This is a genomic window from Pseudomonas viciae (assembly GCF_004786035.1).
In the GTDB taxonomy this organism is placed as follows: domain Bacteria; phylum Pseudomonadota; class Gammaproteobacteria; order Pseudomonadales; family Pseudomonadaceae; genus Aquipseudomonas; species Aquipseudomonas viciae.
In genome coordinates, this window is sequence record NZ_CP035088.1 from 1568763 (window position 1) to 1799448 (window position 230686).

Consider the following 230686-nt stretch of genomic DNA (forward strand, 5'->3'; position numbering starts at 1 on the left):
AATGCCGCCAGGCATCATGCCCAGTGTCAGCGAGCGCAGGTCCAGATGGGTCAGGGTGCTCAGGCCTAGGGCCGCGAGGGTGGCGATCAGCATCGTCAACACCGTGCCGATCAAGGTGCGCCCCATGAACGAGGGCGCCCGGCGGAAGAACTGCCGGTTGAAATGACAACCCAACCCGCTGCCGATCAGCCACTGGCCGATCTGGCTGCCGCCATTGGGCAGGCCGATGTGCAGGTCCCAACCGATGCTCACCGCTGCGCTCACCAGCAACGGCCCGAACAACCATGGGTTGGGTTGGCGCAAGCGCTCCCAAATCCAAGCGAGCAGGGCGCCCGCCGGGAACAGCAGCGCCAGCCACAGCCAGTCCACCGTCGTGTTGTGCTGCGCCGGGGCACCTTCACCCAACAGGTATTTGAACGCCGCCGGTACGCACAGCACCACCACCAGCACCCGCAGGCTCTGACCGGCGGCGACGCGGCTGAGGTCGGCGCCGTTGCGGGCGCCGAGGTTGACCATTTCACCGGAACCGCCGGGCATGCTGGAGAAAAAAGCGGTGGCGCGGTCTTCACCGGTGCGGCGCATCAGCCACACACTCACCACGCTGGACACGCTGGTGATCAGCGCGCCGAAGAAGATCAGGCCAAAGTGGCTCAGCACCTGCTCCATCACCACTGGGGTGAAGTGCAGGCCGATGCCAATGCCCACCACCCATTGGCCGCATTTACGGCCGCCGGGAATTTCCATCAGTTGCCACGGCGTCAGGCACCGTACCAGGATGATCGCCAGCAACGAGCCGACCATCCAGGGCAAAGGCCAGCCGATCAGGCTGGCCAGATACCCGCCGGCCAGACCGACCAGCGGGGTTCCCCACCATTGTCTGAATGTTGCCTCAGACATTGGCCAGGGCACGACGTTGCGCCGCGCGCCGACGCCAGATCCGCACCAGTGGCATGAACAGCATGATCGCCGTCAGGATCCAGCAACCGAAGGTGATCGGGCTCGACCAGAGGATCTCCAGCGCACCGTTGGAAATCGACAGCGCCCGACGCAGGTTTTGCTCCATCAGCCCGCCGAGGATGAAACCCAGCAGGACCGGTGACAACGGGAAGTCCAGCTTGCGCAGGATGTAACCGAAGATACCGATGCCGATCATCAGGAACAGGTCGAACGTAGTGGCATGCACCGCGTAGACGCCGATCCCGGTGATGATCGCGATGACCGGGACCAATGCCCAGTTCGGCACGGCCAGGATGCGGGTGAAGATGCGGATCATCGGGATGTTGAGGATCACCAGCATGATGTTGGCGACGAACAACGACGCGATCAGGCCCCAGACGATATCCGGCTGTTGCTGGAACAGCAGGGGACCGGGGGTGATGTTGTACAGCGACAGGGCGCCGATCATCACCGCCGTGGTGCCCGAGCCGGGCACGCCGAGGGTCAGCATCGGTACCAGCGCACCGCAGGCCGCGCCACCAATGGCGGTTTCCGGAGCGGCGAGGCCGCGCTTGTCGCCCTGGCCGAACGTGCCACTGGTGCCGGCGATGCGTTTTTCAGTCATGTAGGCCACGGCACTGGCCAGGGTCGCGCCCGCGCCAGGCAATACGCCCATGATGAAACCGAGCACGCCGCAGCGGATGTTCACCCAGAACACCGAGGCCGCTTCCTTGACGTTGAACATCATCCGCCCGGTAGCTTCCACCGCTTCCTGGCCGCGATGGGTTTTCTCCAGCAGCAACAGGATTTCACTGATGGAGAACAAGCCCAACACCAGCACGACGAACTGAATTCCGTCGGTCAGGTGGATGTTGTCACCGGTGAAGCGGTAGACGCCGCTGTTGGCATCGATCCCGACACTGGACAGGAACAGGCCGATCAGCGCCGCGATGAAGGTCTTGAGCGGTCGGTCGCCGGCCATGCCGCCGAGGCAGACAATGGCGAACACCATCAGGACGAAGTATTCCGCCGGCCCGAACGCAATCGCCCATTTGGCCAGCAGCGGTGCGAACAACACCATGCCGCAGGTGGCGATGAACGCGCCGATGAACGAACTCCACGCTGACAGCGACAACGCCACCCCGGCCAGACCCTGACGCGCCATCGGGTAGCCGTCGAGGGTGGTCATTACGGTGGAGGCTTCACCGGGGATGTTGAGCAGGATCGAGCTGATACGTCCACCGTATTCGCACCCCAGGTACACCGCCGCCAACAGGATTAGCGCCGATTCCGGCGGCAGCCCCAGCGCGAAGGCGATCGGGATCAGCAGCGCCACGCCGTTGATCGGGCCCAGGCCCGGCAGCAGGCCGACCACGGTGCCGATCAGGGTGCCGGTCAGTGCGGTGACGAGGTTGTAGGGGGTCAGTGCAACGCCAAAACCCTGGCCGAGATAATTCAGGGTATCCATATCAATTCTCCAGGACGTCGAGCAGGCCCAGGGGCAGCGGCACGTCCATCAGCTTGTCGAACAACAGGTAGAGACCGATGGCCATCAGGCTGATGATCACCACGCTCGGCACCCAGCGGCCGCCGTACAGGCGGGCCATCGGCACGCCGATCAGGATGCTGGCGACGATGAAGCCCAGGGGTTCGAAGGTCCCGGCGAAGACCAGCAACAGCACTACGCAAATGCCGATCTTCTGCAGGGTTTCGCGGTCCAGTTGCGGGTCGTCGTCGCTGTGCACGACGGGCGTAGGGCGAAACAGCATGTACAGCAGCGCCAGGCCCATCAGTCCCAGGATCAATAATGGAAAGGCGCGCGGGCCGACCGGTTCATAGGAAAAGGCAGCCTGATACGGCCAGGCCATCAGCGCCAGGCCGATACAAACCAGCAGCAGCACCGCGGCAAAAATACGTTGGATGGTGAGCATGACTAACTCCTGGGCGGCGCTGACAGTACCAGCGCCGCCGCGAGAACAGAGACGGTTACTGGATCAGGCCGAACTCTTTGGCCAGCACCTTGTAATCAGCCACTTGCTTCTTCACGTAGGTGTCCAGTTCCGGGCCGGTCATGGCGAACGGGAACAGCTCGCGCTGGTCACGCAGCTTGGCGAACTCTTCGGAAGCCAGCAGCTTGTCGAAAGCGTCTTTCCACCAGGCATAGTCTTCGTCGCTGACCTTTGGCCCGAGGTAGAAGCCGCGAACCACCGGCCAGACGATGTCGTAGCCTTGTTCCTTGGCGGTCGGAATGTCTTTCATTTCCGGCTCGTCGATGCGCTTCTCGGCAAACACGGCCAGCAGGCGCATGTCACCGCTCTGGATGTGGGGCATGGAGTCGGAGATATCGGTACTGCCCACCTGGATGTGGCCGCCCAGCAGCGCGGTGGCAATTTCACCGCCGCCTTCGAGGGCGACGTAACGCAGGTCGCGCGGGTTGATGCCGGCGGCCTTGGCGATGAGTGCGGTCTGCATCCAGTCCTGGCTGCCCACGGTGCCGCCCGAACCGATCACCACCGAGCCTGGATCTTTCTTCAGGGCCTGGACCAGATCGTCGAGATTCTTGTAGGGCGAGTCGCTTTTCACGGCGATAGCACCATAACTGGTGCCAACGGCTGCCAGCCAGCGCACGGCGCTTTCGTCAAAACGACCGAACTTGCCCTGGGCCAGGTTCAATAGCGAGCCGCTGGACCAGGCCACCAGTGTGCCGGCGTCGGCCGGGCGCTGGGCGACCACTGCGTTGTAGGCCACCGCGCCGACACCGCCCGGCATGTAGGTGACGCGCATTGGCTTGGTCAGCAGCTTTTGGTTGACCAGTGCGCTTTGCGCCAGCTTGCAGGTCAGGTCGAAGCCGCCGCCAGGGGAGGCCGGTGCGATGCATTCAGGGCGCTTCGGTTCGGCGAGCAACTGCCCGGCGAACATCAGGCATCCGGCGGCCAAGGCTACTTTACGCAGTGATAGGTTCATTGTTGTCTCCACAGGAATTGTTGTTGTGCGTGGTGAAAAATTGTCGTTGACGGATCCCCGCCCAAGTCATCGTTGATGGGGCGCGCAGGTCGTTACCGGAATTGAATGCGGGGCGACATCGCTCAAGGCGGTCTGGTTGAAGCGAGAAGGGCGAGCAGGCGCTGGGGCCTGGAGCTGCATGGACAGCATGGTGAATACTCCGCTTTTATTTTTCTTATTAGGACGAAAACGCTTCGTGGCATTTTTCATTCGCGATCGGGCGTCGCGGCGGGCAGTCGAAACTATCCGTAAAGGGACTCTAATGGCTCAACCTTTCGCTAACCTTTCAGAAGCTTTCAGAATGTTTTTTGCCTTCACAGCTGCCCATGCGGCTGTAAACTCCGCGCCAAAGAATGGCGTCGACCATCCCTGAATCGAGGAAAAATCCATGCGTGTTCTGCTCGTCGAAGACCATCTGCAGCTCGCCGAAAGTGTAGCTCAGGCGCTCAAGAGCACCGGTTTGACCGTTGATGTGTTGCACGACGGGGTGGCGGCTGACCTGGCCTTGAGCAGTGAGGAGTACGCCGTGGCGATCCTCGATGTGGGGCTGCCGCGCATGGATGGCTTCGAGGTGCTGGCGCGTTTGCGGTCCCGGGGCAAGACCCTGCCGGTGTTGATGCTGACCGCGCGCAGTGACGTCAAGGACCGGGTCCATGGCCTGAACCTGGGAGCCGACGATTACTTGGCCAAGCCATTCGAGCTCACGGAGCTTGAAGCGCGGGTCAAGGCGTTACTGCGTCGCAGCGTCTTGGGGGGCGAGCGCCAGCAGCGCTGTGGTGGGCTGGTCTATGACCTGGATACCCGCCGTTTCACCCTCGACGACGAACTGCTGACCCTGACGTCACGTGAGCAGGCCGTGCTGGAGGCGTTGATCGCCCGGCCAGGGCGGGTGATGAGCAAGGAGCAGGTGGCGGCCCAGGTGTTCGGCCTGGACGAAGAAGCCAGCCCCGATGCCATCGAAATCTACATCCACCGCTTGCGCAAGAAGCTCGACGGCCATGCCGTGGCCATCGTGACGTTCCGCGGCCTGGGCTACCTGCTGGAAAACCGTGATGCATAAGCCCGACAGCCTGCGCTGGCGGCTGCTCAGGAACCTGGCGCTGTTGTTGGTGGTGCTGATGCTCGCCAGCGGCTTGAGCGCCTATTGGAACGGTCGCGAGGCTGCGGATACCGCCTACGATCGAACCCTGCTGGCCTCGGCCCGGACCATCGCCGCCGGCCTTTCGCAGCGCGACGGCAGCCTCAGCGCCGATGTGCCTTACGTGGCCCTGGACACGTTTGCCTATGACAGCGCCGGACGCATCTATTACCAGGTCAATGACATCAATAAGAAGCTGATTTCCGGCTACGAAAATCTTCCTGGCCCGCCGCCTGGCACGCCGCGCACGGACGATTACCCAGCCCTGGCACGCTTCTACAACGCCAGTTATCAGGGCCAGAACGTGCGGGTGGTGAGCCTGCTCAAGGCGGTGAGCGAGCCGAACATGAACGGCATGGCGGAAATTCGTGTGGCGGAAACTGAAGAGGCGCGGGTCAGCATGGCGCGCAGCCTCATGGCCGACACGCTGTTGCGCCTGGGCATGCTGGCCGTGGGCGCGCTGTTGCTGGTGTGGTTTGCGGTCAGTGCCGCGCTGCGCCCGCTGGAACGCCTGCGTACGGCGGTGGAGGAGCGCCAGCCGGACGATCTACGGCCATTGCCGCTGGTGGAAGTCCAGCATGAACTCTGGCCCCTGGTGCGCGCCCTCAACCATTTCACTGAGCGTTTGCGCGGGCAATTTGAGCGCCAGGCGCAATTCATTGCCGATGCCGCCCATGAACTGCGCACGCCCCTGGCTGCGCTCAAGGCGCGTCTTGAACTTGGCTTGCGCGCCAGTGAGCCGGCGACCTGGCGTGAGACCCTGGAAACCGCGGCACAGGGGACCGATCGGCTGACCCACCTGGCCAACCAGTTGCTGTCCCTGGCGCGCGTGGAAAACGGCGCCCGGGCCATCGCCGAGGGCGGCGCGCAACTGCTTGATCTCAGCCAACTGGCCCGTGAGCTGGGCATGGCCATGGCCCCGCTGGCCCATGCCCGAGGTGTGGCACTGGCTCTGGAGGCCGACGAGCCGGTATGGCTGCGGGGCGAGCCGACTTTGCTGAATGAGCTGTTGAGCAATCTGGTGGACAACGCCCTGGCCCATACACCGCCGGGTGGCAACGTGATCCTGCGGGTCATGGCGCCAGCGGTGCTGGAAGTCGAGGATGACGGGCCAGGCATCCCTCTGCATGAACGGGATCGGGTGTTCGAACGCTTTTACCGACGCAACCAGCAAGTGGCTGGTTCAGGCCTCGGGTTGGCGATCGTCGGTGAAATCTGCCGCGCCCACCTGGCGCAGATCACCTTGCATGATGGGCAGGAAAGTGGGTTGAAGGTGCGGGTGAGTTTTATCGCAGGTTCAGAGTGATCCAGAGTCGAATCTGAGGATAGATGGGCAATGCAGAACCCTGTGGCGAGGGAGCAAGCTCCCTCGCCACAGAAGCGTTTTGCGACTTCAAGTCGTTCTAGTAAAACATCGTCCGCGCTTCTTCGATATCCGCGCAGCGACCCTTGTTGTCCGGATCGATTCCCAGCTTCTTGAAGGCCGGCACCGCGAATACATCAATTTTGCTGAGGGGATGGTCGGTGTCCTTGTAGCAATACAGCGCTGCGACCTGCACCAGGTCGACATAATCGATTTGCTTCGAATCCCGGTCGAAATCCAGATACTGCCCCGGCAGCTTCACCAACCGCTCTGGAAACTCCCAGACGCTGAGCAGCTTGTCTCCCAGCACGGGGTGAATGGTTTCGATGACATGATTGAGGCTGACCGGGTCCGAGAGCAATTCATTGTTGTCTTGTGCATACGTCAGGATCGGCAGTACGCCGATCTGGTGCACCAGTCCGCCGAGTGCAGCCTGGTCGGGCTTGAGTTGCGTATAACCACGACACAACGCATAGCTGACGCCGGCGATCTCCAGGCTTTTGCGCCAGACTTCGCGCATCTTCTGTTCCACCACCTCGGAGCGGGCATGGAATATCTGCTCCATGACCAGGCCGATGGCCAGGTTGCTGCTGTAGTTGACCCCCAGCCGAGTAATGGCTGTGTGCAGGTCAGTGACTTCCTGGGTGGCGCGCAGCAGCGGGCTGTTGACCACTTTGATCAGGCGTGCCGAGAGGGCTGTGTCGCGGCCGATTACTTTGCTCAGGTTGCTGACGCTGATTTCCGGGTCTTCGGCGGCCCGGCGAATCTGCAGGGCCACTTCCGGTAATGTTGGCAGAACCAGATCATCGTTATCGATGGCCTGCACCAAATCCCGTTGGACCTTATCCGCCAAATCGCTCATTTCGATTCTCTAGGGTGTTGCGACAAATGCTGCGATCAGCGCTGGATTTCGCGGTCACGGTCCAGCTCGTAAGGCAGGTCCAGCAACTGCAAGGCCGGGCCTTCCAATGCACCGAGGTGAAGATTGCCATCCTCTGCTGCTTCGGCCTGCAACACCGCCAGCAGTTCAATGTTTCGCTCGGCGCGAGCGGCAATCACCACTTCGCCGATGGAACTGCCGTGAGTGGGAGAGAACAGTGCGGTGCCGGGCTCGGGCAGTTCGCTGGCGTCCAGTTGCAAGCGATACAGGCGTCGCTTGAGCTTGCCCAGGTACTGCATGCGGGCAACGATTTCCTGGCCGGTGTAGCAACCCTTCTTGAAACTCACGCCGCCGACGGCTTGCAGGTTGAGCATCTGCGGGATGAATAATTCGCGGGTGGCCGGCATGACCTGGCCGATCCCTGCGCGGATCTGGCCCAGCAACCATAGGTTCAGGTCCGCCTCGGCCAATGTTGCGCCCAGTCGCGATTTCAGCGTTTCTGCCTGTCCGGCGGGGGCCCACAGCTCGGCGCGACCGGGCGAGACGCGGATGGCGATCAAGGATTCATGGCGAGCCACGCTGTCGGTGTCGGCCGGCAGCTCCAGGCCCAGACTGGTCAGCGCCTTATCGGCGTCTCCCAGGCCGAAGCGAACCCAGGCGGCGCTTTCATCGGTGAGTTTGGATTTGGAGAACACCGCGTATTTTTTCAGGTCGGCCAGTTGCGGCTCGAGCAGTTCGTTGGCCATGGCCATCAACACGCCGTCGCCTTCTAGCAGGATACGGAAACTCGATTGCATCCGGCCTTTCTGGGTACAGCGGGCGCCGAGGCTGGCCCGGCTGTCGCTCAGGTAGTTGAGGTTGCAGGTCAGTTGACCTTGCAGGAATTTGCCGGCATCCACGCCGCGGACTGCGAGAACGCCTTCGTGGGACAGGGTGCAAAAAAAAGCGGAATCAGCCATGGGTCATCGCAGGGTAAAAAGTCTGGTACACATCATAAGGTGGCGCCCTTGAAATGGGTAGTTCACAAAGGATCGGTAGTGCCCGACAAAGCTGTCTGTTCCACCACGGCGGGGCCTGTATACTTGCGCTCTATTTGAGGAGCGCTCCATGGTCGAAGATGTTGAACTGAATCGCCTCTACTGGCACAGCCGCCGGGGCATGCTTGAGCTGGACGTGTTGCTGGTACCGTTCGTGAAAGAGGTTTATCCCCATCTCAATGAAGTGGACCGTGCGTGCTACGTCCGCCTGCTCGAATGCGAGGATCAGGACATGTTCGGCTGGTTCATGGAACGCAGCGAATCCGAGGACCCAGAGCTGCAGCGCATGGTCCGGATGATTTTGGACCGTGTCCAGCCCAAGTAGTCGCTTTGAATGCCGCTGGCAGGCCTCCGGGCAACTGCTGGCGGCCTATCTCCTGGCCCAGGTGTTCGCCCTGGGTTCGTTGCTTTTGCTGTCCATTCCGCTCTGGTTCGCGGCGCTCGGTGTTGCGCTGTGCCTGGCCCATGGCGCCTGGACGATACCGCGACATCTATTACTGACCCATCGCCGCGCCTTTTGCGGCTTGCGTCGTGATGCCGCTGGCTGGCAGCTCTGGAACAGAGCCCATGGCTGGCAGCCGGTGCAGTTGCGCCCCGACAGCCTGGCCCTGCCGATGATCGTCGTGTTGCGTTTTCGCTTGCAGGATGAACGGTGGGTCCGCTCGCTGTGCGTGCCCCGCGACGCGCTGGCGCCGGATGAACATCGGCGCCTGCGGGTACGGCTCAGGTTCAGTCGGCGTAGGTGGGCGGCACCAGGATAGTGTCCAGCGCCTCGGGCAGCAGGTTCGGGTAGTCGAGGGTGTAATGCAGTCCCCGGCTTTCCTTGCGCTCCATGGCCGAGCGGATCATCAACTCGGCCACCTGGGCCAGATTGCGCAGTTCGATCAGGTCGCGGCTGACCTTATAGTTACTGTAGAACTCATCGATTTCATCGAGCAGCAGGCGCACCCGATGCTGCGCCCTTTGCAGGCGCTTGTTGGTGCGCACGATGCCGACATAGTCCCACATGAAACGCCGCAACTCGTCCCAGTTGTGCGCAATGATCACGTCTTCATCCGAATCGGTGACCTGACTGGCATCCCAAGAGGGCAGGGCGGCAGGAATGGCGATCTGCGGCAACTGTTCAAGAATGTCTGCCGCTGCCGAGCGCGCATAGACGAAACATTCCAGCAGCGAGTTGCTGGCCATGCGGTTGGCGCCGTGCAGGCCGGTGAAGCTGGTTTCGCCAATGGCATACAGGCCAGGCACGTCGGTGCGACCCTGCTGGTCGACCATCACGCCACCGCAGGTGTAATGCGCCGCCGGTACCACCGGAATCGGTTGCTTGGTGATGTCGATGGAAAACTCCAGGCAGCGCTCGTACACCGTCGGGAAGTGACTCTTGATGAACGCTTCGGGCTTGTGGCTGATGTCCAGGTAAACGCAATCGATGCCCAGGCGCTTCATTTCATGGTCGATGGCCCGGGCGACGATGTCCCGTGGCGCCAGTTCGGCGCGCGGATCGAAGCGTTGCATGAAGCGTTCGCCGTTGGGCAGCTTCAAGTGAGCGCCTTCGCCACGCAGGGCCTCGGTCACCAGGAAGCTCTTGGCCAGTGGATGATAAAGGCAGGTGGGGTGAAATTGATTGAACTCCAGGTTCGCCACCCGGCAACCCGAGCGCCAGGCCATGGCAATGCCGTCACCGCAGGCGCCGTCGGGGTTACTGGTATAGAGGTAGACTTTCGCTGCACCACCGGAGGCCAGGATCACGAAGCGCGCGCCGTAGGTGTCGACTTCGCCGGTGCCGCGATTGAGCACGTAGGCGCCCAGGCAACGATCGCCGTCCAGGCCCAGGCGCTTTTCGGTGATCAGGTCAACCGCGACGCGCTGTTCCAGCAACTCGATGTTCGGCCGTTGCCGGGCTTGGGCGAGCAGGGTCTTGAAGATCGCCGCACCGGTGGCATCAGCCGCGTGAATGATGCGCCGATGACTGTGGCCGCCTTCGCGAGTCAAATGAAACTCGAAACCACCGTCCTCGGTGCCGGATTGCTCGTCACGGGTGAACGGCACGCCCTGGTCGATCAGCCACTGGATGGCTTCCCGGCTGTGCTCGACGGTGAAGCGCACCGCTTCTGGGTTGCACAGGCCTCCGCCGGCGTTGAGGGTATCTTCGACGTGGGACTCAATGGTGTCGGTATCATCCAGCACGGCGGCGACGCCACCCTGGGCCCAGAATGTCGAACCGTTGGCCAGGTCGCCTTTGCTCAGTACTGCAATACGCAGATGCTCGGGCAAAGTCAGGGCAAGGCTCAATCCGGCGGCGCCGCTGCCGATTACCAGAACATCGTGTTGAAACTGTTGGCTCATTTGGAAGGTTTCCGCTCAAAGCGACCCGGGTCGGGGTTGGCGCAAGACACCGCTTTAACGGGTCAGGCAGCCACGCAGCCCACTAGTATATAGAGGGGGGGATCGGCACAATAGCCGGGCATTCATGGCAATGTGAAACCAGCGTGACGCAAAAGCGGCACGCTTCGTCGGATCACGATTTCGCTGGATGGGCGATAAGGCGGCCTTTTCGAGGACAGAACACTGTTTATCTCGTCACGGTTGCCCAATGTTCAATTCACAGAGCTATAAATAGCGGGAACTTTTGCTGCACGCCTACGTTCAATAGACGGTTGTCTGCAAAAGGGAGCAGCGTCGGGTTGGTGCAAGATTTCGATTGGAGTCTCTGCCGACAGGCCCGGCGACAGATTATTCGCGCAGCCGGGGAATCTCGCGCTGCGTTTTTCGTGCGTGCCGAGATCAGAGCGCGCCGGAAACTTGCTTGAAAGGGGGAGAACTTTTGCGAAAAGCCCGAGTCTATGTTTGCAAGCCCGGTCAATTAGTAATGCAAGCCTCCTTCGAGCTTATCGAGGAGTGTTCATGCTAACCCAGGAAGAGGATCAGCAGCTGGTCGAGCGCGTACAACGCGGCGACAAGCGAGCTTTCGATCTGTTAGTGCTGAAATACCAGCACAAAATTCTCGGGTTGATCGTGCGTTTCGTGCACGACACCCATGAAGCGCAAGATGTTGCTCAGGAAGCCTTCATCAAGGCCTACCGCGCACTTGGTAATTTCCGCGGGGACAGCGCGTTTTACACGTGGCTTTACCGCATCGCCATTAACACGGCGAAAAACTATCTGGTTTCACGCGGCCGCCGGCCGCCGGATAGCGATGTGAGTTCTGAAGATGCGGAGTTCTATGACGGCGATCATGGCCTCAAGGATCTCGAATCACCGGAACGAGCGTTGCTGCGGGATGAGATTGAGGGCACTGTCCATCGAACCATCCAGCAATTACCCGAAGATTTGCGTACGGCTTTAACTTTACGTGAGTTTGACGGTCTGAGTTACGAAGACATTGCGAGCGTCATGCAATGTCCGGTGGGTACCGTGCGCTCCCGGATTTTCCGCGCCCGGGAGGCCATCGACAAAGCCCTGCAACCTTTGTTGCAGGAAAACTGAGACAGCGGCGACAGCCAAGAGAGGAACGCCATGAGTCGTGAAGCCCTGCAGGAATCGCTGTCCGCAGTGATGGATAACGAAGCGGACGAACTGGAATTGCGTCGGGTATTGAATGCCTTCGACGATGTTGAAACCCGTGAGACCTGGGCTCGTTACCAGATCGCCCGGGCTGTTATGCACAAGGACTTGCTGCTTCCTCGCCTGGACATCGCTGCGGCCGTTTCTGCTGCATTGGCTGACGAAGCCGTACCGGCAAAAGCTTCCCGCGGACCATGGCGCAGCCTGGGTCGCCTGGCAGTTGCCGCCTCGGTTACCGTAGCCGTTTTGGCCGGTGTACGTCTGTACAACCAGGATGAGATTGCCGGCGTGCAGATGGCGCAGCAGTCCACCCAGCCAGGCCTGGCCGCTCCACAGGTCAAAGGCCCAGCGGTACTGGCCGGTTACAGCGAAGGTTCGGAAGCCGCAGGCCCAATGGTCAACGGTGTTCTGCAAGGCCAACCAGGCTGGCATGATCAGCGTCTGCCCAACTACCTGCGTCAGCATGCTCAGCAAGCTGCCTTGAAAGGTACTGAAAGCGCGCTGCCTTACGCCCGTGCAGCCAGTTTGGAAAACCGTTAACAGAGTAAGGAAGACCATTGCGCGCCATACCTCTATTCACGCTTCTGCTTGGTGGCTGGTGTGCGGTTCCAGCCTATGCCGGTGAGGCTCAAGACTGGTTGAATCGTCTGAGTCAAGCCGAGCAACAGCAAAGCTTCCAGGGCACTTTCGTTTACGAGCGCAACGGTAGTTTTTCTACCCATAACATCTGGCATCGTGTCCAGAATGGCAAAGTCCGCGAGCGGTTACTCCAGCTCGATGGCTCGGCACAGGAAGTCGTACGCATTGATGGGCATACTCAATGCGTCAGCGGCTCCTTGATCGCAGGGCTGGGCAATACGCCTGACGGCACAGCACGTGCGCTTGATCCGCAAAAACTCAAGAATTGGTATGACCTGGCCGTCATTGGCAAGTCACGCGTGGCCGGGCGTCAGGCGGTCATTGTGGCTGTGACGCCCAAGGACCAGCATCGCTATGGTTTTGAGCTGCATCTGGACAAAGAGACTGGCCTGCCGCTCAAGTCGTTGTTGCTCAATGACAAAGGCCAATTGCTCGAACGCTTTCAGTTCACTCGCTTGAATATTGCCGACCCCTCGGACGGCGAGCTGCAAGCCAGTGCGGACTGCAAGGCTGTTGCACAGGAACCTGATAAGACCGATGCAGTGAAAACTGCCTGGCATTCGGACTGGCTTCCACCCGGTTTCGAATTGGCCAGCAGCACCGCGCGCAAGGATCCGGACACCCAGGTCCAGGTCAATAGCCTGATGTATGACGACGGCCTGGCTCGCTTCTCGGTGTTCCTCGAGCCGTTGAACGGCGCCACTGTCACCGATACGCGCACTCAACTTGGCCCGACGGCTGCCGTCTCTCGTCGCCTTACGACGCCTCAAGGCGAAATGATGGTCACGGTGGTTGGCGAGATTCCGATCGGGACGGCGGAACGGATCGCGCTCTCCATGCGTTCCGACGTTACGGCGACTCAGTAACGTGCTGTTTGGGTGGTTCGATTGCGCAAGAGGCTGATAACGCCAGGGCTTGATCGAAATGCCGAAACTTCCTGTCAGCATTTTCATTTGCAAAACTTCCTGTTTTTTTCTATAGGTCAGAGCCGCTCGGCTCTGGCCTTGTCTGTTCCCGGAACAAAAATACCGGCGTATCTTGCCTTGGTGTTTCTTGCTCCATATCGCTTAACCATGCTCGTCGTAACGGGAGCCGTATGTCGATACCACGCTTGAAAACCTATCTCTCCATTTTTGCCACCGTGCTGGTGCTCGGTCAGGCCGTTCCTGCGGTAGCGGTCGAATTGCCTGACTTCACGCAACTGGTTGAACAGGCCTCGCCTGCGGTGGTGAACATCAGCACGACCCAGAAACTGCCGGATCGCCGCGTATCGGACCAACAGATGCCTGACCTGGAAGGTTTGCCGCCGATGCTGCGCGAGTTCTTCGAGCGCGGCATGCCGCAGCAGCCGCGTTCACCCGGCGGTGGCCGCCAGCGTGAAGCGCAGTCCCTGGGCTCGGGCTTCATTATTTCGCCCGATGGTTACATTCTGACCAATAACCATGTGATCGCCGATGCCGATGAGATCCTGGTGCGTCTGGCCGATCGCAGTGAGCTCAAGGCCAAGCTGATTGGCACCGACCCACGCTCCGACGTGGCGCTGCTGAAAATCGAAGGCAAGGACCTGCCAGTACTCAAGTTGGGCAAATCCCAAGACTTGAAAGCCGGCCAGTGGGTGGTGGCGATCGGTTCGCCGTTCGGCTTCGACCACACCGTGACCCAAGGTATCGTCAGTGCCATCGGCCGCAGCCTGCCGAACGAAAACTACGTGCCGTTCATCCAGACCGACGTGCCGATCAACCCGGGTAACTCCGGTGGTCCGCTGTTCAACCTTGCCGGTGAAGTGGTGGGTATCAACTCCCAGATCTACACCCGTTCGGGTGGCTTCATGGGCGTGTCCTTCGCCATTCCAATCGATGTGGCGATGGACGTCTCCAACCAACTGAAAAGCGAAGGCAAGGTCAGCCGCGGCTGGTTGGGCGTGGTCATCCAGGAAGTGAACAAGGACCTGGCCGAGTCGTTTGGGCTGGAGAAACCAGCCGGTGCGCTGGTGGCGCAGATCCAGGAAGGTGGGCCAGCTGCCAAGGGTGGCCTGCAAGTGGGTGACGTGATTCTGAGCATGAATGATCAGCCGATCGTCATGTCCGCCGACCTGCCTCACTTGGTTGGCGCTCTCAAAGCCGGTGCCAAGGCCAATTTGGAAGTGATTCGCGAGGGCAAGCGCAAGAACGTCGAATTGACCGTCGGCGCCATCCCTGAAGAAGGCAAGGAGCTGGATTCGCTGCCTAAGTCCGGTGTCGAGCGCAGCAGCAACCGCCTGGGCGTGGCTGTGGCGGAGCTTACCGAGGAGCAGAAGCGTACTCTGGAGCTCCAAGGGGGCGTAGTGATCAAGGAGGTGCAAGAAGGTCCTGCCGCCCTGATCGGCCTGCAGCCGGGTGACATCATCACGCACCTGAACAACCAGGCAATCAGTTCCGCCAAGGAATTTACTGATATAGCCAAGGCACTGCCGAAGAATCGTTCGGTGTCGATGCGGGTTCTGCGTCAGGGACGTGCGAGCTTCATCACCTTCAAGCTGGCCGAATGACCGGTTAGCGGCTCAATAAAAAACCGCCTCGATAGAGGCGGTTTTTTTGTGCGCGCTGAATACTCAGCCCATCATGTCCTTGACCATGCGTTCCTGCTCCATGAGCTCTCGCTGGCGGGCATCGATGCGTGACGACAGCGGGAAATTGGTGCCGGCACGGCGTTTGGCGAAGTCCAGTTGCTGGATGGCCTGGCGGTAATCGCCCACCAGGGCGAAGTACTCGGCACGCGCCTGGTGCAAGCCGATGATATTGCCCGACAGACCACGGGTCTCGGCCACCATGTACCAGATGTCCGGGTCGTCCGGGCGGGTCTTGAGCAGGCTCTCCAGGGCTTTCTCGGCGTCGGCGGGGCGGTTCTGCTTGAGCAGCAGGTCGACGCGCACCTGATTGAGCGGGTAGTTGCCCGGGTATTGGCTGAGCATCCGGTCGACGCGAGATTGAGCGTCGGCCAGCTTGTTGCTGGTGATGTCCAGATCCACCTGGGCCAGGTTGTAGATGATCTCGTTGGGCGATTTGGCCAGCAGCGGCTTGAGGTTCTCCCTGGCTTCATTCAACTGGCCACCCTTGATCTGCGCAATCGCCAGGCCATAGCGAGCCACGTCGTTCTTTGGGTTCTCATCCAGTTGCGCCCGGAAGCGCTTGGCGCCCAGGCCCGGGGTCTCTTCATAGGTCAGTTGGACCCGGGCGCGAATCAGTTGATAGCGCATGCTGTCCTCGATACCGCCCGGCCTGGCCTGTTCGGCGCGGTTACGGGTGTCGGCGATCCGCGATTCGGTCACCGGGTGAGTCAGCAGGAATTCGGGTGGTTTGGCGTCAAAACGATACTGGCGCATCAGGCGCTCGAACATGGTTGGCATGGATCGCGGATCGTAGCCGGCTTTCTCCAGGTTCTGGATACCGATGCGGTCGGCTTCCTGTTCGTTCTGGCGAGAGAAGCGCCGTTGCTCCTGGATGGCGGCCGCCTGGGTCCCGGCAATGGCCGCGATCCCCGCGTCACCGCCACCGGCGGCGGCTATCACGATACCGGCCAGCAGCGCTGCCATCATTGGCACCTGCATGCGTTGCTGGGCTTCGACGCCGCGGGCAAAGTGGCGTTGCGACAAGTGGGCCAGTTCGTGGGCCATGACCGAAGCGTACTCGCCTTCGGTCTGTGCGTTGAGGAACAGGCCACCGTTGACCCCGACAATGCCGCCAGGAGCGGCAAAGGCGTTGAGCTGCGGACTGTTGATCAGAATGAACTCCAGGCGCCGGTCGTTGACCTGGCTGGTCTCCACCAGTTTGTAGACGCTGGACTCGACGTAGTCCTTGAGCTGTGGATCGTTGAGCTGTGAAACCTGGCTGCGCAGCAGGGCCAGCCAGGCGCGGCCCAACTGGTGTTCCTGTTCCGGCGAGACGATGGCAGAACTGGCGTCGCCAAGTGACGGCAAGTCGTCGGCGAAGCCTGGTGAGGCAAGCAGGCAGGCAAGCGTCAGCAGGGTAGGGCGCAGAAATGTCATGCACGAAGCCTTAGTCGACAAAGACCCTACTGTAGCCGGACACCGGGCCCGGGACCAGATATTCTAAGCCGCTCAACCACCTGCTGCGGAGCGAACCGATGACCGATGCTGTAGCCCACGATGCCGAATTGGACGCCAGCGGCCTGAATTGTCCGTTGCCGTTGCTCAAGGCCAAGCTGGAACTCAATCGCCTGGCCAGCGGTGCCGTGCTCAAGGTGACCGCGACGGACGCGGGTTCCCAGCGCGACTTCCGCACCTTCGCCCGGCTGGCCGGTCATACGCTGCTGCGTGAAGAAGACGATAACGGCATCTACCGTTACTGGCTGAAGAAAGCCTGAAAATCGACTGCGTTTCTTAAGGATTTTTAATGTTCAAAGTGTTACGCGACTGGATCCAGCGCTACTTCTCCGACGAAGAGGCCGTGGTGCTGGCAGTGCTGCTGTTCCTGGCCTTTACGGCAGTCCTCACCTTGGGCGGCATGCTGGCACCCGTGCTGGCCGGGATGGTGCTGGCGTATCTGATGCAAGGCCTGGTCACGACGCTGGAGCGTCTGCGACTACCCGGCAGCGTGGCGGTCGGGCTGGTGTTCGCCCTGTTCATGGGTTTGTTGGTGGTGTTCATCGTGGTGATCGTACCGCTGCTCTGGCACCAGTTGGTGACGTTGTTCAACGAGCTGCCGGGGATGCTCGCGAAATGGCAATCCCTGCTGTTACTGCTCCCCGAGCGCTACCCGCACCTGGTATCCGACGAGCAGGTGTTGCAGACCATCGAAGTGGTGCGTGGCCAGATCGGCAAGTTCGGCCAGTGGGCGCTGACGTTTTCGCTGTCCAGTCTACCGCTGTTGGTGAACATCATGATCTACCTGGTGCTGGTGCCGATTCTGGTGTTTTTCTTCCTCAAGGATCGGCAAATGATCGGGCGCTGGGTCCGTGGCTACCTGCCCCGTGAGCGGGCGCTGATTACCCGGGTCGCCCAGGAGATGAATCGCCAGATCGCCAATTACATTCGCGGAAAAGTCATCGAGATTTTCATCTGCGGCGCGGCGACCTACGTCGGTTTCGTGGCCCTGGGGCTCAATTATTCCGCCCTGTTGGCGCTGCTGGTGGGCGTTTCGGTGGTGGTGCCCTACGTCGGTACCGTGGTCGTGACTGTGCCAGTGGCACTGATTGCGCTGTTCCAGTGGGGCTGGAGCGACCAGTTCATTTATCTGATGGCGGTCTACGGGATCATTCAGACGCTGGACGGCAACGTGCTGGTGCCACTGCTGTTCTCCGAGGCGGTGAACCTGCATCCGGTGGCAATTATCTGCGCGGTGTTACTGTTTGGCGGGTTGTGGGGCTTCTGGGGAGTGTTTTTTGCGATTCCCCTGGCGACGCTGTTCAAGGCGGTGCTGGATGCGTGGCCGAGCAAGGAGCCGGTGGTGGCGCCGTTGTTGTAGCGGTCAATCTGGTGTAGTCGATGAGGCTGATGATTCCTTCGCGAGCAAGCCTGCTCCCACATTGGATCTGCGGTGACCTGGTCATCACAGAACCTCTGTGGGAGCGGGTTTGCTCGCGAAGGGCCTGAAGCGCCCCAGGGTAAAGTCAGGCCTTGTTGAGCGCCTGAGCCGCCGCCAACACCGCCTCCACATGCCCTGGCACCTTCACGCCGCGCCACTCCTGGCGCAGCACACCGTTCTTGTCGATCAGGAACGTGCTGCGATCAACGCCCAGATACTCTTTGCCATACAGCTTTTTCAGCTTGATCACGTCGAACAACTGGCAGACGGCCTCGTCCTTGTCGCTGATCAGCTCGAAGGGGAATTCCTGCTTGCACTTAAAGTTCTCGTGGGACTTGAGGCTATCCCGGGAGACGCCGAACACTTCGGTGTTGGCGGCCTTGAACTGCGCATACTGGTCACGAAAACCCTGGCCTTCAGTGGTGCAGCCCGGAGTGCTGTCCTTGGGGTAGAAGTAAACCACCACCTGCTGGCCTTTGAGGGCGGCGAGGCTGACGGTCTGCCCGCTGGTGGCGGGCGCCTGGAAATCGGTAACCGGCTGGTCGACGGCAACGGTCATGAACGCTTCCTTACATTGGGTTTTGTGGGCGCCACGGTTCTATCAGTGCATCCAGGTTCATCGCATCGGCGAAGTCCAGGAACTGATCGCGCAGCCAACTGATCTGGGTACCGGCCGGCAGTGTCACGGTGAACGTGGCGTTGAGCATGGTGCCGCCGGTTTGCGGCGCCTGATAGGTGTCGCAGGTCAGGTTTTCCAGTTCGACCTGGTGGTCCATGAAAAACTGGCACAGCTCGTTGATGATGTCCGGCCGGTAGGCCGAGCTTACATAGGCCACGTAGGGCAGGGCCTGGGGACGGTTCTCCAGGGCGGCGCTGCGCACCACGTTGACGGTGAAGGCGTGCTTCTTGGCCAGCAGCGGCAGGCTGCCTTCCAGGCGGGCCAGGGCATCCCAGCTACCGGAGATTTCGAGCACGAGCGCACTGCATTCGCCATGGCGGGTCAGGCGTGAGGTTACGACGGCGCAGCGATTTTCATGGCTGGCGCGGCACAGGACGTTAGTCAGCTCCATGGGGTTGGCGCCAAGGGCACTGATAACAAGGAATTGTTCGCGGACTGTGGGGGTGGACATGCAGCATTCCTAAAGCGATGAGCGGTCGGTACTTCTGCGGCTCGGCACGGCGTCAGGCCCGGATAAACGAACGACTCAAGCCCTGTGCCTGGGGTTGTGCGGCATTCCGGGAACGACGGGAATGCACCAGGACAAACGCAGGATCGGGGCTTGTGGCGACGAAAACGGAGGCTGGGAACCGGTGAATGAGCTTATCAGTACCGATCAAAGCCTGAAGGGTAGCGAAAACCATCGCCAAGGGGAATGGTAGTTCGCTTGTACAAGCATCTTGGCGCCAGTACCATTACCGCTCTCTTTTTCCGGCAGGAGCGGTTTCATGATTGCGGGCAGTATGGTGGCACTGGTCACACCCATGGATGCACAAGGGCGTCTTGACTGGGCCAGCCTCAGCAAACTCGTGGACTTCCACCTTAACAACGGCACCCATGCCATTGTCGCCGTCGGTACCACCGGTGAGTCGGCAACCCTCGATGTCAACGAGCACATCGAAGTCATCCGGGCCGTGGTCAAGCAGGTCGCCGGCAAGATTCCTGTTATCGCCGGTACCGGCGCCAACTCGACCCGCGAAGCCGTCGAGCTGACCCGCAACGCCAAGGAAGCCGGCGCCGACGCCTGCCTGCTGGTCGTGCCGTACTACAACAAGCCGACCCAGGAAGGTTTGTACCAGCACTTCAAATATATTGCTGAAGCGGTCGATATCCCGCAGATCCTCTATAACGTTCCCGGCCGCACCTCCTGCGACATGCAGGCCGAGACCGTGATTCGCCTTTCCACCGTCCCGAACATCATCGGCATCAAGGAAGCCACCGGCGACATGACCCGCGCCAAAGCCATCCTCGATGGCGTGAGCCAGGACTTCATCGTCCTGTCCGGCGATGATCCGACCGCGGTCGAGCTGATCCTGATGGGTGGCAAGGGCAATATTTCCGTCACTGCCAACGTCGCGCCGCGCGAAATGGCCGACCTGTGCGAAGCAGCGCTCAAGGGTGACGCCGAAACTGCACGGGCAATCAACGAAAAACTGATGCCGCTGCACAAAGACCTGTTCCTCGAAGCCAACCCGATTCCGGTGAAATGGGCTTTGGTCGAAATGGGTCTGATGCACCAAGGCATCCGTCTGCCGCTCACCTGGCTCAGCGAAGCCTGTCACGAACCGCTGCGGCAGGCCATGCGCCAGTCCGGCGTCCTGGTTTAATTGAGGAAGTACAACGCATGAAGCGAATGGCCGGACTTTCCGCACTTGCCTTGATTATCTCCAGCACCAGTGGCTGCGGATGGATTTGGGGCCCGGAAGGTTACTTCCGCGACCGTGGTAGCGATTACCTGGAAGCGCAACAGACTGCACCGATGCAACTGCCACCTGATGTCAGCGTCGCCAAGCGCCTGGATCCGCTGCTGCCGATCCCGCGCAACGTGGCCGACGACAGCGTCAAGGGCGAATACGTCGTCCCACGTCCGCAGCCGCTGTCGGCCATGGCCGATGCCAGCGACTACACCTTGCAAAAGAGTGGCGATTCAAGCTGGGTCATGGCCCAGCATCCACCGGCCGAAGTCTGGCCCGTGGCAATCCAGTTCTTCCAGGACAACGGCTTCCGCCTGGACGAACAACGCCCGCAGACTGGCGAATTCACCACCACCTGGCAACGTTCCGATGAGCTGTCCGCAGCCATGGCCAAGCGCATGAGCGCCGCCGGCGTCGCTGCCGACAGCGAAAGCCGTGTGCGAGTGCGCATCGAGCCAGGCGTGCAGCGCAATACCAGTGAAGTTTATGTGGTCAGCGCCGAGCGTCCTGCCGGCAGCACGGCCGACGTGGCGTTCACCAACCGTTCGGTCAATACCGGCCTCGACGCTGCACTGGTGGACGACATGCTCGCCAGCATGAGTCGTAACGCGGAGCAGGGTGGTTCGGTGTCGATGCTGGCGTCCAAGGAGTTCGATGCGCCGAGCCGCGTCAGCCTGAGCGAAGACGGCAGCGGCAACCCGGTGCTCAACGTCGGCTCCGACCTGGACCGTGCGTGGTCGAGTGTTGGTCGTGCGCTGGAGCAGGGCGAGTGGCGGGTTGAAGACATCAACCGCAGCCTGGGCCTGTACTACATCAACCTCGCCGAGAAGGCCGAGAAGAAAGACGAGAAGCCTGGCTTCTTCAGTGGCCTGTTCGGCAGCAAGCCGGACAAGGAAGAGGTTGAAGCCCGCGCCGAGCGTTATCAGGTTCGCCTGAGCAAGGTGGGCGACAACGTCCAGGTCACCGTCGAGAAGAACATCAACACCGTGGCGCCGGCCGATGTGGCCCGCAAGGTATTGGGCGTGATTCAGGATAACCTGGGCTGATCCGATGCGTTTTGCCGTTCTCGGCAGCGGTAGCCAGGGCAACGGCACGCTTGTAGCCAGTGCTGGCACCTATGTGCTGGTCGATTGTGGTTTCTCCCTGCGGGAAACCGAGAGGCGCCTGTTGCGCCTGGGTGTGCACCCGGCGCAACTGAGCGCGATACTGGTGACCCACGAACATGCCGATCACGTGCATGGCGTGGGTTTGCTGTCTCGGCGCTACAATCTGCCGGTGTACCTGAGCCGTGGGACGCTGGGTGGCCTGCGCAAGCCCATCGAGCCCGCCGGTTTCGTGGCCGGGGGCGAGCAACTGCGTATTGGTGCCCTGGATATCAGCGTGGTCAGTGTGGCGCATGATGCCCGGGAGCCGACGCAGTATGTGTTCAGTGACGGCGAGCGGCGTTTCGGCTTGCTCACTGACCTGGGTTCATATTGCGACAGGGTGATGGACAGCTACCGGGATCTCGATGCGTTGATGATCGAGTCCAACCACTGCCGCGACATGCTGGCGCGCGGGTACTACCCGTATTTCCTCAAGCAGCGGGTAGGCGGGGAACACGGACATTTGAACAACCACCAGGCGGCGTTCCTGGTGGCCGAGTTGGGCTGGCAAGGCCTGCAACACCTGGTCCTGGCCCATCTGAGCAGCAAGAACAACCTGCCGCAGCTGGCCCGGCAATGTTTTGTCGACACCCTCGGGTGCGACCCGGACTGGCTGCAACTGGCCGATCAAGATTCAGGGCTCGACTGGCGACATATCGCCTAGCCCACTACTTACCAAGCGGAGCCCATCATGGAAAAACGTGAAGAACTCTACCGCGGCAAAGCCAAATCGGTTTACAAGACCGACGACGCTGACCGCTTGATCCTGCTGTTTCGCAACGACACTTCGGCGTTCGACGGCAAGCGCATCGAACAGCTCGACCGCAAGGGCATGGTGAACAACAAGTTCAACGCCTTCATCATGCAGAAACTCGAAGCCGCCGGCGTGCCGACCCAGTTCGACAAGCTGCTGGGCGACAACGAATGCCTGGTCAAGAAGCTGGACATGATCCCGGTCGAATGCGTCGTGCGTAACTACGCCGCCGGCAGCCTGGTCAAGCGCCTGGGCGTGGAAGAGGGCATGAAGCTCAACCCTTACACCTTCGAACTGTTCCTGAAGGACGACGCCAAGGGCGACCCGTTCATCAACGAATCCCACGTCGTGGCATTCGGCTGGGGCACCGCCGAGCAATTGGTCCGCATGAAAGAGTTGTCCCTCAAGGTCAACGAAGTGCTGACCAAGCTGTTCGACGACGCCGGCCTGCTGCTGGTGGACTTCAAGTTGGAGTTCGGTGTGTTCAGCGACGGCTCCATCGTCCTGGGTGACGAATTCAGCCCGGACGGCTGCCGTCTCTGGGACAAGGACACCAAGAAGAAAATGGACAAAGACCGCTTCCGCCAGGGCCTCGGTGATGTCATCGAAGCCTACGAAGAAGTCGCCCAGCGTCTGGGTGTACCGCTGTAATCGACGCAAGCATCTGATAGCACGGAAAAAATTTCGCTCGGGGGTTCGCTTCCGGCGAATGTGCTGGTATGATGCGCGCCACTGGAGAGATGCCGGAGTGGCCGAACGGGACGGATTCGAAATCCGTTGTACTGGCGACAGTACCTAGGGTTCAAATCCCTATCTCTCCGCCATTATTGTGTATGACTAAGCCCCTGAAATTGTTAAAGATTTCAGGGGCTTTTTCGTGTCTGGGATTTGGTTTAGGGTATGTTTAGGGCGAAAAACGCAGGCATCGTGCCGCTCTAGGCGACTCTGTGACCGAAATTGTTCTGCTCCCCGGGCCGACGCAACTCGTTTGGCTGTGGGGTTGTCTCCGGGGCACGAACTGGACTGGCTCGTGCTGACTGATAAGGTTACGTTACTTGTCCAAAACTACGGTGCGCAGGCGGTAAATTCGCTATCGAATAATTTTAAGTTGGCCGTCTGAAAACAATTTCTTGGATATTCGGTTTTTACAGCCTCTTGGGGATTACGAGTGCAAGTCGACGTGGTCAAAAGCGCTCTACGGTTCAGAATTATGGAGTTTTCCGAGGCATCGGAGTTTTGGATGGAACGAAAGGAGGGAGGTGAGATTTAGATCAGCACAAATGAAGGGGCTGCGATTCATATCCCCCATCACTGATCGTTTGATAAGATTGCGACGGTGAAACCCAAACATGCAGAATTCTGCTGGTAGCTAATTTACTCATGAGGGGGCACCGATAGTGTTCGAGACTCCCCCGACAGGATATCTAATGAAGCTTATTCACATCGGGCTCCCCAAGGCAGCGTCCACTTACATTCAGGCTGCGGCACAGCAGCGGGGCGACGTGCAAGTACTGCAATGGCACAACTATGCACAGAATATCGTCCATTCGGCCTCTCTGAACGCTTATCTGAGCGGGCCGGGTGAGTCGAGCATAGCGCCACATCAGTTGCTGGCTGACACCCCCACTTTCGTGAGTAGTGAAGAGCTCTGCGGGTGGGCCCCGCGCCCCGTAACGCAACTCGAAATTCAAACGTACCAGAACCTGGTGGCGGCGGCGCTGAAGCGTGAATTAGCCGGAGCTAAAGTACTGATTGTGACAAGAAGCCCATTGTCATTTGTGGATAGCTATTACAATCAGGCAGTAAAAGAAGGTGCCTCTGAAAACCCTTATGTGTTTGTCGAGCGGTGGCGTGCTCTGTTGCTCGAGCTTCTGAACTATACCAGGCTGTGCGATCTTTACTCTTCACATTTTGGCGCGCCGAATGTACTGGTTATTCCCGTAGAATTATTACGTGACGACCCCACTCATTTTTACGACATGATTGAAGGGTACGCAGGCTTTACCCTGAGGCCCCGCTCTCCTGAGAGTATTCAGCACAACCGCTCACTAACCAGCTATGAGCTTCAGGCTATGAGAGTGCTAAATCGGATTGTAAAAATACTTTCGGCAGATCAACAGGGCAAGCCAGAGCAATTTCTGCTACCTCATTTAAACTCGATAAAACGCAGCTTTTTATCGTATTACCTTGAAAATGATCCGAACTCCATGCGGCGCAGCCAGCGGTCGCTTCGGGCGGTCGGGGTCGGTATCGATAAGCGCCAGGCATCAACGGTTTTTCTTGAAAAAAGCCGTGCGCAAATCATTTGTGGCTTGAAGGGCCTGGAGCACCATTCCTTTCCGAGTAAATATCTATCTAGGTACTTGGCAGAAGTTGGCGGTGATGCCTCATGATCCGGTCATAACGGTAACGCTCTAGACTGGGCACAATAAAACGATGCCAAGTAGAATGCTCGGCGTAGACGAACTAACTTTGTGAGACGCTAGACTATTTTTATGACTTCGCCAGCCAATAACCATAATTTGACGTCTGTCAGCCATCCTATGACCCAGGCTGAGTTCGTCCATTACATGGGGCACCATGGCGCTGTACTTTAGTTGACGGGCCTCTCGGCTTTCGGGAAGTCGAGTTTGGCAATGGCCTTGGAGGCTCATCTGCTGAGGTCTGGTTACGCGTGCTACACACTTCGGAGACAATGTTCGCAAAGGGCTTAATGCCGACCTCGGCTTTTCAGAAGGCGATAGAACAGAGAGCATTCGCCGGGTTAGTGAGGTAGCAGCGCTTTTTGCCAATGTGGGTCTAAGCAGACTGGTTGAATAGTTGCTGAGCACATCCTGCCAAGAGCTGACCGGTGATCGAAGTCTTCAAGAGCGAGAAAATTAATTTTTGAGTTTCTCTGCGTTGGAGCGGGTGAAAGGGCGTCGAGCCCTTGTTATCAGCTTGGGAAACTAATAACGAGTGAGTACAGGGCATGATGAACGAGGCTTGGAAATATTAAGCTTTTCGAAGTTTGCGTAAATACAGTTTTCCAAGAATGACGCCAATTAGACCTTCTTGCACTCTTCAAATGTGATGGTGTCTGCTGATGCGGGATTTAATGTTCGGAGATTGGAGCGCTTCCGGTTGAGGAGTCATGGGCGATAGACATGGTTGGACGCCTGGTGCCGAGTCAAGGCCTCGAAAGCGTGGGACGCGGGGCTCGCCACCAGAATTTCATTGTTTGATCCCCAGTAGCAAATCACTGGTTCGTGACAATTGAGCTAATGTCTCTTTAGCAGATGGCTCCTCAGCCGATAGCTAAGACATGCCCCCGATAAAGGAGTGACACCCCATGCTGCGGTTCTTTGCCGATCTAGGCTTCCGCTGGAAAATCACCCTGCCAATTGCTTTCCTGGCGCTGTTGCTGGTGCTGATGGGTTGGTCGGGTATGCGTGGCATTGACCAGGTGACTGAGTCCAGCACGCAACTGACCAAGCGTTATTTGCCGGCCATCAGCCTGCTGCTCAATGCTGATCGCGATCTCTACCAGGCCTTTGTAGCCGAGCGAAGCCTGCTTGATGGTCATGCCGGCGAACATCTGAAAGCACTCAGCGCCAGTCATGGGGAGAATGCTAAGCAAGCTTATGACCGCGTGCAGAAATATGCTGCGATGCAGCCGGGTGCCGAAGCGCAGGCGTTGGTTGCTCAGTTCAATGACGCCTTTGCAAAGTGGACGCAGGTTTCGCGGCAGGTCCTGGAGCTGTCCGTGGGCAATCCAGAGGCAGCCAGTACGCTGAGTTTTGGTGACAGTGAGCGCCTGTTCGAGGCGATGCGCGATTCGATCGACAAGCTTGGCGAACTGGAAGACCAGGCGTCGCATCGCGAAGGGGATGCGGCGATCGAAAATGGCGAGGAAGTGGGGATGCATCAGGGCGCAATTCTGCTGGTCGGGTTGCTCGGCTGTATCCTGGTCGTTGTTGCCCTGCCGCTTGTCGTATTGAGCCCTATGCGTCGATTGCTTAGCCGCGTCGAACAAATTGCCGAAGGCGGTGGCGATTTGAAGGGGCGCCTCGAGGTGCGTTCGGCTGACGAATTGGGCCAGCTTGGCAGTGCCTTCAACCGCTTCCTCGACAAATTGCAGCCACTGATTGCCGAGGTGGGCCGGGTTACCGGGGAGGTCGATTCCGCAGCGCGCGCCATGGCCAGTATGGCCGCGACCAATGACAAACTGATCAGCAGCGAACATGCGGCTCTTGATCAAGTCAGCACCGCCGCGACCCAGATGAGTGCTGCCGTGCACGAGGTGGCGCATAACGCGCTAAGTGCTTCGGACGCCGCGCAGCAAGCTAGCAGTCAGTCCCGCGATGGTGCCGAGGTTGTCAGCAGCACCATCGAATCGATCCGCCAATTGGCCCAAGAGGTGGAAAGCGCCTCGGGAACCATCGAAGCATTGGCCCAGGAGACCTCCAGCATTGGCGCGGTACTTGAGGTGATTCGCGGCATTGCCGAGCAAACCAACCTGCTCGCACTGAACGCTGCCATCGAGGCGGCGCGGGCTGGCGAGCAGGGTCGCGGTTTTGCTGTCGTGGCCGACGAAGTCAGGGCGCTCGCGGCGCGTACCCAGGATTCGACCAAGGACATCCAGGTGCGTATTGAGCGCCTGCAATCCGGTGTCGCCAAGGCTGTACAAGCCATGCACGTTGGTAGCACCAAGGCCCGCGACAGCGTCGAGCGCGCCGCGAGTGTGGATCAGGTGCTCAGTGGCACCGGCGGGTCGATACAACGGATTAACGATATGGCCGCACAGATCGCCAACGCATGCGAAGAGCAGAGTAGCGTCACCGAGGAGATAGCCCGCAACATCTCGGACATTCGCGACCTGTCCAACGAAGCGGCGGAGAACTCTGCCCAGAGCATGCATGCCAGCCAGCAGCTTTCCAATCTCTCGCAGAGCCTGGCAGAGCTGACTGGCCGCTTCCGGGTCTGAGCCAGCGGCTAGCGTGGTCACCATCGAGCCCGCGGCGGCGTTTATCAGCGACCGTCAGCGGGCCCTGACAGCGGGAAGCTCTGTCCTGCTGGCCTCTCAGATCCAGACATCATTGACCGCCGTTCGCTCATTGGTTTCATCTCCGGTGTTGATGACGCCACGTGGCTCGATCAACAGCAGCTTCACTTCTCGGGCGGCGCAGGGCTTGTGCTCGACGCCTTTCTTGACGACGTACATCTCGCCTGGGCCAATCATCACCGCGCCGTCGCGAAAGTCGATCCGCAGCTCACCTTCGAGCACGATAAACGTTTCATCGGTGTCGGCATGGCTGTGCCAGACGAAATCGCCTTCGAGCCGGGCAATCTTGAATTGGTAGTCGTTCATTTCGGCCACGACTTTTGGCGTCCATTGTTCCTGGAACAGTGCGTACTTTTGAGCGAAGTTGATGGGCGAGTATTGAGTGGTCATCGATGCATGCTCGTATCGTGAGGGGGGGAAGCGCCACCTTACTGTCCTGGTCGGAGGCGGTATTGCATGATCGTGCAGCTTTTGCCACGCTCAGTCTTCAACTGAGCATTTTCAGCCAGCGTGCCGGTGAGATGCCGAACGCCTGGGTATGCAACCGGGTCATGTGGCTCTGATCGAAAAAGCCACTGGCCAGGGCGGCATCGCTCAACGGCATGCCGTGTAATACCAAGCGACGGACTTCATTCAATCGACGTTGGATGATATAGCGATAGGGGCTGGTGCCGTATAACGCACGAAAGTCCCTGGACAGGCTCCATCGGTCCCGACCGCTTGCCTGGACCAAATCATCCAGGGTAATGCTCTGGCCAAGGGCATCATGGATGTACAGTCGTGCACGTTCCGCCGCCGGATAGTCAAGCAGTCGCCGCCCGCGCCGGTTACCCGCCGCGCTGTCCAGTGCCTGAGCCACGTCGTAGATGGCGTCCTCTTCCTCCAGGGGATCGAGCTGATGATCCATGCTGTTCAATAACCTGCGGGTAGCGATATTGAGGCGAGGATCGCTCGATAACCCTCCTTCGATAAAGGGCAATGGTCTGCCGCCCAGCACTTGCTGGATGATTGATGGTTCGATGTAGAACATCCGGTAACGAAAGCCATCACTCGTCCCCGCCTCACCATCGTGAACTTCATCCGGGTGCAGGACGATGGTTCCACCGGGTTGGCTATGGCGCTTGGTGTGTCGGTAATTGAAGCTCTGGACACCGGCAAGCGTGATCCCGATGGCGTAGGTGTCATGCCTGTGGGTGGTGTAGCCATGCCCCCTGAAATAGGCTTCGATGCGTTCCAGTTTTCTCGATTCAGGCGCCCGCACCAGCCAGTCGCGGTTGTGAGTGGATTGAATCATTGACCGGCCTCTCGTTTTTTGTCTGCATGATATCCGTCTGGTGGGCTCAGGTTGAGGCCGCAGAAAGCTGCCCACCCCGGAGCAGCTCGCGGGTCGACGCAGCGGGACGCCGTCTAGATTTCCTTCACCAGCGTCTCGCCCTGAACACTTTTGATCAGCCCGATGACGTGAAGGCAGTCAGCCTTGTTCACATAGGATTCGCCGCTGGCGATCGTTTCGTGGTTGCCGGCTCTCAAGCGCCAACGCCATTGGCCTTTTCCGGTGCTTTGGGTGCCTCGGGTCTGCCTGTATATTTCAAAATACATCGGTTCGCTCCATGCGATTGAGTCATTCAAGACATGTAGTGCACATGTCGCTTCAAAGCCTAGCCAAGCTGATTTTTTTCGCTATCGCAAATACGTTTCCAATGGTTATGAGTTATTGCCAATAATTGCAGCGCTTCGTTCAAACGACCTCTTGCCATGGCCTGACACTAAGGTTTGCTCGCAGTGACGTTGAACCGTGCGCACACCAAGGCAAGCTGCCCAAGGCTTGAAGCGCGAAACAAAACTGCCTGAAAGCAGCCAGTCGAGGTATGGTTGCGACGGCTGAACCATCTAGTCATATTTTCGAATTGGAGTCGAACACATGCCTCACCTGCACATGGAGTACACCGCCAACCTGCCTGACCTGAACGCCGAGGTAGCCCTGCTGCGCCTGAACAATGCGCTAGTGGCTTCCGGTCAATTCGCCGCCGAATTGGATATCAAAAGCCGGGCCGTGAAGCATGAGACTTTCCGGGTGGGTACGAGTCTGGTCGAGCGGGGTTTCGTACACGTGAAGCTGGCCTTACTGAGCGGCCGTTCGCCGGAAATCAAGAAACAACTGTCCGCTAGTCTGCTGGCGGTGATCCAGGAGTTGGGGCCATGGCCGACTGAGGTCAGCGTGCAACTGTGCGTGGAGATCCTCGACATCGACCGAGAGTCGTATGCCAAGGCTTTGATCGGTCAATGACGATCAGGCTTCACGTGTGGCGCAAGCCTTGATGATCTGTTCGCGCAGCCAGGTATTGGCGCTGTCCTGATCAGCAGCCATGCTCCAGCACATGTCCAGGGTAAACCCCGGCAGCCCCTTGGGCACTTCGTGGTGATTGAAGATCGCCTCGTTGGCCAGCAACTTCTGGATACGGCGGGGCAGGGTCAGGATGAAGTCGGTGCCGGTGATCATCTTCAGTGCCGCGCTGTAGCTGTTGGCGCGAGCGGCAAGCTGGCGTTGATGGGCCTGCTGTGACAGCCAAGCATCCACCCTGTTGGTGGGCGAGTTCCAGGGTGTCGGGAAAACGTGCCGGCGCCCCAGGAAAGCCTGAAGGCTCAGTTGCGCGTCCAGCGGCGTCGCCCGTTTGTCCACGACACAAACCAGGTCCTCCTCCAGCAACTGCCGGGATTTGAAACTGGCATGGGGGCTGTGCACGCTCGGCCCGAAGCCAATCACCAGGTCCAGGCTGCCGTCGCGCAGTTCTTCGCCAGGTATGTCAGCCTCAAGCCTGTGCACGTTCACCGTCACGGGCAGGTCGGCGTGGTCGAAGCGCTGCAGCAGCTGCGGGAGGATCAGGTGTTCGAAGTATTCCGGAGCGCAAATGTTGAAGGTGACGGCTTGGCGGGACGGATCGAACGTCGGCGCGCCGGCATGACACCGGTTGATGCTTTGCAAAATGGCGCGCACATGATCGTACATGCCCTCGGCTTTATAGGTAGGGCGCATGCCCGTACGAGTGTTGATAAACAGCTCGTCCTCGAAACAGCTCCGCAGTTTCTTGAGGCAGTAACTGACCGTCGACTGGCTGACACACAATGCCTCGGAGACATCGGTGACACTGCTTTGCTCGTACACGGCGCTAAACACCATGAGGTCTTGCATATCGAGTTTTCTGAGGGCGTTACTGTTCAGCATCCGTTCTGTCTCGCTGTGCTCCTTGCGCGGATCTTGCGCAATCAGACTGATGATCCTAGCGGAACGATCGTCCCAAGAGAATGCCGTTGAGGCTGTTTCACGGTCGGGAGTGGGACAGATAATGTTGTGAACACGACGGAGCCGACTAACGCTTGACTTGTCGGGCATTGTTTAGCCTGGCTTGATCCAAGCTCCATCAAATCAGTGTTTAACGACCCATGGTGCCGTGGGACGCTTTCAGGATGTATTTCCTGTGATGCGTTTATGGACGATTGGCCTGCGGCATTCCAATACTCGTCATCCGCCGTGCCCGGCCCGGTCGGCCGATCCACGCCTGCCGTTGCCTCCTCGCTGTGTGCGCTGCCCTCTGAACTGGCTTTTTGGGCGCTCTGGCATTGTCGCCATGCGCGTCCTCCGGATGCTCGTATCTGCTGTTGATCATCAACAGTGTTCGCTGATGGCGAACACGGACTGACGGCGCCTCATCGCCCGTCCGACACGTCAATACGAGCCTTCCCATGAGTCTTTCCAATCTTTCTTTCGCCCCCGTGCAACAAGCCCTGGCGTTCCTGGCGCAACACCCGGATATCGAGCTGTTCGAACTGTTTATTCTCGACAACAACGGCGTGCCCCGGGGCAAGTTGTTGCACCGGGATGAGTTGCTGGCGGTGTTCGAAAGCGGTCGACCATTGCCCAGTACGATTCTGGGGCTGACCCTCAATGGCGATGATGTGGAAAACTCCGGATTGGTCTGGGAGGTCGGTGACATCGATTGCCGGGCTTATCCCATCAGTGGCAGTTTGCAGCGCATGCCGTGGCGGCTGATTCCCACAGCTGCGGTACAGGTCAGCATGCACCCTCAAGAGGGCATGCCGGCGACCATCGCCGATCCGCGGTATGTGCTTAGCCGGGTGATTGAAGCCTTGCAGGCGGACGGCTATTACCCGGTGATGGCGGCGGAGCTGGAGTTTTATCTGTTGGATGCACAACGCGACAGCCAGGGCCGGCCGCAACCGGCGCGGGATGCAGATGGTGGCCGGCCACGCGCCACCCAGGTCTACGGTTTGCGCGAACTGGAGCAGATCGAGCCCTTCCTGGCGGACCTTTATGCTGCGTGCAAGTTGCAGGGTATTCCGGCCCGGACAGCGATTTCCGAATACGCACCGGGGCAGGTGGAGATCACCCTTGAACACCGTACCGATGCCCTGCAGGCCATGGATGAAGCGGTGCGCTACAAGCGGCTGGTCAAGGGCGTCGCGCATAAGCACGGCATGCTTGCGTGCTTCATGGCCAAGCCGTTCGATGATCTGGCGGGCTCCGGCATGCACATGCACGTCAGCCTGGCGGATCGCGATGGCCACAATCTGTTTGCCAGCGATGCGGCTGACGGTACGCCGTTGCTGCGCCACGCGGTGGGTGGGATGCTCGACACTTTGCTCGATTCGCTGTTGATGTTCTGTCCCAACGCCAATTCCTACCGCCGCTTCCAAAGCAACAGCTACGCGCCGCTGGCAGCGACCTGGGGGGTGGACAACCGCACCGTGAGCCTGAGAGTTCCGGGTGGCCCGGCCTTCTCGCGCCACATCGAGCACCGCATTTGCGGTGCTGATGCCAACCCGTACCTGGCCGCCGCTGCGATACTGGCTGGCATCCATCATGGCATCCGGGAACAGTGCGACCCCGGAGCGCCGGTCGAAGGTAACGGCTACGCCCAGGCTACGGAGCTGTTGCCCACCGATTGGCTCACCACCTTGCGCGCCCTTGAAGCCTCGACCTGGGCGCGGCAAACCTTGGGTGACGAGTTCCTTGGCGTTTACCTGGCAGTCAAGCGTGCCGAATACCGTCAGTTCATGGGCGAGGTAGGTGAGCAGGACTGGCGTTGGTATTTGCATCAGGCCTGACGATCGCTTAAATCCGGAACTTAAAAAATTATTTAGTAGCAACTTTTTCACGAAAAATTGATGGTGGGCTGCCTAAAGTTTGTGTTGCCGTAGGAAACGAATTGTTCACGTTTTCTTCGGCACTTCTTTTTCAAAGAGCAACTTTCAGGAAGCCGCCAACCATCATGCTGACTATTAAAGCCGTGCGCCCGGAGTGGGTGACGCTGGTCGCCAGTGCTTTTTTATTAGTGGGTTTCAACGTCATTCTCTGGCAACACCTGCTGACGATCACGGCGGCTGGCGGTCGGGGCATGCTGTTGTGCGTGGCGTTTGGTGTGATGATTTTCGCTGCGTTCAACCTGGTGCTGACGCTGCTGGCGTTCCGTGCGGTGCTCAAGCCCTTGTTGGTGCTGCTGTTTTTGATCAGCGCCGGGGTGGCGTATTTCATGGCCCAATATGGCGTGCTGGTCGACGCCGGCATGTTGCGCAACTTCGCTGAAACCAATGCCACGGAAGTCCGTGATCTATTGTCGCTGAAGTTATTTGCCTACCTCGGGCTATTAGGAGTATTGCCGTCCTGGTTATTGTTAAAGACCCCGATCAACTATCGCCGTTGGCCCAGAGAGTTGTTGAGTAAGTTCATTGTCGGCGTGGTCTCGGCTGCGGTAATTGGCGTGGTTGCCCTGGCCAATTACCAGGGGCTGTCTTCGTTGTTTCGCAACCACCACGAACTGCACTTGATGGTCGTACCGAGTAACTACATCGGTGCTTCGATCGGGTACTTGCGCGAGCAGGTCGCGTCCGCCAAGCAGCCGTTCATCCCGTTGGGCGAGGATGCGATTCGCAACCCCGCCTGGCAAACCCATGCCCGCAAATCCTTGACCGTACTGGTGGTAGGGGAGAGCGCTCGTGCCGAGAACTTTGGCATCCTCGGTTATAACCGCGATACCACGCCGGCCCTGGACAAAGAGGCCGGCCTGATCGCCTTTACCGATGTGTATTCCTGCGGCACCGAAACCGCCGTGTCGGTGCCGTGCATGTTTTCCAACATGGGGCGCAAGAATTACGACGCCAGCAAGGCCAAGAATGAAGAAGGCCTGCTCGATGTGCTCAAGCGCGCTGGGCTGGAGGTGATCTGGCGTGACAACCAGTCTGGCTGCAAAGGCACCTGCGACCGCGTCACTCTGCAGGATGTCAGCAATCTCAAGGATCCGACCCTGTGCGCCAACAGTGAGTGCCGCGACGAGATCCTGCTCCAGGGGCTGCAGCATTTCATCGACACGCTCGACAAAGACACAGTGCTGGTGCTGCATCAGATGGGCAGCCACGGGCCGGAATATTTCAAGCGCTATCCCAAGGAGTACGAGCATTTCACCCCGGTGTGCGAAAGCAACGCGCTGAACAATTGCAGCCGCGAGAGCATCGTCAATGGCTACGACAACACGCTGGTGTATACCGATCATGTGTTGTCGACCTTGATCGACTTACTGCGGGCCAATCAGGACAAAGTCGACACGGCCATGTTGTACCTGTCGGACCACGGCGAATCCTTGGGCGAATACAACCTGTTCCTCCATGGCACGCCCTACATGCTTGCCCCGGAGCAACAGAAACACGTGGCGATGCTGGCCTGGTTTTCCGACAGCTATCAGAAGTCTTTCTCGGTCGATACCCATTGCCTGCAGATGAGTCGAGACAAACCCCTGAGCCAGGACAATCTGTTTCATTCGATGCTTGGGTTGCTGGAAGTCAACAGCAAGGTCTACAACCAGGACCTGGACCTGTTCGCCAGTTGTCGCAGTGCGGTAATCGACGGTGTGTTGGCCCGGGAATGATCACCTACACCTTTTTTTCACGCAGGGTTGTTTAACCTGCCAGCCAACCATTCTTTCAAGAGCTGTTCGAATGTCCGGGCCACCCCCATCCAAAGTCGAACTTGAGTTCGCCAGGCATCACGATCAGGAGCATGCGCAGGTCTGCCGCCAGCCGGCGCCCAGACGGCTGCGTCTCTCGTTCTGGCGTGACGAACAAATGGTGCGCAACGCCCTGAAAGTGGCCGGCGAGCCTGGGCTGGTGCTGGATGTGGCATGTGGCGCAGGGCGATTCTGGCCGGTGCTGGCCGAGCATGCCAACCGGGTAATCCTGGCGGCGGACCCATCGCCGGATATGCTTGAGCATGCACTCACCCACCATGGCGGTGCGTTGCTCAAGCGGGTCAAGACCTTTCCGAGTTCGGCGTTCACCATCGGGCTCTCGGCCAACGCGGTGGATTGTATTTTTTGTCTGCAACTGTTTCGGCACATCTGCGCCAGCGAGCATCGGTTGGCGCTGCTGCGCGAATTTCACCGGGTCAGTCGCGATACGGTGATCGTCTCGGTCCAGATCGAAGGGCGCTTTAAAATCGGCCATTCGTCACAACACAGCCTGGCCGGCAAGGCTGATGTTGAAGCCGAGTTCCGTCAGACCGGTTTTGCGGTGCTGTGGTATCAGGATTTCGTGCCCGGTTTTGCGCTGACGCGGGTTTACGTACTGCGTAAGACCGGTTAAGTCCTGATGTAGGACTATTCTTGCGTTTTCGCAGGCGATTTCTCTCAGGCTCCCGCTCTATGGATGCTCGCAATGGCCGGCGGCGATATATACTGCGCGCCATTCTTCAAGGGAGAGCCGTGTGGCCATCGATATTCACTGGATTCGCGACAACGATAGCCTCGGTCAGTTTTGCGCCGAATGGCAGCAGTTGCCATTCGTCGCCCTCGACACCGAATTCATGCGGGTCGACACCTTTTACCCGATTGCCGGTTTGCTGCAGATCGGTGATGGCAAGCGTGCCTACCTGATTGACCCCTTGACCATCGACAACTGGCAGCCCCTGGCCGCACTGCTGGAAAACCCGACAGTGCTCAAGGTGCTGCACGCCTGCAGCGAAGACCTTGAAGTGCTGCTGCGTTTAACTGGCAGCCTGCCCGCGCCCCTGTTCGACACTCAACTGGCCGCCGCTTACCTGAACCTGGGTTTCTCCATGGGTTACTCGCGACTGGTGCAGGAAGTGCTCGGCATCGAATTGCCCAAGGGCGAGACTCGCTCCGACTGGTTGCAACGGCCGCTGTCCGAGACGCAGATCAGCTACGCGGCTGAAGATGCGGTGCATCTGGCGGAGGTTTTCGTACAACTGCGTCCGAAGCTTTCCAACGAAAGATACGCCTGGGTACTGGAGGACGGCGCCGAACTGGTGGCCAACCTGCGTCGCGAAGTCGACCCCTATGAGGTGTACCGTGAGGCCAAGTTGGCCTGGAAACTTTCCCGTGCCCAACTGGCCGTGCTGCGCGAACTGTGTGCCTGGCGCGAGCGGGAGGCGCGTGCCCGTGACGTGCCGCGCAACCGTATCATCCGCGAGCATTCGTTATGGCCCCTGGCTCGCACGCAGCCGGATAATCTCGGCGCGCTGGCGAAAATCGAAGATATGCACCCGCGTACCGTACGCCAGGATGGCGAGTTTCTGTTGGAGCTGATTCAGCGCGCCGCCAGCGTGTCGCCCGAGCAATGGCCGCCGGCGGTGGCTGAGCCGTTGCCCATCGAGGCCTCGGCGCTGGTCAAGCGCCTGCGGGCGCTGGGCCAGGCTGAAGCCGAGCGCCTGGGGATTGCCCCGGAGCTGATGCTGCGCAAGAAAACCCTCGAAGCGCTGCTCAAGAGCGGCTTTCCCGAGGGCCCTTACCAATTACCCGATTCGCTGCGTGGCTGGCGCCGCGAATTGATGGGCCAGGCGCTGCTCGACAGCCTGGCCACCGCCGGAGAACAGCCTTGAAACGTATCTGCTCCATCTACCGAAGCTCGAAGAAAAACGAGATGTACCTGTATGTGCTCAAGAGCGATGCCTTGAAGCGTGTGCCGGAACCTCTGATGGCTGCCTTTGGCAAGGCGATCCATGCCTTTGACCTGGTGCTGAGCCCCGAGCGGGAGCTGTCCCGGGAAGACATCGGCAAAGTGCTGGAAAACCTCGACACCCAGGGGTATCACCTGCAGATGCCACCGGCCGAGGACGAATACATCGAGCATTTGCCCGAAGAGTTGCTGCGACGCAACGACCCGGTCTGATGCTCTCCTGGGCACCCGTCCTGGGGGCTCTTGAAACACTGGAATGGTTTATTGGCGATGACCGCCTGGATAGAGCGACACTCTGTCGGCGGTTGTCTGCATTGTTTTTGAAAGGTTGATTCATGCGCGTTCTGATTGCCGAACACGACCACGCGGTGTATGCCCAGCTTCTGCGTCAAGCTGCACCCGATCTCGAAGTCCTGACCAGTGGCGACTCTGCCGAACTGTCGCGACTGGCCGCCGATTGCCCGGTCTGGCTGGGTCAGCCCGATCTGCTGGGCACCCTGTTGCGTCAAGGTCATCGTCCGCTCTGGCTGCAATCGACCTGGGCGGGCATCACGCCGCTGCTGGCCGAGGGCTTGACGCGCAATTACCGCCTGACCCGTGCGGTGGGCATTTTCGGCCAGGTGATGGCCGAGTACGTGCTGACTTACATGCTCGGCCATGAGCGCGAGGTGCTGGCGCGGCTGGTCAGCCAGGTCGAGCGCAAGTGGGACAACCGCCAGGGGCAAGGTTTGGCCGGGCGCAAGGTACTGATCGTCGGCACCGGTGATATCGGTCAGCGTGTGGCGCAGTTCCTGGTGCCGTTTGGCGTGCAGTTGTATGGCATTGCCAGCGAAGCCCGGGAGCTGGCGCCTTTCATTGAGGTCGGGGCGCTGGAGGATTTGCCGCGGTTGGTAGGTGAGGTGGATTACGTGATCAACCTGCTGCCAAACACGCCTAACACCCATGACGTGTACGACGCGGCGCTGTTCAAGCAATTCAAGCCAACCGGACTGTTCATCAATGTCGGACGCGGCGTTGCGGTGGTGGATGCGGACCTGGTGCAAGCCTTGAAAGAAGGGCACCTGGCCGGCGCAGTGATCGACGTTTGCAGGCAAGAGCCGCTGCCGCAGCGTCACCCATTCTGGACCGCCTGGGGCCTGCTGTTGACCGGCCATAGCTCGGCGCCCACCTCACCGACGATGATGGTGCAGTTGTTCCTGGAAAACCTGCGGGCCTATCAGGCCGGCGAAGCGCTGCGCGGGGAAGTGGATTTCACCCGGGGCTACTGAAGCCACCCCGATCAAATGAGTGTGGGAGCGGGCTTGCTCGCGATAGCGGTGGGTCAGCTGACTTCAATGCTGGCTGACCCGGCGCCATCGCGAGCAAGCTCGCTTGTATGTTTAGACTTGAAGGGGTGGGCGGGACTAAAAGCTCGATTCCGACTCTAGCCAGTACGGACCGTGGGAGACTTCTCGTTCCGCCCTTTCTACCTAAAGCGCCGATAAGGAATTCATCGGTAAAACCGACGATAGAGGCAAGCCAGCGCAAAGGTAGACCCCGACAAGCACCTAAACCCTAGCTCCGAGGATTCGTCATGACAATCCTTAACTCACCAACGGTTATTGGTATCGATGTAGCGAAGGCCGAAATCGTCGTTTACCGCGAAGACCTGAAAATCACTCAAGCCATCGACAACAATCGAGAAGCTCTTGGCCGGTGGCTCAAAACACTACCAGCCCAAAGCTCGATTGCGCTGGAAGCCACCAGTTTTTATCACCTGGACACAGCTGAGCTGGCCCATGGAATGGGGTTTCATGTTTACGTTGTGGATCCTTATCGGGTGGCTCATTACCGTGAAAGTATTGGTCTGCGGGCTAAAACTGATCCTTGTGATGCGCGTTTGCTGGCTCGTTATCTAACGAACGAACAAGCAAGGCTGCGTATCTGGAGCCCACCTCCAGAAGCCTACAAAGTGTTAAAAAGCCTGCTTAGAAAACGTGCGGCACTCATCAAGGCCCGCGTCAGCATCGTGCTGAGCTTTTCGAACGAACCGCGTCTGAAGGACATCTTGGCCCGGCAGTTGGAGGTCTTCAAAGAGTCCGATCAGGCCATTCAGAAACTAATGCGTGAGGCCAGCCAAGCGGCAGGGATCACTGAAAACATCAACCGCTGCAAAGCCATTGAAGGGATTGGTGAACTGACGGCCATTGGCTTGGCGACCGCATTCATGCGCGGTCACTTCGTCAGTGGCGATGCATTCATTGCTTTCTTGGGGATGGATTTGCGTCCAAAAGATTCAGGGAAGAAGCACAGTCCTCGTCACTTGAGCAAAAAAGGGGACGGGGAGCTACGACGCTTGGCGCACAACGCCGCGATGGCGGCCTGTCGGTCTCCTGCCTGGAAACCTTACTATGAGGCCTTCTTGGCACGAGGCCTGGCCAGAACTCAGGCCTTGGTTATCCTCGCTCGCAAGTTGTGTCGGGTAGCATTCGCCCTGATGAAAAATCAGAGCGAATACCAACCAAATTCAGGGTTGCAGGGTTCCCCTGCAACATAGAATCTCCCACAGTTTTTAGAGGGTGAAGTCGCCTTCCGCCACCAGTTCACTCAACGGTCGGCGCGGGCTTGGGGTTTCGCGGGCCTGGAGGTAATCGGCCAGGGTCGATTTGTCCCCCAGCTTGCCGATTGCCACGGCGGCGTGCAGTGCATAGCCTTGCGGGATCTTCAGTTCCTTGCGGGTCAGTTCCTGGTCGAAACCGGCCATGCCATGGGTGTGCCAGCCGCTGAGGCTGGCTTGCAGCGCGAGGTGGCCCCAGGCCGCGCCCGTATCGAAGGTGTGGCACAGCGCCGGGGTTTCTTCGGTGGCGCCGGGTACCGCGAAGGTGGTTTTCGAGGCGATAATCACCAGCGCCGAGGCATGTTGAGCCCAGCCGCGGTTGAATTCATTGAGCAGGCCCAAAAAACGCTCCCAGTTTGGCGTGTCGCGGCGCGCATAGAGAAAGCGCCACGGCTGCGAGTTGTACGCCGACGGCGCCCAACGAGCGGCTTCGAAGAAGCCCAGCAGGGTCTCCTCGGCAATGCTCTCACCGGTAAAGGCTCGGGGCGACCAACGCTCGATGAACTGAGGATGAATAGCGTAATCGGCAATGCGAGAATTAGCGCTCATGGACTTACCTGACTGGGTTCGGGAGGTGGATGACGCAACCTACTTCCCGACGCGCGGCCTGACAAGCTCCTCCCTACCGACAGTCGCCAATGCTTGGCCTGGAGCGGTCCCGGCACTAGACTGTCGGCCTTTTCACCACCTGATGTTGATGCTTGAGCCATGGCCGCCAAAGTCGAACCGTTCTGGATACGCAAAACCCTCGATCAGCTCGACTCGCAGGAGTGGGAATCGCTGTGCGATGGCTGTGGCCTGTGCTGCCTGCAAAAACTCGAAGACGAAGACGACAACAGCGTCTACTACACGCGCATCGCCTGCAAACTGCTGGACCTGAAAACCTGCCAGTGCACCGACTATCCCAACCGCCGCGACTTTGTTCCCGACTGCATCCAGCTCACGCCGGGCAAAGCCGATGAGTTCAAATGGCTGCCGCCGACCTGCGGTTATCGGCTGGTCAGCGAGGGCAAGGACTTGCCGTTGTGGCACCACCTGGTCTGCGGCGACCGCGATGCCGTGCACCACGAACGCATTTCTCAGTCTGGGCGTATGTTGGCCGAGGGCAGCGTGCCCGAAGACGATTGGGAAGATCATCTGATTTTTCGCGCCGGCTGATCCGCTGGTGTCGCATCACCTGGGGGAGCCCATGGCTGCAGGACTGAAACGGATGCTGGCGGCAGGGCTGCTGGCGGTGTGCGGGCCACTGTGGGCGGCGCAGAAAGTCGATCTGGATTATCACGTGCATCTGTTGCCGCAGAGCGACCAGGCTGAGGTGCGCCTGACCCTGGCACGGGGTTCGGCGGTGCGCAGCCTCGATTTTGACCTCGGCGATGGCAGCCGCTACAGCGACTTCAAGGCTGATGGTCAATGGCAGTTTTCGCCGGGTAAGCAAGCGCGAGGTGTCTGGCGCCCGACCGCCGACAAGTCCAGCCTGAGCTACCGCGTGCGCATCAGTCATGCCCGCAAGACAGGCACCTTCGAAACCCGCATGACCCCGGCATGGGCCTTGCTGCGCGGCGATGACCTGGTGCCGTCGGCCAAGCTCGATCAGCAGGACGGTGTCGAACTGGTTGCCCGCCTGGAGGTTGAATTGCCCGACGGCTGGAAAAGCATCGAAACCCCCTGGCCGCGCATCGGCAAGCAACGTTTTCGCATCGACAACCCCTCGCGGCTCTTCGACCGTCCCACTGGCTGGATGCTCGCTGGCAAACTGGGCAGCCGCCGCACACGCCTGGGAGAAACCGAAGTCACGGTGGCCTCGCCCCGAGGCCAGGGCATGCGCCGGATGGACGTGCTGACGTTGTTGACGTTCGTCTGGCCGCAGGTGCAGGCGCTGGTGCCGCGTCATCCCGCCAAGCTGCTGATTGTTGGTGCAAGCGACCCATTGTGGCGTGGCGCCCAGGCCGGCCATGACTCGATTTATCTGCACAGTCGCCCGCCGCTGGTCAGCGAACGGGGCAGCAGCGCGTTGTTGCGCGAGTTGGTGCAGGCGCTGGCGCGTGTTCATGATCATGATCGCAGCGATTGGATCAGCGAAGGTCTGACCGAGTACTACGCCATCGAACTGCTGCGTCGTGCCGGTGGCATGAGTGATGACCGCTACCAGGCCCTGAATGACCGGCTCGCGCGGGACAGCAAGGGCGTCACCACCTTGCGCGGTGAGCAGGTCGGCCCGGCTGTGGTGGCCAAGGCAGTATTGCTGCTGCAGGAACTGGATCGCGAGATCCGCTTGAAAACCCGTAACAAGCGTTCGCTGGATGATGTGTTACAGGGGGCTATGCGCCTGGAAACGGTCGACACCCAGGAGTTTGTGCAGCTCAGTGAAAGCATCCTGGAGGGGAGCTCTACTGTGCTGGATACCAGGTTACTTCAGTGACACCGCTATCGCGGGCAAGCCTTGCTCCCACAGGATTGAGTCATACAAAATCCAATGTGGGAGCAAGGCTTGCCCGCGATGAGGCGATCAATTTCACCGCAAAAACTTAGAATCCAGCTTTTGGTGACGGCGAATCCAACGAATCATTCCCCGTCACCGTAGCCGTACCCGTCGCCGCCTCGGCATTGGCCTTCAAGCGGCTCAGCTCATCACCGGCCTGCTCGATGCGGGCGCGGGCGCTGTGCAGATTCTGACGGTTCTTTTCCAGCAGGCTTTTGGCCGAGCAATGCCCGGTGATGCCCCGCGCCAGCGCCATGCCGCCGATCGCCAGTTGGGCCAAGCCGATCACTCCGCCACGGCGCAAGCCTTTGCCCATCATCAGCACGCCGCCGGCCAGTGAGCCAATGCGTTCCCAGCCGTGCACGTTCTGCGGCGGATGAGATTGGAAAGGGGTGGTCTCAATCGGCTCGAACGGGTTGTTATCGCTCATGATCTGTCTCCAGTGTGGGGATCGGTATAAAACTGACTGCCCGAGCGATTCCCTTGTTCAATCCAATTGCACACCGATCAGCGGAATTGCGGGCCCGAACGGGTGTTGTTGCCTTTGGCCATGCGGTCGTACAGCACGACGTTGACCGTGGCGGCCAGGTTCATGCAGCCGGTAGTGGGGATGTACACCACGTCTTCGCACCAATCGCGAATGTCTTTATCCAGCGAGCCGTCCTCAGGGCCGAAGATGTACAACGCCCGGTCCGGGTGCGTGTATTCGGGCAAGGGACGAGCGCCTTCCACCAGTTCCACGGCCACCGGCACACAGCCCAGGGGCAGGATTTTCTTCAGGTCGTCGATGCCGATCAGCGGAATGTCGTAGTGGACTTTCTTGGTGTCGGTGACGAAGTCGGCGGCGCGCTCATAGCGCTTGCCGGTGTAGAACACCGACGCCACGCCGTAGCAGCCGGCGGCACGCATGACCGAACCGACGTTTTCCGGTGACTTGGGGTTGAACAGACCGATGCAGCTATAGCGTTTGTTGGCCACGGACGGGGTGCCTTTGGGAAAAGGCGCGATTATACGGGGAATGGGGCTGCGTGTTCAGTTTGTGAGTGGGGGCTGATGGTCGGTTACCTATTCACGAACCTGACCAATCGGTAACGTCCCCGCCAGCGTCGTGAAAGGCACCAGTCGTTATGGTTTGCCTGACAAATGACTGCCGGAGTTCCTCATGAAGACCCTTGATGCCTTGCTCGCCGTTTCGATCCTGTCCCTTTCTTCCCTTGCCTTGGCGGAAGGAGGAGGTGACCGGGTTTATGGCCGGATGATCCAGAACAATCAACAAGCCATGGCGCAATACGCCGCCGCAAACGGCAAAGCCGTCGCCGAAATCGTTCATTACGAATACGGCATGAAACTCGATGTAAAAAAAGTGGTGAGCATTACACCGGCCAATAAAGGCTGTGGTGTCGGACCGTCGCGCATGACTTACGAAGACTCGAACGGCAAGCTCAATACCGTGGAATACAGGCTCCTGGGTGATAACTGTCCGAATGGCGGCTGATTACCGTCTCGTTTGTTCTCCTTTGGTTTTGAGACGGTCAGGCGCCTGGTGGCGCCTGTTTTTTATGTGCTCCGGATTATTGTGCTGGCGTGTTACGCAACCTCAAGGCATTGAACACCACCGATGCCGAACTCACGCTCATGGCGATGGCGGCAATCATGGGCGAGAGCAAGTGACCGGTCAGGGGGTACAGCAGGCCTGCTGCCAACGGAATACCCATCGAGTTATAGAGGAAGGCAAAGCCGAGGTTTTGGCGCATGTTCCTGACGGTTGCCACCGAAAGGGTGCGGGCCCGCAAGATCCCCATCAAATCGCCTTTTACCAAGGTCAGTTGGGCGCTGTTCATTGCGACATCAGTGCCTGTCCCCATTGCAATGCCTACGTTCGCCCGAGCCAGAGCGGGTGCGTCGTTTATCCCGTCACCCGCCATCGCGACCTGGCGGCCATCGCGTTGCAGGTCTGCCACCAGGCGCTCCTTGTCCTCGGGTTTGACTTCGCCATGGACCTCTTCAATGCCCATCTCCCTGGCCACGGCGCGTGCGGTGGTGAGGCCGTCGCCGGTGGCCATGATGATTTTTATGTCGTGAGCCTTGAGCCGGTTGACCGCTTCCCTGGAGGTCGGCTTGACCGGGTCCGAGACGGCCAGCAGCCCGGCCAGCACGCCGTCGACCGCCATGTAGATAATGCTGATGCCTTGGGCGCGTAGTTGTTCGGCCTGTTGTTGCAATGGGCTGACGCTGATACTGGCGGCGTCCATCAGGGCGGTATTGCCCAAGTGGACCTGCTTGCCGTCCACCAGGCCACTGACACCGATGCCACTGGCGGATTCAAATGAAGCAGGCTTGATCAGTTCAAGGTGCTCGGATCGTGCGTGATCGACGATGGCGTGGGCCAGGGGATGCTCGCTGCCCTGGTCGAGGCTGGCGGCCAACAGCAGCACCTGGCGGTCGTCGAAGCCCTGGGTGGCCTTCACGCTGTGAAAAGCTGGGCGCCCTTCGGTCAGGGTGCCGGTCTTGTCGACGATCAGCGTGTCGATCCTGCATAAGTTTTCGATGGCGCTGGCGTCCCGGAAAAGCACGCCCAGGCTGGCAGCCTTGCCGGTGGACACCATGATCGACATGGGTGTTGCGAGCCCCAATGCGCAGGGGCAGGCAATGATCAGCACGGCGACGGCATTGATCAGCCCGAAGACCCAGCCAGGTTCGGGCCCCAACAACCCCCAGCCGAAAAAGGTCAGTACGGCGATGGCAATCACGCCCATGACGAAATAACCAGCGATCACATCGGCCATGCGTTGCATCGGTGCTTTCGAGCGCTGGGCCCGGGCGACCATCTGAACAATTTGTGCCAGGACAGTCTCGGCGCCGACCTTCTGCGCCGTCATCACCAAGCTGCCGTGGGTGTTGATCGTGGCACCGATCAGGTTGTCCCCGGCGCGTTTGATCACTGGAACCGGCTCGCCGGTGAGCATCGACTCGTCAACGGCACTTTCCCCTTCGAGCACCGTACCATCGACCGGGACCTTCTCGCCGGGCCTGATCCTCAGGTGGTCACCCCGATGGACGTGGCTCAGGGGGATGTCTTGTTCCTGGCCATCGGCATTGATTCGGCGCGCGGTTTTGGGTGACAGCCCCAGCAGCGACTTGATGGCGGCCGACGTCTGCGAGCGAGCCTTGAGCTCCAGCATCTGCCCCAGCAACGTGAGGGAGATGATCACCGCGGCGGCTTCAAAGTAGACGCCGATGCGTCCCTCTTGCATGAACGTGGCGGGAAATCCCTCAGGCCAAAACGTGGCTGCGACACTGTAGAGATAGGCCGCCGCGGTACCCAGGCCAATCAGGGTCCACATGTTCGGGCTACGCTGGCGAACAGAGGCCATACCCCGCACAAAAAACGGCCAGCCTGCCCACAGGACCACTGGCGTGGCCAGAAAAAACTCGACGAGATTTTGCGTGACGCCGTGAAACAGCGACAGGGCGTGCCCCGCCATGGCGAGCACAGTGACGATCACCGTCAACGGCAGGGACCACCAGAAGCGGCGGGTGAAGCCCTTGAGTTCTGGATTGTCCTCTTCTTCCAGCGCGGGCATCACAGGCTCCAGCGTCATGCCACACTTGGGGCAGGTGCCGGGGCTGGATTGGCGTATTTCCGGGTGCATGGGGCAGGTGTATTCAGTCGCCATGTCGCCGCTGAGCACTGAAGCACTGTGGTGAAGGTGCACGGGAGTGTCGGACATGGTCAGGGGCCTTCCTGATCCCTGCGGTTTACGGGTGATTCGCCATGTCGTCCATGACCGCCATGGCCATGGCCGTGCCCGTGTCCGAAGACATGCATCAAGGGACACATCAGGAGAATCAGGTACGGCCAATTCCCCGCGATGTGGCTGAAGTGTTCTCGCGCCAGATAGAAGAGGCCGATGGCCAACAACATGATCAATACAATGCCGGTCTTGTTCCGCCAGAAGGGCGTTGTGCCAGCAGATGGGGGTTGATGAGTGTTCATGGTGTCGCTCCTTCAGGCCGGGCGCGCCGCCACCCATAGCCACAGCATAGGCAGGGCGTGCTTTGGCAGATTGATATTCATCAACCTTGGCTTACTTCGCCTGTAAATGAGGGAAGTAACGGGCATGCTAAAGGTGCGGAGCTGTCAGCGACCTGACGGGGACATTGCAGATTTGTCAGCGGGTTCCCATGAAAGCGGCTTAGGCAGCCGCTGCACAGTGGAGTAGGCCACTTGTGGCGAGGGATTTTACCTGTGGCGCAAAACGTTGCTGCGGAAGATAAAACCGCTCGCCGCAATGGCTGACTATTCGTCTTTCTTCATCAACCCGGCCAGCGCGGCGAAGGGGTTGTGGGTCGCCTTGGCGATTTTCGGGGTGCTCAGGGAGCCGTCGCCGAAGTATTGCTGGTCGGTGTAGCGCGAGTGTTCGTTGTCGTGGCAGTACAGGCACAGCAGTTCCCAGTTGGAACCGTCCTGCGGGTTGTTGTCGTGGTTGTGGTCGCGGTGGTGAACGGTCAGTTCGCTCAGGCGCTTGCCGGAGAACTCACGGGCACAGCGGCCGCAGACGTGGGGGTACATTTTCAGGGCTTTGTCGCGGTAGCCCATGTCCCGATCACGCTGGGCGTCGGCGAGGATGCGGTCCAGCTTGGCGGTGTTGGACGGTGGCGTTGACGAACTCATGGGTTCACCTTTGTAAAAAAGACTGATGACGGTTGAACAGAGTTTAGCTCAGCCCTTGAGCTTCTCGGCAATCCAGATGGTGTGGCGGGTGCCTTTGTTGCCATGGGCGAACACTTGCACTTCTTCGGCCTTGAAACCGGCCTTTTTCAATTTGTCGGAAAACTGCCGGTCAGCGCTGGCCGACCACACCGCCAGCACGCCCTTGGGCCGCAGGGCCTTGGCGCAGGCAGCCAGGCCACCGGTCGAATACAACCAACTGTTGGCTTTCTGGGTCAGGCCTTCAGGGCCATTGTCGACGTCCAGCATGATCGCGTCGAAACCCTGGGGCTCGGCTTGCAGTACCTTGGCCACGTCCTCCATGCGGATCACCGTTCGCGGGTCCGACAGCGGCCGTCCGGCCTTTTCACCGAGGGGGCCGCGGTTCCACTCCACCACGCCGGGTACCAGTTCGGCCACCACCACCTCGGCGTTCTTGCCCAGGTGCTTGAGGGCCGAAGCGAGGGTAAACCCCATGCCCAGGCCACCGATCAGCACGCGCGAGCCAGGGCGACCGGCAACCTTGCGGCAGGGAATCTCTGCCAGCGCATCTTCGGAGCCGTGCATGCGGGTGTTCATCAACTGCCCGCCGTCACCGCCCTGGATCTTGATGACGAAGTCTTCGCCGTACTCGAACAGGCACAAGGCACCGCCGTTGTCAGGGATGGGAGTGGTGTCGAGCAGAACGAAACGTTTCATGTAAGTCTCATGAGGGAGGGCAAACCGGCGCGGTAAGGACTAGCCTGAAGGTAGACAATAGCCACGGAGCCATTGATGAAGAGCACCATTCTAACGGCCATTGCCTTGGCGGCGCTCTCGATAAGTTGGGTGCAGGCCCAGCAACCGACGATTCCAGTAACCCCGGCGACCATTCCCGGCTCGCCCGGCACTGCCACCCCGATGCCGTACCCACCGGTCACGCCCAACGGCATACCCAAGCCAGGGTCTGGAAGTAACGGGCCGCCGCTGCTGCCGCCGATCGAAATGCCCAAGCCGCCCAAGGATCAGCCAATACCGGGCATGGAGCCGAAACCGCCGAAGGCCAAGTCGCCGGGTGGGTAGGCTTGATACGTGTCACTTAACTTCCAGCATGACGAAATCCTGTGGGGGCGCGGTTAAACCTGCTGCGAGAGCAACTGCCCATCGGCCATGCGCAGACGCTTGGACAGCGAGACCGCGAGGGCGCGGATGATTTTGGCGGCGATCTTCGGGGCGTCGTTGAGCATTTTTTCCAGGGAGTCCTTGCCCAGGTTCAGCAATTGGCAATCACTGGCGGCGATGCAACTGGCCGAGCGTCGCTCGCCATCGAGCACGGCCATTTCGCCGAATGCACGGCCACTGCGCAGCGTAGCGATGGTCACGGGTTGACCGTCGGGGCCGGTTTTCTGCACGGCCACTTGTCCGGTGTGGATGATGCACATGAAGCTGCCGGCATCGCCCTCGCGAAAAATCGCTTCGCCCTCGGCGATGGCGCTGATGCTGAAGTAGCCCGACGCAGCGGCGAAGTCGACAGGCAGCAATTGGTCGAACAGACCGCAGTCCATCAACCAGTCGCGGATTTCTTTGTTCAGTAAGGTCGGTTCTGACATGTCGTCACGGTCTTTTTCTTGTGTCTGTTGCGGGTTCGGGTTGGCCTGGGTGTAAGACGATACCTGGGACCGGTTCTTGTGGGAGCAAGGCTTGCCCGCGATACAGGCGACTCGGTCTGTCTGTCAGATCAAGCTGATGTCATCGCGGGCAAGCCTTGCTCCCACAAAGGCTCGCTCCCACATTGGATTTTGGTTGTCTCAGAGCCTTGCGCATGGAGCTAAGACCCAGCGATCCGATGGAGTTCCTCAACCCAACCCCAAAACCTTCAAAACAAATGCATATTCGAGCGCTACGTCACGCAATCCCTGGTAACGCCCGCTCATTCCGCCGTGGCCGGCGCCCAGTTCGGTCTTGAGCAACAGCGGGTTGTCATCGGTCTTGGTGGCGCGCAATTTCGCCACCCACTTGGCCGCTTCCCAATACTGCACGCGGCTGTCGTTGTAGCCGGCGATCACCAGCAGCGCCGGGTATGCCTGGGCACTGACGTTTTCGTACGGCGCGTAGGCCCGGATCCGATCATAAACCTGCGGTTCTTGCGGGTTGCCCCATTCGTCGTATTCGGTGATGGTCAATGGCAGGTCCGGGTCGAGCATGGTGTTGAGCACATCGACGAACGGCACTTCGGCAATCGCGACTTTGAACAGCTCCGGGCGTTGATTGAGCACCGCGCCGATCAGCAGGCCACCGGCACTGCCGCCGCTGATCGCCAGTTGCTCGGCGGTGGTGAAACCGTTGGCGATCAAATGCTCGGCGCAGGCAATGAAATCGCTGAACGTGTTGTGCTTGTGCTCCTGTTTGCCGGCGCGGTACCAGGCTTCCCCCAGCTCACCGCCGCCACGCACGTGGGCAATGGCGAACGCCACGCCACGGTCGAGCAGGCTCAGCCGCGAATGGGAAAACCACGGGTCGAGGCTTTCGCCATAGGCGCCATAACCGTACAAGTACAGCGGCACCGGTTGGCCGAGGGCTTCGCGCTTGACCACCAGGCTGATGGGCACTTGGGTGCCATCCGGTGCTGTCGCCCAAAGCCGCTGGCTGACGTAGGCATCGGCGTCGAATGGGCCCAGTACCGGGGTTTGCTTGAGGACGACCTGTTCGCCGCTGGCCAGGTCCAGTTGGCGGATTTGTGCCGGGCGGTTCAGGGCTTCGTAGCGCAGGCGAATCCGGGTACTGACAAACTCCAGGCTGTTCTGCACATGCAGGCTGTAGGCCGCATCCGGCAATTGCACGCGATACGCCGGCAAATCCTGTGGGTGCACTTCGATGATCGGCAGGCCGCCTTCACGCAGGCTCAGGGTCATGGCGCTTGCGTTCAAGCTCAGGCCGTCGATCATCACCGTGTCGCTGTGGGGGATCAGGTTCTGCCAGTCGGCTTCGGTCGGTGCCACGCCTGTGTCGGCGGCCTGGTACAAGGCAAAGTTGATCCCGTCGCGGTTACTGCGGATCAGCCAGGTCCATTGGCCGTCGAGCAGGCCGTGGTCGACGTCGTATTCATGGTTTTCCTGGCGTGGCGCCAGGCAGGTGAAGGGCTGCTGCGGCTGTGTGGCGTCGAGCACCCAGACTTCACTGGTGGTCTTGCTACCCAGGGACAGGATCAACTGCCGCTCGGAGCTGGAACGGTAGCAGTGCAGGAAGAAGCGCCCGTCCGGCTCATGGAACACTTCTTCGGCGGCGGTGCCATCCAGGCGATAGCGCCAGAGTTTGTGAGGGCGATGGGTCTCGTCCAGTTCGCCGAAAAACAGCGTCAGGCTGTCGTTGGCCCAGGTCATGCTGCCGTCGCACTGTTCAAAGGACAGTTCGCTGACCTTGTCGTTGGACAATTCCTTCACGAACAGGGTGTAAATCTCATCGCCCGTGGTGTCCAGGCTGTAGGCCAGGCGCTGGTGGTCGGGGCTGATGCTGAAGGCGCCGAGGGAAAAGAATCCGCCTTCGGCCAATGCGTTGGGGTCCAGCAGCAGTTGTTCGCGGCTCTCATCCACGCTCAGGCTGTCGTCGGCCGGACGCGGGCAGCGGTAATGGCGCGGGTATTCATCCCCAGCGGTGGTGCGGGTGTAATACAGGTACGGACCCCAGGGCGAGGGCAGGGACAGGTCGGTCTCGAGGATCCGGCCCTTGATCTCCTGGAACAGGGCTTCGCGCAGTTTGGCCTGGTCGGCGAGTTGCGCCTCTTGATAGCTGTTTTCCGCCTTGAGGTAATCGAGCACGGCGTCGGTGTCGCGTTCCTGCAGCCAGGCGTACGGGTCAACACCGGCGTCCCTGTGGGCAATCGGGGCGTTGGAAACGTGGGCAGATAGGGACATGAAAGACTCTCAAACGATGTACGAAAAGCTCGGCAGACGCCGGGGCAGCCTGATGAGCGAAAAGCCGTTACTATAAGCGCCTACTTGCTTGCCTTGCCATGGACACCATGACCGAGAACGACTATCTGATTGCCTGGGGCCTTTATGCCTTCGCTGCCCTGGGCTGCCTGTTGGTATGGATGCGCATGACCCGCTGGATGTGGCGCTGGTTTCGCGAGCCGTTGCGGCTGCTGATGGCGGTGCTGCTGTTCAGTCCCACCGTCGTTGATCCGGTGAAGGAAAAAATCGCCCCGGCGCTGGCCATTGTGGCCCTGGACGTGCTGTTCAAGGTCGGTAACAACGTCTGGCGGGCAGCGTCCGATCTGCTCATGTACGGCATGATCGCTTTCGGCCTCTATTTGATTTTTGTGTTGATCCGCTTCCCCATCGAGCGTGCATCCAACGCTCGCAAGGAACGGGCCGCCGCCGCAAAAGCCGCCGCCGCGGCCGATGAGCCTGAGGATGAGCCGCCGTTCGGCGTGGCCGGTGATGACCGTTACGGTCGCCCGCCAGTGCCGAGCAACCCGCAGCGTTCGCGTATCGAACCGCGTCTGTAACCAGGCCTGCCCTTTGAAGCGAGAGTTCGAGCATGTGTGAGTTATTGGGCATGAGCGCCAATGTGCCGACCGACATCGTGTTCAGCTTCACCGGGCTGATGCAGCGCGGCGGCAAGACCGGGCCGCACCGGGACGGCTGGGGCATCGCGTTCTATGAGGGCCGTGGCCTGCGTCTGTTCCAGGACCCGGCCGCCAGCAGCGAGTCGGAAGTGGCGAACCTGGTGCAGCGCTATCCGATCAAGAGCGAAGTGGTCATCGGACACATCCGCCAGGCCAATGTCGGCAAGGTCTGCCTGTCCAACACGCACCCCTTCGTGCGTGAGTTGTGGGGCCGCAACTGGTGTTTTGCCCACAATGGTCAGCTCGCCGATTTCCAGCCAGGGGTCAGCTTCTACCGTCCGGTGGGCGACACCGACAGCGAAGCGGCGTTCTGTGATTTGCTCAACCGCGTGCGCCAGGCATTCCCGGAACCGGTGGAGGTGGAGCAACTGCTGCCGTCCTTGATCCAAGCTTGCGCCGAATACCGCAGCAAAGGCGTGTTCAACTGTTTGCTCAGTGATGGCGACTGGCTGTTCTGCTACTGCTCGACCAAACTGGCCCAGATCACCCGTCGCGCCCCATTCGGCCCGGCGCGGCTCAAGGATGTGGACGTGATTGTCGATTTCCAGGCCGAAACCACGCCCAACGACGTGGTCACGGTCATCGCCACCGAACCCTTGACCGAAAACGAAACCTGGACCCGCTACGAACCGGGCCAATGGAGCCTGTGGCGGCGCGGCGAATGCGTCAGCCACGGCCAGACCGAATAAGGACGTCACGTTATGTTGCTCAGTTATCTACGGCTGGTGTTGTTCGCGGTGGGCCTGTTGGTTGGGGTCCAGGTGCCGGGTTTCATCAGTGATTACGCCAAGCGGGTCGAAGCGCATCTGATCGAGGCGCAGACCGGCCTGCAAGGTTTCCAGGGCACCGCCAACCAGTTCTTCAAGGGTGACATGCAGGCCCTGGTGGCCCATTACCGCGCCAGCGAAGACCCGATCTTTCGCAGTGATGCCGACAGCCTGAACACCTTGCTCGTGCGCCAGCAGGCTCTGGACAAGCAATTCCAGGCAATGCAAGGCCCGTGGTACATCCGCTTGCTGCAAGTGGCGCTGGCCGCCGATCCGGACATTCGCAAGGAAACCTGGAACGGCTACAGCTACCAGATCCTGCTGACCCCCGAGGCGATGGTCTGGGGTATCAGCGGCGCCATGCTGCTGTCGTTTGGCCTTGAATGCCTGTTCCGCCTGATCGACTGGGTGGTGCTGGGCGGCAAGCGCCTGCGGCAGAGCCGGCCGATCGAAGAGCGCGACCTGCGCGGGCTGTGACGCCGTTGGGCAAAAGGCTCTGGTGGCGAGGGAGCAAGCGCCCTCCCACAGGGGATCTCACGTGTGACGAAGATCCAGTGTGGGAGCGAGCCTGCTCGCGATGAGGTCCTGAAGGACGCCAGAAACTTACTTGGAAAGAAACCGCATCCCTTCCTCCAACCCCTGCAAGGTCAGCGGATACATCCGGTCTTCGACCAATTCCCGCACGATATTGGTCGAGGCGGTATAACCCCAGGTATCTTTCGGGTAAGGGTTGATCCAGATGAGCTTCTTGTACTTCTCCATGAAGCGCTGCATCCACACATAACCGGCTTCTTCATTCCAGTGTTCGACGCTGCCGCCGGCCTGGGTGATTTCATAAGGCGCCATGGCGGCGTCACCGATGAAAATCACTTTGTAGTCGGCACCGTACTTGTGTAACAGGTCCTGGGTCGAAGTGCGTTCCGAGGTGCGGCGCAGGTTGTTCTTCCACACGGACTCGTACACGAAGTTGTGGAAGTAGAAATACTCCAGGTGCTTGAACTCGGTCTTGCAGGCCGAGAACAGTTCTTCGCAGATTTTCACGTGGGCATCCATCGAACCGCCGATGTCGAACAGCAGCAACAGCTTCACGGTGTTGCGTCGTTCCGGGCGCATCTGGATGTTCAACAAACCGGCGTCCCGGGCGGTGTGGTCGATGGTGCCGTCGATGTCCAGCTCTTCGGCCGCCCCTTGGCGGGCGAACTTGCGCAGGCGGCGCAGGGCGATCTTGATGTTACGGGTGCCCAGTTCCACCTGGTCGTCGAGGTTCTTGTACTCGCGCTGGTCCCAGACCTTCACCGCCTTGCCCTGGCGCTTGCCGGCGTCGCCGACGCGGATGCCTTCGGGGTTGAAGCCACCGGAACCGAACGGGCTGGTGCCACCAGTGCCGATCCACTTGTTGCCGCCGGCATGGCGTTCCTTCTGTTCTTCCAGGCGCTTCTTGAATTCTTCGATCAACTTGTCCAGGCCGCCCAGGGACTGGATCTGCGCCCGCTCTTCGTCGCTCAGCGAGCGCTCGAATTCCTTGCGCAGCCAGTCTTCGGGAATCAATGCCTGGAGATGATCGTCGAGTTTCTCCAGGCCATTGAAATACGCGGCGAACGCCCGGTCGAACTTGTCGAAATGCCGTTCGTCTTTCACCAGGATCGCCCGGGCCAGGTAATAAAACTCGTCCATGTCGGCGAAGATCACCCGCTGTTTCAGCGCGTTGATCAGGTCCAGCAGTTCACGTACCGACACGGGCACCTTGGCGGCGCGCATCTCATTGAACAGGTTAAGCAGCATGGCAATCGCCCTCGCTCTTGTTAAACGAAGAGGATCAGCGAGTGCCGCGACGGCTCATGAACGCCAGGCGCTCAAGCAGTTGCACGTCCTGCTCGTTCTTGACCAGGGCACCGGCCAGCGGAGGAATGGCCTTGGTCGGATCACGCTCGCGCAGCACCGCTTCGCCGATGTTGTCGGCCATCAGCAGCTTGAGCCAGTCCACCAGTTCGGAAGTGGAAGGCTTTTTCTTCAGACCCGGCACCTTGCGTACGTCGAAGAACACGTCCAGCGCTTCGCTGACCAGGTCTTTCTTGATGTCCGGGTAATGCACATCGACGATTTTCTGCAGGGTGACGCGATCGGGGAAAGCGATGTAGTGGAAGAAGCAGCGGCGCAGGAACGCGTCCGGCAGCTCCTTCTCGTTGTTGGAGGTAATGATGATGATCGGGCGCTGATTGGCCTTGATGGTTTCATCGGTCTCGTAGACGTAGAACTCCATCTTGTCGAGTTCCTGCAGCAGGTCGTTGGGGAATTCGATGTCGGCCTTGTCGATTTCGTCGATCAGCAGGATCACCCGCTCCTCGGATTCGAACGCTTCCCAGAGCTTGCCCTTCTTCAGGTAGTTGCGCACGTCGTGGACCTTGTCCACGCCCAGTTGCGAGTCCCGCAGGCGGCTGACCGCGTCGTACTCGTACAGGCCCTGGTGGGCCTTGGTGGTGGACTTGATGTGCCAGGTAATCAGGCGCGCGCCGAAGGACTCGGCCAGTTGTTCGGCCAGCATGGTCTTGCCGGTGCCCGGTTCGCCCTTGACCAGCAACGGCCGCTCCAGGGTGATGGCGGCGTTCACGGCCAGCTTCAGGTCATCGGTGGCCACGTAGGCGCTGGTGCCTTCGAACTTCATCTGCAATTTCCTCGAACGTGTCGCCGGCCTGACGAGGCAGGGCGCGCGAAATAAATAACGTGCCCGACTATAACGCGCCGCCCCGCCGACTGTGAACGCAGACGCTGTATTCAGTCTCTGAATGGAGCGTCACATGTTGACTCAGTCTCGGCGCCTTGCCAGTATTGCATATCGCCAAATTGGCGATATGTTTGGCGCATGTCTACTAAATATCGATTCAGAGATACCTACCGCATTCAACTGCGCGAAAGGGACCATCCACCACCCCATGTCCACCTCACCGGTGGCGGGCTGGATGTGATGCTGAGCCTGGAAACCGTCGAAGTGATGATGGGGCGGGCGCCGCCGTTGATCATTAGGGAGGCACTGGGCTGGGTCAGGGCCCATCAGGCACAACTGTTGGAGGATTGGCAACGATGCTACCCATGAAACGACCGCGGCTGTGGGCCGTGCAGGCCTTATTACCGTTCAGTCTCGAACTGACGTTCATTGACGGGCAGCGGTTGACGCTGGACATGAGCGCCGATGTGCACCGTTATCCGGGCTTGCAGCCTTTGCTTGAAGAGGGCGCGTTTGGAGGCGCGAGCCTGGGGGATGATGGATGGAGCGTGGAATGGCCCGAACTGGATATCCAGATCGGAGCCGATACCCTGTATCTGGATGCGTTGGCGCAAAACGCCGTGGATGAACATACCCGCATTTTCATCGACTGGCGCGCTCGCACCGGCTTGCCATTGAACAAGGCCGCCGAAGCGCTGGGGGTCAGCGCTCGCAGCATCACTCGCTACAGCAGTGGTCGCGAGGCGGTGCCGCGTTCGTTGGCCCTGGCGTGCCTGGGTTGGGACTCACTGCAGCGCGGAACGGCAGTAGCGGCGGCGGAAAAAACGGGTCGCTATACCGTTACGCGCAAATCTTAATCGTTTGAAGGTGGCGGCTGCTCATAGCGGGCGTTGAACGCCTGGACGAAACCGTTGCGCAGGATCTGCAGGAAGGCTTCGAAGGCACTGATGTCCTGCTGATGAACATTGCCGCTGAGTTCCACCCGGGTGGCGAACTGGTTCTTGCGCTGGTTTTTGAGGGCCGTTTCACCTGTGCCGACCAAGGCTTCCCAGATCGAGCGGAAGATGTTTTTGTTCTTGTTTTCCACGTCCTGCTGCCAGTCGAACACATCGACATCGCGCAGCAACGGTTTGATGTAGCCGCTGAGCTTGGCGTTGTCGGCTTCAGCCTCGATCACCAGGTCCCCGTGGCCGGCATTGAAATCGAATTTGCCATAGGCTGCGGCGAAGTCGTTCAGGCGCTTGAGTTCGATGTCCCTGGCCCGCAGGCGGAAATCGAAATCCTCGAAGTTGCTCAACGGGTCGAAGGTGGCCTGCATCTCCAGGGGCGCATGTTCGGCCACCAGGGCCTTGCCCTCGAAACGGGCGTCGCGCTTGCCTTTGGTGTCGACCACGTTGGTCAGGTTATAGAAGCTGGCGTTGACGTCGGTGGCCCGCAGGTTGACCGGCGGCTTGGAGCTGAAATTGCGAAAGGTGACTTTGCCGTCCCTGATCCGCACCTCGTTGAGGGTAATGGGCAGCAATTTGCTCAGTTGTTCGCGCCAGTTGGTGCCCTGGCCGGTCTGGGAGTTCTGCCGGTTGCCCCCGCCATCGACGAAGTTCACTTCGGGACGGGCAAACTCCGCCTCAGCCACCACCGCATGGTCGTACCACAGCGAATGCCAGCTCACGGACAAGTCGATCAATGGCGCGTCGACGAACGGCACGGGGATCTTGCCGTCGACCTTGACGATCTTCAGGCCGTTGATTTGGTAGGCCCCGCGCCAGAGTGCCAGGTCCACGTCGGTGACCTGGCCGTGGTAATCACCCATGTCGGCCAGTTTATCGTTCAGGTAGTCACGCACCAGGTAAGGCAAGGTGAAGTGCAGGACCACGAACACCGCAACAATGGCGGCGAGTACCCACAGTGGCCAGCTGTATCGACGCTTCATGTCAGTCAGTCTCCAGCGTTGTTAAATCCATTGACTGTTGTAACAACTGGAACGTTCGGTGCAACTGGACGACCTTGGGCAACAGGCATACCTTTAAGCGCTAAATTCCCGCTGCATTAAGGACCCAGCCATGAGCCGTATATTCGCTGACAACGCTCACTCCATCGGCAATACGCCACTGGTGCAGATCAACCGCATCGCCCCACGCGGCGTGACCATCCTGGCCAAGATCGAAGGGCGTAACCCAGGGTATTCGGTCAAGTGCCGGATCGGCGCGAACATGATCTGGGACGCTGAAAGCTCGGGCAAGCTCAAGCCCGGCATGACCATTGTCGAACCGACCTCGGGCAACACCGGTATCGGCCTGGCGTTTGTCGCCGCCGCCCGTGGCTACAAGCTGATGCTGACCATGCCTGCGTCCATGAGCATCGAGCGGCGCAAGGTGCTCAAGGCCCTGGGCGCGGAGCTGGTGCTCACTGAACCGGCCAAGGGGATGAAAGGGGCCATCGAGAAAGCCGCCGAGATCCTGGCCAGTGATCCTTCCAAATACTTCATGCCGCAGCAGTTCGACAATCCGGCGAACCCGGCGATTCACGAAAAAACCACCGGCCCGGAAATCTGGAACGATACCGATGGCGCGGTGGACGTGCTGGTGGCTGGGGTAGGCACCGGTGGCACCATCACCGGGGTGTCGCGGTATATCAAGAACACCTGCGGCAAACCGATCCTGTCGGTGGCGGTGGAGCCCGAGGTTTCACCCGTGATTACCCAGGCGATGGCCGGGCAGGAGATCAAACCCAGCCCCCACAAGATTCAGGGGATCGGTGCCGGGTTCGTGCCGAAAAACCTCGATCTGTCGATCGTCGATCAGGTTGAGCGGGTCACTGACGACGAGTCCAAGGCCATGGCCCTGCGCTTGATGCAGGAAGAGGGCATCCTCTGCGGGATCTCTTGTGGCGCGGCGATGGCCGTGGCTGTGCGCCTGGCGGAAAAACCGGAAATGCAGGGCAAGACCATCGTGGTGATCCTGCCTGATTCGGGCGAGCGCTACCTGTCGAGCATGCTGTTCAGTGATTTGTTCACCGAGCAGGAGACGCAACAGTAACCGCATGCGGGAGGTGGCGAGGGCGCTCGCCACAACAGCCCTTCGCCATTGAGGGAGGAATGGGCTGAAAGCAGGGTATTTGATTGGTGTCAGCCAAGGTTCAGGTCACGCATGTTATCAAGGACATTGTTGCGTGATCCTCAACAGTGAATATTGCGCCGGGCAGTTTCTTCGCCAGGCCTCGATCTATAACATGGCCGGCCGCTGCGCCGGGTTGATGACGTTGCGTAAGTTGTTTTCTGACAAGGAGTTGTAAATGACCGTTTCGTTTGTCGCCAAGGCCTCGGTGTTGCTGCTGTTCCTGGGCAGTACGCTTTACGTGCATTTGCGCGGCAAGGCGCGTTTGCCGGTATTGCGCCAGTTCGTTAACCACTCGGCTTTATTCGCCCCTTACAACGCCTTGATGTACCTGTTCTCCGGCGTGCCTTCCAAGCCTTATCTGGACCGCAGCAAGTTCCCGGAGCTGGATGTGCTCAAGGACAATTGGCAAGTCATCCGAGACGAGGCCATGCACCTGTTCGACGAGGGGTACATCCGGGCCGCGGAAAAGAACAACGACGCCGGTTTCGGTTCGTTCTTCAAGAAGGGCTGGAAGCGCTTTTACCTCAAGTGGTACGACAAAGCGCTGCCGTCGGCCGAACTGTTGTGTCCCCGTACCGTCGAGCTGGTCAACCAGATCCCCAACGTCCGGGGCGCGATGTTTGCCCTGCTGCCGGGCGGTAGCCATTTGAACCCCCATCGAGATCCGTTCGCCGGCTCCCTGCGCTATCACCTGGGGTTGTCCACGCCCAATTCCGACGATTGCCGGATCTTTGTCGACGGTCAGATCTACGCCTGGCACGACGGCGAAGACGTCATGTTCGATGAAACCTATGTGCACTGGGTCAAGAACGAAACCCCGCAGACTCGCGTGATCCTGTTCTGCGACGTTGAGCGGCCATTGAAGAGTCGCTTGATGACTCGCCTCAACCGTACGATCAGTGCCATCCTCGGCCGCGCCACCGCGCCGCAGAACCTCGACGACGAACGCGTCGGTGGTATCAACCGGGCCTATGCCTGGAGCAAGTCGTTCAGCGACGGCATCAGTGGCCGGGTCAAGCAATGGAAACGCAAGCATCCCAGGGCCTATCGGGTGATGCGGCCTGTGTTGGCGGTGGCGGTGCTGACGGCCCTTGGCTATTGGCTGTTCGTTTAGTCATTGCCTAACCCATCGAGCGCTGGTTATAGTCGGCGCTCGATGGGTTTTCCAACCCACCCTCCAAGAGATCGGCTCATGCCTGCATCCCCTGTCATCGCGGTTGTGGTTCCAGCGTTCAACGCTGGCGTCGTGCCGTGCGGGAATCAGCAGCCTGCGCAGATCGGTCAATACCCCCCACCTGTCAGTAGCCCACCGGTGTACGCCTTCGTATCACCACCGGGTGTTGGCGCTCAGGGCTGATCGGCAACGATTGCCATTCCCTGTGCCCGCCTGAAAAAAAACTACTGGATTTCAGCTTCGGCTGAGTTGGCTTTTTGCCTGACTACAGGTGGTATTCATGTTTTCCCTATCCAAAAACGCCTTATTGGCGGCGGCTTCCACGAGCCTGTTCGTTTTGCTGTGGAGCAGCGGGGCGATCTTTTCCAAACTGGGCCTGGCCCATGCTTCACCTTTTGCCTTCCTGCTGATCCGCTTTGCCATCGCGCTGTGCGCGCTGGTGTTGTTGATCCCGCTGTTCAAGTTCAAGTTGCCGAAGGCTGGCAAGCCGATGCTATACGCGGCGACCACCGGGTTGGTGTTGCTGGGGGCCTATCAGATTTTCTATCTGCTGGCTTTGCAAATGAACGTCACCCCTGGGGTGATGGCGACGCTGATGGGCGTGCAGCCGATCCTTACGGTGGTGCTCGTGGAGCGCCAGCGATCCTGGCAGCGCCTGTTCGGCCTGGTGTTGGGGTTGCTGGGTTTGATCATGGTGGTCTACCAGGGCATCGGCCTGGCCGGCATGTCCCTGGCTGGAATGCTCTGCGGGTTACTGGCGCTGGTGAGCATGACGGTCGGCTCCATCATGCAGAAGCGCATCACCGACAACCCCCTGGGCACATTGCCCGTGCAGTACCTGGCCGGGCTGCTACTGTGCGCGGTATTCGCGCCGTTCCAGCCGTTTCACTTCGAGCACAACGCGGGGTTCATCGTACCGGTGTTGTGGATGGGGCTGGTGGTGTCCGTGCTGGCAACGTTGCTGCTGTACCGGCTGATTGCACGGGGCAACCTGGTGAATGTCACCAGCCTGTTCTACCTGGTGCCGGCGGTGACGGCGATCATGGACTACCTGGTATTTGGCAACCGGTTGGCGTTGCTGAGTTTACTGGGGATGGGGCTGATCATCGTGGGGTTGGTGTTTGTGTTTCGTAAAAGCCGCTAGCCCTTAGATATTTAGTGACTGCACCATTGCTTTCGCGAGCAAGCCCGCTCCCACAGGTTATGTACAGGCCTTGTGGGAGCGGGCTTGCTCGCGAAGGCATTTTTGGCCGCACCGATGAACTACCGGGCAGACACTTCAGCCGGTTTCACAGCCGCAGGCTTGAGCACCAACCACAACGCCGCCGCAATCAACACCCCACCATACAAATGCGCCATTCCCAGCGGCTCATCCAGCAGCAACGCCCCCCACAGCACGCCGAACGGCGGGATCAGGAACGTCACGGTCATGGATTTGACCGGGCCGATGGAGGTGAGCAGCCGGAAATAAAGGATGTACGCCAGCGCGGTACACACCAGGCCCAGCCCCAACAGTGACAACCAGACGCTCCAGCCACCCCAACTGGCCGGCGGTTGGCTGATGACGCTGTAGCCAAACAGCGGCAGCAAAAATACCGTGGCGCCGAACATGCTGCCCAGGGTTGAAAGACGACTGTCCAACCCTCCTTGATGATCGAGCCAGCGGCGGGTGAGGAAACCGGCGAAGCCGTAGCATGTGGTGGCGAGCAGGCAGGCGAGGGCGCCCATCAGCAATTGCAGGTCGAAGGCCACTGGGCCGGCGCGGGTCAGGATGCCGACGCCAAACAGCCCCAGGAATACCCCGCTGACCTTGGCGGTGGTGAGTTTTTCGCTGAAGAACAACCCGCCGATCAACACGCCCATCAGGGGCGTGGTGGCGTTGAAGATCGCCGAGTAACCGGCCGGCAGAACCTGGGCGGCCAACGAATAGAAGGTTGCCGGAATGCCCGAGTTGATCAAGCCCAGCCCCATCACCACTTTCAGTTTGCCGCGAAAATTCCAGTCGATGCGCATCAGCGCCAGGATCACCACCAGCCCGACAAAGGCGATGGACACGCGAAAGAATGCGGTGGGGATTGTGCCAATGACGGGGGCAATAATGCGCATGAACAGAAAACTTGCACCCCAGATGGCGGCCAGTGACAGCAAACGCAGGGTATCGACGAGGCTCACGAGTCATTCCTTCCTTGGTTGGGCGGCAAGTGTCGCCGGCCTGAATACCGATGGCAATGGTTGCGTTGCCGCGCAATTGGCCTCTAAGCTCAGTCGCCCATAACAAGCATGACCCGCCGAGGTTTATCTATGCCGCAGCCATGGCCCGCCACCGATATCGCCCGTTCGATTCTCGAAGGTTTCGACGATTATCGTGAGCATTTCCGGCAGATCACCGATGGCGCCCGCGCCCGGTTCGAGCAGGCCCGGTGGTTGGAGGCGCAAGTGGCTTCGGCGGCGCGCATCAATTTGTATGAAGAGAAAGTCTTCGAAACCGTAGCCCGGCTGCGCGAGGCCTTCGACGCAGAGGTGTTGATGGACGTCAGTTGCTGGCCGCTGGTGAAAAGCGCCTACATCAGCCTGATCGACCTGCGTTTCGACGATGAGCTGTCAGAAACCTGGTACAACTCGATCTTCTGCGGGCTGTTCAGCCACGACCTGATCAGCGACGGCACGATGTTCATCCACACTACCCGCCCGAGCCTGCGCCGGGCCCGTGCGGCCCAGACCCGCACCTACAAACCCCAAGGGCAACTGGACCGGATGCTGGCGAGTGTATTCGCCGATTACCGCTTCAGCGAGGATTACGCCGACTTGTCAGGCGACCTGAAGCGCCTCGAAGCGCAACTGCGGGAAAACCTGCCGGACTGGGTCTGCAAGGACCCGGAACTGACGGTGGAATTGTTTTCTTCGGTGCTCTATCGCAACAAGGGCGCCTACCTGGTGGGCCGCATCTATACCCGCGACGAGCAATGGCCGCTGGTAATTCCGTTGTTGCACCGTGAAGGCCGGGGCATCCAGATCGATGCGCTGATCACCGACGAGGCGCAGGTGTCGATCATTTTTTCGTTCACCCGTTCGTACTTCATGGTGGACGTGCCGGTGCCGGCCGAATTCATCGGCTTTCTCAAGCGCATTTTGCCCGGCAAGCACATCGCTGAGCTGTACACCTCCATCGGTTTCTACAAGCACGGCAAGTCCGAGTTCTACCGGGCACTGATCAACCATCTGGCGAACACCGACGACCAGTTCATCATGGCTCCTGGTGTGCGTGGCATGGTCATGAGCGTATTCACCCTGCCGGGCTTCAACACCGTATTCAAGATCATCAAGGACCGTTTCTCGCCGTCGAAAAACGTCGACCGTGCCACGGTGATCGAAAAGTACCGCCTGGTGAAAAGCGTCGACCGGGTTGGGCGCATGGCCGATACCCAGGAGTTCGCCGATTTTCGCTTTCCCTTGAGCAAATTCGAACCGGCGTGCCTGGAGGAACTGCTGGAAGTGGCGCCGTCCACGGTGTCGGTGGAAGGCGATACGGTGTTGATCCGCCACTGCTGGACCGAACGGCGCATGACGCCACTGAACCTCTACCTGGAAAACGCCAACGACGCCCAGGTGCGCGAGGCGCTGGAGGACTATGGCCTGGCCATCAAGCAACTGGCGGCGGCCAATATCTTCCCCGGCGACATGTTGCTCAAGAACTTCGGCGTGACCCGCCACGGTCGCGTGGTGTTCTACGACTACGATGAAATCTGCTTCCTGACCGAAGCCAACTTCCGCCACATCCCCGAGCCCCGCACACCGGAAGACGAAATGGCCTCCGAACCCTGGTATTCCATCGGGCCGCTGGACGTGTTCCCTGAAGAATTCCCACCGTTCCTGTTCGCCGACGCCGGGCAGCGCAAGCTGTTCGACCAGTTGCATGGCGAGCTGTACAACGCCGATTACTGGAAGGGCCTGCAAGCGGCGATCCGGGCGGGGAAGGTGATCGATGTGTTTCCGTATCGGCGTAAAGACCTGGATAGCGAATAACCGGCGACCCTGAATCCCACAGGGTATGGCGGCAGGCAGGTTGCCGTGTTCGGCGCTGCGTGCGCAAATCTGCGACAATCGGCCCCCTGCACAAACCGACGACCCTTGCGTACCTGATGACTGACCAAGCCCCCGCTATCGACAAGCTGCTGAAAAACCTCGACCACGCCATGCTCGCCGACCGTCACCGGTTGCGGCGCCAGTTGCTCGAGCTGCGCAAGAAACCCGATGAGGCCAAGCTGGCCCAGTGGGTGACGCGCATGCAGGCGTCGTGCGATCAGGTGCTGGCGCGCAAGGCGAGCCTGCCGGTGATCCGCTACGACGACAATTTGCCGATCGCCGCCAAGCGCGACGAAATCAAGGACGCGTTGCTCAAGCATCAGGTGCTGATCATCGCCGGCGAAACCGGCTCGGGTAAAACCACGCAGTTGCCCAAGATCTGCCTGGAGATCGGTCGCGGCCAGCATGGCTTGATCGGCCACACCCAGCCACGCCGGATCGCCGCCCGCAGCGTCGCCAGTCGGGTGGCCGAGGAACTGGCCACGCCGTTGGGGGCGCTGGTGGGTTATCAGGTGCGGTTCGAGGACCAGAGCGACGCCAACACCCTGATCAAGCTGATGACCGACGGCATCCTGCTGGCCGAAACCCAGAACGACCGCTACCTGGAACGCTATGACACGATCATCGTCGACGAAGCCCACGAACGCAGCCTGAACATCGACTTCCTGCTCGGCTACCTCAAGACCTTGCTGCCGCGTCGTCCCGACCTGAAAGTCATCATCACCTCGGCAACCATCGACCTGGAGCGCTTCTCCAAGCATTTCGATGACGCGCCGATCGTGGAAGTCTCGGGGCGCACCTTCCCGGTGGAAACCTGGTATCGCCCGCTGACCCTGGAGCAGGACGAAGAGGGCAATCGCGTCGAGGACGACTTGACGGTCGATCAGGCAATCCTTGCCACCCTCGATGAAATCGCCGCCTATGAGCGCAGCGAGCGCCGCAGCCCTGGGGATGTGTTGGTGTTCCTGCCGGGTGAACGGGAGATTCGCGACGCGGCGGAGATGTTGCGCAAAGCCCAGCTCAAGCACACCGAGATTTTGCCGTTGTATGCGCGATTGTCGCCGGCCGAACAGCAGCGGATCTTCCAGTCCCACCCAGGCCGTCGCGTGGTGCTGGCGACCAACGTCGCTGAAACCTCGCTCACTGTGCCGGGCATCCGCTACGTGATCGACAGCGGCACCGCGCGCATCAGCCGCTACAGCTATCGCGCCAAGGTCCAGCGCCTGCCCATCGAAGCCATTTCCCAGGCCAGCGCCAACCAGCGCAAGGGCCGCTGCGGACGGGTCGAACCGGGAATCTGCGTGCGTTTGTACAGCGAGGAGGATTTCCTCGGTCGACCGGAGTTCACCGATCCAGAAATCCTGCGCACCAACCTGGCGGCGGTGATTTTGCAGATGCTGCACCTGCGCCTGGGTGAGATCACCGATTTCCCGTTCATCGAACCGCCAGATGGCAAGGCCATCAGCGACGGTTTCAACCTGCTGCAAGAATTGTCGGCGGTGGATCGCAACAGCCAACTGACTCCGCTCGGTCGCCAATTGGCGCGCCTGCCGGTGGACCCGCGCATGGGCCGCATGCTGTTGGAAGCGGCGAAACTGGGCAGCCTGCAGGAAGTGCTGATCGTCGCCAGCGCCATGTCGATCCAGGACCCCCGCGAGCGTCCGCCCGAACGCCAACAGGCGGCCGACCAGGCCCACGCCCAATGGAAGGACCCGGACTCGGACTTCGCCGGGCTGGTCAACCTGTGGCGCGGTTTCGAAGAGCAGCGCCAGGCCCTGACCGCCAGCCCGCTGCGCAATTGGTGCCGCAAGAATTTCCTCAACTACCTGCGCCTGCGCGAGTGGCGTGATTCCCATCGCCAGTTGAGCCTGATCTGTCGCGACATGCAGTTGAGCCTCAATAAAGAACCGGCCGATTTTCCTAAACTGCACAAAGCGGTGCTCTCGGGGCTGTTGAGCCAGATCGGCCAGAAAACCGAAGACGGCGATTACCTCGGTGCTCGTCAGCGACGGTTCTGGGTCCACCCGTCGTCGGGCCTGGGCAAGAAGCGCCCGCAGTGGCTGATGACCGCCGAGCTGGTGGAAACCACCAAGTTGTACGCGCGCATGGTCGCCAAGATCGAACCGGACTGGATCGAACCGCTGGCCGGGCACTTGATCAAGAAAAACCACTTCGAACCCCATTGGGAGAAGAAGCGCGGGCAAGTGGTGGCGTATGAGCAGATCACCCTGTTCGGGCTGATTGTGGTCGGTCGCCGGCCGGTGCATTACGGGCCGGTGGACCCGGTGGTGTCGCGGGAGCTGTTCATCCGTGAGGCGTTGGTGCGCGGTGAGATCCAGTCCAAGGCCAAGTGCCTGGACGCCAATACCAAGCTGCTGGAGCAGCTCGACGAACTGGAAGCCAAGGCCCGCCGCCGTGACATCCTGGCGGACGAGGAAACCCTGTTCGCTTTCTACGATGCGCGCTTGCCGGCCGAGATTCACCAGACCGCGACGTTCGATAGTTGGTACCGGATCAACAGCCAGAAAGACCCGCAGTTGCTGATCATGCGTGAAGAAGACGTGCTGGCGCGCGAGGCCAATGAAGTCACCGCCGCGTACTACCCGGACACCCTGCGCGTCGGCGACCTGACTTTGCCGCTGAGCTACCACTTCGAACCCAACCATCCCCGCGATGGCGTGACCCTGCGAGTGCCGGCGCCATTGCTGCCGATGATGCCGCCGGAGCGCCTGGAATGGCTGGTGCCGGGGATGATCGAGGCCAAGTGCATCGCCCTGGTGCGCAACTTGCCCAAGGCATTGCGCAAGAACTTCGTGCCGGTGCCGGACTTCGTCAAGGCCGCGCTGCAACGCATCACCTTCGCCGAGGGTTCATTGCCGCAATCCCTGGGCCGTGAACTGTTGCGCATGACCGGCGCGCGGGTCAGCGACGAAGCCTGGGCCGAAGCGGCGCAGCAGGTAGAAAGCCACCTGCGCATGAACCTGGAAATTGTCGATGGCCAGGGCAAATTCCTCGGCGAAGGCCGCGACCTGGCCGAGCTGACGGCGCGCTTTGCCGAAGCCAGCCAGGCGGCATTGGCCGTGCCGCAAACGGCAAAAAGCCAGGCGCCGGTGGAGGCGAAAATTTTCGCGCCGGTGGCAGAGAAAACCCAACAGAAGATCGCCGGGCTGTCGATGACGGTGTACCCGGCGCTGGTGGAAGAGGGGGGTGTGGTCAAGGAAGGGCGTTTCCCGACCCCGGCCGAAGCCGAGTTCCAACATCGCCGCGCCTTGCAGCGCTTGTTGATGCAGCAGTTGGCCGAGTCGGCGAAATTCCTGCGGGGCAAGCTGCCGGGGCTCACGGAGTTGGGCCTGTTGTACCGCGACTTGGGGCGCATCGACAGCCTGGTGGAAGACATCCTGCTGGCCAGCGTCGACAGTTGCGTGCTGGAGGGTGAAGCAAGCCTGCCCCGTGACGGCGCCGCGCTCGCTTCCCTGGCCGAGCGCAAGCGCGGTGGCTGGACCGAACACGCCGAACGCCTGGCGAAGCTGACCCTGGACATCCTCAAGCTCTGGCACGGTCTGCAAAAACGCTTCAAGGGCAAGATCGACCTGGCCCAGGCCGTGGCCCTGAATGACATCAAGCTACAGCTCAGCCATTTGGTGTATCCGGGCTTCGTGCGCGAAACCCCGCATCAATGGCTCAAGGAACTGCCACGCTACCTCAAGGCCATCGAGCAACGCTTCGAGAAGCTCGGCAGCCAGGTGCAGAAGGATCGGGTCTGGAGCGGCGAGTTGTCGAACCTCTGGGCCCAATACCAGGCCCGCGCCAGTAAACACGCCCAGGAAGGCAAGCGCGATCCGCAACTCGAGCTGTACCGCTGGTGGCTGGAGGAGTACCGGGTGTCGCTGTTCGCTCAGCAGTTGGGCACCAAGGTGCCGATTTCGGATAAGCGCTTGAGCAAGCAGTGGGGGCAGGTGGAGGGTTGATCACGGGAATAAGATCAGGCCCATAACCCTGTGGGAGCGTGGTAACTCACGGAGAATGGGCCAAACGCCAGCGTTTATGGCAAACTTCGCGCCTATAAATGCCGGTCCCATGGTTTTGAGCTTCAATGCTCTGGGCGGATCGGAATAAAGCGCTGCCAGGTCTGCTTCCCCTGGATGGGAAAAGACCCTTTGTGTATTGGTACGTCGGTGCCAATACTTTCTGCCTGAACAGATCAGAGACACGACCATGCATAACGTCGTCATCAGCGGCACCGGCCTGTACACCCCGGCCAACAGCATTTCCAACGAAGAGCTGGTGCAATCTTTCAATACCTATGTCACGCAGTTCAACGCCGACAACGCCGAGGCCATCGAGCGCGGTGAAGTCCAGGCGTTGACCGAATCCAACGCCGCGTTCATCGAAAAGGCCTCGGGCATCAAGAGCCGTTTTGTCATGGACAAGGACGGCATCCTCGACCCGCAACGCATGACGCCGCGCTTGCCCGAGCGCTCCAACGACGAATGGTCGGTTCTGTGCGAAATGGCCGTCGGTGCCGCCAAGCAGGCCCTGGAGCGCGCCGGCCGCACTGCCGCCGACATCGATGGCGTGATCGTCGCCTGTTCCAACCTGCAACGCGCGTATCCGGCCATTGCCATCGAAGTCCAGGAAGCCTTGGGGATCGACGGTTTTGGTTTCGACATGAACGTGGCCTGCTCCTCGGCGACGTTCGGTATCCAGGCTGCGGCCAACAGCGTGCAGTTGGGCCAGGCCCGGGCAATCCTGATGGTCAACCCGGAAGTGTGCACCGGCCACCTGAATTTCCGCGACCGCGACAGCCACTTCATCTTCGGCGACGCGGCCACCGCCGTGATCATCGAACGGGCGGACCTGGCGACTTCGGCGTATCAGTTTGACGTGGTCAGCACCAAGCTGCTTACCAAGTTCTCCAACAACATCCGCAACAACTTCGGCTTCCTCAACCGCGCCGCGGAAGAAGGCATTGGCAGCCACGACAAGCTGTTTGTCCAGGAAGGCCGCAAGGTGTTTCGCGACGTCTGCCCGATGGTGGCCGAGCTGATCGGTGCCCATTTGGAAGAGAACCAACTGAACGTCGGCGACGTGAAACGCTTCTGGCTGCACCAGGCCAACCTGAGCATGAACCACCTGATCGTGCGCAAATTGTTGGGACGCGAAGCCACCGAACAGGAAGCGCCCGTGATCCTCGACCGCTACGCCAACACCAGTTCGGCCGGATCGGTGATTGCCTTCCACACCTACCAGGATGATCTGCCCAGCGGCTCGGTTGCCGTACTCAGCTCGTTCGGCGCCGGCTATTCGATTGGTAGCGTGATTTTGCGCAAGCATTGATTGTTGGCAATGAGATTTATTGTGGCGAGGGAGCTTGCTCCCGCTGGGCTGCGAAACGGCCCCACGATTTTTCGGTTGCTGCGTAACCGAGCGGGAGCAAGCTCCCTCGCCACAAAGGCATCATCAAGTCTCCCTGGCATTTGGGGCGTTGAATGACGGTCACCGACGACACCCTCCTACTCCAACGCCTCCTGGCCGGTGAGCAGCAGGCCTACAAGGAGCTGGTCAGCACCTACCAGGGCCCGATGCGCGCCGTGGCCTACGCCATCGTCGGCAGCCGCCATGCCGACGAAGTGGTGCAGGACGCGTGGCTGTCGGTGGTGCGCAATCTCAGTGGCTTCCAGGGGCGCTCCAGCCTCAAGACCTGGCTGCTGACCATCACTGCCAACGCCGCCAAGGGCCGCTACAAGCAGAACCGCCGGGAAGTGCTGCTCGATGATCTACCGGCGCCCCACGGCACCCTGGGTGATGATCGCTTCGCCGCCGATGGCCATTGGCTGCTGGCGCCGTTCGCCTGGCACCAGGACACCCCGGAAGCGCTGCTCACGATGAGCGAACTGCGTGATTGCCTCGAACACACCTTGCTCAGCCTGTCGCAATTGCAAGGCAGCGTGTTGAGCTTGCGTGAACGCCAAGGGCTGGAGCTGGAAGAAATCTGTAATCTTCTGGGTATTTCGCTCTCCAACGTACGCGTGCTGTTGCATCGTGCTCGGCTGAAGGTCTTTGCGACCGTTGAACATTTCGAGGAAACCGGAGAATGCTGACCTGCAAGGAACAAGTGGCGCGCTCAAGCGATTTTCTTGACGGACAGCTGAGTTGGCGTGAGCGCCTGATGATGCGTCATCACCTGATGTTCTGCCCCAACTGCCGGCGGTTTATCCGCCAGATGCGCCTGATGCAGGCGACCCTCAAAAAACTGCCTCAACCACCGATTCCCGACCTGGATCACCTCGCCGAAAAACTGGCCGCCGAACGGCGCAGAAATACCCCATAAACCTCGAGTCATCACATGACCCTGTGGGAGCGAGCTTGCTCGCGATTGCGGTATGTCAGCCCCGTTGATGTCGCTGACCCACCGCTATCGCGAGCAAGCTCGCTCCCACAGGTTCCATAGCCGTACCGGTTATTCCCTTTCGAAGTAAAAAGTTCCGCTGTCATAAAATCTTTATCTGCCAGCAACTGCGCTGACACAACCCATCGCCAAGATCCCCTCCCAACACCAGCGGGCCCAGTTCCGCGTGTTTTCTAACGCATAGACTACCAACAGGGGAATTCTTCGATGATTCGTAAGCACTTCGCAGGTGTTGCCGCCAGCGCACTGGCCATGGCAGTAACCGCCCAGGCTTTCGCCGGCACCGTCACCACCGATGGCGCCGATATCGTGGTCAAAACCAAGGGCGGCCTTGAGGTCGCTACCACTGACAAAGAGTTCAGCTTCAAGCTCGGCGGTCGTTTGCAGGCTGACTACAGCCAGTTCGACGGTATCTACACCGACAATGGCGACAAGGCCGATGCCGCTTACATCCGCCGTGGCTTCCTGGAGCTGTCGGGTGTGCTGTACACGGATTGGGCCTACACCATCAACTACGATTTCTCCCACAACAGCGGCGACTCCGATAACGGCTACTTCGACGAAGCGTCCCTGGCCTACAACGGCTTCAAGCCGGTTTCGATCAAAGTCGGTCGTTTCGACCCCGACTTCGGTCTGGAAAAAGCCACCAGCTCCAAGTGGGTGACTGCTCCTGAGCGCAACGCCGCCTACGACCTGATCGACTGGGCCAACGGCCACCAGAACGGTCTGGGCATCCAGGCTTCCAGCACCTTCGCCGATTCGTTCTACGCCTCGGCCGGTGTGTTTAGCAAGGACACCGACGACACCGACGGCAACAGCATCAAGCAAGCCAACGGTCGTTTCGTATTCGCCCCGATGCACGAGGCCGGCAACGTGTTGCACTTCGGCTTGAACGTGGCCTCGCGCGATGTCTCCGACACCGCGTTCGACGCGCGTTATCGCTCTCGCCTGGGCATGCGTGGCGTCGAGACCCTGGGCGGCAACGATGCTGGTCCTAACGGTAACCGTCCGGTACTGGGCGGCGCCAACAACTCGCCGGCCGGCTCGTACGACACGGATACCGCCTACGGCCTGGAAGCCGCTTTCGCCATGGGGCCTGCGTCGATCCAGGGTGAATACATTTCCCGCAAGACCAAGGCTGACAGCGACGCCTTCGAAGACCTCAAGGGCCACGGCTTCTACGTTCAGGGTGCCTACACCATCACCGGTGAGTCCCGTGGTTATAAAGTCGGCAAGTTTGACGCGATCAAACCCCAGAACAAGTCCATCGGCGCGTGGGAAGTGTTCTATCGCTTCGACAGCATGACCGTCGAAGACGACAACATCACCACCGCCTCCGCGACCCGCGACGTGGGCGATGCCGAAGCCAAGGTGCACAACCTGGGCGTGAACTGGTACGCCAACGAAGCGGTAAAAATCACTGCCGCTTACGTCAAGGCCAAAACCGACAACGTCACCAACGTCAACGGTGATGACGACGGCAAAGGTGTAGTTGTCCGTGCCCAGTACGTGTTCTAAATCGTGCTGACTTGATACACCGCTCTGACTTCATCCGTTAAAGCGCTCCTTTGAACCCCGCCTCTGGCGGGGTTTTTTTTAGCCTGTTTGGGCTCGTTTACCTGGACCACTGGATGGGCGGCCACCTGTCAACCCTGACAGTTTCGCGGCATTTGGAAAACGTGCTTACTTCATCCAGTCGCAGAGCGATGGACGCGTCCGGCAAGTGCCCGGTGATACTCGCTCTGCTTTTCAAAATGAAGCGCCACGAGAACCTCATGGCAGCCAAGTGATGAACGCGGAGAGCAACAATGGCGGGTTCAGGTAAACCAGAGCCGTGTGCGTCAAATGAGTCCAGACTCAATGCCAAGGCTTCGTCCGACGAATTGGCTATCCGCTTTCACTATGACGCCCAGGACGCTTTGATCGGGTGCAGTACTTCTGCCGGCAAAGAACAACGCTTCTATCGAAACGATGAGTTGGCGAGCGAAATTCTGGGGGGCGCCAGCACTGCCTTCGTACGGGCGGAGGGCATGGTGCTTGCCGAACATCAGGCAGGCAGTGATCCCAAGTCCCTGTTATTGGCAGGCGATGACAAGAACAGCGTGCTCTGCGAGATCAGTCAGGCTGCCGTCAAGGGTGTTGCCTATTCACCGTACGGCCATCGTATAGATGACGCGTTGGTGAGTAGTCATTTGGGTTACAACGGCGAGCGGCGCGAAGGGCAGACCGGCTGGTATTTGCTGGGCAAGGGTTACCGAGTTTTCAATCCTCGGCTGATGAGGTTTCACAGCCCGGATAACTTGAGTCCCTTCGGTAAGGGGGGATTGAATGCGTACATGTATTGTGTGGGGGATCCAATTAATAATGTAGACCCGGCGGGGCATGGTTTTATAGGAGCTGTGTCGCGTTTTTTTAGAAAGCCAGCAGTGTTTTCTGTGGGCGAAACTCCATCCGGGATTTTTACCTTGACTAAGCACAGAGTCAAGTCTCCGAGTTTAAGGGTTGTTGGGGGTGAAGATGTTTTAAATGCCCAAAAAAACGTGGCTTATTTTGACATGGTTGTTAGAAAGTATGAGGCTGAATTTATTGAAATTAGTAGTCTGGAAGTCAGGCCGAAGGTCGTGAAGAAGATGATGAGTGAACAAGATTTTTTTCTCGGAAAAACAACATCTGCATTGAAGGATTATGAATTCGCACTACTCCACAAAGGCGAGGTTGGAATTACGCGGCGTGGGGCAAAAAGACTCGAGGCGCTCGCAGAAGTATACGATGAGATGATGAAAAGCATACCAGCGAAGGAGCGCGCTGAACATTTAGCCAGTGTGGAATATAAAGTCAGAACATTCAGGACGTAGGCGGGCTCTACCCCAGGAATTAAGACAAGTTCTGGTCATGTTTTTTTTGAAATGACGTGCCATGGAAGGTCCGTGGCAGCCAACGTGAACACGGAGAGCAACATGGCAGGTTCAGATAAGACAGAGCATCCAGTGTCCAATGAATCCCCATCCAATGTCAGCGCTTCGTCCGGCGACACGGTTATCCGCTTTCACTATGATGCCCAGGACGCCTTGATCGGTCGCAGTACGGTTGATGGCAAAGAACAACGCTTCTACCGAAACGATGAATTGGCGAGCGAGGTCCAGGGGGGCGTCAGCCGTACCTTTGTACGTGCAGAGGGCATGGTGCTTGCCGAACACCAGGCAGGCAGTGATCCAAAATCCCTGTTATTGGTGGGCGATGACAAGAACAGCGTGCTCTGCGAGATCAGTCAGGCTACCGTCAAGGGTGTAGCCTATTCACCGTACGGCCATCGTATAGATGACGCATCGGTGGGTAATCATCTGGGTTACAACGGCGAGCGGCGCGAAAGGCAGACCGGCTGGTATTTGCTGGGCAAGGGCTACCGTGTCTTCAATCCTCGGTTGATGAGGTTTCACAGCCCGGACAACTTGAGCCCGTTTGGGGAAAGGGGATTGAATGCGTATATGTATTGTGTGGGGGATCCAATTAATAATGTGGATCCGACGGGGCATATTCCTTCTGGGGGGGTAGTAAAGCTTTTTACTCATACCACTGAGTCCGCTAAATACCTCCCCGGCTTTGAAAAAATTCCTGATAGTTTTCTAAGAGCCAACCCAGATAAAGCTGTGCTAGGTATTGAGAGTCCGGCGTCTATGAATATTATTCGGCCTCAGGACGTAAAGGTTCTCAAGAAAAGGATGGGTTTTTATGGGGATGTTGTTGGCTTCCGGAAAGCGGATTATCTAACTTACGGGTTTCGTACTAATGATCCTGGGCTGCTTCTAGACCAGCTCGCGGCGAAAAGTGAGTATTTACGCAGCGTCAAGGTGTTTGAGGCAGCCCAGAGTGAGTATCAGTTTGCCAGAACGCATACATATAGATTTGGCATGACCAGGCATAGCCGGAGAGACTTTGAAATAATTGCGGGTGCTGACAAAAAAATGATTGCACTCGCAGATAGGGTGGAGCAGGAGAAGTACTTTAAAAAATTAAAACTCGGAGCGGCGGAAATGGAGAACATTCGCGAAGTAGCGGAGTGGCCCCCCAATGGCTAATTGGTTTTTCGAACTGAAAAGTGGCGAGCAGTACCGCGATATCCAGTTTCGGATCGCTCATCACTCAAGCCTGTAAAAAACTACCCAGCTTCTCGTCCCTCCCATCCAGATCGGCGATACTCGCTCCATCCGCCCTCTGGATATCGAGGAACCGCATGCCGCTTCACGTCTTGGACAGTCTGTCCGCCATCGCCCCGCACGAGTGGGACGCGCTGGTGCCCGCCAATCAACCGTTCCTGCGCCACGCCTTCCTGAGCACCTTGGAGGACAGCGCCAGCCTGGGCGCGCATTCCGGTTGGCAGCCGGAGCATTTGCTGCACATGGAAGACGGTCGTCTGCTGGCGGCCTTGCCCAGCTACCGCAAGTGGCATTCCTACGGTGAATACGTGTTCGACCACGCCTGGGCTGACGCCTGCGCCCGGGCCGGGATCGAGTACTACCCCAAGCTGCTGACGGCGGTGCCGTTCAGTCCGGTCAGCGGTCCGCGATTGCTGGCGGCCTGTGTGGAGGACGGCCTGGAATTGTTGGGCAGCCTGCCGGGTTATCTGGAAATCGAAGGGCTTTCCAGCGCCCACATCAACTTCACCGATGCTTTCACCGACGCGGCGCTGGCCGGGCAGGAGGGCTGGTTGCAGCGGATTGGTTGCCAGTACCACTGGCGCAATCGCGGTTATCGAGACTTTCAGGATTTTCTCGACGGGCTCAGTTCCCGCAAGCGCAAGCAGATGCGCAAGGAGCGTGAGCAGGTGGCGGGGCAGGGCATCGAGTTTGAATGGCTCGAAGGTCAGCAACTGGACGAGGCCCAGTGGGATTTTGTCTACGCCTGTTACGCCAACACCTACGCTGTACGGCGGCAGGCGCCGTACCTGACCCGGGCGTTTTTCAGCCTGCTGGCCGAACGCATGCCCGAGGCCATTCGCGTGGTGCTGGCCAAGCAAGGTTCACGGCCAGTGGCGATGGCGTTCAGCCTGGTGGGTGGCGACAGTCTCTACGGGCGCTACTGGGGTTGCCTGGCGGAGTTCGACCGCTTGCACTTCGAGACCTGTTTCTACCAGGGCATGGACTACGCGATTGCCCATGGCTTGCAGCGTTTTGATGCCGGGGCCCAGGGTGAGCACAAATTGATTCGTGGTTTCGAGCCGGTGATTACCCGCTCGTGGCATTACTTGCGTCATCCCGGTTTGAAAACCGCGGTTGAAGATTTTCTCGCACGGGAACAGGAGGGGGTGCTGGCGTATGCCGAAGAGGCGAAAACAGCACTGCCTTATCGGCAGTGCTGATCTTCGCGGGTATGACTCAGCGGGTTTCCTGGCCCAGCCAGCGGTAAGAAACACCGCCGATGACCGCACCCAGCAGCGGTGCGACCCAGAACAGCCACAGTTGCTCGATGGCCCAGCCGCCGACGATCAGCGCCGGACCGGTACTGCGGGCCGGGTTGACCGAAGTGTTGGTGACCGGAATCGAGATCAGGTGAATCAGCGTCAGGCCCAGGCCGATGGCTATCGGTGCCAGCCCGGCCGGTGCACGTTTATCGGTGGCGCCGAGGATGATCAGGATGAACATCGCCGTCATGACCAGTTCGGTGACAAAACCTGCCGCCATCGAATAGCCACCGGGCGAATGCTCGCCGTAACCGTTCGAGGCCAGCCCGGACGCGGCCAGGTCAAAGCCTTCCTTGCCGCTGGCGATGAAGTAGATCAACGCGGCGGCCAGCACGCCACCGATGACCTGGGCGATGATGTAGGCAGGCAACTCCCTGGCCGGAAACCGCCCGCCCACGGACAAGCCTAGCGACACCGCTGGGTTGAGGTGGCAACCCGAGATATGACCGATGGCAAATGCCATGGTCAACACCGTCAGGCCGAACGCCAGGGCAACCCCCAGCACGCCAATCCCGGAGGCAGCCAATACCGCGCTGCCGCAGCCGCCCAACACCAGCCAGAACGTACCTAGCAACTCAGTCACAGAGCGTTTGAATAAAGACATAAGCATCCTTGATAAAGCAGTCGTGATCGATCGGTTATGCATCCAGCAGAATTACGACAGGTTCATCTCCAGAACCTGAGCTGAGTACAGCAGGGTTTATCGACAAATCCAGCGGCACAAAAAAACCGCCAGAGTCATGGACTGTGGCGGTTTCGGCCGTGGTCGGCGGGGAGTATGTCGTTGCTGTATGGGCTAAATGGATTCTGGACAGATTTTTTCAGAAAGGCCTTGGGGTTGGTTCAAACCCGGACCCCTGTGGCGGGTAGGGATCAGTCAATCCCCACAAATCCACCCGTCTGATGTTGCCACAGTCGCGCATACAACCCGCCATGGGCCAGCAGTTCGGCGTGGCTGCCGGTTTCGGCGATGCGGCCGTTTTCCAGTACCACCAACCGGTCCATCCGGGCGATGGTGGAGAGGCGGTGGGCGATGGCGATCACGGTCTTGCCTTGCATCAAGGTCTCGAGGCTTTCCTGGATCGCCGCCTCGACTTCCGAGTCCAGCGCTGAGGTTGCTTCGTCCATGATCAGGATCGGCGCGTCCTTGAGCAGTACCCGCGCGATAGCGATGCGTTGGCGCTGGCCGCCGGACAGTTTCACGCCGCGCTCACCCACGTGGGCATCGAAGCCGGTGCGGCCTTCGGCGTCCGACAGCAGTGGGATGAACTCATCGGCGCGGGCCTTGCGCACGGCCTCCCAGAGTTGCGCATCGGTAGCGTCGGGCTTGCCGTACAGCAGGTTGTCGCGAATCGAGCGGTGCAGCAGCGAGGTGTCCTGGGTGATCATGCCGATGCGTTCGCGCAGGCTTTCCTGGCCGACTTCGGCAATGTCCTGGCCATCGATGAGGATGCGCCCGGCTTGCACGTCATAGAGGCGCAGCAGCAGGTTGACCAAGGTGGATTTACCCGCGCCGGACGGGCCGATCAGGCCGATTTTCTCGCCGGGCCTGATGGTCAGGTTGAGGTCGCCGATCACCCCGCTTTTCTTGCCATAGTGGAAGTCCACATGCTCGAAACGCACTTCGCCCCGGGCCACCGCCAAGGGCTTGGCCTGGTCGCGGTCGGTGACGCTGACCGGTTGGGCGATGGTCTGCAAACCGTCCTGGACCATGCCGATGTTTTCGAAGATGCCGTTGACCACCCACATGATCCAGCCGGACATGTTGACGATGCGGATCACCAGCCCGGTCGCCAGGGCAATGGCGCCGACGCTGATCAGCGATTGAGTCCACAGCCACAGTGCCAGCGCCGTGGTGCCGACGATCAGCAGGCCGTTCATGGTGGTGATGACCACGTCCATGCTGGTCACCACGCGGCCGGCCAACTGGGCTTTTTCGGTCTGTTCCTGGATGGCTTCGCGGGCGTATTGCTGTTCGAAGTTGGTATGGGCGAACAGCTTCAGGGTGGTGATGTTGGTGTAGCCATCGACGATCCGGCCCATGAGTTTGGAGCGGGCATCGGACGACACCACCGAGCGCTCCTTGACCCTCGGCACGAAATAACAGAGTGCGCCGATGTAGGCAGCGATCCAGATCAGCAGCGGGATCATCAGGCGCCAGTCGGCCTCGGCGAACAGCACCAGGGAACTGACGGCGTAGATCAGCACGTGCCACAACGCATCCACGGCTTGCACCGCCGAGTCACGCAGGGAGTTGCCGGTCTGCATGATGCGCTGGGCGATGCGTCCGGCGAAATCGTTCTGGAAGAAATTCAGGCTTTGCTTGAGCACGTAGCTATGATTTTGCCAGCGGATCAGGCTGGTCATGCCGGGGCTCAGGGTCTGGTGCACCAGCAGGTCATGCAGGGCCACGAAGATCGGCCGAAAGACCAGTGCCACCACGGCCATCCAGGCCAGTTCGAGGCCGTGGAGCTTGAAGAAGTCGACGTTGGGCGTGCCTTGGGTCAGGTCGATGATGCGGCTCAGGTAGCTGAACAGCGCCACCTCGATCAGCGCGCCGATCAGGCCCACCACCAGCAGCACGGCGAAGCTGGGCCAGACTTGTTTCAGGTAGTACGTGTAGAAGGGCAGGACGCGGTTCGGCGGGGCCGAGGTCGGGGCGTCGCGGAAGATGTCGATCAGTTTTTCGAAGCGGCGATAAACCATTTGTAAATGCCCTGGCAGGGGCTCTCCTTTTTGCTATGAGCGGCGCGGGATCACCGCCGCCGCTCAGGCTTGCCGTGCGCCTCTTCAGTCGATGCGCTTGGCCGACTTGATGAGCACAGGGTCGATCGGCACGTTTTGCATGCCTTGTTTGGTGGTGGTCTGGGAGTTGACGATGATGTCCACGACGTCCATGCCCTTGACCACTTTGGCGAACACCGCGTAACCGGCGTCACGGCCCGGGTCGAGGAATGCGTTGTCAGCCACGTTGATGAAGAACTGGCTGGTGGCCGAGTCCGGGTTGGACGTGCGCGCCATCGACAAGGTACCGCGAACGTTGTGCAGGCCATTGCTGGCTTCGTTCTTGATCGGGGCCTTGGTGTCTTTTTGCTGCATGCTCGTAGTGAAGCCGCCGCCCTGGGCCATGAAGCCCGGGATCACACGGTGGAAAATCGTGTTGTTGTAAAAGCCGCTGTCCACGTACTCCAGAAAGTTCTTGGTACTGATGGGGGCCTTGACCGGGTCCAGTTCGATTTCGATCTGGCCGTTGGTGGTTTCAAGCAGTACGTGTGGTGCCTTGGTCGGCTGAGCAGCCATCAGGTTGGCGGCAAACAGTACGGTGCCAGCGGCGAGGGCGATTTTTTTCAGCATGGGTTCAATGATCCTGAGTGGTGGAATCGGTTGCGGTGAAAAATTCGAGCAGGGTTTGGTTGAAGCGTTCGGGTTGATCCAGCGGGGTAGCGTGCCGTGAATCGGCGATGACCACCAGCCGTGCATCGGGCAGCAGTTTTACATAGGCTTCTTTCAGCGCCACCGGGGTGTAGTCGTGGTCGGCGCAAATGACCAGGGTTGGACAGGCGACCTGTGAAAGTCGTTCCTGGACGCCCCAGCCGACGATGGCATCGAAGCTGGCGAGATAAGCACGTTTGTCGTTTTTTGCCCAGCGCCGGGCCATTTCCAGGCGTAACTCGGTTTGCCCAGGCTTGGGAAACAACTTGGCGCCCAGGGCCTTGCCGATGGTTTCCAGGCTGAGGATACGCATCAGGCTCCAACGCTTGAACCATTGCCAGCAATCGTCGGGCGTGCGCACTTTGACTTCCGGCGCGCTGTTGACGATGCACAGGCTCTTGACCAGATGAGGTTCATCCACCGCCAACTGAAAAGCGATCATGCCGCCCATGGACCAACCCACCAGATGCACCGGGCCTAGCGCCAGGTGTTCGATCAGGGCGATCAGGTCGGCGCTGAAACCTTCGATGCTGTAGCGCTCCCGCGGCTTGTCGGAGCGGCCGTGGCCGCGTACATCCACCACGATCAGGTGGTAACGGGCGGACAGCACCGGGATCTGCTTTTCCCAATCCCGGGTGCTGGAGCCCAACCCGTGGACCAGCAGCAAGGGCGCTCCGTGACCGTATTCCTCGTAGTGCAGGTTGCAACCTTCGTGTTCGAAATAGGCCATCGGCGAAGTCCTCGTCACGCTTGTTCAGGGGCGGCGAACGGCGCATCCAGCGGCGCAGTGTCGAAGGTGCGCAGCAATTCGATAAGGATTTGCGTGGCCGGGCCCAGGGGTTTTTCCTTGTTCGAATACAAATAGAAGCTCGGGTTGCGGCTGCCGCCCTGATCCAAGGGTAGCCGCTTAAGCGTGCCTTCCTTGAGTTCCCGTTCGATCATGTGCCGGGGCAGCCAGGCGAAGCCCAGGCCGCTGCCAACGAACGTCGCGGCGGTGGCCAGGCTGCCGACGGTCCAGCGTTGTTCGGCACCGAGCCAACCAACGTCGCGCGGTTGCTGGCGTCCGGAGTCGCGGATGACCACTTGCAACTGGCTCTCCAGGTCCTGGAACGTCAGTTCGCGGTTGAGGCGATGCAGGGCGTGTTCGGGATGGGCCACCGCGACGAACTCCACGTCGCTCAATTCAGCGCCCAGGTAACCAGGAATGCTGAAGCCGCTGATAGCCAGGTCGGCCACGCCTTCGAGCAGCACTTCTTCCACCCCCGACAGCACTTCTTCGCGCAACCGCACGCGGCAGCCGCGGCTCTGCGGCATGAACGCCGTCAGGGCCCGAACGAGGCGGGCGGTGGGGTAGGCGGCGTCGACCACCAGGCGCACTTCCGCTTCCCAGCCTTGCTCCATGTGGTGGGCCAGGTCTTCCAACTGGCTGGCCTGTTTCACCAGTTGCCGGGAGCGGCGCAGCAGCACGCCGCCGGCTTCGGTCAACACGGCTTTGCGCCCATCGATGCGCAGCAACGGTACGCCGAGCTGATCCTGCATACGGGCCACGGTGTAACTCACCGACGACTGGGAACGATGCAGCACTTCGGCGGCCTGGGCGAAGCCGCCATGATCCACCACGGCCTGTAATGTTCGCCATTGATCAAGGGTCACGCGGGGCGCTTTCAAATTGAGCTCCTCTTGTCCTAAGCTGGCGGTCCCTTGGTGGAGACTGCCGAATGAAGAAAATCTGTTGTGCGGTGCTGGCCCTGTTGCCGCTGACTGCGTTTGCCTATCCGATCGATGTGGAAAAACACCTCAACGGCCTGAGCATCGACTACAACGCCTATGACACCGATGCCGACATCGGTTCCATCCAGGTCAACAACTACGGCAGCACTGACGCGGCCTGCACCGTGGTGTTCAGCAATGGCCCCGAAGCACCGCGCACCCGCAAGATCGAAGTCGCCGCCGGCAAGTTCAAGAACGCCACGGCCAAGTTCAACCGCAACATCATCAAGCTGCGCATCAAGCTGACCTGCCAGCCGAAATAGCCCGGCAGCGGGGCAGGCACGCGTTGCTTGCTCCGCTTATAAACGAAATTATCGATGCTTTACAGCAATTATTTGCGCTTTTTCATCGATACGGCTGCGCTTAACCTTCACTCCATCGACTGACAACAATTTCCGATGGAGGCTACATCCCATGTCCCGCGTTCTGATCATCGAAAGCAGTGCCCGCCAGCAAGATTCGGTTTCCCGTCAACTGACCCAGACCTTCATCAGCCAATGGAAAGCCGCACACCCAGCCGATGAAATCACTGTTCGTGACCTGGCCATCAACCCGGTGCCGCACCTGGACGCCAGCCTGCTGGGTGGCTGGATGAAACCTGTCGAGCAGCGCAATGACATCGAGAACGCTTCGCTGGAGCGCTCCAACCAGTTGACTGATGAATTGCTGGCCGCCGACGTTCTGGTGATGGCTGCGCCGATGTACAACTTCGCCATCCCCAGCACCTTGAAAGCCTGGCTCGACCACGTGCTGCGTGCCGGCGTGACCTTCAAGTACACCCCCACGGGCCCTCAAGGCCTGCTGGCTGGCAAACGCGCCTTTGTGCTGACCGCTCGCGGCGGTATCCATGCCGGTGGCAGCACCGACCATCAGGAACCCTACCTGCGTCAGGTCATGGGCTTCATCGGCATCCACGACGTGACCTTCATCCATGCCGAAGGCATGAACCTGGGAGGGGATTTCCAGGAGAAGGGTTTGAATCAGGCCAACGCCAAACTGTCCCAGGTCGCCTGATCCGTTAATCCTCGGATAATCGCCAGGTGGTCTAGTGACCTGGCGCTTCCCTTCAAACCGTTTTGCGCATCGAACCTCCCTTTGCACTTGTTGCTCCTGAGTGCAGTAGCCCGATTGAACGCTTTAGCGAGATCGGGCTTTTTTTTGGGAAATAGAATAACGCTGCCTTAGACTGAGCGGCCTCCCAAGTCCAGAGGGCAGGAAAGATGTGCAGGTCGCAGACTCACTTGGATTTGCCCAAGTCTCTCGACGCCTGCTGTGGTAATTTATGCGCGCAATTGCAGTAGGGAGGCTGTGATATGTTCAAAGTCAAACGCAAGACCTGGGCTTTATTCCTGGTCTACCTCATAGGGGCCGGTGGCTACATCTACTACCTCTATGTCGAGACGCAAAGCGTCCTTACTGAAAATATTAATAACAAGTTGCTGCATGCCGCGCTGGGCGCTTCGGCCATCCTTGGCGACCGTTACCATGACAACCTGGTCGATAAACAATCCAAATCACCGGCGCAAGACTGGGATACCATTCAGCGACTCTCCGGCTTTAACGAGTCCATGGGTACCGCGTTTGTCTATAGCGTGATCAAGCGGGGTGGAGACGCTTATCTGGTCAGTTCCAGCGCATCGCAGAAAGAAATTCAAGAGAAGAATTTCGTGCGTTTTTTCGACCCTTATCCCGATGCCAGCCAGGCGTTACTCGACAGTTTTGAGCGCACCAAGCCAACCTGGATCGACTACTCGGATCATTGGGGTGATTTTCGCGCGGTCTTTGTCCCATTAAAATCGCAAGACGGTACGGTGTATGTTGTCGGCGCGGAAATTACCCTGGCGGACTACTACCAGCAACTTAATCACGACTCCCTGTATCATATCGTCCTTGCCGTTCTGGTCTTTCTCGCGTTCATCCTCTTACGCATGCGTGCCCATCTCCAGCAACTGCGAGTCAACGAACACGTATTGAACCAGGCAAAAAATGCCGCCGAAGACGCTGATCGTTCAAAAACCAGATTTCTGGCCACGATGAGTCATGAAATCCGCACCCCGATGTACGGTGTCATTGGCGCCACGGAGTTGCTGGCCCGGTCCGCCCTGGATCCCGAGCAACGCCGTCTTCTCACAACGATTCATTCCAGTGGACGGACCCTGCTTTCTCTTATCGATAACATTCTCGATCTGGCGAAAATCGAAGCGGGCAAACTTGAATTGAAACCTCGTGTTTTTGAAGTGAGAACCCTGGTTTCATCGAGCATTGAAATGATCCGGCAAAATATCCAGGACAAACCAATCGTCCTTGAGGCGCAGTTCTCGCCGGACGTACCGCCCTTGGTCAAAACCGATATCGATTGTCTTCGCCAGATATTGATCAATTTGTTGGGCAATGCGGTCAAGTTCACCGAAGCCGGAAAAGTATCACTTTTGGTCACGACCAGCGGTTACGGTCCTCAAGCACGGCTCGACTTCGCCATACGCGATACTGGCATCGGTATCCCGATGGAACGGCAAGGCAGCCTGTTCAAGCCCTTTGCTCAGTTTAAAGAGTCGGACAACCAGCGCTTTACCGGGAGTGGGCTGGGGCTTTCGATCTGTAAAAATCTGCTCGAGGCGCAACAGGGGACTTTATCCTTCACCAGTCAGCCTGGTGTCGGCTCGACCTTCTCTTTCTCACTCCCCATGGAGCTTTTTTCAGTCTCGGAAATACCCATCAGGGATGATCATGCCGCGCCTGGCTTCGACTCATCTTTTGCCGGGGATTATCCCCTCGATATCCTGCTGGTGGAGAACCATCCGGTAAGCCAGAAAGTTGCCATGGCGATGCTGCAGGAGTTGGGCTATGCCCCCGCCCTTGCATCAGATGGCCTGGAAGCGGTCAATCGTTGTATGACGTCGACTCCAGAGATCATTTTTATGGATATCAACATGCCTGTTATGGATGGACTGGAGGCCGTTCGTAGAATCCGTGAACTGCCACGGGGCGATACTTGCTACATCGTCGCTTTCACCGCGAGCGCGTTTTCGAGCGAGATAGAACGTTTCAGGGCCGCCGGTGCCGATGACATTTTAACCAAGCCGGCGAACTTCCAGGCGTTGACCCGAGTGCTTCAGCGCGCCGCCAACTACCGACAGCAACGCCAGGGCCGCATGCCGGTCGTGGATACCATTTAAAGCCAGTGGGCTCAGGGGCGCACGAGCCTGTTGTCAGCGGCCCGCTGTATCGACTGTCACACCGCCATCTCGAGCAAGCTCGCTCCCACCGTTCAAAACCGCTATCTTCGCCGCCATTCGAGACGAGGGGCGTATGGGCTATCTACTTTTTGTGACGCTGATCCAGGCGTTTTCCTTCAGCCTGATTGGCGAATACCTGGCCGGGCATGTGGACAGTTATTTTGCGGTGCTGGTACGGGTCCTGCTGGCGGGGCTGGTGTTCATTCCGTTGACGCGCTGGCGCCAGGTGGAACCGTCGTTCATGCGTGGCATGCTGTTGATCGGCGCCTTGCAGTTTGGCGTGACCTACGTATGCCTGTACCTGAGCTTTCGAGTGTTGACGGTGCCCGAGGTGTTGCTCTTCACCATTCTCACGCCTTTGCACGTGACATTGATTGAAGACGCGCTGAACCGCCGCTTCAACCCTTGGGCGCTGATCGCGGCACTGGTGGCCGTGGCCGGCGCCGCAGTGATTCGCTACGACCGGATCAACCCGGACTTCTTCATGGGCTTTTTGCTGCTGCAACTGGCCAACTTGACCTACGCGGCCGGGCAGGTGCTCTACAAACACTTGGTGGCTCGTCATCCTAGCGACTTGCCGCACTATCGGCGTTTCGGCTACTTCTACCTCGGCGCGCTGGCGGTGGCCTTGCCGGCCTTCCTGCTGTTCGGCAAGGCGGACTTCTGGCCCGAAGCCCCGCTGCAATGGGGCGTGCTGGTGTTCCTCGGCCTGGTCTCTACCGCATTGGGTCTGTATTGGTGGAACAAGGGCGCGTGCCTGGTCAACGGTGGGACGCTGGCGGTGATGAACAACCTGCACGTGCCGGTGGGGCTGCTGGTGAATCTGCTGATCTGGAACCAGCACGAGGAGTTGGGGCGGTTGCTGCTGGGCGGGTCGGTGATATTGGCGGCGGTGTGGATCAGCCGGTTGGGGATACGCCAACCGCTGCCTGCACACTGAACCCCCTTGTGGTGAGGGTCAAACCACCTGCTTCTGCGGCTCCGGCAGGTGGCTCGCCCCCAGCACCGCCGGCAGCAACCCCGAACGCAGATCCGTGCCGCTGGGCTGTTGATACAGGTTCAAGCCGAACTCCGGCATCACGGCCAGCAGGTAATCGAAAATATCCCCCTGGATGCGCTCGTAGTCGGTCCATGCGGTGGTGCGGGTGAAGCAGTAGATTTCCAGCGGGATGCCTTGGGCCGTGGTCTGCAGCTGACGGACCATGCACGTCATGTTCGGCTGGATCTCCGGGTGGCTTTTCAAATAGGCGAGGGCGTAGGCGCGGAAGGTGCCGAGGTTGGTCATGCGCCGACGGTTGGCCGACATCGCCGCGACGTTGCCCTGGGCTTCGTTCCAGGCCTTGAGCTCGGCCTGTTTACGGCCGATGTAGTCGGTCAGCAGGCGCACCTGGGTCAGGCGCTGCTCTTCCTCGTCATGCAGAAAGCGCACGCCGCTGGCGTCGATGAACAGGCTGCGCTTGATCCGCCGTCCGCCGGACTGCTGCATGCCTCGCCAGTTCTTGAACGACTCGGACATCAGGCGCCAGGTAGGGATCGAGACAATGGTCTTGTCGAAGTTCTGCACCTTCACCGTGTGCAGCGTAATGTCTACCACATCGCCGTCGGCGCCGACCTGTGGCATCTCGATCCAGTCGCCGACCCGCAGCATGTCGTTGCTGGTCAATTGCACGCTGGCGACGAACGACAGCAGCGTGTCCTTGTACACCAACAGGATCACTGCCGACATCGCACCCAGGCCCGACAGCAGCAACAGTGGCGAGCGGTCGATCAGGGTGGCAACGATGATGATTGCGCCAAAGACATACAGCACCATCTTCGTCAGTTGCACGTAGCCTTTGATCGAGCGGGTTCTCGCATGTTCGGTGCGTGCGTACACGTCCAGCATGGCGCTGAGCAGGGCACTGAGGCTCAGCACCATGAACAGAATGGTGAAGGCCAGGGCGACATTGCCGAGGAAAATCATGCTGGTCTTGCTCAGTTCCGGCACCAGGTGCAGGCCGAACTGGATGATCAGTGACGGCGTCATCTGGGCCAGGCGATGGAAGACTTTGTTCTGGCGCAGGTCGTTGACCCAGTTCAAGGCAGGTTGGCGTCCAAGCAATTTGGCGGCGTGCAAAATCAGGTAGCGCGCCACGCGTCCGAGCACCAGGGCAATGAGCAGCAGCATCATCAGGGCGAGGCTGGAATGCAGGAGCGGGTGCTGGTCAAGGGCACCCCAGAGGTCTTGAATGTTGACCCAGAGTTGTTTGATGTCCATGGACGAAACGGTTCTTCTATAGAGACGCGACGGGGCGATTAGAGCATTTAAGCCTGTCCAAGTGACCGTTGAAGGGGGATTGGCGGCAAAAAAAGCCACTGATTGTCGGCGTTTGCATAAAGAAACTCGGCCTTCGCGCTCGAAACCGTTACCCTATGCAGCTGTTTTTTTGTATTTTTTCGAGGTAGCACCCGTGTTTTCCGAATTCGCCCTGCACGAACGCCTGCTCAAAGCCGTGGCCGAGCTTAAATTTGTCGAGCCTACGCCGGTGCAGGCAGCGGCTATTCCGCTCGCGCTCCAGGGGCGTGACCTGCGGGTGACGGCGCAAACCGGCAGTGGCAAGACCGCCGCGTTCGTGCTGCCGATCCTCAACCGCCTGATCGGCCCGGCCAAGGTCCGCGTCAGCATCAAGACCCTGATCCTGCTGCCGACCCGTGAGCTGGCCCAGCAGACCTTGAAGGAAGTGGAGCGCTTCTCGCAGTTCACCTTCATCAAGTCCGGCCTGATCACCGGCGGCGAAGACTTCAAGGTCCAGGCCGCCATGCTGCGCAAAGTGCCGGACATCTTGATCGGTACGCCGGGACGGATGATCGAGCAACTGAACGCCGGCAACCTCGACTTGAAAGAAGTCGAAGTGCTCGTGCTCGACGAAGCCGACCGCATGCTGGACATGGGCTTTGCCGAAGACGTGCAGCGCCTGGTGGACGAATGCGTCAACCGCCAGCAGACCATGCTGTTCTCCGCCACCACCGGCGGTTCGGGCCTGCGGGAGATGATCGCCAAGGTGCTGAACAACCCTGAGCATTTGCAGCTCAACGCGGTCAGCCAGCTGAACGCCACCACCCGCCAGCAGATCATCACCGCCGACCACAACCAGCACAAAGAACAGATCGTGAACTGGTTGCTGGCCAACGAGACCTACCAGAAAGCCATCGTCTTCACCAACACCCGGGCCATGGCCGACCGCATCTACGGCCGGCTGGTGGCTCAGGAATACAAGGCATTCGTGCTGCATGGCGATAAAGACCAGAAAGACCGCAAGCTGGCCATCGACCGCCTCAAGCAAGGCGGCGTGAAAATCCTCGTGGCCACTGACGTTGCCGCCCGCGGCCTGGACGTGGACGGCCTGGACCTGGTCATCAACTTTGACATGCCCCGCAGCGGCGACGAGTACGTGCACCGAATCGGTCGTACCGGTCGTGCCGGTAACGACGGCTTGGCGATCTCGCTGATCTGCCACGGCGACTGGAACCTGATGTCGAGCATCGAGCGCTACCTCAAGCAGAGCTTCGAGCGCCGCACCATCAAGGAAGTCAAGGGCACCTACGGCGGACCGAAAAAGGTCAAGGCCTCGGGCAAGGCGGTTGGCGTGAAGAAGAAAAAGGTCGACGCCAAGGGCGACAAAAAGAAAACCGGCGCCAAGGCTCCAACCAAACGCAAAATCGCCAACCGCCCGAAGACCGACGCCCTGTCGCTGGTCAGCAAGGACGGCATGGCCCCGCTCAAGCGCCGCAAGCCAGAGGCGCCTGCGGCTGACTGAAGCCGCGTTAGCGCTTGATAAAAAGAACCGGACCTTGGGTCCGGTTTTTTTATGGGTGAATACACAAATCCCCTCGCCACAAAAGCGGGTTGGGCTCGGCTGTGGCGAATCACCCAGCTTTCTTTTCCGCGCTCTTCAGTTCTTCCAAGCGCTTATCAATCAACTGGCACTTGTCCGGCAAATCCTTGCTGGCGGTTTTCAGGTCCATGTCTTGCAACTCGTCGTTGATTTCCTTGGCCTTGGTCGGGTTCTGTTCGGTGAGCTTGGTCACTTCCTTGGCCAATTGTTCGCGCTTGGCGGTCGCTTCCTCTGGCGTGCAAGTGGCCCAGGCGGGCAGGGCGCAGGTGAGGGTGGCGGCGAGGGTGAGTTTGATGAGGGGGTTCATGGCTGGGGCCTCGTATTCCTTGTTGGGCAGGTAATGGGTTGAGGCCAGTGCAGGGTGGAAAGTTCATTAGCCTGCCGTTTGGCCGGCGTTGCGTCGCTGGGCAGGCCCAGATACGGATTGAAGTCTTTTTCAGGATTTCCCTAGCCGATATGAAACCCTCGTCTACCATGGAGAAAGCGACTGGTAGCCCTATGCCTGCAACGCCGGGTCGCTGTTTCATACAGGATGTAAGTGCTTCATTAGCTAGGAGGCTAGCAATATGTCTGTCGCAATGCAGTCAATGACTTCCAGATCATCCAGCGCAGCTCACATCGAGCAATGGAACAACTACGCCTGCCAGGACGTATCCACGACCTGTGGTAGCCGTTAATTCAAAGGAATGAAACCTATGAGTCTTAGAGCGATATTCAGTCGGCTGATGTTGTGTCTGTGTGGTTTATTTGCGCTCTCATCGGCCTATGCGCAGAGTCTGATCATCGCCACACCGCAACAAGGTGTGGGCATAAAAGTCGATGTCTTTGACAAGCCCGACGCCTCAGACGGTATTCCTTCCTCGACGAGCTTGGTGAAGTTCGGCCTCCCAGCGGGGTTTATACCCGCGGTGCAGTCGTTCAAGGGAAAAATTTATATGTTCTGGTCCAATAATTATGATTCAGAGCATATCTATTCTTCCCATTCGACAGATGGGAAAAACTGGTCTCTTGCTAAAACTATCCCCGTGAATGGCTACCGATGGGGGGGTGATATTTCAGTGACTGTATTTAAGCAGAAGCTAGTGCTGACCTTTGCCGATCCTCAGCATCGCTTGAGGACCACCAGCTCTGCAGACGGTGTCAACTGGACCGATATTCAAACGGTCAATACCAGTCCTGTGGTCGGCGTTAACAGTCCTGTTGTGTATAACGGTCAATTATTTGTTTTTTATCACAAGGACGACGGCAAGGCTAAAACTGTTTATTACGTTAATTCGAATGATGGCCTTCTGTGGGGGCGGGAAACTCCAGCGTTCGAGGAAAGCACTGCCACGCCTCTGATCAAAGTGGTGCCGGTCGTCTATAACGGTACATTATGGGTCTATTACACCGTGGAAAATCGCCTCATGTACGCACGCACCTACGACCGTGGCGGCCACTGGGGAGATAGGCAAGAACTGAAAGGTATAAACAGTAAACTTTTCCTGAACAGTGCAACGATGATCAACGATCGTGTGTTTGTCAGCAATAATACAAAAACTTTTTACTCAAGCGATGGGCTTAACTGGAATCCGTATTTCGCCGCGAGTGGACTTAATAACTTTTCCTCGGTATTGGGCGTTTCCTATGCCATTACCGCAAGCGATCTAACCGCACGCAACCCGCAACTGCCGTCGGACCTGGCCACAGGCCTCAGCCACACCGACTATGCAACCTTCGCCTGGCGCAGCTTTTTCGCACTAAACAATACAGCTGCGGCACCATTGCCCGCTAACCGCGGCGTCGGCAACCCCGCCAGCAGTTTTGCCGACTCGGGCAAGGTGCCAAAGTCTCCCAGCCCCTTGTTATGGCAAACCTTCGCGCACCGTACCGAGTTGTTTCCGGGTATGAACAGAAACGGCGCAGGCGGCCCTACGCGTCCGTTTGGTTCTGACCCGCAATACAGTTATATCGAGTTTCCCAACGGGGCGCCTTTGGCACCAGGCGCCAGTTATGCTCATTACAACAATCTGGATGAGGCAACCCAAATCGGTCAGAACGCCATATTTTTCCCGGTGAATCCTCCAAATGTGGCGAAGACAACAGATGCAAGGGGGGACTACGCGCCCTCAAAGGACAGCCAAATCCTGTTTGAGGCCAAGGCGAATCCGGTCATCTATGAGTATGCTCGGAAGCTGACGAGCTACCCCAATACAAATATCGTCCTGCCTGACGGCGCTGTGGAGGTCAAGGCGGCATGGCGCAAGCTGGCAGACATTCCGGTACAGAATCAATCGCGCTACCACACGGCAACTGTGGTGACGTATCAAGGCACCGACGCTAAGCCGGTGGCGCACAATGAAGACTACGCTTTGGTCGCCTTGCATATCATTCATAAGACGCCCAACTACCCGACCTTTATCTTCGCCACGTTCGAGCACGAAGATGCCCTGACATTGCCTGACGGCAAGTCGCCGACCGGTCTCTACTACATCGCCAACTACAACAGGATTGCCTACCCCAGCGCCACACCACTAGCGACTAATCCACCGGTCGCGACCTTCTCCGATGGCAACACAAACCATACGGTTACCCTGCCCAGGGAGGACTTCGTAGAGTCGAGCGTTAATCCGCGAATCTACTCCGGCACCAAGGGGATACCTAAGGGGCAGGCCGGCCCGATCACTGTAGTGCAACCGCCGACCGTCTTTAACGAAGTCGTTGCGGTCAACAATCAAGTCCAGGCGCTGATGGAGGGGAGCGGCGAATTCACCCATTCAGTCTGGAAGCACTACCGGCTTAGAGGGGTGCAAGCCATCCCTTCGAGCGAACAAACAGATCCGGATTACTACCTGGCTAATATCATGGTCGAAAGCAGTCAACCGGGGATCCAGCTGTTTCGCGGAAGCAACTCATTCCCCATTCCAGAGGACAGCGTGCTGACCAATACCCGTGACTTTAAGAACATCAGGGTGCCGGACTATGACCACAGCACGAAAAGCACCCTGACCATGGGCGGTTGCATGGGGTGTCACGGCATCGCCCAGAGCCAATTGCAACAAGGCTTCAGTTTCCTGTTTGATGCGATCAAACCACCCAAGGTCAAACCTCGTACGCCCAACTTCGTTGAGCCTACCGGCTTCAAGAACCCAGAAACTGTAGGCTTGCCGGATCCTCACACCATGAGTGAGCGGGCCCGGAAGTACGCTTTGGGCTTTCAGAGTCAGGACGTGGTTGAGGGTACGGGCAAGTAGCAGCCAAACACCTCGAGCAGGAGGGTCGCAACGCGGACCGTCCTGCTGTCTGAAACAGGAAAAAACCGGACCTTGAGTCCGGTTTTTTTATGGGTGAAAAACCAGGCTGGTTGGAGCGTGAGCCTGTGACGAGACCACGCTGTCATCCCCTCTATCCATTTGTAGGAGATTTCTAGCTATGCACAGGACCTTTCGTACCTACGTACGGGAGGCGTCTGATTCAGATGAACGGTCCCGAGAATAACCGCAAAGCTTAAGCGATTAAGTTGACGTCAAAATGATGGCTAACTAATATCGCGCCACTATTTTGATGTCACTTTTCTCGAGGGATCGAACATGTCCTCACCCGCCTTTTGGGCGAGGTTGTGCGTGGCTTTGCTGTGCCTTTCTCCACTGACCCTGGCTCACGCCGCCCCCACGCCTGGCGACACGGACCTGATCCGCGAGCGCCAGAACCGTTTGCTCGAAGAGCAGCGTCGGCGTCTGGAAGAGCTCAAGGACCTGCCTGGCAGGGAGGCGAAGCCGAGCCTGCCGACAGCACCTGTCGATACCCGTTGCTTCCCCATCAAGACCGTCGAACTCAAGGGCGCCGACAGTCTTTCCGCCAGCGAGCGCGAGCACCTGCTCAAGCCTTACATCGGCCGATGCCTGGGCGTGCCGCAGCTCAACGAGTTGCTCAAAGTCATTACCGACCACTACATCGAAAAGGGGCTGGTCACCAGTCGTGCTTATTTACCGCAGCAGGATTTGTCCGGCGGGCATCTGAGCGTGTTGGTGGTGGAAGGGCGTCTGGAAGGCCTGAAGGGCGCCGAGAACAGCCAGCTGTCGGACCGCGAGTTGGCGATGGCATTTCCCGGGGCGACCGGTGAGTTGGTCAACCTGCGGGAGATCGAGCAGATGGTCGATCAGCTCAATCGCTTGCCATCGAATCAGGCAAAGATGGAGCTGACCCCCGGCCAGAACGTCGGCGGCAGTGAAGTGCGCGTGACTAACGATCAACAAAAGCCCTGGCGTGCCGGGCTGTCGCGCAGCAACGACGGCCAGCGCAGCACGGGCGAGCAACAGTGGGGTACCAGTTTTGAATGGGACAGCCCGCTGGGCCTGGCCGACCAGTTGATGCTGCGCGGCGGTCACGACGCGATGACCGACCACCAGCACACCTCGCGCAACGCCATGCTCTATTACAACCTGCCGTTTGGCTGGTGGAACGTCAGTTACACCTACAGCCAGAGCGAGTACCGCTCGCAGATCCCGGCCAACGGTTTCAACTTCAAGCAGACCGGCGACAGCCAGAACCATCAGTTGCGGGTCGAGCGGGTGATCCATCGCGACGCCCTGAGCAAGACCTCGCTCAGCACCGGCCTGGCGTACCTGCGCACCAACAACTTTATCGAAGACAGCAAGTTGGCGGTGAGCAGCAATCGCCTCAGCGAAGGGCAGTTCGGCATCAACCATGGCCGGCGGGTCGGCACTGCCTTCGTCAACCTGGACCTGGGCGTGCAGCAAGGCATCGGCGCCTTCGATGCCCAGGGCGACGACGATCCGGGCCCTGGCCAGGCCGACGCCCGTTATCGCAAATACACCGCCACCGCCAGCTACCTGCAACCGTTCCAGGTGTGGGGTGAATCCTTCAGTTTCAGCAGCCTGATGACCGGCCAACGCAGCGAGGACGTGTTGTTCAGTCCGCAGCGCATGAGCCTGGGTGGTCAGTCGTCGATTCGCGGCTACAAGGACCAATCGCTGTCCGGCGACAGCGGCGGCTATTGGCGCAACGACCTGCGCTGGAGCCGCCCGGTGACGCTGGAATGGCTACGCCCGGTGTTCGCCGAATACGGCAGCAGCCTTGGTTATGACCAGGGCGTGATTCGTGGTGATCGCTACAACGGCGATGAGCACGGGCGCATGTCGAGTAACTCGGTGGAGTTGTTCGCCCGCGGCCAACACCTGACCGCCAGCGTCACCTTCGCCCACTCCCTGGAACGTCCGGATGCCCTGACCGAGCGCGAAGCGCCGATCTACTTCCGCGTCGATGTACTCCTTTAAATTCTGCCGCAACGAGACTTGATCATGGACGACCGCCAACACGCCCGCCTGCATTCTGCTGTCCTGCAACCTCGCGAGCAATTCTGGGGCATGCCCAAGCGTGGCCTGGCGTTCCTGTTGGCCAACGTCATGTTCTGGCAACCACTGTGGGCCCAGGCTGAAGGCATTGTGGTCAGCGCACCCGGCACCGGTCTGGACCGGGCGGGCAATGGGGTGCCCATCGTCAACATCGCCCGGCCCAACGGCAGCGGTCTGTCCCACAACCAGTTCAAGGACTACAACGTCGGCAGCAACGGCGTGATCCTCAACAACGCCACGTCCCGCACCCAGTCCACGCAATTGGGTGGGATCATCCTTGGCAACCCGAACCTCAACGGCGCGGCCGCCACCACCATCCTCAACGAAGTCAACGGTGGCAACCCCAGCCAGCTGCGCGGCTACACCGAAGTGGCGGGGCAATCGGCCCACGTCATCGTCGCCAACCCCTACGGCATCACCTGCAATGGCTGCGGTTTTATCAACAGCCCGAAGGTGACCTTGAGCACCGGTAAACCGGTGGTGGAAAACGGCCAGTTGAACCGCTACCAAGTGGATCAAGGCAGCGTTGCCATTGAAGGCGCGGGCCTCAACGCCAACAACGTCGACCACTTCGAAATCATCACCCGCAGCGCCAAGATCAACGCCGAGATCCAGGCCAAGAACCTGACCATCGTCGCCGGGCGCAACGACGTCAATGCCGATACCCTCAACGCGACCGCCCATGCCGACGACGGCAGCGCCAAGCCACAACTGGCCATCGACTCTTCCGCCTTGGGCGGCATGTACGCAGGCGCGATCAAACTGGTGGGCACCGAGGCCGGCGTCGGTGTGAAGCTGGACGGCAAGTTGATCGCCAGCGGCGGCGATATCCAGCTCGATGCCAATGGTCACTTGAGCATGGTCGAAACTTCGGCCAGCGGCGCCATCAACGTCAGGGCCGCCAGTCTCGATGCTCAGGGAGCGGTCTACGCAGGTACCACGCTGAACGCCCAGACACAGGGTAACTTGAGCAACCAGCAAACCCTCGCGGCGCGGGACAGCATCACGCTGAGTGCGGGTGGGCAACTGAGCAATAGCGGGATTATTGAGGCAGGGGTCAATGCCGATAGCACGCGCAATGCTACGGGCGATGTGAGCCTCACGGCGCAGAACCTGAACAACAGCGGCAAGAGCATCGTTGCCAGTCGAAACGTCACCGCCGACGTTGCGCAAACGTTGAACAACCAGGGCGGCACCCTGAGCGCCGGACAAACCGCCACGGTGAAAGCCGGGACCTTGGACAACCAGAACAAAGGGCGGGTGCTGAGTAACGGTGCGCTGAACGTCTCCGCCGATAAACTGCTCAACACCCAAGGCCTCGTCAGCAGCAATGGCAACCTGACGGCCAATGTCGGGCAACTGAACAACAGCAACGGCGAACTCAACAGCTTGAGTAACGTCACGCTGCGTGTCGCCTCGCTGGATAACGTGGCAGGTCTGGTGGCGGCGGGTCAGATGCTCGACATCAACGCCAGTGGTCAGGTGAACAACCGGGGCGGGCGTCTCACCGCAAGCAAGAGCGTCCAGCTGAATGCTGGGTCGATGGATAACACGGCAGGTCGCTTGCTCAGTGACGGCGCGCTCACCGCAAGCATCTCGGCGCAGTTGCTCAATCAGGCCGGGTTGTTGTCATCGGCTGGCCTGTTGACCCTCAACGCGACGAGTCTGGATAACCGCCAGGGCTCGCTTTATGCACAGCAAGGCCTGAATCTGAACGTGGGCGGGTCACTGCTCAATGCTCAGGGCAGCGTGAAAAGCGACACCACCGCCAGCGTCAAAGCCGCCGAGATGAATAACGACGGCGGCCAGATCTCCAGCGTCGGTGCGTTGAACCTCGACAGCGCGGGTACCCTGAGCAACGTCAGCGGCAGCGTGATCAGCAGCGACACGCTGCTATTGAAGGCGGGTCAGGTGAATAACGCCACTGGCCGCATCGCCAGCGCAAAAGCCCTGAATGCCAGTGTCACCGGCCTCGATCAGCAGAACGGCCAGTTGTTCAGCAACACCAGCCTTTCCCTCGACCTCAACCATGGGCAGTTGAATAACCAGGGCGGGCTGATCAACGCCCCGGGCAGTCTGTTGTTGAAGAACCTGGCGGCGGTGAACAACCGCGACGGCGAGATTTCCAGCGACCAGGCGTTCAGCCTGAATGCCACGAGCCTGGACAACCGCGCCGGTTCGATCATCAGCCAGCAGCGTCTCGATTTGGTCATTGCCCAAGCGTTGAATAACGCCAAAGGCCTGATCTCGGCAAACGGCCTTGAAGTTCGCGCTGTCAACCTGGACAACAGCGGCGGCAACCTGGGCAGCGAGGCGGACCTGAGCGTAAATGTCGAAGACACGCTGACCAACCTCGATGGCGAAATTTCCAGCGCGGGCCTGACTCGGCTCAACGCGATGGCCTTGGCTAACAGCAACGGTCAGGTACTGGGCGACAGCGCCTTGAACATTGACCTCGGCGGCGCGCTGGACAACCGCAATGGTGTGCTCGGTTCGGGCAAGGCTGTGGACATCAAGGCGGCCAGCCTGAACAACAGCGACGGCGGCCAGTTGATCAGCGACGGCGCCCTGACCGCGCGCATCAGCGGTTTGCTGGACAATCAGAACCAAGGCCAAGTGCTTGCCAAAGGCGCGCTTGACCTGCAAACCGGCAGCCTCGACAACCGCGGTGGTCGCCTGGTCGGCAATGACCTGCTGACCGTGCACAGCGATTCGCTCGACAACCGTGGCGGGAGCCTGCGCGCCGACAAGGCGCTGCAATTGACGGTCGATCAACTGGATAACCGTGATAACGGCGTCATCGCGGGCAAAAGCAGCGTCACCTTCGAAGGCTCGCGTCTGGACAACAGCGCGGGTTTGCTGACAAGCGTTGGCGTGCTGACCTTGAAGGCCGCTGAAGTACAGAACGGCCTCGGTCGTATCTCCAGCCAAACCGACCTCACCGCTGTTATCGAGACCCTGCAGCAACAGGGTGGTGCATTGGTGGCCCAAGGCAATTTGAGCCTGACCGGCAACACACTGGATAACCGCAACGGTGGTTTGGTCGGCACCACAAAAGCGCTGGATATGCAGGTCGGGCAGATCGATAACCGCGCGGGCGAACTCTCCGCAGGTGTTGGCCTTAAGGTGGGCGGCCAGCGCCTGGACAACAGCGATGGCGGCAAACTCATTGCCGGCACTGACCTGGAAGCGAAAGTCGCTGAGCTGATCAACCAGAGCAAAGGGCTGCTTCACGCCCAAGGCCACATGACCCTGAGCGGCAGCACACTGGACAATAGCGAAGGCGTGCTCAATAGCCTGAACGGTCTGGTGATCACGCTCGATAACGCACTGTTGAACAGCAAGGGTTTGATCAGCAGCGAAGGGGAATTGAGTGTCGACGCGGGCCGCCTCGATAACACCGCAGGCAACCTGAGCAGTGCCGCCACGTTGTCGATCGTCAGTGGTGGCGGGTTGATCAACCAGGGTGGCTCCATCAGCACCGACGCCGCGCTGACCCTCGAAAGCGCCAGTCTGGACAACAGCCAAAAGGGCCTGATCTCGGGCAAGGCCGCGACCCAAGTCACCACCGGCGCCCTCAACAACAGCCAGGGCGGGCGCCTGACCTCGGGCACTACGCTCACGCTCAACGCCACACAGGTAAACAATGCCGCAGGCCGTATTGCCAGCAGCCAAGCCTTGACCGCGTCGGTCACCGGGCTGGATCAACAGCAAGGGGAACTGTTCAGCAACACCAGCCTGAGCCTGGACATGAACCAAGGCCAGTTGAACAACCAGGGCGGCCTGATTAACGCCTCGGGTGCGTTGTTGCTGAGCAACCTCAAGAACGTCAACAACCAGGGCGGGGAAATCTCCAGCCAGCAAGCCTTCACGCTGACCACGCAAAACCTCGATAACAGCGACGGTAAATTGCTGAGCAGCCAAGGCCTGATGCTGAGAACCGCCCAAGTGCTCAACAACGCCCGCGGCGTCATCTCGGCAGCGTCCCTGGACAGTCGCAGCGACAGCCTGGACAACCGCGATGGTCTGATCAGCAGCCGTGACCGCCTCGACTTGAATGTTGAAGCCGTGCTCGACAACCAGCGTGGCTCGTTGATTGCCGACGGTGCGCTGTTGCTGGTCGCTGATCGCCTGGACAACCGCGCCGGCAGCATCGCCGGCAAGACCGGATTCAACGCCACTGTCGGCACGTTGGATAACCGTCAAGGCACGCTGATCAGCACCGACGCCCTGACGCTGGAGGCTGCCAGTCTCGACAACCGTCAGGCAGGTTTGATCGGCGCGACAAAAGCGCTGGATCTTAACGTTGACGATCTCGACAACCGTGGCGGTGAACTGTCGGGCAGCGCGGACGTCACGCTGGTCAGCCAGAACCTCGACAACAGCGATGGCGGCCAGGTGTTCGCCGGACAAGCGCTGAAACTGACCGTGGATAAGCTGCTCAACCGCACCAAAGGCCTGCTCAGTGCCAAGACCGGGTTGGACCTGGAGGGCGGTTCCCTGGACAACAGCGGCGGTTACCTGATCAGCCAGCAGAACCAGCGCATCAATCTGAGCCGCGAGCTGATCAACACCCAGGGCCAACTCAGCAGCGAAGGCACGCTGAATGTCAGCGCCGCCAACCTGACCAACACCGGCGGCAGCCTGTCCAGCGCGGCGGACCTGACCGTGCACAGCCTGGGGCGTCTCGACAACCAGGGCGGCGAACTGGTCACCGACGGCGCGTTGCTGCTCACCAGCGCGGCACTGGACAATCGTCAGCAGGGCAACATCAGCGCTAAAGGCGCGGTAAACGCCACCACCGGTGCGTTCGACAACAGCCAGAAAGGACGGCTCAACAGTGGCAGCACGCTGAACCTCACCGCCGCCCAGGTCACCAACCAAGAGGACGGGCGCATCGGCAGCCAAGGCGCATTGACCGCGTCGGTTTCTGGCCTGGATCAACAGGGCGGTCAACTGTTCAGCAACACCTCGCTGAGCCTGGACATGAACAACGGCCAGCTCAACAACCAGAGCGGCTTGATCAACGCCCCTGGCACGATGCTGCTGAAAAACCTCAACGGCGTGAACAACCAGGGCGGCGAAATCTCCAGTGCACAAGCCTTCACCCTGACGGCTAAGAACCTCACCAATGATGGCGGCCGGCTGCTCAGCAACCAGGGCCTGACCCTGCGCATCGCCCAGGCGCTGAACAACGTCAAAGGCATGATCGGTGCGGCCAGCGTCGATACTCACGCTCAAAGCCTGAACAACAACGGCGGCACGCTCACCAGCCGTAGCAATCTCGTCCTGACGATCGATCAGCAACTGGATAACCAAGCTCAAGGCCTGATCAGCGCCGCGCAATTGCTCACGCTCAACAGCGGCGACCTGAACAACCAGGGTGGCAGTGTGCTGGCGGGTGGAACCTTGCTCCTCAATGCCATGGCGCTTAACAACGGCGCCAACGGCCTGATCAATGCCCAGGGCGACCTTACCCTCGGCGCCGACTCCCTGGACTCCAGCGACGGCGGCGAAGTCTCGGCCAAGGGCGACATGAGCTTGGCCCTGGCGGGGCTGACGCAAAACGGCGGTCGCCTGCTGGGCGAGAAAGCCGTCACGCTGAACCTGGGCGGCCATGACCTGAATAATCGCAATGGCTTGATCACCGCCAAAGGTCCGTTGACCATCAACGGCCTGCGCGACCTGAATAACCAGGGCGGTGAAGTTTCCAGCAGCCAGAGCTTCACCCTGGCTGGACGCACCCTAGATAACACGGGCGGCAAGCTGATCAGCAGCAACCTGCTTAGCCTCAACGCCACCAGCCTGATCAATCAGAACGGCCTGATCTCTGGTTGGCAAGGGCTGCAGGTCAACGGTTCCAGTCTTGATAACCGCAACAACGGCACACTCTCCAGCCGCAATGGCGACGTCGGCGTCACCCTCAGCGGGGCACTGCTCAACAGCGCTGGCGGTGCGCTGGTCGGCCAGAAAAAACTCACTGTCAGCGCCGCCAGTCTGGACAACAGCAGCGGCGGGATTCTTTCCAGCGGCAGCGACCAGACCCTGACCGTCACCGGCGGTTTGCTCAACAACGCCCAAGGCGGTCTGATCGACAGCGGCGCCATTCTGGTCATGAACGCCATGACCCTGGGCAACGCCGGCGGCACCGTCAACGTGCAAAAAGCCTTGAGCTTCACCGGCACCACACTGGACAACATCGGCGGCAGCCTGATCGGTAACGCTGCTGTGACCCTGGATCTGCTCGGCGCCCTGACCAACACCAATGGCAAAATCGCCAGTGTTGGCCCATTGCGGGTCGAACGCGCCACGCAAATCAATAACCAGGGCGGCCAGATCGCCAGCCAGGGTTTGTTGACCTTGGTCACCGATGGCCTGGACAACAGCAATACCGGTACCGTCGCCGCGAAAAATGCGCTGCTAATCACAGCCTCCGGAGCCGTGCAGAACCACACCAACGGCCTGATCTACAGCCAGACGGCCGACGTTGCACTCAACGCCGCGAGCCTTGCCAACGGCCAGGGCGAGCTACAAGGCCAGACCGGCCTGAGTCTTGAACTGCGCGCAGGCCTGGACAACCAGGGCGGAAAACTCATCGCCCAAACCGGCGATGTCAGCGTGACTGCGGCCAGCATCGACAACCGTGGCGGCACCCTCGCCAGCCTCAAGGGCGCCCTTGAGGCGAGCACCGTGGGCGTGCTGCGTAACGGCTTCGATGTGAACAACAAGGGCGGTGTGATTCAAGGCCAACGTCTGGACCTGCGCGCCTTGGCCGGGCTGAACAACAACGGCGGTCGAATCGCCGCGCAGGCGAGCGATATCGTCATCGACACGGCCAGCCTGAACAACCGCAGTGGTGGTCTCTACGCCTCTGGCCTGATCAAGGTCACCGGCACCGGTGCCAGCCTGGACAACACCGCCGGCCAGATCGCCGGCCACTCGATCAGTTTGGATCTGGACGGCGCCCTGACCAACCGTGGCGGCATTCTGGAAAGCGACAGCACCTTGGTGGTCAGCGCTGCAAGCCTCGATAACCAGACCGGCCAACTGCGTGCCCTAGGAGGCGCTGGCAAAACCGACTTCCAGATCGGCAGCCTCTTCGACAACCGCAACGGCAAGCTGGAAACCGCCAACACCAACCTGACACTGGCTGCCAACAGCTTCCTCAACAGCAGCGGCCAATTACTGCATCTGGGCGACGGCACGTTCGACATCTCCCTGGCCAACGTCACCGGTGCCGGCGGCGACATCGTCACCCGCGGCGGCTTGACGCTAAAAGCCGACACCTGGACCAACACCAGTGTCATCCAGGCCGGACGGCTGACTGTCGACGTCAACAACTTCACCCAGACCGAGACCGGGCAACTGCTGGCTTCGACGCAACTGGAAGGCAAGGGCGGGAACTGGGTTAACAACGGGTTGATCGCCAGTGATGGTGGCATGGGCTTGCAACTGACCGGGCGGTATAGCGGCAATGGCCGAGTCACCAGCCTGGGCGACATGACCGTAGACGCCGCTGCGATCGACTTGAGTAGCGTGGCGAGTATCACCGGTGGCGGGACCACGACGATCGGTGGGCGCGGTGGCCTGGGCAGCCTGAACAACTACGGGCGGATGACGTCGGCGGGTGCGCTGAATATCACTGCGGGCACCATTAATAACTATGGGACGGTTGCCGGTGCGGATGGATTGAAACTGACGGCTTCGACCTTGCTGAACGATCAAGGTGGCTTTTTGTTCAGCGGTGGGGACATGAAGCTGCGGGTGGGGAGTTTCACCAACCGTAAGTCGGATGTTTATGCGCTAGAGAACATTGATGTAGCGCGCAATGACCTGGGTGGACGGGCGGCGTTGATGGAAAATGATTCGGGCACCATGGAGAGTGGGCTGGATTTTTCTATTAATGCGGATTCGATTATTAATAAGCGGGGGGATTTTAAGACTGAGGTGGAGTTGTATTCGTCGGCGTTGGGGGTGCGCTGCTATAGCTGTGATTCGATTCCACGTTATTGGACAGATCGGCAACCTTCTTTATATTTGGTTTATCTACAACAATATCGAGTTAAGCTTTCGGGAGATGCGACGGCTAAAGCGGCTTCGTTGAGTGCAGGAAGAAATCTGACCGTTAAGGGATCCTCTTTCTCCAATTCAAATTCACTTGTGAGTGTTGGAGGTGATGTAGATGTAGCAGTAAGTGAGTTTGAAAATACAGGCGCGGCTCTGGGTGACTATACAAGCTACCAATATTTTGCTGAAGATAATATTTCTTTGGAGAGAATGAGGGAGGTTGTAAATTACAATATACGTAACGACGCGGGTTACAAGGAAGATCTGCGTTTCTGGAACGCAGCAGGTACTGAATCCTCAGTTTATTCTGATGTTCTGCGTACTGGCTCCAAGAATCCGGATAAAGAAACTTATCAGGTTATCGGTCCGGTGGTGTTTTTGCTCGCGGCGGGTTGGAATACATCGTCGGCAATTATATTTGGACAGTCTGAGTTTGCAGCTGGCAGTCGTGCGGAGCTACCAGACTTTATAAAGAGCCTCAACCCATTCAAACAGGAGGTTTTTACTTCCACCGCATCCGACAATTTTGCCCCAGCCATCATCCAAGCCGGCGGCAACGTTTCCATTACCGCAACAAACAAAATCACCAACGGCGTGGAGCGCCCGTTCTCCACCGGCATAACCACTTCGTCCCGCAACACCACAACCGCCGCCTCAGGCTCAGGCAAAACCACGGTCGTGACCCTGAACAGCCAACTCCCACCGGACTTGGCTCAACAACAAGTAAACCCTCTGACACTCCCCGGCTTCAGCCTCCCCACCGGGCAAAATGGCCTGTTCCGGCTGAGCGGGCAGGGCGCCAGCGACGCGTCAGTGTCCCAGACGCCGGCCGTGTCGCAGAACTGGACGATCGGCGGCGCCAGCGTGAGCGCATTGAATCGATCGACCTCCACCCCAACCGCCAATGTGCGCGACATCCAGATCACCGATGTCACCCAGGTTTCCGCCGCCGAACGACAGGTGCAGTTGTTGAATCGTGACAGCGGCGGCGTCACCGCCGGCGCGTCCGCCATTCAGGTCACCGCCCCAACGGACTCATCCCCCGGCACGCCGCAACTGCCAGGGCATTCCCTTGACAGCACCGTCACCCGTGGCGCCGACATTGCGTTGGACACTTCGGGCACTCCGCCGATCGACGCCTCGGTAAGCGCACCAGTGCCTGTCACAGGCCAAACGGTGGCGCGGGTGACGGGGCTGCCGAGTACGGCTGTTACCTCAACGACACATAAATACTTGATCGAGACCAATCCGGTCCTTACCAACCTCAAGTCATTCACCAGCTCGGATTATCTGCTGACGAAACTCGGCTACGACGCCGACACCAGCGCCAAGCGCCTGGGCGACGGCCTGTTCGAGCAAAGACTCATCCAACAAGCCGTCGTAGCCCGCACCGGCCAACGTTTCATCGACGGCCAGACCTCCGACGATGCGATGTTCAAGTACCTGATGAACAACGCCATCGCCAGCAAAGACACCCTCAACCTGTCGATGGGCGTCACCCTCACCGCCCAACAAGTTGCCGCATTGACCCACGACATCGTCTGGCTTGAGGAGCATGAGGTAAACGGTGAAAAAGTCTTGGTACCCGTGCTGTACCTGGCACAGGCAGACAACCGCTTGGCACCCAACGGCGCGTTGATTGCCGGCCAAAACGTTACGTTGATCGCCGGTAAGGATCTGGAAAACGCCGGCACGCTTCGGGCCACCAGTAATCTGTCCGCATCCGCCGGCGAGAGTCTCGTCAACAGCGGGCTGATTGAAGCCGGAAACCGTCTCGACATGTTGGGAGGCAACAACATCGTCAATAAATCCGGCGGCATTATTGCCGGGCGTGACATCAGCATGAATGCGATGGTTGGGGATGTGATCAATGAACGCACGATCACCACTGCCACCCTCAGCAATAAAGGCCGAACTCAACTAAGGGATTACGCGGACAGCGCCTCGCGCATCGAGGCCGCCAATGACTTGACCATAGGTGCTGGTCAGGACTTCAAGAACGTTGGCAGTGTCATGATCAGCGGTCGTGATACCCGAATCGATGCCGGACAGGATGTCGATATCGTCTCGGCTCAACAGCAAAGTTCCAGTACGGGAGGCATTCGCAGAAGTTCGATTACACAGTTGGGTTCTAGCGTTGACGCCGGCCGGGACGTCATTGTAAACGCCGGCCGAGATTTCAACGCCATCGCCAGCCTGATCAGCGCTGATCGCAATGTTGCGCTGGCCGCTACAGAGAACATGACAGTTTCTTCCGGCGCCAACGAATCACACTATTACAACAAATCGAAAAAGGTCACGTCCCAGAAAGACCACGTCAAACAGATCGGCAGCGCCATCAGCGCTGGTGGTGATGTGGAGATGAGTGCCGGAAAAGACATGGCGCTCATCTCCAGTCGCGTCAGCGCCGGTGACGAAGCATACCTAGTTGCTGGCGAAAACCTGGCACTTCTGGCTGCGCAAGACAGCGATTATTCGCTGTATGAGAAAAAGAAGAAGGGCAGTTGGGGGAAGAAACAAAGCCGGCGTGATGAGCTAACCAAGGTGACTCATGTGGGGAGTGAGATCAACACTGGGGGCGATCTGACATTGGTTTCCGGTGAGGATCAGCGTTATCAGGTCGCCAAGCTGAACAGTGGCAATGACCTGACCTTACAAAGCGGCGACTCGATTACCTTCGAGGGCGTGAAGGACCTGCATCAGGAGAGTCACGAGAAAAGCAAGTCTAGCGCCGCTTGGTTCAGCATGAAGGGCAAAGGTCGCACCGACGAAACGCTACGCCAGAGCGAACTGACCGCTCAAGGCGACTTGGTCATCAGCGCGGTGGGCAAGATTCATGCGGACGTGCTGCAGGTCAACAAGCAGACGGTCAGCGAATCCATCGATGCGATGGCCAAGGCCGATCCAAAACTGGCGTGGCTCAAGGAGCTTGATGCGCAGGGCGGTGTTGACTGGCGGCAGGTGCAGGAGATCCATACCAGCTTCAAATACTCGAACTCCGGTATGGGGCCTGCCGCGCAGATGATAGTCGCCATTTTGATGACGGTTCTGCTCGGCCCTGCTGGCGCGGGCCTGAGCGGTGCCACTCTGGCAGGTGCGGCCAGCCTGGCAACCACCGGTGCGGTTGCGACCATCAACAACAACGGCGACCTGGGTGCCGGGTTGAAAGCGGTGGTCAGCAAAGACGGCCTTACCGACGCGGCTATCGCGACTATCACTGCCGGTGTGGCCGATAAATATCTTGGCGATATGACCATGACCAAGCAGGTCAATGGCAAGACGGTGATTGACTTAGGATCGATCGAAGCCGTCGGCCATTTTGCGGGTCAGCAGTTGATCAACAACGCATCTGCTGCTGCGATCGCCAAAGCTTTCGGTCGAGACGTTACGTTGGCGAGCATCCTGCAGTCGACGGTCTACAACACCTTGGCAGCGTATTCCTTCAATCAGGTAGGTAATCTCAGCGGCCTGAAGACCGGCAGTCCGGAGAAGATCGCCCTGCACGCCTTGGTAGGCGGCATGATCGCCGAAGCGTCCGGCAGCGACTTTGCTGTCGGTGCGATGGCGGCGGGTGTGAATGAGGCGTTCGCCAACCAGTTGCGGCGGATGTCGGCCCAGATGAATCCGGAGTACCGCGATCACCTGATGCTGATGTCCTCGCAACTGCTAGGCGTAGTGGCCGCTGCCGCCGTGGCTGGCGATGACGCGAATAGTCTGCAGACCGGCTCGTATGTGGCCGGCAATGCGACCCAGTACAACAACCTCAACCACCATGACATGAGTGACTTTGTCGGGGACATGAATGCCTGTGGTAGCAGCGAGACTTGTCAGAAAAACGCTTGGAATGGGGGCAAGTATCAAGAGATCAGTGACCAAATCACCGATTGGTCAGAGAAGGCCGTCAGTGGTGCATTTGCGAAATCCTTGCTGACCTCGATCCAGGGCGGGCTGACCGCACTGAATGACCTCAATTGCACGACGGCGACCTGCACGCAGTACAAGGACACATTGACTGAGCGGGCATTGGATGATCTGACGAACCTGGCCAAGGTCACTGACCAATGGGAAAACGCAACAAGCGTGGCTGCGCTGGTCATACCGACCTCCGGCGGCGCGCGTGGAGCTGGTGCTGGCGAAGGAGGGCTTTCGCCTAGGGTTCAGGCGGCTTTGGATAAATTCACCGAAGCTAAGGCCATACGTACGGGAGCTTCTACGGGCAAGAACGGCAGCACGCCGCTTGGGGGGCCGGATGCTGAGGCGGGGATGCCTTATACTCATCCGGTTAAAGATACCCCGCGAGGGACTACTCCTGACACGCAAGGAACTGCTGGAAATGGCTCTAAAGGTGGAACAGGTGGTTCTACTGGTAGCGGAGCCGGTGAAAAGATAGACGAGTTCATACCACCAGGAATGGACCGCCCATTCCGACCTGTTAATCCGGAGTATCCACCAAACCAATCTGTTGTTGACGCGATGGAGAGTACAAAAATCAAAAATATGGTGGGATGTGATGGAACCGATTGTTCTGAGATTGCTATTAAGCTTTTCGAAGCTGCGGGTGGTAGGGGGAGAATTATAGAGGTCCGGCCGAGTCAGGCTGGTAATTTGAATTTATATGAAAATGGTGCGCAAGAGTCAGGGCAGTTTTATCATCAAGTATATACAGATGGTCGCTATGTCTATGATCCTCGCTTGTCCTCTAACCCAGTTCCTAAGGGCGACTGGGAGAAACATATTAAAGGAATGAATCCTGATGGGATCACCATTTCTAATAAGTTAAAGGGGCTAAAATGACTGTGCATAAGATTACGGCGCCTGAGGGGGAGTTATTAAATGTGCTCTATGAGGTCAGCCCGCTTGAGTGGCGGAAATATCAACAGCGGTACCCAGAGATTCGGGTCGCAAATCGTTTTCAGAAAGTAGACCGCAGTGGATATCCACCCTATATTTCATTTAGATTTGTAGTTGAGAGTGATGTGGTTATAGCGAAACTGAGGTTGGCAGTAGAGAACTATCTTGGGAAAGTTTCTTGGAGTTTGATTGAACATAAGAGAGATGGATTGTCAGGAAGAAACTGGACAATAAAGCCGCGCAGAGTCAGAGAGATTGGCGAGGAGGCTTTAAAGCTGGGGCTCGCCCCGGATGAGTATTTTGCTGAATATGAACCGAAGTTTGGGGTAACTGCTTACGACGATTTGGTAGGCCTAACAGAGCATATTCGACAAGTTTTTAGTGAGGGTGGATGATTTTAAATGTGTTTAGTTCTGAAAAAGGTGTAAACCTATTTCAGAAAAAGGGGGCCAGAAAAAGAGGGGAGAAAACGGGGGTAGACCACGTTTTCTGTGATGTGTTTTTACTGACTGAAACAGTAGGAAATAGAAAGAGGTGATGTCTTTTCTTGAGTTGACTAAGCTTTTGGCTCGACTTATATGAAAGGACTCTCCATATATGCCACGCAGAGCACGTGTCTTGATACCCGGCGTACCTTTGCATCTAATTCAACGAGGGAATAATCGATCGGCTTGTTTTTTCTCGGATGATGATTATCTTTTTCGGAAAAGGGGACAGATTTATTTTTTGATTCTTTGCTACGCTGAAAGCTTCCACGGAGGAGGAATCAAATATGCCCAGGATGGGACGTATTGTTATAGCGAATTACCCACACCATATCGTACAACGCGGTCATAACCGTCAGGTGGTGTTTGCTGTCGCTGAGGATTATCAACGCTACCTCACGGATCTGCGTGAGCTTAAGGATGCATTTGGCGTAAAGGTCTACGCCTATTGCCTGATGACCAATCATGTTCATCTGTTGCTGGCTCCTGGGGAGTCGGTCGCTGGGTTGGGGCAGTTGATGAAGGCTCTGGCGGCACGTGCGACGCGCTACCGCAATCGGTTGGAGGGGCGTTCAGGCACTTTATGGGAAAGCCGTTACAAATCCAGTGTGGTGCAGTCGGATTCTTACTTGCTTGCCTGTTGCCGTTACATCGAGCTGAATCCTGTACGGGCTCGTATGGTGGCTGATGCTGCGGATTACCCATGGTCGAGCTATCGAGCCCGGGTAGGTAATGTGCCAGACGGCCATTGGCTGGATGCTGATCCATGCTTTGTTGCTCTGGGTAATACAACTGCGGAGCGTTGTCGTCGGTATGAGACGTTCGTACGCCAAGCCGTTCCAACGGATGAGATCAGATTGATTCGCGATGCTTTGCAACGAGGTCAGTTAACGGGGACGAGCCGTTTTGTGGACAAGGTGGAGCGGATTGTTGGTGTACGAATAGAGCAACGAGGGCAGGGTAGGCCAAGGATTGATTTGGAAAAATAAATCTGTCCCCTTTTTCCGTCCCCTTTTTCCTGGCTGCCTAACGCTCAGCAATACGACCCGCAAAAATTTCCTTTGAAGGGGTTGGTCGAGACTGAAGCTGGTGTGTTGGAACAAAGTGCATCACGTAGAGACGTTGAACGATACAAAAATATTTTTTCAATAAATCAGTTCTTTTCAAAGTGGGAAGATGCGCCGGGTAGGCCAGTATTTAAGGTTGGTCTGTCGGAGGAGGATTATCGCCTTTGTCATATATTTGCCGAGCAGATCACCAGGTATTGGAGGAAGGCGTTATCGGATTGCTTTCCGGAGAAGGTGTTTCAGTTTGAAATTGCTGATGATCTTCTCGATGAATATGGGGTTTGTCTGACATTTTGGCAGTCGTAACTGTAACCTCCGAGCAAAAATTGGCGCAGAAGGGTCCAAAATAGGGACGGATTCTGAAGGGGCACAAGTTGTTTAGATAGTAAAGATGGTTTGTCTCTGCTTTTTTGCTGTTTTTCGAAACTGGCGTTGTGGCGTGTTTTTACTTATCGGTTTTCTAATGGGCGTTATTTAATGCAGTATTTAAAAATCTCGCTTCTCCTGACTTTTACGGCGCTACTGTCAGCCTGTAACACAACCCCTTACGACAAAGCCACCATCTACTACGACCGAACACAGTTCCCCACCCAACTCGTCAAAGACTATCCAGAGTTGACGAGCCCCATTCTTCAGCATGGTCGGTGTTCTTTGATCATCTCAACCCCCGATTCGAACACCGGTACCTACTATTTTTGCACTTATGCGCTAACCGTAAATGATCTGTATGTGCAGGGATGGGACGCCAAGGCTCTGAAATATGTCGAAATCGCTCACGTGAATCTATCTGCGCTTAGAACAGTCGCCCTGCATACCTTTTTTCGCACTAGCCAGCTCCAGTTAACCGAGGAACGGCGTCAGTTGGCGCTGAGCGCGTCAATTGATGAGGGTGGTTATATTGATTCGGCGGCCACGGAGCGTTTGTTCGAAGCGATTAAAAACAAAGGTGTATCGGTGGTGAAAAGCGAAGGCATGATCAATCCACCCGCACCGCCTTCGCCGATGATCATTCCAATAATTATTAAAAGATAGTGTCCTGAGAAAAAGGGGGGGCGGGGACAGACCACGTTATCTGTGCAGTTTTTTAGAAAGAAAATGTGGTCTGTCCCATAACGAGGTGTTTCATTCCCCGGACAGTTCGATCCTTCCCTTGGCGCTTGCGACTACTTCCATCGCTTTGTCGATATAGCTTGTATCGTCGGTTTCCCGGGCATCTCTCATGAGCTCCGCAATGGCCTCTGGTGTGCTGAGATATTCTGCGGGGTCAAATTCTGTAAAGGTCTCAATCATTTTGCTCTCCGCGTATGTGAAAAACGGGCGACCCAAAGGTCGCCCGTTTTCGTTATTCAGCAACTTGCGCTCGCAGCCGCCTCCCAATCACATCCAACACATCACATCCATCGCGAAGCGATATCGTCAGCAGCTTGCAAAAGTCCGAAAGTACCACCGTATCGGAGCTGATATCCGAGCGGAACGCGATGTTTTCCAGCACCTGGGTCACCGTGCGGATGCGGTAGTCGGCGGTTTCGAAGAGGACGTCCAGCGGAGCTTCGGTATCGATGAGCAACGTTGCGGGGACGCAGTCGATGCCAGTGATGGGCATGTAACGATTCATTTTGAAGATCTCTGTTTGATGGGCTGAAAGCCATCACTCAGTCGTCGCCAAACGATTGGGTGGTAGCTGTGCGCAGGTTGGCGAACCGGTTACAGAGAAAACCGGCAGATCCGAAGATCTCCCGCGCACAGCCGCCGTGGAATATAGCGGCTTTGCGGGTGCGTCGGTACCTGCAATCAGCCGGTAGCGTTCGCATTCTCTGTAATCGAGTCGCCAAACCCGAATCGCCTTTTTGGGCGACGAGGGACTATAGGGCGATCCGCTCTTGAGCTACAAGACACCGCTTTCCGAGCTTCATGTAGGACCTTTGGCCTGGCAGTTGTCGGCTTTGGTTCAGGCAAAGCAGGCGACTGCTGCGCAGTCGAGCGGGAGCAAGCTCCCTCGCCACAGGGATCGCGCTCGACTGGGCGGGTTGGCGCGTCAGCTGTGGCAGCAGCCGTGGGGCTTGGCCTCGTCGTATTTATCGTGATGCCGCACCCAGTCCATGATTTCGTCTTCGTTGCGGCCCTTGGGCGTCAGGTCGAGGTAGTTGTAGGTGCCGACCAATATGTCCAGGCCACGGGCGTAGGTGGAGTAGGTGTGGAAGATGTCGCCGGCTGCGTTGCGATAGAAGACGCTCAGGCCTGGGAGTTCGCCTTCGGTGGTGTCGGTTTTTTCGAAGTTGTAGGTGGCTTTTCCGGCGGCGACGTCTTCGGCATTGAGGGTGACGCCGAAGTCGGGGTTGAAGTCGCAGCCTTCTGAGGAGACCCAGTCGAACTTCCAGCCCATGCGGCGTTTGAACGGCTGGAATTCGGCGAACGGGGCGCGGGAGACGGCCACTACGGCCACGTCGTGGTGGGCCAGGTGTTGGTTGGCGCCGTCGATGTGGTCGGACAGGAACGAGCAGCCCTGGCAGCCTTCTGTCCACCCGGGGCCGAACATGAAGTGGTAGATGATCAGTTGGCTGCGGCCGCCGAACAGGTCGGCCAGGCTCAGTTCGCCGTGGGGGCCTTGGAAGCGGTAGGGTTTTTCGATTTTTACCCAGGGCAGGGCGCGGCGTTCGGCGCTGAGTTTGTCTCGTTCGCGGGTGAAGGCTTTTTCGTGGGCCAGGTGTTGGCGACGGGCTGCGAGCCATTCTTCCCGCGAGACGACTGGATGGTTCTCGACGTTCATGGTGATTTCTCCTGTGGCTGAGCTGTGAAATCGGCTTTCAACAGGTGGTCGTTTGGCCTTGGCGCAATTCGACAGGCCGTTGGTCGGTGCAAGGCATAGACCGCCCGGAAGCCCGGCTGAACGGCGGCGCAGCGCCTCGGTCACACCTTAAGTAGGCATCTCACTCTTTGGAGGATGGACCAGGATGACGACTTATAACTGGGACTTGATCGAACGGTTGTTGCACGAAGTGCAGAACGGCGCCGGCCACAGCTTTACCCCTCGGCCTTATGCGGAGCAGTACGCGGCAGAGAAAGCGGCTGCAGGCGAGGAGATCGAGAACCTCGATCATCTGAAAGCGGTCGCCGGGGAGTACGAAAAGTTGCTGCTGGAGCGTAACTATATCGAGCCTCGGCCGGAGGAAGAGGGCGGTAATGGCGAGAACTTTGTGCTGACGCCGCGTGGTTCGCGGTTGTTGAGCCTGATCGACAGTAGCATCCCGGGCAATGATCATCCGCGCCAGGTGCTGGATGATCAGGACGATGCGCTGGATGAGTTTACGTTTGATGAGTTGGCTTCGAAGGCGCAGATTGCCTGACGGCTGAGCGCAGACTCTGTGGGAGCGGGCAAGCCTGCTCCCACATTGGGTTTTGTGATGGGTTTAGGAGCGCGCTGCTTTCAGGCACTTCAAATCACTGAAGTCCTTCTTCACCCCGTCGATTTTTTTCAGCAGTCGTTCACGCTGGGGCGGGGTGCTTTCGGCCATCAGGTCCACCAGCAGGCTGCGGGCCTGGGCTTCGGTTTTGCTGAAGGCCTCGCGGTAGGCCGGGGTCCAGAGGCTTTCGCGGTTGACCAGCAGTTGCTCGATGCGTTTGGCAAAGTCAGGGCTGTGGCGCTGGGCCACGGCTTCGCTGAACTGGTTCTGCCAGTGGGCGCGGTTGGCGATCCATTGCTGGTTCTGATCACCCAGTGCGGTAGACCAGGCCACCACGCGTTGGCGTTGGGCATCGTTGAGCGGGCCGAGCCAGTCGTTCAGGCGTTTTTCCATGCGTTCGCCGCGTTCCTGGATCTGCTGTTGCAGCGTTGGCTTGAGGTACTGCTGCTGGCGTTTACGCTGGTCCTTGACGAAAGCGGCGTCCATGTCATCGACTTGTTCGTCGCTCAGGCCTTGTAGCAGTTCGATCGCCGATGGGGTGATTGCCCGGGCGGTTTCGGCGATGGCGGCCTTGGCTTCCCGAGTGCGCTGTTGCAGGGCTTCGTCGCTCACCTGATTGGCTTGCACCATGCTTTTCAAGCGGTCCAGCCAGTCGAGGTAGCCGGGCAACTGGGTGGTGCAATGCCAGGTCAGGTGGTCCCTGAGGCGTTCATTGAACCAGTCTTTTTGCTCACCTCGGATGTCCAGGTAATCGTTGAGGGTCCAGGGGATGATCAGGTCGAGGTTGCGGTAGGCGAGGCCCACGCGGCTGCAGGCGGTGAGTATCAGCAACAGGGCGATGAACAGGGCGGTGCGTGCGAACCAGCGCGACATGAGCGAGTCCTTGCAAAAACGTAAGAGTCTTGTTTGAGCATGGCAGGCGCGCGGCAGTTCAGCCGATTAATACGTAACGCTTAGTAAAAAGGATGCGCCATCTTGAGGGTCAACAGGCCGTCGCATTCGCTGTTATGGCCGGAGTACGCGGAGCAACGGCTGCCGCTGAGGCTTGAGTCGCTGTAGATCAGGTCCAAGTCGATGCCTTTCCAAGGCCGGGAAATTTTCAACGACCAGTCGCTGAAACTGCCTACATAGCCATCGTCCACCGACACGGGCGTGTTGAGTTGGTGGGTGGTGTATTTGGCGCTGACGCCAATACCAAACGGCACGTTCCCGCCCAGGTCTGCGAACAATGTGCTGTTCTGTTTATCCGGGTCGTTGCTGAAGGCGGCGCCAAAACGGCTGCCGAGCACGGTCAGCCCGCCGAAGAACTCCTGGCTGTCGAGGGTATCAAGGGTGGGGTAGCTGTAATGGATCAGGCCGACTTCGTAGCCCAGGGTCTGGTCGAAGGGTTGTTTAAAGCCCATGTAGGAATCGATTTCCAGCTCGGCGGACGAGGTCAGGCCGGCGCTGGGTGACCACTGGCCGACGTACCAGCCGCTGTCGTGACTCAGGTCCAGGCCGCCATGAAACGAACCGGTGCTCGAGGGCGTGACCAGGCCCTGGGCCATGCTGCGGCTGGGGGTGGTACCCAGTTTGAGATCGAAAGCGCCGAGTTCGCGCTGGAACACCTGCCCCTGGGCGAGGGAGCACGTCAGCAGGCTGATCGGCAGCAGGACAACAGGAATGCGCATGCTTCACTCCAGAGTTAGCGAGGAGCAGGGACGGTAACTAAGCTGAAACGCTTGAGCTAGACAGGTGCAAGGATACCGGCGAATACTCGGCAGCGAAGGCCGTTCGTCGATTGATACGAAATGGGTAGAGCGGGGAAGGGTTCCAGTCCAAGCGCTTCGAAGCTCAAAGCGCTTTGGGACCAGGTGAGGCGCGGGTTACTTCTTGCCCAGGCTGATTTGCTTGGACGGGCCGAAAGTCTGGCCGCTGACGCCTTTGGCAATTTGCTGGATCTCACCGCCGGACTTGAGGAACGCAGCGATCTGGTCGTTGATCGACTCGCTGGTTTCAACGGCTGGAGCTGGCTTTGATTTGCTGTTGGATGCTTTTACGCGCATGACGGCCATTAACCTAAAGATAATTAATTGGGCCAGGTATCGTACAGGAAATACTTGACAATAGCTTGGCAAATATCCTTCTGATTTATCCGTGGCGAGTCTGGAAGAAAGGCTGGTTTATCCTGCAATTATTGCCCTAAGCCACTGTTTTAACTAACAACCGTGGGTGGGATATACCGCCGATGGCGGGCGTTTCCAGCCGGTCCCTGCCTGACGAATGGCCGCACCGAGGGCGAAAACCCAGGAAAATCAACGGTTGCACCGGGCCTTTTGCCTGCGCCCACGAATCGCGCGGCAAAACCGGGTAGAATGCCGCCCACGCAATGAGGGTATTGGAAATGGCTTTAGTCGGGCGCTACAACAGTTTGCAAGTGGTTAAACACACTAACTTCGGTTTATATCTGGACGGCGGCGCGGACGGCGAAATTCTGCTGCCCAACCGTTATATCCCCAAGGATATTCCCAGCGAAGATGAAGACTGGCTCAATGTTTTTATTTATCTGGACAGCGACGATAAACTGATCGCCACCACCGAAAAACCAAAAGTGCAGGTCGGGGAGTTCGCCAGCCTGAAAGTGGTTGAGGTCAACAGCATCGGCGTGTTCCTGGACTGGGGCCTGCCCAAGGATCTGCTGCTGCCGTATTCCGAAGAAAAGCGCCAGATGAGCGCCGGCGAGTACTGCGTGGTGCACGTCTACCTCGACAAGCACACCCGGCGCATCACCGCCACGGCGCGCCTGGATCGTTATCTGGACAAGACACCGGCCACCTACACGCCGGGGCAGGAAGTTGATTTGCTGGTCGCCGAAGCCACCGACATGGGCTTCAAGGCGATTATCAACAACAAGCACTGGGGCCTGATTCACAAGAACGAAATCTTCAAGTTCATGCGCGCCGGCAAACAGGAAAAAGGTTTCATCAAGGAAATCCGTCCGGACGGCAAGATCAGCTTGAGCCTGCAGCCAGTGGGCCAGGAAGCTGCCACCAGCCTGAACGCCAAGATCCTCGCCAAGTTGCGTGAGAACAACGGCACCCTGCCGGTCAGCGACAAGAGCGACCCGGTGTTGATCAGCAGCCTGTTTGGCGTGAGCAAGGGCAACTTCAAAAAAGCCATTGGTGCGCTGTACAAGAATGGGCAGATTGTCATTCATGCTGATCGCATTGAATTGAGCTAACTGCACGCAACCCTTGGTGGCGAGGGAGCTTGCTCCCGCTGGGGCGCGAAGCCGTCCCCGAACAGGCCACCTCGGTGTGTCAGTTTGATTGAGTTCACCGGGTTTGGGGCTGCTTCGCAGCCCAGCGGGAGCAAGCTCCCTCGCCACAGATTAGCCCTCTCTGTATACAAAATCCTGCACCTTTAGCATGCACCCGCGCCCTGTTCGTGGGCGCATGCCTGCTCTTGCTCGGCTTTAACCCCCGCTGCACACCACGGGTTGTCTCAACTTTCCCGCCTATGGCACGCATTCTGCGTGGCAACGCGTATACAAACCATGCCGGCTCCCGTGCGCAGTATGGTGAACAGGTTGACTCGGGGGCACGGCGGTACTCAAAAGGAGCCCCGCAATGTCCGAGCAATTGCCCAACGGCTACAGCCCCCGCCTCTATAACGAGGACCTGGGCCCGCTGCCGCAGAAATGGAATTGGTACAACATCTTCGCGTTCTGGATGAGTGATGTGCACAGCGTGGGCGGCTATGTGTTTGCCGCCAGTCTGTTCGCGTTGGGGTTGGCGAGTTGGCAGGTGTTGATCGCGTTGTTAGGCGGGATCTGCATCGTGCAGTTGATTGCCAACCTGGTTGCCAGGCCGAGCCAGCAAGCAGCGGTGCCGTATCCGGTGATCTGTCGGCTGGCGTTCGGGGTGTTTGGAGCGAATATTCCTGCGGTGATCCGCGGTTTGATCGCCGTGGCCTGGTACGGCATTCAGACGTACCTGGCTTCCAGCGCGCTGATCATTGTGGTGCTGCGGTTTTTTCCTGCAATGGAAGTCTATGCCACGCCGCAGTTTGCCGGTTTGTCCTACCTGGGCTGGTTCGGTTTCCTCAGCCTGTGGTTCGTCCAGGCGCTGGTGTTCTGGACCGGGATGGAGTCGATCCGGCGTTTCATCGACTGGGCCGGGCCGGTGGTGTACGCGGTGATGTTTCTGTTGGCCGGCTGGATCGTCTGGAAGGCCGGTTGGAGCAACATCAGCTTCACCCTGGCGGAAAAGTCCTTGTCCGGCTGGCAGGCTTTCGGCCAGGTGATTGTGGCGACGGCGTTGGTGGTGTCGTACTTTTCCGGCCCGACCCTGAATTTCGGCGATTTCAGCCGTTACTGCCGGAGCATGTCCGACGTGCGTCGGGGCAATTTCTGGGGCCTGCCGGTGAATTTCCTGGCGTTCTCCCTGGTGACGGTGGTGATTGTTTCCGGGACCTTGCCGGTATTCGGTGAAATGCTCCACGACCCGATCGCCACCGTGGCACGCATCGACAACGACGTGGCCGTGTTGTTGGGCGCCTTTGCTTTCGTGACCGCCACCGTCGGCATCAATATTGTCGCCAACTTTGTCTCCCCCGCGTTCGACTTCGCCAACGTCGCACCCAGCAAAATCAGCTGGCGGGCCGGTGGCATGATCGCGGCGCTGGCCTCGATTTTCATCACCCCGTGGAACCTGTTCAACAACCCCGAAGTGATCCACTACACCCTGGACGTGCTGGCGGCGTTCATCGGCCCGTTGTTCGGGATCCTGTTGGTGGATTACTACCTGATCAAGAAGCAGCAGATTGACGTCGATGCGCTGTTCAATGACGGCCCGAGCGGGCGTTATTACTACAGTGGCGGCATCAACTGGACGGCGGTCAAGGCGTTGGTTCCGGCGACGCTGATGGGCGTGGCGATCACCTTCACTCCACTGCTGCAACCGATGGCCAACTTCGCCTGGTTCACCGGTTGCTTCCTCGGCGGGGTGTTGTATTTCGCCTTGGCGCGACGCGAGCCGGTCGCGCACTTGAGTTCATCGCTCAGCCAAGCCTGATCAACGCAGGGCGGTCTGGGCGCAAGGGTTCTCCGCCCCCCGGCTGGCGGGCCGCAGCAACAGCCCGCCGGCCAACACCAGGCCGCTGCCGGCAATGATCAGCGCCGGTTGCAGGCCGCCGCTGAAGTGGCTGCTCAGCGCCGCCAACAACGGTCCGCTGAGCTGGCCCACGGCAAAGCAGGCGGTCAGCAGCCCGGCGTTGCGCTGGGTGGCGTGGGGCGCCAGTTCCCGGGAGCGCAGCATCACCAGTTGCATGCAGGCCAGGAAAGGCCCGCCACACAGAATGACCCCCAACGCCAGTCCCGGCCCGCTGCCCAGCAGGCAGGCGAACACCCCGGCGGCCTGCAGCCAGAGCGTACCGATCAGCCAGCGGCCGGTGGTGTTTGGGTCTGGTCGACGCAAACTCACCAGCAACACGCCAGTGGCCGCGGCCAGGCCGAAGCAGGGCCAGAACAGGTCGGCCTGCCATTGTCCTTGGAACTGCGCCGAGGCCATCTGCGACAGGAAGGTGGCCGGGATGATGTAGCCCACGCCGTACAGGGCGTACACCACGCCGAGGCGAGCGATGCCACGGTTCGGCGATGGGGTAGTCGGCGCGGCAACGGTGGCGGCTGCGGCGGGTTGCGGCAGGATCGGCAGAATCACCAGCAACGTCGCCAGTGCCACGCCGGCATACACCAGCCAGAGGGTCGCGGAGGTCTGGCCCAGCAGGTTCGAGCCCAAGGCGAGCAAACCGGTCAGGAAAATCCCCAGCCCCGGGCCGGCAAACACCAGGGCACCGAGGCGTGGGCGTCCCGCCGCCGCAGCCAAGGGTTGGCTCAGGGCGGTGATCATCACCAGCACCCAGGCGCTCGCCACACCGGTGCCGAAACGCAATGCCAGGTGCGGCCAGAAACCCCAGGCCCAGAACGACGCCAGGGTCAGTAGCCCACACAGCCAAAGGCCACCGAGCAAACGCCGACGTACCTGTTCCGGACGGCGAGCGAACATGGCGTCTAATGCGCCGAGGAAATACCCCAGGTAGTTGGCGGCGGCAATCAGACCGGCGGCGGTCAAGTCGAGCTGACCTTCGCCGATCAAATGAGGTAACTGGGGCGTAAGGGCGAAGCGGCCGATGCCCATGGCCATCATCAGGGCGATGAAACTGCCGAGCAGACGAATTAGAGGTGACATGGTCGTTCTCCAGCGTTGAGGCGAATGACCGTCAGGCTAGGACCGATTGACTTTCATTAAAAATGAATAATAGTGAGTAACTTGTTCTTTTTTGGAGAATGTCGTGGAGTTCAGCCAATTACGGATTTTCCAGGCCGTGGCCGAGGAAGGTTCCATCACCCGGGCCGCCGAGCGCCTGCACCGGGTGCCGTCGAACCTCTCGACCCGGCTCAAGCAGCTTGAAGAGCAACTGGGTGTGGACCTTTTCCTGCGCGAGCGTCAGCGTTTGCAGTTGTCGCCGGCGGGAAAAGTCCTGCTGGACTATGCAGCCAAGCTCTTTGCCTTGCATGACGAAGCCCATGCGGCCGTGCAGGGCGGGCAACCGGCCGGGGATTTCCTGCTGGGCACGATGTACAGCACGGCGGCGACGCATTTGCCGGACCTGTTGGCGGCATATCACCGGGCGTATCCGGCGGTGAACCTGCAGGTGCAATCCGCGCCCAGTGGCGAATTGTTCGAAGGCTTGCTCACCAATCGTCTCGACGCGGCGTTGGTGGATGGCCCGCTGGAGCTGGCGGGGCTCGATGGCGTGCCGTTATGCGACGAGCGGTTGGTGCTGATTACCGAAGCCGATCATGCGCCGGTACGCAGCGCGCTGGATGTACAGGGCCGCGCGGTGTTCACGTTCCGGCGTGGTTGCTCCTACCGGATGCGGTTGGAAGCCTGGTTTGCCCACGACCATGCCACCATGGGCCGGGCGATGGAAATTGAGTCTTACCAGGGGATGCTGGCGTGTGTAATCGCCGGGTCCGGGGTGGCGCTGATGTCCGAGTCGATGCTCGCCAGCCTGCCGGGCCGCGAGCGGGTGACGGTGCATCCGCTGGCCGAGCCGTTTGCCAGCGCTACCACTTGGCTGATGTGGCGCAAAGGGATGGTTGGGGCCAACCTCAACGCCTGGATCGAACTGCAGCAACAAGCCTGGCCGCGTGCCTCCATGATGGCGGCGCAATCGGCTTGAACTCCGGGAGGTGGATTTGGATCAATTCAGTAACAGATCATTGCAAACAGAGACGAGCATTGCGTAGCACATCGGACTATTATCAGTGCGAAGGGGCCACAGAATTCTGCCGCTCGCACCACCCTGAGGGGGCACCACGATGAAAGAGAAAATCCAGAACTGGCTTCACGACTTGGGTGTCGCGCTGGGGCTGATCGAGCCGCCAATGCAACCGGTACCGATCCGCACCGATGACGAGCAACGCCGCCGCCAACCGCGCCGCCGGTAAACACACCGCAGATTATTGGAGAGATCGCAGTCTCAGGCTGTTTCAGTTGAAACAGCCTGAGACTGCGATCTTTTTTATTGTGTAGCTAAACCTGTGGCGAGGGAGCTTGCTCCCGCTGGGCTGCGTAGCAGCCCCAAACCAGCCACCTCAACCTGATCTGGTACACCGAGGTGCCTGGCTTTTGGGCGCGCTTCGCGCACCAGCGGGAGCAAGCTCCCTCGTCACGGGTACTGCGTCGTACCGGTCAGATCGCCTTGGCCACCACACCCGGCCGCGGCGCCAACACACTCACCACCACAAAGCTCACCAGCGCCACGCTCAGGCTGTAGTAGATCGGCGTGTTCGCGTCCAGGCCGTCCTTGAGCATGAAGAACAGCGCGGTCAAGAAGCCCAGCGACATGCTGGTGATCGCGCCGGCGGTGCTGGCGCGTTTCCAGTAGATGGCGCCGATCAGCGGGATCAGCATACCGCCCACCAACAGGTTGTAAGCCAGCGTCAGGGCGCTGATCACGTCGCTGACCACCAGGGCGATGCCCAGCACCACCAACCCCAGCAACAGCGTGGCAATGCGGTTTTCGTGGACGTCGCCACTGCCGCTTTCACGACCCTGGCGCAAGCGTGGCAACAAGTCCTGGACCACCGTGGTGGACGCCGCGAGCAGGCCCGCCGCGGCGGTAGACATCAAGGCCGCCAGGGCTGCGGCGATCACCAGCCCGCGTATGCCGTTGGGCAGGCTGGTCTGGACGATACTGGCGAAGGCGTTGTTGACGTTTTCCAGGTCCGGCAGCAACACCTTGGCCGCCATGCCAATCAACGCCCCGGCCAGGCCGTACAGCACGCAGTACAAGCCAGCGGCGGTGCCGGCGACTTTCGCCACGCCTTCGCTGCGAGCGGTGAACACCCGCTGCCAGATGTCCTGGCCGATGAAAATGCCGAAGAAGTAGATCAGGAAGTAGGTGAGGATGGTGTCCCAGCCAATCGCGGTGAAATCGAAGTAACTGGCCGGCAACGCCGCCACCATCGCATCCCAGCCGCCCGCGTCGACGATGGACATCGGCATCAGCAGGAACACCAGGCCGACGGTCATGATCAAGAACTGCACGATGTCGGTGAGGGTCAGCGACCACATGCCGCCGATGGTGGAATACAGCACCACCACGCCGCCGCCCACCAGAATCGACACCCAGAAGGGCAGGCCGAACAGCACCTGCATCACGGTGCCGATGGCGATGGTCGAGGTGGCGCCGATCATCAGCGCATAAACCAGCATGATCAGTGCACTGGCGTGGCGCGCGGCCGGGTTGTAGCGGCGCTCCAGCACTTGGGTCACGGTGTAGATCTTGAGTTTGAGCAACGGCTTGGCAAGGAACAGGCTCAGGCCGACGATGCCCAGGCCGATGGCACCGCACAGCCAGAACCCGGAAATGCCGTAGACGTAGCCCAGGCGCACCGTGCCGATGGTAGATGCACCACCCAGGACGGTGGCGGCCATGGTGCCCAGGTAAAAGCCCGGGCCGAGGTTGCGCCCGGCGACCAGGTAGTCGTCACGGGTCTTGGCGCGGCGCATGCCGTACCAGCCCAGGGCGATCATCCCTGCGGCGTAGATAATAACGACGATTAAATCCAAAGCCATGATGGCGTGTCTCCGATTGTCTTTTTTGTATGGGACGAGGCGGTGCTGTCCCTGGCACTGCAGCCTCAGTGCGAACGCGCTTTTGTGGCCAGAGATTGCTCCCGCTCGGTTGCGCAGCAACCGCTAAAAGCTTGGGGCCGCTGCGCAGCCCAGCGGGAGCAAGCTCCCTCGCCACAGGTATTTCGTTGTCTCGGATCAGGCGGTTTGCCTGAGGGCGGGTTTATCGATGGGCGCCGAAGCGTCCTTGCTACGCGGATCATCCGGCCCATACACCGCCGCCGGCTCTGGGAACACCGCAAGCAGCACCAGGTACACCACCGAGGCCAGGCCCAGGGTCACTGGCAGGCTGACGTCGATCCCGCCGGCCAGTTCGCCCAGCGGCCCGACGAACTGCCCCGGCAGGTTGACGAAGCACAGCCCCACCAGTGCGCTGGGGATCCACGCCCCCAGGCCGCGCCAGTTCCAGCCGTGGCTGAACCAGTAGCGCCCGCCGGTTTCGCCGCGGGTGAAGACTTGCAGGTCATCCGGGCAGTAGAAGCCACGCCGTACCAGCAGGCCGATGATCATGATCACCATCCACGGGGTGGTGCAGGTGATGATCAGTACGGCGAAGGTCGACACGCTCTGCACCAGGTTCGCGGCGAAGCGGCCGATGAAGATGAAGGCAATCGATAGCACGCCGATCAGCAACGTCGCCTTGACCCGCGACAGCACCCGTGGAAACACGCTGGACATGTCCAGCCCGGTGCCATACAGCGACGTGGTGCCGGTGGACATGCCGCCGATCACCGCGATCAGGCACACCGGCAGGAAGAACCAGCTCGGCGAGACCGCCAGCAGGCCGCCCACGTAGTTGTTGGCGGCGATGTAGTCCGGTGCCTTGATCGCCACGATGGTGGCGGTGGCGAGGCCGAACAGGAACGGGATCAGCGTCGCCAGTTGCGCGGCGATCACCGCCAGCATGATGCGGCGCTTGGGGGTATTGCGCGGGATGTAGCGCGACCAGTCACCGAGGAACGCACCGAAGGAGATCGGATTGCTCATGGCCACCAGCGCCGCGCCGATGAACGCCGCCCAGAAGCCCGGCTGGCCAAGGCTGACGGTGCCGGCAAACTGGCTGTCGAAGGTCGGCGCGAAGGCCAGGATACCCAGCAGGAACAGCAGGCTGGCGGCCCACACGGCGATGCGGTTGACCCACAGCATGAAGCGAAAGCCGTAGATGCACACGGTCAAGACCAGCAAGGCGAACAGGCCGTAGGCCAGGCCCAGGCTCAGGTCGGTTTCCGGCATGCCGATCAACCGCTTGGCACCGCCGATCAATGCATCCCCGGAACTCCAGACCGACAGCGAAAAGAACGCGATGGCGGTCAGCAACGACAGGAATGAGCCGACGATCCGCCCGTGCACGCCGAAGTGCGCTCCGGAAGAAACCGCGTTGTTGGTGCCGTTGAGCGGGCCGAACAGGCCCATGGGGGCGAGGATGATCGACCCCACCAACACCCCCAGCACAATCGCCCAGACACCGGCCTGGAACGACAGGCCGAACAGCACCGGGAAACTGCCGAGCACGGCGGTGGCAAAGGTATTGGCGCCACCGAAGATCAGGCGAAACAAGTCCCCCGGGCCGGCGGTTCGCTGGTGGTCCGGGATCTGTTCGACCCCGTTGGTTTCAATTTGCGTAAGGCTTTTATCGTTATTGTTATTCATGATCTGCTCCGATCATCAAGGCGCACTCATCGTGTGTGAGCGTCGCCTGTTTGGCTAAGGGGGTGGCAGCCCTTCCGGCATTGCGGACAAATGTTCATGACAGGCCAGCCATAGGCCCTGTTGTTCTTGTGCGCGTCCTGCCTGTTTGCGGAACAGGATGGTTTCGCGCTCCTGGCTAAAGTGTCGCTCCCCTTGCATGCGCAGCTCGGTGGCCACGTCATGGATGAAAATCGCCACGTCCCCTTGCAGGCTGACGAAGGCGTTGCTTGAAGTGCACGTGAGCACCTCGAAGCCATCCTCGGAGCGCCAGCGATCCCACAACGCCTGGTAGGCATCGCGTGACAGCAGGGGCTGTTCGAGGGTGTAGAACACGAAACTCGCATCGCTTGTGAACGCGCCAAAGTAGGCGTCGCGGTCATTGCGGGCGAAGGCCGCCACCAGCCCGGCGGCGGCCTTGAGGACCTGCTCCTGTTCGCTCATGGGCGCACCTCAGCGATGAACCACGCCGGGCAGTACGCAGAGCATCTCGTACAGCAGGTTGGCGCCCAGCAGCGAGGTGTTGCCGGTGGTGTCGTACGGCGGCGAGACTTCTACCAGATCGCAACCCACCAGGTCGAGGCCCTGGCAGCCGCGGACGATTTCGATCGCCTGGATGGTGGTCAGCCCACCGATTTCCGGGGTGCCAGTGCCTGGGGCCCAGGCCGGGTCGATGCCGTCGATATCAAAGCTCAGGTACACCGGGCCGCCACCGACTTTCTCGCGCACTTCAGCCATCAGCGGTGCCAGGGATTTGTGCCAGCACTCTTCGGCCTGGACCACGCGGAAACCCTGATTGCGACTCCAGTTGAAATCGTCGGCGGTGTAGCCCTGGGCCCGCAGGCCGATTTGCACCACGCGGTCGCAATCGAGCAGGCCTTCTTCCACGGCGCGGCGGAAGGTGGTGCCGTGGGCGATCTTCTCGCCGAACATGTGGTCGTTCACATCGGCGTGGGCGTCGATATGCACCAGGCCGACCTTGCCGTGTTTCTTGTGGATCGCCCGCAGGATCGGCAGGGTAATCGTGTGATCGCCGCCCAGGGTCAGGGGGATGACGTTGTGTTCGAGGATCTTGTGGTACGACTCTTCGATGATCCGCACCGCGTCCAGCAGGTTGAAGGTGTTGATCGGCACGTCACCGATGTCGGCCACTGACAGTGAATCGAATGGCGCGGCGCCGGTGGCCATGTTGTAGGGGCGGATCATCACGGATTCGGCGCGGATTTCCCGGGGCCCGAAACGGGTGCCGGCGCGCAGGGAGGTGCCGATGTCCAGCGGTACGCCGACGAACGCAGCGTCCAGGCCGGCAGCGGTTTGCAAATGGGGGAGTCGCATCATGGTGGCGATGCCGCCGAAGCGCGGCATTTCGTTGCCGCCCAGTGGTTGGTGAAGAATCTTGTCCACGGGTAGGGCCTCATCGTTGTTTTATTTATCAGGGACCGATTCTGCGAAAAGCGGGGGAGTGGAAGAATCGCTGGGGGCAAATACTTAGTTCAGATTTTTCTAAACTAATGCGAGATGGGACGATAGACTCCCAACCAGTGCAGTACCCCGTGTGGTCTGGGGGACATGGTGCCCCTGTGGCGAGGGAGCTTGCTCCCGCTGGGCAGCGAAGCGGCCCCAAAACCATTCACCTCGGTGAATCAGGCAGACTGCGTCGCCAGGTTTTGCGACGGCTGCGCCGCCGAGCGGGAGCAAGCTCCCTCGCCACAAGGGCACGGCAAGTTCTATGTATTGTGTAATTTGGAGTTCCCCATGGCCAACGCTCTACCCGACCTGAAACTGCTGCGCATTTTTGTCAGCGTGGTCCGGCATCAGGGGTTCGCCAATGCCCAGCACGAACTCAACCTCTCCACGTCGGCCATCAGCACCTACATGAGCCAGCTCGAGTCGGCCCTGGGCCTGGTGCTGTGTCATCGCGGGCGGGGCGGGTTCAGCCTGACCAGCAAGGGTGAGTTGTTCCACCAGGAAACCCTGCGTCTGTTGGCTGAGCTCGAAGGTTTCGAACAGTACGCCGCGGCCCTCAAGGGCGAATTGCGTGGCACCCTGAACCTGGGGGTGATCGACTCCACCGTCAGCGACAAGGCCTTGCCGTTCGCCGAAGCCATTGGCGCCTACAGCCAGGAGCATCCGGCGGTGCACCTGCACCTGTCAGTCATGAGCCCTTATGAACTGCAACTCGGCGTGCAGGACAACCGCCTGGATCTGGCCATCGGAGCGTTTTCCACGCGCATGAGTGGGCTGGTCTACATGCCGCTGTATCGCGAGCAACATTGGTTGTACTGCAGTAACCGCCATCCGTTGTTCAACGAGCGGCGCATCCCCGAACAAGTCATCACCCAGCAGCGCATGGTCGGGCGCGGTTACTGGAGCCAGGCCGAACTGGCTCGCCACGGTTTCAAGCACAGCGCGGCGACGGTGGAGAGCATGGAGGCGCAGTTGATCCTGGTGTTGTCCGGTGCCTACATCGGTTACCTGCCCGAACATTACGCCCAGGCCTGGGCCGACAAAGGCGATTTGCGCGTGCTGCTGCCGGCGACCTTCGGTTATCAGGCACCGTTTTCAATGATCGTGCGCCGTGGCCGCAGCCGCGAGCCGCTGATCCAGACGTTCCGTGATTTGCTCAAAGCTCAATTGAATCAGGCCTGATCATGTCCAGAATCCAATGTCCGCGCTGCCTCAGGCCACAAAGCCACTGTTTGTGCACGCTGATCCCCAACCTCGACAGCCGCACCCGGGTCCTGCTGTTGCAGCATCCCAGCGAAGTGAACCACGCGTTGAACACCGCCCGCTTGGCGGCGTTGGGGCTCAATAATGCCGAGCTGATCGTGGGTGAGGTGTTCGACGATTTACCCAGCTTGCTCAACCCACCGGGTTATCGGGCGCGGTTGCTGTTTCCCGGCGACGATGCGCAGCCGCTGCAGGCTTATGTTCCGTCCGATGAGCCGCTGCTGTTGGTCGTGCCCGACGGCACCTGGCGCAAGGCGCGTAAGCTGCTGCACCTCAACCCGCTGCTGGCGGCGTTGCCGAGGGTGACCTTGGCCGAAGGCGGGGTGTCCCGTTATCGCTTGCGCAAGGCGCCGGGGCCGGGGGCGTTGTCGACGGTGGAGGCGATTGTCCAGGCGTTGCAGACCCTTGAAGCACCGACCAGTTTTGAGCCCTTGTTGCGGCCGTTCGAGGCGTTGATCGAGGGGCAGATTGCGGCGATGGGGGAGGAGACGTTTCGGCGTAACCATGCTGAGAAATAAGGGGTGTCTTTGCTGGCCCCTTCGCGAGCAAGCCCGCTCCCACAGTTGATCGCCTGTGGCCGCAAAATTTGTGTTTGCCGCAGATCCATTGTGGGAGCGGGCTTGCTCGCGAAGGCGGCCGCTCAGTCAGCGCATATCCCAGCAAAAGTCACCGCTCACGCATCGCCTCCGTCCGCGCCTTCAACACCGGCTTGAGCAAGTAATCCAACACACTCTTCTCCCCGGTAATGATGTCTACCGTCGCCACCATCCCCGGAATGATCAGCAGCGGTTTTGCATCCCCGCCCAAGTGGTTTTTATCGGTGCGCACCTGGATCAGGTAGAAGCTGTTGCCCTTGTCGTCGGTGATGGTGTCGGCGCCGATCAGTTCGAGTTTGGCGCTCATCCCGCCGTAGATCGTGTAATCGTAGGCGCTGAACTTGACCATGGCTTTCTGGCCCGGATGCAGGAATGCCACGTCCTGGGGGCGGACCTTGGCTTCGATCAGCAGGTTGTCTTCCAGAGGCACGATTTCCACCATGTCGCTGCCCGGCTGCACGACGCCGCCGATGGTGTTGACCTTCAGTTGCTTGATCACCCCATGCACCGGCGAAACCACGGTGGTGCGGGTCACGCGGTCATCGATGGCGATGCTCGAGGCGGTGATTTTCGACAGTTCTGTGCGTTTCTCGTTGAGGTCCTTGGCTGCCTCGGAGCGGAAGGTCTGTTCCGATTCGTCGATTTTGCTCTTGATCTCATTGATCGCCGATTCGGCGCGGGGAATGGCCAGGGTGGTGGCGTTGAGCGAGCCGCGGATTTCCACCGCGCTGCGTTTGAGCCGCAGGATCTCCACCGGCGACACCGCCCCGGTGCGCACCAGTGGCGCGGACATGTTCATCTCTTCTTGCAGCAAGGCCAGGGCGGAGCTGAACTGGCCTTGCTTGGAGCGAAACTCCGCCAGTTCCTGGGTCTTCTGCCGCAGTTGTTCGGTCAGGGTCCGTTGTTCGCTGGCCAGGCGCCGTTGCCGTTGTTCGTACAGCGAGCGTTCGTCCTCAGCCACTTGCGGAGCCTTGGCGATCACCTCGGCTGAAAGCTTGAATGGCCGGCCCTCGGCCTCGGCCGACAGGCGCTCGACCTGGGCGGTCAAGGCATAGCGGTCGGCCTCGCTCTCGCCCTTGTTCGACAGGAACCGCGTGTCGTCCAGGCGCAGCAGGGTGTCGCCCTTGTTCACCATTTGGCCTTCACGCACGAAAATCTCGGTGACGATACCGCCCTCCAGGTTCTGGATCACCTGGATCTTGCTCGACGGAATGGCTTTGCCTTCACCAGTGGTGACTTCCTGCAAGACCGCCAATTTCGCCCAGACCAGCCCGGTGATGATCAGCCCCGCGGCCAGCCACACGGTGACGCGTGAGCGCCGGGGCGAATCCTGCAGCGCGGCGCCGGCGGTTTCCGGCATGAACTCGCTTTCGGCGCTTTTGCTGAAACTGCCGAAGTAGCTTCGGGCGGCTGAATCGGGTGTTTGAGCAGACATGGGGCGATACCCGTCAGTTAAGTGAAATAAGCCGAACACATACCTGTGGCTTGAGAGGGTTATCTGTGGGAGCAAGGCTTGCCCGCGATGAAGCTAACGCGATCTCACTGGAACCGAGGCGCCTGCATCGCGGGCAAGCCTTGCTCCCACAGGTGTTGTGCTGACAGCTAGAGGGGCTTACACCGCCGCCGACCCCACCCGTCCCTTGCGCAGTGCATCAATAACCGTTTCCTTCGGTCCATCAGCCACGATCCGGCCGTTGTCCAGCACCACCAACCGGTCCACCAGGCTCAGCATCGAGGTGCGGTGGGTGACCAGCAGCACCGTTTTGCCCTGCATGTGGGTATGTAGCTTTTGCCGCAAAACGTCTTCGCTGCTGTTGTCCATGGCGCTGGTGGGCTCGTCCAGCAGCAGGATCGGCGGGTCGAGCAGCAGGGCCCGGGCCAGCAGCACGGCTTGGCGCTGGCCACCGGAGAGCAACTGCCCGCGCTCGCCCACCGGACGGTCGAAGCCTTGGGGATGCTGGCGGGCCAGTTCGGTGACACCGGTCAGTTCCGCCACTTCGAGCATGCGCGCATCGCTGATGTAGCGAGCGCCGAGGGTCAGGTTGTCCCGCAGGCTGCCGGCCAGCAGCGGCAGGTCATGGGCGACATAACCGATCTGTTGGCGCAGGTCGGCGACGTCCAGTTGGCGCAGGTCCAGGCCATCGAGCAGCAACTGGCCTTCCTCCGGCGCATAGAAACCCATCACCAAGCGCGCCAGGGTGCTCTTGCCTGAGCCGCTGCGGCCGATGATCCCGACCCGTTCGCCGGGCTTGAGGCTGAAGCTGATGTTGGCAAGGGCCGGGGTGTTCTGGCCGTTGTAGTGGAAGGTCACGCCATTGACGTCCAATGCGCCCTGCAATTGGGTGCGATCCAGCGGCCGTTGCTTGGCATCGCGTTCCTGGGGCAGTGCCATCAGGGCATCGGTGCTGCGCATGGTGAGCTGGGCTTGCTGGTAGCGGGTGATCAGCCCGGCGATTTGCCCCAGCGGTGCCAGCACCCGGCTGCCGAGCATGTAGGTCGCCACCAGCGCGCCGACGCTGAGGTTGCCGGCGATGATGCTGTAGACCCCGGCGACGATGGTCGCCATGCCGGCCAGTTGTTGGAGGAACAATGTGCCGTTGGTCGCCAGTGCCGAGAGGTTGCGTGCGTGGCTGTCCAGGCGGGTGAGGGCGCCGTGGGTGCTTTCCCACTGATGCTGGCGCTCGCTTTCGGCGCTGCAGGCCTTGAGGGTTTCCAGGCCGCCGAGGGTTTCAATCAAGAGGGCCTGGCGCTGGGCACCGAGGGCGAGGCTTTTTTGCACGGTGTCACGCAGGCGCACCTGGATGATCATCGCGAAGACAATGGTGAGCGGAAAAGCCACCACTGGAATCACCACCAGCCAGCCGCCCAGTAAGCCAATGACTACCAGCATCAGCACGGCGAAAGGCAGGTCGATCAGGCTGGTGAGGGTCACTGCGGTGAGAAACTCGCGCAGGCCCTGGAAGTCATGGATGCTCTGGGCGAACCCGCCGATGGTCACCGGTTTGGCCTTCATCGCCATGCCGGTGATGCGTTCGAACAGGGTGGCGGAAAGAATCACGTCGGTTTTCTTGCCGGCGGTGTCCAGCAGATGGGCGCGCACCACCCGTAATACCAGTTCGAATCCGGTGCCGATCAGCAGCCCTACGGCCAACACCCACAAGGTGGATGTCGCCTGGTTCGGCACCACGCGGTCGTAGGTCTGCATGACGAACAACGGGACCATCAACCCCAGCAGGTTGATCAGGAAACTCGCCAGGATCGCATCGCTGTACAGCCAGCGCGATAGTTTCAAGGTGTCGCGAAACCAGGCCTCGACCCGCGGCACCAACGGGGAACGCAGGTCTTCGAGTTCATGGCGCGGCCGGGCGAATAACGCCTGGCCACTGTAATCGGCGGTCAGCTCCTCGCGGCTGACCCATTGCTCGCCGCCATCGGCTTCGCTGGGCAGAATCAGCGCCTGGCCGTCCTCGCTCCAGCGCCGCAACACGGCGCAGCGGCCACCGGCCAGAATCAGCATCACCGGCAGGTTGAGCGGCGAGATGTCGGCCAGGTCCCGGCGCAGCAACCGGGCCTGCAAGCTGGCCCGGGCCGCTGCGCGCGGCAGCAGGTCCAGGCTCAGGCGTTGGTGCGCCATAGGAAGCCCGGCGCTGAGGCTGGCACGACTGACCGTCGCGCCATGGAGTTTGCAGAGGATCAACAGACCGTCCAGCAAGGGATCATCGAAATTCAGGCGCGGGTCGGCGCCAGGGGTTGCGGGTTCCATGCTGGTCACATTGATCGCTCCCACTGGGCTACTTCAGTTCGGGCAGCTGTGCCTGATTCTTGACTTCGGTCTGCGCGACCGCATCGGCCGGCAGTACGATCCGTTGTTTGTGCAACAGCAGGCCCATATTCGCCAGCACCCGGTACATCGAGTACTCCTCGGTGTAGCGCACCTCGGTGTAGCGACGGTTGGCGTTGTACAGCTCGTTTTCACTGTCGAGCACATCAAGCAAGGTCCGCTGACCGAGGCCGAACTGATCCTGGTACGCGGCGCGCACGCGGGAGGTGGTTTCGGCGTATTCCCGGGCGGTGGGGGTCTGTTTGCGGGCGTTGTTCATCGCGTTCCAGGCCAGGCGCGTGTCTTCGTTGAGCTGGCGCAGGGCGTTGTTGCGGATGTCCATGGCCTGGTTGATCTGGTGGGCGTTGGACGCCAGCCGGGCCTTGTCGCTGCCGCCACGGAACAGGTTGTAGTTCATCACTACACCGACCCGCCAGTTGTTGTCGTGGCCCTCTTCGCCACCGATGTTGTTATTGGCGCCCACGGCGGCCTCGGCATCGAAGCGCGGATAGAAAGGCGACTTGGCCACTTCGTACTGGCTCTCGGCGGACTGTATGTCGGCCTGGGCCGATTTCAGGTACGGATTGTTATCGACCATGCTTTGCTGGGCTTCGCGCAGGTCGGCGGGCATTTCACCTTTGGTCGATGGCGGGGCTTCCAGCTCATCGGGCATGCGCCCGACCACGCTATAGAAATTCGCCTCGGCGTCGGCCAGGTCAACCTGGGCAGTGTCGTAGTTGTTTTCCGCCAGGGCCCGACGGGCATTGGACTGGTCGGAGTCGGCGGTGCTGCCCACCCCACGCTCGGTGCGCAGGCCGATCTGATCGTTGACCCGCAGGTGCGCTTGCAGGTTGTTCTTGGCCAGGGTCACCAGTTCGCGCCGCTTGAGCACTTCCAGGTAGACCTCGATGGTGCGCAGCGCCAGATCCTGGGCGGTGCCCTGGGCGTAATAGGCCCGTGAGTTGACCACCCCCTTGGTGCGCTCCACTTCATTGGCGGTGTTGAACCCGTCGAAGATCATCTGCCGCAGGCGCAGCTCCGATTGGGTGTAGGTCAGGATATTGGTGTGGTGATTGCCCTGGGCCCGGGTGTTGGTGTTGTCGCTGTAGCCACGGCCGTAACCGGCATTCAAGTCCACCGATGGAAAAAAGCCCCCCCTGGCGACTTTCACATCTTCATTGGCCGATAGACGGCTATCCACCCGTTGTGCCAGCTCCGGGTGAGTGGCGATGGTGCTTTGGATCGCTTCGGTCAACGACATCGCCTGTGCGTGAGAAGAGCAGGCCATGGCCAGCAAAACTGCGCAGTAGAGAGGGGTGAGAACGCGCATGGGGTGCATCTCCTTAGGTCTATAGTGCTTGGCTGTCGCCAAAATATTGGCGTATTTGAGATCAAAACCGTTTCAAGCTTGTAACAACACAGCTAAGAACATCCTGCGCAAAACCTAAGAAGGATTTTTCATAAGGGTTATGCCGAAAAAAACTTATGTGCTTGGAAAAAACCAGCACATTGTTCAAAGCGAAAGCCTTTGAATCTGCGGGTTCTGACGGCTTTTAGGCGTCAATAAAAGTTCCAGGCAAATTTTTAAACGATGTGAAGAAGCGGCGAAAAGGTGAAATACGGGGCGGTTTTTAGTGACGGTTTTTTGTCGTTGTGGCGAATGGCTAGCGTCTTCCACAGCACGAAAGCTGGCAGATTTTCCAGATTGTCTGGCCGCCAACCTGAGCACGAATTCTTCACCCAGACAGGTGCCAACCGCGGTTGGCAACGGAGGAATGCACATGGCAGCGCTCATCGGTACCGTCAGTAAGGTGGTAGGACAGGTTTTCGCAGAAGCGGCCGGCGGCCTGCGGCGGCCTCTGGTTGAAGGCGATCGGCTCTATGCCGGCGAACACCTGATCACCGGGAGCGAAGGGGCCGTGGCGGTGCATTTGCAGAACGGCAGGGAATTGACCTTGGGTCGCGAAAGCAACCTGACCCTGACCCCGCAGTTGCTCGCCAACCATGCACCCCATGTCGACACGCCTGAAGCGGTGACGCCGAGTGACGCACAGTTGACCGATGTGCAAAAGCTGCAACAAGCCATCGCCGCCGGCGCCGACCCGACCCAGACCGGCGAAGCCACGGCCGCAGGCCCCGAGGGCGGTAACCCCGGGGGCGTGGGTGGTGGGCACAGTTTTGTGCTGCTGGAAGAAGTCGGCGGGGAGGTTGACCCGCTGATCGGTTTCCCTACGGCCGGGTTCAACGGGATTCCCGAGTTTCCAGAGCTGCGCCTGGCCGGTGATCCGGATAACGGTGGCGACGACGGGACGGTGCCGCCAGTGACGCCTCCAGACAACCCCGTGACCCTCGATGGCGTGGAGGTGGAAGGCGGCGAACTGACCACCAACGAGGCCAATCTGGCCGATGGTTCGGCGAGCAATCCAGGGGCGCTGGTACAAAACGGCACCTTCACCATTTCTGCCCCCGATGGGTTGAGCAGCCTGAGCATCGGCGGCATCAGTGTGATTGCCGGCGGTGTGCCCACAGGCTTTCCTCAAACCGTCACCTCGGCGCTGGGCAACACGTTGACCATCACCGGCTACAACCCGACCACTGGCGTGGTCAGCTACAGCTACACCCTGGGGGACAATGAAAATCACCCTGCCGGCGGCGGGGCCAACAGCATCACCGAACAGTTCCCGGTCGTGGCCGTCGACACCGATGGCGACACCGCCACCGGTACCCTGGACGTCAACATCACCGACGACGTGCCCCAGGCCATCGACGACAGTCACGCCAGCACGGCATCGGAAACCCTCGTTACCCTCACCGGCAACGTATTGCCCAACGACCATCAGGGCGCCGACCGTATCCCCACGGGCCCCGACAGCGGGCCGATCATTGGCGGGACCTTCACCGGCACCTACGGCACCCTGGTGCTCAACCCCAACGGTACGTACACCTACACCCTGAACACCAGCGATCCACAATTCGTCGCGCTGCACGGTGGAGGAAGCGGCACCGAAACCTTCACCTACACCCTGACCGATGCCGACGGCGATACCAGCACCGCGAACCTGGTGCTGCAAGTCCACAACAATGACGATCCTGTGATCATCGACGGCCTCGACAGTGAAGGCGGCGAACTGACGGTCCAGGAGAAAAACCTCAGCGACGGTAGCAGCCCGGATGCACCGGCACTGACCCAGAGCGGAACTTTTACCGTCACCGCGCTGGACGGTGTGCAGACCCTGAGCGTTGGCGGCATCAACGTGGTCAGCGGTGGCGTGGCGGCTGGTTTCCCACAATCGATTACCACTGCACTCGGCAACACGTTGACCATTACCGGCTTCAACGCCGCCACCGGCGTGGTGAGCTACAGCTACACCTTGCTGGACAACGAAGCTCATCCAAATGCCAGCGGTGCCAACAGCCTGAGCGAGCAATTTGCCGTCGTCGTGACTGATGACAACGGCACCACCGCCAACGGCAACCTGGACGTGAACATCGTCGATGACCTGCCTAAGGCCGTGGACGACAGCAACGCCAACACCGCCTCGGAAACCAACCTGACACTGACTGGCAGCGTGCTGACCAACGACACCGAAGGCGCCGACCATGTGGCTTCGGGTCCTATTACTCCGGGCACCTTCACCGGCACCTACGGGACTCTGGTGCTCAACGCCGATGGGTCCTACACCTACACGCTCAACACCGCCGATGCAGATTTCAAAGGTCTGCACGGTGGCGGCAATGGCAGCGAAACCTTCACCTACACCCTGACCGACGCCGACGGCGATACCAGCACCGCCAATCTGGTGCTGCAAGTCCACAACAATGACGATCCTGTGATCATTGACGGCCTCGACAGCGAAGGCGGCGAACTGACGGTCCAGGAGAAAAACCTCAGCGACGGTAGCAGCCCGGATGCACCGGCACTGACCCAGAGCGGAACTTTTACCGTCACCGCGCTGGACGGTGTGCAGACCCTGAGCGTTGGCGGCATCAACGTGGTCAGCGGTGGCGTGGCTGCCGGTTTCCCACAATCGATTACCACCGCGTTGGGCAACACCCTGACCATCACCGGCTTCAACGCCGCCACCGGCGTGGTGAGTTACAGCTACACCTTGCTGGACAACGAAGCTCATCCAAATGCCAGCGGTGCCAACAGCCTGAGCGAGCAATTTGCGGTCGTCGTGACTGATGACAACGGCACCACCGCCAACGGCAACCTGGACGTGAACATCGTCGATGACCTGCCTAAGGCCGTGGACGACAGCAACGCCAACACCGCCTCGGAAACCACCCTGACGCTGACCGGCAGCGTGCTGACCAACGACACCGAAGGCGCCGACCATGTGGCTTCGGGCCCTATTACTCCGGGCACTTTCACTGGAACCTACGGCACTCTGGTGCTCAACGCCGACGGCTCCTACACCTACACGCTCAACACGGCCGATGCAGATTTCAAAGGCTTGCATGGCGGTGGTAACGGCAGCGAAACCTTCACCTACACCCTGACCGATGCCGACGGCGATACCAGCACCGCGAACCTGGTGCTGCAAGTCCACAACAATGACGATCCTGTGATCATCGACGGCCTCGACAGTGAGGGCGGCGAACTGACGGTCCGGGAGAAAAACCTCAGCGACGGCAGCAGCCCGGATGCACCGGCCCTGACTCAAAGCGGAACCTTCACCGTCACCGCGCTGGATGGTGTGCAAACCCTAAGTGTTGGCGGCATCAACGTGGTCAGCGGTGGCGTGGCGGCTGGTTTCCCACAATCGATAACCACCGCACTCGGCAACACGTTGACCATCACCGGTTTCAACGCTGCCACCGGCGTGGTGAGTTACAGCTACACCTTGCTGGACAACGAAGCTCATCCAAATGCCAGCGGTGCCAACAGCCTGAGCGAGCAATTTGCGGTCGTCGTGACTGATGACAACGGCACCACCGCCAACGGCAACCTGGATGTGAACATCGTCGACGACCTGCCCACCGCCCATGCCGATTCCGCTTCGGTGGATGAAGGCGGAACGGTCAGTGGCAACGTCCTGAATAACGACGAAGGCGGTGCCGACGGGCCGGCCGCGAGTGGGGCGGTGATCGGCGTGCGCGCTGGCAACGACACCTCGACCCCGGCGATTGGCGGCTTGAACACCCAGATCAACGGCACCTACGGCTACCTGACTCTGGACGCCAACGGCAACGCCGTCTACCACAGCAATCCGAACACCGTCAGCGCCCCAGGTGCCACCGATGTGTTCACCTACACCGTGCGTGATGCCGACGGCGATGAAAGCACTACCACTATCACCATCGATGTCCACGATGTTTGCCTCGTCGCCACGCCAGATCAGGAAATCAGCGTTTACGAAAAAGCCCTCGACCTGAACCAGGACGGTCAGGACCTGGCCCCCGGCACCGTCACCGGCAGCGCCCCGAGCGCCACCAGCGAGACTGCCAGCGGCAGCCTTGTCGGCTCGGTCAGCGGCGCCGTTGGCGCAGTCACGTTCGCGCTAGTGGGCAACGCCACCGGTGCCTACGGTCAACTGTCGCTTCAACCCGACGGCTCCTATACCTACACCCTGACGGCGCCAGCCACGACCACGCCCCACGCCAACGATGGCCCGAACGTGTTGAGCGAAAGCTTCACCTACCAAGCCACAGACTCGTTGGGCAATACCGTCACCAGCACCATCGTTATCGAGATCGTCGACGACGTGCCCAGCGCCCATGCCGATGTTGCCTCGGTGCTGGAGGGCGGCACGGTCAACGGCAATGTGCTGGACAACGACGTACTTGGCGCGGACGGCGGCATGGTGATTGGTGTGCGCGCCGGCAACGACACCTCGACCCCGGCGATTGGCGACTTGAACACCCAGATCAACGGCACCTACGGCTACCTGACCCTGGATGCCAACGGCAACGCCGTCTACCACAGCAATCCGAACACCGTCAGCGCCCCAGGTGCCACCGATGTGTTCACCTACACCGTGCGTGATGCCGACGGCGATGAAAGCACTACCACTATCACCATCGATGTCCACGATATCTGCCTCGTCGCCACGCCAGATCAGGAAATCAGCGTCTACGAAAAAGCCCTCGACCTGAACCAGGACGGTCAGGACCTGGCCCCCGGCACCGTCACCGGCAGCGCCCCGAGCGCCACCAGCGAGACTGCCAGCGGCAGCCTTGTCGGCTCGGTCAGCGGTGCCATCGGTGCTGTCACCTTCGCTTTGGTGGGCAATGCTAACGGCGCTTACGGTCAGCTAGCGCTCCAGCCTGATGGTTCGTACACCTACACCCTGACCTCGCCGGCCACGACGACACCCAACGCCAACGATGGCCCGAACCTGCTGAGTGAGAGCTTCACTTATCAGGCCACGGACTCCCTGGGCAATACCGTCACCAACACTATCGTCATCGAGATCGTTGACGATGTGCCCAAGGCTCACAGTGATTCCGCCTCGGTGGTGGAGGGCGGGACGGTCAATGGCAACGTGCTGGACAACGACGTGCTCGGCGCCGATGGCGGTGCAGTCATCGGTGTGCGCGCCGGCAATGACACCTCGAGCCCCGCCACCAGTGGCCTCAACACCCAAATCAACGGGACCTACGGTTACCTGACCCTGGACGCCAACGGCAATGCTGTCTATCACAGCAATCCGGACGCTGTCGGCGCAGCGGGCGCCACCGATGTATTCACCTACACCGTGCGCGATGCCGACGGCGATGAAAGCACCACCACCCTCACCATTGATGTGCACGACAGTTGCCTGGTCGCCGAAACCGACCAGGACATTACTGTCTACGAAAAAGCCCTCGACCTGAAACAGGACGGCCAGGACTTGGCGCCCGGCACTGTCACCGGCAGCGACCCGAGCGCCACCAGCGAAACCGCCACCGGCAGCCTTGTCGGTTCGGTGACCGGCGCCACGGGCGCAGTGACCTTCGCCCTGGTCGGAAATGGCACCGGCGCCCATGGCCAACTGTTGCTCAACCCCGATGGTTCCTACACCTACACCTTGACCTCGCCGGCCACGACGACGCCCAACGCCAACGATGGCCCGAACGTGTTGAGCGAAAACTTCACCTATCAGGCCACGGATTCTTTGGGCAACAGCGTCACCGGCATCCTGGTGGTGAGTATCGTCGACGATGTGCCCAAAGCCGTTGCCTCCGAGCGTTCGGTGACGGCGGTGGAGATCGATTCGAACCTGCTGATCGTCCTCGACGTGTCTGGCAGCATGGCCGATGCCTCCGGGGTGCCCGGGCTGTCGCGGTTGGATCTGGCGAAACAGGCGATCAGCGCCTTGCTCGACAAATACGACGACCTGGGGGATGTCAAAGTCCAGTTGGTGACGTTCAGCAGCAGCGCCACCGACCAGACGTCGGTGTGGGTCGACGTGGCCACCGCCAAGACGCTCCTCGCCAGCCTGACAGCCGATGGCGGGACCAACTACGATGCGGCGGTGGCGGCGGCCAAGACTGCGTTCGTCACGTCCGGGCAACTGACCGGGGCGCAGAACATCGGCTACTTCTTCTCTGACGGTAAACCGACCTCGGGCCAGGAAACCGGTGCGGCGGACGAAGCTGCGTGGAAGGCCTTCCTCGACGCCAACGGCATCAAGAACTACGCCATCGGCCTGGGCAGCGGCGTCAGCAACGCCCATCTCGACCCGCTGGCCTACGACGGCAGTGCCCACACCAACACCAACGCGGTGGTGGTCACCGACCTGAACCAGCTCAACTCGGTGCTCTCCGGCACTGTGCAAGGCATACCGGTCACCGGCAGCTTGTTGGGCGAGGGTGGTTCGTTCGGCGCCGACGGCGGGTTTGTCAAAAGCCTGGTGGTCGATGGCACCACGTACAGCTACGACCCGGCCGCCAACGGTGGCCAGGGCGCGCTGACCGCCAGCGGCGGGCTCAACCACGGCAGCTTCAACACGACCACCAACACCCTGAGCATCGCCACCGACCACGACGGCACCCTGGTGGTCAACCTCGATACCGGTGCGTTCAGCTATACCTCCCAGACCGCCACCAGCACATTGATCACCGAAAACATCGGCTACACCGTCAGCGACAACGATGGTGACCTGGCCAGCTCCAACCTGGTGATCAAAGTCGTGCCCAATAGCCCACCGGTGGCGATGGACGACAACATCATCACCAACGTGCTGTCAGGCAACATCGTGGTACCGGGAGAATTGCTGCTGGGCAACGACAGCGATGCCAATGGTGATCCGCTCACCGCTTCACCCACCAGCTTCAATACCGGCTGGGTCGCCAAGGGCGCGGACTTCACCGGCAGCACCGGCACGGTCAGCTTCACAGGCAACAACGTGCAGTCGATCAACCTCAACCGCAGCGCCTTCGTCGCCAATAGCGCGACCATGACGGCGGTGCTGGTGGTCAGCGGTGCGCTGGGAATGGTGTCGAACAACAACGCCAACGATGAAGACCGGCTCAACATCACCCTCAAACAGGGCGAAACCCTCACCCTGGATCACAACCTGGCGGGCGGTCGCATTGCCCTGGAGTACTCCCTCAATGGGGGGCCATTCATTGCGATCAGCGACGGTGCCTCGTTCACTGCGGCGGCGACCGGCAACTATCAGATTCACGTCACCAACATCGCCAATGGCAGCGGCGGCAACCCCAACGGTGCGGAAAACTATCAACTGACCATGACCGTCAACTATGCCGGTGCCCAGGACAGCACACCGGATTTCCACGGCAGCTACACCGCCAGCGACAACCACGGCGGCAGTGACGGCGCGGCGGTGGGCATCAGCTACCAGGCGGGTCATACCCTGACGGGCACCGCCGGGGACGACGTGCTGATGGCTGGCGAGGGCGACAACATCCTCAATGCGGGCGACGGCAACGACATACTCAGCGCAGGTTCGGGCAACAACACCTTGCATGGCGGGGCAGGCAATGACTTGCTCTACAGCGGCACAGGCAACGACCTGCTCGATGGCGACACGGGCAACGACACCGCGAGCTATGCTCACGCGACTGCCGGGGTCACCGTCAACCTGGGCCTGTTGGCGGCGCAGAACACCTTGGGCGCCGGCACCGACACACTGGCGGGCATCGAAAACCTGGTCGGTTCGAACTTCAACGATACCCTCACCGGTGACGGCGCCAGCAACCGCATCAATGGTGGATTGGGCAATGATGTGCTCAATGGCGGTGGCGGCGACGACTTGCTGATCGGCGGCCTGGGCAACAACACCCTCACTGGTGGCAGCGGCGCCGATACCTTCCAATGGCAAGCGGGCAACAGCGGCCACGACGTGATCACCGACTTCACGCCCGGCCTCGATAAACTCGATCTGTCCCAGCTGTTGCAGGGGGAAAACGGCAGTGCGGCGTCACTGGACGATTACCTGCACTTCACCGTCACCGGTAGCGGCGCGTCGCTCGTGACCAGCATCGACGTCAGCGCCACCGCTGGCGCCACGCCAAACCAGACCATCGACCTGGCCGGCGTCAACCTGGCCAGCCACTACGGCGTCACGCCGGGCGTGGACGGGATGATCGCGGGCGCCGATACGGCGACCATCATCAACGGAATGTTGAACGACCATTCGTTGAAGGTGGACACGGTGTGAGATGAGCTGAAATAACAAAACCCGCGATTTCCGGTCTGGAAAATGGCGGGTTTTGTTTTTCTGAAGCCACAGGAGATCCAGGCTCGAGCCACATTCAAGGCTTGCGCAATGTCTTCTGCTTGAGAATGTAGACCGTCACCAACACCGCACTGGTGAGCATGAACCCTCGCGCCCACGGCAGGGGCACCAGGTAGCAGGAAAAGAGGATGCTCACCCACATCAGCCCGATGGCGTAGACCTTGCCCTTGAGTGGGATGCCGTTGCCGCTGAGGTAGTCGCTGATCCAGGGGCCGAGGCGGGGATGTTCCACCAGCCAGCGATAGAAACGTGGCGAGCTGCGGGCGAAGCAGGCAGCGGCCAGTAGCAGGAAAGGGGTGGTGGGCAGTACGGGAACGAAAATACCGATGACCCCCAGCACCACGCTCAACCAGCCGATGGCCAGTAGAGCGTAACGCAGGATCAGCGGGCGGTTGCCGATGGGCGCGGGCACCCGGTTACTCAGTGGTGGCGAGGCTTGAGGATCGCCGGTTTCTCGTCCGGTGCGTTGCACAGCAGGTACAGGGCGGTGAGGGCTTCCGGGATCTGCACGATCATGTCGTCCATCAGGTTCGCGTCGGCGGCGATGTCGGAAAACTCCGGTTGTTCGTCGAACAGGCCGGAACCGACCATGATCGGCAGCAGCATTTCGCTGACTTCCTCTTCGGCGGTTTCGAACCAGGCGGCTTCGCGCAGGAACACGCCTTCCATGAAGCCGATGCACCAGCCACGCAGTTCCGAATCATCCGGGTCATCGCCCAGGTCCAGCTCGCATGGCAATTCGAACTCTTCGTCGGACGCCAACTGACGGGCGATATGGGCCTTGAGGCCCACCAGCGTGGCTTCGATTTCAGCACGCTGGGCTTCGTCGCTGTAATGCGGCTCTTCGGCGAACAGGGCGTCGATCCACTCGCGCTCCGGCACCGTTTCGGCGCAGATCGACAGGGCGGTCAGATAGCCGTGAGCGGCCACGTAATCCAGCGCCTCTTCGTGCAGCTCATCGGCGTCGAGGAAGACTTGCAGGCGGGTCAGTTGCTCAGCGAAGGACATTACGGGCTACCTTGGGGAATAAACAATGCGGGAATTCTAGGCCTTCTTGAGCGCCCAGGCCAGCCGCGTGGCGTATTTGCCTCCACTTGGGCGCACGGGCGGGCCGCGATACCTGTAGGCGCTGCCGAAGGCTGCGATCTTTTGATCTTGATCTTTCGTCTCTCGACTCAATGGGCAGTGGAAAGATCGCAGCCTCGTTGCACTCGGCAGCTCCTACAGGGCGCATGGCGTGCAATCGTCTACTTGATCACCTCTTGTCAGCATCACCCTTCGCAACGAAGGCCTCGGGTATACTGCCGCGTTTTGTGATGCCCTGCGGCGTCCCGTTGGTCCGAAATGCGCACTTACGATTTGCCGGTGCAGCGTTTGAGATTCTGAACCAGCCTTGCAGGGACGTTTCGGTGATTTTTGGAGTTTCTATGCTCGAACAGGCTCAACGCGTCCTCAAGGACATCTTCGGCTACGACAGTTTCCGTGGCCGCCAGGGTGCCATTATTGAGCGCGTGGCCAGCGGTGGCGATGCCCTGGTGCTCATGCCCACCGGCGGTGGCAAGTCCTTGTGCTTCCAGGTGCCGGCGCTGTTGCGCAATGGCCTGGCGGTGGTGGTCTCGCCGCTGATCGCATTGATGGACGACCAGGTCGCGACCCTTGAAGAACTGGGTGTTGCCGCTGCAGCGCTGAACTCCACCCTCAGCGCCGAGCAGCAGCGGGACCTGGCGGCGAGCATCAAGCGCGGCGAAGTGAAGATGCTGTACCTGGCACCGGAGCGCCTGGTGCAGCCGCGCATGCTGGCGTTCTTGCAGAGCCTGGAAATTGCCTTGTTCGCCATCGACGAAGCCCACTGTGTGTCCCAGTGGGGCCACGATTTCCGTCGCGAATACCTGCAATTGGGGCAACTGGCGGAACTGTTCCCCGATGTGCCGCGCATCGCCCTGACCGCCACCGCCGACAAACGTACCCGCGAAGAAATCGTCGAGCGCCTGCATTTGCAGAACGCCGAGCGGTTCCTGTCCAGCTTTGACCGGCCGAACATTTTCTATCGCATCGTGCCCAAGGAGCAGCCGCGCAAGCAGTTGCTGGCGTTCATCGCCGAGCGGCGCAGCGACGCCGGCATTGTCTACTGCCTGTCGCGCAAGAAGGTCGACGAAGTGGCGGCGTTCCTTTGTGAACAGGGTTTTCCTGCATTGCCGTATCACGCCGGGCTGCCCAACGACCTGCGGGCCTATCACCAGAAGCGCTTCCTCAACGAGGAAGGCCTGATCATGGTGGCCACGGTGGCGTTCGGCATGGGCATCGACAAGCCCAACGTGCGTTTCGTCGCCCACCTGGACTTGCCCAAATCCCTCGAGGCCTATTACCAGGAAACCGGGCGTGCCGGCCGTGATGGCTTGCCGGCCGACGCCTGGATGGCCTACGGCCTGCAAGACGTGGTGATGCTCAAGCAGATGCTGCAGAACTCCGAGGGCGACGAGCGCCACAAGCGCCTGGAGCAGCACAAGCTCGACGCCATGCTCTCGCTCTGCGAAGAAACCCGCTGCCGTCGCCAGACCCTGCTGGCCTATTTCGACGAAGACATGCCCCAGCCTTGCGGGCATTGCGACAATTGCGTCGATGGCGTGGAAACCTGGGACGCCACCGAACCGGCCCGCCAGGCCTTGTCGGCCATCTATCGCACCGGCCAGCGTTATGGCGTGGGGCATCTGGTGGACGTATTGCTGGGCAAGGACAACGAAAAGGTCCGCAGCTTCGGCCACCAGCATCTTTCGGTATTCGGGGTGGGCAAGGCCCGCACCGAGAGCGAATGGCGTTCACTGTTCCGACAACTGGTAGCCCGTGGTCTGGCGGACATCGACCTGGAAGGCTACGGCGGCCTGCGCCTGAGTGCGAGTTGCCGGCCCTTGCTCAAAGGCGAGGTCACCCTCGAACTGCGCCGCGACCTCAAGCCGGCGACGGCGGTCAAGAGCAGCAAGAGCCAGGCCAGCCAACTGGTGCGCGGCGAAGAGCGCGATCAGTGGGAGGCCCTGCGCGCCTTGCGCCGCAAGTTGGCCGAGGAACACGGCGTGCCGCCGTACGTCATTTTCCCCGACTCGACGCTGCTGGAAATGCTCCGCAGCCAACCGACGTCCCTGGCCGAAATGGCCCGGGTCAGTGGTGTGGGCGCGCGCAAGCTGGAGCGTTATGGCGAGGCCTTCCTCCAAGTGCTGGGCGGCGAGGTCGAGGCGCCGAAAGTGGTGGCCGATGTACGCCACGAACTGATCACCCTGGCCCGGGCCGGCATGACGCCGCTGCAGATCGCCGGGCAACTGCAATGCTCTGAGAAAAACGTCTACACGATGCTGGCCGAGGCCATCGGCAAACAGCAGTTATCTCTTGAGCAGGCACTGGACCTGCCCGAGGAGTTGATGGGCGAAGTGCAGGATGCGTTTCTGGATGGCGAAGGCGAGTTGCCGCCGGTGACGGAAGTCGCTGCGCTGTTTGTCGGCCGGGTCCCTGAAGGCGTCCTGTATTGCGTCAGGGCTGCGTTGCAGTCGGAATTCGAAGTTTGATCAATGAGTTACGCTCCTTTAACGATTCAGTACGGGGCAAACCTTGCTTGAATCCGAAGCTCATGCTTAGCTGACTAATAATTAGTTTTTTCTATTTCAGATCTGATGAGTTTTTATATGCCGTTAACCGATCAACACCGTTTTGGCATGCAACTGGCCCAAATGTCCCGAGGCTGGCGTGCTGAGTTGGATCGTCGCCTGGCGGGGCTCGGTCTGTCCCAGGCACGCTGGCTGGTGCTGCTGCACCTGGCCCGTTTCGAACAGGCGCCGACCCAGCGCGAACTGGCCCAGAGCGTCGCCGTCGAAGGCCCGACCCTGGCCCGCTTGCTCGACAGCCTGGAAACCCAGGGGTTGGTGCAGCGCCAAGCGGTGGCCGAGGATCGTCGAGCCAAGAAAATCGTGCTCTGCGCACCGGCCCTGCCGCTGATCGAACAAATCGAAACCATTGCCACGCAATTGCGTCGGGAATTGTTCGAGGGCGTTGACGAGGCGGACATGCGGGTGTGCATGCGTGTTCACGGCACGATCCTGGCCAACCTGGAAAAATCCTGAGGCATATCCCCGGCGCCAGACTTTTGAGATTCGGTGGTTAGCGAACTATAACCAGTACTAAGCGATCGTATTGGATGCGTTTACGCCGAAGTTGGTTCTGGTAATCGAAAGGGATGCCCATGCTTGGAAGTTTGCAGTCCACGTTGCGCAGTTGGATCAACGTGTCGGTCGTCGTGGGTGCCCTGGGGTATTCGGCTTTGGCGTCGGCGCTGGGGTTGGGGGAGATTACGCTCCATTCCGCCTTGAACCAGCCGTTGCGTGCCGAAATTGCCCTGGTCGATGCGAGTGGGATTGACGAGGGCGATCTGTCGGCCAGCCTGGCGAGCCCGGACGATTTCGCTCGCGCCGGTGTCGAGCGGGTGTTCTTTCTCAATAGCCTGCGCTTTACGCCGGTGTTGCGCGGTGAACGCAGTTTCATTCGGGTGACCTCCAGCAAGCCCGTCGAGGAACCGTTCCTCAATTTCCTGGTACAACTCAATCAGCCCAACGGGCGTCTGTTGCGCGAATACACCGTGCTGATCGACCCGCCGGGCACACCGGGTATCGTGCCTGCCCGTGACGAACCTTCCGCCTCCCAGTCTTCATCGCCCCAGGCAACGCCTGCCATCAAGCCGCCGCCGGCGATACAGGGCAAGCGCTACACCGTCGTGCAGGGGGACAACCCGTGGGTTATCGCCCAGCGCCTGCATGACGCCGGCAGCAACGCTTCAGTCAACGAGTTGGTGCAAGGGATACAGGCCCTGAACCCCGGCAGCGATCGACTCTCCATCGGGCAGCGCTTACTGCTGCCTGATTCGGCCGTGCTGCCGGCACCCGCGCAAACAGCGGCAGCATCGGCTTCCGTGGCGTCCGACGAGCAATTGGCTGCCAGTCTCCTGCAAAATCAGCAGCAACAAAAAACCATCGACGAACTGCAGGCCCGGCTCCAGGCCCAGGACCAGGAAATCGCCGGCCAGCGCAAGCAGATCAGCGAATTGCAGACGCAGTTGGCCGAAGTCACCCCAGCCCCCGTTCCTGCAGAGCCGCTGCAATCGACGGCCCCCGTGTCGGAGCCGACGGTTGATGCAGCGCCGGTGACTGAACCGGTCACGGAGCCAGAGGGCATCAACTGGCTGTGGATGGCGGGGCTGGTGGGCCTGCTGGGGTTGCTCGCGCTGTTACTGTTCGTTCGACGGCGCCAGCAGCAGGCGCAAACTGATGTGGAGCCAATGCCCGGACGTCCCGAACCGATGTTGGAGGACGACATCGACACCTATGCCCCGGCCACTGACACGCAGCCGCCCGAGGCCGCCGCGTCCTTCAACCAGGGTGACACCCCTTTGGGAGATGTGCTGGAAGGCGTCGGGATTTACCTGACTTATGGTCGTTTCACTGAGGCGGCGGGGTTGCTGCGCGCCGCGTTGCTGGCGGAGCCGGAACGCACCGACCTGGGTCTAAAGTTGCTGGAAGTATTGGGTAAACAGGGCGATGTCATTGGTTTCCAGGCCCAGGAGCATCATCTATTGACCCAGGGTGTCGATGCCCGAATGCTGGAGGATATTCGCGGGCGCTATCCCAAGGTCGCTGTAATCAGCGCTCCCGTGGCGGCGACGGTAGAACCCCAGGCAATGGTTCCTGCGCCTGAGCCTGCCAGCGTGCCCGGCGATGAATTCGAGTTGAACCTCGATGCGCTGTCCATGGAGACCAACTGGGACCTGGCCGACACCGAGGATAACCTTGCTGAAAAAAATGCTGCTCCATCGCCTGCTGCCGACGCTACCGAGGGCTTATCGCTCTCAGGGTTCGACGAGTCGGACCTGCAATGGGGCGCGCCACTGGAAACCGAATCGCTGGACGACGCCTTTCTCGATGGGTTTGCCGATGAAGAGCAGTCGCTGGAACTGGAGCCACTCCCCCTCGAGTCCATGTCCTTGGAACCTGTCTCTTTCGAAACTGCTCCCTTCGAAACGCAGGCACCGGAACACTCGGTCAAACTGGAGCAGGCGCAGAACTGCATCGATGATGGCGACTTGAAAACCGCCATCACATTGCTTGAAGAGTTGCTGGAAGAGGGGGATGAGCCCCTCAAGCAGACTGCCCGGGTGCTGCTGGCCGGGATTCGTTGAAGCTATGGATGGATGTTGAGTCTACTGGCCTCTTCGCGAGCAAGCCCGCTCCCACAGGGATTGTGGTCAATAGCAGTCATGTGAACACCGCAGGGAAATATGGGAGCGGGCTTGCTCGCGAAGGCGGCCTGCCAGGCTGTCAATCCTTCCCAGACAAACGCCCACTTCATCAAAACGTCTGCCCCAGATTCAGATACACCGCCTGCTCATCATCATCGTTAAAGCCATAACTGAAATTCAATGGCCCCAGCGGTGTGTCAAAACCCAGGAAAATACTGGCGGCATTGATGTAGCCGCTGTCGAATTCATTGTCGTTGTTCCACGCCCGGCCGCGCTCCAGCGAGCCGCCGATGTACAACGGAAAGTCCAGCGGCAGGTAGGCTCGCGGCGTGAGCCGGCGGTAATACACGGCGCGCATCAGGCTGATGTTCTGCCCGGATATGCCGTCTTCGCGAAAGCCCGACAATTGCCGTGCCCCACCCAGTACAAAGCTCGACGTCACGACTTCGGCGGTGTCCAGGGTTCGACCGTAGCGCCCGCCCAGGATAAAGGTGTCCGGGCCGCTGCTCAGGGCCTTGTCCAGCTTGAATTCCCACTGGCGATAACGCTCATCGGAACCCAACCCCGGTTCGTACTGGCGCCAGGTCAGGCCGATGTCTTCCCCTTCATGGGGGAAGTACACGTTGTCGAAGGAATCGAAGGAATATTTCAGCTCGTAGAAACCTTCATTGAAGTTCTCGCTGGGCTGGTCGTGATCGCCAATGCGCACATCGGCCTTGCCCCAAGTCTGGCCGACACCGAAACGGATTTCACCGCTGTTGCCGATTTGCCGGCCGACGTTGAGGCCAAAGCCATAGCGTTCGACGCGATACTGGGCCACTGGATCGTTGTCCAGGATGGATTCCACGTTCCGCGATTCAAACTGCCCATAAGGCGCGATGAAGTAGCGCGAGCCGACGTCCAACGGTTGATAGAACTCGCTGTACAACTCCTGCTTGTCGCCGATCTGAACGCGGGTCAGCCATTCGGCGCCCAGGCGATTGATGCCGTTGACCCGGTAGCTGGCGCCGAGGTTGAACGCGCTGTCGCCGCGCATGTCGTCCGACAGGCTCAGCCCCAGTCGCAGGTAATCGGTGCCGGTGCGTTTGCCCCGGGCGCTGATGACCAGCGTGTGGTCCGGGCCTTTGTGCACCACGCGGTATTGCACCTGTTCGAAGTAATCCAGGCCGTACAGGGTGCCCATGTCGGTCTGCAAGCGACCCAGGTCCAGCGGTTCGCCGATTTGCTGGCGAACGTAATAGCGAATCACGTCGTCGCCGACTTTCGAATCGTTCTCCACGCGGATCGCGGTGATGACCGGTGTGCGTTCGCTCGGGGTGCGCGCCGCCGTGAGGACGGGGTCGGCTGGCTCGGCAGGACGCAGGCGCGCCAGGCGGGTCTTGAGTATCTGCGTGGCGCGGTAGCCGGCGTCGATCATGTCCTGGGCCCGACCGAAGTCGGTGGAGCCGAAGCTTGCCAGGGCCGGTTGGATCAGCACGTCGTCTTTCTTCAACGTCGCCAATTGTTCTTCAGAGTTGCGCCGGGTCATCAAGGTCGTCGACTGGTTCAGTACGTCGAGCACCGTCACCAGTTGCTTGCGGTTGCGCAGTGGCGTGCCGATGTCGACCACGATGGCTACATCCACGCCCATTTCCCGGGCCACGTCCAGCGGGATGTTGTCGGACATGCCGCCGTCCACCAGCAGCCGGCCGTCCAGTTCCACCGGGGCGAACACCGCCGGGATCGACATGCTGGCGCGAATGACCTTGGGCAAGTGGCCCTTGCGGAACACCACCTTTTCGCCGCTGGCGATGTCGGTCGCTACCGCGCGGAAAGGGATTGGCAATTTGTCGAAGTCGCGGGTGTCGCTGGCGTGGGCCAGCAGGCTTTCGAGCAGCAGGGCCAGGTTTTGCCCCTGGATAACCCCCAGTGGCAAGCCGAGGCTGCCGTCATCACGAAAGCTCAGTTTCTGTTTCACCAGGAAATCCCGATCATCCTGCTTGCGCCGGAACGGCACATCCTTGCGCGGCGGGGCGTCGGACAACGCCTGTTGCCAGTCGATGCCCAGGGCGAGTTTTTCCAGTTCGTCGATCTTGTAGCCCGAGGCATACAACCCACCGATCACCGCGCCCATGCTGGTGCCAGCAATGGCGTCGATCTTGATGCCTTGCTCTTCCAGGGCCTTGAGCACGCCAATGTGCGCCAACCCCCGCGCCGCGCCGCCGGACAACACCAGGCCGATTTTCGGGCGCGGTGCTTCGACAGTGGGCTCGTTGGCGTGGCCGAACAGGGGCAACAGCAGCAGAAGCAGGAAGGGCAGCAGGCGGCGCATCGTCAATCTCGGGGCGGGCGATCAAAGGCGGGTATTATAGCGACGCCTTCGAACCCAGGAGTCCACCTGCAATGACCGAACACAAACCGGAAATCGTCATCACCTACTGCACCCAGTGCCAATGGTTGCTGCGCGCCGCCTGGCTGGCCCAGGAACTGCTCAGCACTTTCAGTGATGACTTGGGCAAAGTGTCTTTGGTGCCGGGCACTGGCGGGGTATTCCACATCAGTTGCGACGGCACGCAGATCTGGGAGCGCAAGGCCGATGGCGGTTTTCCCGAGGCCAAGGTCCTCAAGCAGCGGGTCCGCGACCAGATCGACCCGCAGCGGGACCTGGGCCATAACGACCGGGTTCAGTGAGACGGGGCTTGGGCGCCCACCTTCGGTTTCTTTGAGCCACCGCCCAGTTGGCTCGACACGATGATCGCAACGATGATCACCACGCCGCCCAACAGCATGCGCAGCGTCGGGTTTTCATCGAACAGCAGCCAGGCCATGGCGATGCCGTAGACCGGCTCCATGGTGAACACCACTGCCGCGGTGCGCGCTTTGATCACCGCCAGGCTGGCGACGAACAGGCTGTGGGCCAGGCCGGTGCAGAACACGCCGAGCAAGCCGATCCACAACCAGTCGATGGGGCGAACGTCGCTCAATTGTGGCGCTGCCCACGGCAGCAGGCACAACCCGACCACCACGTTCTGGCACAGCGCGGCCTGCACGGGCGGCACGTGCGCCGAGCCGGCACGGTTGGTCAATGACAACAGGGAAAACAGCAGTCCCGAGGCCACGGCCCACAGCAGGCCAGTGGTGGCACCGCTGGCCAGGTCGAAGTCCGGCGTGACCAATACCAGGCCGATGCTCACCAGCACCACCAGGAGGATTTCATTGGCGCGGATCCGCTCGCGGAAGATCAGCCCTTCCAGCAGCACGGTGAAGGCCGGGAAGCTGGCAAAGCCCAACGTGGCGACCGCCACCCCAGCGACTTTTACCGCGATGAAGAAACTCACCCAGTGCCCGGCGAGCAACAGCCCGCCCAACAACAATCTGCGGCCGTCCTGCGCGCGGAGCCTCTGCCAGTGGGTGTTACTGGCGAACCGGGCAAAAAACGCCAGGGCCAGCACGGCAAAAAAGGCGCGACCGAACACGATGACCGTCGGCGAGGCAGCGGCGAGTTTGCCGAACACGCCGGTCAGGCCAAACATGAGTGCGCCAATGTGCAGGGCGCCGAGGGCGGTACGGGGAGTCATTGCGGTCCTTGTTCAACGGTTGCGGGTCAGGGTATTGAACCGGTTGCCGGCCGTTTTTGTCTGTCGCGATCCTAGCGATTTTTAGCGCGAAGCTAGCGCTGGCGCCGCAGCTTGCCGGGCGAGCTGCCGAATTCACGCAGCACCGCGGCGGCGAAGGCACTCTGGGAGCTGTAGCCGACCCGATGGGCGATTTCACCGATGGGCAGGTCCGAATCGCGCAGTAACGCCACAGCCTTGTGCAGGCGGCGGCTGCGGATGTAGTCCATCGGGGTTTGCCCACATTCGGCGACGAAGCGTGCGTGCAGGCGGGCGCTGGAGAGCCCGGCGACTTGCGCCAGGTCCGCCACTTGCAATGGATGGGCGGCATGCTGGTCGATGTGGGCATTCAGCGCAGCGTAGGGCAGGCGCCGGCCACCGAGGGTTTTCTGGCGAGTGCCGTTGAGGCTGGCCAGAAGCAGCACCGCACCTTGCTGGGCGATCAGTGGGTCTTCCATCGGACTGCCCGCCAGCCAACTGACCAACTGGCTTTGCCCCGCATCCAAAGGCCGGCGAGCGGTGTCGTCGAGCAATCGGCGGCTGGCTTCGGCATGATCCCCCAGGGATTGCCCGACCCATTCGTCGCTGGGCACATCCAGCACCAGACAACGGCTGCCATGGGGGCTGCCGCAGGCGTGATGGGCACCGGCCGGCACCACCACGAAACTCTGTTGCACCACCTGGCTGCCGCGCCCTTCGACCTCGAAATCCAGCGCGCCGGACAACCCGAACACCAGTTGGGCGTGGTCATGGCTATGGACGATCAAGTCGTGGCTGTAATGGCGTAGCGTGAGGATCGGTCTCATCGCGGTCTCCCGTGTCAGGCCGCCAGCATACACCGAGGGCGTGATGCCTCGCGCTGTCATGTAACGGACTTGTGTTTGTCATGGGCCATTAACCGCGCAAGTGCACAGTGGCGAAAACGATCAGAGGGTTGCCCATGACCAGCGCCGAGCTCGCCAGACCCAGCCGCAAACAGCGTGTTCGCACCCTGTGGATTTCCGATGTGCACTTGGGCACCCGGGATTGCCAGGCCGAGCACTTGTCGCAGTTCCTCAAGGGCTATCACGCCGACAAGATCTACCTGGTAGGTGACATCATCGACGGCTGGAAGCTGCGTGGTGGCATGTATTGGCCCCAGGCCCACACCAACGTGATCCGCCGCTTGCTGACCATGAGCAAGCGTGGCACCGAGGTCATCTACGTCACCGGCAATCATGATGAATTCCTGCGGCGTTATTCGAAGCTGATCCTGGGCAATATCCAGTTGGTGGACGAGGCCGTGCACGTGACCGCCGACGGTCGGCACCTGTTGGTGATCCACGGCGACCAGTTCGACGTCATCACCCGTTACCATCGTTGGCTGGCGTTCCTCGGCGATTCGGCCTACGAGTTCACCCTCACGCTGAACCGCTGGCTCAACCATTGGCGGGCCCGCTATGGCTACGGCTACTGGTCGCTGTCGGCGTACCTCAAGCACAAGGTCAAGACCGCTGTCAGCTTCATCAGCGATTTCGAAGAAGCCATCGCCCATGAATGTGTGAAGCGCGAGCTGCATGGCGTGGTGTGCGGGCATATTCACCATGCCGAGATGCGCATGGTGGGCGAGGTGGAGTACCTCAATTGCGGCGATTGGGTCGAGTCGTGCACCGCGTTGATCGAGCATTGGGATGGGTCGATCGAGTTGTATCGACTGGCGGATGCCCAGGCGCGGGAGGCACAGTTGAAGGCACTGAAAGTCGCCGAACCTGCCTGAGGCCGTAGGCGCTGACGAGTGCAGGGAGAGTTTTGTGTTCGTCAGGTCGGTGTGTCAGCCATCGCCGCCTTGTAAATCGACTGCTTCGGCGCGGCAAATACCCTTTCCAGCATCGGCTCGAAGAAACTCAGCGGCAAAGTGTCGTACCCGGCATCGAAGGCGGCCGCGTCATACTTCGCACAAAAGTCGATGGTCGCCTGGTACTGCGGATGCTCGAAAAACTGCTCGCGCAGGTGCCGGTCCATGCCCAGGTGATGGAAGAAGTAATAGCCCTGGAAAATCCCATGCTTCTCCACCATCCACAGGTTTTCGGCGCTGACGAATGGCTTGAGGATCGCTGCGGCAATGTCCGGGTGGTTATACGAGCCCAGCGTATCGCCAATGTCGTGGAGCAGGGCGCAAATGACGTATTCCTCGTCCCGCCCGTCACGCCAGGCACGGGTGGCGGTTTGCAGGGAGTGGGTCAGGCGATCCACCGGGAACCCGCCGAAGTCGCCGTCCAGCAACTTCAGGTGTGCCAGGATCCGGCCCGGTAACTGCCGGGCGTAGGCGCTGAAGTCGGCCGCGATGACCGCCCAATCTTCTTGAGTGCCGTCCTGCATGTGGGTAAAGCGTGCGCGTGAGCTCATCGATCGTCCTTTGAGGGTATGGCGACTAGAACGCGACCTTGCCCAGGATCATGTCGCGGTACATGACGAAGTCGCCGAGCAAACTGTAGAACGGATACTGGAAAGTGGCAGGGCGGTTCTTTTCAAAGAAGAAATGCCCGACCCAGGCAAAGCCATAGCCGGCCACAGGCAAGGTGATCAGCCACCACCCGCCACCGATGACGAGCGCCAGAGCGAAAATAAGAATGACCAAGGAGGTGCCGACGAAGTGCAGTCGGCGACAGGTGCTGTTGCTGTGTTCGCTGAGGTAATACGGGTAGAACTCGGCGAACGTATTGAATCGTTTGGTGTTTTCCAAGACTGCAGGCTCTTTGGTTATTGTTCTTTATTTGAGTTTAGAGGGATCACTTACAACGGCCAGTGACAATCAGCGCCACTCTAGTGTCCTGTCTTACAAATACTGCTCCTTTTGGACGGCATCTGTTGCCGTCATGCGCGGGCTATGACTCGTCGCGGCGCCTTGCCTGACGACATCAGCCGCTCGTCCAAAAAGGGGCATTATTTGTCAGACAGGACACTGTATCCTTCGCAAATCCAGCCGTACCCTGCGGCTCGTCATGCAAGTAAAAACGTCATGAACGAACGAACGACTTCTTCAAGCTGGGCGATGGGGATTGTCAAGGCGTTGGAAATGGATGGCCTGGATTGTCGGGTGCTGTTCAAGCAATTGGGGCTGGATTTTGATGCGCTGGACGATCCGGATGCGCGCTTCCCCCAGGATTCGATGACGCGGCTCTGGCAACGGGCGGTCGAGCTGTCGGGCAACCCGGCCATCGGCCTGAACATGGGCAAAGTGGTGCGCCCGGCGTCATTCCATGTGGTCGGTTACGCCTTGATGTCCAGCCGCACGCTGGTGGAGGGGTTCCAGCGGCTGGTGCGTTATCAACGGATCATTGCCGAAAGTGCTGACTTGAGTTTTCGCCTGCTGGAGGAGGGCTACGGGCTGATTCTGACGGTGCATGGCGACCATCTCCCGCCCACCCGGCAAAGCGCCGAGGCGTCCCTGGCTTGTGCGCTGGCCCTGTGCAGTTGGTTGACCGGACGCACCCTGCACCCGGTCAAAGTGCTGCTCCAGGGCGTCGAACCCGAAGACTTGGCACCTTATCAGCAAGCCTTCCACGCGCCGCTGATGTTCGGTGCGCCCTACGACGCGCTGATCTTTGAGCGGGCCGACATGGAAGCACCATTACCCACGGCCAACGAAGCCATGGCGTTGCTGCACGACCGGTTTGCTGGTGAGTACCTGGCGCGTTTTTCCGGAAGCCGCGTGACCCACAAGGCCCGGCAGGTACTGTGTCGGCTTCTGCCCCAGGGGGAGCCCAAGCGTGACGTGGTGGCGCAGACGCTGCACTTGTCCCAGCGCACTTTGCAGCGGCGTTTGCAGGAAGAGGGCACCAGTTTCCAGAGTCTGCTCGAAGACACCCGCCGCGAACTGGCCGAGCAGTACCTGGCTCAGCCGACCATGACCCTATTGGAAATTGCCTATCTGCTGGGGTTTGCCGACCCGAGCAATTTTTTCCGGGCCTTTCGCCGCTGGTTCGATACCACGCCCGGTGAATACCGGGCGCGGCTGGTAAAGGATCAGTGACGCCAGAACGCCGGGATACACAACACGAACACCGTGATGATCTCCAGCCGGCCCAGCAGCATGCCACCGGACAGAATCCACTTGGCCGCATCCGGCAGCGGCGCAAAGTTGCCGGCCGGGCCAATGGTCTCTCCCAACCCCGGGCCGACACCGGACACGGTACTGGCCGCGCCGGTCAGCGCTGTCATCCATTCCACGCCCAGTAACGACAGCAGCAGGGCGATCACGCAGATGGTGATGGCGAAGAAGAATGAAAACGTGAGGATCGAACGCACGATTTCTTCGTCGAGGCGGTGACCGTTGTACTTCTGCTTGATCACTGCCCGGGGATGGATCAGTTGATTAAGGTTGGCCCGCAGCAGGATGTAGGCGACCTGGAAGCGGAAGATCTTGATCCCGCCGGCCGTCGAGCCGGAGCAGCCGCCGACGAAGCCCAGGTAGAAGAACAGCATCAGGGAGAAGTTGCCCCATAGGCTGTAGTCCCCCAGAGCGAAACCGGTGGTGGTGACGATCGACGTCACGTTCAGCGCCACGTGCCGCAGGGCGTCCAACCAATGCAGGTCGGTGGTCGCCCAATACCAGGTGCCGAGCACGACCCAGGTCACCAGCAGTACCCCGAGCAGACCCTGGACCTGCTGGTCCTTGATCAGCGCCCGGCGATTGCCTCGCAGCGTCGAGACGTACAGGGCAAACGGCAGGCTGCCGAGGATCATGATGACAATGGCGACCCAGTGCACCGCCGGCTGGGTCCATTTGGCCAGGGACAGGTCCGAGGTGGAGAAGCCGCCGGTGGAGATCGCCGACATCGAATGGTTGATGGCGTCGAACGGGCTCATCCCGGCCCACCACAGCGCCAAGGTACCGAGAATGGTGATGCCCACGTAGGACGCCACGATCAGTCGCGCCACCATGTGAGAGCGGGGCATGACTTTTTCCGAGCGGTCCGACGACTCGGTCTGGAACAGTCGCATGCCACCAATGCGCAGCAAGGGCAGGATCGCCACCGCCATGCCGATGAAGCCGATACCGCCGAGCCAGTGGAGCAGCGAGCGCCACATCAGGATGCCGGGGGACATGTTATCCAGGCCGCTCAGGACGGTGGCGCCGGTGGCTGTGATCCCCGACATGCTTTCAAAGAACGAGTCCGTGTAGCTGATGTGCTGGGTCAGCAGGAAAGGCAGTGCGGCGAAGATACACACCACCAGCCAACTGCTGACGGTCAGCAGGTACATGTCGCGCGGGCGCAGGTGCACGTGTTCCGGGCGTCCGGGAAGGACCAGGGCCAGGCCGGCGACGAAGGTGATCATGCTCGACCAGAGGAACGAGGGCAGGTCGCTGGTACGCTCGAAGACCAGCAAGGTGGCCATGGGCACGACCATGAAGATCGCCAGGGTGATCAGGAAGATGCCGATGATGAAACCAATGATCCGTAGGGTCGGCAACGCCATGAAGTCCGCTCGGGCTGAAAGGGAAGGGCGCCATTCTACCTGTGGCAAGGCGCATGTAAACCGACGCCCCTGTGGTGCCTGGCCTTATGGCAGCGGAATTTGCGCTAACGAACTCGCCGTACAAGCCTCTAGAATAGCCAGACATTTTTTCAGGAGGTGGCCGATGCAGGCTCTCGACGCTTTGCTCAACCGTGTTTCCGTCCCGCGCCTGGTCGACCCGGCGCCCACGCCGGAACAGCGCGAGGTCATGTTCGCCGCTGCGATGCGGGCGCCGGACCACGGCCAGTTGCGGCCATGGCGTTTTCTGACGGTCGAAGGGCAAGCACGTCATCGCATGGGCGAGCTCCTGGCCGAAGCGGCGCGGCTCAATGACCCGCAGGCCCCCGAGGCCGTCGTGGAAAAGGCCCTCAATGGCCCGTTGCGCGCGCCCCTAGTCGTGGTGGTGATCGCCCGCTTGCAGGAACACTTCAAAATCCCTAAGTCCGAGCAACTGCTGGCGGCCGGCTGCGCGGCCCATGGAATCCTGCTGGCGGCTTATGCCCAGGGTGTTGGTGGGGTCTGGCGTACAGGGGAGTTGTCGTACTCACCCCATGTCGCCAAGGGACTTGGCCTTGAAGACGGGGAAGAGGTGATTGGTTTCCTTTACCTGGGCACACCGCAGAAAGAGGCGCGTACGGCGGCGAAGGTGGAGACGGCGGAGTTTGTCAGTGAGTGGAGCGGTCAATAAGCCCTTAGGGACTGCACTTCATTTCAGGTTGGCTTGATTCATCGTGGCGAGGGAGCTTGCTCCCTCGCCACAACATCAACAGCTGACGGCGCTGTTACTTGCACACGTCAGCAATTGCCTCAGCCAACAGATCCAAACGTGTGGCGTCGATGCCCGCCACGTTGGCCCGGCCCGTGCCGACCATGTAGACGCTGTGACGCTCGCGCAGGCTTTTGACCTGTTCCGGCGTCAGGCCGGTGTAGGAGAACATCCCGCGTTGCGCGCCGATATGCGCGAAACGCTCGCGCAAACCGTGGGGTTCTAGGGCTTCGAGCAGGCCGCTGCGTAACTGAGCGATGCGCAGGCGCATGGTCTGCACTTCGTCGGCCCAGAGGCTTTTGAGCTCCGGATTGCCCAGGATTGTCGCCACCACGGCCGCGCCGTGATCCGGCGGCGTCGACCACAGGTTACGGGCGATATTCGCCAGTTGACTGCGAATGTCCACCAGCTTCTCGGCATCCCGGGCGCAGACGATCAGCGCCCCGGTGCGGTCGCGGTACAGGCCGAAGTTCTTCGAGCAGGAACTGGTGATCAGTACCTCCGGCAACGCATCGGCAAACAGCCGCACCGCCCACGCATCCTGCTCCAGCCCATCACCAAAGCCCTGGTAAGCGAAGTCGATCAGCGGCAGCAGGTCGCGGCTGCGCATCACCTCCAGCACCTGGCGCCATTGCTCATGGGAGAGGTCGAAGCCGGTAGGGTTGTGGCAGCAGGCGTGCAGCAGCACCACGTCACCTTTTGGCGCCTGGTTCAGGGTCGCCAGCATCGCCTCGAAATCAAGGCGATTGTCAGCGCCCACATAGGGGTAATGACTGGCCTTGACGCCAGCGGTGGCGAAGATGGTTTCGTGGATCGGCCAGGTCGGGTTGCTCAGCCAGACGCCACGCCCCGGCAGGCATTGGGCGATGAAGTCGGCACTCAGGCGCAGGGCTCCGGTGCCGCCCGGGGTCTGGGTGGCGCCGGCGCGTCTTGCGGTGATCAGCGGCGAGTTGGCGCCCAGGACCAGTTCATTGATCAACTGGCCGAACGCGGCGTCACCGTGACCGCCGATGTAAGTCTTGGTGGTCTGGCGATCCACCAGCCGCTGTTCAGCCTGCTTCACGGACTGAAGAATCGGCGTCAGGCCCTGAGCGTCTTTGTAGACGCCCACGCCCAGGTCGAACTTGCTCGGATTGCTGTCCGCGCCGTAGGCCTCCATCAGGCCGAGGATCGGGTCGCCGGGCACCCGGCCGATGGCATCGAAATGCATTATTTGCGGCCCTCGGCGGTCTTGGCCACTTCGTCGGTGCGAGCGGCCATGATGAAGTCGTTGCGGTGCAGGCCCTTGATGGAGTGGCTCCACCAGGTCACGGTGACTTTACCCCACTCGGTGAGCAGGCCAGGGTGGTGACCTTCGGCCTCGGAGATTTCACCAACGGCGTTGGTGAACGCCAGGGCATGCTTGAAGTTCTTGAACAGGAAAACCTTTTCCAGCTGCATCACGCTGTCGCGCACTTCGATGTTCCAGTCCGGGATCTGCTTGATCAATACCGGCAGTTCTTCGTCGCTGACTTGTGGGGCGTCGGCGCGGCAGGCTTCGCAATGGGCTTGGTTCAGAGTGTTCATAGTGTGTTCCTGGATCGAATATTTGAAAAACGTCGATGCACCCACGCTAAAGCAAAGCTGCGCTGTGCAACAGACTCAATTGAGATCAAAAGAGGCGGTTCACGCCGCTTTGGGTGGGAATTTCGGTGCGTGCAATCCCAGTTCCCGGCCGCGCTTGACCATGCCCATGATGTCTTCGTGGGCCAGGTCGAATAGGCGCTTGAGCTCAGGCAGCACGAAATACACCGGCTGCAGGATGTCGATGCGGTATGGCGTGCGCATCGCTTCCAACGGATCGAAGGCTTGATGCTCCGGTTCGTCCGACAGGCAATAAACGGTTTCCCTAGGCGAAGACAGGATCCCGCCACCGTAGATGCGCCGGCCTTGCGGCGTTTGCACCAGGCCGAACTCGATGGTCATCCAGTACAGGCGGGCCAGGTAGACGCGTTCTTCCTTGGAGGCCTGTAGGCCGAGCTTGCCGTAGGTGTGGGTGAATTCGGCAAACCAGGGGTTGGTCAGCAGCGGACAGTGGCCGAATATCTCGTGGAAAATGTCCGGCTCTTGCAGGTAGTCCAGCTCTTCACGGGTACGAATAAACGTCGCCACCGGAAACTGCTTGCTGGCGAGCAATTCGAAGAAGGTCTGGAAGGGGATCAGCGCCGGCACCCGAGCGACTTGCCAGCCCGTGGTTTCACCCAGCACCTTGTTGATTTCGCCCAATTGCGGAATGCGATCGTGGGGCAGGCCAAGCTTCTCGATGCCGTCCAGGTATTCCTGGCACGCACGGCCCTCGATGACTTTCAGCTGGCGGGTGATCAGCGTGTTCCACACCGCATGTTCTTCGGCGGGGTAGTGGATAAAACCTTGCGCATCGGGCTCGCGGGCCACGTACTGCGTCTGCTTCATGCTGCTCTCCTGCTGATTTCCCTCAGGGGGAAGGCGTGTTTGTTGTTATGTCCAGCGATGCATTAGAGATAACTCGAAGCAGGGGCGTGTGCAGCGGGTAGGCGAGGGCACGTATCGCGATAAGGGTGCGATTTCGTAAAGTTTTCGTTACGTATTCAGCGATGCTTCGGTGCTGCCGGGATTTTTGGCTGGGAAAGGGCCTACAGCTGTAACATAATCTTGACGTTTATTTGCGTCGGCACGCAGAAAAAACCTTGTGGTGAGGGATCAAGTCCCTCAGCGCGAATTTCCATCCACATCGGGCCTTTTTATGCGCATCAAAGTCCATTGCCAGAATCGCATCGGCATCCTGCGGGACATTCTCAACCTGTTGGTGGAGTACGGGATCAACGTCGCCCGAGGGGAAGTCGGTGGCGAGCACGGCAATGCGATTTATCTGCACTGCCCGAACCTGATCAACATCCAGTTCCAGGCGCTGCGGCCGAAATTCGAAGGCATCGCCGGGGTATTTGGCGTCAAGCGCGTAGGGCTGATGCCCAGCGAGCGTCGGCACATGGAGCTCAATGCGTTGCTCGGCGCCTTGGAGTTTCCGGTGCTGTCTATCGACATGGGTGGCTCTATCGTCGCGGCCAACCGGGCGGCGGCACAATTGCTCGGGGTGCGGGTGGACGAGGTGCCGGGGATTCCGTTGTCCCGGTACGCCGAAGATTTCGATTTGCCGGAACTGGTGCGTGCCAACCAGTCGCGGATCAACGGGCTGCGGGTCAAGGTCAAGGGCGATGTGTTTCTGGCCGACATCGCCCCGTTGCAATCGGAGCACGACGACAGCGAGGCCATGGCCGGCGCCGTACTGACGCTGCACCGGGCCGACCGGGTCGGCGAGCGTATCTATAACGTGCGCAAGCAGGAGCTGCGTGGCTTCGACAGTATTTTCCAGAGCTCCAAAGTGATGGCGGCGGTGGTTCGTGAGGCCCGGCGCATGGCGCCACTGGACGCTCCGTTATTGATAGAAGGTGAAACCGGCACCGGCAAGGAATTGCTGGCCCGCGCCTGTCACCTGGCCAGCCCGCGCGGGCAATCACCGTTGATGGCGCTCAACTGCGCCGGCTTGCCGGAGTCCATGGCCGAGACTGAGCTGTTCGGCTACGGGCCGGGAGCCTTTGAAGGTGCCCGGGCCGAAGGCAAGCTCGGCTTGCTTGAGCTGACCGCGGGAGGGACGCTGTTTCTCGATGGGGTAGGGGAAATGAGTCCGCGCCTGCAAGTGAAATTGCTGCGCTTTCTGCAGGATGGTTGCTTCCGTCGCGTAGGCAGCGATGAAGAGGTGTACCTGGATGTCAGGGTGATCTGCGCGACCCAGGTCGACTTGTCCGAACTCTGCGCCCGGGGTGAATTCCGCCAGGATTTGTACCACCGCCTGAATGTCCTTTCCCTGCACATCCCGCCGTTGCGCGAATGCCTCGATGGCCTGGCGCCTTTGGTGGAGCATTTTCTTGACCAGGCCAGTCGCCAGATTGGCTGTCCGTTGCCGAAGCTGGCCGCAGCGGCGATGGAGCGTCTGAGTCACTATCATTGGCCGGGGAACGTCCGGCAGTTGGAAAACGTGCTGTTCCAGGCCGTTTCCCTGTGCGACGGCGGCACGGTGAAGGCCGAGCACATCCGCTTGCCGGACTACGGCGTGCGCCAGCCCCTTGGTGATTTCTCCCTCGAGGGTGGGTTGGATGAGATCGTCGGGCGTTTCGAGAAAGCTGTGTTGGAGCGGCTTTACTCCGAACACCCCAGCAGTCGGCAATTGGGCAAGCGGTTGGGGGTTTCCCATACCACCATTGCCAATAAGTTGCGCGAGTATGAGGTTGGTAAAATCGAGTCATAGCTATTTATCGATTGTGTTTTTGCTGGCCTCATCGCGAGCAAGCTCGCACAAGGTGATCGATTGCTCACAAATCATGGGAGCACTGGAGATCCAATGTGGGAGCGAGCCTGCTCGCGATGACGACAGTGGCCGTTGCCAAGGTCAAGCGTTGCCGTAAGCGGCACAACACCGCCGGTTTTTCGTCTTCGACACATTTCAAAAATCCCTTCCCCAACCCTCCAACCCTTTGTTTGCCGGCGCGCGGGGCGCCAGAAAAAAGTTGGTCTGCAAATTGCTTATGGCTCAGTAGTACAGCAGTGGGCGGCAAACGTCCGGCATGCAGAGGAACGACAGTGGACAAGTACCTTTATGTGGCAATGACCGGCGCCAGCCAGAACGCACTGGCGCAACGGGCCCATGCCAACAACCTGGCGAACATCTCCACCAATGGTTTTCAGAAAGACCTGGAGCAGGCCCGCTCGATGCCGGTGTTTGGCGACAGCTTTCCGGCGCGGGCATTTGCCATGTCCGAGCGTCCTGCCACTGACTTCACCCCGGGTGCGCTGGTGGAAACCGGTCGTGACCTTGACGTCGCGGTCAGCGGGCCGGGCTGGATGGCCGTGCAGAACCCCGATGGTGGTGAAAGCTACGTGCGCACCGGCAGCCTCAACGTCGACGCCCTGGGCGTGTTGCGGGCCGGCAACGGCATGCCGGTGATGGGCAACGGTGGTCCGATCGCCGTGCCGCCGGAGCAGAAAATCGAAATCGGCCAGGACGGCACCATCAGCATCCGCGCCATGGGCGAAGGTCCGCGTGTGATGGCTGAAGTCGACCGCATCAAGCTGGTCAACCCGGACCTCAAGAACATGACCAAGGGCCTGGACGGTTCGATCCGGACCAAGGACGGCCAGCCGGCGCCCATCGATGGCAACGTGCAGTTGGTGTCCGGGTTCCAGGAAGCGAGCAACGTCAATGCCGTGGATGAGATGACTTCGGTGCTGGCTTTGGCCAAGCAGTTCGAGCTTCACGTCAAGATGATGAACACCGCCAAAGAAGGCGACGAGGCCATGGCCCGGGTCTTGCAGATCTAACCATTAATTACAGCGTCGCGCCGAAAAACAGGCGTACGAGGAGAATCGAATGCTTCCGGCTCTATGGGTTGCCAAAACAGGTTTGTCCGCCCAGGACACCAACCTGACGACCATTTCCAACAACCTGGCGAACGTTTCGACCACGGGCTTCAAACGTGATCGCGCTGAGTTCCAGGACCTGCTGTACCAGGTCAAACGCCAGCCAGGCGCCCAGTCGACCCAGGACAGCGAACTGCCGTCGGGCCTGCAAGTGGGTACCGGTGTGCGTATTGTCGGCACCCAGAAGAACTTCACCGCCGGCAGCCTGCAGACCACCGAGCAGCCGCTGGACATGGCCATCGACGGTCGCGGTTTCTTCCAGATCCTGCAGCCGGACGGCACCACGTCCTACACCCGTGACGGTACGTTCCACCTCGACTCCAACGGCCAGATCGTCAACGCCAGCGGTTTCGCCCTGGAGCCGGCCATCGTCATCCCGAACGATGCCCAGACATTCACCGTAGGCCGTGACGGCACCGTGTCCATCACAGTGGCGGGCAACCCGGCCTCCCAAGTGATCGGCAACCTGCAGACCGCCGACTTCATCAACCCGGCCGGCTTGCAAGCGGTGGGCAACAACCTGTTCCTGGAAACCGCCGCCAGTGGCGCGCCGCAAGTTGGCACGCCGGGCCTGAACGGTTTTGGTACCACGCTGCAGAACACCCTGGAAACGTCCAACGTGAGCACCGTGGAGGAGATGGTCAACATGATCACCACCCAGCGCGCTTACGAGATGAACTCCAAGGTGATCTCCACCGCCGACCAGATGCTCTCGTTCGTTACGCAGAATCTGTAATCACGTCTATAGAGGCGGCCCGGGGTCGCCTGCAACACCAAGAGGTAGGGTCATGAATCGCTTTGTATCTGTTCTGGCACTGAGTGGGATCACCGCGCTCGCGGGCTGTGTCGGGCCAACGCCCAAGCCCAATGACCCGTACTACGCTCCGGTGTTGCCGCGCACGCCGCTGCCGGCCGCCGCCAACAATGGTTCGATCTACCAGGCCGGTTTCGAGCAGAACCTGTACAGCGACCGCAAGGCGTTCCGGGTCGGTGACATCATCACCATCACCCTGAACGAGCGGACCCAGGCCAGCAAGAATGCCAACTCGCAGATCGACAAGACCAGCGACACCAGCGTTGGCCTGACGTCGTTGTTCGGCTCCAGCCTGACCACCAACAACCCGATCGGCAGTAATGACCTGAGCCTCAGCGCCGGTTACAGCGCCGACCGGGCCACCAAGGGCGATAGTCAGTCAGGCCAGAGCAACAGCCTGACCGGTTCGATCACCGTGACCGTCGCCGACGTGTTGCCCAACGGCATCATTGCCGTGCGGGGCGAGAAGTGGCTGACCCTCAATACCGGCGACGAACTGGTGCGCATCGCCGGCATGGTCCGGGCCGATGACATCTCCACCGACAACACTGTTCCGTCAACCCGTGTGGCCGATGCTCGCATCACTTACTCGGGTACCGGTGCCTTCGCCGATGCGAGTCAGCCGGGCTGGTTCGACCGTTTCTTCCTCAGCCCGAAGTTCCCTTTCTAGGTGGCCCAGTTGAATCTTAAACAGCTGTTGATCGGTGCCCTGGTGATGTCGGCAGCCTTTAGCGCTCAAGCCGAGCGTCTGAAGGATATCGCCAGCATTTCCGGCGTGCGTTCCAACCAGTTGATCGGCTACGGTCTGGTCGTGGGCCTGAACGGCACCGGTGACCAGACCACCCAGACCCCGTTCACCCTGCAGACCTTCAACAACATGTTGTCGCAGTTCGGCATCAAGGTGCCGGCAGGTTCGGGCAACGTACAGTTGAAGAACGTCGCAGCGGTGTCGATCAGTGCCGATCTGCCGGCGTTCGCCAAGCCTGGCCAACAGGTGGATATCACCGTTTCGTCCATCGGTAACTCCAAGAGTCTGCGCGGTGGCACCCTGCTGCTGACGCCGCTCAAGGGGATCGACGGCAACGTGTACGCCATCGCCCAGGGTAACCTGGTGGTGGGTGGTTTCGATGCTGAGGGGCGCGACGGCTCGAAGATCACCGTCAACGTTCCGTCGGCTGGTCGCATCCCTGGCGGTGCGTCGGTGGAGCGTGCGGTGCCGAGCGGTTTCAACCAGGGCAACAGCTTGACCCTGAACCTCAACCGCTCCGATTTCACCACGGCCAAGCGCATCGTCGACAAGATCAACGACATGCTTGGCCCAGGTGTGGCCCAGGCCATCGACGGCGGCTCGATTCGTGTCACCGCGCCCCTGGATCCGAGCCAGCGGGTCGACTATCTGTCGATCCTGGAGAACCTCGAAGTCGATCCGGGCCAGGCCGTGGCCAAAGTCATCATCAACTCGCGCACCGGCACCATCGTGATCGGCCAGAACGTCAAGGTTTCTCCAGCCGCCGTGACCCACGGCAGCCTGACCGTGACCATCACCGAAGACCCGATCGTCAGCCAGCCAGGTCCGTTGTCCAACGGCCAGACCGCCGTGGTCCCCCGTTCGCGGGTCAATGCCGAGCAAGAAGCCAAGCCGATGTTCAAGTTCGGCCCGGGCACTACCCTGGATGAAATCGTCCGTGCGGTGAACCAGGTCGGCGCGGCGCCGGGCGACTTGATGGCGATCCTCGAAGCCTTGAAGCAGGCCGGCGCGTTGCAAGCCGACCTGATCGTGATTTGAGGACCGGGCCATGGATATGCGCAAGGGCGCTTTGATCAGCGGGGACTCGGGGTCCTACTCGGACCTCAATCGCCTGAACCAGCTCAAGGTCGGCGACAAGAACAGCGACGGCAACCTGCGCAAAGTGGCACAGGAATTCGAGTCGCTGTTTATCGGTGAGATGCTCAAGTCCATGCGTGCGGCCACCGAGTCGATGGGCAAGGATAATCCGCTCAATACCGCTGAAGCCAAGCAGTACCAGGAAATGTACGACCAGCAGTTGGCCGTTTCGATGTCCCGCGAGGGCGGTGGTATCGGCCTGGCCGATGTGCTGCTGCGTCAGATGTCCAAGAACAAACCGCTGGCGCCAGGCGAGGCGGCAGGCTTGTCGGCTGCCAAGCAACAAGAGGCGCAGGACAAGGTCGCCAAGGCGGCGGTGCCCACGCCAGTGGCGGCCGGCACGCTGCCCGACGGACCTCTTTCGCGCTCCAACGGCCAGCGTCCGTTGTGGGCTTCCCGAGCCGTGAACGCGCCGCAAGGGGCGGGCGAGGGGACTCACCGCAACGACATGGAGTTGATCAACCAGCGCCGCCTGGCCTTGCCACCGAAACTGGCGGACCGCCTGCTCGCCGGCCTGGTGCCTTCGGCCGCGACCAGTGCCGATGTGCCTGCGCAGAACGTCTTGCCGGATCGCGTCATCACCGCCGCCAAGCCTGCCACCGGCGAACTGGCCAACGGCGACTGGCTGGCCGCGCTCAAGGCCTCCGAGCCGAGCGGCGGGATGCAGGTTTATGGTCGTTCCGTGGCACAACCGCCCCTGGCACCGGCGCGCAAAGCCTTCCGCGATGCCGACGAATTCGTCAATGCCATGTTGCCGATGGCCAAGGAAGCGGCGGACCGCATTGGGGTCGACCCACGTTACCTGGTGGCCCAGGCCGCCCTGGAAACCGGTTGGGGCAAATCGGTCATGCGCCAACCTGATGGCAGCAGCAGCCACAACCTGTTCGGCATCAAGGCCAGCCAGAACTGGAAGGGCGATTCGGCCCGGGCGATCACCAGCGAATTCCGCAATGGCGAGATGGTCAAGGAGACGGCCGAGTTCCGTTCATACGCCTCGTATCGCGACAGTTTCCATGACTTGGTCAATCTGCTGCAAAGCAACAGTCGCTATCAAGATGTGCTGAAGTCGGCCGATAAACCCGAACAGTTTGTGCGCGAGTTGCAAAAGGCCGGTTACGCCACCGACCCTAACTACGCCAGTAAGATTTCGAACATAGCCCGGCAGATGACGAGTTACCAAAACTACGCTTCGGCTGGCGCCACCACGACTTTATAAGGTCTGAACCATGAGTTTGCTCAATATCGGGATGTCGGGGCTGTCTGCAAGCCAGTCCTCGTTGATGACCACCGGTAACAACATTGCCAACGTCGATACCGCCGGTTATTCGCGTCAGCAGACCGTGCAGACTACCAAGGCATCCAATCAATACGGCAATGTGTTCATCGGCACCGGCACGACCCTGGCCGATGTGCGGCGGGTGTACAGCTCGTACCTCGATGCACAGCTGCGCACCTCCACGTCGCTGGACAATGACGCGCAGATTTACCTGGGACAGGCCTCGCAGGTGGACAAATTGCTGTCCGACAGCGGCACCGGCGTTACCAAGACGCTGCAGTCATTTTTTGCGTCTTTGCAGACGTTGGCGGGCAACTCCAACGACGCCGCTGCGCGTCAAGCGTTGTTGACCAATGCCCAGGGATTGAGTGGCCGCTTCAATGCCATCTCCCAGCAGCTGACTCAGCAAGGCTCATACATCAACGACCAGTTGGGTTCGATGGCCGAACAGGTCAATAAACTGGCCACGACTGTTGCGGCCTACAACCAGAAAATCAGCGAGGCCACAGGTTCGGGGACGGGTGGCATGCCCAACGATTTGCTGGACCAGCGCAACGAGGCTGTTCGCCAGCTGTCTGCGCTGGTGGGCACGCAGGTCACCGAAACCGACGGCAGGATGGATATCTACCTGGGCAGCGGCCAGCCGCTGGTCATCGGCAATACCGCCAATACGTTGCAAGTATCGACTGACAAGAATGACCCTACTCGCTCCTCGCTGATCATGGTGCGTGGCAGTTCGACGATCGATATCACGTCCGTGACCAGCGGCGGCCAGATAGGTGGCCTGTTGCGTTATCGCGAGGAGGTGTTGACACCGGCGATCAACAGCCTGGGTCGCATCGCCATGGTAGTGACCGATCAGATCAACAAACAGTTGGGCCAAGGCCTGGACCAGAACGGTAATTTTGGCGCGTCGTTGTTCAACGACATTAACAGTGCTGCCGCTATCAGCCAGCGCAGCATTGCCAATGGCAACAACAACCCTGCGTCCGGCAATCTGAACGTCACCATCAGCGACACCAGTAAGCTGGCGGCCAGCGATTACCAGGTCACCTTCACCAGCGCCACGGGCTACAGTGTGCGTCGCTTGTCGGATAACACCGACATGGGGGCTTTCACTCTGGGCGCAGCGCCAGCGCCGGTCATTGACGGCTTCAGCCTGAGCCTCAATGCGGGCCCGGTGAACGCCGGCGACACCTTCAAGATTACCCCGACCCGCAGTTCCGCCGCGGACATGAACGTCGTCATGACCGACGCCAAGACCTTGGCCACGGCTGCTCCACTGACGTCCACCAAGGCCTCGGGCAATGACGGCACCGGCGCAGTCAGCCAGCCGACCCTGAGCACCGTCCTGGATATCTACGATCCGGTCCAGCGCCTGGAAGTGCAGACGGCGGTCAAGAATTCGATGCCGGTTCGCCTGCTCATGACCAGCGCCACCGCCTATGAAGCATTCGATGCCAAGGGCAACAGCATCGGCACCGGCACTATCGTGCCTGGGCAGAGCAACGACCTGAGCATTGCGGTGCCTTATCTCGATGGCGGAGGCGTTGCCAAGACATTCAACGTGGCAATGACCCTCAGCGGCAGCCCCGCTGTGGATGACAGCTTCAATATTTCCATGACGGTGGCCAGCAGTACCGACAACCGCAACGCCCAGGCATTGCTCGGTCTGCAAACCAAGGCCACGGTCGGCGCCAATGCCACCAGCCCGGGTGTGAGTTTCACTGATGCCTATGGTGGCCTGGTTTCGTCGGTTGGGTCCCAGGCCAAGCAAGGCCAGTTGGATGCCACCGCTACCGGTACCATCCTGACCCAGGCACGCAACTCTCGTGACTCGCTGTCGGGCGTCGACCTCGATGAGGAGACCGGCAACCTGGTCAAGTACCAGCAGTACTATTCGGCTTCCTCGCAGATCATCAAGGCTGCGCAGGAAACGTTCAACACACTGATCAACGCCCTTTAAGGAGCCGTAGAACATGCGTATTTCTACTGCACAGTACTATGCGACGACGGCTGCCAACTATCAGCGTAACTTCAACAACCTGGTCAAGACCTCCGAGCAGGCCAGCAGCGGCGTGAAGCTGGAGACGGCAGCGGATGATCCGGTCGGTGCGGCGCGCCTGCTGCAACTCGATCAGCAAAAAGCCATGCTGGGCCAGTACACCAGCAACATCAGTGCACTCAATACCGCTCAAGCTCAGGAAGAAGCCGTCCTGGACAGCATCAACAATGTGCTGCAGAAAGTCAGCGAGCTGACGGTGCGTGCCGGTGGCGGTTCGTTGAACGACGACGACCGAAAGTCCATTGCCGCCGAGCTCGGTGCATCCGAAGATCAATTGCTGAGTCTGATGAACAGCAAGGATGCCAATGGCAAATTCATTTTCTCGGGTGCCAGCAACAACACTGAGCCCTTTGTGCGCAACAGCGACGGTACCTACAGCTACCAGGGTGACCAGACTCAGTTGCAATTGAAGATCGGTGACTCGATGTCGCTGGGGCTCAATGATACCGGCTGGGAAGTCTTCGAGCAGGCGATCAACGCCAGTCGCAGTTCGACGACGATGACCGCACCGGCAGTCGATGACGGACGCGTGGCGCTGTCGGAAGGCCTGGTGACCTCCGGTCCGAGTTTCGATGCCAATTTCCGCGGCGGCCAGCCCTACACCCTGTCGTTCAGCAGCAGCACCCAATTCGTGATCACCGATGCCTTGGGCAACGACGTGACTGCCGAGGCCAGTCAGGGCGGAGTGTTTGATCCGAAGAAGGAGGGTGGCTCCGATATCGACTTCCGCGGTGTGACTTTTAAACTGGACATCACTTTCCAGGCGGGTGACAACCCAGCCGACGCTGCCAGTGCTGATGCGGTGATCGCCGGTCACAGTTTCCAGCTGGCGGCCAAGCCAGACAGCTTCATCGCCAATCGTGCCCCAGGCAATGGGTCGACAGCGGTGCTCAGTCAGGCCTCGGTGACCAACGCCGCGGACTATAAGAGCTTTTTCCCTGAGGGCGGGGCCGTCCTGAAGTTCACCAGCCCGACAACGTTCGACCTGTACGCCCGTCCATTGACCAACACCAGCACACCGGTCACCTCCGGTACTGTGGCGGCGGGTGTGGCGACGGCGGCGGGTGTCAGCTTTACCCTCGGTGGGGGAGCACCCGCTGCGGGAGATCAGTTTGATATAGCGGTCAATACCCATCAGACCCAGAACGTGCTCGACACCATCAGCCAGTTGCGTCAGGCGCTTGAAACGCCAACCCAGGGTAACCCGACCGCACAGCGCTTTCTGGAGGACACCATTGCATCGTCCCTCGCCAACCTGGGCAATGCCAAGAACCAGGTCGACCTGGCTCGTGGCGCCATTGGTGCCCGGGGTAATGTGATGGATATGCAAAGCGACCAGAACCAAAGCACCAGCCTGATCAACGACTCGACCCAGAACGGGATCAAGAACACCGATCCGGCTGAAGTACTGACCCGCCTGACCTTGCAGCAGACTATGTTGCAAGCGGCGCAACTGGCGTTCTCGAAGATTTCCCAGTTGGGCCTGTTCAACAAGCTTTGAGTCGGTCTTGACCGCTCACGGCCAGCCCCTGTCACAGGGGGCTGGCTTTTTTTTTGGGTTTTTTTTGAGGTAGGGCAAAGCGGGGCAGGTATTATCAGAGCCACAAAATCAAATAAAGCGCCGATCCCTGAGTGACCCGTCAGTCAAAACGCGCATCTTCACTGTATCCTGTCTGCGGGCGGTGAAGGTGGTGGGGCCGTTTGAGTCCCGACGTTGCCTCCTCTGGGGGCCAATTCCTGACTGTAGACGCCCTCGATTCAGCGAGCGGCGGTGTTCAGCTGTTTATTATTGGGAAGCCATAATGATTGGCATAAAAAATATAGCGAGTTACGTGCCGGCGGCCGGGGTTGACAACTACGCCCAGGGTGCAAAGTTCGACAAGGACGAAACCTTCATCCTTGGCAAGATTGGTTCGGCGTTTTTGCCGCGCAAGGGGGCCGAACAGGAAACTTCCGATCTGTGCGTTGAAGCCGTCAATGCGCTGTTTGCCGCCAGTCCTGAACTCAAGCGTGAATCCATCGACTGCTTGATCGTTGTCACCCAGAACGGCGATGAAGAAGGCTTGCCGCACACGGCAGCAATCGTCCAGGACAAGCTGGGTTTGCCGACCCATGTCGCCGCTTTCGATATTTCCCTGGGCTGTTCCGGCTACGTGTACGGCATCTATGCCCTCAAGGGCTTCATGGAAGCGACAGGGTTGAAAAATGGCCTGCTGGTGACCGCCGACCCGTACTCCAAGATCGTCGATCCGGAAGACCGCAACACCACCATGCTGTTCGGCGATGCTGCCACTGCGACCTGGATGGGCGAAAACGCTATCTGGCAGTTGGGCAAGTCGAAGTTTGGTACTGATGGTTCCGGCGCACCGCACCTTAAAGTCAGCGACGGTGTGTTCTTCATGAACGGTCGCCAGGTCTTCAACTTTGCCTTGCTGAAAGTCCCGGCGCATTTGCATGAGTTGCTGGATGAATCGAATCTGCAGGCTGGCGATATCGATGCCTTCTGCATTCACCAGGGCAGCGCAGCCATTGTTGACGCTGTGGCGCGCCGCTTCGATGAGGGCGGTTCGGCAACGTTCGTCAAGGACATGCTCGAGACCGGGAACACGGTGTCCTCGAGTATCCCGCTGTTGTTGCAGAACCATGTGTTCGATTCAAAATGGACGCGCGTGGCCATCAGTGGCTTTGGTGTCGGCCTGTCCTGGGGCTCGGCGATTCTTTATCGCGGCTGACCCTTACGGCCGTCATCGGCATGGCAAACGCCCGGTAACGCAAGTTTCCGGGCGTTTTGCGTTTTTCTGGCGCCAAAGAATAGCTCTAAATCCTTGAAAATAAAGGGCTGGCAAGCTGCCACTAAAAATTTCCAAAAAAACCCTCAAGCAAAGCACCTTGACGACGATAACTAGTATGTAGGTTCTCTAGGCCACACCCGACGGATGTCAGGGCCGGAAGCCGCAGTATCCATCCAACGAGGATTTCGTCATGGCTTTAACAGTAAACACCAACCAGGCATCTCTGAACGTACAGAAGAACCTGACCAACGCTTCGAACGCGCTGCAGACTTCGATGCAACGCCTGTCTTCCGGCCTGCGTATCAACAGCGCTAAAGACGATGCGGCCGGCCTGCAGATCTCCAACCGTCTGACCAGCCAGATCAACGGCCTGCAGACTGCCATCAAGAACGCCGGTGACGGTATCTCGATCGCACAAACTGCTGAAGGTGCGATGCAAGAATCCACCAACATCCTGCAGAAAATGCGTACCCTGGCCCTGGCTTCCGCTAACGGCTCGCCAAGCGCCGATGACCGTAAGTCGAACAACTCCGAATACGCCGCTCTGACTGCCGAGCTGAGCCGTATCGCTACCACCACTACCTTCGGTGGTCGCAAGATCCTCGACGGTTCGTTCGGTACCACTGCTTTCCAAGTGGGCGCCAACGCCAACGAAACCATCAACATGAGCCTGGGCGACGTGTCGGCCAACAACATCGGCTCCCAGCAGCTGAAAAGCGTGGCCATCGCGCCAAACGCTACCGGTGTTGGCGCTGGTGCGATCGCTGTCACCGGCGGTGGCCAAACTGCTACCGTCAACATTGCCGCCGGTCAGTCCGCCAAGACTACCGCTGCCCAACTGAACGGCGCAGTCGGCGGCCTGTCGGCTACCGCCAGCACTGAAGTACGTTTCGGCGTGAACACCGCAAACATCACTGGTGCTCTTCCAGGTACTGCGAACTTCAGCATCCAGGTAGGTTCGGGCACTGCGGTCAACCTCGTCGGCGTAACCGACACTGCTGGCCTGGCTGACCAACTGAAGTCCAACGCCGCCAAACTGGGCATCAGCGTTAACTTCAACGCCACCACCAACAACCTGGAAATCAAATCCGACACGGGTGAGAACATCATCTTCGCCGGTGCTGACGCCAGTGCTCAGGCTGGTATCACTGTCGCTGCCAAAGACGGTGCAGGTACCTACGGTGCAGGTGTTGCTGCTACCGCCGCTGCTCTGCAGGTGACTGGTGCCGTTTCCCTGAACTCCACCAACAGCTACTCGATGAACGGCGCTGGTGCAACCGGTCTGTTCGTAGCCGCCGGTACTACCGTCAGCTCGACCAAAACCGTGGTTAGCAACACTGACGTGACCACTGCCGCCAACGCGCAAAACGCTGTTGACGTGATCACCCAGGCCATTGCCAACATCGACTCCCAGCGTGCTGACCTCGGTGCTGTACAAAACCGTTTCGACAGCACCGTGGCTAACCTGCGCAGCATCTCGGACAACTCCACCGCTGCTCGTGGTGTGGTCCAGGACGTTGACTTCGCGTCGGAAACCGCTCAGCTGACCAAGCAACAAACCCTGCAACAGGCTTCCACTGCGATCCTGTCTCAGGCTAACCAGCTGCCAAACGCTGTACTGAAGCTGCTTCAGTAATCCCGGCGCTTGGTGACTGACGGAAGGGCGCGTTTACGTGCCCTTTCGTCTTTTCCGTGATGAGGAGATTTAGCATGGACATGAGCGTGAAGTTGAACCTGTCTTATCCGGCTGTTGCGCCTCAGAGCGTAAAACCGGTGGTTACCGGCAACCCGGACCTGCCCAAAGCTGAAGCTGTTGCGTCATTGGCCCCCGAGCCCGAGCCCAAGCGCGAGGATCTGGAAAAGGCTGTAACCGATATTCAGGAGTTCGTCCAGGCTGCCCAGCGCAAACTGGATTTTTCCATTGATGATTCCAGCGGTCGGGTCGTGGTAAAAGTCATCGCTACCGAAACCGGTAACGTGATTCGCCAGATCCCTTCGGAAGCCGCACTAAAACTGGCGCAAAGCCTGTCGGACGCCAGCAACTTGTTGTTCAACGACAGGGTCTGAGCTGGCATGAATTTTGTTGTTGTCGCTGTTTAAGGCGCTCGTGGTCAAGAAAGCGACAGCCACTGGATAAGGAGAGAGATGATGGCAGGTACAACGGTTAGCGGTATTGGTTCGAATATCGATACTCAGTCGATCGTGGCATCTTTGGTAGCCGCTGAAAGGGCACCGAAGCAGACGCAGATCAACAACCAAACGCTGAAAGCGACTACCTCGCTGTCGTCTATCGGCAAAATCCAGGCGGCGCTGGATGCTTTTCGTGGCGCGTTGGACAACATGAAAACCGCCTCCAGCTTCAGCGGCTTGAGCGGTTCCTCGGCTGACGAAAAAGTCGCTACCGTGACTGCGGGGAACGGCGCGGCAGCCGGCAGTTTTGCGCTGACGGTCACTCAGTTGGCCACCGCGTCGAAGATCTCGACCAAGGTCTTTGCTGGCGGCGCTTCTTCGGTGGTCAATGCCGGTGCTTCGGCGACCACCCTGAACATCAAGCAGGGTACCAACACGTTCGCCGTCAGCGTTCCTGCTGGCGCGACGTTGCAGCAGGTCCGCGATTCGATCAACTCTCAGTATGCCAACCAGGGCTTGAGTGCCAACATCCTGACCGATGCCAATGGCTCGCGAATGGTGCTGACGTCGACCACCACCGGTGTCGGTTCTGACCTGACCTTGACGGGGGATTCGGGTTTGGAAACCGGGACTTCGGTCCTGGCTGCACCGCAGAATGCCCTGTACAAACTTGATGGGCTGGCAATGGAGTCCAAGACCAACACCATCGCCGATGCTGTGAGTGGTGTGACCCTCAAGCTGGTGGGGGCTTCCGTGGTTCCGTCCGGCGGTACCGCAACGCCGACCACCATCACGGTCGCGGCCAGCAGTGCGACCTTGAAGTCGTCGGTCAAGGGGTTTGTCGATACCTACAACGCCCTGATCAAGGCTGCCAACGCCGAGACGCAAGTCACGACCAGTGCTGACGGTACCGTGACGTCCGGTGCGCTGACTGGCGATGCCTCGTTGCGTTCGATGTTGTCGGCGGTGCGTACTGAGCTGAACGCAATGTCGGGTACCGGCCAGTTGAAAGCGCTTTCCCAGTTCGGCGTCCAGACCGACCAGAAAACCGGCCTGCTGTCGGTCAACGACAAGCTGTTTGATGCCGCGGCATTGACCAATGCGGCCGATATCAATGGTATCTTCGCCGGCGATAACGGTTTGCTGGCGCGCATGAAGTCTGCCACTGACAGTTTTGCGGTGAGCAAGACCGGTGTTTTTGCCGCACGCTCGGCCAGTCTGAGTGAAAGCCTGACCGATTTGAAAAAGCAGCAGGACACCCTGGATGCGCGGATGGCCAGCCTGCAAACCAGCCTGTCGGCCAAGTACACGGCCATGGACTCCCTGGTTGCCAAGCTGCGAGCGCAGGGTGACAGCATCATGGCCACGCTCAATGCGCTGAATAAATCGTCAGAAGACGACTGATTCAGATCGGCTGCAAAAGACCCAGGTGGGCTGTCATGACAGCGCCTGGGTTTTTTCATTGAGGGTGGTAAACGCTAAAGTTATGTACCGCTCAGTCGACATAATAGTCAGAGCAATCCTTTTTCACTTGTTGTCTGCTACGAGGTAGAAACATGAATCCCATGAGAGCCCTTCGCCAGTATCAGAAGGTCAATTCCCATGCCCAGATATCTGAAGCCAATCCCCATCGCCTGGTGCAAATGTTGATGGAGGGTGGGCTGGACCGCATGGCCCAGGGCAAGGGCGCCATGGAGCGTGGTGACATCGCACTCAAGGGGTTGATGCTGGGCAAGGCTGTCGACATCATCATCGGCCTGCGGGACGGTCTGAACCCGGAAAAGACCGAAGATCCGGCGTCGCTCCAACAGCTCGACAATTTGTATGCCTACATGATGACGCGCCTGATGGAAGCCAACCGCAATAATGATGCCGCGATCATCGACGAAGTCTCGGGTTTGCTCAGCACCCTGAAAAGTGGGTGGGATGCAATTGCCGATCATGCGACTGCCAATCAATAGGCCGGTAGGTCTGAGGATGCCGTAATGAGTCAAGCACTGCAGCGAATCGAACAAACCCGGGATGCCCTGGTCGATGCCCTGGCCGAGCGTAACTGGGAGGCGATCAGTCAATTGGACATGACGTGCCGTTCCTGCATGGAAGACGTTCTGAGCGAGTCCCAGGTGGATGAGGCAGCGTTGCGGATGAATCTTGAGCAATTGCTGGGGGTCTATCGGCAATTGCTGGAGGCGGCGACAGGGGAGCGTCAGGCAATTGTCGACGAGATGTCGCAGATCCAACAAGCACAGAATGCGGCAAAGGTTTACCATCTATTCGGTTAATGCTCAGTTAATCCGAATGCGGTGCGCCATAAATTTGACTGTGCACGGTTTTTTGACTTAACTAGTAGCTGTTTACAGATTTAAGGCGTCTACAGGCATGACAAGTCTGCAAGCGTCTAGCTTGCCCCCAAATTCCGGGCATTGAGTTGACTAGGGAAGTTGCTATTGCATGTGGCGTGAAACCAAAATTCTCCTGATCGATGACGATAGCGTCCGCCGCCGTGATCTGGCGGTGATCCTGAATTTTCTTGGCGAAGAAAATTTACCCTGCGGAAGCCATGACTGGCAGCAGGCCGTCGGCTCTTTGTCGTCCAGTCGCGAAGTCATTTGTGTCCTGATTGGGACCGTTAATGCGCCCGCGACTCTTTTGGGCTTGCTAAAGACACTCTCGACCTGGGATGAGTTCCTTCCGGTTTTGTTAATGGGCGAAAATTCTTCCCTTGACTTGCCTGAAGACCAGCGTCGCCGGGTTCTGTCCACGCTCGAAATGCCGCCCAGTTACAGCAAGTTGCTGGATTCGCTGCACCGCGCCCAGGTTTATCGCGAGATGTACGACCAGGCCCGCGAGCGCGGCAGGCATCGTGAACCCAATCTTTTCCGCAGCCTTGTCGGCACCAGCCGGGCGATCCAGCACGTGCGCCAGATGATGCAGCAGGTGGCCGACACCGACGCCAGCGTGTTGATTCTTGGCGAGTCGGGCACCGGCAAGGAAGTGGTCGCGCGCAATCTGCATTACCACTCCAAGCGCCGCGAAGCGCCGTTCGTACCGGTCAACTGTGGCGCGATCCCGGCCGAGTTGCTGGAAAGTGAACTGTTCGGCCACGAGAAGGGCGCCTTCACTGGCGCGATCACCAGCCGGGCCGGGCGTTTTGAGCTCGCCAACGGCGGCACGCTGTTTCTCGATGAAATCGGCGACATGCCGTTGCCGATGCAGGTCAAGCTGCTGCGGGTCCTGCAGGAGCGTACGTTCGAGCGCGTGGGCAGCAACAAGACCCAGAGCGTCGATGTGCGGATCATTGCCGCGACCCACAAGAACCTCGAGAGCATGATCGAGATCGGCAGCTTCCGCGAAGACCTCTATTACCGCCTCAACGTATTCCCAATCGAAATGGCGCCACTGCGTGAGCGGGTCGAAGACATCCCGCTGTTGATGAACGAACTGATTTCACGCATGGAGCACGAAAAGCGCGGTTCGATCCGCTTCAACTCGGCGGCGATCATGTCCCTGTGCCGCCATGGCTGGCCGGGCAACGTCCGGGAGCTGGCCAACCTGGTGGAGCGCATGGCGATCATGCATCCGTACGGGGTGATCGGCGTGACCGAGTTGCCGAAGAAATTCCGCTACGTCGATGACGAAGACGAGCAGATGGTCGACAGCCTGCGCAGCGATCTGGAAGAGCGGGTGGCCATAAACGGCCATACGCCGGACTTCACCGCCAATGCCTTGCTGCCGCCCGAAGGCCTGGACCTCAAGGATTATCTGGGTGGCCTGGAACAAGGGCTTATCCAGCAGGCTTTGGACGACGCCAACGGGATTGTCGCCCGTGCCGCGGAGCGCCTGCGTATCCGGCGCACCACCCTGGTGGAAAAGATGCGCAAGTACGGCATGAGCCGTCGCGAAGGAGATGAACAGGCGGATGATTGACGCCTGTTTTACAACCGCCTGATTTTCAGGCGGTTTTTTTTCGGCACGGGTATTGCTACAGCCCTCGCAACGTTCCGTTTAACTGACGGTCAGCCAAGCGAGAGACACGATGACCCAAGCCGCCCAGATGTCCCCTGTCCCCGAGTCGGGGCTCATGCCATCCGCCGAGCAGGCAAGCCGGCTTGGACTTGAACAGGCATTTTCGCTGTTTAATCAGATGTCCAGCCAGTTGACCGATTCCTACAGCTTGCTCGAAGCCCGGGTCACCGAGCTCAAGGGTGAACTGGCGGTGGTCAGCGCCCAGCGCATGCAGGAACTGGCGGAAAAAGAACGCCTGGCTAATCGCCTGCAAAATCTTCTCGACCTGTTGCCCGGTGGCGTGATTGTCATCGATGCCCACGGCCGCGTGCGCGAAGCCAACCCGGCTGCCTGCGAGTTGCTTGGCCTGCCACTGGAAGGTGAATTGTGGCGGCATGTCATCGCCCGCTGCTTTGCTCCCCGTGAAGACGACGGCCATGAAGTGTCGCTCAAGGATGGTCGGCGCCTGTCCATCTCGACGCGTTCGCTGGATGCCGAGCCGGGGCAACTGGTGTTGCTCAACGATCTGACTGAAACCCGTCACCTGCAAGATCAGTTGGCCCGTCATGAGCGTCTGTCCTCCCTGGGGCGAATGGTCGCGTCGCTGGCTCACCAGATTCGCACGCCACTGTCTGCCGCGCTTTTGTACGCCAGTCATCTGGCCGAGCAGCCATTGCCTATGGAAACCCAGCAGCGGTTCGCCGGGCGTCTCAAGGAGCGCCTGCACGAGCTGGAGCATCAAGTGCGCGATATGTTGGTATTCGCCCGTGGCGAACTGCCGTTGACCGACCGCGTAACCCCCAAGGCCCTGCTGCAATCGTTGCAGGCAGCGGCGTTGACCCATGTGCAGGATTTTCCGATCCGCTGGCAGTGCGACAGCCATGCCGGTGAAGTGTTGTGTAACCGCGACACTTTGGTGGGGGCGGTGTTGAACCTCATCGAAAACGCAATCCAGGCCAGCGACGGTAATGTTCGCCTGAAGGTGCACTTGTATACCCGCGACAACACCCTGCGCCTGTGTGTCAGCGACAGTGGCAGTGGGATCGAGCCGGCTGTGCTGACGCGCCTGGGTGAGCCGTTCTTCACCACCAAGACCACCGGCACGGGCCTGGGCCTGACCGTGGTCAAGGCCGTGGCCCGTGCGCATCAGGGAGAATTGCAGTTGCGCTCGCGGCTGGGACGCGGCACCTGTGCGCTGGTGCTCTTGCCGCTGTTTTCCTGTGCGCCGGGTGTGGAGTAAAGATCATGGCGATCAAGGTGTTGCTGGTTGAGGATGACCGGGCCCTGCGTGAAGCGCTGGCCGATACATTGATACTGGCCGGGCACGATTACGCTGCCGTCGGTTCGGCGGAAGAGGCATTGCTGGCCGTGGCCCGGGAAGCCTTCAGCCTGGTGGTCAGTGACGTCAATATGCCGGGCATGGACGGCCATCAATTGCTCAGCCTGTTGCGTGCCCGCCAGCCTCAATTGCCCGTGTTGCTGATGACTGCCCATGGTGCCGTCGAGCGTGCGGTGGATGCCATGCGGCAAGGGGCGGCGGATTATCTGGTCAAGCCGTTCGAGCCCAAGGCGCTGTTGGACTTGGTGGCTCGCCATGCCCAAGGCAGTCCGGCCGTTGATGGTGAGGGGCCGGTGGCGTTCGAGCCGGCCAGCGCGCAGTTGCTGGAATTGGCGGCGCGGGTGGCTCGCAGTGATTCGACGGTATTGATTTCTGGCGAGTCCGGCACCGGCAAGGAGGTGCTGGCGCGCTACATTCACCAGCAATCCCGCCGCGCCAGTGAACCGTTCATTGCCATCAACTGCGCCGCGATTCCCGACAACATGCTCGAGGCGACGTTGTTCGGGCACGAAAAGGGTTCGTTCACCGGCGCCATTGCGGCCCAGGCCGGCAAGTTCGAGCAAGCCGATGGCGGCACCATTCTGCTCGATGAAATTTCCGAAATGCCCCTGGGGCTGCAGGCCAAGCTGTTGCGGGTGTTGCAAGAGCGGGAAGTGGAACGGGTCGGTGCGCGCAAGCCCATCAGTCTGGACATTCGCGTAGTGGCGACCACCAACCGCGACCTGGCCGGCGAAGTGGCGGCGGGGCGTTTTCGCGAAGACCTTTACTATCGCTTGTCGGTCTTCCCGCTGGCTTGGCGTCCGCTGCGCGAGCGCACCGCCGATATTCTGCCGCTGGCCGAGCGCCTGCTGACCAAGCACGTCAATAAAATGAAGCACGCGGCCGCCAGACTTTCGGCCGAGGCCCAGGCCTGTCTGATCGCCTATCCCTGGCCCGGCAACGTGCGGGAGTTGGATAACGCCATTCAGCGGGCGTTGATCCTGCAGCAAGGTGGCTTGATCCAGCCTGAGGATTTCTGCCTGGCCGGGCCAGTGGCCTGTGCGCCATTGCCGGTACTGTCACCGGTCACGGCGTTCGTGCCGCCGGTGGAGGTAGAGGGCGAATCGGCTGGCGCTTTGGGGGACGACCTGCGTCGTCGCGAATTCCAGATGATCATCGATACCCTGCGCGCCGAGCGCGGTCGTCGCAAGGAGGCGGCCGAGCGCCTGGGGATCAGTCCGCGCACCCTGCGCTACAAGTTGGCGCAGATGCGTGATGCTGGAATGGATGTCGAGGCCTACCTGTTCGCCAGTTGAGTGATGTGCGCCGAATATTCCCTCGTGGGAGCGGGCTTGCTCGCGAAAGCGATTTGCCAGTCACCGTTGCATTGACTGAACCACCGCTTTCGCGAGCAAGCCCGCTCCCACATGCATTTGTTTCCTGTCGCCATGGAGCTGGCACCCTTGTTGCTAACACCTGTTTACCCGTTGAGTAAGTGTCAAAAAAATGCGGGCCGCCAGAGAGAGTAGACCATGAGCCAAGGTATTGAATTTAATCGGTTGATGCTGGACATGCGCGCCATGCAGATGGACGCCATGGCCCAGCCGAAGTCGGTCGCGGTCCCCCAAGTGGGTGGCAGCAGCTTTTCCGACATGCTCGGTCAAGCCGTCAATAAAGTGAACGATACCCAGCAGGCGTCGAACCAACTGGCCAGTGCTTTCGAGATTGGCAAAAGCGGCGTCGACCTGACGGATGTCATGATCTCCTCGCAGAAAGCCAGTGTCTCGTTTCAGGCGTTGACCCAGGTTCGCAACAAACTGGTTCAAGCCTACCAAGACATCATGCAGATGCCGGTCTAAGGAAACTATTGAGTCATGGCAGAAGCAGCCGCTGATAACGTTCCGGCCAAGGCCACTCCGATAGACGGCAAACCGCCGCTGTTCGGTTTGTCCTTCCTGGAAAACCTCTCCGAGATGACCATGTTGCGTCAGGTTGGCCTGTTGGTCGGCCTGGCTGCCAGCGTGGCGATTGGTTTTGCCGTGGTGCTGTGGTCCCAGCAGCCGGACTACCGTCCGCTGTACGGCAGCCTGGAGGGCATGGACGCCAAGCAAGTCATGGAAACCCTGGCTTCCGCCGACATTCCTTATACCGTTGAACCCAATTCCGGGGCGTTGCTGGTCAAGGCCGACGACGTCGCCCGCGCGCGCCTCAAGCTTGCGGCCGCTGGCGTGACGCCCACCGATGGCAACATCGGTTTTGAGATTCTCGACAAGGACCAGGGCCTGGGTACCAGCCAGTTCATGGAGGCGACCCGTTATCGTCGCGGCCTGGAAGGCGAGTTGGCGCGCACCATTTCCAGCTTGAACAACGTCAAGGGCGCTCGCGTGCACCTGGCAATTCCGAAAAGCTCGGTGTTTGTGCGCGATGAGCGCAAACCGAGTGCTTCGGTACTGGTTGAGCTGTATTCGGGCCGCTCCCTGGAGCCAGGCCAGGTGCTTGCCATCGTCAATCTGGTGGCGACCAGCGTCCCAGAGCTGAGCAAATCACAGATCACAGTGGTCGACCAGAAAGGCAACCTGTTGTCTGATCAGGCGGAAAACTCCGAACTGACCATGGCCGGCAAGCAGTTCGATTACAGTCGTCGCATGGAGGGGATGCTGACCCAGCGGGTGCATAACATCCTGCAACCGATCCTGGGTAACGATCGCTACAAGGCCGAAGTCTCGGCTGATGTGGACTTCAGTGCCGTCGAGTCGACCTCCGAGCAGTTCAATCCGGATCAACCGGCGTTGCGCAGCGAGCAGTCGGTGAACGAGCAGCGTACCGCCAGTAATGGCCCGCAAGGTGTGCCGGGTGCCCTGAGCAACCAGCCACCGTCGCCGGCCAGCGCGCCGCAAACCACTGGTGGTGCCACCGCGGCCGCCGGCATGGTGCAGCCAGGCCAGCCGCTGATCGATGCCAATGGCCAGCAGATCATGGACCCGGCCACCGGCCAGCCGATGCTGGCGCCGTATCCGGCCGACAAGCGTCAACAATCGACCAAGAACTTCGAGCTTGACCGTTCCATCAGTCACACCAAGCAACAGCAGGGCCGTTTGAATCGCCTGTCGGTGGCCGTGGTGGTGGACGATCAGGTCAAGGTCAATCCGGCCAACGGCGAAACCAGTCGAGCGCCGTGGACCACTGACGAATTGGCGCGCTTCACCCGACTGGTGCAGGACGCCGTGGGTTTCGATGCCAGCCGTGGCGACAGCGTCAGCGTGATCAACGTGCCGTTCTCCTCGGAGCGCGGTGAAGTGGTCGCCGAAATTCCGTTTTATTCGCAACCCTGGTTCTGGGATGTGGTCAAGCAAGTATTGGGTGTGCTGTTCATCCTGATACTGGTGTTTGGCGTGCTGCGTCCGGTGCTCAACAACATTACCGGTGGCGGCAAGAACAAGCAGTTGGCGGGCTTGGGTGATGTAGAGCTGGGAGGCATGGGCGGCCTGGATGGCGAATTGGCCAACGATCGCGTCAGCCTCGGCGGGCCGCAGAGCATTCTGCTGCCAAGCCCGAGCGAAGGCTATGACGCTCAGTTGAACGCCATCAAGAGTCTGGTGGCAGAAGACCCGGGTCGTGTGGCCCAGGTCGTGAAAGAGTGGATTAACGCAGATGAGTGATAATCGAGCCGCTGTTGCCAAATTGTCCCGGGTCGACAAAGCCGCGATTTTGTTGCTGTCCCTGGGTTCGACCGATGCCGCCCAAGTGCTGCGCCACATGGGGCCCAAGGAGGTCCAGCGGGTGGGCGTGGCCATGGCGCAGATGGGCAACGTGCACCGTGAGCAGGTCGAACAGGTCATGAGCGAGTTCGTCGACATCGTCGGCGATCAGACCAGCCTGGGCGTCGGTTCCGATGACTACGTGCGCAAGATGCTTACCCAGGCCCTGGGCGAGGACAAGGCCAACGGCCTCATCGACCGTATCCTGCTGGGTGGCAATACCAGCGGCCTGGACAGCCTCAAGTGGATGGAGCCGCGTGCCGTTGCCGACGTGATCCGTTACGAGCACCCGCAGATCCAGGCGATCGTGGTGGCTTATCTCGATCCGGACCAGGCCGGTGAAGTGTTGGGCAACTTCGACCATAAAGTGCGCCTGGACATCATTTTGCGGGTGTCGTCGCTCAACACCGTGCAGCCAGCGGCCCTGAAAGAATTGAACCAGATCCTCGAGAAGCAGTTCTCGGGCAATTCCAACGCCTCGCGCACCACCCTGGGTGGTATCAAGCGTGCGGCGGACATCATGAACTTCCTCGACAGTTCGATCGAAGGTCAGTTGATGGATTCGATCCGCGAAGTCGACGAAGACTTGTCCGGTCAGATCGAAGACCTCATGTTCGTGTTCAACAACCTGTCCGATGTCGACGACCGCGGTATTCAGGCACTGTTGCGCGAAGTGTCCTCCGATGTGTTGGTGCTGGCCCTCAAGGGGTCGGACGAAGGCGTCAAGGAGAAGATCTTCAAGAACATGTCCAAACGAGCGGCCGAACTGTTGCGCGACGACCTCGAGGCCAAAGGCCCGGTGCGCGTCAGCGATGTGGAAACCGCACAGAAGGAAATCCTCACCATCGCCCGCCGTATGGCCGAAGCCGGAGAGATCGTTCTCGGTGGCAAGGGCGGCGAAGAGATGATCTAAGGTCGTTATGTCTGCCAAGAGTGATGATTCACCCAGCGACCTGATCCGCGCCCGGGACGTCGGTGGTTTCGACGTCTGGTCGCTGCCCAGCTTCGACCCCCACGTGCCCGAGCCTGAGCCGGAGCCTGTGGAGGAGTTGCAGGAAGAAATTGAGGAAGTGCCACTGGAAGAGGTCCAGCCACTGACCCTCGAAGAAGTCGAAAGCATTCGCCAGGAGGCTTATAACGAAGGCTTCGCGGTCGGCGAGAAGGAAGGTTTCCACAGCACCACCCTCAAGGTTCGTCAGGAAGCCGATGTGGCGCTGACGGCCAAGCTGCGGGCGTTGGAATCGCTGATGCTCAACCTGTTCAATCCCATCGCCGAGCAGGACACCCAGATCGAGAAATCACTGGTGGACCTGGTGCAACACATCACCAAACAGGTGATCCAGCGCGAACTGGCGATTGATTCGAACCAGATCGAACACGTCATGCGTGAAGCCCTCAAGCTATTGCCGCTGGGCGTGGGCAATGTGCGGCTGTACATCAACCCCCAGGATTTCGAGCTGGTCAAAGCCTTGCGCGAGCGTCATGAAGAAACCTGGCGCATCGTGGAAGATGCTTCGTTGCTGCCCGGTGGTTGCCGTGTGGAAACCGAGCACAGCCGTATCGATGCAACGGTTGAAACCCGCATCAGCCAGGTCATGGCCAAACTGTTCGATCAACTGCACGAACAGGCCCTGCACCCGGCGGCCAGTGATTTGAGCCTGGAGTTACCGGACGAGCCCAAGGTCGCCACCAGTATCGATCTGGATGGCGCCCAATCAATTGTTTCTGAGCCGGACGGCCACGATGCGCCTTGAGCGAACCAGCTTCGGCAAGCGCCTGGGCAGCTACGCCGAGGCCACCGAACTGGCCGGCCAGCCGATCCTGGAAGGGCGCCTGCTGCGCATGGTCGGCCTGACGCTGGAAGCTGAAGGCTTGCGTGCCGCCATGGGCAGTCGCTGCATGGTGATCAACGACGACAGCTATCACCCGGTGCAAGTCGAAGCCGAAGTCATGGGTTTTTCCGGCAGCAAGGTCTTTCTGATGCCGGTGGGCAGTGTGGCCGGCATCGCCCCTGGTGCGCGCGTGGTGCCCCTGGCCGACACCGGCCGACTGCCCATGGGCATGGGCATGCTTGGGCGCGTGCTGGACGGGGCCGGACGTGCCTTGGACGGCAAGGGCGGGATGAAGGCTGAAGACTGGGTGCCGATGGACGGCCCGACGATCAACCCCCTCAAGCGCGACCCCATCAGCGTGCCGCTGGACGTGGGCATCCGTTGCATCAACGGTTTATTGACGGTTGGGCGCGGCCAACGTCTTGGCCTGTTCGCCGGTACCGGGGTGGGCAAGAGTGTGCTGCTGGGCATGATGACCCGATTCACTGAAGCCGACATCATCGTGGTGGGGCTGATCGGCGAGCGGGGCCGCGAGGTGAAGGAGTTCATCGAGCACATCCTGGGCGAAGAAGGGCTCAAGCGTTCGGTCGTAGTGGCCTCGCCAGCGGACGATGCTCCACTGATGCGGCTGCGGGCCGCCATGTACTGCACACGCATCGCCGAGTATTTTCGCGACAAGGGCAAGAACGTCCTGTTGCTGATGGATTCGCTCACTCGTTTCGCCCAGGCCCAACGGGAAATCGCCCTGGCCATTGGCGAGCCTCCGGCGACCAAGGGTTATCCGCCGTCGGTGTTTGCCAAGCTGCCGAAACTGGTGGAGCGCGCCGGTAACGCGGAAAAGGGCGGCGGCTCAATCACGGCGTTCTATACCGTGCTGTCGGAAGGCGACGACCAACAAGACCCCATTGCCGACTCCGCACGGGGCGTGCTCGACGGGCACATTGTGCTGTCCAGGCGCCTGGCCGAAGAAGGGCATTACCCGGCCATCGACATCGAGGCGTCCATCAGCCGGGTCATGCCGTCGGTCATCAGTGCCGAACACATGAAGCGTGCCCAACAGTTCAAGCAATACTGGTCGCGCTATCAGCAAAGCCGCGACCTGATCAGCGTCGGCGCTTACGTGCCCGGCGGCGACCGTGAGACCGACACCGCCATCAATCTTTATCCGGCCATGGCCGTTTACCTGCGCCAGGGCTTGAACGACAACATCGGCATGGGCGCCAGTGAAGCGCACCTGCAAAGCATTTTTACCCCGGTCGCAGGCACGTAACCGGCCATGGCCACGAGTCGTGCGGCGCGCCTGGCGCCGGTGGTGGACATGGCGGAAAAGGCCGAGAAAACCGCGGTCCAGCGGCTGGCCTATTTTCAGGGCCAAGTGGCCGTCGCCGAAAGCAAGCTGGCGGACCTCGAGAATTTTCGCCTCGAATATCAGGAACAGTGGATCGCTCGCGGCAGCCACGGGGTTTCCGGGCAATGGCTGCTGGGTTACCAAGGGTTTCTTGCGCAATTGGGCACCGCTATCGACCAGCAGCGCCAGAGCCTCGTCTGGCACCAGAACAACCTGGAAAAGGCCCGCCAGAGTTGGCAAGAGGCCTTCGCCCGGGTCGAAGGGCTGCGCAAATTGGTGCAGCGCTATATCGATGAAGCGCGGCGTTTGGAAGACAAGCGCGAACAGAAGTTGTTGGATGAGTTGTCCCAGCGCCTGCCGCGTCAGGATTCGTATTGATGATGGCGCCGGGATATTGTCTGGTAAGCGACCAAAAACCTTGCTCAGACCTCTACCAGATGCTAAACCTTGTATACGTTCGTCCATGACAAGGAAGCCGATTTATGACAGTCAGTACCGCTATATCCCCCGATGGGCAGAAGCTGACAATTTCGATCAAGGGGCGTTTCGATTTCGGGCGGCATCAGGAATTTCGTGAGTCCTACGAAAAGCTCGACAGGAAGCCTGAATCCATTGTGGTGGATTTGAAAGAGGCCACCTATCTGGACAGCTCCGCGCTGGGCATGCTCTTGCTGTTGCGCGACCATGCCGGCGGCGACAGTTCCGATATCCGTGTTGTCAACAGCAGCATTGACGTCAAGAAAATCCTCGCGATTTCCAACTTCGACAAGCTGTTCGACATCAGTTGATCATCATGCAATCGTCGGAGTCGCTAACCGTTCTTATTGCCGAGGACAGCGCCGCCGATCGCCTCCTGTTGTCAACTATTGTTCGTCGCCAGGGTCATCAGGTCCTGACTGCCGCTGACGGTGCCGAAGCGGTTGAGGTTTATCGCCAGCAGCGTCCGCAACTGGTGCTGATGGACGCCATGATGCCGGTGATGGATGGTTTCGAAGCCGCGCAGCAGATCAAGCAATTGGCCGGTGAGCAACTGGTCCCTATCATTTTCCTGACCTCCCTGACCGAAAGCGAAGGCTTGGCCCGTTGTCTGGAGGCTGGCGGTGACGATTTCCTGGCCAAACCTTATAACCAGGTGATCCTGGCTGCCAAGATCAAGGCCATGGACCGCTTGCGTCGGTTGCAGGCCACCGTGCTGGAGCAGCGTGACCAGATCGCCCGACACCATAACTACCTGCTCAACGAACAGCGCGTCGCCAAGGCCGTGTTCGACAAAATCGCCCATTCCGGCTGCCTGAATGCACCGAACATCCGTTACCTGCAATCGCCCTATGCCTTGTTCAACGGTGATCTGCTGCTGGCCGCATTCAACCCGGCCGGCGACATGCACATCCTGCTGGGAGATTTCACCGGGCACGGTCTGCCGGCGGCGGTTGGCGCGATGCCGCTGGCGGAAGTGTTCTATGGGATGACCGCCAAAGGCTACGGCCTGGCGCAGATCCTGCGGGAGATGAATGCCAAGCTCAAGCGCATCCTGCCGGTGGATATGTTCTGTTGCGCGACGCTGTTGTGCCTGAGTTTCGAGCGTTGCACGGTGGAAATCTGGAACGGCGGCATGCCCGATGGCTATCTGCATGACAGCCTCAGTGGCGCACGCACGCCACTGCCGGCACGACACTTGCCGTTGGGTGTGCTCACGCCTCAGTTATTCGATGATCGTACTGAAGTGCACCCGATGACACTGGGGGACCGGGTATTCCTGTTGTCCGACGGTGTCATCGAGACCAGTGACGTAAACGACCAGCCGTTTGGCGTTGAAGGATTGCAGCAGGTGTTCGCGGCCAACCGTGAACCTGACCGTCTGTTCGAAGATATTCAACAGGCGCTACGAGACTTTCGTGGTGAGTCCCGGGATGACTTCAGCATGGTGGAAGTGTGTCTGGTCGCGCCAGGGCAACTCAATCCGCCGCCGCCGGTCTATTCCGATAGTGGGCAGTCCAGTCCGCTGGACTGGTCGGTGAGCTTCGAGTTTCGAGCGCAGACGCTCAGGCGATTCAATCCCATGCCGTACTTGTTGCAGTTGCTGCTTGAGGTTCATGGGCTCAGGGCACAGAGTGGTGCCCTGTACAGCGTCATGTCGGAGCTTTACTCCAATGCCCTGGATCATGGCGTGCTGGGGCTCGACTCGAGCCTCAAGCGTGATGCGGCGGGTTTTGCCCGGTACTATAGGGAGCGCAATACGCGCCTGGAGGAACTGAGTGATGGTCACGTGCGGGTGCACTTGCACGTCACGCCCCATGGCGACGGTGGCCGCCTGGTCATCGAAGTCGAAGACAGCGGCGAGGGTTTCGATGTTGCCCGGGTGCTGGCGTGGCCGCTGGACAGTGATCGGTTGTCCGGACGCGGCGTGAGTCTGGTGCGCCAGTTGGGCCATCAGGCCTGCTGGTCCGACGATGGTCGTAGTGCGCGCGTGGAGTTTTTCTGGGAGGCTCCGGCATAATCGGCGCCATTCTTGATCAGGGAGCGAACAAGTGAGTGAGATTCATCTGGACCGCGACGTGCTCAGCACGTTGAAGGAAGTCATGGAGGACGGGTATCTGGAGCTACTGGATACTTTTCTCAACGATTCCGAAGCACGCCTGCGCGTGCTGCATGAAGCTCGGGACGCTGAAAAGCTGAGCGCCACGGCCCACAGCTTCAAGGGCAGCAGCAGTAATATGGGCGCCATCCGCTTGGCCGAGCTATGCGCAGAGTTGGAACTGCGGGCCAAGCAGCCATCATTGGGCGGTATCGAGAAACTGGTCAGTGAAATCGAGAGTGAGTTTGCCCATGTTCGCAATCTTTGCAGGGAAGAGCGCGAAGGCTTCCACTGCTGAGAGCTGATCGCTGTGCCGACGTTGGCCCGCCCCTTGCATTGTCATCTCTTGACTGTACCTATGATTCCAGTGCAGCGGAGATCTTTTTATGCCCGTCACGCCCAATACACTGCTTCAGGCCACTGCCCAGGCCAAGCCCCAGGCCACCGTCAATTCACCGGCAGCGGCCCCGGACTTCGGGAATAAAGCCTCCAACTTCGCGCAGGTCTTCGCCCAACAGGCCCCCGCCAAATCGTCGGCGGCCCCTGAGCCAGCGGTGAAGCCGGTGCGCGACAAGAATTCCGACAACAGCGTCAAGAAGGACGACGGCAACGAAGCCGCTGCCGCTCCGGAACCGACGGTTGCCGATAGCGGCAAACCCTTGCCCGCCGACAAACCTGCCGCTGCCGACGACAAGACAGCCAGCGACGACAGCGGCGACGGCGGTGACACAGCTGAAACCCCGGTAGCTGAGGCGCCTGTCGATCCGACAGTTGATCCTGCGTTGTTGCCTGACATGGTTGCACCGGTCGCTACTCCTGAGCCGGCACCGGTACCGGTGGTGGCCACGCCCGACAGCCAGGTCGTGGCCGGGGCGGCAGCTCCGGTCGCTTCGCTGACGCCTGCCCCGGCCCCCGTAGTCGATCCAGGTTTCGACCCGCAGGCCGATCCGCTCGACGCATTGCCGGCGTTGCGCTTGGCGATGGAGCAGAGCGGTCACGTTTCCGCTTCCAGCCAGGCGCAGTCCAAAACAGCCGCGTCGGCATCACTTGACGGTGAGCCGACTTCGGCCCAGACCTTCGCCGCCGGTATGGCGAGCATGCTCACGGTACAAGCCGATCAGAACAGCACCGACCTCGGCAGCCAGGGCGGCGATAAAGCGTTCAGCGGCTTGATCAGCGAGGGTCTCAAGGACCTCACCACCGCCTCCAGTGACACCCGTGTGGACGATTTCGCCAATCGCCTGGCGGCATTGACCCAGGCTGCTACGCCAAAAACCGCCAACGCGGTGCCGGTCAACCAACCTATCGCGATGAATCAGAGCGGTTGGACCGAAGAGGTGGTCAACCGGGTGATGTACCTGTCCAGCGTCAATCTCAAGGCGGCTGACATCCAGTTGCACCCCGCTGAACTTGGCCGCCTGGACATCCGGGTGAACATGGTTCCGGACCAGCAGACCCAGGTCACGTTCATGAGCGCCCATGCCGGTGTTCGCGAAGCCCTGGAGGGCCAGATGCATCGCCTGCGGGACAGTTTTGCCCAGCAGGGCATGGGGCAGGTCGACGTCAACGTGTCTGATCAGTCGCGTGGCTCGCAGAACCCGGATCAGCAGGCGCAGCAGCAGGCCCAGGCCGGTCGTGCTACATCGAGTGGTGGGCGTGTGGATTCGGTGGATGAAAACCTGCCGGCCAGCATCGCTGAAGTGGCGACCAGTACCGCCGCCGTCATTGGCACCAGCGCGGTCGACTTCTACGCCTGATCCAATGATGTCCCCTCCTGTGGGAGAGGGCTTGCTCGCGAAGACGGTGTGTCAGTCGACAGTATTACTGACACACCGTCTTCGCGAGCAAGCCCGCTCCCACATTGGTTTATGGCGTTCTAGAGATTGCATCTGACCTCGTCCTTCCTCTTCTGGCATAACACTTGCTCCAGCCTTGCCGTGCAACAGTGAAAACCCCGATTAGTGACGGATTATTGGCATGGCGAAGAGTGAAGCGGCAGCTGTAAAAGACCCTGCAACCAAAGGCAAACTCAAGCTGATCATCTTGATCGTGGTGGGTTTGCTCCTGGCGATCGGTGTGTCCGTGGGGGCGACCTGGTATTTCATGCACAGCGCTCAGAGTAAGCCAGCGGTAGCGGTCGAAGCTGCGCCGGTGGGTAAGCAGCCGGCGATTTTCGAACCGATGGCGCCGGCCTTCGTGGCCAACTACACCCAGAACGGTCGCCAACGCTACATGCAGGTCAGCATCACCCTGTTGGGACGCAACCAGGCCGACCTGGAGGCGCTGCGGGTGCACATGCCCATGATCCGCAATAACCTGGTGATGCTGTTCTCCGGACAGAGCTTCGACACCCTGGCCACGCCCGTCGGCCAGGAAATGCTGCGTCAGAAAGCCACGGCCAGCGTGCAGGAAGTGGCTCAGAAAGAGCTCGGCAAAGTGGTGATCGAACAGTTGCTCTTCACTAACTTCGTATTGCAGTAGGAACACGACATGGCCGTGCAGGACCTGTTGTCCCAGGACGAGATCGATGCGCTGTTGCATGGTGTCGACGATGGCCTGGTGCAGACCGATAACGCTGCTGAACCGGGCAGCGTCAAAAGCTACGACCTGACCAGCCAGGATCGCATCGTTCGCGGACGCATGCCGACCCTGGAAATGATCAACGAGCGTTTTGCCCGATACACCCGCATCAGCATGTTCAACATGCTGCGCCGCTCGGCCGACGTGGCTGTCGGTGGCGTGCAGGTGATGAAGTTCGGTGAATACGTACACTCGCTGTATGTGCCCACCAGCCTCAACCTGGTGAAGATCAAGCCGTTGCGCGGTACCGCGCTGTTCATCCTCGACGCCAAGCTGGTGTTCAAGCTGGTGGACAACTTTTTCGGTGGCGATGGTCGTCACGCCAAGATCGAAGGGCGGGAGTTCACCCCAACCGAGTTGCGGGTGGTGCGCATGGTGCTGGAGCAGGCCTTCGTCGATCTGAAGGAGGCCTGGCAGGCGATCATGGAAGTGAACTTCGAGTACATCAACTCGGAAGTGAACCCGGCCATGGCCAACATCGTCGGCCCGAGCGAAGCCATTGTGGTCTCGACCTTTCACATTGAACTCGACGGTGGTGGTGGCGACCTGCACGTGACCATGCCGTACTCGATGATCGAGCCGGTGCGCGAAATGCTCGACGCCGGTTTCCAGTCGGACCTCGACGATCAGGACGAGCGCTGGATCAATGCTTTGCGCCAGGACGTACTGGATGTCGACGTGCCGATCGGCGCGACGGTCGCCCGGCGCCAGCTGCGCCTGCGGGACATCCTGCACATGCAGCCGGGGGACATCATCCCCGTTGAAATGCCCGAAGACATGATCATGCGCGCCAATGGCGTACCGGCCTTCAAGGTCAAGATGGGCTCTCACAAAGGCAACCTGGCGTTGCAGGTGATCGAGCCGATCGAACGCCGCTGAGCGGTGTCGATTTCTTTAAGTATGTAACGGATTTTGCGTTTTTAACTGATTTTTGCCCGCCGAGGACAAATGATGGCTGACGATATGAATACCCAGGATGACCAGGCGCTGGCCGACGAATGGGCTGCGGCCCTGGAAGAAACCGGCGACGCCGGGCAGGCCGACATCGACGCCTTGCTGGCGGCGGATACCGGCGCTCATGCGTCCAGTCGCCTGCAGATGGAAGAGTTTGGCAGCGTGCCGAAGAGTCATGAGCCGGTAACGCTCGATGGACCGAACCTGGATGTGATCCTTGATATCCCAGTGTCGATTTCCATGGAAGTGGGCAGCACCGACATCAACATTCGCAACCTGCTACAGCTCAACCAGGGGTCGGTGATCGAGCTGGATCGCCTGGCCGGTGAGCCACTGGACGTGTTGGTCAACGGCACCCTGATCGCCCACGGCGAAGTAGTGGTGGTCAACGAGAAGTTCGGCATCCGCCTGACGGACGTGATCAGCCCGAGCGAACGCATCAAGAAGTTGCGCTGAGTGAAAAGTTTCTTCGCCGCAGCCTTGATGCTGCCGTTCAACGTGCTGGCGGCCGAACCGGTTGCTACTGCGGCCACTGCGTCGGCAGCGAGCAGTGGTGTGGCCGGGCAATTGGCGCAACTGGTGCTTGGCCTGCTTCTGGTGCTGGGCTTGATCTTTTTTCTCGCCTGGCTATTGCGGCGCGTGCAACAGGCGGGGCCGGCGGGCAAAGGCCAGGTCATCGACATCATCGGTTCCCGCGCGCTTGGCCCGCGGGATCGGCTGATGCTGGTGCAGGTTGGCAACGAGCAGATTCTGCTGGGTTTGAGCCCGGGCACCATTACTGCGTTGCACGTCCTCAAGGAGCCGGTGCCGGTGCCCTCCGCCGAGCAGGCCACCCCCGAATTTGCCCAGCGGCTCATGGAGCTGCTGGGTAAAGATCAGAAGGATAAGAAGTAATGCCGTTGCGCATTCTGTTGGTGTTGGCCCTGATGCTGGCCGCGCCGTTGGCGTTCGCCGCCGACCCGCTGTCGATCTCGGCGATTACCCTGGGCACCAACGCCGAAGGGGCCCAGGAATACTCGGTCAGCCTGCAGATCCTGCTGATCATGACTGCGCTGAGCTTCATCCCGGCGTTCGTCATGTTGATGACCAGCTTCACCCGGATCATCATCGTCTTTTCGATCCTGCGCCAGGCCCTGGGCCTGCAACAGACGCCTTCGAACCAGATCCTCACCGGCATGGCGCTGTTCCTGACCATGTTCATCATGGCGCCGGTGTTCGACCGGGTGAACCAGGATGCGCTGCAACCGTACCTGGCGGAAAAACTCACCGCCCAGGATGCCGTGGCCAAGGCCGAGGTACCGATCAAGGATTTCATGCTGGCCCAGACCCGCAGCAGCGATCTGGAGCTGTTCATGCGTCTGTCCAAGCGTACCGATATCGCCAGCCCCGATCAGGCACCCTTGACCATCCTGGTGCCGGCGTTCGTGACGTCCGAGCTGAAAACCGCGTTCCAGATCGGTTTCATGATTTTCATCCCGTTTCTGATTATCGACCTGGTGGTCGCCAGCGTGTTGATGGCCATGGGTATGATGATGCTGTCGCCGCTGATCATTTCCCTGCCGTTCAAGATCATGCTGTTCGTGCTGGTGGACGGCTGGGCGCTGATCATTGGTACGTTGGCGGGCAGTTTTGGCGGTGTTTAGTCCTTTTTCGGGTAGGAAGATATGACGCCTGAAGTAGCGGTAGACCTGTTTCGCGAGGCGCTTTGGCTGACGACCATGATGGTCGCCATACTGGTGGTTCCCAGCCTGCTGGTGGGCCTGCTGGTGGCGATGTTCCAGGCCGCTACCCAGATCAACGAGCAAACCTTGAGCTTCTTGCCGCGTCTGCTGGTGATGCTGGTCACGCTGATCGTCGCCGGACCCTGGATGGTCCAAACCTTCATGGAATACATCCTGCAGTTGTACGGCAGTATTCCGCAGTTGATTGGCTGACCGGATGTCGATGCTCGCGCTGACGGACACCCAGATCAGTTCCTGGGTGGCGGCGTTCATCCTGCCGCTGTTTCGTGTCACCGCCGTGTTGATGAGCATGCCGGTCTTCGGCACGACCCTGGTGCCTCGGCGCGTGCGCCTGTATTTCGCCCTGGCGATCACGGTGGTTATCGCACCTGGACTACCACCGATGCCGCCGGTCCATGCCCTGGACCTCAGCGCGCTGATGCTGGTGGCTGAACAGATCCTCATCGGCGTCTTGATGGGCTTCTCGTTGCAGTTGTTTTTTCAGGCGTTCGTGGTCGCCGGGCAAATTATTTCGGTGCAGATGGGCATGGCCTTCGCGTCCATGATCGACCCCACCAACGGCGTCAACACGGCGGTGATCGGGCAGTTCCTGACGATGCTGGTGACCCTGTTGTTTCTCGCCATGAACGGGCATCTGGTGGTGTTCGAAGTGCTAACCGAGAGCTTTACGACCATGCCGGTGGGCAGCGCCTTGCTGGTCAATCATTTCTGGGAAATCGCCGGCAAACTCGGTTGGGTCCTGGGTGCGGCGATGGTGTTGGTATTGCCGGCAATCACTGCGCTGCTGGTGGTCAACATCGCCTTTGGCGTGATGACCCGGGCGGCGCCGCAGTTGAACATTTTTTCCATCGGCTTCCCGCTGACCCTGGTGCTGGGCATGGTTATTTTCTGGATCAGCATGGGGGATATTCTCAACCAGTATCAGCCACTGGCCACCGAGGCTTTGCAGCTGTTACGCGACATGGCACAGGCGCGCTGAACCATGGCCGAGAGCGAGAGTGGTCAGGACAAGACAGAAGACCCCACGGAAAAGCGCAAGAAGGAATCCCGGGAAAAGGGTGAGATTGCGCGCTCCAAGGAGCTCAATACCTTGGCGATCATGTTGGCGGGGGCGGGCGGTTTGTTGATTTACGGCGGCGGGCTGGCCCTGGACCTGCTGGAAATCATGCGCCTGAACTTTTCCTTGCCTCGCGAAGTATTGCTCAGTCCGGGCGCCATGGGGCAATACCTGTTGCACTCGGGCAAGATCGCAATTATTTCGGCGCAGCCGGTTCTGATTTTCTTGCTGCTGGCCGCGCTTATAGGTCCGATTTCCCTGGGCGGCTGGTTGTTTTCCGGCAGTACCATGGCGCCCAAGTTCAGTCGTATGAACCCGGCCGCAGGCCTCAAGCGCATGTTCTCCACCACCGCCGTGATGGAGCTGCTCAAGGCGCTTGGAAAGTTCTTCCTGGTCCTGTTTGTTGCGTTGACTGTATTGCAGAGCAATATCGACGATCTGTTGCGTATCGCCCACGAGCCTCTGGAACAGGCCATCATCCACAGCGTTCAAGTGGTGGGCTGGAGCACCTTGTGGATGGCCTGCGGCCTGATTCTGATCGCCGCCATCGACGTGCCGATCCAGCTGTATCAGAGCAAGCAGAAGCTGATGATGACCAAGCAGGAGATACGCGACGAGTACAAGGATCAGGAAGGTAAGCCGGAGGTCAAGCAGCGGATCCGTCAGTTGCAGCGCGAGGTATCCCAGCGGCGGATGATGGCGGCGATCCCCGACGCCGATGTGGTCATCACCAACCCGACGCACTACGCCGTGGCCCTCAAGTACGATCCCGAAAAGGGCAATGCTCCGGTGTTGCTGGCCAAGGGCAGTGACTTCCTGGCGCTGAAAATCCGTGAAATCGCCGTGACCAATGAAGTGATGCTGCTCGAGTCCCCGGCCCTGGCGCGCTCAATCTACTACTCCACTGAACTCGACCAGGAAATCCCTGGTGGCTTGTACCTGGCCGTAGCCCAAGTGCTGGCCTACGTCTATCAGATCCGCCAACACCGTGCCGGCAAGGGCAAGCGTCCCGAACCGCTCAAGGACTTGCCGATTCCGCCGGATTTGCGGCGTGATTCCTAGGTGATCATCGGCCCTTGAACGGCCCTGCGTTGTCGGCGAGGGGTATGGGAAGAGGGGAAAGCTGCCGTCGGCAGTTCAAAGTTTTTTCATTCGTTATCCAGCCCCTGCCAACTGCGCCACTTGCCGATGCTGGCAACGTATCGATAGTGAAGGGTGTCGCCTCTTCTCAGTTGTACGGAGGCGCCTGATTCGAGGTTGGTGCCCATGACGGTAGCGGTATAGGTTGCGTTGGAGGTGAGGGTAACAGTGTCGCCCTGCCATGCATTGGCAGGCAGGGTGATTTGCGCGATCCAGTCGCCATCCTTGAAGTGCACCCGCGTCTGCTCTGTGCCGGTATCTGCCATCTGGGCCCCGGCCTGGGCCGCGCCGTAGGAGTGTATGGCTGGCTTGACCGGCTGCCAGACGCCTTGATTGAACATGAAGAGATATTTGTCTCCCCGTTGGCAGCGGTAGACTCTCCGCCCGGATTGACGATGGATCTGGCTGTAATAGCCGGCGCTCGATGATATCTCGACATAGCTGTAGGTCGGCGCAGACGTCGGTAGGCTGATGTGTTCCGTCCAATTACCATCCCCTGTCTGGTACTTGATGAGTTTTTCATCGGCGAGCGGGGCAGGGACCGTGTTTCCCGAGCTGTTGGGGGTATAAGTCCGGGTATTTTGCAATACCCACTTCTTCTGGGTGTATTGAAAGAGCACCACGTTATTTTGCGCCAGCGTAATGATCCCATTTGGAAAGTCACTGTTGGATGTATGCAACAGGGTTTGCAACTGGGCGCGGCAAATGATCAGCATCGTGGCTGCGTCCGGCGGGTTGGAGGGGGCGAACAGCGATGAGGACCAATTACCATTGGAGGTTTCAACGACGATTGCGTGGTAGTAATCGTCCATCATGCCCCCCGGAATATTATTGGGGGTCCAATGCACGGAGGCTCTTTTTCTGTTTCTGAGACTGTTGGCATAGATGCAGTTATCGACAAAGCGGTGACGCAAGGACCAATCGGTGTTGATGATAAAGAACTTCATGATCGGCGAATTATTTTCACCCGCTGCAAACCAGTTCATGACGTCCGGTGACATATCGTCCGGTTGATAGACCAGGGTGTATTTATGGGCCTGGATGGCGCGCAATTGATAGTCGGGCTTTGTCTCGTTGCCAACCCGATCGATGAAACTCTTCAATTCGCTGCTGGAGGGCCGATCCTTGCCGATCCAGCGCTGGTTAACGCCCGGCCAGAACAGCGGGTCTCGTTGCTCATCGTTGTAGGCGATCACTACGGTTTTCTGCAGGGCCCATAGCTGCCTGAGCACCAGGGTCTTCCATTTGGGCTCTATCAATTTACTGCCCAGGCGATTCTTGATGACCGTGGCCAGTTCGCGGTGTGCCGCGACGGTGAAATTCTTGAAGTCATGAAAGTCGAGGATGACCACCTCGTTGCGGTGGGCCGTGGAGAGATTGATGACGGCCTGCAAAACGTCACCTTCAATGTTCCTGCCAGAGTTCGAGCTGTGGAAGATTGCGAACCTTCTCCGATCACCTTGCGGGTAGCCACTGAAAAACTGGACCCTCAGGTCGAGCGCCCTGATGCCTGTTTGCAGTTGGCTGTGAGGCGACACGTCCTGGCAGGTATCGTAGCTGTTGGAGTAAGAAGCCTGCTTGTCCATGCCGGCGTTGTGGGTGCCGGGCAGGATCAATTCGTCAACCCGCAGGTTGCTGGTGGCATAGCGGCCCATCCAGTCAGTACGGATATTATTGAATGGTGAGCAGATGCCATCACTGACGCTGCCACTCGGGCACCAGCCGATCCTGGGTGACGAAAGAAATTCTTCGTCTGGAGGCGCGTCACCGTTGGATGGCTGCTCATCGCAGGTCTCCAATTCGTCGGTAGGGTAAGGGGGAAACTCTGGAGCCCTATAAGGCTTCAATACACCGTTTTCGTCCAGGTCGTCTGGATTCACATCCATTTGCACGGCAAGGGAAATATTGTCGGTCATGGCAAGCCCCCACTGGGTTGTTGCGGCTGCCCTCAATATCTCCACAGTCGCTCTGTCACTCATTCAATACCTCCGCGTCTGTCTCAACCACTCTCAGAAGTGTCAGGTTGACGCTCCGCTTTAGGAGTGTTAGCGGCAAGTGTGATTGGGCCTATACACGAAGATGGCCATTAGTCCTTTGCTCCGAGGCTCATATAGGCGGGTGTGCGGAATTTAAGGCCTGGAGCCTCATGAGCGAGCGATATTTCCAGTTCCCGCAAAAGTTGGACGGCTTTTTGCACATGCAGGTTTTACGGCGCTGCGGGCGTCAAAAGTTTGCTTCACAGGAACGGGGATTATTGGTGGATCGCTCTCAGTTACTCAGCACCGCGCGCAGCAACGTAGCAGACCTCAGTCGGGGCAATCTGGGTGTGCCGCTGTTGCTGCTGGTCATGCTCGCCATGATGATGCTGCCGGTGCCGCCGTTCCTGTTGGACGTGTTTTTCACGTTCAACATCGCCCTGTCGATCGTGGTGCTGCTGGTGTGCGTGTATGCCCTGCGGCCATTGGATTTCGCGGTGTTCCCGACCATTCTGCTGGTGGCGACGCTGATGCGCCTGGCGTTGAACGTGGCGTCCACCCGGGTGGTGATGATTCACGGTCATGAAGGTCACGCTGCCGCCGGTAAGGTGATCCAGGCCTTCGGTGAAGTGGTGATCGGCGGTAACTACGTAGTCGGTATCGTGGTCTTCGCCATCTTGATGATCATCAACTTCGTCGTCGTGACCAAAGGTGCCGGGCGGATTTCCGAGGTGAGCGCGCGTTTCACCCTCGATGCGATGCCCGGCAAGCAAATGGCAATCGACGCCGACCTCAACGCCGGGCTGATCGACCAGAACCAGGCCAAGGCCCGTCGTCTGGAAGTGGCCCAGGAAGCTGAGTTCTATGGCTCCATGGATGGTGCGAGCAAATTCGTGCGCGGTGACGCCATCGCCGGCCTGTTGATTCTGTTCATCAACCTGATCGGTGGCATGGCTGTCGGTATCTTCCAGCACGGCATGACGTTCGGCGACGCTGGCAAGGTTTACGCCTTGCTGACCATCGGTGACGGTTTGGTGGCGCAATTGCCATCACTGTTGTTATCTACAGCGGCCGCGATCATGGTGACCCGTGCTTCGGGGTCCGAAGATATGGGCAAGCAGATCGGTCGGCAAATGTTCGCCACGCCCAAGGCTTTGGCGGTTGCGGCCGGACTGATGGCCGTCATGGGCCTGGTGCCCGGCATGCCGCACTTTTCCTTCCTGAGCATGGCGGCGGTTGCCGCGGGTGGCGCCTACCTGTTCTGGAAGAAGCAGAACGTGCAGAAGGTCCAGGCCTTGCAAGAGGTCAAGCGCCAGCAGGAGTTGCTGCCGTCGCCGGCCCGAGCCATGGAGACCAAGGAGCTGGGCTGGGATGACGTGACGCCGATCGATATGATCGGCCTGGAAGTCGGTTACCGCCTGATTCCATTGGTCGATCGCAACCAGGGGGGGCAGTTGCTGGCGCGGATCAAGGGCGTGCGCAAGAAGTTGTCCCAGGACTTGGGCTTCCTGATGCCCACCGTGCATATTCGCGACAACCTCGACCTGGCGCCTAGCGCCTACCGCCTGACGCTGATGGGCGTGATCCTGGCCGAAGCCGAGATCTATCCGGACCGCGAGTTGGCGATCAACCCCGGCCAGGTCTACGGCACCCTCAACGGCATCACCGCCAAGGATCCGGCTTTTGGTCTGGAAGCGGTGTGGATTGAAATCAGCCAGCGGGCCCAGGCCCAGTCCCTCGGTTACACCGTGGTGGACGCCAGCACTGTGGTGGCGACCCACTTGAATCAGATTCTGTACAAGCACTCCAGTGAGCTGATCGGTCACGAAGAAGTCCAGCAACTCCTGCAAGTACTGGCTAAAGGCTCGCCGAAGCTGGCTGAAGAGCTGGTGCCGGGCGTGGTTTCGTTGTCGCAGTTGCTCAAGGTGTTGCAGGCGCTGTTGGCCGAACAGGTGCCCGTGCGTGACATTCGCAGTATTGCCGAGGCTATCGCCAACAACGCATCCAAGAGTCAAGATACCGCCGCCTTGGTGGCTGCGGTTCGGGTCGGCGTATCCCGCGCAATCGTCCAAAGCATTGTAGGCACTGAGTCTGAGCTGCCTGTGATCACTCTGGAGCCAAGGTTGGAACAGATATTGCTCAATAGTCTGCAGAAGGCAGGACAAGGCTCGGAAGAGGGCGTTCTGCTGGAGCCAAGCATGGCCGAGAAGCTGCAGCGTTCGTTGATTGATGCAGCCCAGCGGCAGGAGATGCAAGGCCAACCAGTGATCCTGCTGGTGGCCGGTCCGATTCGCGCGATGCTCTCGCGATTCGGTCGCCTCGCGGTCCCGGGGCTGCATGTGCTGGCGTACCAGGAAATACCGGACAACAAGCAAGTGACCATCGTTGCGACAGTAGGGCCCAACGGCTGAGGTAGTGGTTTATGCAAGTGAAGCGTTTTTTCGCCGCCGATATGCGTCAGGCCATGAAGCTGGTTCGTGACGAGCTGGGCGCTGAAGCAGCCATCATTGGCAATCGCCGGATCGCTGGCGGTGTCGAGTTAACGGCTGCCCTGGATTACAAGTTGTCGGCGCTGGCCCCACGCGTTCCGAACATGGAACTCGAGGATGAGCTGCGTAAGACTCAGTCGCGCATCGCCAGCGCCCAGGCCGAATTGAGCCTGCGCAGTAGCGAAGGCGAAGGTGTCGCAGGCAGCAATCGTCAATTGTTCGCCGGTCAGCCGCTCACCGCCGGCCTGCCGTTGACCGCGGCCGAGCCGCTGGTCGAGCAGGCCCAGGCCGAGCCGCGTCGTCCGGCCCCGGCCCCGGCGCAGGCCGCGCCAGCCAGGGGTGTTGACCCGCGTGCCCTGGACTCGATGCGCTTTGAACTCAACAGCCTGCGTGAACTGATGGAGGTTCAGCTCGGCTCCCTGGCCTGGAACCAGCTGCAAGGCAGCCGTCCGGCCCAGGCCAACCTCTGGCGTCGCCTGCAACGCATCGGCTTGTCCGGCCCGTTGTCCCGTGACCTGCTGGCGCTGATCAACGGTATCGAAGAGCCTCGCCAGGCCTGGCGCATGTTGCTGGCACACTTGGCGCGGATGATCGTCACGCCGGAAGTCGAGCCGCTGGAAGAGGGCGGGGTGATTGCGATGGTCGGCCCTGCCGGCATGGGCAAGACCACCACCCTGGCCAAGCTCGCCGCCCGTTATGTACTCAAGTACGGCGCCCAGAGCATCGCCCTGGTGAGCATGGACAGTTTCCGCATCGGCGCCCAGGAACAACTCAAGACCCTGGGCCGGATCCTCAATGTGTCGGTGACCCATGTGGATCCGGGCCAGTCCCTGGTCCAGGCGCTGGAACCGCTGCTGCGCAAACGCGTCGTGCTGATCGACACCGCCGGCCTGCAAGCCAGCGATCCGGCCCTGCGCATGCAGCTCGAAAGCCTGGCCGGGCGCGGTATCAAGTCAAAAAATTATCTCGTGTTGGCAACCACTAGCCAAAAGCAGGTTCTAACCGCCGCGTACCACAGCTACAAACGCTGCGGGCTGGCCGGCTGCATCCTGACTAAGCTGGACGAAACGGCAAGCCTGGGCGAGGTGCTGAGCCTGGCGATCGGTCATGAATTACCGGTGGCCTACCTGACCGACGGACCGCGGATCCCGGATGATTTGCATCTGCCGCGCCGTCATCAACTGGTCAGTCGTGCCGTGAGTGTGCAAATGCAGGAAGAACCCAGCGAAGAAGCCATGGCTGATATGTTCGCTGATATCTACCACAGCCCGACCAAGCAGGTCGGCTGAGGTAATCATGAATATTTTTTGTACCTACATCGATGGTCTGCCATGCATTGTTCCGAATGGGAACGCGCAGCCAGTAATGTGGCCTCCGTCTAAGTAAGACAAGGTAAAGAACGAACATGGGCAGCATGCATCCCGTACAGGTGATCGCGGTGACCGGCGGCAAAGGTGGCGTCGGGAAGACTAACGTGTCAGTGAACTTGTCCCTGGCTCTGGCAGAGCTTGGCCGACGGGTCATGCTGCTGGACGCCGACCTGGGCCTGGCGAACGTCGATGTGCTGCTGGGGCTCACGCCCAAACGCACGCTGGCGGACGTGATTGAAGGCCGCTGCGAACTGCGCGACGTGCTGCTGCAGGGGCCCGGCGGGATTCGTATCGTGCCGGCTGCCTCCGGCACCCAGAGCATGGTTCACCTGACCCCGGCCCAGCACGCGGGCCTGATCCAGGCCTTCAGCGACATCGGTGATAACCTCGATGTGCTGGTGATCGACACCGCTGCCGGTATCGGTGACTCGGTGGTCAGTTTCGTCCGCGCTGCCCAGGAAGTGCTCCTGGTGGTCTGCGACGAACCGACGTCCATCACCGACGCCTATGCCCTGATCAAGTTATTGAACCGTGACTACGGCATGAACCGCTTCCGTGTCCTGGCCAACATGGCCCAGAGCCCGCAGGAAGGTCGCAACCTGTTCGCCAAGTTGACAAAGGTCACGGATCGTTTCCTGGACGTCGCCCTACAATACGTCGGCGCTGTGCCCTACGACGAAAGCGTACGCAAGGCTGTCCAGAAGCAACGTGCGGTTTATGAAGCCTTTCCCCGTTCCAAATGTGCGCTGGCGTTCAAGGCTATCGCCCAGAAGGTTGATACCTGGCCACTGCCGGCCAACCCTCGCGGGCACCTGGAGTTTTTCGTCGAGCGTCTCGTGCAACAAACAGCAGGGCCCGTGCTATGACAGCCAGCGGTTACAACCATCTCTATAAAAAATCGGCACGGGACGCCCAATACGAACTGATCGAGCGTTACGCGCCACTGGTCAAGCGTATCGCCTACCACTTGCTGGCGCGGTTGCCGGCCAGTGTCCAGGTTGAGGACTTGATCCAGGCAGGCATGATCGGCCTGCTCGAAGTGTCGAACAAATACGACGCGAGCAAAGGCGCCAGTTTCGAAACGTATGCCGGTATTCGCATTCGTGGGGCGATGCTCGATGAGGTCCGCAAGGGCGATTGGGCACCGCGTTCGGTGCATCGCAACACCCGCATGGTCAGTGACGCGATCCGCGCTATTGAAGCTAAAACCGGGCGAGACGCTAAAGATCACGAGGTTGCGGCCGAACTCCAATTGAGTCTCGATGATTATTACGGGATTTTGAACGACACCTTGGGCAGCCGCCTGTTCAGTTTCGACGACCTGCTGCAGGACGGCGAACACGAAGGGCTGCACGAGGACGGCGCGAGTGCTCACATGGAGCCATCGCGTGACCTGGAAGATGAGCGTTTCCAGAGCGCGCTGGCGGATGCGATTGCCAATTTGCCGGAGCGTGAGCGACTGGTCTTGGCGCTGTACTACGACGAAGAGCTGAACCTCAAGGAAATCGGTGAGGTCCTGGGGGTCAGCGAATCGCGGGTCAGCCAGTTACACAGCCAGTGCGCGGCCCGTTTGCGGGGGCGTTTGGGGGAGTGGCGAGCGCGCTGACAGCTGTGTGGGAGCATTGCGAACGAGCTGGTCTGGCATGCGCTGCGCCAGTCTCCAACCGTGGTGCTCCAGGCCGTTGTCGAGTGTTGTGCCGGATTGATTGAAATGGCGCGTTCAGGTGCTGGGCGCGTTTAAGACTGCTTGGAGGTCGAATTGGACAAGAACATGAAAATCCTCATCGTTGATGACTTCTCAACGATGCGGCGGATCATAAAAAACCTGTTGCGTGACCTTGGGTTCACCAACACGGTCGAGGCTGACGATGGCACTACTGCCATTCCGGTCCTCAACAGCGGGAGCATCGACTTTCTGGTGACTGACTGGAACATGCCCGGCATGACCGGTATCGACTTGCTGCGCCATGTACGCGCCGACGAAAAACTCAAGCACCTTCCGGTGCTGATGGTGACTGCCGAAGCCAAGCGCGAGCAGATCATCGAAGCGGCCCAAGCCGGTGTGAACGGCTATGTGGTCAAACCCTTCACGGCCCAGGCGTTGAAAGAGAAGATCGAAAAAATCTTCGAACGCATCGGTTAACGGCGCCACGGGGGAGCTATGGACAACGAATCTTCAATGGGCGACTTCGAATCGACCCTGAAAAAACATGCCCGCGAACTGGTCGACAGCCTTGAAAAAGGCCGCTTTGGCGATGCGGTTCAAATGATCCATGAGCTCAACCAGACCCGTGACCGAGGTCTGTATCAGGAAGTGGGCAAGCTCACGCGTGAATTGCACAGCGCAATTGTCAATTTCCAGATCGACCCGCACATGCCGCAGGCCGAGGAAGTCTCGCAGATCACCGACGCTACCGAGCGTCTGGGTTATGTGGTCAAGCTGACCGAGGCCGCAGCCAACCGCACCATGGACTTGGTGGAGAGCGCAACGCCGCTGGTCAATGGCCTGAGCGAAGAAGCCCAGGCCTTGAGCACCGATTGGGGCCGGTTCATGCGTCGCGAAGTCGGCGCTGAAGAGTTTCGGGAACTGGCCCGCCGGGTCGACGGTTTCCTGACGCGCAGCGGCACCGAGACCCGCGCCGTGGCAAGCAACCTCAACGACATTCTGCTGGCTCAGGACTATCAGGACTTGACCGGCCAAGTGATCAAGCGCGTGACCCAATTGGTCACCGAAGTTGAAAGCAATCTGCTCAAACTGGTGTTGATGGCCAGCCAGGTCGACCGCTTTGCAGGCATCGAACACGACCGTGAAGCGATACTTGCTGAAAAAGATCCACAAAAACATCTCTCGCAGGGTGAAGGTCCGCAGATTCATGCCGATAAAAGAGAAGACGTTATGTCCGGTCAGGACGATGTGGACGATTTGCTGTCCAGCCTTGGATTCTGAGTTTTAGCCCTGTTTTAGGAGCAGCCATTAATGAGCTTCGGCGCCGATGAAGAGATCCTTCAGGATTTCCTGGTTGAGGCCGGCGAGATTCTAGAGCAACTGTCTGAACAGCTGGTCGAGCTGGAAAGCCGACCAGATGATGCGGACTTGCTCAATGCAATTTTTCGCGGTTTCCACACTGTAAAAGGAGGCGCCGGCTTCCTCCAGCTCAATGAGTTGGTGGAGTGCTGCCACATTGCCGAAAACGTGTTCGACATCCTGCGCAAGGGTGAACGCCGCGTTGATTCGGAACTGATGGACGTGGTGCTCGAAGCGCTGGATGCGGTCAACGGCATGTTCAGTGAAGTGCGCGAGCGCTCGCCGATCACCGCTGCCACCCCTGAGTTGCTCGCCGCGCTGGCACGCCTGGCCGAGCCACAATCGGCTGACGAAGCCGCGCCGGTTGTCGAGGCGGTCGCTGAAGAACCGGTCGCCGAGGAATCGGGCGACATCACCGATAACGAATTTGAACAATTGCTGGACTCGCTGAACGCCGTCAAGGCTGAAGCCGCAGCCCCGGCAGTTCCCGCCCCCCCTGCGGCACCAAGCAGCGAGTCGACTGCCGCTGCCAGCGATGAAATCACTGACGACGAGTTCGAATCGTTGCTCGACCAGCTTCATGGCAAAGGCCAGTTCGCGCCCGATGCGGTTGTGCCTGCGCCAGCCGCGGCCGCCCCGAAAGCGGCGGGCGACAGCTCCGATATCACCGACGACGAATTCGAAGCCTTGCTCGATCAGTTGCATGGCAAGGGCACGTTTGCCGTTGACGCGCTGGACTCGGCCATTGCTTCGGCACCGGCGCCAGCCAAGCCTGCCGCCGCCGCGGCGGGCAGTGACCTGATCAGTGATCACGAATTCGAATCGTTGCTCGACGAACTGCATGGCAAAGGCAAGTTCAGTGAAGTCGGGAAGGCCACGGCCGCCCCTGCTGCTGGGACTACCGCCACTGTAGCGCCGGCGGCCAAGGCTGCGCCAAAACCCGCTGCCAAGGCACCAGAACCGAAGGCCGAGACGCCCAAGCCTGCTGCGGCAGCTGCCCCGGCAGCCGCCCGTGCCCCGGCGGCTGCTCCAGCGGAAAAACCGGCGAGCGAAGCCGAGACCACCGTTCGGGTCGACACCGCACGCCTGGACGAGATCATGAACATGGTCGGCGAACTGGTGCTGGTGCGTAACCGTCTGGTGCGCCTGGGCCTCAACAGCCAGGACGAAGCCATGTCCAAGGCCGTGTCGAACCTCGACGTGGTCACGGCCGACTTGCAGACCGCGGTCATGAAGACCCGGATGCAGCCGATCAAGAAAGTCTTCGGGCGCTTCCCGCGCCTGGTTCGTGACCTGGCTCGCCAGCTCAAGAAAGAAATCAACCTGGAGTTGGTGGGTGAAGAGACCGACCTCGACAAAAACCTTGTCGAGGCGCTGGCCGACCCGCTGGTCCACTTGGTGCGCAACGCCGTCGACCACGGCATCGAATCGCCGCAAGAGCGTGAAGAGTCGGGCAAGGTCCGTAGCGGCAAGGTCGTGCTGGCCGCCGAGCAGGAGGGTGACCACATCCTGTTGTCGATCTCCGACGACGGCAAAGGCATGGACCCGAACGTGTTGCGTTCCATCGCGGTGAAACGCGGAGTGATGGACAAGGACGCCGCCGACCGCCTGAGCGACACCGAGTGCTACAACCTGATCTTCGCCCCGGGCTTCTCGACCAAGACCGAGATTTCCGATGTGTCGGGCCGTGGCGTGGGCATGGACGTGGTGAAAACCAAGATTTCCCAGCTCAACGGTTCGATCAACATCTACTCGACCAAGGGCCAGGGCTCGAAGATCGTCATCAAGGTCCCGCTGACCCTGGCGATCATGCCGACCCTGATGGTCATGCTGGGCAACCAGGCATTTGCCTTCCCGCTGGTCAACGTCAACGAGATCTTCCACCTCGACCTGTCGCGTACCAACGTGGTGGACGGCCAGGAAGTGGTGATCGTACGGGACAAGGCACTGCCGCTGTTCTACCTCAAGCGCTGGCTGGTCAGCTCCGCGGCTCATGTGGAGCAGGGCGAAGGCCACGTGGTGATCCTATCGGTGGGCACCCAGCGGATCGGCTTTGTCGTCGATCAGTTGGTGGGCCAGGAAGAAGTGGTCATCAAGCCATTGGGCAAGATGCTCCAGGGCACCCCGGGCATGTCCGGCGCCACCATCACCGGCGACGGTCGCATCGCATTGATTCTCGATGTGCCAAGCATGCTCAAGCGTTACGCCGCCCGGCGTATTTGATTCTGGAGGGGCGTGGCCCAGTGCCGCGCCTCGTCTAACGGAGTGTTTATGGTAGTTAAAGTCCTGGTGGTGGACGATTCGGGGTTTTTCCGCCGCCGCGTCTCGGAAATTCTTTCGGCGGATACGAGTATTCAAGTCGTCGGTACGGCGACCAACGGCAAAGAGGCGATCGATCAGGCGCTGGCACTCAAGCCAGACGTGATCACCATGGACTACGAGATGCCGATGATGGATGGCATCACAGCCGTGCGGCATATCATGCAGCGCTGCCCGACTCCCGTATTGATGTTCTCCTCCCTGACCCATGAAGGCGCCCGGGTGACCCTCGATGCGCTGGACGCCGGGGCGGTGGATTTCCTGCCGAAAAATTTCGAAGACATTTCGCGCAACCCCGACAAGGTTCGGCAGTTGCTGTGCGAAAAGGTCCACAGCATTTCTCGCAGCAACCGACGTCTTGGGGCCTACAGCGCGCCAGCGCCTGTGGTTGCGCCAAGCCCTGCGCCAGCCCCGACTTCGGCGGGCAGTTTCAATCCGGCACCGGTGCGCAGTGCACCGGCACCTACGCCTGCACGTCCGGCTCCAGTCAGTGCGTCGTCGCCGGCACCCAAGCGCAAAGCCTACAAACTGGTCGCGATCGGTACGTCCACCGGTGGGCCGGTGGCGCTGCAACGGGTCCTGACCCAGTTGCCGGCCAATTTCCCGGCTCCTATCGTGCTGATCCAGCACATGCCCGCAGCCTTCACCAAGGCCTTCGCCGAGCGATTGGACAAACTGTGCAACATCAGCGTCAAGGAAGCCGAGGATGGTGACATCCTGCGTCCGGGCCTGGCGTTGTTGGCCCCGGGTGGCAAGCAGATGATGGTCGATGGCCGCGGCGCGGTGAAAATCCTGCCGGGCGACGAACGTTTGAACTACAAACCGTGCGTGGACATCACCTTCGGTTCCGCCGCCAAGTCCTACGGTGACAAAGTTCTGGCGGTGGTGCTCACCGGCATGGGCGCCGACGGTCGCGAAGGCGCACGCCTGCTCAAGCAGGGCGGCAGTGCGATCTGGGCCCAGGATGAAGCCAGTTGCGTGATCTACGGCATGCCGATGGCCATCGTCAAAGCAGATCTCGCCGACGCGGTGTACGGGTTGGATGACATCGGTAGACACCTGGTCGAGGCGTGCCTGTAATGGATGTGCTTAGCCTGATCGGCATTGTCATGGCGTTCGTCGCCATTATTGGCGGCAATTACCTGGAAGGTGGTCATCTTGGGGCCCTGGCCAACGGCCCGGCAGCGTTGATCGTGATCGGCGGCACTGTTGGCGCCGCGCTGTTGCAGTCGCCCATGAGCGCTTTCAAGCGTGCCATGCAGGTGCTGATCTGGATTCTGTTCCCTCCTCGTGTCGACTTGGCTGGCGGTATCGATCGTGTGGTGAACTGGAGCCTGACTGCGCGCAAGGAAGGCCTGCTGGGGTTGGAAGGGGTGGCCGATGCCGAACCCGACAGCTACTCACGCAAAGGCCTGCAATTGCTGGTGGATGGCGCGGAGCCAGAAGCCATCCGCAGCATCCTGGAGGTGGATTTCTACACCCAGGAAAGCCGCGACATCGAAGCGGCCAAAGTCTTCGAAAGCATGGGCGGCTACGCGCCGACCATCGGCATCATCGGTGCGGTGATGGGCCTGATCCACGTGATGGGCAACCTGGCCGACCCGTCGCAGCTGGGCAGCGGCATCGCTGTGGCGTTCGTCGCCACGATCTACGGCGTAGCGAGCGCCAACCTGGTGCTGTTGCCGATCGCCGCCAAGCTCAAGTCCATCGCATTGCGCCAGTCGCGCTATCGCGAAATGTTGCTGGAAGGGATCCTGTCGATCGCCGAAGGTGAAAACCCGCGTTCCATTGAGCTGAAGCTCCAGGGCTTCATGGACTGATGGGGAGTATGGACCATGGCACGTCGCAGACATCGTGAAGAACACGTCAATCATGAACGCTGGCTGGTTTCCTACGCCGACTTCATCACGCTGTTGTTCGCCTTTTTCGTGGTCATGTATTCGATCTCGTCGGTCAACGAAGGCAAGTACAAAGTCATTTCCGAAGCGTTGATCGGGGTCTTTACCGACTCCGACCGCGCCCTCAAGCCCATCCCCATTGGTGATGAGCGGCCCAAGAGCACCACGCCGGCCAAGCCGCTGATCAAGGATTCCGAGCAGGTGGATGCCGGTATCGCCGGCGGCAGCGATCCGTTGAAAAGCATCGCTGACGACATCAGCGCGGCGTTCGGCGACCTGATCAGCTCGAACCAGATGACCGTGCGCGGCAATGAGTTGTGGGTCGAGATCGAGCTCAATTCCAGCCTGTTGTTCGGCAGCGGCGACGCCATGCCCAGCGACATGGCGTTCAACATCATCGATAAAGTGGCGACGATCCTGAAGCCCTTCGACAACCCGATCCATGTTGAAGGTTTCACCGACGACCAGCCAATCCGCACTCCGCAGTACCCGACCAACTGGGAACTGTCCTCGGCCCGTTCGGCGAGCATCGTGCGCATGCTCGCCATGCAGGGTGTGAACCCTGGCCGCCTGGCGTCGGTGGGCTATGGGGAGTTCCAGCCGGTGGCCAACAACGCCACGGCCGAGGGGCGTGCGCGTAACCGTCGCGTGGTACTGGTGGTGTCGCGAAACCTCGATGTGCGCCGCAGCCTGACCGGTACCGGCACGGCCAATGCAAAACCGGACGCGGCGTTGAAGCGTGCTGGCACACAAACTGCACCGACCTCGGTCAAGTCGCCGGGACGACAGAGTGCCGTCAATTCTCCGTCACCCGCTTTATAACCGAGCTATTTCTCGGTCGAGCCTGTTTCGGCCGGGAGGAACGATCCGAATGAGAGTCTGGGCAGTCGCCAATCAAAAAGGTGGTGTGGGCAAAACCACATCTTCCATCGCTTTAGCCGGATTGCTGGCCGAGGCGGGCAAGCGCGTGGTCATGGTCGATCTGGACCCCCACGGCTCGATGACCAGCTATTTTGGTTACGATCCCGACAGCCTGGAGCACAGCAACTACGACCTGTTCCTGCACAAGGGTGTTGTGCCAGAAGGTCTGCCGGGGCAGTTGCTGCTGTCCACCAGCGACGAGCGGATTTCCCTGTTGCCGTCGAGTACCGCTTTGGCGACCCTGGAACGGCAGTCGCCGGGACAGAGCGGCCTGGGGCTGGTCATCGCCAAGAGTCTGGCGCAGCTATGGCAGGATTTCGATTACGCGATCATCGACAGTCCGCCGTTGCTCGGTTTGCTGATGGTCAACGCTTTGGCGGCCAGTCAGCAATTGGTCATCCCGGTGCAAACCGAGCACCTGGCGGTCAAGGGCCTGGAGCGCATGGTCAATACCCTGGCGATGGTCAACCGCTCTCGCAAGCAATCGCTTGCCTTCAACATCGTGCCGACCCTGTTCGACCGGCGTACCCAGGCGTCCCTGGGTACCCTGCGCGTGTTGCGGGACATGTACCCGGATGACATCTGGCAAGGCTACATTCCCGTCGATACCCGTCTGCGCGACGCCAGCCGCGCCGGCCTGACCCCTTCGCAATTCGACGGCAAAAGCCGTGGTGTGCTGGCCTATCGGGCGCTGCTCAAGCACCTGCTGGCCCAACAGCTTGTTTCACAGCAGGTGGCTTAAGTGACGAGGTTTCCCCTAGGCATCGTGCTCGCTTGCGAGCGCTCAAGTCCGACCGCATTCATGCCGATAACCTCTTTAAGCGGCGCACTGTTCCTATGAGCCGCCCGATAAAGACAACCTCGCGTCCGCAAATGGCCTTGCAGTCCTATCTGGACGGGCTGTTGCAGGAAGCGACCGAAGAACTGTCACCGCCGCCGAGCGTGATCGAGGCGTTGCCCGAGACCGTCGTACCCGAAGGCGTGCTGGATGAGTTTCAGGCGGCCGTGCTCGAAGAGCAGGCCCGTGACGCGCAGAAGTCAGTGATGGCGGCGGCGGTCGAGGCACCGTTTATCAAGCCTCAGGTGGCCGTCATGGACGCGCCTGCGCCGATCCTGGCGCCGGTCTCGACCGTTGCACCGTTGTTGCAGGGCCTGGTGACGCCGGTGGTGGAAGTCCACTTGCCGCCGAGCAACCCGCCGCCGCCGGTGCCAAACGATGACCGTCCGGCCTGGGCCGCCGAGCCGTTCGAGTGTCTGTTGTTCGATGTGGCCGGGTTGACCCTGGCGGTGCCGCTGGTATGCCTGGGATCGATTTATTCCCTGGCCGGGCAGGAATTGACGCCGTTGTTCGGCCAGCCGGAATGGTTCCTCGGGATCCTGCCGAGCCAGGCCGGCAACCTCAAGGTGCTCGACACCGCGCGTTGGGTGATGCCGGACCGTTATCGCGATGATTTTCGCCAGGGCCTGCAGTACGTGATTTCTGTGCAAGGTTATGAATGGGGTTTGGCGGTGCATCAGGTCAGTCGCTCGCTGCGCCTGGACCCGAACGAGATCAAATGGCGCAGCCATCGAGGGCAACGGCCATGGCTGGCCGGGACGGTGATCGAGCACATGTGCGCCTTGCTGGACGTGTCCGAGCTGGCCGAGCTGATCGCCAGCGGCGGGGCAAAACACCTGGGCGGCACCAAGCCGGTCCAGAAACCGAAATAAGACAACCGGTGGCGCACAGCGTCACGGGACAGAACACACGCCGCCACAGGCGGTTTTTCGAGGGGTCAGGGTATGAATGATAAGGCGTCGTCTCTCAAGGGTTCCGAAGATCCGATTTTGCAATGGGTAACCTTCAAACTCGACAACGAAACCTACGGCATCAACGTGATGCGCGTTCAGGAAGTGCTGCGCTATACCGAGATCGCCCCGGTTCCGGGTGCACCCAGCTACGTGCTGGGCATCATCAACCTGCGCGGTAACGTGGTTACGGTCATCGACACTCGCCAGCGTTTTGGCTTGAGCTCCACCGAGGTCAACGACAACACGCGTATCGTGATCATCGAAGCCGATAAGCAAGTGGTCGGCATTCTCGTCGACAGCGTCGCCGAAGTGGTTTACTTGCGTCAGTCGGAAATCGAAACCGCGCCTAACGTCGGTAACGAAGAGTCGGCTAAGTTCATCCAGGGTGTTTGCAACAAGAACAACGAGTTGCTGATCCTGGTCGAGCTGGAAAAAATGATGAGCGAAGAAGAGTGGTCGGAACTGGAGAGTATCTGATTGATTCTTGAGGTAGCAGTCATTGTCCTGTTCCTTTTTTGGGCAGGCACGCTGGCGATGTTTGTGGCGTACATACGTGGTCAGCGGCAGATCGCCGCTCAGCAGGCCCAGGGCGATGCGCTGCGCGATCAGCGCATCAAGGACCTGGCCAAACGCGTCGACGATTATCAGAACGGCACCGTGCGCATGGGTGAAGCCCTCCATGAGCTACGCGCCGTGGTCGCGCCGTTGCCGGACAAACTGGCCCAACTGGAACAACGCGACCCCTCCACCTTGTCCTTCGCCCAGGCCGCACGCCTGGTTGGCATGGGCGCCAGCGTCGACGAACTGACCCAATCCTGCGGCTTGACCCAGGCCGAGGCGGAGTTGATGAGTAAGTTGCATAGGGGCGGTTGATCGTTCTCGCCCTGATCAACTGTGGGAGTGAGAAAGCTCCCACAGTTTTTTGTCGCGCGCATACCTGGACCCTGCAGTCAACAACCCCCTGTGGTGAGGGAGCTTGCTCCCGCTGGGCCGCGCAGCGGACCTCAGCTTTTGCGGCTGCTGCGCACCCGAGCGGGAGCAAGCTCCCTCGCCACAGGTACAGCGTCGTTGCGATCAGTAATCGTCGCCGCGATCGGTCACATCCTTCTCGACACTCGGTGCATTCGGATCATGGCCCTGGGGGAACTTGCCCTTGAGGTTCCAGGCAAACGCGATGATCTCGGCAATCGTGCGGTACAACTCTTCTGGAATGCTGTCCCCCAGTTCCATCCGCGCCAACAGCTTCACCAACTCGGCGTTTTCATAAATCGGCACTTCGCTTTCGCGGGCGATCCGCAGGATTTCCTCGGCCAGGGCTTCGTCACCCTTGGCGGTGAGGGTTGGGGCGTGGTGGCCATCGTACTTGAGGGCGATGGCTTGGCGGGGTTCGGTGTGGGTTGTCATGCGGTTTCGTCCACCCAGCGTTGTTCCAGGCGAGTCTTGGGGCCCTGGGGCGGGGTGCCGAGATGGCAGTCCAGGTCGCCGACGTTCAGGCCACAACTCACCAGGCGCTCACGCAGCGCTGTCAGGTTGCTTTCGATCAGGCTCGCGGTGTACGGCCGCTGCGCCCATAACTGGCTCGACAGGCTGCCGCTGAGCAACTGCGCCTGGATTTGCAGCGGTCCCAACGGCTCCATGTCGAAGGCCAGCTCGACCCGCCAGAGTTGCTGTTTCGGTTCACGTTCATCCCGGCGCTCGGCTGGCTGCTCCCGGGGCGGGGTTTCCTCGCGTTGGAATTTGACCTGCAAGGGCACGATGTCCTGCAGATTGCGCATCGGGATTTCCAGTTGCCAGGTGCTCATCAGCCGGCCGTCGTCGGTCAGACCGGTCTGTTCCAGGCTCGACAGCTGATGGCTTTGCAGGCGCGACACGGCGGCCGCCGCCAGGCGCAACAGGTGTTCCAGATCGCCTTCCTGGTCCTGGTCTTTGAGCAGGCGCGAGGGCAGGGGGAAGTGGGTGGGTTGTGGCTTGACGCTGACCTGGCCAAGCATCCCCAGGGCGCTGCGCACGAAGTTGGGCATGGCCTGGGCCAGGGTGTTGGCGGCGATGATCGCGCCAAGGCTGGTGGAGGCTGGCAGGGCGGGGGTCAGTTGGGCGATCAATTTCAGCAAGTCACCTTTCATGTCCGGTGCCAGGCCCGACGGCTGCCCGGCGAGCAATTTGCTTTCCAGGAACACACCGCTGGCTGCCATGGCCTGGGCCAAACCTTTGGACGTGCTCAGCTGCTGGACATCCGGCAGGCCTGCCAACAGGCGTGTCACCGCGGCGCGCAGCTCGGTGCCGGTGTCGTCAGTGGCCGGCAGGTTTTGCAGGGCGGCGATCAGGCTATCCAGCGAGCCTTGACGGCTTACCTGCGTGGCCAGTTGCTGGCTCACCGCCAGTTGCTCCTGGCGGTTGCTCAGGGGCACGAATTTCAGCGTCTGGCCATCTTGCACCTGGGCGCTCAACAGCGTGCCGATACGCAGCGGTTGCGGGCTGTCGATGTCCAGGGTGGCGCCGGCCTGGACGGTGTTGAGCAGGCTCACCAACGACCGGTACACCGCCGGTTGCCCCGGCATTTGCGGCAGCGCCTGACTGGTGAGCACCTTGCCTTGCAGCAGCGTGCCGACCGGCATCTGCGCGGTATCGATACGGGTCAGGGTCGCGACGCTGGAGGCTATGGCCTGCTGTACGGTAATCGCCAGGTTGCCGGCGGAGGGCTGGGTCACGGCCAGGCTGGTGCCCTGGGGCAGCGGCTGGGTGCTGGTGGCCTGGACGGTGGTCTGGCGGCCACTCTCCAGGGTGACCTTGAGCAATAGCTGGAAAGTCTGTTCCGCCTGTTTGAGCGACAGCACTTCGGCCTTGGCGGTTTGGCCAGCGCCGATCAGGCCCTCGGCCGGCGTCAGCAGTTTGAGCAGCTCGCCACTGACCGCCGGCGTACGCGTCGTTGCCGTGGCCTGGGGCAGCGGCAAAATGTTCATGTCGCCTGTCATCTGCGGTCTTACCTTGGGAAAATAAGCCCTCTTTAGAGTAGAGCACGGCATGTATAATGCCGCCCGTCTCCCAGGGAGTGGCGAAAACCTTGCAATTGTTTGACGCAGCTCTGTGGAACAGGCCGTCAATGCATCTATGCTGCATCTCTTTAACGGCCGCTGCACTGCCGACTTGAACCGTATAAGGCCCGCGATCCCTTGACCAGTCCTCTCCTGCAAACCGTCGGCCTCGCCTGTGAGCGAGACTTGCGGCTGCTTTTCGAAAAGCTCGAATTGAGACTCGCCAATGGCGATATGGTGCAGATCAGCGGCCCCAATGGCAGTGGCAAGACCAGCCTGTTGCGCCTGCTGGCCGGGTTGATGCAACCGACCGCCGGCCAGGTGTTGCTCAATGGCCAGCCCTTGCAGAGCCAGCGCAGTGAACTGGCGCGCAACCTGCTCTGGATCGGCCATGCCGCCGGGATCAAGGATTTGCTGACCCCTGAAGAAAACCTTAGCTGGCTCTGTGCGCTGCATCGGCCGGTCGGGCGCGAGGCGATCTGGCAGGCGTTAGCGACAGTGGGGTTGCGTGGCTTCGAAGACGTGCCGTGCCACACCCTGTCCGCCGGCCAGCAGCGCCGCGTGGCCCTGGCTCGGCTGTACCTGGACAGCCCGCCGCTGTGGATTCTCGACGAACCGTTCACCGCCCTGGATAAACAGGGCGTCGCGCAGCTCGAGGAACACCTGGCCCGGCACTGCGAAAGCGGCGGTATGGTGCTCTTGACCACCCACCACACGCTGGCGCGGATGCCGTCCGGGTATCGCAACATTGATCTGGGGAATTGGGCCGTATGAGTGTGTTTGGCCTGTTGCTGGCCCGCGAGGCGCGCCTGTTGTTCCGCCGCCCGGCTGAGTTGGCAAATCCGCTGGTGTTCTTCGCGATCGTCATTGCGTTGTTCCCGTTGGCGGTCGGTCCTGAGACTCAATTGTTGCAAACCTTGTCTCCGGGACTGGTCTGGGTGGCGGCGCTTTTATCGGTCCTGCTCTCGCTGGACGGGCTTTTCCGCAGTGATTTCGAGGACGGTTCCCTCGAGCAGTGGGTCCTTTCGTCGCACCCCCTGGCCCTTCTGGTTTTAGCCAAGGTACTGGCACACTGGGTTTTTTCCGGCCTGGCGCTGGTGCTCCTCTCGCCGCTGTTGGCGATGATGCTGGGCTTGCCCGCCGCATGTATGCCTGTGCTGCTAGTCTCGCTGCTGCTGGGTACGCCGGTGTTGAGCTTGCTCGGTGCGGTGGGCGCGGCGTTGACGGTGGGGTTGAAGCGCGGCGGCCTGTTGCTGGCCCTGCTGATCCTGCCGCTGTATATCCCGGTGTTGATCCTCGGCAGTGGCGCCTTGCAGGCGGCGTTGCAAGGCATGCCGGCAACCGGTTATCTGCTGTGGCTTGGGAGCCTGACCGCCCTGGCGATAACCCTGACACCCTTTGCAATAGCGGCTGGCCTGAAAATCAGCGTCGGCGAATAATAATGAGGCCGGGTCAAAAACTGACCGCTTCCCAGGAAGTAAAGGCCACCCCGGCGGTTCGTGATAGCGAGCCGCAACCGTGATGGAAACAGCAATGAACTGGACCTGGTTTCACAAGCTCGGCTCACCCAAGTGGTTCTACGGTATCAGCGGCAAACTGTTGCCCTGGTTGAGCATCGCCGCTGTGCTGCTGATTGGCTCCGGCGTGGTCTGGGGCCTGGCCTTCGCCCCGCCGGACTATCAACAAGGCAACAGCTTTCGCATCATCTACATCCACGTGCCCACGGCAATGCTGGCCCAGTCCGTCTACGTGATGCTGGCGGTGTGCGGTGTGGTCGGGCTGGTATGGAAGATGAAGCTGGCCGACGTCGCCCTGCAATGCGCCGCGCCGATCGGTGCCTGGATGACCGCCGTGGCGCTGGTCACCGGGGCGATCTGGGGCAAGCCGACCTGGGGCTCGTGGTGGGTCTGGGATGCCCGACTGACGTCGATGCTGATCCTGCTGTTCCTGTACTTCGGTCTTATTGCGCTAGGCAACGCCATCAGTAATCGTGACAGCGCCGCCAAGGCCTGCGCAGTGTTGGCGATTGTCGGCGTGATCAACATTCCGATCATCAAGTACTCGGTGGAGTGGTGGAACACCCTGCACCAGGGCGCGACCTTCACCCTTACCGAAAAGCCGGCGATGCCCGTTGAAATGTGGCTGCCGCTGTTGCTGACCGTGCTGGGTTTCTACTGTTTCTTCGGCGCGGTGCTGTTGCTGCGCATGCGCCTGGAAGTGCTCAAGCGCGAGTCCCGGGCCAGTTGGGTGAAGGCCGAAGTACAGAATAGCCTGGAGGCCGCTCGATGAGTTTCGCTTCATTCGGCGATTTCCTCGCCATGGGTCATCATGGCCTGTATGTCTGGTCCGCCTATGGCATTTGCCTGGCGGTGCTGGGCCTCAACGTGGCGGTGCCGATCGTGGCCCGCAAGCGGTATCTGCAACAAGAGGCGCGTCGTCTGCGCCGGGAGAACGGTCAGTGAATCCGCTGCGCAAAAAACGTCTTGTCATCATTCTTGCGATCCTGGTGGGTGTCGGTGTTGCGGTCGGTCTGGCCCTGAGCGCCCTGCAGCAGAACATCAACCTGTTTTACACCCCGACCCAGATCGCCAATGGCGAAGCGCCCAAGGACACCCGTATCCGCGCCGGCGGCATGGTGGAAAAGGGCTCCCTGGTACGTTCCGGGGATTCGCTGGACGTGAAATTCAACGTCACCGATTTCAGCAAGACCGTGACCATCACCTATCGGGGCATCCTGCCGGACCTGTTCCGCGAAGGGCAGGGCATCGTCGCCTTGGGCAAGCTCAATGCCGACGGCGTGGTGGTGGCCGATGAAGTGCTGGCCAAGCACGATGAAAAATACATGCCGCCGGAAGTGACCAAGGCCCTGAAAGACAGCGGTCAGTCGGCGCCCGCTCCCGTGAAGGAGGGTTGATTGATGATTGCTGGTCTTTTTATTCCCGAGTTGGGCCATCTGGCGATGATCCTGGCGCTGTGCTTTGCCCTGGTCCAGGCCGTGGTGCCATTGCTCGGTGCCTGGCGCGGCGACCGTTTGTGGATGAGCCTGGCCCAGCCGGCGGCATGGGGGCAGTTCGCCTTTATGCTGTTTGCCTTCGGTTGCCTGACCTATGCCTTCATGGTCGATGATTTTTCCGTCGAGTATGTCGCCAGCAACTCCAACAGCGCCTTGCCCTGGTACTACAAGTTCAGTGCGGTGTGGGGCGCTCATGAAGGCTCGCTGCTGCTCTGGGCCTTGATCCTCGCTGGCTGGACTTTCGCTGTCTCGGTGTTCTCCCGCCAGTTGCCCCAGGTGATGCTGGCCCGGGTGCTGGCGGTGATGGGCATGATCAGTACCGGTTTCCTGCTGTTCTTGATTGTCACTTCCAACCCGTTCGAACGCATCCTGCCCCAGATGCCGACGGATGGCCGCGACCTTAATCCGTTGCTGCAAGACATCGGCCTGATCGTTCACCCGCCGATGCTCTACATGGGCTACGTCGGTTTCTCCGTGGCCTTCGCCTTTGCCATCGCGGCGTTGCTGGGCGGCCGTCTCGATGCCGCGTGGGCACGCTGGTCGCGTCCATGGACCATCGTCGCCTGGGCCTTCCTCGGCATCGGCATCACCCTCGGCTCCTGGTGGGCCTACTACGAACTTGGCTGGGGCGGCTGGTGGTTCTGGGACCCGGTGGAAAACGCCTCGTTCATGCCCTGGCTGGTGGGCACCGCGCTGATTCACTCCTTGGCGGTCACGGAAAAGCGTGGCGTGTTCAAGAGCTGGACCGTGTTACTGGCCATCGCTGCGTTCTCGCTGAGCTTGTTGGGAACCTTCCTGGTGCGCTCCGGGGTCCTCACCTCGGTGCATGCCTTCGCCTCGGACCCCGAGCGTGGTGTGTTCATCCTGATATTCCTGCTGTTCGTGGTCGGCGGTTCCCTGACGCTGTTCGCCCTGCGTGCGCCGGTGGTGAAAAGCCAGGTCGGTTTCAACCTCTGGTCCCGGGAAACCCTGTTGCTGGGCAACAACCTGGTGCTGGTGGTGGCTGCGTCAATGATCCTGTTGGGGACGCTGTACCCGCTGGTGCTCGATGCGTTGTCCGGCGCCAAGTTGTCGGTCGGCCCGCCGTACTTCAATGCGCTGTTCATCCCGCTGATGGCGATCCTGATGGTGGTGATGGCTATTGGCATGCTGGTGCGCTGGAAAGACACCCCGGTCAAGTGGTTGCTGGGCATGTTGACGCCGGTGCTGCTGGGCACGGCGGCCCTGGCCGTGGTGGCCGGGGTCGCTTATGGCGACTTCAATTGGGCGGTTTTGGCGACATTCGTGCTGGCGGCCTGGGTGTTGCTGGCGGGCGTGCGGGACATCGTCGACAAGACCCGCCACAAAGGCCTGATCAAGGGCCTGCCAACCCTGACCCGCAGTTACTGGGGCATGCAGATCGCTCACCTGGGCATCGCCGTCTGCGCCCTGGGCGTGGTGCTGTCCAGCCAGAACAGCGCCGAGCGCGACTTGCGCCTGGCGCCGGGTGAGTCCATGGACCTGGGGGGCTATCAGTTCGTTTTTGAAGGCGCCAAACATTTTGAAGGCCCGAACTTCACCTCCGACAAAGGCACTGTGCGAGTCATTCGCGACGGCCGGGAAGTGACCGTGCTGCATCCGGAAAAACGCCTGTACACCGTGCAGAACTCGGTGATGACCGAAGCCGGGATCGATGCCGGTTTCACCCGCGATCTCTACGTGGCGCTGGGTGAGTCCCTGGGCGACGGCGCATGGGCGGTGCGGGTTCACGTCAAGCCGTTCGTGCGCTGGATCTGGTTCGGTGGCTTGCTCACGGGGCTGGGCGGGGTGCTGGCGGCGCTGGATCGGCGTTATCGGGTCAAGGTGAAAACCCGGGTGCGTGAAGCCCTGGGCGTGACGGGAGCCACTGCATGAAACGTTGGTTGATGCTGTTGCCGCTGGTGCTGTTTCTGTTGATGGCGGTGTTTTTGTATCGAGGGCTTTACCTGAATCCGAGCGAGTTGCCATCGGCGATGATCGGCAAGCCGTTCCCGGAGTTTTCCCTGCCCTCGGTGCAGGGCGACAAAACCCTGACCCGTGCTGACCTGCTGGGTAAACCGGCGCTGGTCAATGTGTGGGGCACCTGGTGCATTTCCTGCCGGGTCGAGCACCCGGTGCTCAATAAACTGGCCCAGAACGGCGTGGTGATCTACGGCGTCAATTACAAGGACGTCAACGTCGATGCCTTGAAGTGGCTCGCCGAGTTCCACAACCCGTATCAACTGGACATTCGCGATGAAGAGGGCTCCCTGGGCCTGAACCTGGGCGTCTACGGGGCACCGGAAACCTTCTTCATCGACGCCAAGGGCGTTATCCGCGACAAGTTTGTCGGTGTGATCGACGAACAGGTCTGGCGCGAGAAGCTGGCTGCCAAATATCAGGCCCTGGTGGACGAGGCCAAGCCATGAAGCGTTGGTTAGCCGCTGCCATCCTCGGCTTGAGCCTGGTCGGTGTGGCTCACGCCGCCATTGACACCTACGAATTTGCCAACGACGGCGAGCGCGAGCGGTTTCGCGAACTGACCAAGGAACTGCGCTGCCCCAAGTGCCAGAACCAGGACATTGCCGACTCCAACGCCCCGATTGCCGCTGACCTGCGCAAGGAAATCTTCCGCATGCTCGGCGAGGGCAAGGACAACCAGCAGATCATCGATTTCATGGTGGATCGCTACGGTGAGTTTGTGCGCTACAACCCGGCCCTGTCCTCCAAGACTGCGCTGCTCTGGTTTGGCCCCGCCGCGCTGTTGCTCGGTGGTCTCGTCATTATCGCGGTGATCGTGCGTCGCCGTCGGGTCCAGCGCGGCGCCGCTGCGGACACGCTTTCTGTCGAAGAGCGCCAGCGCCTCGACCAACTGTTGGATAAAACCAAGCATGATTGATTTCTGGCTCGCTGCAGGTCTGCTTCTTCTGGTTGCCCTGAGTTTTCTGTTGATCCCCGTATTGCGCGTTCGTCGTGCCCAATTGGAAGAGGACCGCACCGCGCTCAACGTGGCGCTGTACCAGGAGCGCGTCGCCGAACTGCAAACCGAGCGGGAGGAGGGCGTGCTCAATGCGGCGCAACTGGACACCGGTCGTGCTGAAGCTGCTCGTGAACTGCTCGCTGACACCGAGGGCGCCGATGCGCCACGGGAATCCCGATTGGGCAAGCCGTTGCCGCTGCTCGCGGCTGTGCTGGTGCCGTTGCTGGGCTTGGGGCTGTACCTGCATTTCGGCGCCAGCGACAAGGTCGAACTGACCCGTGAATTCGCCCAGGCACCGCAGTCGATGGAAGAAATGACCTTGCGCCTGGAGCGTGCGGTGGCCGCGCAACCGGACTCCGCCGAGGGTCTGTATTTCCTCGGCCGAACCTACATGGCCCAGGATCGGCCGGCGGATGCGGCGAAGATTTTCGAGCGCACCGTGGCGGTGGCCGGCCGGCAACCCGAACTGCTCGGGCAATGGGCCCAGGCGCAGTATTTCGCCGATGGCAAGAAGTGGTCGGACAAGGTCCAGGCCTTGACCGATGAAGCGCTGAAACTCGATCCCAAGGAAGTCACCAGTCTTGGCCTGCTGGGTATCGCCGCCTTTGAAAGCGAGCGCTATCAGGACGCGATCGATTACTGGGGGCGTTTGCTGGTGGAACTGCCGGAAGGCGATAAATCCCGTGACGCACTGCAAGGCGGTATCACCCGTGCCACCGAGAAGCTCCAGGCCAGTGGCGGCAAGGTCGTCCAGGCCCCGGTGGCCAAGGCAGCAGCCCTGCTCAAGGTGCGCGTCGACCTCGCGCCGGCACTCAAGGCCAAGGTGCAGCCGGGCGACAGCGTGTTCATCTTCGCCCGCGCCGTTTCCGGTCCGCCGGCGCCGCTGGCGGCCAAGCGCATGACCGTCGCCGATCTGCCCGCCACGGTGGAGTTGGGCGACGCGGACGCGATGATGCCGCAGCTGAAACTGTCGAACTTCCCTGAAGTCCAACTGGTGGCGCGCATCTCGCGGGCCGGTCAACCGACCGCCGGCGAGTGGATCGGCCGTAGCCAACCCCTGGCGAGCAGCACCACGGCGCAGCAACAACTGACCATCGACAGCCCGGACAAATAACAGGAATTCGCCCCATGACCGCCATCGCTCGTATCACCTTGCTCACGCTCGTTTTGGGCTTGAGCGCTTGTGCGGTCCAGCGCCCGCCGGAGCCTTCGGCGCCGCTGCCGCCCATTCCACCGTCGACCCCGACCACCAAGCCGGGTCCGTCGACTCCACCGAGCAAGCCTGTTACCCCGAACAAACCGGCCAAACCGCTGCCCCGCACTTCCGCCAGTTTCGCCCCGCCGCCGGGAGGCAACAGCCACTGGGATGCCAAGCTTGGGGTCTATGTGTTGGATAACCAGACCAACACTTTCTACCGCCAGCGCACCTACTACCGGTGGAACAACGGCTGGAGCCGCTCCGTCAGCCCGAATGGCCCATGGGAAGACACCACCATCGAAGGCGTGCCAGCGGGGTTGGGGCGTCAATTCCACTAAGGGGTGGAGATTACCCCGTGGCAAGGACGCTTGCTCCCGCTGGGCTCCGTAGGAGCTGGCGAAGCCTGGGATCTTTTTGATCTTGAGCTTTTGCTTGAGATTCAACTGTCAGGGCGAAGATCGCAGCCTCGCTTCCCTCGGCAGCGCCTACAAGGTTCGACCTGTCATGTTCATCGTCGTAGAATGCGCGCCTTTGCGAGCCTTCATCGGCCAACCGCGTATTTATCGGAGCACCTGACCATGACGACTACCCCGACCGGCGACTACCAGGAAACCCTCTACGAAGGCTACGGCCAGCGTTTTCGGATGGACAAGCTGTTGCACGAAGTGCGCACCGAGCACCAGCACCTGGTGATCTTCGAGAACCCGCGCATGGGCCGGGTGATGGCGCTGGACGGCGTGATCCAGACCACCGAAGCCGACGAGTTCATCTACCACGAGATGCTGACCCACGTGCCCATCCTTGCCCACGGCACGGCCAAGCGCGTGCTGATCATCGGTGGCGGTGACGGCGGCATGTTGCGTGAGGTGAGCAAGCACGTGGGTGTCGAGCACATCACCATGGTGGAAATCGACGGCACCGTGGTGGACATGTGCAAAGAGTTCCTGCCCAACCACTCCAAGGGTGCCTACGATGACCCGCGCCTGAACCTGGTGATCGACGACGGCATGCGTTTTGTCAGCACCACCCAGGAAAAATTCGACGTCATCATTTCCGACTCAACCGACCCGATCGGTCCGGGTGAAGTGCTGTTTTCGGAAAACTTCTACCAGGCCTGCCATCGCTGCCTGAACGAAGGTGGCATCCTGGTGACCCAGAACGGTACGCCGTTCATGCAACTGAGCGAAGTACAGACCACCGCCGGACGCCTGCGTGGCCTGTTTGCCGACTGGCACTTCTACCAGGCTGCCGTGCCGACCTACATCGGCGGCGCCATGACTTTCGCCTGGGGTTCGACCGACCCTGCCTATCGCAAGCTGTCCCGCGAGACCCTGCGCCAGCGGTTCATTGGCAGCGGGATCGTCACCCGCTACTACAACCCCGAAGTTCACATCGGTGCGTTCGCCATGCCGCAATACGTATTGCAGGCGATCAACAAACCGAGCAACGACTGATTTTCTGATGTAGCAAGGAAGCTCATGTGGCGAGGGAGCTTGCTCCCGCTGGACCGCAGGAGCTGTCGAGTGCAACGAGGCTGCGATCTTTCCTCTCAAGCGCAAGAGCAAAAGATCGCAGGCTTCGCCAGCTCCCACAGAGTCCATCGGGAGCAGGCTCCCCCCGTCACAACAGTGCTCGGCTCTCTTTCACCGGCACTTTTTGTGTTTCCAGATATTCATTGAACGAAATTTTCACTAAGTCTTGCGGACAATCTCCCGCGCTTTATCGCCGCCGGCTATTTAATGGCAATGTCCTAGTCGTTCGTGCAACATTTGCGCATTCGCGCAAGCCCCGGGGGCCGGCATTGGCCAACAGAGGGCGCGCCGTTGTTCTTTTTGTCACATCAACTCCAATAGGTCCCCAATCGACATGGCAATTCCGGACGCCCTGAGTCAGCAGCGCACCACGCATCGCCTGCTGCAACCGACCGTCAAATCGCACCTGGCCTACACGTTGCTTTGTGCCCTGGTGATGATGGTCATGTTCAGCCTGCTGCGCGTGGCGCTGCTGGTCTATAACCGCGAGATGATCCTCGACACCCCGGCCTCGACCTTCGTTGAAGCGTTCGCCAATGGCCTGCGTTTCGACCTGCGCCTGGTGGTCTACCTCAGCATCCCGCTGCTGCTGGCATTGTTCAGCGCCCGGGCCATGGCGGCACGAGGGTTCTTTCGTCTGTGGCTGACCGTTACCTCCAGCATCGCGTTGTTTCTGGGCCTGATGGAGCTGGATTTCTACCGTGAGTTTCACCAGCGCCTCAACGGCCTGGTCTTCCAATATGTGAAGGAAGATCCAAAAACCGTGATGAGCATGCTCTGGTACGGTTTTCCGGTGGTGCGTTACCTGCTGGCCTGGTTCGGCGGTACCCTCATCCTGAGCCTGGCGTTCAAGGGTGCCGACCGTGCGACCCGCCCACGCGGGCCTTTCAGCGGCGGCACCATCGGTACGCGCCAGATTGCCCCGTGGTACGGCCGTATCGTGGTGTTTGTCGTGTGCTTGCTGGTCGCCGTGACTGCCGCCCGTGGCACCTTGCGCCAGGGGCCTCCCCTGCGTTGGGGTGATGTCTACACCACCGATTCGAACTTCGCCAACCAGTTGGGCCTCAATGGCACGCTGTCGCTGGTGGCGGCGGCCAAGAGCCGGTTGTCCGAACACCGTGACAACGTCTGGAAAGCCACCCTTGAGCAGTCGCTGGCACAACAGACCGTGCGCGACATGCTGGTGATGCCTGACGACAAACTGGTGGATACCGAGACGGCCGCCGTGCGTCGTGACTACACGCCACCAGTGGACAAGACCCTGCCCATCAAGAACGTGGTCGTGATCCTCATGGAAAGCATGGCCGGTCACTCGGTGGGCGCCTTGGGCGCGCCGGGCAACATCACCCCTTACCTGGATAAACTGTCCAAGGAAGGCCTGCTGTTCGACCGCTTCTTCTCCAACGGCACCCACACCCATCAAGGCATGTTCGCCACCATGGCGTGCTTCCCGAACCTGCCGGGTTTCGAATACCTGATGCAGACGCCGGAAGGCAGCCACAAGTTGTCGGGCCTGCCACAACTGCTCAGTCCCCGTGGTTATGATGACGTGTATGTCTACAACGGCGATTTCGCCTGGGACAACCAGTCTGGTTTCTTCAGCAGCCAGGGCATGACCACGTTCATCGGGCGTAACGATTTCGTCAACCCGGTGTTCTCCGATCCGACCTGGGGCGTGTCCGACCAGGATATGTTCGACCGTGGTCTGGTCGAGCTCAAGGCCCGGGAAAACGGCAAGCCGTTCTATGCCTTGCTGCAAACCCTGTCCAACCATACGCCGTATGCACTGCCGACGCCGTTGCCGGTGCCGCCGGTCACCGACCGTGGCAGCCTGAACGAGCACCTGACCGCCATGCGCTACTCCGATTGGGCGCTGGGCCAGTTCTTCGAGAAGGCCCGCAAGGAGCCTTACTTCAAGGAAACGCTGTTTGTCGTGGTCGGTGATCATGGCTTCGGCAACGAGCGCCAGATCAGTGAAATGGACCTGGGCCGCTTCAACGTGCCGATGTTGCTGATCGGCCCGGGCGTCCAGGAAAAGTTCGGTCAGCGCAGCCACACTGTAGGCACCCAGATCGATATCGTCCCGACCATCATGGGCCGTATCGGCGGCCAGGTGCGTCACCAGTGCTGGGGGCGTGACCTGTTGAACCTGCCCGAAGGCGACCCTGGTTTTGGCGTGATCAAACCGTCGGGCAGCGACCAGACCACTGCCATCATCCGCGACGACACGATCCTGGTCCTGCGCAGGGAAAAGGAAATGCCGCCGAAGATGTACCGCTATGAACTGGGGGCCAACCCACATGCGCAAGTCATCCCGGACGCACCGGATACCGCACGGATGAAACTCCAGCTTGAATCGTTCCTGCAGACCGCCACCAAGAGCCTGTTGGACAATACCGCCGGCGTGGTTGACGGCAAGCCGGATTGATCATCGGCGAGCATAAAAAAGAGGCCTGCAAAGGCCTCTTTTTTTTACCCTTACTTAGTGGTTTATATCTTGCCCAGTAACAGCAGGACCAACAGCACCACCAATACGACACCGATGATACCGGACGGACCGTAACCCCAACTTCTGGAGTGCGGGAAGACCGGGAGACCACCGATCAGCAGGAGGATCAGGATAATGATCAGTATTGTGCCCATTGTTGATTTCCTTATTGGTCAGTTCTGGAATGTTGCAACTTTTCAACTACCAGCACGCATGCGTTAAATCCGGGCGGCTTAATAATTCGGACCGTAACGTCCTGTAAAAAATTCAAAGTTTTTTATGGCGTGTAAGGAGCCTCTGTGGGAGCAAAGCTTGCTCGCGATACAAACGACGAAGCCTTCCAGAATCGAGTTGCCTCTGTTGCGAGCAAGCTTTGCTCCCACAGGGTTGTCCCCATGGCACTACTGCCCTCAAAACCCATTACGGTTAGCCCCCGCCATTCAGCAATCTGATGGAGCGTGGGTCAGGCCAGGTCCTTCGCTACACTCGGCCCATCTCTCCCGGAACAACAAGGCTGTTTCCTATGCAAAATCGCATGATGATCACCGGTGCCGGTTCTGGCCTGGGTCGCGAAATCGCGCTGCGCTGGGCCCGCGAAGGCTGGCGCCTGGCCTTGTCGGATGTCAGTGAGCCCGGCCTTCAGGAAACCCTCAGGCTGGTGCGCGACGCTGGCGGCGAGGGCTTTGTCCAGCGTTGTGATGTGCGCGACTACAGCCAACTGACCGCGTTCGCCCAGGCCTGCGAAGAAAAGTTGGGTGGTATCGACATCATCGTCAACAACGCTGGCGTGGCGTCGGGCGGGTTCTTCAGCGAACTCTCCCTCGAGGATTGGGACTGGCAGATCGCAATCAACCTGATGGGCGTGGTCAAGGGCTGCAAGGCGTTCCTGCCGTTGCTGGAAAAAAGCCGCGGCAAGATCATCAACATCGCCTCCATGGCCGCCCTGATGCAGGGCCCGGCCATGAGCAACTACAACGTGGCCAAGGCTGGCGTGGTGGCGTTGTCGGAGAGCCTGTTGATTGAACTGGCGCAGCAGGAAATCGGCGTACATGTGGTCTGCCCGTCGTTCTTCCAGACCAATCTGCTGGACTCCTTCCGTGGCCCGACCCCGGCCATGAAAGCGCAGGTGGGCAAACTGCTGGAAAGCTCACCGATCACCGCTACTGACATTGCCGATTACATCTACCAGCAGGTCGCCGAGGGCCAGTTCATGATCCTGCCCCATGAGCAGGGCCGGATGGCCTGGGCCATCAAGCAGAAAAACCCGCAGTTGCTGTATGACGAAATGACCGTCATGGCCGACAAGATGCGCGCCAAGGCCCGTCAGAACCCGAGTTGACCTGGCTGCCCGGTGTCCTCAGGATGGCGCCATCCGGCTTTCCTGATGGACACTTGCATGCTCAATTATTTGTGGTTTTTTCTCGCCGCGCTGTTTGAAATCGCCGGCTGCTACGCCTTCTGGATGTGGCTGCGCCAGGGCAAGAGCGTCTGGTGGATCGCACCGGCGCTGCTCAGCCTCACGCTGTTCGCGCTGTTGCTGACCCGCATCGAAGCGTCCTACGCCGGTCGTGCCTACGCTGCCTATGGCGGTATCTATATCATTGCTTCGATCGGCTGGCTGGCCGTGATTGAGCGCGTGCGGCCGCTGGGTTCCGACTGGCTCGGTGTGGCGCTCTGTGTGCTTGGGGCAAGTGTGATTCTGTTCGGCCCGCGTTTTTCAGCCTCTTGAAAGGGAGGGCGACAAGGTTTTGCAGGAAGTTTCCTTCAGTCGCCAGAGTCTGGGTTGTAGGGCATTACTGAATTCATGGGGGTGTATTGAGAACATGAAACAGGCCGGGCATGGTCAAGGTCCAGACAATCTTAAGGATAAGAACCATGCTCGTACTAAGCCGCGCTGTGGGTGAGTTGATTTCCATCGGTGATGATATTTCCGTCCGGGTGCTGTCGGTCAGTGGCAGCACGGTGCGTTTTGGCGTGGAGGCGCCACGGCACATCGACGTTCATCGCTTCGAAATTTACGAAAAGATCCAGAGGAAAAAGGCCCACGCCGCTCGCAAGGCGTGTTCAGTCGAATAGGTGCTTGGGCACATCGTGCTTGAGCATCAGTTGACACTGTTCGCTTTCGGGGTCGAAGACGATCAGCGCCTGGCCTTTGGTCAAGGCCTGCCTGACCCGCAATACACGCGTCTCCAGAGGCGTGTCGTCACCATTGTCGGTGCCGTCGCGGGTCACGAAATCCTCGATCAGGCGAGTGAGCGTGTCGACTTCGAGTTGGTCGTGGGGAATCAGCATGGGGTACCTCGGCTAGACAATATGGCGATGCTACGGCCAATGGGCTTTTGCGGCTAGCCTGTGGTTTTTCGGTCACTGCAAATCCCTGTGGGAGCGGGCTTGCTCGCGAAAGCGGTGGGCCAGCTTGTATCAATGCTGTATGTGCCGGCGCCTTCGCGAGCAAGCCCGCTCCCACAGTTGGATTGCGATACACCCGCAAGAGCCATGTTGTTAGCTGGATCAGCTCTCCGACCGCTGCCCCACCAAACTGTCCACCGACGGCACCCGAGTGTCGCTTTCCATCTGCGTGTCGTGTTCGATCTGGTGACTGAAGCGGTCCAGCGAACCCTGGGCCGGTTGCGCGTCGCTGGCGAATACCGGTGGGCTGAGGATGTAGGCGCCGAGCAGACGGCTGAGGGCGGCCAGGCTGTCGATGTGGGTGCGTTCGTAGCCATGGGTGGCGTCACAGCCGAAGGCCAGCAGGGCGGTGCGGATGTCGTGGCCCGCGGTGACGGCCGAATGGGCGTCGCTGAAGTAGTAGCGGAACAGGTCACGGCGTGCCGGCAGCTCGTTTTCCTTGGCCAGTTTCAGCAAGTGCCGCGACAGGTGGTAGTCGTAAGGGCCGCCGGAATCCTGCATCGCCACGCTGACCGCGTGTTCGCTGGACTGCTGGCCTGGCGCGACGGGCGCGATGTCGATGCCGACGAACTCACTGACGTCCCAAGGCAGTGCGGCCGCCGCGCCGCTGCCGGTTTCCTCGGTGATGGTGAACAGTGGGTGACAGTCGATCAGCAGCTCTTCGCCGCTGTCGACAATCGCCTTGAGCGCTGCCAGCAGCGCGGCAACCCCGGCCTTGTCGTCCAGGTGCCGGGCGCTGATGTGGCCGCTCTCGGTGAACTCAGGCAAGGGATCAAAGGCCACGTAGTCGCCGATGCCCACGCCCAGGGTCTCGCAATCGGCTCGGGTGGCGCAGTAGGCGTCCAGGCGCAGTTCGATGTGGTCCCAACTGATGGGCATTTCATCCACGGCGGTGTTGAACGCGTGCCCAGAGGCCATCAATGGCAGGACGCTGCCACGAATCACCCCGGTGTCGGTGAACAGGCTGACCCGGCTGCCTTCGGCAAAGCGGCTGGACCAGCAACCCACTGGAGCCAGGGTCAGGCGACCGTTGTCCTTGATCGCTCGTACGGCAGCGCCAATGGTGTCCAAGTGGGCCGATACCGCCCGGTCGGGGCTGCTCTTGCGGCCCTTGAGGGTGGCGCGGATCGTACCGCGCCGGGTCATTTCAAACGGAATGCCCAGTTCTTCGAGTCGTTCGGCCACGTAGCGCACGATGGTGTCGGTGAAGCCGGTAGGGCTGGGGATGGCAAGCATTTCCAGCAAGACCTTTTGCAGGTATTCGAGATTCGGTTCGGGAATTTTGCTGATCATGGAAACTCCTCTCGGAACGTTCAAATAGATGAGGGCCCCTGTGGCGAGGGAGCTTGCTCCCGCTGGGCCGTAGGAGCTGTCGAATGCAACGAGGCTGCGATCTTTCCCCGGACACTTGAGTCTCAAGCGAAAGATCAAAAGATCGCAGGCTTCGCCAGCTCTTACAGAGTCGAGCGGGAGCAAGCTCCCTCGCCACGGGGAAAAGGGCTAGGCCACCGCCTGACTATGAGGAAACAACAAATCCACAAAGCGTTCGGCAGTGGGTTGTGGTTCGTGGTTGGCTAAACCTGCGCGTTCGTTGGCTTCGATGAACACGTATTCGGGTTGATCGGCCGCTGGCACCAGCAAATCGAGGCCGACCATGGGGATGTCCAGCGCCCGCGCGGCGCGCACCGCTGCATCGGCCAGGGTTGGATGAAGGATCCCGGTGACATCCTCCAGGACGCCGCCGGTATGCAGGTTCGCCGTGCGCCGGACGAATAGATGTTTGCCGGCCGGTAACACGCTGTCGTAGTCAAACCCGGCCGCGCTCAGGGTGCGTTCGGTTTCGGCGTCCATCGGAATCTTGCTCTCACCCCCGGTGGCGGCTTGCCGTCGGCGGCTCTGGGCTTCGATCAGCGCGCCGATGCTGTGCTGGCCGTCGCCGATCACCTCCGCCGGACGCCGAATGGCCGCGGCCACCACTTCAAAGCCGATCACCAGGACCCGCAGGTCCAACCCTTCGTGGAAGCTTTCCAACAACACTCGGCTGTCAAACTGCCGGGCCGTTTCGATGGCGCTCTGCACGTCTTCGATCGTGCGCAGGTCCACCGCTACGCCTTGGCCCTGTTCACCGTCCAGCGGCTTGACCACCACCCGCTCGTGCTCATCGAGAAACGCCAGGTTGTCGTCGGCATTGCCCACCCGTTGCTGGGCTGGCAGGTTCAGGCCAGCGCTTTTGAGCACCTTATGGGTCAGGCTTTTGTCCTGGCACAAGGTCATGCTGATGGCACTGGTCAGGTCGCTCAAGGATTCCCGGCAACGCACCCGGCGGCTGCCGTGGACCAGGGTGAATAATCCGGCCTCGGCGTCGTCCACCTGCACTTCGATGCCTCGACGATGGGCTTCCTCGACGATGATTCGTGCGTAAGGATTGAACGGCGCCTCGGGGCCAGGGCCAAGGAACAGCGGCTGATTAATGCCGTTCTTGCGTTTGATGGCGAAGGTCGAGAGGTTACGGAAACCAAGTTTGGCGTAAAGGTTTTTCGCCAGGCGATTGTCATGCAGCACCGACAGGTCGAGGTAACTCAAACCACGGCTCATGAAGTGCTCGATGAGGTGGCGTACCAGCACTTCGCCAACACCCGGCCGTGAGCATTGCGGGTCCACGGCCAGGCACCAGAGGCTGCTGCCGTTTTCCGGATCGTTGAAGGCTTTTTGATGATTCAGGCCCATGACGCTGCCGATCACCGCGCCGCTGTCGTCGTCTTCGGCCAGCCAGTACACCGGGCCGCCCGCATGACGCGGGGTCAGTCGTTGTGGATCGATGGGCAGCATGCCCCGGGCCAGGTACAGCTGGTTGATGGCCTGCCAGTCGGCATCGCTTTGCGCCCGGCGAATCCGGAAGCCGCGAAACACCCGCGTGGCCTGCCGATAGTCGCTGAACCACAGGCGCAAGGTGTCGGACGGATCGAGAAATAGCTGCGCCGGTTCCAGCCCCAGCACCTGCTGGGGCGCGGCGACGTACAAGGCAATGTCACGTTCGCCGGATTGTTCGTTGAGCAGTTCCCGGGCCAGGCTCGCCGGGTCCGGGAAGGTGTGACCGATCAGCAATCGGCCCCAGCCGCAATGCACCGCGATCGGGTCGGCGCCCAATTCGCTGCCATCTTCGGCCAGGCGCGCCTGCAGGCGTTCATAGGACGGCGCCTGGCCGCGCAAAAGGCGTTGGTTGTGAACGGTTGAAGGTTTCATGCATCAGATTCCTTGCTCGCTGAGCCACAGGTTCAGCGCCGCCAGTTGCCACAACCTTGAACCGCGCAACGGCGTGAGTTGGCCGTTGGGGTCGGTCAGCAGTCGGTCGAGCATGGCCGGGTTGAACAGGCCGCGATCCTGGCTCGGATCCAGCAGCAGTTCGCGGACCCAGGCCAGGGTGTTGCCTTCCAGGTGCTTGAGGCCCGGCACTGGGAAATAGCCTTTCTTGCGGTCGATCACCTCACTGGGGATCACCCGCCGGGCGGCTTCCTTGAGAACCTGCTTGCCACCGTCGGGCAGCTTGAATTTCGCCGGGACCCGCGCCGAGAGCTCCACCAGCCGGTAATCGAGGAACGGCGTACGCGCTTCCAGGCCCCAGGCCATGGTCATGTTGTCGACGCGCTTGACCGGGTCGTCCACCAGCATCACCGTGCTGTCCAGGCGCAACGCTTTATCCACCGCCGCATCGGCGCCTGGCTGGGCGAAATGCTCTTTGACGAAATCACCGGCGGCGTCGTTGGCCGTCAGCCATTTGGGCTGCACGGTGGCGGCATATTCTTCGTAGCTGCGATCAAAGAAGGCTGCGCGATAGGCCGCGTACGGATCGCTCGCGCCGTCCACTTGCGGGTACCAGTGGTAACCGGCGAACAACTCGTCGGCACCCTGGCCGCTTTGCACCACTTTGCAGTGCTTGGCCACTTCCCGGGACAACAGGTAGAAGGCGATGCAGTCGTGGCTGACCATCGGCTCGCTCATGGCACGAAATGCCGCGGGCAGTTGTTCGATGATCTCTTTTTCGTCGATACGCAATTGGTGATGACGGGTGCCGTAGTGCTTGGCGATCAGGTCCGAATACTGGAACTCGTCACCGCGCTCGCCGCCGGCATCCTGGAAACCGATGGAGAAGGTCGACAGATCTTCCACGCCGACTTCCCGCAGCAGGCCCACGAGCATGCTCGAATCCACGCCGCCGGAAAGCAGCACGCCGACATCCACGGCCGCGCGCTGGCGAATGGCGACCGCTTCACGGGTGCTGTCGAGCACGCGGTCGATCCAGTCTTCGAGGTTCAGATGCTGCTCATCGGCCCGGGGACCGTAGGGCAGGGTCCACCAGGTTTTCTGCTCGGTGCTGCCGTCGGCTTCGATGCGCATCCAGGTGGCCGGCGGCAGTTTTTCCACACCGGCCAGCAAGGTGCGTGGCGCCGGGACCACCGCATGGAAATTCAGGTAATGATTGAGGGCCACCGGGTCGAGCATCGGGCTGATGTCACCGCCCTTGAGCAGCGCCGGCAATGCCGAGGCAAAGCGCAAGCGCTGGCCGGTGCGCGACAGGTACAGCGGCTTGACGCCGAGGCGGTCGCGGGCGATGAACAGCCGTTTGGCATCGCGCTCCCAAATGGCGAAGGCGAACATGCCGTTGAGCTTGGGCAGCAGCGCTTCGCCCCAGGCGTGGTAGCCCTTGAGCAACACTTCAGTGTCGCCACCGGAATAAAAGGCATAGCCCAAGCCTTCGAGCTCGGCCCGCAGTTCCGGGTAGTTGTAGATTGCGCCGTTGAAGGCCAGGGACAAGCCCAGTTGACTGTCGATCATCGGCTGGGCCGAACCGTCGGACAGGTCCATGATTTTCAGGCGCCGATGACCGAGGGCAATCGGGCCCTGGCTATGAAAACCCCATGCGTCAGGGCCGCGAGGGGCCAGGTGATGGGTGATTCGCTCTACGGCCGCAAGGTCCGCAGGTTGTTGATCGAAACGTAACTCTCCAGCTAATCCGCACATAAGTCCTTACCGGTTTTTCCGTTGGGGAGGGGTCAAGCAGCACGCGCCGACATGGCGGGTACCCTGAAACTGACCGGGGGGATTGCTGTGAGTTTTAGATCGATGCGTTATAAGCCGATGGGTGGGGGCGCTGGGTCTGCTGCGTATCCATAGGAGACCGGAACTAACGTGGGAGCGGGCTTGCTCGCGAAGACGGAGTGTCAGTCGACATCTAACTTGACTGACCCACCGCTATCGCGAGCAAGCTCGCTCCCCCAGGTTTTTTTGGTGGGCCAGCGATCTGCGCTAGGCCTTGCCCCGAACCAACGCCCGCAACGCAAACCGATTCGGATGGCAGGCCTCGGCCACGCTTCGGGGCAGCGGCAGGGGTTCGTTGTCCAGCCAGGCGGCGATCAGCTCACCCGACAGCGGCGAGCTGATCAGCCCCCGTGAGCCATGGCCGCTGTTGATGTACAGACCGTCGAGCCACGGGCAGGGAGTGTCTGGCACCTGCCGGGCGTTCTTGCTCAGGGTCGAATACGCTTCGCTGAATGCCTGGCGGTCAGCCAACGGGCCGAC

205 protein-coding genes, 1 tRNA gene and 3 pseudogenes (2 of these 209 only partly in view) are annotated in these 230686 nt (G+C 60.1%); 140 read left to right on the forward strand and 69 right to left on the reverse strand.

Features of this window, described 5'->3' with window-relative positions:
- The 4 genes in view from EPZ47_RS07235 to EPZ47_RS07250 are tightly spaced (at most 55 nt apart) and all read right to left on the reverse strand, a layout consistent with a single transcriptional unit that may run on beyond the window.
- Positions 1 to 897 carry the 5' portion of an AbrB family transcriptional regulator gene (locus EPZ47_RS07235; RefSeq protein ID WP_135844165.1) on the reverse strand. 141 nt of this gene lie to the left of the window's left edge, so 897 of the gene's 1038 nt are visible here — the first part of the coding sequence; its start codon is at positions 895 to 897; its stop codon lies beyond the left edge, outside the window.
- Positions 890 to 2404 carry a tripartite tricarboxylate transporter permease gene (locus EPZ47_RS07240; RefSeq protein WP_135844166.1) on the reverse strand — a complete coding sequence of 505 codons (1515 nt, stop codon included), beginning with the start codon at positions 2402 to 2404 and terminating at the stop codon, positions 890 to 892. The genes EPZ47_RS07235 and EPZ47_RS07240 overlap by 8 nt, the downstream gene beginning before the upstream one ends.
- Before the next feature lies 1 nt (position 2405).
- On the reverse strand, positions 2406 to 2867 hold the full coding sequence (locus EPZ47_RS07245) for a tripartite tricarboxylate transporter TctB family protein (protein WP_122566065.1): 462 nt from the start codon (positions 2865 to 2867) through the stop codon (positions 2406 to 2408).
- Between the two features lie 55 nt (positions 2868 to 2922).
- Positions 2923 to 3900, reverse strand: a complete 978-nt coding sequence (locus tag EPZ47_RS07250) for a Bug family tripartite tricarboxylate transporter substrate binding protein (protein WP_053178422.1) — start codon at positions 3898 to 3900, stop codon at positions 2923 to 2925.
- A 178-nt stretch (positions 3901 to 4078) separates the two neighbouring features.
- Here EPZ47_RS07250 and EPZ47_RS30080 point away from each other — a divergent pair, with 178 nt between their 5' ends.
- From EPZ47_RS30080 to EPZ47_RS07260, 3 genes are read left to right on the forward strand one after another with little or no spacing between them, the layout of a single operon-like run.
- On the forward strand, positions 4079 to 4312 hold the full coding sequence (locus tag EPZ47_RS30080; protein WP_158296349.1) for a hypothetical protein: 234 nt from the start codon (positions 4079 to 4081) through the stop codon (positions 4310 to 4312).
- Between the two features lie 15 nt (positions 4313 to 4327).
- A complete protein-coding gene (locus EPZ47_RS07255) occupies positions 4328 to 4999 on the forward strand; it encodes a response regulator (protein WP_025212358.1) in 672 nt (223 codons plus the stop codon).
- Entirely contained in the window at positions 4992 to 6383 is a 1392-nt protein-coding gene (locus EPZ47_RS07260; protein ID WP_135844167.1) for a sensor histidine kinase, read from the forward strand. The genes EPZ47_RS07255 and EPZ47_RS07260 overlap by 8 nt, the downstream gene beginning before the upstream one ends.
- 97 nt (positions 6384 to 6480) lie before the next feature.
- Here the strand turns inward: EPZ47_RS07260 and EPZ47_RS07265 are convergent, their stop codons facing one another.
- Both EPZ47_RS07265 and ygfZ read right to left on the reverse strand, forming a co-directional pair.
- Positions 6481 to 7302: an HDOD domain-containing protein gene (locus tag EPZ47_RS07265; RefSeq protein ID WP_135844168.1), complete on the reverse strand. Its 822-nt coding sequence runs from the start codon at positions 7300 to 7302 to the stop codon at positions 6481 to 6483.
- Positions 7303 to 7337: 35 nt separating this feature from the next.
- Positions 7338 to 8279 (reverse strand): CAF17-like 4Fe-4S cluster assembly/insertion protein YgfZ, encoded by a 942-nt coding sequence (gene ygfZ, locus EPZ47_RS07270; protein ID WP_135844169.1) that lies wholly within the window; start codon positions 8277 to 8279, stop codon positions 7338 to 7340.
- 148 nt (positions 8280 to 8427) lie between these two features.
- On the opposite strand from ygfZ, the gene EPZ47_RS07275 reads away from it, so the two are divergent.
- Both EPZ47_RS07275 and EPZ47_RS07280 read left to right on the forward strand, forming a co-directional pair.
- Positions 8428 to 8682, forward strand: a complete 255-nt coding sequence (locus EPZ47_RS07275) for an FAD assembly factor SdhE (protein ID WP_003184348.1) — start codon at positions 8428 to 8430, stop codon at positions 8680 to 8682.
- Complete coding sequence (locus EPZ47_RS07280; RefSeq protein ID WP_135844170.1) at positions 8666 to 9118, forward strand: protein YgfX; 453 nt, start codon at positions 8666 to 8668, stop codon at positions 9116 to 9118. Before EPZ47_RS07275 ends, EPZ47_RS07280 begins: the two co-directional genes overlap by 17 nt.
- Here the strand turns inward: EPZ47_RS07280 and nadB are convergent.
- Positions 9087 to 10703, reverse strand: coding sequence for an L-aspartate oxidase (gene nadB, locus EPZ47_RS07285; protein WP_135844171.1), 1617 nt, complete (start codon positions 10701 to 10703; stop codon positions 9087 to 9089). The genes EPZ47_RS07280 and nadB overlap by 32 nt on opposite strands.
- Positions 10704 to 11261: 558 nt before the next feature.
- On the opposite strand from nadB, the gene rpoE reads away from it, so the two are divergent.
- The 4 genes from rpoE (at position 11262) to EPZ47_RS07305 (ending at position 15087) form a co-directional block, all read left to right on the forward strand.
- A complete protein-coding gene (gene rpoE / locus EPZ47_RS07290; protein ID WP_003172477.1) occupies positions 11262 to 11843 on the forward strand; it encodes an RNA polymerase sigma factor RpoE/AlgU in 582 nt (193 codons plus the stop codon).
- 30 nt (positions 11844 to 11873) lie between these two features.
- Positions 11874 to 12461, forward strand: a complete 588-nt coding sequence (locus EPZ47_RS07295) for a sigma-E factor negative regulatory protein (RefSeq protein ID WP_025212364.1) — start codon at positions 11874 to 11876, stop codon at positions 12459 to 12461.
- Positions 12462 to 12478: 17 nt separating this feature from the next.
- The gene (locus EPZ47_RS07300) at positions 12479 to 13426 is read left to right on the forward strand and encodes a MucB/RseB C-terminal domain-containing protein (RefSeq protein WP_135844172.1); all 948 of its coding nucleotides are present in this window, start codon (positions 12479 to 12481) and stop codon (positions 13424 to 13426) included.
- 230 nt (positions 13427 to 13656) lie between these two features.
- Entirely contained in the window at positions 13657 to 15087 is a 1431-nt protein-coding gene (locus tag EPZ47_RS07305) for a DegQ family serine endoprotease (protein WP_135844173.1), read from the forward strand.
- Between the two features lie 63 nt (positions 15088 to 15150).
- Here EPZ47_RS07305 and EPZ47_RS07310 read toward each other — a convergent pair whose 3' ends face one another.
- Entirely contained in the window at positions 15151 to 16584 is a 1434-nt protein-coding gene (locus EPZ47_RS07310; protein ID WP_135844174.1) for a M48 family metalloprotease, read from the reverse strand.
- Positions 16585 to 16682: 98 nt separating this feature from the next.
- Between EPZ47_RS07310 and EPZ47_RS07315 the strand changes: the two genes are divergently transcribed.
- A complete protein-coding gene (locus EPZ47_RS07315) occupies positions 16683 to 16922 on the forward strand; it encodes a sulfurtransferase TusA family protein (RefSeq protein WP_135844175.1) in 240 nt (79 codons plus the stop codon).
- Between the two features lie 29 nt (positions 16923 to 16951).
- Positions 16952 to 18022 (forward strand): AI-2E family transporter, encoded by a 1071-nt coding sequence (locus EPZ47_RS07320; RefSeq protein WP_135844176.1) that lies wholly within the window; start codon positions 16952 to 16954, stop codon positions 18020 to 18022.
- A gap of 145 nt (positions 18023 to 18167) precedes the next feature.
- Here EPZ47_RS07320 and EPZ47_RS07325 read toward each other — a convergent pair whose 3' ends face one another.
- Both EPZ47_RS07325 and EPZ47_RS07330 read right to left on the reverse strand, forming a co-directional pair.
- The gene (locus EPZ47_RS07325; RefSeq protein WP_135844177.1) at positions 18168 to 18641 is read right to left on the reverse strand and encodes a peroxiredoxin; all 474 of its coding nucleotides are present in this window, start codon (positions 18639 to 18641) and stop codon (positions 18168 to 18170) included.
- Positions 18642 to 18651: 10 nt separating this feature from the next.
- Positions 18652 to 19212 (reverse strand): glycine cleavage system transcriptional repressor, encoded by a 561-nt coding sequence (locus EPZ47_RS07330; RefSeq protein ID WP_123342296.1) that lies wholly within the window; start codon positions 19210 to 19212, stop codon positions 18652 to 18654.
- A gap of 316 nt (positions 19213 to 19528) precedes the next feature.
- Here EPZ47_RS07330 and dapA point away from each other — a divergent pair, with 316 nt between their 5' ends.
- From dapA to EPZ47_RS30745, 9 genes and pseudogenes are all read left to right on the forward strand, one after another.
- Positions 19529 to 20407, forward strand: coding sequence for a 4-hydroxy-tetrahydrodipicolinate synthase (gene dapA, locus EPZ47_RS07335; protein WP_135844178.1), 879 nt, complete (start codon positions 19529 to 19531; stop codon positions 20405 to 20407).
- A gap of 17 nt (positions 20408 to 20424) precedes the next feature.
- Complete coding sequence (gene bamC, locus EPZ47_RS07340; RefSeq protein WP_135844179.1) at positions 20425 to 21540, forward strand: outer membrane protein assembly factor BamC; 1116 nt, start codon at positions 20425 to 20427, stop codon at positions 21538 to 21540.
- 4 nt (positions 21541 to 21544) lie between these two features.
- Complete coding sequence (locus EPZ47_RS07345; RefSeq protein ID WP_135844180.1) at positions 21545 to 22303, forward strand: MBL fold metallo-hydrolase; 759 nt, start codon at positions 21545 to 21547, stop codon at positions 22301 to 22303.
- 27 nt (positions 22304 to 22330) lie between these two features.
- Complete coding sequence (gene purC, locus EPZ47_RS07350; protein ID WP_018606833.1) at positions 22331 to 23044, forward strand: phosphoribosylaminoimidazolesuccinocarboxamide synthase; 714 nt, start codon at positions 22331 to 22333, stop codon at positions 23042 to 23044.
- Positions 23045 to 23127: 83 nt separating this feature from the next.
- A tRNA-Ser gene (locus EPZ47_RS07355) sits at positions 23128 to 23217 on the forward strand.
- 603 nt (positions 23218 to 23820) lie between these two features.
- Positions 23821 to 24786: a hypothetical protein gene (locus EPZ47_RS07360; protein WP_135844181.1), complete on the forward strand. Its 966-nt coding sequence runs from the start codon at positions 23821 to 23823 to the stop codon at positions 24784 to 24786.
- 243 nt (positions 24787 to 25029) lie between these two features.
- A pseudogene (locus tag EPZ47_RS07365) lies at positions 25030 to 25213 on the forward strand (adenylyl-sulfate kinase).
- 511 nt (positions 25214 to 25724) lie between these two features.
- A pseudogene (locus EPZ47_RS30740) lies at positions 25725 to 26501 on the forward strand (MCP four helix bundle domain-containing protein); the annotation flags it as partial.
- A 78-nt stretch (positions 26502 to 26579) separates the two neighbouring features.
- Entirely contained in the window at positions 26580 to 27359 is a 780-nt protein-coding gene (locus EPZ47_RS30745; protein WP_406550158.1) for a methyl-accepting chemotaxis protein, read from the forward strand.
- Positions 27360 to 27455: 96 nt separating this feature from the next.
- Here EPZ47_RS30745 and EPZ47_RS07375 read toward each other — a convergent pair whose 3' ends face one another.
- From EPZ47_RS07375 to EPZ47_RS07385, 3 genes are all read right to left on the reverse strand, one after another.
- Entirely contained in the window at positions 27456 to 27827 is a 372-nt protein-coding gene (locus EPZ47_RS07375; protein WP_135844183.1) for a cupin domain-containing protein, read from the reverse strand.
- 97 nt (positions 27828 to 27924) lie between these two features.
- Positions 27925 to 28731, reverse strand: coding sequence for an AraC family transcriptional regulator (locus tag EPZ47_RS07380; protein WP_135844184.1), 807 nt, complete (start codon positions 28729 to 28731; stop codon positions 27925 to 27927).
- A 113-nt stretch (positions 28732 to 28844) separates the two neighbouring features.
- The gene (locus tag EPZ47_RS07385) at positions 28845 to 29036 is read right to left on the reverse strand and encodes a YegP family protein (protein WP_135844185.1); all 192 of its coding nucleotides are present in this window, start codon (positions 29034 to 29036) and stop codon (positions 28845 to 28847) included.
- A gap of 322 nt (positions 29037 to 29358) precedes the next feature.
- Between EPZ47_RS07385 and EPZ47_RS07390 the strand changes: the two genes are divergently transcribed.
- A complete protein-coding gene (locus EPZ47_RS07390; protein WP_135844186.1) occupies positions 29359 to 29724 on the forward strand; it encodes a 5-carboxymethyl-2-hydroxymuconate Delta-isomerase in 366 nt (121 codons plus the stop codon).
- Positions 29725 to 29727: 3 nt separating this feature from the next.
- Here EPZ47_RS07390 and EPZ47_RS07395 read toward each other — a convergent pair whose 3' ends face one another.
- Entirely contained in the window at positions 29728 to 30660 is a 933-nt protein-coding gene (locus tag EPZ47_RS07395) for a LysR family transcriptional regulator (protein WP_135844187.1), read from the reverse strand.
- 518 nt (positions 30661 to 31178) lie between these two features.
- On the opposite strand from EPZ47_RS07395, the gene EPZ47_RS07400 reads away from it, so the two are divergent.
- The 7 genes from EPZ47_RS07400 (at position 31179) to EPZ47_RS07435 (ending at position 38955) form a co-directional block, all read left to right on the forward strand.
- The gene (locus EPZ47_RS07400) at positions 31179 to 32561 is read left to right on the forward strand and encodes a glutamine synthetase family protein (RefSeq protein ID WP_135844188.1); all 1383 of its coding nucleotides are present in this window, start codon (positions 31179 to 31181) and stop codon (positions 32559 to 32561) included.
- A gap of 164 nt (positions 32562 to 32725) precedes the next feature.
- Positions 32726 to 34375, forward strand: a complete 1650-nt coding sequence (locus EPZ47_RS07405) for a phosphoethanolamine transferase (RefSeq protein ID WP_135844189.1) — start codon at positions 32726 to 32728, stop codon at positions 34373 to 34375.
- A 70-nt stretch (positions 34376 to 34445) separates the two neighbouring features.
- The gene (locus EPZ47_RS07410) at positions 34446 to 35087 is read left to right on the forward strand and encodes a class I SAM-dependent methyltransferase (protein WP_135844190.1); all 642 of its coding nucleotides are present in this window, start codon (positions 34446 to 34448) and stop codon (positions 35085 to 35087) included.
- A 121-nt stretch (positions 35088 to 35208) separates the two neighbouring features.
- Positions 35209 to 36342 (forward strand): ribonuclease D, encoded by a 1134-nt coding sequence (rnd, locus tag EPZ47_RS07415; RefSeq protein ID WP_135844191.1) that lies wholly within the window; start codon positions 35209 to 35211, stop codon positions 36340 to 36342.
- Positions 36339 to 36632 carry a YcgL domain-containing protein gene (locus tag EPZ47_RS07420; RefSeq protein WP_092204454.1) on the forward strand — a complete coding sequence of 98 codons (294 nt, stop codon included), beginning with the start codon at positions 36339 to 36341 and terminating at the stop codon, positions 36630 to 36632. The genes rnd and EPZ47_RS07420 overlap by 4 nt, the downstream gene beginning before the upstream one ends.
- Positions 36633 to 36754: 122 nt before the next feature.
- Positions 36755 to 37687 carry a D-2-hydroxyacid dehydrogenase gene (locus EPZ47_RS07425; protein ID WP_135844192.1) on the forward strand — a complete coding sequence of 311 codons (933 nt, stop codon included), beginning with the start codon at positions 36755 to 36757 and terminating at the stop codon, positions 37685 to 37687.
- Positions 37688 to 37992: 305 nt separating this feature from the next.
- Positions 37993 to 38955, forward strand: coding sequence for an IS110 family transposase (locus tag EPZ47_RS07435; protein ID WP_135844194.1), 963 nt, complete (start codon positions 37993 to 37995; stop codon positions 38953 to 38955).
- Positions 38956 to 38970: 15 nt separating this feature from the next.
- On the opposite strand, the gene EPZ47_RS07440 is transcribed toward EPZ47_RS07435, so the two are convergent.
- A complete protein-coding gene (locus tag EPZ47_RS07440; RefSeq protein WP_135844195.1) occupies positions 38971 to 39564 on the reverse strand; it encodes a nitroreductase family protein in 594 nt (197 codons plus the stop codon).
- Between the two features lie 159 nt (positions 39565 to 39723).
- On the opposite strand from EPZ47_RS07440, the gene EPZ47_RS07445 reads away from it, so the two are divergent.
- On the forward strand, positions 39724 to 40173 hold the full coding sequence (locus tag EPZ47_RS07445; protein WP_135844196.1) for a YcgN family cysteine cluster protein: 450 nt from the start codon (positions 39724 to 39726) through the stop codon (positions 40171 to 40173).
- 31 nt (positions 40174 to 40204) lie between these two features.
- Entirely contained in the window at positions 40205 to 41434 is a 1230-nt protein-coding gene (locus EPZ47_RS07450) for a hypothetical protein (protein ID WP_135844197.1), read from the forward strand.
- A 106-nt stretch (positions 41435 to 41540) separates the two neighbouring features.
- Here EPZ47_RS07450 and EPZ47_RS07455 read toward each other — a convergent pair whose 3' ends face one another.
- Both EPZ47_RS07455 and EPZ47_RS07460 read right to left on the reverse strand, forming a co-directional pair.
- Positions 41541 to 41924 (reverse strand): YgaP family membrane protein, encoded by a 384-nt coding sequence (locus EPZ47_RS07455; protein ID WP_135844198.1) that lies wholly within the window; start codon positions 41922 to 41924, stop codon positions 41541 to 41543.
- Positions 41925 to 42001: 77 nt separating this feature from the next.
- A complete protein-coding gene (locus EPZ47_RS07460; protein WP_003198862.1) occupies positions 42002 to 42472 on the reverse strand; it encodes an RNA methyltransferase in 471 nt (156 codons plus the stop codon).
- Positions 42473 to 42656: 184 nt separating this feature from the next.
- Between EPZ47_RS07460 and EPZ47_RS07465 the strand changes: the two genes are divergently transcribed.
- A complete protein-coding gene (locus tag EPZ47_RS07465; protein WP_135844199.1) occupies positions 42657 to 42989 on the forward strand; it encodes a DUF2790 domain-containing protein in 333 nt (110 codons plus the stop codon).
- Positions 42990 to 43065: 76 nt separating this feature from the next.
- Here EPZ47_RS07465 and EPZ47_RS07470 read toward each other — a convergent pair whose 3' ends face one another.
- The 4 genes from EPZ47_RS07470 to EPZ47_RS07485 all read right to left on the reverse strand — a co-directional run bounded on the left by EPZ47_RS07470 (position 43066) and on the right by EPZ47_RS07485 (position 46904).
- Positions 43066 to 45225 carry a copper-transporting P-type ATPase gene (locus EPZ47_RS07470; protein ID WP_135844200.1) on the reverse strand — a complete coding sequence of 720 codons (2160 nt, stop codon included), beginning with the start codon at positions 45223 to 45225 and terminating at the stop codon, positions 43066 to 43068.
- A gap of 2 nt (positions 45226 to 45227) precedes the next feature.
- Positions 45228 to 45491: a DUF2933 domain-containing protein gene (locus EPZ47_RS07475; RefSeq protein WP_135844201.1), complete on the reverse strand. Its 264-nt coding sequence runs from the start codon at positions 45489 to 45491 to the stop codon at positions 45228 to 45230.
- 303 nt (positions 45492 to 45794) lie between these two features.
- Positions 45795 to 46169: a YajD family HNH nuclease gene (locus EPZ47_RS07480; RefSeq protein ID WP_135844202.1), complete on the reverse strand. Its 375-nt coding sequence runs from the start codon at positions 46167 to 46169 to the stop codon at positions 45795 to 45797.
- 48 nt (positions 46170 to 46217) lie between these two features.
- Positions 46218 to 46904, reverse strand: a complete 687-nt coding sequence (locus tag EPZ47_RS07485; RefSeq protein ID WP_135844203.1) for a spermidine synthase — start codon at positions 46902 to 46904, stop codon at positions 46218 to 46220.
- A gap of 75 nt (positions 46905 to 46979) precedes the next feature.
- Here EPZ47_RS07485 and EPZ47_RS07490 point away from each other — a divergent pair, with 75 nt between their 5' ends.
- A complete protein-coding gene (locus EPZ47_RS07490; protein ID WP_135844204.1) occupies positions 46980 to 47267 on the forward strand; it encodes a hypothetical protein in 288 nt (95 codons plus the stop codon).
- Between the two features lie 53 nt (positions 47268 to 47320).
- Here EPZ47_RS07490 and EPZ47_RS07495 read toward each other — a convergent pair whose 3' ends face one another.
- Positions 47321 to 47794 (reverse strand): cyclic nucleotide-binding domain-containing protein, encoded by a 474-nt coding sequence (locus EPZ47_RS07495; protein ID WP_014337065.1) that lies wholly within the window; start codon positions 47792 to 47794, stop codon positions 47321 to 47323.
- A gap of 246 nt (positions 47795 to 48040) precedes the next feature.
- On the reverse strand, positions 48041 to 50095 hold the full coding sequence (locus EPZ47_RS07500; RefSeq protein WP_135844205.1) for a S9 family peptidase: 2055 nt from the start codon (positions 50093 to 50095) through the stop codon (positions 48041 to 48043).
- 98 nt (positions 50096 to 50193) lie between these two features.
- Here EPZ47_RS07500 and EPZ47_RS07505 point away from each other — a divergent pair, with 98 nt between their 5' ends.
- Genes EPZ47_RS07505 through EPZ47_RS07515 form a run of 3 tightly spaced genes read left to right on the forward strand, consistent with a single transcriptional unit; the run spans position 50194 to position 52055 of the window.
- Positions 50194 to 50691 carry an MFS transporter gene (locus EPZ47_RS07505; protein ID WP_135844206.1) on the forward strand — a complete coding sequence of 166 codons (498 nt, stop codon included), beginning with the start codon at positions 50194 to 50196 and terminating at the stop codon, positions 50689 to 50691.
- Between the two features lie 32 nt (positions 50692 to 50723).
- Positions 50724 to 51500 carry a class II glutamine amidotransferase gene (locus EPZ47_RS07510; protein ID WP_135844207.1) on the forward strand — a complete coding sequence of 259 codons (777 nt, stop codon included), beginning with the start codon at positions 50724 to 50726 and terminating at the stop codon, positions 51498 to 51500.
- 12 nt (positions 51501 to 51512) lie between these two features.
- Complete coding sequence (locus tag EPZ47_RS07515; protein WP_135844208.1) at positions 51513 to 52055, forward strand: DUF2937 family protein; 543 nt, start codon at positions 51513 to 51515, stop codon at positions 52053 to 52055.
- 126 nt (positions 52056 to 52181) lie between these two features.
- Here the strand turns inward: EPZ47_RS07515 and EPZ47_RS07520 are convergent, their stop codons facing one another.
- Complete coding sequence (locus EPZ47_RS07520; protein WP_135844209.1) at positions 52182 to 53360, reverse strand: vWA domain-containing protein; 1179 nt, start codon at positions 53358 to 53360, stop codon at positions 52182 to 52184.
- Between the two features lie 34 nt (positions 53361 to 53394).
- Positions 53395 to 54240, reverse strand: a complete 846-nt coding sequence (locus EPZ47_RS07525) for an AAA family ATPase (protein ID WP_135844210.1) — start codon at positions 54238 to 54240, stop codon at positions 53395 to 53397.
- Positions 54241 to 54438: 198 nt separating this feature from the next.
- Here EPZ47_RS07525 and EPZ47_RS07530 point away from each other — a divergent pair, with 198 nt between their 5' ends.
- Together EPZ47_RS07530 and EPZ47_RS07535 are read left to right on the forward strand one after the other, a co-directional pair.
- Positions 54439 to 54669 carry a DUF4160 domain-containing protein gene (locus tag EPZ47_RS07530; protein WP_135844211.1) on the forward strand — a complete coding sequence of 77 codons (231 nt, stop codon included), beginning with the start codon at positions 54439 to 54441 and terminating at the stop codon, positions 54667 to 54669.
- The gene (locus EPZ47_RS07535; RefSeq protein WP_135844212.1) at positions 54657 to 55157 is read left to right on the forward strand and encodes a DUF2442 domain-containing protein; all 501 of its coding nucleotides are present in this window, start codon (positions 54657 to 54659) and stop codon (positions 55155 to 55157) included. Before EPZ47_RS07530 ends, EPZ47_RS07535 begins: the two co-directional genes overlap by 13 nt.
- Here EPZ47_RS07535 and EPZ47_RS07540 read toward each other — a convergent pair.
- On the reverse strand, positions 55154 to 56230 hold the full coding sequence (locus EPZ47_RS07540) for a DUF748 domain-containing protein (protein ID WP_135844213.1): 1077 nt from the start codon (positions 56228 to 56230) through the stop codon (positions 55154 to 55156). The genes EPZ47_RS07535 and EPZ47_RS07540 overlap by 4 nt on opposite strands.
- A gap of 130 nt (positions 56231 to 56360) precedes the next feature.
- Here EPZ47_RS07540 and cysK point away from each other — a divergent pair, with 130 nt between their 5' ends.
- The 4 genes from cysK to EPZ47_RS07555 all read left to right on the forward strand — a co-directional run bounded on the left by cysK (position 56361) and on the right by EPZ47_RS07555 (position 59734).
- A complete protein-coding gene (gene cysK, locus EPZ47_RS07545; protein WP_025212408.1) occupies positions 56361 to 57335 on the forward strand; it encodes a cysteine synthase A in 975 nt (324 codons plus the stop codon).
- A gap of 133 nt (positions 57336 to 57468) precedes the next feature.
- Positions 57469 to 57591 carry a hypothetical protein gene (locus EPZ47_RS30570; RefSeq protein ID WP_265072805.1) on the forward strand — a complete coding sequence of 41 codons (123 nt, stop codon included), beginning with the start codon at positions 57469 to 57471 and terminating at the stop codon, positions 57589 to 57591.
- Positions 57592 to 58530 (forward strand): aspartyl/asparaginyl beta-hydroxylase domain-containing protein, encoded by a 939-nt coding sequence (locus EPZ47_RS07550; protein WP_135844214.1) that lies wholly within the window; start codon positions 57592 to 57594, stop codon positions 58528 to 58530.
- A gap of 340 nt (positions 58531 to 58870) precedes the next feature.
- Positions 58871 to 59734, forward strand: coding sequence for a DMT family transporter (locus EPZ47_RS07555; protein ID WP_135844215.1), 864 nt, complete (start codon positions 58871 to 58873; stop codon positions 59732 to 59734).
- A gap of 119 nt (positions 59735 to 59853) precedes the next feature.
- On the opposite strand, the gene EPZ47_RS07560 is transcribed toward EPZ47_RS07555, so the two are convergent.
- Positions 59854 to 60762 carry a DMT family transporter gene (locus EPZ47_RS07560; protein ID WP_135844216.1) on the reverse strand — a complete coding sequence of 303 codons (909 nt, stop codon included), beginning with the start codon at positions 60760 to 60762 and terminating at the stop codon, positions 59854 to 59856.
- Between the two features lie 129 nt (positions 60763 to 60891).
- Here EPZ47_RS07560 and aceK point away from each other — a divergent pair, with 129 nt between their 5' ends.
- The 9 genes from aceK to EPZ47_RS07605 all read left to right on the forward strand — a co-directional run bounded on the left by aceK (position 60892) and on the right by EPZ47_RS07605 (position 74438).
- Positions 60892 to 62613, forward strand: coding sequence for a bifunctional isocitrate dehydrogenase kinase/phosphatase (aceK, locus tag EPZ47_RS07565; protein WP_135844217.1), 1722 nt, complete (start codon positions 60892 to 60894; stop codon positions 62611 to 62613).
- Between the two features lie 116 nt (positions 62614 to 62729).
- Entirely contained in the window at positions 62730 to 66641 is a 3912-nt protein-coding gene (hrpA, locus tag EPZ47_RS07570) for an ATP-dependent RNA helicase HrpA (protein ID WP_135844218.1), read from the forward strand.
- Between the two features lie 247 nt (positions 66642 to 66888).
- Complete coding sequence (locus EPZ47_RS07575) at positions 66889 to 68010, forward strand: beta-ketoacyl-ACP synthase III (protein ID WP_135844219.1); 1122 nt, start codon at positions 66889 to 66891, stop codon at positions 68008 to 68010.
- A gap of 152 nt (positions 68011 to 68162) precedes the next feature.
- Positions 68163 to 68774 (forward strand): RNA polymerase sigma factor, encoded by a 612-nt coding sequence (locus EPZ47_RS07580; protein WP_135844220.1) that lies wholly within the window; start codon positions 68163 to 68165, stop codon positions 68772 to 68774.
- Positions 68768 to 69004: an anti-sigma factor family protein gene (locus EPZ47_RS07585; protein WP_135844221.1), complete on the forward strand. Its 237-nt coding sequence runs from the start codon at positions 68768 to 68770 to the stop codon at positions 69002 to 69004. Before EPZ47_RS07580 ends, EPZ47_RS07585 begins: the two co-directional genes overlap by 7 nt.
- 285 nt (positions 69005 to 69289) lie before the next feature.
- Positions 69290 to 70600, forward strand: coding sequence for an OprO/OprP family phosphate-selective porin (locus EPZ47_RS07590; RefSeq protein ID WP_135844222.1), 1311 nt, complete (start codon positions 69290 to 69292; stop codon positions 70598 to 70600).
- Positions 70601 to 70890: 290 nt separating this feature from the next.
- Positions 70891 to 71937, forward strand: a complete 1047-nt coding sequence (locus EPZ47_RS07595) for an RHS repeat-associated core domain-containing protein (RefSeq protein ID WP_135844223.1) — start codon at positions 70891 to 70893, stop codon at positions 71935 to 71937.
- A 102-nt stretch (positions 71938 to 72039) separates the two neighbouring features.
- Positions 72040 to 73158, forward strand: a complete 1119-nt coding sequence (locus EPZ47_RS07600) for an RHS repeat-associated core domain-containing protein (protein WP_238346715.1) — start codon at positions 72040 to 72042, stop codon at positions 73156 to 73158.
- A gap of 155 nt (positions 73159 to 73313) precedes the next feature.
- Entirely contained in the window at positions 73314 to 74438 is a 1125-nt protein-coding gene (locus tag EPZ47_RS07605; RefSeq protein WP_135844225.1) for a GNAT family N-acetyltransferase, read from the forward strand.
- Positions 74439 to 74454: 16 nt separating this feature from the next.
- Here EPZ47_RS07605 and aqpZ read toward each other — a convergent pair whose 3' ends face one another.
- The 5 genes from aqpZ to EPZ47_RS07630 all read right to left on the reverse strand — a co-directional run bounded on the left by aqpZ (position 74455) and on the right by EPZ47_RS07630 (position 79640).
- Complete coding sequence (gene aqpZ, locus EPZ47_RS07610; protein WP_135844226.1) at positions 74455 to 75144, reverse strand: aquaporin Z; 690 nt, start codon at positions 75142 to 75144, stop codon at positions 74455 to 74457.
- A 269-nt stretch (positions 75145 to 75413) separates the two neighbouring features.
- Entirely contained in the window at positions 75414 to 77246 is a 1833-nt protein-coding gene (locus EPZ47_RS07615; protein ID WP_135844227.1) for an ABC transporter ATP-binding protein, read from the reverse strand.
- An 84-nt stretch (positions 77247 to 77330) separates the two neighbouring features.
- Complete coding sequence (locus EPZ47_RS07620) at positions 77331 to 77894, reverse strand: peptidylprolyl isomerase (RefSeq protein WP_135844228.1); 564 nt, start codon at positions 77892 to 77894, stop codon at positions 77331 to 77333.
- Positions 77895 to 77898: 4 nt separating this feature from the next.
- Positions 77899 to 78702 (reverse strand): alpha/beta fold hydrolase, encoded by an 804-nt coding sequence (locus EPZ47_RS07625; protein ID WP_135844229.1) that lies wholly within the window; start codon positions 78700 to 78702, stop codon positions 77899 to 77901.
- Positions 78703 to 78716: 14 nt separating this feature from the next.
- Positions 78717 to 79640: a PA3225 family LysR-type transcriptional regulator gene (locus EPZ47_RS07630; RefSeq protein WP_135844230.1), complete on the reverse strand. Its 924-nt coding sequence runs from the start codon at positions 79638 to 79640 to the stop codon at positions 78717 to 78719.
- A gap of 50 nt (positions 79641 to 79690) precedes the next feature.
- On the opposite strand from EPZ47_RS07630, the gene EPZ47_RS07635 reads away from it, so the two are divergent.
- The 4 genes from EPZ47_RS07635 to EPZ47_RS07650 all read left to right on the forward strand — a co-directional run bounded on the left by EPZ47_RS07635 (position 79691) and on the right by EPZ47_RS07650 (position 83918).
- Positions 79691 to 80005 (forward strand): 3-phosphoglycerate kinase, encoded by a 315-nt coding sequence (locus tag EPZ47_RS07635; protein ID WP_135844231.1) that lies wholly within the window; start codon positions 79691 to 79693, stop codon positions 80003 to 80005.
- Positions 80006 to 80156: 151 nt separating this feature from the next.
- The gene (locus EPZ47_RS07640; RefSeq protein ID WP_135844232.1) at positions 80157 to 80756 is read left to right on the forward strand and encodes an FMN-dependent NADH-azoreductase; all 600 of its coding nucleotides are present in this window, start codon (positions 80157 to 80159) and stop codon (positions 80754 to 80756) included.
- 299 nt (positions 80757 to 81055) lie between these two features.
- Complete coding sequence (locus tag EPZ47_RS07645) at positions 81056 to 82918, forward strand: ATP-binding protein (RefSeq protein WP_135844233.1); 1863 nt, start codon at positions 81056 to 81058, stop codon at positions 82916 to 82918.
- 133 nt (positions 82919 to 83051) lie between these two features.
- A complete protein-coding gene (locus EPZ47_RS07650) occupies positions 83052 to 83918 on the forward strand; it encodes a carboxylate/amino acid/amine transporter (protein WP_135844234.1) in 867 nt (288 codons plus the stop codon).
- 18 nt (positions 83919 to 83936) lie between these two features.
- Here EPZ47_RS07650 and EPZ47_RS07655 read toward each other — a convergent pair whose 3' ends face one another.
- Entirely contained in the window at positions 83937 to 85235 is a 1299-nt protein-coding gene (locus EPZ47_RS07655; protein WP_135844235.1) for a mechanosensitive ion channel family protein, read from the reverse strand.
- A 193-nt stretch (positions 85236 to 85428) separates the two neighbouring features.
- Between EPZ47_RS07655 and EPZ47_RS07660 the strand changes: the two genes are divergently transcribed.
- On the forward strand, positions 85429 to 86775 hold the full coding sequence (locus EPZ47_RS07660; protein ID WP_135844236.1) for a DEAD/DEAH box helicase: 1347 nt from the start codon (positions 85429 to 85431) through the stop codon (positions 86773 to 86775).
- 109 nt (positions 86776 to 86884) lie between these two features.
- Here the strand turns inward: EPZ47_RS07660 and EPZ47_RS07665 are convergent, their stop codons facing one another.
- The gene (locus EPZ47_RS07665) at positions 86885 to 87160 is read right to left on the reverse strand and encodes a hypothetical protein (protein WP_135844237.1); all 276 of its coding nucleotides are present in this window, start codon (positions 87158 to 87160) and stop codon (positions 86885 to 86887) included.
- Between the two features lie 388 nt (positions 87161 to 87548).
- Between EPZ47_RS07665 and EPZ47_RS07670 the strand changes: the two genes are divergently transcribed.
- From EPZ47_RS07670 to EPZ47_RS07705, 6 genes are all read left to right on the forward strand, one after another.
- Complete coding sequence (locus EPZ47_RS07670; protein WP_135844238.1) at positions 87549 to 90086, forward strand: glycoside hydrolase; 2538 nt, start codon at positions 87549 to 87551, stop codon at positions 90084 to 90086.
- Positions 90087 to 90422: 336 nt separating this feature from the next.
- Positions 90423 to 92129, forward strand: coding sequence for a ShlB/FhaC/HecB family hemolysin secretion/activation protein (locus tag EPZ47_RS07675; protein WP_135844239.1), 1707 nt, complete (start codon positions 90423 to 90425; stop codon positions 92127 to 92129).
- Positions 92130 to 92153: 24 nt separating this feature from the next.
- Entirely contained in the window at positions 92154 to 105068 is a 12915-nt protein-coding gene (locus EPZ47_RS07680) for a two-partner secretion domain-containing protein (protein ID WP_238346716.1), read from the forward strand.
- The gene (locus EPZ47_RS07685) at positions 105065 to 105520 is read left to right on the forward strand and encodes a hypothetical protein (protein WP_135844240.1); all 456 of its coding nucleotides are present in this window, start codon (positions 105065 to 105067) and stop codon (positions 105518 to 105520) included. Before EPZ47_RS07680 ends, EPZ47_RS07685 begins: the two co-directional genes overlap by 4 nt.
- Positions 105521 to 105897: 377 nt before the next feature.
- Positions 105898 to 106599 (forward strand): transposase, encoded by a 702-nt coding sequence (locus tag EPZ47_RS07695; protein WP_135844241.1) that lies wholly within the window; start codon positions 105898 to 105900, stop codon positions 106597 to 106599.
- A gap of 555 nt (positions 106600 to 107154) precedes the next feature.
- On the forward strand, positions 107155 to 107709 hold the full coding sequence (locus tag EPZ47_RS07705) for a hypothetical protein (protein WP_095962468.1): 555 nt from the start codon (positions 107155 to 107157) through the stop codon (positions 107707 to 107709).
- A gap of 90 nt (positions 107710 to 107799) precedes the next feature.
- Here EPZ47_RS07705 and EPZ47_RS07710 read toward each other — a convergent pair whose 3' ends face one another.
- The 3 genes from EPZ47_RS07710 to EPZ47_RS07720 form a co-directional block, all read right to left on the reverse strand.
- Positions 107800 to 107967 carry a helix-turn-helix domain-containing transcriptional regulator gene (locus EPZ47_RS07710; protein WP_178084241.1) on the reverse strand — a complete coding sequence of 56 codons (168 nt, stop codon included), beginning with the start codon at positions 107965 to 107967 and terminating at the stop codon, positions 107800 to 107802.
- Positions 107968 to 108019: 52 nt separating this feature from the next.
- Positions 108020 to 108292, reverse strand: a complete 273-nt coding sequence (locus tag EPZ47_RS07715) for a hypothetical protein (protein WP_135844242.1) — start codon at positions 108290 to 108292, stop codon at positions 108020 to 108022.
- A gap of 420 nt (positions 108293 to 108712) precedes the next feature.
- Complete coding sequence (locus tag EPZ47_RS07720) at positions 108713 to 109444, reverse strand: DUF899 domain-containing protein (protein WP_135844243.1); 732 nt, start codon at positions 109442 to 109444, stop codon at positions 108713 to 108715.
- A gap of 184 nt (positions 109445 to 109628) precedes the next feature.
- Between EPZ47_RS07720 and EPZ47_RS07725 the strand changes: the two genes are divergently transcribed.
- Complete coding sequence (locus EPZ47_RS07725; RefSeq protein WP_135844244.1) at positions 109629 to 110021, forward strand: transcriptional regulator; 393 nt, start codon at positions 109629 to 109631, stop codon at positions 110019 to 110021.
- Positions 110022 to 110084: 63 nt separating this feature from the next.
- Here EPZ47_RS07725 and EPZ47_RS07730 read toward each other — a convergent pair whose 3' ends face one another.
- The 3 genes from EPZ47_RS07730 to EPZ47_RS07740 all read right to left on the reverse strand — a co-directional run bounded on the left by EPZ47_RS07730 (position 110085) and on the right by EPZ47_RS07740 (position 112132).
- Positions 110085 to 110951, reverse strand: a complete 867-nt coding sequence (locus EPZ47_RS07730) for a DUF6279 family lipoprotein (protein ID WP_135844245.1) — start codon at positions 110949 to 110951, stop codon at positions 110085 to 110087.
- 80 nt (positions 110952 to 111031) lie between these two features.
- Positions 111032 to 111748: a TorF family putative porin gene (locus EPZ47_RS07735; protein ID WP_135844246.1), complete on the reverse strand. Its 717-nt coding sequence runs from the start codon at positions 111746 to 111748 to the stop codon at positions 111032 to 111034.
- Positions 111749 to 111943: 195 nt separating this feature from the next.
- Complete coding sequence (locus tag EPZ47_RS07740) at positions 111944 to 112132, reverse strand: hypothetical protein (protein ID WP_025212437.1); 189 nt, start codon at positions 112130 to 112132, stop codon at positions 111944 to 111946.
- Between the two features lie 329 nt (positions 112133 to 112461).
- Here EPZ47_RS07740 and EPZ47_RS07745 point away from each other — a divergent pair, with 329 nt between their 5' ends.
- The gene (locus tag EPZ47_RS07745; RefSeq protein WP_135844247.1) at positions 112462 to 113298 is read left to right on the forward strand and encodes a CvfB family protein; all 837 of its coding nucleotides are present in this window, start codon (positions 112462 to 112464) and stop codon (positions 113296 to 113298) included.
- Between the two features lie 388 nt (positions 113299 to 113686).
- Positions 113687 to 115132: an NCS1 family nucleobase:cation symporter-1 gene (locus EPZ47_RS07755; protein ID WP_135844248.1), complete on the forward strand. Its 1446-nt coding sequence runs from the start codon at positions 113687 to 113689 to the stop codon at positions 115130 to 115132.
- Here EPZ47_RS07755 and EPZ47_RS07760 read toward each other — a convergent pair whose 3' ends face one another.
- Positions 115133 to 116305, reverse strand: a complete 1173-nt coding sequence (locus EPZ47_RS07760; protein WP_135844249.1) for an MFS transporter — start codon at positions 116303 to 116305, stop codon at positions 115133 to 115135.
- Between the two features lie 103 nt (positions 116306 to 116408).
- Here EPZ47_RS07760 and ptrR point away from each other — a divergent pair, with 103 nt between their 5' ends.
- The gene (gene ptrR, locus EPZ47_RS07765) at positions 116409 to 117302 is read left to right on the forward strand and encodes a putrescine utilization regulator PtrR (protein WP_135844250.1); all 894 of its coding nucleotides are present in this window, start codon (positions 116409 to 116411) and stop codon (positions 117300 to 117302) included.
- Positions 117303 to 117441: 139 nt separating this feature from the next.
- Positions 117442 to 117570: a PA1414 family protein gene (locus tag EPZ47_RS30575; RefSeq protein ID WP_003198971.1), complete on the forward strand. Its 129-nt coding sequence runs from the start codon at positions 117442 to 117444 to the stop codon at positions 117568 to 117570.
- 244 nt (positions 117571 to 117814) lie between these two features.
- Here the strand turns inward: EPZ47_RS30575 and EPZ47_RS07770 are convergent, their stop codons facing one another.
- The 4 genes from EPZ47_RS07770 to speB form a co-directional block, all read right to left on the reverse strand.
- Complete coding sequence (locus tag EPZ47_RS07770; RefSeq protein WP_135844251.1) at positions 117815 to 119203, reverse strand: sodium:solute symporter family protein; 1389 nt, start codon at positions 119201 to 119203, stop codon at positions 117815 to 117817.
- A gap of 195 nt (positions 119204 to 119398) precedes the next feature.
- Complete coding sequence (locus EPZ47_RS07775) at positions 119399 to 120910, reverse strand: purine-cytosine permease family protein (RefSeq protein ID WP_135844252.1); 1512 nt, start codon at positions 120908 to 120910, stop codon at positions 119399 to 119401.
- A 54-nt stretch (positions 120911 to 120964) separates the two neighbouring features.
- Positions 120965 to 121390, reverse strand: coding sequence for a YybH family protein (locus EPZ47_RS07780; protein WP_135844253.1), 426 nt, complete (start codon positions 121388 to 121390; stop codon positions 120965 to 120967).
- Positions 121391 to 121399: 9 nt separating this feature from the next.
- Positions 121400 to 122350, reverse strand: a complete 951-nt coding sequence (gene speB / locus EPZ47_RS07785) for an agmatinase (RefSeq protein ID WP_003198979.1) — start codon at positions 122348 to 122350, stop codon at positions 121400 to 121402.
- Between the two features lie 351 nt (positions 122351 to 122701).
- Between speB and EPZ47_RS07790 the strand changes: the two genes are divergently transcribed.
- Positions 122702 to 123595, forward strand: coding sequence for a LysR family transcriptional regulator (locus EPZ47_RS07790; RefSeq protein ID WP_135844254.1), 894 nt, complete (start codon positions 122702 to 122704; stop codon positions 123593 to 123595).
- 2 nt (positions 123596 to 123597) lie between these two features.
- The gene (locus EPZ47_RS07795) at positions 123598 to 124194 is read left to right on the forward strand and encodes a tRNA-uridine aminocarboxypropyltransferase (protein WP_135844255.1); all 597 of its coding nucleotides are present in this window, start codon (positions 123598 to 123600) and stop codon (positions 124192 to 124194) included.
- Positions 124195 to 124342: 148 nt separating this feature from the next.
- On the opposite strand, the gene EPZ47_RS07800 is transcribed toward EPZ47_RS07795, so the two are convergent.
- From EPZ47_RS07800 to EPZ47_RS07815, 4 genes are all read right to left on the reverse strand, one after another.
- On the reverse strand, positions 124343 to 125707 hold the full coding sequence (locus EPZ47_RS07800; RefSeq protein WP_135844256.1) for an HlyD family type I secretion periplasmic adaptor subunit: 1365 nt from the start codon (positions 125705 to 125707) through the stop codon (positions 124343 to 124345).
- A gap of 177 nt (positions 125708 to 125884) precedes the next feature.
- Complete coding sequence (locus tag EPZ47_RS07805) at positions 125885 to 128044, reverse strand: type I secretion system permease/ATPase (RefSeq protein WP_135844257.1); 2160 nt, start codon at positions 128042 to 128044, stop codon at positions 125885 to 125887.
- 19 nt (positions 128045 to 128063) lie between these two features.
- Entirely contained in the window at positions 128064 to 129422 is a 1359-nt protein-coding gene (locus EPZ47_RS07810) for a TolC family outer membrane protein (RefSeq protein WP_135844258.1), read from the reverse strand.
- 183 nt (positions 129423 to 129605) lie between these two features.
- On the reverse strand, positions 129606 to 129887 hold the full coding sequence (locus EPZ47_RS07815) for a hypothetical protein (RefSeq protein ID WP_135844259.1): 282 nt from the start codon (positions 129885 to 129887) through the stop codon (positions 129606 to 129608).
- On the opposite strand from EPZ47_RS07815, the gene EPZ47_RS07820 reads away from it, so the two are divergent.
- Positions 129874 to 137703 carry a retention module-containing protein gene (locus EPZ47_RS07820; RefSeq protein WP_135844260.1) on the forward strand — a complete coding sequence of 2610 codons (7830 nt, stop codon included), beginning with the start codon at positions 129874 to 129876 and terminating at the stop codon, positions 137701 to 137703. The genes EPZ47_RS07815 and EPZ47_RS07820 overlap by 14 nt on opposite strands.
- 94 nt (positions 137704 to 137797) lie before the next feature.
- Here EPZ47_RS07820 and EPZ47_RS07825 read toward each other — a convergent pair whose 3' ends face one another.
- Both EPZ47_RS07825 and EPZ47_RS07830 read right to left on the reverse strand, forming a co-directional pair.
- A complete protein-coding gene (locus EPZ47_RS07825; RefSeq protein WP_135844261.1) occupies positions 137798 to 138193 on the reverse strand; it encodes a YbaN family protein in 396 nt (131 codons plus the stop codon).
- An 8-nt stretch (positions 138194 to 138201) separates the two neighbouring features.
- The gene (locus EPZ47_RS07830) at positions 138202 to 138789 is read right to left on the reverse strand and encodes a UPF0149 family protein (protein WP_135844262.1); all 588 of its coding nucleotides are present in this window, start codon (positions 138787 to 138789) and stop codon (positions 138202 to 138204) included.
- 419 nt (positions 138790 to 139208) lie between these two features.
- On the opposite strand from EPZ47_RS07830, the gene recQ reads away from it, so the two are divergent.
- From recQ to EPZ47_RS07845, 3 genes are all read left to right on the forward strand, one after another.
- Positions 139209 to 141335, forward strand: a complete 2127-nt coding sequence (gene recQ / locus EPZ47_RS07835; protein WP_135844263.1) for a DNA helicase RecQ — start codon at positions 139209 to 139211, stop codon at positions 141333 to 141335.
- A 117-nt stretch (positions 141336 to 141452) separates the two neighbouring features.
- Positions 141453 to 141887: a MarR family transcriptional regulator gene (locus tag EPZ47_RS07840; protein WP_003199001.1), complete on the forward strand. Its 435-nt coding sequence runs from the start codon at positions 141453 to 141455 to the stop codon at positions 141885 to 141887.
- A gap of 119 nt (positions 141888 to 142006) precedes the next feature.
- Positions 142007 to 143992 carry a FimV/HubP family polar landmark protein gene (locus tag EPZ47_RS07845; RefSeq protein ID WP_135844264.1) on the forward strand — a complete coding sequence of 662 codons (1986 nt, stop codon included), beginning with the start codon at positions 142007 to 142009 and terminating at the stop codon, positions 143990 to 143992.
- A 169-nt stretch (positions 143993 to 144161) separates the two neighbouring features.
- Here EPZ47_RS07845 and EPZ47_RS07850 read toward each other — a convergent pair whose 3' ends face one another.
- Positions 144162 to 146363 carry a patatin-like phospholipase family protein gene (locus tag EPZ47_RS07850; protein WP_135844265.1) on the reverse strand — a complete coding sequence of 734 codons (2202 nt, stop codon included), beginning with the start codon at positions 146361 to 146363 and terminating at the stop codon, positions 144162 to 144164.
- 71 nt (positions 146364 to 146434) lie between these two features.
- On the opposite strand from EPZ47_RS07850, the gene EPZ47_RS07855 reads away from it, so the two are divergent.
- Complete coding sequence (locus EPZ47_RS07855) at positions 146435 to 146722, forward strand: Rdx family protein (protein WP_135844266.1); 288 nt, start codon at positions 146435 to 146437, stop codon at positions 146720 to 146722.
- On the opposite strand, the gene EPZ47_RS07860 is transcribed toward EPZ47_RS07855, so the two are convergent.
- A complete protein-coding gene (locus EPZ47_RS07860) occupies positions 146716 to 147609 on the reverse strand; it encodes a DMT family transporter (protein WP_135844267.1) in 894 nt (297 codons plus the stop codon). The genes EPZ47_RS07855 and EPZ47_RS07860 overlap by 7 nt on opposite strands.
- 92 nt (positions 147610 to 147701) lie before the next feature.
- Complete coding sequence (locus EPZ47_RS07865) at positions 147702 to 148451, reverse strand: helix-turn-helix transcriptional regulator (protein WP_135844268.1); 750 nt, start codon at positions 148449 to 148451, stop codon at positions 147702 to 147704.
- A gap of 134 nt (positions 148452 to 148585) precedes the next feature.
- On the opposite strand from EPZ47_RS07865, the gene EPZ47_RS07870 reads away from it, so the two are divergent.
- On the forward strand, positions 148586 to 149401 hold the full coding sequence (locus EPZ47_RS07870) for a UDP-2,3-diacylglucosamine diphosphatase (protein ID WP_135844269.1): 816 nt from the start codon (positions 148586 to 148588) through the stop codon (positions 149399 to 149401).
- Between the two features lie 41 nt (positions 149402 to 149442).
- Here the strand turns inward: EPZ47_RS07870 and EPZ47_RS07875 are convergent, their stop codons facing one another.
- Together EPZ47_RS07875 and EPZ47_RS07880 are read right to left on the reverse strand one after the other, a co-directional pair.
- Positions 149443 to 150030 carry an HD domain-containing protein gene (locus EPZ47_RS07875; protein WP_135844270.1) on the reverse strand — a complete coding sequence of 196 codons (588 nt, stop codon included), beginning with the start codon at positions 150028 to 150030 and terminating at the stop codon, positions 149443 to 149445.
- Between the two features lie 25 nt (positions 150031 to 150055).
- Positions 150056 to 150367 (reverse strand): Mpo1-like protein, encoded by a 312-nt coding sequence (locus EPZ47_RS07880; RefSeq protein WP_135844271.1) that lies wholly within the window; start codon positions 150365 to 150367, stop codon positions 150056 to 150058.
- A 276-nt stretch (positions 150368 to 150643) separates the two neighbouring features.
- Here EPZ47_RS07880 and EPZ47_RS07885 point away from each other — a divergent pair.
- A pseudogene (locus tag EPZ47_RS07885) lies at positions 150644 to 151694 on the forward strand (AraC family transcriptional regulator).
- Here the strand turns inward: EPZ47_RS07885 and EPZ47_RS07890 are convergent.
- Entirely contained in the window at positions 151651 to 153105 is a 1455-nt protein-coding gene (locus EPZ47_RS07890; RefSeq protein ID WP_135844272.1) for a TrkH family potassium uptake protein, read from the reverse strand. The pseudogene EPZ47_RS07885 and the gene EPZ47_RS07890 overlap by 44 nt on opposite strands.
- Positions 153106 to 153268: 163 nt before the next feature.
- Between EPZ47_RS07890 and EPZ47_RS07895 the strand changes: the two genes are divergently transcribed.
- The gene (locus tag EPZ47_RS07895; protein ID WP_135844273.1) at positions 153269 to 153832 is read left to right on the forward strand and encodes an NAD(P)H nitroreductase; all 564 of its coding nucleotides are present in this window, start codon (positions 153269 to 153271) and stop codon (positions 153830 to 153832) included.
- Positions 153833 to 153926: 94 nt separating this feature from the next.
- Here EPZ47_RS07895 and EPZ47_RS07900 read toward each other — a convergent pair whose 3' ends face one another.
- From EPZ47_RS07900 to phhA, 3 genes are all read right to left on the reverse strand, one after another.
- On the reverse strand, positions 153927 to 155120 hold the full coding sequence (locus tag EPZ47_RS07900; RefSeq protein ID WP_135844274.1) for an amino acid aminotransferase: 1194 nt from the start codon (positions 155118 to 155120) through the stop codon (positions 153927 to 153929).
- Positions 155120 to 155476 carry a 4a-hydroxytetrahydrobiopterin dehydratase gene (locus EPZ47_RS07905; RefSeq protein ID WP_047737665.1) on the reverse strand — a complete coding sequence of 119 codons (357 nt, stop codon included), beginning with the start codon at positions 155474 to 155476 and terminating at the stop codon, positions 155120 to 155122. Before EPZ47_RS07905 ends, EPZ47_RS07900 begins: the two co-directional genes overlap by 1 nt.
- A 99-nt stretch (positions 155477 to 155575) precedes the next feature.
- A complete protein-coding gene (phhA, locus tag EPZ47_RS07910; RefSeq protein WP_135844275.1) occupies positions 155576 to 156361 on the reverse strand; it encodes a phenylalanine 4-monooxygenase in 786 nt (261 codons plus the stop codon).
- Positions 156362 to 156671: 310 nt separating this feature from the next.
- On the opposite strand from phhA, the gene EPZ47_RS07915 reads away from it, so the two are divergent.
- The 35 genes from EPZ47_RS07915 to flhB all read left to right on the forward strand — a co-directional run bounded on the left by EPZ47_RS07915 (position 156672) and on the right by flhB (position 192593).
- Positions 156672 to 158231: a sigma-54-dependent transcriptional regulator gene (locus tag EPZ47_RS07915; protein ID WP_135844276.1), complete on the forward strand. Its 1560-nt coding sequence runs from the start codon at positions 156672 to 156674 to the stop codon at positions 158229 to 158231.
- Between the two features lie 332 nt (positions 158232 to 158563).
- A complete protein-coding gene (locus EPZ47_RS07920) occupies positions 158564 to 159301 on the forward strand; it encodes a flagellar basal body rod protein FlgF (RefSeq protein WP_123342203.1) in 738 nt (245 codons plus the stop codon).
- A 49-nt stretch (positions 159302 to 159350) separates the two neighbouring features.
- Positions 159351 to 160136 carry a flagellar basal-body rod protein FlgG gene (gene flgG, locus EPZ47_RS07925; protein WP_135844277.1) on the forward strand — a complete coding sequence of 262 codons (786 nt, stop codon included), beginning with the start codon at positions 159351 to 159353 and terminating at the stop codon, positions 160134 to 160136.
- A 52-nt stretch (positions 160137 to 160188) separates the two neighbouring features.
- Positions 160189 to 160884 carry a flagellar basal body L-ring protein FlgH gene (gene flgH, locus EPZ47_RS07930; protein WP_135844278.1) on the forward strand — a complete coding sequence of 232 codons (696 nt, stop codon included), beginning with the start codon at positions 160189 to 160191 and terminating at the stop codon, positions 160882 to 160884.
- A gap of 45 nt (positions 160885 to 160929) precedes the next feature.
- Entirely contained in the window at positions 160930 to 162000 is a 1071-nt protein-coding gene (locus EPZ47_RS07935; protein WP_178084299.1) for a flagellar basal body P-ring protein FlgI, read from the forward strand.
- Between the two features lie 10 nt (positions 162001 to 162010).
- Positions 162011 to 163315, forward strand: a complete 1305-nt coding sequence (flgJ, locus tag EPZ47_RS07940) for a flagellar assembly peptidoglycan hydrolase FlgJ (protein WP_135844280.1) — start codon at positions 162011 to 162013, stop codon at positions 163313 to 163315.
- A gap of 10 nt (positions 163316 to 163325) precedes the next feature.
- Complete coding sequence (gene flgK / locus EPZ47_RS07945; protein ID WP_135844281.1) at positions 163326 to 165341, forward strand: flagellar hook-associated protein FlgK; 2016 nt, start codon at positions 163326 to 163328, stop codon at positions 165339 to 165341.
- Positions 165342 to 165354: 13 nt separating this feature from the next.
- The gene (locus EPZ47_RS07950) at positions 165355 to 166941 is read left to right on the forward strand and encodes a flagellar hook-associated protein 3 (RefSeq protein ID WP_135844282.1); all 1587 of its coding nucleotides are present in this window, start codon (positions 165355 to 165357) and stop codon (positions 166939 to 166941) included.
- A 301-nt stretch (positions 166942 to 167242) separates the two neighbouring features.
- Positions 167243 to 168172: a ketoacyl-ACP synthase III gene (locus tag EPZ47_RS07955; RefSeq protein ID WP_057448529.1), complete on the forward strand. Its 930-nt coding sequence runs from the start codon at positions 167243 to 167245 to the stop codon at positions 168170 to 168172.
- A 250-nt stretch (positions 168173 to 168422) separates the two neighbouring features.
- On the forward strand, positions 168423 to 169868 hold the full coding sequence (locus tag EPZ47_RS07960; protein ID WP_135844283.1) for a flagellin N-terminal helical domain-containing protein: 1446 nt from the start codon (positions 168423 to 168425) through the stop codon (positions 169866 to 169868).
- Between the two features lie 74 nt (positions 169869 to 169942).
- Positions 169943 to 170299 carry a flagellar protein FlaG gene (locus EPZ47_RS07965; protein ID WP_135844284.1) on the forward strand — a complete coding sequence of 119 codons (357 nt, stop codon included), beginning with the start codon at positions 169943 to 169945 and terminating at the stop codon, positions 170297 to 170299.
- Positions 170300 to 170380: 81 nt separating this feature from the next.
- On the forward strand, positions 170381 to 171766 hold the full coding sequence (fliD, locus tag EPZ47_RS07970; RefSeq protein WP_135844285.1) for a flagellar filament capping protein FliD: 1386 nt from the start codon (positions 170381 to 170383) through the stop codon (positions 171764 to 171766).
- Between the two features lie 152 nt (positions 171767 to 171918).
- Positions 171919 to 172323, forward strand: a complete 405-nt coding sequence (gene fliS, locus EPZ47_RS07975) for a flagellar export chaperone FliS (RefSeq protein WP_135844286.1) — start codon at positions 171919 to 171921, stop codon at positions 172321 to 172323.
- A 24-nt stretch (positions 172324 to 172347) separates the two neighbouring features.
- Positions 172348 to 172644 (forward strand): flagellar protein FliT, encoded by a 297-nt coding sequence (fliT, locus tag EPZ47_RS07980; protein ID WP_135844287.1) that lies wholly within the window; start codon positions 172348 to 172350, stop codon positions 172642 to 172644.
- A 169-nt stretch (positions 172645 to 172813) separates the two neighbouring features.
- On the forward strand, positions 172814 to 174289 hold the full coding sequence (locus EPZ47_RS07985; RefSeq protein WP_135844288.1) for a sigma-54 dependent transcriptional regulator: 1476 nt from the start codon (positions 172814 to 172816) through the stop codon (positions 174287 to 174289).
- 127 nt (positions 174290 to 174416) lie between these two features.
- Positions 174417 to 175607, forward strand: a complete 1191-nt coding sequence (locus tag EPZ47_RS07990; protein ID WP_178084300.1) for a sensor histidine kinase — start codon at positions 174417 to 174419, stop codon at positions 175605 to 175607.
- Between the two features lie 5 nt (positions 175608 to 175612).
- Positions 175613 to 177001, forward strand: coding sequence for a sigma-54-dependent response regulator transcription factor FleR (gene fleR / locus EPZ47_RS07995; RefSeq protein WP_135844290.1), 1389 nt, complete (start codon positions 175613 to 175615; stop codon positions 176999 to 177001).
- Positions 177002 to 177217: 216 nt separating this feature from the next.
- Positions 177218 to 177544: a flagellar hook-basal body complex protein FliE gene (fliE, locus tag EPZ47_RS08000; RefSeq protein ID WP_003199082.1), complete on the forward strand. Its 327-nt coding sequence runs from the start codon at positions 177218 to 177220 to the stop codon at positions 177542 to 177544.
- Between the two features lie 15 nt (positions 177545 to 177559).
- Entirely contained in the window at positions 177560 to 179344 is a 1785-nt protein-coding gene (gene fliF, locus EPZ47_RS08005; RefSeq protein ID WP_135844291.1) for a flagellar basal-body MS-ring/collar protein FliF, read from the forward strand.
- Positions 179337 to 180356 carry a flagellar motor switch protein FliG gene (gene fliG / locus EPZ47_RS08010; protein WP_003184041.1) on the forward strand — a complete coding sequence of 340 codons (1020 nt, stop codon included), beginning with the start codon at positions 179337 to 179339 and terminating at the stop codon, positions 180354 to 180356. The genes fliF and fliG overlap by 8 nt, the downstream gene beginning before the upstream one ends.
- 7 nt (positions 180357 to 180363) lie before the next feature.
- Positions 180364 to 181197 (forward strand): flagellar assembly protein FliH, encoded by an 834-nt coding sequence (gene fliH / locus EPZ47_RS08015; protein ID WP_135844292.1) that lies wholly within the window; start codon positions 180364 to 180366, stop codon positions 181195 to 181197.
- The gene (gene fliI / locus EPZ47_RS08020; protein WP_135844293.1) at positions 181187 to 182545 is read left to right on the forward strand and encodes a flagellar protein export ATPase FliI; all 1359 of its coding nucleotides are present in this window, start codon (positions 181187 to 181189) and stop codon (positions 182543 to 182545) included. The genes fliH and fliI overlap by 11 nt, the downstream gene beginning before the upstream one ends.
- Positions 182546 to 182551: 6 nt before the next feature.
- On the forward strand, positions 182552 to 183001 hold the full coding sequence (gene fliJ / locus EPZ47_RS08025) for a flagellar export protein FliJ (RefSeq protein ID WP_135844294.1): 450 nt from the start codon (positions 182552 to 182554) through the stop codon (positions 182999 to 183001).
- A 104-nt stretch (positions 183002 to 183105) separates the two neighbouring features.
- Positions 183106 to 183411: an STAS domain-containing protein gene (locus EPZ47_RS08030; protein WP_135844295.1), complete on the forward strand. Its 306-nt coding sequence runs from the start codon at positions 183106 to 183108 to the stop codon at positions 183409 to 183411.
- 5 nt (positions 183412 to 183416) lie between these two features.
- Positions 183417 to 185120: an ATP-binding SpoIIE family protein phosphatase gene (locus EPZ47_RS08035; protein WP_135844296.1), complete on the forward strand. Its 1704-nt coding sequence runs from the start codon at positions 183417 to 183419 to the stop codon at positions 185118 to 185120.
- Between the two features lie 31 nt (positions 185121 to 185151).
- Positions 185152 to 185496: an Hpt domain-containing protein gene (locus tag EPZ47_RS08040; protein ID WP_135844297.1), complete on the forward strand. Its 345-nt coding sequence runs from the start codon at positions 185152 to 185154 to the stop codon at positions 185494 to 185496.
- 88 nt (positions 185497 to 185584) lie between these two features.
- Positions 185585 to 186955 (forward strand): flagellar hook-length control protein FliK, encoded by a 1371-nt coding sequence (locus EPZ47_RS08045; protein ID WP_135844298.1) that lies wholly within the window; start codon positions 185585 to 185587, stop codon positions 186953 to 186955.
- Positions 186956 to 187175: 220 nt separating this feature from the next.
- A complete protein-coding gene (gene fliL / locus EPZ47_RS08050; RefSeq protein WP_135844299.1) occupies positions 187176 to 187679 on the forward strand; it encodes a flagellar basal body-associated protein FliL in 504 nt (167 codons plus the stop codon).
- Positions 187680 to 187688: 9 nt separating this feature from the next.
- Positions 187689 to 188657 carry a flagellar motor switch protein FliM gene (fliM, locus tag EPZ47_RS08055; protein ID WP_135844300.1) on the forward strand — a complete coding sequence of 323 codons (969 nt, stop codon included), beginning with the start codon at positions 187689 to 187691 and terminating at the stop codon, positions 188655 to 188657.
- A gap of 72 nt (positions 188658 to 188729) precedes the next feature.
- Entirely contained in the window at positions 188730 to 189188 is a 459-nt protein-coding gene (fliN, locus tag EPZ47_RS08060) for a flagellar motor switch protein FliN (protein ID WP_003199107.1), read from the forward strand.
- Between the two features lie 27 nt (positions 189189 to 189215).
- Positions 189216 to 189626 (forward strand): flagellar biosynthetic protein FliO, encoded by a 411-nt coding sequence (fliO, locus tag EPZ47_RS08065; RefSeq protein WP_178084301.1) that lies wholly within the window; start codon positions 189216 to 189218, stop codon positions 189624 to 189626.
- Positions 189626 to 190375, forward strand: coding sequence for a flagellar type III secretion system pore protein FliP (gene fliP, locus EPZ47_RS08070; protein ID WP_135844302.1), 750 nt, complete (start codon positions 189626 to 189628; stop codon positions 190373 to 190375). The genes fliO and fliP overlap by 1 nt, the downstream gene beginning before the upstream one ends.
- 21 nt (positions 190376 to 190396) lie before the next feature.
- On the forward strand, positions 190397 to 190666 hold the full coding sequence (gene fliQ / locus EPZ47_RS08075; RefSeq protein ID WP_135844303.1) for a flagellar biosynthesis protein FliQ: 270 nt from the start codon (positions 190397 to 190399) through the stop codon (positions 190664 to 190666).
- 4 nt (positions 190667 to 190670) lie between these two features.
- A complete protein-coding gene (gene fliR / locus EPZ47_RS08080; protein WP_135844304.1) occupies positions 190671 to 191453 on the forward strand; it encodes a flagellar biosynthetic protein FliR in 783 nt (260 codons plus the stop codon).
- 3 nt (positions 191454 to 191456) lie between these two features.
- Positions 191457 to 192593 carry a flagellar biosynthesis protein FlhB gene (flhB, locus tag EPZ47_RS08085; protein ID WP_135844305.1) on the forward strand — a complete coding sequence of 379 codons (1137 nt, stop codon included), beginning with the start codon at positions 191457 to 191459 and terminating at the stop codon, positions 192591 to 192593.
- Between the two features lie 86 nt (positions 192594 to 192679).
- Here flhB and EPZ47_RS08090 read toward each other — a convergent pair whose 3' ends face one another.
- Positions 192680 to 194587 (reverse strand): hypothetical protein, encoded by a 1908-nt coding sequence (locus EPZ47_RS08090; RefSeq protein ID WP_135844306.1) that lies wholly within the window; start codon positions 194585 to 194587, stop codon positions 192680 to 192682.
- 341 nt (positions 194588 to 194928) lie between these two features.
- Between EPZ47_RS08090 and flhA the strand changes: the two genes are divergently transcribed.
- The 14 genes from flhA (at position 194929) to EPZ47_RS08160 (ending at position 209333) form a co-directional block, all read left to right on the forward strand.
- Positions 194929 to 197058: a flagellar biosynthesis protein FlhA gene (gene flhA / locus EPZ47_RS08095; protein ID WP_135844307.1), complete on the forward strand. Its 2130-nt coding sequence runs from the start codon at positions 194929 to 194931 to the stop codon at positions 197056 to 197058.
- 11 nt (positions 197059 to 197069) lie between these two features.
- The gene (gene flhF / locus EPZ47_RS08100; protein ID WP_135844308.1) at positions 197070 to 198425 is read left to right on the forward strand and encodes a flagellar biosynthesis GTPase FlhF; all 1356 of its coding nucleotides are present in this window, start codon (positions 197070 to 197072) and stop codon (positions 198423 to 198425) included.
- Positions 198426 to 198541: 116 nt separating this feature from the next.
- Entirely contained in the window at positions 198542 to 199372 is an 831-nt protein-coding gene (fleN, locus tag EPZ47_RS08105; RefSeq protein ID WP_003184001.1) for a flagellar synthesis regulator FleN, read from the forward strand.
- Positions 199369 to 200112: an RNA polymerase sigma factor FliA gene (gene fliA, locus EPZ47_RS08110; protein ID WP_003184000.1), complete on the forward strand. Its 744-nt coding sequence runs from the start codon at positions 199369 to 199371 to the stop codon at positions 200110 to 200112. Before fleN ends, fliA begins: the two co-directional genes overlap by 4 nt.
- Before the next feature lie 165 nt (positions 200113 to 200277).
- Positions 200278 to 200649 (forward strand): chemotaxis response regulator CheY, encoded by a 372-nt coding sequence (locus tag EPZ47_RS08115; RefSeq protein ID WP_003183998.1) that lies wholly within the window; start codon positions 200278 to 200280, stop codon positions 200647 to 200649.
- A gap of 18 nt (positions 200650 to 200667) precedes the next feature.
- Positions 200668 to 201453: a protein phosphatase CheZ gene (locus tag EPZ47_RS08120; protein ID WP_135844309.1), complete on the forward strand. Its 786-nt coding sequence runs from the start codon at positions 200668 to 200670 to the stop codon at positions 201451 to 201453.
- A 30-nt stretch (positions 201454 to 201483) separates the two neighbouring features.
- Positions 201484 to 203754, forward strand: a complete 2271-nt coding sequence (locus EPZ47_RS08125; RefSeq protein ID WP_135844310.1) for a chemotaxis protein CheA — start codon at positions 201484 to 201486, stop codon at positions 203752 to 203754.
- 48 nt (positions 203755 to 203802) lie between these two features.
- Positions 203803 to 204930 carry a protein-glutamate methylesterase/protein-glutamine glutaminase gene (locus tag EPZ47_RS08130; protein ID WP_135844311.1) on the forward strand — a complete coding sequence of 376 codons (1128 nt, stop codon included), beginning with the start codon at positions 203803 to 203805 and terminating at the stop codon, positions 204928 to 204930.
- Positions 204930 to 205670: a flagellar motor protein gene (locus tag EPZ47_RS08135; RefSeq protein ID WP_135844312.1), complete on the forward strand. Its 741-nt coding sequence runs from the start codon at positions 204930 to 204932 to the stop codon at positions 205668 to 205670. Before EPZ47_RS08130 ends, EPZ47_RS08135 begins: the two co-directional genes overlap by 1 nt.
- Positions 205671 to 205685: 15 nt before the next feature.
- Complete coding sequence (gene motD / locus EPZ47_RS08140; protein WP_135844313.1) at positions 205686 to 206570, forward strand: flagellar motor protein MotD; 885 nt, start codon at positions 205686 to 205688, stop codon at positions 206568 to 206570.
- Between the two features lie 49 nt (positions 206571 to 206619).
- The gene (locus EPZ47_RS08145) at positions 206620 to 207411 is read left to right on the forward strand and encodes a ParA family protein (protein WP_135844314.1); all 792 of its coding nucleotides are present in this window, start codon (positions 206620 to 206622) and stop codon (positions 207409 to 207411) included.
- A 95-nt stretch (positions 207412 to 207506) separates the two neighbouring features.
- On the forward strand, positions 207507 to 208379 hold the full coding sequence (locus tag EPZ47_RS08150; RefSeq protein ID WP_135844315.1) for a CheW domain-containing protein: 873 nt from the start codon (positions 207507 to 207509) through the stop codon (positions 208377 to 208379).
- A 72-nt stretch (positions 208380 to 208451) separates the two neighbouring features.
- Positions 208452 to 208937 carry a chemotaxis protein CheW gene (locus tag EPZ47_RS08155; RefSeq protein ID WP_003183968.1) on the forward strand — a complete coding sequence of 162 codons (486 nt, stop codon included), beginning with the start codon at positions 208452 to 208454 and terminating at the stop codon, positions 208935 to 208937.
- Positions 208938 to 209333, forward strand: a complete 396-nt coding sequence (locus EPZ47_RS08160; RefSeq protein WP_135844316.1) for a DUF2802 domain-containing protein — start codon at positions 208938 to 208940, stop codon at positions 209331 to 209333.
- Positions 209334 to 209534: 201 nt separating this feature from the next.
- On the opposite strand, the gene EPZ47_RS08165 is transcribed toward EPZ47_RS08160, so the two are convergent.
- Positions 209535 to 209864: an EscU/YscU/HrcU family type III secretion system export apparatus switch protein gene (locus tag EPZ47_RS08165; protein WP_014337186.1), complete on the reverse strand. Its 330-nt coding sequence runs from the start codon at positions 209862 to 209864 to the stop codon at positions 209535 to 209537.
- Positions 209861 to 211432: a flagellar hook-length control protein FliK gene (fliK, locus tag EPZ47_RS08170; RefSeq protein ID WP_135844317.1), complete on the reverse strand. Its 1572-nt coding sequence runs from the start codon at positions 211430 to 211432 to the stop codon at positions 209861 to 209863. The genes EPZ47_RS08165 and fliK overlap by 4 nt, the downstream gene beginning before the upstream one ends.
- Before the next feature lie 198 nt (positions 211433 to 211630).
- Here fliK and ccmA point away from each other — a divergent pair, with 198 nt between their 5' ends.
- The 12 genes from ccmA (at position 211631) to EPZ47_RS08230 (ending at position 222640) form a co-directional block, all read left to right on the forward strand.
- Positions 211631 to 212266 (forward strand): cytochrome c biogenesis heme-transporting ATPase CcmA, encoded by a 636-nt coding sequence (gene ccmA, locus EPZ47_RS08175; RefSeq protein ID WP_135844318.1) that lies wholly within the window; start codon positions 211631 to 211633, stop codon positions 212264 to 212266.
- Complete coding sequence (ccmB, locus tag EPZ47_RS08180; RefSeq protein ID WP_003183957.1) at positions 212263 to 212931, forward strand: heme exporter protein CcmB; 669 nt, start codon at positions 212263 to 212265, stop codon at positions 212929 to 212931. The genes ccmA and ccmB overlap by 4 nt, the downstream gene beginning before the upstream one ends.
- A 94-nt stretch (positions 212932 to 213025) precedes the next feature.
- Entirely contained in the window at positions 213026 to 213781 is a 756-nt protein-coding gene (locus EPZ47_RS08185; protein ID WP_135844319.1) for a heme ABC transporter permease, read from the forward strand.
- A complete protein-coding gene (gene ccmD, locus EPZ47_RS08190) occupies positions 213778 to 213954 on the forward strand; it encodes a heme exporter protein CcmD (protein WP_135844320.1) in 177 nt (58 codons plus the stop codon). Before EPZ47_RS08185 ends, ccmD begins: the two co-directional genes overlap by 4 nt.
- Positions 213951 to 214406, forward strand: a complete 456-nt coding sequence (gene ccmE / locus EPZ47_RS08195; RefSeq protein WP_135844321.1) for a cytochrome c maturation protein CcmE — start codon at positions 213951 to 213953, stop codon at positions 214404 to 214406. The genes ccmD and ccmE overlap by 4 nt, the downstream gene beginning before the upstream one ends.
- Positions 214407 to 214409: 3 nt before the next feature.
- Positions 214410 to 216398: a heme lyase CcmF/NrfE family subunit gene (locus EPZ47_RS08200; RefSeq protein WP_135844322.1), complete on the forward strand. Its 1989-nt coding sequence runs from the start codon at positions 214410 to 214412 to the stop codon at positions 216396 to 216398.
- A complete protein-coding gene (locus EPZ47_RS08205; protein WP_135844323.1) occupies positions 216395 to 216931 on the forward strand; it encodes a DsbE family thiol:disulfide interchange protein in 537 nt (178 codons plus the stop codon). Before EPZ47_RS08200 ends, EPZ47_RS08205 begins: the two co-directional genes overlap by 4 nt.
- The gene (locus EPZ47_RS08210; RefSeq protein ID WP_135844324.1) at positions 216928 to 217401 is read left to right on the forward strand and encodes a cytochrome c-type biogenesis protein; all 474 of its coding nucleotides are present in this window, start codon (positions 216928 to 216930) and stop codon (positions 217399 to 217401) included. The genes EPZ47_RS08205 and EPZ47_RS08210 overlap by 4 nt, the downstream gene beginning before the upstream one ends.
- Complete coding sequence (ccmI, locus tag EPZ47_RS08215) at positions 217394 to 218596, forward strand: c-type cytochrome biogenesis protein CcmI (RefSeq protein ID WP_135844325.1); 1203 nt, start codon at positions 217394 to 217396, stop codon at positions 218594 to 218596. Before EPZ47_RS08210 ends, ccmI begins: the two co-directional genes overlap by 8 nt.
- A 14-nt stretch (positions 218597 to 218610) precedes the next feature.
- Entirely contained in the window at positions 218611 to 219018 is a 408-nt protein-coding gene (locus EPZ47_RS08220) for a hypothetical protein (RefSeq protein WP_135844326.1), read from the forward strand.
- A 240-nt stretch (positions 219019 to 219258) separates the two neighbouring features.
- Entirely contained in the window at positions 219259 to 220134 is an 876-nt protein-coding gene (speE, locus tag EPZ47_RS08225) for a polyamine aminopropyltransferase (protein WP_135844327.1), read from the forward strand.
- Between the two features lie 412 nt (positions 220135 to 220546).
- Positions 220547 to 222640, forward strand: a complete 2094-nt coding sequence (locus tag EPZ47_RS08230; protein ID WP_135844328.1) for an LTA synthase family protein — start codon at positions 220547 to 220549, stop codon at positions 222638 to 222640.
- Positions 222641 to 222702: 62 nt separating this feature from the next.
- Here the strand turns inward: EPZ47_RS08230 and EPZ47_RS08235 are convergent, their stop codons facing one another.
- Positions 222703 to 222855, reverse strand: coding sequence for a DUF3309 family protein (locus EPZ47_RS08235; protein WP_003183939.1), 153 nt, complete (start codon positions 222853 to 222855; stop codon positions 222703 to 222705).
- A gap of 368 nt (positions 222856 to 223223) precedes the next feature.
- Here EPZ47_RS08235 and EPZ47_RS08240 point away from each other — a divergent pair, with 368 nt between their 5' ends.
- The 3 genes from EPZ47_RS08240 (at position 223224) to csrA (ending at position 224776) form a co-directional block, all read left to right on the forward strand.
- Entirely contained in the window at positions 223224 to 224039 is an 816-nt protein-coding gene (locus EPZ47_RS08240) for an SDR family oxidoreductase (RefSeq protein ID WP_135844329.1), read from the forward strand.
- Between the two features lie 57 nt (positions 224040 to 224096).
- A complete protein-coding gene (locus EPZ47_RS08245) occupies positions 224097 to 224429 on the forward strand; it encodes a YnfA family protein (RefSeq protein ID WP_135844330.1) in 333 nt (110 codons plus the stop codon).
- A 146-nt stretch (positions 224430 to 224575) separates the two neighbouring features.
- On the forward strand, positions 224576 to 224776 hold the full coding sequence (gene csrA, locus EPZ47_RS08250) for a carbon storage regulator CsrA (protein ID WP_135844331.1): 201 nt from the start codon (positions 224576 to 224578) through the stop codon (positions 224774 to 224776).
- Here the strand turns inward: csrA and EPZ47_RS08255 are convergent.
- The 5 genes from EPZ47_RS08255 to mnmC form a co-directional block, all read right to left on the reverse strand.
- Positions 224765 to 224992, reverse strand: coding sequence for a YheU family protein (locus EPZ47_RS08255; RefSeq protein WP_003199186.1), 228 nt, complete (start codon positions 224990 to 224992; stop codon positions 224765 to 224767). The genes csrA and EPZ47_RS08255 overlap by 12 nt on opposite strands.
- Before the next feature lie 219 nt (positions 224993 to 225211).
- Positions 225212 to 226402: an osmoprotectant NAGGN system M42 family peptidase gene (locus tag EPZ47_RS08265; RefSeq protein WP_135844333.1), complete on the reverse strand. Its 1191-nt coding sequence runs from the start codon at positions 226400 to 226402 to the stop codon at positions 225212 to 225214.
- A 207-nt stretch (positions 226403 to 226609) separates the two neighbouring features.
- Entirely contained in the window at positions 226610 to 228352 is a 1743-nt protein-coding gene (ngg, locus tag EPZ47_RS08270) for an N-acetylglutaminylglutamine synthetase (RefSeq protein ID WP_135844334.1), read from the reverse strand.
- Positions 228353 to 228355: 3 nt separating this feature from the next.
- Positions 228356 to 230128, reverse strand: coding sequence for an N-acetylglutaminylglutamine amidotransferase (locus EPZ47_RS08275; RefSeq protein ID WP_135844335.1), 1773 nt, complete (start codon positions 230126 to 230128; stop codon positions 228356 to 228358).
- A gap of 285 nt (positions 230129 to 230413) precedes the next feature.
- On the reverse strand, positions 230414 to 230686 hold the end of the coding sequence (mnmC, locus tag EPZ47_RS08285; RefSeq protein ID WP_135844336.1) for a bifunctional tRNA (5-methylaminomethyl-2-thiouridine)(34)-methyltransferase MnmC2/FAD-dependent 5-carboxymethylaminomethyl-2-thiouridine(34) oxidoreductase MnmC1. It continues 1710 nt past the right edge of the window; 273 of the gene's 1983 nt are visible here — the last part of the coding sequence; the start codon falls outside the window, past its right edge; the stop codon is at positions 230414 to 230416.

Bases quoted from the DNA above. Each gene is read 5' to 3' on its own strand.
- fliN (WP_003199107.1), top strand. From the start codon at position 188,730: ATGGCTGACGATATGAATACCCAGGATGACCAGGCGCTGGCCGACGAA.
- EPZ47_RS07985 (WP_135844288.1), top strand. From the start codon at position 172,814: ATGTGGCGTGAAACCAAAATTCTCCTGATCGATGACGATAGCGTCCGC.
- EPZ47_RS07745 (WP_135844247.1), top strand. From the start codon at position 112,462: ATGGCTTTAGTCGGGCGCTACAACAGTTTGCAAGTGGTTAAACACACT.
- EPZ47_RS07615 (WP_135844227.1), bottom strand. From the start codon at position 77,246: ATGGTTTATCGCCGCTTCGAAAAACTGATCGACATCTTCCGCGACGCC.
- EPZ47_RS07250 (WP_053178422.1), bottom strand. From the start codon at position 3,900: ATGAACCTATCACTGCGTAAAGTAGCCTTGGCCGCCGGATGCCTGATG.
- dapA (WP_135844178.1), top strand. From the start codon at position 19,529: ATGATTGCGGGCAGTATGGTGGCACTGGTCACACCCATGGATGCACAA.
- EPZ47_RS08115 (WP_003183998.1), top strand. From the start codon at position 200,278: ATGAAAATCCTCATCGTTGATGACTTCTCAACGATGCGGCGGATCATA.
- EPZ47_RS07740 (WP_025212437.1), bottom strand. From the start codon at position 112,132: ATGGCCGTCATGCGCGTAAAAGCATCCAACAGCAAATCAAAGCCAGCT.
- EPZ47_RS08220 (WP_135844326.1), top strand. From the start codon at position 218,611: ATGACCGCCATCGCTCGTATCACCTTGCTCACGCTCGTTTTGGGCTTG.
- EPZ47_RS07530 (WP_135844211.1), top strand. From the start codon at position 54,439: ATGTCTACTAAATATCGATTCAGAGATACCTACCGCATTCAACTGCGC.
- EPZ47_RS08035 (WP_135844296.1), top strand. From the start codon at position 183,417: ATGCAATCGTCGGAGTCGCTAACCGTTCTTATTGCCGAGGACAGCGCC.
- EPZ47_RS07580 (WP_135844220.1), top strand. From the start codon at position 68,163: ATGACGGTCACCGACGACACCCTCCTACTCCAACGCCTCCTGGCCGGT.
- EPZ47_RS07790 (WP_135844254.1), top strand. From the start codon at position 122,702: ATGGCCAACGCTCTACCCGACCTGAAACTGCTGCGCATTTTTGTCAGC.
- EPZ47_RS07490 (WP_135844204.1), top strand. From the start codon at position 46,980: ATGAAGAGCACCATTCTAACGGCCATTGCCTTGGCGGCGCTCTCGATA.
- EPZ47_RS08235 (WP_003183939.1), bottom strand. From the start codon at position 222,855: ATGGGCACAATACTGATCATTATCCTGATCCTCCTGCTGATCGGTGGT.
- EPZ47_RS07845 (WP_135844264.1), top strand. From the start codon at position 142,007: ATGCTTGGAAGTTTGCAGTCCACGTTGCGCAGTTGGATCAACGTGTCG.
- EPZ47_RS08205 (WP_135844323.1), top strand. From the start codon at position 216,395: ATGAAACGTTGGTTGATGCTGTTGCCGCTGGTGCTGTTTCTGTTGATG.
- bamC (WP_135844179.1), top strand. From the start codon at position 20,425: ATGAAGCGAATGGCCGGACTTTCCGCACTTGCCTTGATTATCTCCAGC.
- csrA (WP_135844331.1), top strand. From the start codon at position 224,576: ATGCTCGTACTAAGCCGCGCTGTGGGTGAGTTGATTTCCATCGGTGAT.
- fliT (WP_135844287.1), top strand. From the start codon at position 172,348: ATGAGTCAAGCACTGCAGCGAATCGAACAAACCCGGGATGCCCTGGTC.
- EPZ47_RS07400 (WP_135844188.1), top strand. From the start codon at position 31,179: ATGAGTCTTTCCAATCTTTCTTTCGCCCCCGTGCAACAAGCCCTGGCG.
- EPZ47_RS07900 (WP_135844274.1), bottom strand. From the start codon at position 155,120: ATGCATTTCGATGCCATCGGCCGGGTGCCCGGCGACCCGATCCTCGGC.
- EPZ47_RS07730 (WP_135844245.1), bottom strand. From the start codon at position 110,951: ATGTCGCGCTGGTTCGCACGCACCGCCCTGTTCATCGCCCTGTTGCTG.
- EPZ47_RS07260 (WP_135844167.1), top strand. From the start codon at position 4,992: ATGCATAAGCCCGACAGCCTGCGCTGGCGGCTGCTCAGGAACCTGGCG.
- EPZ47_RS08185 (WP_135844319.1), top strand. From the start codon at position 213,026: ATGAACTGGACCTGGTTTCACAAGCTCGGCTCACCCAAGTGGTTCTAC.
- EPZ47_RS07605 (WP_135844225.1), top strand. From the start codon at position 73,314: ATGCCGCTTCACGTCTTGGACAGTCTGTCCGCCATCGCCCCGCACGAG.
- EPZ47_RS07810 (WP_135844258.1), bottom strand. From the start codon at position 129,422: ATGCGCGTTCTCACCCCTCTCTACTGCGCAGTTTTGCTGGCCATGGCC.
- EPZ47_RS07915 (WP_135844276.1), top strand. From the start codon at position 156,672: ATGCGCATCAAAGTCCATTGCCAGAATCGCATCGGCATCCTGCGGGAC.
- cysK (WP_025212408.1), top strand. From the start codon at position 56,361: ATGAGCCGTATATTCGCTGACAACGCTCACTCCATCGGCAATACGCCA.
- EPZ47_RS07255 (WP_025212358.1), top strand. From the start codon at position 4,328: ATGCGTGTTCTGCTCGTCGAAGACCATCTGCAGCTCGCCGAAAGTGTA.
- ngg (WP_135844334.1), bottom strand. From the start codon at position 228,352: ATGAAACCTTCAACCGTTCACAACCAACGCCTTTTGCGCGGCCAGGCG.
- EPZ47_RS07585 (WP_135844221.1), top strand. From the start codon at position 68,768: ATGCTGACCTGCAAGGAACAAGTGGCGCGCTCAAGCGATTTTCTTGAC.
- EPZ47_RS07890 (WP_135844272.1), bottom strand. From the start codon at position 153,105: ATGGCGTTGCCGACCCTACGGATCATTGGTTTCATCATCGGCATCTTC.
- EPZ47_RS07380 (WP_135844184.1), bottom strand. From the start codon at position 28,731: ATGATTCAATCCACTCACAACCGCGACTGGCTGGTGCGGGCGCCTGAA.
- EPZ47_RS07320 (WP_135844176.1), top strand. From the start codon at position 16,952: ATGTTCAAAGTGTTACGCGACTGGATCCAGCGCTACTTCTCCGACGAA.
- EPZ47_RS07620 (WP_135844228.1), bottom strand. From the start codon at position 77,894: ATGCTGAAAAAAATCGCCCTCGCCGCTGGCACCGTACTGTTTGCCGCC.
- EPZ47_RS07640 (WP_135844232.1), top strand. From the start codon at position 80,157: ATGTCCCGCGTTCTGATCATCGAAAGCAGTGCCCGCCAGCAAGATTCG.
- EPZ47_RS07650 (WP_135844234.1), top strand. From the start codon at position 83,052: ATGGGCTATCTACTTTTTGTGACGCTGATCCAGGCGTTTTCCTTCAGC.
- EPZ47_RS07375 (WP_135844183.1), bottom strand. From the start codon at position 27,827: ATGACCACTCAATACTCGCCCATCAACTTCGCTCAAAAGTACGCACTG.
- nadB (WP_135844171.1), bottom strand. From the start codon at position 10,703: ATGAGCCAACAGTTTCAACACGATGTTCTGGTAATCGGCAGCGGCGCC.
- flhB (WP_135844305.1), top strand. From the start codon at position 191,457: ATGGCCGAGAGCGAGAGTGGTCAGGACAAGACAGAAGACCCCACGGAA.
- flgK (WP_135844281.1), top strand. From the start codon at position 163,326: ATGAGTTTGCTCAATATCGGGATGTCGGGGCTGTCTGCAAGCCAGTCC.
- EPZ47_RS30080 (WP_158296349.1), top strand. From the start codon at position 4,079: ATGGACAGCATGGTGAATACTCCGCTTTTATTTTTCTTATTAGGACGA.
- EPZ47_RS07555 (WP_135844215.1), top strand. From the start codon at position 58,871: ATGTTTTCCCTATCCAAAAACGCCTTATTGGCGGCGGCTTCCACGAGC.
- EPZ47_RS08210 (WP_135844324.1), top strand. From the start codon at position 216,928: ATGAAGCGTTGGTTAGCCGCTGCCATCCTCGGCTTGAGCCTGGTCGGT.
- EPZ47_RS07800 (WP_135844256.1), bottom strand. From the start codon at position 125,707: ATGTCTGCTCAAACACCCGATTCAGCCGCCCGAAGCTACTTCGGCAGT.
- EPZ47_RS07410 (WP_135844190.1), top strand. From the start codon at position 34,446: ATGTCCGGGCCACCCCCATCCAAAGTCGAACTTGAGTTCGCCAGGCAT.
- EPZ47_RS07305 (WP_135844173.1), top strand. From the start codon at position 13,657: ATGTCGATACCACGCTTGAAAACCTATCTCTCCATTTTTGCCACCGTG.
- EPZ47_RS07315 (WP_135844175.1), top strand. From the start codon at position 16,683: ATGACCGATGCTGTAGCCCACGATGCCGAATTGGACGCCAGCGGCCTG.
- EPZ47_RS07655 (WP_135844235.1), bottom strand. From the start codon at position 85,235: ATGGACATCAAACAACTCTGGGTCAACATTCAAGACCTCTGGGGTGCC.
- EPZ47_RS07265 (WP_135844168.1), bottom strand. From the start codon at position 7,302: ATGAGCGATTTGGCGGATAAGGTCCAACGGGATTTGGTGCAGGCCATC.
- EPZ47_RS07820 (WP_135844260.1), top strand. From the start codon at position 129,874: ATGGCAGCGCTCATCGGTACCGTCAGTAAGGTGGTAGGACAGGTTTTC.
- EPZ47_RS07240 (WP_135844166.1), bottom strand. From the start codon at position 2,404: ATGGATACCCTGAATTATCTCGGCCAGGGTTTTGGCGTTGCACTGACC.
- EPZ47_RS07450 (WP_135844197.1), top strand. From the start codon at position 40,205: ATGGCTGCAGGACTGAAACGGATGCTGGCGGCAGGGCTGCTGGCGGTG.
- rpoE (WP_003172477.1), top strand. From the start codon at position 11,262: ATGCTAACCCAGGAAGAGGATCAGCAGCTGGTCGAGCGCGTACAACGC.
- EPZ47_RS07295 (WP_025212364.1), top strand. From the start codon at position 11,874: ATGAGTCGTGAAGCCCTGCAGGAATCGCTGTCCGCAGTGATGGATAAC.
- ccmB (WP_003183957.1), top strand. From the start codon at position 212,263: ATGAGTGTGTTTGGCCTGTTGCTGGCCCGCGAGGCGCGCCTGTTGTTC.
- fleN (WP_003184001.1), top strand. From the start codon at position 198,542: ATGGGCAGCATGCATCCCGTACAGGTGATCGCGGTGACCGGCGGCAAA.
- EPZ47_RS07645 (WP_135844233.1), top strand. From the start codon at position 81,056: ATGTTCAAAGTCAAACGCAAGACCTGGGCTTTATTCCTGGTCTACCTC.
- EPZ47_RS07475 (WP_135844201.1), bottom strand. From the start codon at position 45,491: ATGAACACTCATCAACCCCCATCTGCTGGCACAACGCCCTTCTGGCGG.
- EPZ47_RS07465 (WP_135844199.1), top strand. From the start codon at position 42,657: ATGAAGACCCTTGATGCCTTGCTCGCCGTTTCGATCCTGTCCCTTTCT.
- fliI (WP_135844293.1), top strand. From the start codon at position 181,187: ATGCGCCTTGAGCGAACCAGCTTCGGCAAGCGCCTGGGCAGCTACGCC.
- EPZ47_RS08135 (WP_135844312.1), top strand. From the start codon at position 204,930: ATGGATGTGCTTAGCCTGATCGGCATTGTCATGGCGTTCGTCGCCATT.
- flgJ (WP_135844280.1), top strand. From the start codon at position 162,011: ATGGATATGCGCAAGGGCGCTTTGATCAGCGGGGACTCGGGGTCCTAC.
- EPZ47_RS07445 (WP_135844196.1), top strand. From the start codon at position 39,724: ATGGCCGCCAAAGTCGAACCGTTCTGGATACGCAAAACCCTCGATCAG.
- EPZ47_RS07850 (WP_135844265.1), bottom strand. From the start codon at position 146,363: ATGCGCCGCCTGCTGCCCTTCCTGCTTCTGCTGCTGTTGCCCCTGTTC.
- EPZ47_RS07960 (WP_135844283.1), top strand. From the start codon at position 168,423: ATGGCTTTAACAGTAAACACCAACCAGGCATCTCTGAACGTACAGAAG.
- EPZ47_RS07935 (WP_178084299.1), top strand. From the start codon at position 160,930: ATGTCGGCAGCCTTTAGCGCTCAAGCCGAGCGTCTGAAGGATATCGCC.
- EPZ47_RS08120 (WP_135844309.1), top strand. From the start codon at position 200,668: ATGGACAACGAATCTTCAATGGGCGACTTCGAATCGACCCTGAAAAAA.
- EPZ47_RS08030 (WP_135844295.1), top strand. From the start codon at position 183,106: ATGACAGTCAGTACCGCTATATCCCCCGATGGGCAGAAGCTGACAATT.
- EPZ47_RS08230 (WP_135844328.1), top strand. From the start codon at position 220,547: ATGGCAATTCCGGACGCCCTGAGTCAGCAGCGCACCACGCATCGCCTG.
- fliJ (WP_135844294.1), top strand. From the start codon at position 182,552: ATGGCCACGAGTCGTGCGGCGCGCCTGGCGCCGGTGGTGGACATGGCG.
- EPZ47_RS08240 (WP_135844329.1), top strand. From the start codon at position 223,224: ATGCAAAATCGCATGATGATCACCGGTGCCGGTTCTGGCCTGGGTCGC.
- EPZ47_RS07600 (WP_238346715.1), top strand. From the start codon at position 72,040: ATGGCAGGTTCAGATAAGACAGAGCATCCAGTGTCCAATGAATCCCCA.
- EPZ47_RS07440 (WP_135844195.1), bottom strand. From the start codon at position 39,564: ATGAGCGCTAATTCTCGCATTGCCGATTACGCTATTCATCCTCAGTTC.
- EPZ47_RS07815 (WP_135844259.1), bottom strand. From the start codon at position 129,887: ATGAGCGCTGCCATGTGCATTCCTCCGTTGCCAACCGCGGTTGGCACC.
- EPZ47_RS07795 (WP_135844255.1), top strand. From the start codon at position 123,598: ATGTCCAGAATCCAATGTCCGCGCTGCCTCAGGCCACAAAGCCACTGT.
- ccmD (WP_135844320.1), top strand. From the start codon at position 213,778: ATGAGTTTCGCTTCATTCGGCGATTTCCTCGCCATGGGTCATCATGGC.
- EPZ47_RS07720 (WP_135844243.1), bottom strand. From the start codon at position 109,444: ATGAACGTCGAGAACCATCCAGTCGTCTCGCGGGAAGAATGGCTCGCA.
- speE (WP_135844327.1), top strand. From the start codon at position 219,259: ATGACGACTACCCCGACCGGCGACTACCAGGAAACCCTCTACGAAGGC.
- EPZ47_RS07480 (WP_135844202.1), bottom strand. From the start codon at position 46,169: ATGAGTTCGTCAACGCCACCGTCCAACACCGCCAAGCTGGACCGCATC.
- fliD (WP_135844285.1), top strand. From the start codon at position 170,381: ATGGCAGGTACAACGGTTAGCGGTATTGGTTCGAATATCGATACTCAG.
- EPZ47_RS07510 (WP_135844207.1), top strand. From the start codon at position 50,724: ATGTGTGAGTTATTGGGCATGAGCGCCAATGTGCCGACCGACATCGTG.
- aceK (WP_135844217.1), top strand. From the start codon at position 60,892: ATGCCGCAGCCATGGCCCGCCACCGATATCGCCCGTTCGATTCTCGAA.
- EPZ47_RS07760 (WP_135844249.1), bottom strand. From the start codon at position 116,305: ATGTCACCTCTAATTCGTCTGCTCGGCAGTTTCATCGCCCTGATGATG.
- EPZ47_RS07775 (WP_135844252.1), bottom strand. From the start codon at position 120,910: ATGAATAACAATAACGATAAAAGCCTTACGCAAATTGAAACCAACGGG.
- EPZ47_RS07455 (WP_135844198.1), bottom strand. From the start codon at position 41,924: ATGAGCGATAACAACCCGTTCGAGCCGATTGAGACCACCCCTTTCCAA.
- EPZ47_RS07425 (WP_135844192.1), top strand. From the start codon at position 36,755: ATGCGCGTTCTGATTGCCGAACACGACCACGCGGTGTATGCCCAGCTT.
- EPZ47_RS07965 (WP_135844284.1), top strand. From the start codon at position 169,943: ATGGACATGAGCGTGAAGTTGAACCTGTCTTATCCGGCTGTTGCGCCT.
- EPZ47_RS07330 (WP_123342296.1), bottom strand. From the start codon at position 19,212: ATGTCCACCCCCACAGTCCGCGAACAATTCCTTGTTATCAGTGCCCTT.
- EPZ47_RS07685 (WP_135844240.1), top strand. From the start codon at position 105,065: ATGACTGTGCATAAGATTACGGCGCCTGAGGGGGAGTTATTAAATGTG.
- EPZ47_RS07695 (WP_135844241.1), top strand. From the start codon at position 105,898: ATGCCCAGGATGGGACGTATTGTTATAGCGAATTACCCACACCATATC.
- fliM (WP_135844300.1), top strand. From the start codon at position 187,689: ATGGCCGTGCAGGACCTGTTGTCCCAGGACGAGATCGATGCGCTGTTG.
- EPZ47_RS07590 (WP_135844222.1), top strand. From the start codon at position 69,290: ATGATTCGTAAGCACTTCGCAGGTGTTGCCGCCAGCGCACTGGCCATG.
- fliF (WP_135844291.1), top strand. From the start codon at position 177,560: ATGGCAGAAGCAGCCGCTGATAACGTTCCGGCCAAGGCCACTCCGATA.
- fliO (WP_178084301.1), top strand. From the start codon at position 189,216: ATGCTGCCGTTCAACGTGCTGGCGGCCGAACCGGTTGCTACTGCGGCC.
- EPZ47_RS07670 (WP_135844238.1), top strand. From the start codon at position 87,549: ATGAGTCTTAGAGCGATATTCAGTCGGCTGATGTTGTGTCTGTGTGGT.
- EPZ47_RS07275 (WP_003184348.1), top strand. From the start codon at position 8,428: ATGGTCGAAGATGTTGAACTGAATCGCCTCTACTGGCACAGCCGCCGG.
- EPZ47_RS08130 (WP_135844311.1), top strand. From the start codon at position 203,803: ATGGTAGTTAAAGTCCTGGTGGTGGACGATTCGGGGTTTTTCCGCCGC.
- EPZ47_RS07500 (WP_135844205.1), bottom strand. From the start codon at position 50,095: ATGTCCCTATCTGCCCACGTTTCCAACGCCCCGATTGCCCACAGGGAC.
- EPZ47_RS07830 (WP_135844262.1), bottom strand. From the start codon at position 138,789: ATGTCCTTCGCTGAGCAACTGACCCGCCTGCAAGTCTTCCTCGACGCC.
- EPZ47_RS07325 (WP_135844177.1), bottom strand. From the start codon at position 18,641: ATGACCGTTGCCGTCGACCAGCCGGTTACCGATTTCCAGGCGCCCGCC.
- EPZ47_RS07405 (WP_135844189.1), top strand. From the start codon at position 32,726: ATGCTGACTATTAAAGCCGTGCGCCCGGAGTGGGTGACGCTGGTCGCC.
- EPZ47_RS07780 (WP_135844253.1), bottom strand. From the start codon at position 121,390: ATGAGCGAACAGGAGCAGGTCCTCAAGGCCGCCGCCGGGCTGGTGGCG.
- EPZ47_RS30575 (WP_003198971.1), top strand. From the start codon at position 117,442: ATGAAAGAGAAAATCCAGAACTGGCTTCACGACTTGGGTGTCGCGCTG.
- phhA (WP_135844275.1), bottom strand. From the start codon at position 156,361: ATGAAGCAGACGCAGTACGTGGCCCGCGAGCCCGATGCGCAAGGTTTT.
- EPZ47_RS07360 (WP_135844181.1), top strand. From the start codon at position 23,821: ATGAAGCTTATTCACATCGGGCTCCCCAAGGCAGCGTCCACTTACATT.
- EPZ47_RS07520 (WP_135844209.1), bottom strand. From the start codon at position 53,360: ATGCTGCTTAACCTGTTCAATGAGATGCGCGCCGCCAAGGTGCCCGTG.
- EPZ47_RS08090 (WP_135844306.1), bottom strand. From the start codon at position 194,587: ATGACCGACAATATTTCCCTTGCCGTGCAAATGGATGTGAATCCAGAC.
- EPZ47_RS07715 (WP_135844242.1), bottom strand. From the start codon at position 108,292: ATGAATCGTTACATGCCCATCACTGGCATCGACTGCGTCCCCGCAACG.
- EPZ47_RS07495 (WP_014337065.1), bottom strand. From the start codon at position 47,794: ATGTCAGAACCGACCTTACTGAACAAAGAAATCCGCGACTGGTTGATG.
- EPZ47_RS08125 (WP_135844310.1), top strand. From the start codon at position 201,484: ATGAGCTTCGGCGCCGATGAAGAGATCCTTCAGGATTTCCTGGTTGAG.
- EPZ47_RS07625 (WP_135844229.1), bottom strand. From the start codon at position 78,702: ATGGCCTATTTCGAACACGAAGGTTGCAACCTGCACTACGAGGAATAC.
- fleR (WP_135844290.1), top strand. From the start codon at position 175,613: ATGGCGATCAAGGTGTTGCTGGTTGAGGATGACCGGGCCCTGCGTGAA.
- EPZ47_RS08155 (WP_003183968.1), top strand. From the start codon at position 208,452: ATGAATGATAAGGCGTCGTCTCTCAAGGGTTCCGAAGATCCGATTTTG.
- EPZ47_RS07905 (WP_047737665.1), bottom strand. From the start codon at position 155,476: ATGAACACTCTGAACCAAGCCCATTGCGAAGCCTGCCGCGCCGACGCC.
- EPZ47_RS07895 (WP_135844273.1), top strand. From the start codon at position 153,269: ATGCAGGCTCTCGACGCTTTGCTCAACCGTGTTTCCGTCCCGCGCCTG.
- aqpZ (WP_135844226.1), bottom strand. From the start codon at position 75,144: ATGTCTTTATTCAAACGCTCTGTGACTGAGTTGCTAGGTACGTTCTGG.
- fliP (WP_135844302.1), top strand. From the start codon at position 189,626: ATGCCGTTGCGCATTCTGTTGGTGTTGGCCCTGATGCTGGCCGCGCCG.
- EPZ47_RS08150 (WP_135844315.1), top strand. From the start codon at position 207,507: ATGAGCCGCCCGATAAAGACAACCTCGCGTCCGCAAATGGCCTTGCAG.
- flgH (WP_135844278.1), top strand. From the start codon at position 160,189: ATGAATCGCTTTGTATCTGTTCTGGCACTGAGTGGGATCACCGCGCTC.
- EPZ47_RS08165 (WP_014337186.1), bottom strand. From the start codon at position 209,864: ATGACAACCCACACCGAACCCCGCCAAGCCATCGCCCTCAAGTACGAT.
- EPZ47_RS07470 (WP_135844200.1), bottom strand. From the start codon at position 45,225: ATGTCCGACACTCCCGTGCACCTTCACCACAGTGCTTCAGTGCTCAGC.
- fliA (WP_003184000.1), top strand. From the start codon at position 199,369: ATGACAGCCAGCGGTTACAACCATCTCTATAAAAAATCGGCACGGGAC.
- EPZ47_RS07485 (WP_135844203.1), bottom strand. From the start codon at position 46,904: ATGAAACGTTTCGTTCTGCTCGACACCACTCCCATCCCTGACAACGGC.
- EPZ47_RS07680 (WP_238346716.1), top strand. From the start codon at position 92,154: ATGGACGACCGCCAACACGCCCGCCTGCATTCTGCTGTCCTGCAACCT.
- flgG (WP_135844277.1), top strand. From the start codon at position 159,351: ATGCTTCCGGCTCTATGGGTTGCCAAAACAGGTTTGTCCGCCCAGGAC.
- EPZ47_RS08255 (WP_003199186.1), bottom strand. From the start codon at position 224,992: ATGCTGATTCCCCACGACCAACTCGAAGTCGACACGCTCACTCGCCTG.
- EPZ47_RS07505 (WP_135844206.1), top strand. From the start codon at position 50,194: ATGGACACCATGACCGAGAACGACTATCTGATTGCCTGGGGCCTTTAT.
- EPZ47_RS07535 (WP_135844212.1), top strand. From the start codon at position 54,657: ATGCTACCCATGAAACGACCGCGGCTGTGGGCCGTGCAGGCCTTATTA.
- EPZ47_RS07390 (WP_135844186.1), top strand. From the start codon at position 29,359: ATGCCTCACCTGCACATGGAGTACACCGCCAACCTGCCTGACCTGAAC.
- EPZ47_RS07950 (WP_135844282.1), top strand. From the start codon at position 165,355: ATGCGTATTTCTACTGCACAGTACTATGCGACGACGGCTGCCAACTAT.
- EPZ47_RS07955 (WP_057448529.1), top strand. From the start codon at position 167,243: ATGATTGGCATAAAAAATATAGCGAGTTACGTGCCGGCGGCCGGGGTT.
- ygfZ (WP_135844169.1), bottom strand. From the start codon at position 8,279: ATGGCTGATTCCGCTTTTTTTTGCACCCTGTCCCACGAAGGCGTTCTC.
- fliK (WP_135844317.1), bottom strand. From the start codon at position 211,432: ATGACAGGCGACATGAACATTTTGCCGCTGCCCCAGGCCACGGCAACG.
- fliE (WP_003199082.1), top strand. From the start codon at position 177,218: ATGAGCCAAGGTATTGAATTTAATCGGTTGATGCTGGACATGCGCGCC.
- EPZ47_RS07595 (WP_135844223.1), top strand. From the start codon at position 70,891: ATGGCGGGTTCAGGTAAACCAGAGCCGTGTGCGTCAAATGAGTCCAGA.
- EPZ47_RS07385 (WP_135844185.1), bottom strand. From the start codon at position 29,036: ATGTATTTTGAAATATACAGGCAGACCCGAGGCACCCAAAGCACCGGA.
- fliH (WP_135844292.1), top strand. From the start codon at position 180,364: ATGTCTGCCAAGAGTGATGATTCACCCAGCGACCTGATCCGCGCCCGG.
- EPZ47_RS30745 (WP_406550158.1), top strand. From the start codon at position 26,580: ATGGCCGCGACCAATGACAAACTGATCAGCAGCGAACATGCGGCTCTT.
- EPZ47_RS07540 (WP_135844213.1), bottom strand. From the start codon at position 56,230: ATGAAGCGTCGATACAGCTGGCCACTGTGGGTACTCGCCGCCATTGTT.
- recQ (WP_135844263.1), top strand. From the start codon at position 139,209: ATGCTCGAACAGGCTCAACGCGTCCTCAAGGACATCTTCGGCTACGAC.
- fliG (WP_003184041.1), top strand. From the start codon at position 179,337: ATGAGTGATAATCGAGCCGCTGTTGCCAAATTGTCCCGGGTCGACAAA.
- EPZ47_RS07710 (WP_178084241.1), bottom strand. From the start codon at position 107,967: ATGATTGAGACCTTTACAGAATTTGACCCCGCAGAATATCTCAGCACA.
- flhF (WP_135844308.1), top strand. From the start codon at position 197,070: ATGCAAGTGAAGCGTTTTTTCGCCGCCGATATGCGTCAGGCCATGAAG.
- EPZ47_RS08200 (WP_135844322.1), top strand. From the start codon at position 214,410: ATGATTGCTGGTCTTTTTATTCCCGAGTTGGGCCATCTGGCGATGATC.
- EPZ47_RS07860 (WP_135844267.1), bottom strand. From the start codon at position 147,609: ATGACTCCCCGTACCGCCCTCGGCGCCCTGCACATTGGCGCACTCATG.
- EPZ47_RS07770 (WP_135844251.1), bottom strand. From the start codon at position 119,203: ATGGCTTTGGATTTAATCGTCGTTATTATCTACGCCGCAGGGATGATC.
- EPZ47_RS07675 (WP_135844239.1), top strand. From the start codon at position 90,423: ATGTCCTCACCCGCCTTTTGGGCGAGGTTGTGCGTGGCTTTGCTGTGC.
- EPZ47_RS07245 (WP_122566065.1), bottom strand. From the start codon at position 2,867: ATGCTCACCATCCAACGTATTTTTGCCGCGGTGCTGCTGCTGGTTTGT.
- EPZ47_RS07990 (WP_178084300.1), top strand. From the start codon at position 174,417: ATGTCCCCTGTCCCCGAGTCGGGGCTCATGCCATCCGCCGAGCAGGCA.
- EPZ47_RS07310 (WP_135844174.1), bottom strand. From the start codon at position 16,584: ATGACATTTCTGCGCCCTACCCTGCTGACGCTTGCCTGCCTGCTTGCC.
- fliQ (WP_135844303.1), top strand. From the start codon at position 190,397: ATGACGCCTGAAGTAGCGGTAGACCTGTTTCGCGAGGCGCTTTGGCTG.
- EPZ47_RS07855 (WP_135844266.1), top strand. From the start codon at position 146,435: ATGACCGAACACAAACCGGAAATCGTCATCACCTACTGCACCCAGTGC.
- EPZ47_RS07755 (WP_135844248.1), top strand. From the start codon at position 113,687: ATGTCCGAGCAATTGCCCAACGGCTACAGCCCCCGCCTCTATAACGAG.
- EPZ47_RS07735 (WP_135844246.1), bottom strand. From the start codon at position 111,748: ATGCGCATTCCTGTTGTCCTGCTGCCGATCAGCCTGCTGACGTGCTCC.
- EPZ47_RS07435 (WP_135844194.1), top strand. From the start codon at position 37,993: ATGACAATCCTTAACTCACCAACGGTTATTGGTATCGATGTAGCGAAG.
- EPZ47_RS08245 (WP_135844330.1), top strand. From the start codon at position 224,097: ATGCTCAATTATTTGTGGTTTTTTCTCGCCGCGCTGTTTGAAATCGCC.
- EPZ47_RS07395 (WP_135844187.1), bottom strand. From the start codon at position 30,660: ATGCTGAACAGTAACGCCCTCAGAAAACTCGATATGCAAGACCTCATG.
- EPZ47_RS07725 (WP_135844244.1), top strand. From the start codon at position 109,629: ATGACGACTTATAACTGGGACTTGATCGAACGGTTGTTGCACGAAGTG.
- EPZ47_RS07575 (WP_135844219.1), top strand. From the start codon at position 66,889: ATGCATAACGTCGTCATCAGCGGCACCGGCCTGTACACCCCGGCCAAC.
- hrpA (WP_135844218.1), top strand. From the start codon at position 62,730: ATGACTGACCAAGCCCCCGCTATCGACAAGCTGCTGAAAAACCTCGAC.
- EPZ47_RS07550 (WP_135844214.1), top strand. From the start codon at position 57,592: ATGACCGTTTCGTTTGTCGCCAAGGCCTCGGTGTTGCTGCTGTTCCTG.
- ccmI (WP_135844325.1), top strand. From the start codon at position 217,394: ATGATTGATTTCTGGCTCGCTGCAGGTCTGCTTCTTCTGGTTGCCCTG.
- EPZ47_RS07515 (WP_135844208.1), top strand. From the start codon at position 51,513: ATGTTGCTCAGTTATCTACGGCTGGTGTTGTTCGCGGTGGGCCTGTTG.
- EPZ47_RS07525 (WP_135844210.1), bottom strand. From the start codon at position 54,240: ATGAAGTTCGAAGGCACCAGCGCCTACGTGGCCACCGATGACCTGAAG.
- EPZ47_RS08275 (WP_135844335.1), bottom strand. From the start codon at position 230,128: ATGTGCGGATTAGCTGGAGAGTTACGTTTCGATCAACAACCTGCGGAC.
- EPZ47_RS08145 (WP_135844314.1), top strand. From the start codon at position 206,620: ATGAGAGTCTGGGCAGTCGCCAATCAAAAAGGTGGTGTGGGCAAAACC.
- EPZ47_RS07870 (WP_135844269.1), top strand. From the start codon at position 148,586: ATGACCAGCGCCGAGCTCGCCAGACCCAGCCGCAAACAGCGTGTTCGC.
- fliR (WP_135844304.1), top strand. From the start codon at position 190,671: ATGTCGATGCTCGCGCTGACGGACACCCAGATCAGTTCCTGGGTGGCG.
- EPZ47_RS07635 (WP_135844231.1), top strand. From the start codon at position 79,691: ATGAAGAAAATCTGTTGTGCGGTGCTGGCCCTGTTGCCGCTGACTGCG.
- motD (WP_135844313.1), top strand. From the start codon at position 205,686: ATGGCACGTCGCAGACATCGTGAAGAACACGTCAATCATGAACGCTGG.
- fliL (WP_135844299.1), top strand. From the start codon at position 187,176: ATGGCGAAGAGTGAAGCGGCAGCTGTAAAAGACCCTGCAACCAAAGGC.
- purC (WP_018606833.1), top strand. From the start codon at position 22,331: ATGGAAAAACGTGAAGAACTCTACCGCGGCAAAGCCAAATCGGTTTAC.
- EPZ47_RS07865 (WP_135844268.1), bottom strand. From the start codon at position 148,451: ATGAGACCGATCCTCACGCTACGCCATTACAGCCACGACTTGATCGTC.
- EPZ47_RS07665 (WP_135844237.1), bottom strand. From the start codon at position 87,160: ATGAACCCCCTCATCAAACTCACCCTCGCCGCCACCCTCACCTGCGCC.
- EPZ47_RS07345 (WP_135844180.1), top strand. From the start codon at position 21,545: ATGCGTTTTGCCGTTCTCGGCAGCGGTAGCCAGGGCAACGGCACGCTT.
- EPZ47_RS07840 (WP_003199001.1), top strand. From the start codon at position 141,453: ATGCCGTTAACCGATCAACACCGTTTTGGCATGCAACTGGCCCAAATG.
- EPZ47_RS08045 (WP_135844298.1), top strand. From the start codon at position 185,585: ATGCCCGTCACGCCCAATACACTGCTTCAGGCCACTGCCCAGGCCAAG.
- EPZ47_RS07705 (WP_095962468.1), top strand. From the start codon at position 107,155: ATGCAGTATTTAAAAATCTCGCTTCTCCTGACTTTTACGGCGCTACTG.
- EPZ47_RS08265 (WP_135844333.1), bottom strand. From the start codon at position 226,402: ATGATCAGCAAAATTCCCGAACCGAATCTCGAATACCTGCAAAAGGTC.
- EPZ47_RS07875 (WP_135844270.1), bottom strand. From the start codon at position 150,030: ATGAGCTCACGCGCACGCTTTACCCACATGCAGGACGGCACTCAAGAA.
- fliS (WP_135844286.1), top strand. From the start codon at position 171,919: ATGAATCCCATGAGAGCCCTTCGCCAGTATCAGAAGGTCAATTCCCAT.